General features: G+C 59.9%; 210 protein-coding genes, 11 tRNA genes and 1 riboswitch (2 of these 222 only partly in view). Of the genes, 123 read left to right on the top strand and 98 right to left on the bottom strand.

The window, feature by feature from the left end:
- Positions 1 to 1564: the 3' portion of a putative ABC transporter permease subunit YbbP gene (ybbP, locus tag Q9R34_RS01365; RefSeq protein ID WP_485892097.1), read on the top strand. It extends 854 nt beyond the left edge of the window; 1564 of the gene's 2418 nt are visible here — the last part of the coding sequence; its start codon lies off the left edge, out of view; its stop codon occupies positions 1562 to 1564.
- 44 nt (positions 1565 to 1608) lie between these two features.
- Here ybbP and purK read toward each other — a convergent pair whose 3' ends face one another.
- From purK to ppiB, 4 genes are all read right to left on the bottom strand, one after another.
- Complete coding sequence (purK, locus tag Q9R34_RS01360; protein WP_485892096.1) at positions 1609 to 2673, bottom strand: 5-(carboxyamino)imidazole ribonucleotide synthase; 1065 nt, start codon at positions 2671 to 2673, stop codon at positions 1609 to 1611.
- The gene (gene purE, locus Q9R34_RS01355) at positions 2670 to 3179 is read right to left on the bottom strand and encodes a 5-(carboxyamino)imidazole ribonucleotide mutase (protein ID WP_434123946.1); all 510 of its coding nucleotides are present in this window, start codon (positions 3177 to 3179) and stop codon (positions 2670 to 2672) included. The genes purK and purE overlap by 4 nt, the downstream gene beginning before the upstream one ends.
- A gap of 131 nt (positions 3180 to 3310) precedes the next feature.
- Positions 3311 to 4027 carry a UDP-2,3-diacylglucosamine diphosphatase gene (locus Q9R34_RS01350; protein ID WP_485892095.1) on the bottom strand — a complete coding sequence of 239 codons (717 nt, stop codon included), beginning with the start codon at positions 4025 to 4027 and terminating at the stop codon, positions 3311 to 3313.
- Complete coding sequence (gene ppiB, locus Q9R34_RS01345) at positions 4027 to 4521, bottom strand: peptidylprolyl isomerase B (protein WP_033752889.1); 495 nt, start codon at positions 4519 to 4521, stop codon at positions 4027 to 4029. The genes Q9R34_RS01350 and ppiB overlap by 1 nt, the downstream gene beginning before the upstream one ends.
- A 217-nt stretch (positions 4522 to 4738) precedes the next feature.
- Here ppiB and cysS point away from each other — a divergent pair, with 217 nt between their 5' ends.
- Positions 4739 to 6124: a cysteine--tRNA ligase gene (gene cysS / locus Q9R34_RS01340; RefSeq protein ID WP_434123944.1), complete on the top strand. Its 1386-nt coding sequence runs from the start codon at positions 4739 to 4741 to the stop codon at positions 6122 to 6124.
- Positions 6125 to 6305: 181 nt separating this feature from the next.
- On the opposite strand, the gene ybcJ is transcribed toward cysS, so the two are convergent.
- On the bottom strand, positions 6306 to 6518 hold the full coding sequence (ybcJ, locus tag Q9R34_RS01335) for a ribosome-associated protein YbcJ (RefSeq protein WP_048781499.1): 213 nt from the start codon (positions 6516 to 6518) through the stop codon (positions 6306 to 6308).
- On the bottom strand, positions 6518 to 7384 hold the full coding sequence (gene folD / locus Q9R34_RS01330; protein ID WP_048781500.1) for a bifunctional methylenetetrahydrofolate dehydrogenase/methenyltetrahydrofolate cyclohydrolase FolD: 867 nt from the start codon (positions 7382 to 7384) through the stop codon (positions 6518 to 6520). Before folD ends, ybcJ begins: the two co-directional genes overlap by 1 nt.
- Before the next feature lie 181 nt (positions 7385 to 7565).
- On the opposite strand from folD, the gene Q9R34_RS01325 reads away from it, so the two are divergent.
- Positions 7566 to 7642 (top strand) — tRNA-Arg (locus Q9R34_RS01325).
- A gap of 649 nt (positions 7643 to 8291) precedes the next feature.
- Positions 8292 to 10211, top strand: a complete 1920-nt coding sequence (locus tag Q9R34_RS01320; RefSeq protein ID WP_485892092.1) for a methyl-accepting chemotaxis protein — start codon at positions 8292 to 8294, stop codon at positions 10209 to 10211.
- A 64-nt stretch (positions 10212 to 10275) separates the two neighbouring features.
- Here Q9R34_RS01320 and Q9R34_RS01315 read toward each other — a convergent pair whose 3' ends face one another.
- Positions 10276 to 10851 (bottom strand): TetR/AcrR family transcriptional regulator, encoded by a 576-nt coding sequence (locus tag Q9R34_RS01315; protein WP_485892090.1) that lies wholly within the window; start codon positions 10849 to 10851, stop codon positions 10276 to 10278.
- Positions 10852 to 10950: 99 nt separating this feature from the next.
- Here Q9R34_RS01315 and Q9R34_RS01310 point away from each other — a divergent pair, with 99 nt between their 5' ends.
- On the top strand, positions 10951 to 11844 hold the full coding sequence (locus Q9R34_RS01310) for an ABC transporter six-transmembrane domain-containing protein (protein ID WP_485892088.1): 894 nt from the start codon (positions 10951 to 10953) through the stop codon (positions 11842 to 11844).
- 47 nt (positions 11845 to 11891) lie between these two features.
- Positions 11892 to 15008, top strand: a complete 3117-nt coding sequence (locus Q9R34_RS01305) for a multidrug efflux RND transporter permease subunit (RefSeq protein ID WP_485892086.1) — start codon at positions 11892 to 11894, stop codon at positions 15006 to 15008.
- Positions 15009 to 15086: 78 nt separating this feature from the next.
- On the opposite strand, the gene Q9R34_RS01300 is transcribed toward Q9R34_RS01305, so the two are convergent.
- From Q9R34_RS01300 to eat, 4 genes are all read right to left on the bottom strand, one after another.
- Positions 15087 to 15515 carry a GFA family protein gene (locus tag Q9R34_RS01300; RefSeq protein ID WP_485892216.1) on the bottom strand — a complete coding sequence of 143 codons (429 nt, stop codon included), beginning with the start codon at positions 15513 to 15515 and terminating at the stop codon, positions 15087 to 15089.
- Positions 15516 to 15679: 164 nt separating this feature from the next.
- A complete protein-coding gene (locus Q9R34_RS01295; protein WP_485892085.1) occupies positions 15680 to 16813 on the bottom strand; it encodes a glutathione-independent formaldehyde dehydrogenase in 1134 nt (377 codons plus the stop codon).
- A gap of 355 nt (positions 16814 to 17168) precedes the next feature.
- On the bottom strand, positions 17169 to 18509 hold the full coding sequence (locus tag Q9R34_RS01290) for an aspartate aminotransferase family protein (protein ID WP_485892083.1): 1341 nt from the start codon (positions 18507 to 18509) through the stop codon (positions 17169 to 17171).
- A 63-nt stretch (positions 18510 to 18572) separates the two neighbouring features.
- Positions 18573 to 19937 carry an ethanolamine permease gene (gene eat, locus Q9R34_RS01285; RefSeq protein WP_485892082.1) on the bottom strand — a complete coding sequence of 455 codons (1365 nt, stop codon included), beginning with the start codon at positions 19935 to 19937 and terminating at the stop codon, positions 18573 to 18575.
- Positions 19938 to 20180: 243 nt separating this feature from the next.
- Between eat and Q9R34_RS01280 the strand changes: the two genes are divergently transcribed.
- Positions 20181 to 21185, top strand: a complete 1005-nt coding sequence (locus tag Q9R34_RS01280) for a phosphotransferase enzyme family protein (protein ID WP_485892081.1) — start codon at positions 20181 to 20183, stop codon at positions 21183 to 21185.
- Positions 21186 to 21323: 138 nt separating this feature from the next.
- The gene (qhpR, locus tag Q9R34_RS01275) at positions 21324 to 22376 is read left to right on the top strand and encodes an AraC-like transcriptional regulator QhpR (RefSeq protein WP_485892080.1); all 1053 of its coding nucleotides are present in this window, start codon (positions 21324 to 21326) and stop codon (positions 22374 to 22376) included.
- 109 nt (positions 22377 to 22485) lie between these two features.
- Here qhpR and Q9R34_RS01270 read toward each other — a convergent pair whose 3' ends face one another.
- Entirely contained in the window at positions 22486 to 22722 is a 237-nt protein-coding gene (locus Q9R34_RS01270) for a DUF2171 domain-containing protein (protein WP_276740926.1), read from the bottom strand.
- Positions 22723 to 22986: 264 nt separating this feature from the next.
- On the opposite strand from Q9R34_RS01270, the gene Q9R34_RS01265 reads away from it, so the two are divergent.
- Positions 22987 to 23619: a hypothetical protein gene (locus Q9R34_RS01265; RefSeq protein ID WP_485892078.1), complete on the top strand. Its 633-nt coding sequence runs from the start codon at positions 22987 to 22989 to the stop codon at positions 23617 to 23619.
- A gap of 90 nt (positions 23620 to 23709) precedes the next feature.
- On the opposite strand, the gene Q9R34_RS01260 is transcribed toward Q9R34_RS01265, so the two are convergent.
- Together Q9R34_RS01260 and Q9R34_RS01255 are read right to left on the bottom strand one after the other, a co-directional pair.
- Entirely contained in the window at positions 23710 to 25218 is a 1509-nt protein-coding gene (locus tag Q9R34_RS01260) for a UbiD family decarboxylase (protein WP_485892077.1), read from the bottom strand.
- Between the two features lie 38 nt (positions 25219 to 25256).
- The gene (locus Q9R34_RS01255) at positions 25257 to 25823 is read right to left on the bottom strand and encodes a non-oxidative hydroxyarylic acid decarboxylases subunit B (protein WP_434123922.1); all 567 of its coding nucleotides are present in this window, start codon (positions 25821 to 25823) and stop codon (positions 25257 to 25259) included.
- A gap of 138 nt (positions 25824 to 25961) precedes the next feature.
- Between Q9R34_RS01255 and Q9R34_RS01250 the strand changes: the two genes are divergently transcribed.
- The 9 genes from Q9R34_RS01250 (at position 25962) to mdcH (ending at position 34215) form a co-directional block, all read left to right on the top strand.
- Positions 25962 to 26858: a LysR family transcriptional regulator gene (locus tag Q9R34_RS01250; protein WP_485892075.1), complete on the top strand. Its 897-nt coding sequence runs from the start codon at positions 25962 to 25964 to the stop codon at positions 26856 to 26858.
- Between the two features lie 287 nt (positions 26859 to 27145).
- Positions 27146 to 28801 (top strand): malonate decarboxylase subunit alpha, encoded by a 1656-nt coding sequence (gene mdcA / locus Q9R34_RS01245; RefSeq protein WP_434123919.1) that lies wholly within the window; start codon positions 27146 to 27148, stop codon positions 28799 to 28801.
- Positions 28801 to 29664, top strand: a complete 864-nt coding sequence (locus Q9R34_RS01240; protein ID WP_485892074.1) for a triphosphoribosyl-dephospho-CoA synthase — start codon at positions 28801 to 28803, stop codon at positions 29662 to 29664. The genes mdcA and Q9R34_RS01240 overlap by 1 nt, the downstream gene beginning before the upstream one ends.
- An 8-nt stretch (positions 29665 to 29672) precedes the next feature.
- Complete coding sequence (mdcC, locus tag Q9R34_RS01235) at positions 29673 to 29972, top strand: malonate decarboxylase acyl carrier protein (RefSeq protein ID WP_103795029.1); 300 nt, start codon at positions 29673 to 29675, stop codon at positions 29970 to 29972.
- Positions 29965 to 30798 carry a biotin-independent malonate decarboxylase subunit beta gene (locus Q9R34_RS01230; RefSeq protein WP_485892073.1) on the top strand — a complete coding sequence of 278 codons (834 nt, stop codon included), beginning with the start codon at positions 29965 to 29967 and terminating at the stop codon, positions 30796 to 30798. Before mdcC ends, Q9R34_RS01230 begins: the two co-directional genes overlap by 8 nt.
- Positions 30798 to 31598: a biotin-independent malonate decarboxylase subunit gamma gene (gene mdcE, locus Q9R34_RS01225; protein ID WP_434123916.1), complete on the top strand. Its 801-nt coding sequence runs from the start codon at positions 30798 to 30800 to the stop codon at positions 31596 to 31598. The genes Q9R34_RS01230 and mdcE overlap by 1 nt, the downstream gene beginning before the upstream one ends.
- Before the next feature lie 136 nt (positions 31599 to 31734).
- On the top strand, positions 31735 to 32694 hold the full coding sequence (locus tag Q9R34_RS01220) for an AEC family transporter (protein ID WP_485892072.1): 960 nt from the start codon (positions 31735 to 31737) through the stop codon (positions 32692 to 32694).
- A 1-nt stretch (position 32695) separates the two neighbouring features.
- The gene (locus Q9R34_RS01215; RefSeq protein WP_485892071.1) at positions 32696 to 33316 is read left to right on the top strand and encodes a malonate decarboxylase holo-ACP synthase; all 621 of its coding nucleotides are present in this window, start codon (positions 32696 to 32698) and stop codon (positions 33314 to 33316) included.
- Positions 33313 to 34215, top strand: coding sequence for a malonate decarboxylase subunit epsilon (mdcH, locus tag Q9R34_RS01210; protein ID WP_485892070.1), 903 nt, complete (start codon positions 33313 to 33315; stop codon positions 34213 to 34215). Before Q9R34_RS01215 ends, mdcH begins: the two co-directional genes overlap by 4 nt.
- On the opposite strand, the gene Q9R34_RS01205 is transcribed toward mdcH, so the two are convergent.
- The 3 genes from Q9R34_RS01205 to norR form a co-directional block, all read right to left on the bottom strand.
- Positions 34196 to 35131 carry a LysR family transcriptional regulator gene (locus Q9R34_RS01205; RefSeq protein WP_485892069.1) on the bottom strand — a complete coding sequence of 312 codons (936 nt, stop codon included), beginning with the start codon at positions 35129 to 35131 and terminating at the stop codon, positions 34196 to 34198. The genes mdcH and Q9R34_RS01205 overlap by 20 nt on opposite strands.
- A gap of 72 nt (positions 35132 to 35203) precedes the next feature.
- Positions 35204 to 35827: a pyridoxamine 5'-phosphate oxidase family protein gene (locus Q9R34_RS01200; RefSeq protein ID WP_434123911.1), complete on the bottom strand. Its 624-nt coding sequence runs from the start codon at positions 35825 to 35827 to the stop codon at positions 35204 to 35206.
- A gap of 161 nt (positions 35828 to 35988) precedes the next feature.
- Positions 35989 to 37509, bottom strand: a complete 1521-nt coding sequence (norR, locus tag Q9R34_RS01195; protein WP_485892068.1) for a nitric oxide reductase transcriptional regulator NorR — start codon at positions 37507 to 37509, stop codon at positions 35989 to 35991.
- A 335-nt stretch (positions 37510 to 37844) separates the two neighbouring features.
- Between norR and norV the strand changes: the two genes are divergently transcribed.
- The 3 genes from norV (at position 37845) to Q9R34_RS01180 (ending at position 40824) form a co-directional block, all read left to right on the top strand.
- A complete protein-coding gene (norV, locus tag Q9R34_RS01190) occupies positions 37845 to 39260 on the top strand; it encodes an anaerobic nitric oxide reductase flavorubredoxin (protein ID WP_485892067.1) in 1416 nt (471 codons plus the stop codon).
- Between the two features lie 278 nt (positions 39261 to 39538).
- Positions 39539 to 39808, top strand: a complete 270-nt coding sequence (locus Q9R34_RS01185) for a hypothetical protein (protein ID WP_485892066.1) — start codon at positions 39539 to 39541, stop codon at positions 39806 to 39808.
- 98 nt (positions 39809 to 39906) lie between these two features.
- Positions 39907 to 40824 (top strand): LysR substrate-binding domain-containing protein, encoded by a 918-nt coding sequence (locus Q9R34_RS01180; RefSeq protein WP_485892214.1) that lies wholly within the window; start codon positions 39907 to 39909, stop codon positions 40822 to 40824.
- On the opposite strand, the gene Q9R34_RS01175 is transcribed toward Q9R34_RS01180, so the two are convergent.
- Positions 40811 to 41587 carry a substrate-binding domain-containing protein gene (locus Q9R34_RS01175; protein ID WP_434123907.1) on the bottom strand — a complete coding sequence of 259 codons (777 nt, stop codon included), beginning with the start codon at positions 41585 to 41587 and terminating at the stop codon, positions 40811 to 40813. The two genes, Q9R34_RS01180 and Q9R34_RS01175, sit on opposite strands and share 14 nt — an antisense overlap.
- A gap of 10 nt (positions 41588 to 41597) precedes the next feature.
- A complete protein-coding gene (tcuC, locus tag Q9R34_RS01170; RefSeq protein WP_485892065.1) occupies positions 41598 to 42908 on the bottom strand; it encodes a tricarballylate/proton symporter TcuC in 1311 nt (436 codons plus the stop codon).
- Positions 42909 to 43328: 420 nt separating this feature from the next.
- Between tcuC and Q9R34_RS01165 the strand changes: the two genes are divergently transcribed.
- Positions 43329 to 43895 carry a UPF0149 family protein gene (locus tag Q9R34_RS01165; protein WP_485892064.1) on the top strand — a complete coding sequence of 189 codons (567 nt, stop codon included), beginning with the start codon at positions 43329 to 43331 and terminating at the stop codon, positions 43893 to 43895.
- 132 nt (positions 43896 to 44027) lie between these two features.
- On the opposite strand, the gene Q9R34_RS01160 is transcribed toward Q9R34_RS01165, so the two are convergent.
- The gene (locus Q9R34_RS01160) at positions 44028 to 45170 is read right to left on the bottom strand and encodes an AI-2E family transporter (protein WP_485892062.1); all 1143 of its coding nucleotides are present in this window, start codon (positions 45168 to 45170) and stop codon (positions 44028 to 44030) included.
- Between the two features lie 349 nt (positions 45171 to 45519).
- Here Q9R34_RS01160 and Q9R34_RS01155 point away from each other — a divergent pair, with 349 nt between their 5' ends.
- The 5 genes from Q9R34_RS01155 (at position 45520) to Q9R34_RS01135 (ending at position 51253) form a co-directional block, all read left to right on the top strand.
- Positions 45520 to 46815, top strand: a complete 1296-nt coding sequence (locus tag Q9R34_RS01155; protein ID WP_485892061.1) for an HAAAP family serine/threonine permease — start codon at positions 45520 to 45522, stop codon at positions 46813 to 46815.
- Positions 46816 to 46924: 109 nt separating this feature from the next.
- A complete protein-coding gene (locus Q9R34_RS01150; RefSeq protein WP_485892060.1) occupies positions 46925 to 48019 on the top strand; it encodes an ABC transporter substrate-binding protein in 1095 nt (364 codons plus the stop codon).
- 308 nt (positions 48020 to 48327) lie between these two features.
- Positions 48328 to 49029, top strand: a complete 702-nt coding sequence (locus Q9R34_RS01145; protein WP_434123900.1) for an EAL domain-containing protein — start codon at positions 48328 to 48330, stop codon at positions 49027 to 49029.
- 776 nt (positions 49030 to 49805) lie between these two features.
- Positions 49806 to 50264 carry an RcnB family protein gene (locus Q9R34_RS01140; RefSeq protein WP_434123898.1) on the top strand — a complete coding sequence of 153 codons (459 nt, stop codon included), beginning with the start codon at positions 49806 to 49808 and terminating at the stop codon, positions 50262 to 50264.
- 161 nt (positions 50265 to 50425) lie between these two features.
- The gene (locus Q9R34_RS01135) at positions 50426 to 51253 is read left to right on the top strand and encodes a Cof-type HAD-IIB family hydrolase (protein WP_485892059.1); all 828 of its coding nucleotides are present in this window, start codon (positions 50426 to 50428) and stop codon (positions 51251 to 51253) included.
- Between the two features lie 30 nt (positions 51254 to 51283).
- On the opposite strand, the gene Q9R34_RS01130 is transcribed toward Q9R34_RS01135, so the two are convergent.
- Positions 51284 to 52441: an iron-containing alcohol dehydrogenase gene (locus tag Q9R34_RS01130; protein ID WP_485892058.1), complete on the bottom strand. Its 1158-nt coding sequence runs from the start codon at positions 52439 to 52441 to the stop codon at positions 51284 to 51286.
- A gap of 290 nt (positions 52442 to 52731) precedes the next feature.
- Here Q9R34_RS01130 and gntT point away from each other — a divergent pair, with 290 nt between their 5' ends.
- On the top strand, positions 52732 to 54048 hold the full coding sequence (gene gntT, locus Q9R34_RS01125) for a gluconate transporter (RefSeq protein ID WP_434123895.1): 1317 nt from the start codon (positions 52732 to 52734) through the stop codon (positions 54046 to 54048).
- Positions 54049 to 54081: 33 nt separating this feature from the next.
- On the opposite strand, the gene Q9R34_RS01120 is transcribed toward gntT, so the two are convergent.
- Together Q9R34_RS01120 and Q9R34_RS01115 are read right to left on the bottom strand one after the other, a co-directional pair.
- Positions 54082 to 54300 carry a hypothetical protein gene (locus Q9R34_RS01120; RefSeq protein WP_434123894.1) on the bottom strand — a complete coding sequence of 73 codons (219 nt, stop codon included), beginning with the start codon at positions 54298 to 54300 and terminating at the stop codon, positions 54082 to 54084.
- Between the two features lie 50 nt (positions 54301 to 54350).
- Positions 54351 to 54596, bottom strand: coding sequence for a hypothetical protein (locus Q9R34_RS01115; RefSeq protein ID WP_434123893.1), 246 nt, complete (start codon positions 54594 to 54596; stop codon positions 54351 to 54353).
- Positions 54597 to 54847: 251 nt separating this feature from the next.
- Between Q9R34_RS01115 and Q9R34_RS01110 the strand changes: the two genes are divergently transcribed.
- A complete protein-coding gene (locus Q9R34_RS01110) occupies positions 54848 to 54937 on the top strand; it encodes a small membrane protein YohP (RefSeq protein WP_445260702.1) in 90 nt (29 codons plus the stop codon).
- A gap of 17 nt (positions 54938 to 54954) precedes the next feature.
- Here Q9R34_RS01110 and Q9R34_RS01105 read toward each other — a convergent pair whose 3' ends face one another.
- Complete coding sequence (locus tag Q9R34_RS01105) at positions 54955 to 55167, bottom strand: ECs_2282 family putative zinc-binding protein (RefSeq protein WP_434123891.1); 213 nt, start codon at positions 55165 to 55167, stop codon at positions 54955 to 54957.
- Between the two features lie 412 nt (positions 55168 to 55579).
- Here Q9R34_RS01105 and pagP point away from each other — a divergent pair, with 412 nt between their 5' ends.
- The 3 genes from pagP (at position 55580) to Q9R34_RS01090 (ending at position 57190) form a co-directional block, all read left to right on the top strand.
- Positions 55580 to 56149 carry a lipid IV(A) palmitoyltransferase PagP gene (gene pagP / locus Q9R34_RS01100; protein WP_485892056.1) on the top strand — a complete coding sequence of 190 codons (570 nt, stop codon included), beginning with the start codon at positions 55580 to 55582 and terminating at the stop codon, positions 56147 to 56149.
- A 151-nt stretch (positions 56150 to 56300) separates the two neighbouring features.
- The gene (gene cspE, locus Q9R34_RS01095) at positions 56301 to 56510 is read left to right on the top strand and encodes a transcription antiterminator/RNA stability regulator CspE (protein WP_033751857.1); all 210 of its coding nucleotides are present in this window, start codon (positions 56301 to 56303) and stop codon (positions 56508 to 56510) included.
- A 254-nt stretch (positions 56511 to 56764) separates the two neighbouring features.
- Complete coding sequence (locus tag Q9R34_RS01090) at positions 56765 to 57190, top strand: GNAT family N-acetyltransferase (protein ID WP_485892055.1); 426 nt, start codon at positions 56765 to 56767, stop codon at positions 57188 to 57190.
- On the opposite strand, the gene Q9R34_RS01085 is transcribed toward Q9R34_RS01090, so the two are convergent.
- On the bottom strand, positions 57174 to 58529 hold the full coding sequence (locus tag Q9R34_RS01085; RefSeq protein WP_485892054.1) for an aminotransferase class I/II-fold pyridoxal phosphate-dependent enzyme: 1356 nt from the start codon (positions 58527 to 58529) through the stop codon (positions 57174 to 57176). The genes Q9R34_RS01090 and Q9R34_RS01085 overlap by 17 nt on opposite strands.
- Positions 58530 to 58660: 131 nt before the next feature.
- Here Q9R34_RS01085 and Q9R34_RS01080 point away from each other — a divergent pair, with 131 nt between their 5' ends.
- From Q9R34_RS01080 to tatE, 6 genes are all read left to right on the top strand, one after another.
- Positions 58661 to 59629 carry a substrate-binding domain-containing protein gene (locus Q9R34_RS01080; RefSeq protein WP_434123887.1) on the top strand — a complete coding sequence of 323 codons (969 nt, stop codon included), beginning with the start codon at positions 58661 to 58663 and terminating at the stop codon, positions 59627 to 59629.
- On the top strand, positions 59629 to 60423 hold the full coding sequence (locus tag Q9R34_RS01075) for a deaminated glutathione amidase (RefSeq protein WP_096073883.1): 795 nt from the start codon (positions 59629 to 59631) through the stop codon (positions 60421 to 60423). Before Q9R34_RS01080 ends, Q9R34_RS01075 begins: the two co-directional genes overlap by 1 nt.
- Positions 60424 to 60444: 21 nt before the next feature.
- Positions 60445 to 61332: an ABC transporter substrate-binding protein gene (locus Q9R34_RS01070; protein ID WP_485892053.1), complete on the top strand. Its 888-nt coding sequence runs from the start codon at positions 60445 to 60447 to the stop codon at positions 61330 to 61332.
- On the top strand, positions 61329 to 62285 hold the full coding sequence (locus Q9R34_RS01065) for an amino acid ABC transporter permease (RefSeq protein WP_485892052.1): 957 nt from the start codon (positions 61329 to 61331) through the stop codon (positions 62283 to 62285). The genes Q9R34_RS01070 and Q9R34_RS01065 overlap by 4 nt, the downstream gene beginning before the upstream one ends.
- Positions 62282 to 63052, top strand: a complete 771-nt coding sequence (locus Q9R34_RS01060) for an amino acid ABC transporter ATP-binding protein (protein ID WP_485892051.1) — start codon at positions 62282 to 62284, stop codon at positions 63050 to 63052. The genes Q9R34_RS01065 and Q9R34_RS01060 overlap by 4 nt, the downstream gene beginning before the upstream one ends.
- A 103-nt stretch (positions 63053 to 63155) precedes the next feature.
- A complete protein-coding gene (tatE, locus tag Q9R34_RS01055) occupies positions 63156 to 63359 on the top strand; it encodes a twin-arginine translocase subunit TatE (protein ID WP_216493130.1) in 204 nt (67 codons plus the stop codon).
- A 103-nt stretch (positions 63360 to 63462) separates the two neighbouring features.
- On the opposite strand, the gene lipA is transcribed toward tatE, so the two are convergent.
- The 13 genes from lipA to leuS form a co-directional block, all read right to left on the bottom strand.
- Complete coding sequence (gene lipA / locus Q9R34_RS01050) at positions 63463 to 64428, bottom strand: lipoyl synthase (RefSeq protein ID WP_434123883.1); 966 nt, start codon at positions 64426 to 64428, stop codon at positions 63463 to 63465.
- Positions 64429 to 64597: 169 nt separating this feature from the next.
- On the bottom strand, positions 64598 to 65257 hold the full coding sequence (lipB, locus tag Q9R34_RS01045) for a lipoyl(octanoyl) transferase LipB (protein WP_485892049.1): 660 nt from the start codon (positions 65255 to 65257) through the stop codon (positions 64598 to 64600).
- Between the two features lie 81 nt (positions 65258 to 65338).
- The gene (ybeD, locus tag Q9R34_RS01040) at positions 65339 to 65602 is read right to left on the bottom strand and encodes a DUF493 family protein YbeD (protein WP_033751835.1); all 264 of its coding nucleotides are present in this window, start codon (positions 65600 to 65602) and stop codon (positions 65339 to 65341) included.
- Between the two features lie 100 nt (positions 65603 to 65702).
- Positions 65703 to 66914, bottom strand: coding sequence for a D-alanyl-D-alanine carboxypeptidase DacA (dacA, locus tag Q9R34_RS01035; protein ID WP_434123881.1), 1212 nt, complete (start codon positions 66912 to 66914; stop codon positions 65703 to 65705).
- A gap of 130 nt (positions 66915 to 67044) precedes the next feature.
- The gene (gene rlpA, locus Q9R34_RS01030) at positions 67045 to 68124 is read right to left on the bottom strand and encodes an endolytic peptidoglycan transglycosylase RlpA (RefSeq protein ID WP_485892047.1); all 1080 of its coding nucleotides are present in this window, start codon (positions 68122 to 68124) and stop codon (positions 67045 to 67047) included.
- Positions 68125 to 68134: 10 nt separating this feature from the next.
- Positions 68135 to 69247 carry a peptidoglycan glycosyltransferase MrdB gene (mrdB, locus tag Q9R34_RS01025; RefSeq protein WP_434124125.1) on the bottom strand — a complete coding sequence of 371 codons (1113 nt, stop codon included), beginning with the start codon at positions 69245 to 69247 and terminating at the stop codon, positions 68135 to 68137.
- 8 nt (positions 69248 to 69255) lie between these two features.
- A complete protein-coding gene (gene mrdA / locus Q9R34_RS01020) occupies positions 69256 to 71160 on the bottom strand; it encodes a peptidoglycan DD-transpeptidase MrdA (protein WP_434123878.1) in 1905 nt (634 codons plus the stop codon).
- Positions 71161 to 71194: 34 nt separating this feature from the next.
- Positions 71195 to 71665: a 23S rRNA (pseudouridine(1915)-N(3))-methyltransferase RlmH gene (gene rlmH, locus Q9R34_RS01015; protein WP_485892046.1), complete on the bottom strand. Its 471-nt coding sequence runs from the start codon at positions 71663 to 71665 to the stop codon at positions 71195 to 71197.
- A 3-nt stretch (positions 71666 to 71668) separates the two neighbouring features.
- Complete coding sequence (gene rsfS, locus Q9R34_RS01010) at positions 71669 to 71986, bottom strand: ribosome silencing factor (protein ID WP_434123877.1); 318 nt, start codon at positions 71984 to 71986, stop codon at positions 71669 to 71671.
- Positions 71987 to 72105: 119 nt separating this feature from the next.
- Positions 72106 to 72750: a nicotinate-nucleotide adenylyltransferase gene (nadD, locus tag Q9R34_RS01005; protein WP_485892045.1), complete on the bottom strand. Its 645-nt coding sequence runs from the start codon at positions 72748 to 72750 to the stop codon at positions 72106 to 72108.
- The gene (holA, locus tag Q9R34_RS01000; protein ID WP_485892044.1) at positions 72743 to 73774 is read right to left on the bottom strand and encodes a DNA polymerase III subunit delta; all 1032 of its coding nucleotides are present in this window, start codon (positions 73772 to 73774) and stop codon (positions 72743 to 72745) included. The genes nadD and holA overlap by 8 nt, the downstream gene beginning before the upstream one ends.
- Positions 73771 to 74364 (bottom strand): LPS assembly lipoprotein LptE, encoded by a 594-nt coding sequence (gene lptE / locus Q9R34_RS00995; protein ID WP_485892043.1) that lies wholly within the window; start codon positions 74362 to 74364, stop codon positions 73771 to 73773. Before lptE ends, holA begins: the two co-directional genes overlap by 4 nt.
- 14 nt (positions 74365 to 74378) lie before the next feature.
- Positions 74379 to 76961, bottom strand: coding sequence for a leucine--tRNA ligase (gene leuS / locus Q9R34_RS00990; RefSeq protein WP_434123873.1), 2583 nt, complete (start codon positions 76959 to 76961; stop codon positions 74379 to 74381).
- A 224-nt stretch (positions 76962 to 77185) separates the two neighbouring features.
- On the opposite strand from leuS, the gene Q9R34_RS00985 reads away from it, so the two are divergent.
- Positions 77186 to 77674 (top strand): zinc ribbon-containing protein, encoded by a 489-nt coding sequence (locus tag Q9R34_RS00985; RefSeq protein ID WP_485892041.1) that lies wholly within the window; start codon positions 77186 to 77188, stop codon positions 77672 to 77674.
- A gap of 240 nt (positions 77675 to 77914) precedes the next feature.
- On the opposite strand, the gene Q9R34_RS00980 is transcribed toward Q9R34_RS00985, so the two are convergent.
- From Q9R34_RS00980 to miaB, 9 genes are all read right to left on the bottom strand, one after another.
- Positions 77915 to 78640 carry an amino acid ABC transporter ATP-binding protein gene (locus Q9R34_RS00980; RefSeq protein ID WP_434123869.1) on the bottom strand — a complete coding sequence of 242 codons (726 nt, stop codon included), beginning with the start codon at positions 78638 to 78640 and terminating at the stop codon, positions 77915 to 77917.
- Positions 78641 to 79318: a glutamate/aspartate ABC transporter permease GltK gene (gene gltK, locus Q9R34_RS00975; RefSeq protein WP_434123868.1), complete on the bottom strand. Its 678-nt coding sequence runs from the start codon at positions 79316 to 79318 to the stop codon at positions 78641 to 78643.
- Complete coding sequence (locus tag Q9R34_RS00970; protein WP_033788922.1) at positions 79318 to 80058, bottom strand: amino acid ABC transporter permease; 741 nt, start codon at positions 80056 to 80058, stop codon at positions 79318 to 79320. The genes gltK and Q9R34_RS00970 overlap by 1 nt, the downstream gene beginning before the upstream one ends.
- Positions 80059 to 80213: 155 nt before the next feature.
- A complete protein-coding gene (locus tag Q9R34_RS00965) occupies positions 80214 to 81113 on the bottom strand; it encodes a glutamate/aspartate ABC transporter substrate-binding protein (protein ID WP_434123867.1) in 900 nt (299 codons plus the stop codon).
- 418 nt (positions 81114 to 81531) lie between these two features.
- A complete protein-coding gene (gene lnt, locus Q9R34_RS00960; protein ID WP_434123866.1) occupies positions 81532 to 83055 on the bottom strand; it encodes an apolipoprotein N-acyltransferase in 1524 nt (507 codons plus the stop codon).
- A 4-nt stretch (positions 83056 to 83059) separates the two neighbouring features.
- Positions 83060 to 83941 carry a CNNM family magnesium/cobalt transport protein CorC gene (gene corC / locus Q9R34_RS00955; protein ID WP_434123865.1) on the bottom strand — a complete coding sequence of 294 codons (882 nt, stop codon included), beginning with the start codon at positions 83939 to 83941 and terminating at the stop codon, positions 83060 to 83062.
- A gap of 81 nt (positions 83942 to 84022) precedes the next feature.
- The gene (gene ybeY / locus Q9R34_RS00950; RefSeq protein ID WP_434123863.1) at positions 84023 to 84496 is read right to left on the bottom strand and encodes an rRNA maturation RNase YbeY; all 474 of its coding nucleotides are present in this window, start codon (positions 84494 to 84496) and stop codon (positions 84023 to 84025) included.
- Positions 84493 to 85554, bottom strand: coding sequence for a PhoH family protein (locus Q9R34_RS00945; RefSeq protein ID WP_485892040.1), 1062 nt, complete (start codon positions 85552 to 85554; stop codon positions 84493 to 84495). The genes ybeY and Q9R34_RS00945 overlap by 4 nt, the downstream gene beginning before the upstream one ends.
- Before the next feature lie 204 nt (positions 85555 to 85758).
- Positions 85759 to 87195: a tRNA (N6-isopentenyl adenosine(37)-C2)-methylthiotransferase MiaB gene (gene miaB / locus Q9R34_RS00940; RefSeq protein ID WP_485892039.1), complete on the bottom strand. Its 1437-nt coding sequence runs from the start codon at positions 87193 to 87195 to the stop codon at positions 85759 to 85761.
- A gap of 213 nt (positions 87196 to 87408) precedes the next feature.
- On the opposite strand from miaB, the gene ubiF reads away from it, so the two are divergent.
- Positions 87409 to 88581: a 3-demethoxyubiquinol 3-hydroxylase gene (ubiF, locus tag Q9R34_RS00935; protein ID WP_485892038.1), complete on the top strand. Its 1173-nt coding sequence runs from the start codon at positions 87409 to 87411 to the stop codon at positions 88579 to 88581.
- A 286-nt stretch (positions 88582 to 88867) separates the two neighbouring features.
- Here ubiF and Q9R34_RS00930 read toward each other — a convergent pair.
- The 8 genes from Q9R34_RS00930 to asnB all read right to left on the bottom strand — a co-directional run bounded on the left by Q9R34_RS00930 (position 88868) and on the right by asnB (position 91412).
- Positions 88868 to 88942: transfer RNA gene (locus Q9R34_RS00930), tRNA-Gln, on the bottom strand.
- A 26-nt stretch (positions 88943 to 88968) separates the two neighbouring features.
- Positions 88969 to 89043, bottom strand: a tRNA-Gln gene (locus tag Q9R34_RS00925).
- A 6-nt stretch (positions 89044 to 89049) separates the two neighbouring features.
- A tRNA-Met gene (locus Q9R34_RS00920) sits at positions 89050 to 89126 on the bottom strand.
- Positions 89127 to 89152: 26 nt separating this feature from the next.
- A tRNA-Gln gene (locus Q9R34_RS00915) sits at positions 89153 to 89227 on the bottom strand.
- A gap of 34 nt (positions 89228 to 89261) precedes the next feature.
- A tRNA-Gln gene (locus Q9R34_RS00910) sits at positions 89262 to 89336 on the bottom strand.
- Between the two features lie 21 nt (positions 89337 to 89357).
- Positions 89358 to 89442: transfer RNA gene (locus tag Q9R34_RS00905), tRNA-Leu, on the bottom strand.
- A gap of 8 nt (positions 89443 to 89450) precedes the next feature.
- Positions 89451 to 89527 (bottom strand) — tRNA-Met (locus Q9R34_RS00900).
- A gap of 217 nt (positions 89528 to 89744) precedes the next feature.
- A complete protein-coding gene (gene asnB / locus Q9R34_RS00895) occupies positions 89745 to 91412 on the bottom strand; it encodes an asparagine synthase B (RefSeq protein ID WP_485892037.1) in 1668 nt (555 codons plus the stop codon).
- Between the two features lie 68 nt (positions 91413 to 91480).
- Here asnB and Q9R34_RS00890 point away from each other — a divergent pair, with 68 nt between their 5' ends.
- Complete coding sequence (locus Q9R34_RS00890) at positions 91481 to 91708, top strand: hypothetical protein (RefSeq protein ID WP_485892036.1); 228 nt, start codon at positions 91481 to 91483, stop codon at positions 91706 to 91708.
- Here the strand turns inward: Q9R34_RS00890 and Q9R34_RS00885 are convergent.
- The 4 genes from Q9R34_RS00885 to nagB are packed head-to-tail and all read right to left on the bottom strand — an operon-like array spanning position 91705 to position 95712.
- A complete protein-coding gene (locus Q9R34_RS00885) occupies positions 91705 to 92457 on the bottom strand; it encodes an HAD-IIA family hydrolase (protein ID WP_033751787.1) in 753 nt (250 codons plus the stop codon). The genes Q9R34_RS00890 and Q9R34_RS00885 overlap by 4 nt on opposite strands.
- 20 nt (positions 92458 to 92477) lie before the next feature.
- Positions 92478 to 93698, bottom strand: coding sequence for a DNA-binding transcriptional regulator NagC (nagC, locus tag Q9R34_RS00880; protein ID WP_485892035.1), 1221 nt, complete (start codon positions 93696 to 93698; stop codon positions 92478 to 92480).
- Between the two features lie 7 nt (positions 93699 to 93705).
- Complete coding sequence (gene nagA, locus Q9R34_RS00875; RefSeq protein WP_485892034.1) at positions 93706 to 94854, bottom strand: N-acetylglucosamine-6-phosphate deacetylase; 1149 nt, start codon at positions 94852 to 94854, stop codon at positions 93706 to 93708.
- 57 nt (positions 94855 to 94911) lie between these two features.
- Positions 94912 to 95712 (bottom strand): glucosamine-6-phosphate deaminase, encoded by an 801-nt coding sequence (nagB, locus tag Q9R34_RS00870; protein WP_434123856.1) that lies wholly within the window; start codon positions 95710 to 95712, stop codon positions 94912 to 94914.
- 332 nt (positions 95713 to 96044) lie between these two features.
- On the opposite strand from nagB, the gene nagE reads away from it, so the two are divergent.
- The 3 genes from nagE (at position 96045) to Q9R34_RS00855 (ending at position 100539) form a co-directional block, all read left to right on the top strand.
- Entirely contained in the window at positions 96045 to 98075 is a 2031-nt protein-coding gene (gene nagE, locus Q9R34_RS00865) for an N-acetylglucosamine-specific PTS transporter subunit IIBC (RefSeq protein WP_485892033.1), read from the top strand.
- A 163-nt stretch (positions 98076 to 98238) separates the two neighbouring features.
- Positions 98239 to 99906: a glutamine--tRNA ligase gene (gene glnS / locus Q9R34_RS00860; protein WP_434123853.1), complete on the top strand. Its 1668-nt coding sequence runs from the start codon at positions 98239 to 98241 to the stop codon at positions 99904 to 99906.
- A 237-nt stretch (positions 99907 to 100143) separates the two neighbouring features.
- Complete coding sequence (locus Q9R34_RS00855; protein ID WP_485892032.1) at positions 100144 to 100539, top strand: hypothetical protein; 396 nt, start codon at positions 100144 to 100146, stop codon at positions 100537 to 100539.
- A gap of 60 nt (positions 100540 to 100599) precedes the next feature.
- On the opposite strand, the gene fur is transcribed toward Q9R34_RS00855, so the two are convergent.
- The 4 genes from fur to ybfF all read right to left on the bottom strand — a co-directional run bounded on the left by fur (position 100600) and on the right by ybfF (position 103258).
- Complete coding sequence (gene fur, locus Q9R34_RS00850; protein WP_033751764.1) at positions 100600 to 101043, bottom strand: ferric iron uptake transcriptional regulator; 444 nt, start codon at positions 101041 to 101043, stop codon at positions 100600 to 100602.
- Between the two features lie 354 nt (positions 101044 to 101397).
- Positions 101398 to 101928 carry a flavodoxin FldA gene (fldA, locus tag Q9R34_RS00845; protein ID WP_434123851.1) on the bottom strand — a complete coding sequence of 177 codons (531 nt, stop codon included), beginning with the start codon at positions 101926 to 101928 and terminating at the stop codon, positions 101398 to 101400.
- A gap of 134 nt (positions 101929 to 102062) precedes the next feature.
- Complete coding sequence (ybfE, locus tag Q9R34_RS00840; protein ID WP_033751760.1) at positions 102063 to 102338, bottom strand: LexA regulated protein; 276 nt, start codon at positions 102336 to 102338, stop codon at positions 102063 to 102065.
- 155 nt (positions 102339 to 102493) lie between these two features.
- Positions 102494 to 103258 (bottom strand): esterase, encoded by a 765-nt coding sequence (gene ybfF, locus Q9R34_RS00835; protein ID WP_434123850.1) that lies wholly within the window; start codon positions 103256 to 103258, stop codon positions 102494 to 102496.
- A gap of 250 nt (positions 103259 to 103508) precedes the next feature.
- Between ybfF and seqA the strand changes: the two genes are divergently transcribed.
- Positions 103509 to 104060 carry a replication initiation negative regulator SeqA gene (gene seqA / locus Q9R34_RS00830; protein ID WP_485892031.1) on the top strand — a complete coding sequence of 184 codons (552 nt, stop codon included), beginning with the start codon at positions 103509 to 103511 and terminating at the stop codon, positions 104058 to 104060.
- 25 nt (positions 104061 to 104085) lie between these two features.
- Complete coding sequence (gene pgm, locus Q9R34_RS00825; RefSeq protein WP_434123849.1) at positions 104086 to 105726, top strand: phosphoglucomutase (alpha-D-glucose-1,6-bisphosphate-dependent); 1641 nt, start codon at positions 104086 to 104088, stop codon at positions 105724 to 105726.
- Between the two features lie 282 nt (positions 105727 to 106008).
- On the opposite strand, the gene kdpE is transcribed toward pgm, so the two are convergent.
- On the bottom strand, positions 106009 to 106683 hold the full coding sequence (gene kdpE / locus Q9R34_RS00820; RefSeq protein WP_434123848.1) for a two-component system response regulator KdpE: 675 nt from the start codon (positions 106681 to 106683) through the stop codon (positions 106009 to 106011).
- 234 nt (positions 106684 to 106917) lie between these two features.
- Between kdpE and Q9R34_RS00815 the strand changes: the two genes are divergently transcribed.
- From Q9R34_RS00815 to nei, 11 genes are all read left to right on the top strand, one after another.
- Positions 106918 to 107118 (top strand): YbfA family protein, encoded by a 201-nt coding sequence (locus tag Q9R34_RS00815; protein ID WP_485892030.1) that lies wholly within the window; start codon positions 106918 to 106920, stop codon positions 107116 to 107118.
- Between the two features lie 160 nt (positions 107119 to 107278).
- Positions 107279 to 108235, top strand: a complete 957-nt coding sequence (locus Q9R34_RS00810; RefSeq protein WP_485892029.1) for a YbgA family protein — start codon at positions 107279 to 107281, stop codon at positions 108233 to 108235.
- Between the two features lies 1 nt (position 108236).
- The gene (phrB, locus tag Q9R34_RS00805; protein ID WP_485892028.1) at positions 108237 to 109664 is read left to right on the top strand and encodes a deoxyribodipyrimidine photo-lyase; all 1428 of its coding nucleotides are present in this window, start codon (positions 108237 to 108239) and stop codon (positions 109662 to 109664) included.
- 17 nt (positions 109665 to 109681) lie between these two features.
- Positions 109682 to 110425, top strand: coding sequence for a type 2 GTP cyclohydrolase I (locus Q9R34_RS00800; RefSeq protein ID WP_485892027.1), 744 nt, complete (start codon positions 109682 to 109684; stop codon positions 110423 to 110425).
- 135 nt (positions 110426 to 110560) lie between these two features.
- Positions 110561 to 111217, top strand: coding sequence for a 5-oxoprolinase subunit PxpB (gene pxpB / locus Q9R34_RS00795; RefSeq protein WP_485892026.1), 657 nt, complete (start codon positions 110561 to 110563; stop codon positions 111215 to 111217).
- Positions 111211 to 112143: a 5-oxoprolinase subunit PxpC gene (gene pxpC, locus Q9R34_RS00790; protein WP_434123841.1), complete on the top strand. Its 933-nt coding sequence runs from the start codon at positions 111211 to 111213 to the stop codon at positions 112141 to 112143. Before pxpB ends, pxpC begins: the two co-directional genes overlap by 7 nt.
- A complete protein-coding gene (gene pxpA, locus Q9R34_RS00785) occupies positions 112133 to 112870 on the top strand; it encodes a 5-oxoprolinase subunit PxpA (RefSeq protein WP_485892025.1) in 738 nt (245 codons plus the stop codon). The genes pxpC and pxpA overlap by 11 nt, the downstream gene beginning before the upstream one ends.
- Before the next feature lie 55 nt (positions 112871 to 112925).
- On the top strand, positions 112926 to 113654 hold the full coding sequence (locus Q9R34_RS00780) for a DUF969 domain-containing protein (protein ID WP_286872429.1): 729 nt from the start codon (positions 112926 to 112928) through the stop codon (positions 113652 to 113654).
- Positions 113654 to 114670, top strand: a complete 1017-nt coding sequence (locus tag Q9R34_RS00775; RefSeq protein ID WP_485892024.1) for a DUF979 domain-containing protein — start codon at positions 113654 to 113656, stop codon at positions 114668 to 114670. Before Q9R34_RS00780 ends, Q9R34_RS00775 begins: the two co-directional genes overlap by 1 nt.
- Positions 114671 to 114677: 7 nt before the next feature.
- On the top strand, positions 114678 to 115325 hold the full coding sequence (gene pcp / locus Q9R34_RS00770) for a pyroglutamyl-peptidase I (RefSeq protein WP_485892023.1): 648 nt from the start codon (positions 114678 to 114680) through the stop codon (positions 115323 to 115325).
- Positions 115326 to 115335: 10 nt separating this feature from the next.
- Complete coding sequence (gene nei, locus Q9R34_RS00765) at positions 115336 to 116124, top strand: endonuclease VIII (RefSeq protein WP_485892022.1); 789 nt, start codon at positions 115336 to 115338, stop codon at positions 116122 to 116124.
- 290 nt (positions 116125 to 116414) lie between these two features.
- On the opposite strand, the gene Q9R34_RS00760 is transcribed toward nei, so the two are convergent.
- Positions 116415 to 117698 carry a citrate synthase gene (locus tag Q9R34_RS00760; RefSeq protein WP_434123834.1) on the bottom strand — a complete coding sequence of 428 codons (1284 nt, stop codon included), beginning with the start codon at positions 117696 to 117698 and terminating at the stop codon, positions 116415 to 116417.
- A gap of 633 nt (positions 117699 to 118331) precedes the next feature.
- Here Q9R34_RS00760 and sdhC point away from each other — a divergent pair.
- From sdhC to Q9R34_RS00650, 22 genes are all read left to right on the top strand, one after another.
- The gene (sdhC, locus tag Q9R34_RS00755) at positions 118332 to 118721 is read left to right on the top strand and encodes a succinate dehydrogenase cytochrome b556 subunit (RefSeq protein WP_033751718.1); all 390 of its coding nucleotides are present in this window, start codon (positions 118332 to 118334) and stop codon (positions 118719 to 118721) included.
- A complete protein-coding gene (gene sdhD, locus Q9R34_RS00750) occupies positions 118715 to 119062 on the top strand; it encodes a succinate dehydrogenase membrane anchor subunit (protein WP_434123833.1) in 348 nt (115 codons plus the stop codon). The genes sdhC and sdhD overlap by 7 nt, the downstream gene beginning before the upstream one ends.
- Positions 119063 to 120829 carry a succinate dehydrogenase flavoprotein subunit gene (gene sdhA / locus Q9R34_RS00745; protein ID WP_434123832.1) on the top strand — a complete coding sequence of 589 codons (1767 nt, stop codon included), beginning with the start codon at positions 119063 to 119065 and terminating at the stop codon, positions 120827 to 120829. It abuts the gene before it with no gap.
- A gap of 14 nt (positions 120830 to 120843) precedes the next feature.
- On the top strand, positions 120844 to 121560 hold the full coding sequence (locus Q9R34_RS00740) for a succinate dehydrogenase iron-sulfur subunit (RefSeq protein ID WP_033788969.1): 717 nt from the start codon (positions 120844 to 120846) through the stop codon (positions 121558 to 121560).
- A 203-nt stretch (positions 121561 to 121763) separates the two neighbouring features.
- Entirely contained in the window at positions 121764 to 124571 is a 2808-nt protein-coding gene (gene sucA, locus Q9R34_RS00735) for a 2-oxoglutarate dehydrogenase E1 component (protein ID WP_485892021.1), read from the top strand.
- 16 nt (positions 124572 to 124587) lie between these two features.
- Entirely contained in the window at positions 124588 to 125808 is a 1221-nt protein-coding gene (gene odhB / locus Q9R34_RS00730; RefSeq protein ID WP_434123830.1) for a 2-oxoglutarate dehydrogenase complex dihydrolipoyllysine-residue succinyltransferase, read from the top strand.
- A 73-nt stretch (positions 125809 to 125881) separates the two neighbouring features.
- Positions 125882 to 127048: an ADP-forming succinate--CoA ligase subunit beta gene (sucC, locus tag Q9R34_RS00725; protein ID WP_033788974.1), complete on the top strand. Its 1167-nt coding sequence runs from the start codon at positions 125882 to 125884 to the stop codon at positions 127046 to 127048.
- The gene (sucD, locus tag Q9R34_RS00720; RefSeq protein ID WP_485892020.1) at positions 127048 to 127923 is read left to right on the top strand and encodes a succinate--CoA ligase subunit alpha; all 876 of its coding nucleotides are present in this window, start codon (positions 127048 to 127050) and stop codon (positions 127921 to 127923) included. Before sucC ends, sucD begins: the two co-directional genes overlap by 1 nt.
- 618 nt (positions 127924 to 128541) lie before the next feature.
- Positions 128542 to 130113, top strand: coding sequence for a cytochrome ubiquinol oxidase subunit I (gene cydA, locus Q9R34_RS00715; protein ID WP_485892019.1), 1572 nt, complete (start codon positions 128542 to 128544; stop codon positions 130111 to 130113).
- An 11-nt stretch (positions 130114 to 130124) separates the two neighbouring features.
- Positions 130125 to 131264: a cytochrome d ubiquinol oxidase subunit II gene (gene cydB, locus Q9R34_RS00710; protein ID WP_485892018.1), complete on the top strand. Its 1140-nt coding sequence runs from the start codon at positions 130125 to 130127 to the stop codon at positions 131262 to 131264.
- Between the two features lie 15 nt (positions 131265 to 131279).
- Complete coding sequence (gene cydX / locus Q9R34_RS00705; RefSeq protein ID WP_434123826.1) at positions 131280 to 131393, top strand: cytochrome bd-I oxidase subunit CydX; 114 nt, start codon at positions 131280 to 131282, stop codon at positions 131391 to 131393.
- Positions 131393 to 131686 carry a cyd operon protein YbgE gene (ybgE, locus tag Q9R34_RS00700; RefSeq protein WP_485892017.1) on the top strand — a complete coding sequence of 98 codons (294 nt, stop codon included), beginning with the start codon at positions 131393 to 131395 and terminating at the stop codon, positions 131684 to 131686. The genes cydX and ybgE overlap by 1 nt, the downstream gene beginning before the upstream one ends.
- A gap of 177 nt (positions 131687 to 131863) precedes the next feature.
- Positions 131864 to 132268, top strand: coding sequence for a tol-pal system-associated acyl-CoA thioesterase (ybgC, locus tag Q9R34_RS00695; RefSeq protein ID WP_434123824.1), 405 nt, complete (start codon positions 131864 to 131866; stop codon positions 132266 to 132268).
- The gene (tolQ, locus tag Q9R34_RS00690) at positions 132265 to 132951 is read left to right on the top strand and encodes a Tol-Pal system protein TolQ (RefSeq protein WP_033751685.1); all 687 of its coding nucleotides are present in this window, start codon (positions 132265 to 132267) and stop codon (positions 132949 to 132951) included. Before ybgC ends, tolQ begins: the two co-directional genes overlap by 4 nt.
- Positions 132952 to 132964: 13 nt before the next feature.
- Positions 132965 to 133393, top strand: coding sequence for a colicin uptake protein TolR (gene tolR / locus Q9R34_RS00685; RefSeq protein WP_033751683.1), 429 nt, complete (start codon positions 132965 to 132967; stop codon positions 133391 to 133393).
- Between the two features lie 27 nt (positions 133394 to 133420).
- On the top strand, positions 133421 to 134743 hold the full coding sequence (gene tolA / locus Q9R34_RS00680; protein WP_485892016.1) for a cell envelope integrity protein TolA: 1323 nt from the start codon (positions 133421 to 133423) through the stop codon (positions 134741 to 134743).
- 115 nt (positions 134744 to 134858) lie between these two features.
- Positions 134859 to 136154 carry a Tol-Pal system beta propeller repeat protein TolB gene (tolB, locus tag Q9R34_RS00675; protein ID WP_033751678.1) on the top strand — a complete coding sequence of 432 codons (1296 nt, stop codon included), beginning with the start codon at positions 134859 to 134861 and terminating at the stop codon, positions 136152 to 136154.
- 63 nt (positions 136155 to 136217) lie between these two features.
- Positions 136218 to 136742, top strand: coding sequence for a peptidoglycan-associated lipoprotein Pal (pal, locus tag Q9R34_RS00670; protein WP_312111482.1), 525 nt, complete (start codon positions 136218 to 136220; stop codon positions 136740 to 136742).
- A gap of 9 nt (positions 136743 to 136751) precedes the next feature.
- The gene (cpoB, locus tag Q9R34_RS00665; protein ID WP_485892015.1) at positions 136752 to 137555 is read left to right on the top strand and encodes a cell division protein CpoB; all 804 of its coding nucleotides are present in this window, start codon (positions 136752 to 136754) and stop codon (positions 137553 to 137555) included.
- Positions 137556 to 137721: 166 nt separating this feature from the next.
- Positions 137722 to 137797: transfer RNA gene (locus tag Q9R34_RS00660), tRNA-Lys, on the top strand.
- A gap of 68 nt (positions 137798 to 137865) precedes the next feature.
- Positions 137866 to 137941, top strand: a tRNA-Lys gene (locus Q9R34_RS00655).
- 43 nt (positions 137942 to 137984) lie between these two features.
- A tRNA-Lys gene (locus Q9R34_RS00650) sits at positions 137985 to 138060 on the top strand.
- Positions 138061 to 138307: 247 nt separating this feature from the next.
- Here Q9R34_RS00650 and Q9R34_RS00645 read toward each other — a convergent pair.
- The gene (locus Q9R34_RS00645; protein ID WP_485892014.1) at positions 138308 to 139771 is read right to left on the bottom strand and encodes an AlkA N-terminal domain-containing protein; all 1464 of its coding nucleotides are present in this window, start codon (positions 139769 to 139771) and stop codon (positions 138308 to 138310) included.
- Between the two features lie 157 nt (positions 139772 to 139928).
- Here Q9R34_RS00645 and Q9R34_RS00640 point away from each other — a divergent pair, with 157 nt between their 5' ends.
- The 3 genes from Q9R34_RS00640 to pnuC all read left to right on the top strand — a co-directional run bounded on the left by Q9R34_RS00640 (position 139929) and on the right by pnuC (position 142381).
- On the top strand, positions 139929 to 140459 hold the full coding sequence (locus tag Q9R34_RS00640) for a methylated-DNA--[protein]-cysteine S-methyltransferase (RefSeq protein ID WP_434126770.1): 531 nt from the start codon (positions 139929 to 139931) through the stop codon (positions 140457 to 140459).
- Positions 140460 to 140586: 127 nt separating this feature from the next.
- Complete coding sequence (nadA, locus tag Q9R34_RS00635) at positions 140587 to 141648, top strand: quinolinate synthase NadA (protein ID WP_485892213.1); 1062 nt, start codon at positions 140587 to 140589, stop codon at positions 141646 to 141648.
- Positions 141649 to 141658: 10 nt separating this feature from the next.
- On the top strand, positions 141659 to 142381 hold the full coding sequence (gene pnuC / locus Q9R34_RS00630; protein WP_434126768.1) for a nicotinamide riboside transporter PnuC: 723 nt from the start codon (positions 141659 to 141661) through the stop codon (positions 142379 to 142381).
- On the opposite strand, the gene zitB is transcribed toward pnuC, so the two are convergent.
- The 4 genes from zitB to Q9R34_RS00610 form a co-directional block, all read right to left on the bottom strand.
- A complete protein-coding gene (zitB, locus tag Q9R34_RS00625) occupies positions 142375 to 143334 on the bottom strand; it encodes a CDF family zinc transporter ZitB (protein ID WP_485892013.1) in 960 nt (319 codons plus the stop codon). The two genes, pnuC and zitB, sit on opposite strands and share 7 nt — an antisense overlap.
- A complete protein-coding gene (locus Q9R34_RS00620; RefSeq protein ID WP_485892012.1) occupies positions 143324 to 146386 on the bottom strand; it encodes an ATP-binding protein in 3063 nt (1020 codons plus the stop codon). The genes zitB and Q9R34_RS00620 overlap by 11 nt, the downstream gene beginning before the upstream one ends.
- Positions 146368 to 146949, bottom strand: a complete 582-nt coding sequence (locus Q9R34_RS00615; protein ID WP_485892011.1) for a response regulator — start codon at positions 146947 to 146949, stop codon at positions 146368 to 146370. Before Q9R34_RS00615 ends, Q9R34_RS00620 begins: the two co-directional genes overlap by 19 nt.
- An 88-nt stretch (positions 146950 to 147037) precedes the next feature.
- Entirely contained in the window at positions 147038 to 147394 is a 357-nt protein-coding gene (locus Q9R34_RS00610; protein ID WP_434126761.1) for a protein YbgS, read from the bottom strand.
- Positions 147395 to 147682: 288 nt separating this feature from the next.
- Between Q9R34_RS00610 and aroG the strand changes: the two genes are divergently transcribed.
- Positions 147683 to 148735, top strand: coding sequence for a 3-deoxy-7-phosphoheptulonate synthase AroG (aroG, locus tag Q9R34_RS00605; protein ID WP_485892010.1), 1053 nt, complete (start codon positions 147683 to 147685; stop codon positions 148733 to 148735).
- Between the two features lie 306 nt (positions 148736 to 149041).
- On the opposite strand, the gene gpmA is transcribed toward aroG, so the two are convergent.
- The 6 genes from gpmA to modE form a co-directional block, all read right to left on the bottom strand.
- Positions 149042 to 149794, bottom strand: a complete 753-nt coding sequence (gene gpmA, locus Q9R34_RS00600) for a 2,3-diphosphoglycerate-dependent phosphoglycerate mutase (RefSeq protein ID WP_033751646.1) — start codon at positions 149792 to 149794, stop codon at positions 149042 to 149044.
- 160 nt (positions 149795 to 149954) lie between these two features.
- Positions 149955 to 150989 (bottom strand): galactose-1-epimerase, encoded by a 1035-nt coding sequence (gene galM / locus Q9R34_RS00595; RefSeq protein ID WP_485892009.1) that lies wholly within the window; start codon positions 150987 to 150989, stop codon positions 149955 to 149957.
- A complete protein-coding gene (galK, locus tag Q9R34_RS00590) occupies positions 150983 to 152128 on the bottom strand; it encodes a galactokinase (RefSeq protein WP_485892008.1) in 1146 nt (381 codons plus the stop codon). The genes galM and galK overlap by 7 nt, the downstream gene beginning before the upstream one ends.
- On the bottom strand, positions 152122 to 153171 hold the full coding sequence (galT, locus tag Q9R34_RS00585; RefSeq protein ID WP_485892007.1) for a galactose-1-phosphate uridylyltransferase: 1050 nt from the start codon (positions 153169 to 153171) through the stop codon (positions 152122 to 152124). Before galT ends, galK begins: the two co-directional genes overlap by 7 nt.
- A 233-nt stretch (positions 153172 to 153404) precedes the next feature.
- Positions 153405 to 154877, bottom strand: a complete 1473-nt coding sequence (modF, locus tag Q9R34_RS00580; protein WP_485892006.1) for a molybdate ABC transporter ATP-binding protein ModF — start codon at positions 154875 to 154877, stop codon at positions 153405 to 153407.
- Between the two features lie 76 nt (positions 154878 to 154953).
- Positions 154954 to 155736 carry a molybdenum-dependent transcriptional regulator gene (modE, locus tag Q9R34_RS00575; protein ID WP_485892005.1) on the bottom strand — a complete coding sequence of 261 codons (783 nt, stop codon included), beginning with the start codon at positions 155734 to 155736 and terminating at the stop codon, positions 154954 to 154956.
- Between the two features lie 134 nt (positions 155737 to 155870).
- Between modE and Q9R34_RS00570 the strand changes: the two genes are divergently transcribed.
- The 4 genes from Q9R34_RS00570 to modC all read left to right on the top strand — a co-directional run bounded on the left by Q9R34_RS00570 (position 155871) and on the right by modC (position 158677).
- Positions 155871 to 156023 (top strand): AcrZ family multidrug efflux pump-associated protein, encoded by a 153-nt coding sequence (locus Q9R34_RS00570; protein ID WP_033751635.1) that lies wholly within the window; start codon positions 155871 to 155873, stop codon positions 156021 to 156023.
- A gap of 136 nt (positions 156024 to 156159) precedes the next feature.
- Positions 156160 to 156933 (top strand): molybdate ABC transporter substrate-binding protein, encoded by a 774-nt coding sequence (gene modA / locus Q9R34_RS00565; protein ID WP_485892004.1) that lies wholly within the window; start codon positions 156160 to 156162, stop codon positions 156931 to 156933.
- Positions 156930 to 157619, top strand: a complete 690-nt coding sequence (gene modB / locus Q9R34_RS00560; RefSeq protein ID WP_434126747.1) for a molybdate ABC transporter permease subunit — start codon at positions 156930 to 156932, stop codon at positions 157617 to 157619. Before modA ends, modB begins: the two co-directional genes overlap by 4 nt.
- On the top strand, positions 157619 to 158677 hold the full coding sequence (gene modC, locus Q9R34_RS00555) for a molybdenum ABC transporter ATP-binding protein ModC (RefSeq protein WP_434126745.1): 1059 nt from the start codon (positions 157619 to 157621) through the stop codon (positions 158675 to 158677). Before modB ends, modC begins: the two co-directional genes overlap by 1 nt.
- On the opposite strand, the gene Q9R34_RS00550 is transcribed toward modC, so the two are convergent.
- On the bottom strand, positions 158678 to 159496 hold the full coding sequence (locus Q9R34_RS00550) for a pyridoxal phosphatase (RefSeq protein ID WP_485892003.1): 819 nt from the start codon (positions 159494 to 159496) through the stop codon (positions 158678 to 158680).
- 156 nt (positions 159497 to 159652) lie between these two features.
- Here Q9R34_RS00550 and pgl point away from each other — a divergent pair, with 156 nt between their 5' ends.
- Together pgl and Q9R34_RS00540 are read left to right on the top strand one after the other, a co-directional pair.
- Complete coding sequence (gene pgl, locus Q9R34_RS00545) at positions 159653 to 160651, top strand: 6-phosphogluconolactonase (protein ID WP_485892002.1); 999 nt, start codon at positions 159653 to 159655, stop codon at positions 160649 to 160651.
- A gap of 132 nt (positions 160652 to 160783) precedes the next feature.
- A complete protein-coding gene (locus Q9R34_RS00540; protein ID WP_485892001.1) occupies positions 160784 to 161740 on the top strand; it encodes an Rpn family recombination-promoting nuclease/putative transposase in 957 nt (318 codons plus the stop codon).
- Positions 161741 to 161787: 47 nt separating this feature from the next.
- Here the strand turns inward: Q9R34_RS00540 and Q9R34_RS00535 are convergent, their stop codons facing one another.
- Both Q9R34_RS00535 and bioA read right to left on the bottom strand, forming a co-directional pair.
- Entirely contained in the window at positions 161788 to 162264 is a 477-nt protein-coding gene (locus Q9R34_RS00535; RefSeq protein WP_033751616.1) for a kinase inhibitor, read from the bottom strand.
- Between the two features lie 86 nt (positions 162265 to 162350).
- Entirely contained in the window at positions 162351 to 163643 is a 1293-nt protein-coding gene (gene bioA / locus Q9R34_RS00530) for an adenosylmethionine--8-amino-7-oxononanoate transaminase (protein ID WP_434126739.1), read from the bottom strand.
- Between the two features lie 86 nt (positions 163644 to 163729).
- Here bioA and bioB point away from each other — a divergent pair, with 86 nt between their 5' ends.
- Genes bioB through bioD form a run of 4 tightly spaced genes read left to right on the top strand, consistent with a single transcriptional unit; the run spans position 163730 to position 167304 of the window.
- Positions 163730 to 164761: a biotin synthase BioB gene (gene bioB, locus Q9R34_RS00525; RefSeq protein ID WP_434126737.1), complete on the top strand. Its 1032-nt coding sequence runs from the start codon at positions 163730 to 163732 to the stop codon at positions 164759 to 164761.
- Positions 164761 to 165900 carry an 8-amino-7-oxononanoate synthase gene (locus Q9R34_RS00520; RefSeq protein WP_485892000.1) on the top strand — a complete coding sequence of 380 codons (1140 nt, stop codon included), beginning with the start codon at positions 164761 to 164763 and terminating at the stop codon, positions 165898 to 165900. The genes bioB and Q9R34_RS00520 overlap by 1 nt, the downstream gene beginning before the upstream one ends.
- Complete coding sequence (gene bioC / locus Q9R34_RS00515) at positions 165884 to 166639, top strand: malonyl-ACP O-methyltransferase BioC (RefSeq protein WP_485891999.1); 756 nt, start codon at positions 165884 to 165886, stop codon at positions 166637 to 166639. Before Q9R34_RS00520 ends, bioC begins: the two co-directional genes overlap by 17 nt.
- Positions 166636 to 167304 (top strand): dethiobiotin synthase, encoded by a 669-nt coding sequence (gene bioD, locus Q9R34_RS00510; protein WP_434126733.1) that lies wholly within the window; start codon positions 166636 to 166638, stop codon positions 167302 to 167304. Before bioC ends, bioD begins: the two co-directional genes overlap by 4 nt.
- A gap of 3 nt (positions 167305 to 167307) precedes the next feature.
- On the opposite strand, the gene Q9R34_RS00505 is transcribed toward bioD, so the two are convergent.
- On the bottom strand, positions 167308 to 168030 hold the full coding sequence (locus Q9R34_RS00505; RefSeq protein WP_434126731.1) for an ABC transporter ATP-binding protein: 723 nt from the start codon (positions 168028 to 168030) through the stop codon (positions 167308 to 167310).
- 888 nt (positions 168031 to 168918) lie between these two features.
- Between Q9R34_RS00505 and uvrB the strand changes: the two genes are divergently transcribed.
- Positions 168919 to 170940 (top strand): excinuclease ABC subunit UvrB, encoded by a 2022-nt coding sequence (uvrB, locus tag Q9R34_RS00500; protein WP_434126729.1) that lies wholly within the window; start codon positions 168919 to 168921, stop codon positions 170938 to 170940.
- Between the two features lie 4 nt (positions 170941 to 170944).
- On the opposite strand, the gene Q9R34_RS00495 is transcribed toward uvrB, so the two are convergent.
- Positions 170945 to 171850: a gluconeogenesis factor YvcK family protein gene (locus tag Q9R34_RS00495; protein WP_434126727.1), complete on the bottom strand. Its 906-nt coding sequence runs from the start codon at positions 171848 to 171850 to the stop codon at positions 170945 to 170947.
- Positions 171851 to 172029: 179 nt separating this feature from the next.
- Positions 172030 to 172164, top strand: a riboswitch (molybdenum cofactor riboswitch).
- Here Q9R34_RS00495 and moaA point away from each other — a divergent pair.
- The 5 genes from moaA (at position 172154) to moaE (ending at position 174850) form a co-directional block, all read left to right on the top strand.
- Positions 172154 to 173140, top strand: a complete 987-nt coding sequence (moaA, locus tag Q9R34_RS00490) for a GTP 3',8-cyclase MoaA (RefSeq protein WP_434126725.1) — start codon at positions 172154 to 172156, stop codon at positions 173138 to 173140. It overlaps the preceding riboswitch by 11 nt.
- A 16-nt stretch (positions 173141 to 173156) precedes the next feature.
- Positions 173157 to 173672 (top strand): molybdenum cofactor biosynthesis protein B, encoded by a 516-nt coding sequence (moaB, locus tag Q9R34_RS00485; RefSeq protein ID WP_434126724.1) that lies wholly within the window; start codon positions 173157 to 173159, stop codon positions 173670 to 173672.
- A 3-nt stretch (positions 173673 to 173675) separates the two neighbouring features.
- Positions 173676 to 174158 carry a cyclic pyranopterin monophosphate synthase MoaC gene (gene moaC, locus Q9R34_RS00480; RefSeq protein WP_103794911.1) on the top strand — a complete coding sequence of 161 codons (483 nt, stop codon included), beginning with the start codon at positions 173676 to 173678 and terminating at the stop codon, positions 174156 to 174158.
- Positions 174151 to 174396 carry a molybdopterin synthase sulfur carrier subunit gene (gene moaD, locus Q9R34_RS00475; RefSeq protein WP_485891998.1) on the top strand — a complete coding sequence of 82 codons (246 nt, stop codon included), beginning with the start codon at positions 174151 to 174153 and terminating at the stop codon, positions 174394 to 174396. The genes moaC and moaD overlap by 8 nt, the downstream gene beginning before the upstream one ends.
- Before the next feature lies 1 nt (position 174397).
- Entirely contained in the window at positions 174398 to 174850 is a 453-nt protein-coding gene (gene moaE, locus Q9R34_RS00470) for a molybdopterin synthase catalytic subunit MoaE (protein ID WP_485891997.1), read from the top strand.
- On the opposite strand, the gene Q9R34_RS00465 is transcribed toward moaE, so the two are convergent.
- Positions 174847 to 175632 carry an OBAP family protein gene (locus Q9R34_RS00465; protein WP_485891996.1) on the bottom strand — a complete coding sequence of 262 codons (786 nt, stop codon included), beginning with the start codon at positions 175630 to 175632 and terminating at the stop codon, positions 174847 to 174849. The genes moaE and Q9R34_RS00465 overlap by 4 nt on opposite strands.
- 150 nt (positions 175633 to 175782) lie before the next feature.
- On the opposite strand from Q9R34_RS00465, the gene Q9R34_RS00460 reads away from it, so the two are divergent.
- Both Q9R34_RS00460 and Q9R34_RS00455 read left to right on the top strand, forming a co-directional pair.
- On the top strand, positions 175783 to 176877 hold the full coding sequence (locus tag Q9R34_RS00460; RefSeq protein ID WP_485891995.1) for a DUF1615 domain-containing protein: 1095 nt from the start codon (positions 175783 to 175785) through the stop codon (positions 176875 to 176877).
- Between the two features lie 92 nt (positions 176878 to 176969).
- A complete protein-coding gene (locus tag Q9R34_RS00455) occupies positions 176970 to 177677 on the top strand; it encodes a Bax inhibitor-1/YccA family protein (RefSeq protein WP_485891994.1) in 708 nt (235 codons plus the stop codon).
- A 43-nt stretch (positions 177678 to 177720) separates the two neighbouring features.
- Here Q9R34_RS00455 and Q9R34_RS00450 read toward each other — a convergent pair whose 3' ends face one another.
- The 3 genes from Q9R34_RS00450 to Q9R34_RS00440 are packed head-to-tail and all read right to left on the bottom strand — an operon-like array spanning position 177721 to position 180691.
- Positions 177721 to 178689, bottom strand: a complete 969-nt coding sequence (locus tag Q9R34_RS00450) for a lysylphosphatidylglycerol synthase domain-containing protein (RefSeq protein WP_434126711.1) — start codon at positions 178687 to 178689, stop codon at positions 177721 to 177723.
- Positions 178689 to 179933 carry a cardiolipin synthase ClsB gene (gene clsB / locus Q9R34_RS00445; RefSeq protein WP_485891993.1) on the bottom strand — a complete coding sequence of 415 codons (1245 nt, stop codon included), beginning with the start codon at positions 179931 to 179933 and terminating at the stop codon, positions 178689 to 178691. Before clsB ends, Q9R34_RS00450 begins: the two co-directional genes overlap by 1 nt.
- Complete coding sequence (locus Q9R34_RS00440) at positions 179930 to 180691, bottom strand: endonuclease/exonuclease/phosphatase family protein (protein WP_434126708.1); 762 nt, start codon at positions 180689 to 180691, stop codon at positions 179930 to 179932. Before Q9R34_RS00440 ends, clsB begins: the two co-directional genes overlap by 4 nt.
- 179 nt (positions 180692 to 180870) lie before the next feature.
- On the opposite strand from Q9R34_RS00440, the gene Q9R34_RS00435 reads away from it, so the two are divergent.
- From Q9R34_RS00435 to Q9R34_RS00420, 4 genes are all read left to right on the top strand, one after another.
- Positions 180871 to 181263, top strand: coding sequence for a YbhQ family protein (locus Q9R34_RS00435; protein ID WP_033751562.1), 393 nt, complete (start codon positions 180871 to 180873; stop codon positions 181261 to 181263).
- A gap of 206 nt (positions 181264 to 181469) precedes the next feature.
- A complete protein-coding gene (gene rhlE / locus Q9R34_RS00430) occupies positions 181470 to 182819 on the top strand; it encodes an ATP-dependent RNA helicase RhlE (RefSeq protein WP_485891992.1) in 1350 nt (449 codons plus the stop codon).
- Positions 182820 to 182823: 4 nt separating this feature from the next.
- Positions 182824 to 183774, top strand: coding sequence for a tRNA dihydrouridine(16) synthase DusC (gene dusC / locus Q9R34_RS00425; RefSeq protein ID WP_485891991.1), 951 nt, complete (start codon positions 182824 to 182826; stop codon positions 183772 to 183774).
- A gap of 72 nt (positions 183775 to 183846) precedes the next feature.
- Positions 183847 to 185034 carry an MFS transporter gene (locus Q9R34_RS00420; protein WP_434126700.1) on the top strand — a complete coding sequence of 396 codons (1188 nt, stop codon included), beginning with the start codon at positions 183847 to 183849 and terminating at the stop codon, positions 185032 to 185034.
- Positions 185035 to 185051: 17 nt separating this feature from the next.
- Here Q9R34_RS00420 and Q9R34_RS00415 read toward each other — a convergent pair whose 3' ends face one another.
- Complete coding sequence (locus tag Q9R34_RS00415; RefSeq protein ID WP_485891990.1) at positions 185052 to 186656, bottom strand: inorganic phosphate transporter; 1605 nt, start codon at positions 186654 to 186656, stop codon at positions 185052 to 185054.
- 165 nt (positions 186657 to 186821) lie between these two features.
- Between Q9R34_RS00415 and Q9R34_RS00410 the strand changes: the two genes are divergently transcribed.
- Complete coding sequence (locus tag Q9R34_RS00410) at positions 186822 to 187847, top strand: transporter (protein WP_485891989.1); 1026 nt, start codon at positions 186822 to 186824, stop codon at positions 187845 to 187847.
- 17 nt (positions 187848 to 187864) lie between these two features.
- Here Q9R34_RS00410 and Q9R34_RS00405 read toward each other — a convergent pair whose 3' ends face one another.
- From Q9R34_RS00405 to Q9R34_RS00390, 4 genes are all read right to left on the bottom strand, one after another.
- Entirely contained in the window at positions 187865 to 188674 is an 810-nt protein-coding gene (locus Q9R34_RS00405) for a Brp/Blh family beta-carotene 15,15'-dioxygenase (RefSeq protein ID WP_485891988.1), read from the bottom strand.
- Complete coding sequence (locus Q9R34_RS00400; protein ID WP_434126696.1) at positions 188674 to 189384, bottom strand: bacteriorhodopsin; 711 nt, start codon at positions 189382 to 189384, stop codon at positions 188674 to 188676. The genes Q9R34_RS00405 and Q9R34_RS00400 overlap by 1 nt, the downstream gene beginning before the upstream one ends.
- A gap of 655 nt (positions 189385 to 190039) precedes the next feature.
- On the bottom strand, positions 190040 to 191170 hold the full coding sequence (locus tag Q9R34_RS00395; protein WP_485891987.1) for a L,D-transpeptidase family protein: 1131 nt from the start codon (positions 191168 to 191170) through the stop codon (positions 190040 to 190042).
- Between the two features lie 185 nt (positions 191171 to 191355).
- Entirely contained in the window at positions 191356 to 193170 is a 1815-nt protein-coding gene (locus Q9R34_RS00390; protein ID WP_485891986.1) for a glycoside hydrolase family 15 protein, read from the bottom strand.
- A 118-nt stretch (positions 193171 to 193288) separates the two neighbouring features.
- On the opposite strand from Q9R34_RS00390, the gene Q9R34_RS00385 reads away from it, so the two are divergent.
- Positions 193289 to 194071: an SDR family oxidoreductase gene (locus Q9R34_RS00385; protein ID WP_434126689.1), complete on the top strand. Its 783-nt coding sequence runs from the start codon at positions 193289 to 193291 to the stop codon at positions 194069 to 194071.
- On the opposite strand, the gene Q9R34_RS00380 is transcribed toward Q9R34_RS00385, so the two are convergent.
- Positions 194068 to 194643, bottom strand: a complete 576-nt coding sequence (locus Q9R34_RS00380; RefSeq protein WP_434126687.1) for a DedA family protein — start codon at positions 194641 to 194643, stop codon at positions 194068 to 194070. The genes Q9R34_RS00385 and Q9R34_RS00380 overlap by 4 nt on opposite strands.
- A gap of 209 nt (positions 194644 to 194852) precedes the next feature.
- Here Q9R34_RS00380 and Q9R34_RS00375 point away from each other — a divergent pair, with 209 nt between their 5' ends.
- The 3 genes from Q9R34_RS00375 to Q9R34_RS00365 all read left to right on the top strand — a co-directional run bounded on the left by Q9R34_RS00375 (position 194853) and on the right by Q9R34_RS00365 (position 199190).
- Complete coding sequence (locus Q9R34_RS00375) at positions 194853 to 195440, top strand: Yip1 family protein (protein ID WP_434126685.1); 588 nt, start codon at positions 194853 to 194855, stop codon at positions 195438 to 195440.
- A 222-nt stretch (positions 195441 to 195662) separates the two neighbouring features.
- On the top strand, positions 195663 to 196610 hold the full coding sequence (pbpG, locus tag Q9R34_RS00370) for a D-alanyl-D-alanine endopeptidase (RefSeq protein ID WP_485891985.1): 948 nt from the start codon (positions 195663 to 195665) through the stop codon (positions 196608 to 196610).
- A 141-nt stretch (positions 196611 to 196751) separates the two neighbouring features.
- Positions 196752 to 199190 (top strand): DUF3772 domain-containing protein, encoded by a 2439-nt coding sequence (locus Q9R34_RS00365; protein ID WP_434126681.1) that lies wholly within the window; start codon positions 196752 to 196754, stop codon positions 199188 to 199190.
- A 48-nt stretch (positions 199191 to 199238) separates the two neighbouring features.
- On the opposite strand, the gene Q9R34_RS00360 is transcribed toward Q9R34_RS00365, so the two are convergent.
- The 3 genes from Q9R34_RS00360 to dld all read right to left on the bottom strand — a co-directional run bounded on the left by Q9R34_RS00360 (position 199239) and on the right by dld (position 205339).
- A complete protein-coding gene (locus Q9R34_RS00360; RefSeq protein ID WP_485891984.1) occupies positions 199239 to 201893 on the bottom strand; it encodes a beta-N-acetylhexosaminidase in 2655 nt (884 codons plus the stop codon).
- Between the two features lie 33 nt (positions 201894 to 201926).
- Entirely contained in the window at positions 201927 to 203297 is a 1371-nt protein-coding gene (chiP, locus tag Q9R34_RS00355; RefSeq protein WP_485892212.1) for a chitoporin ChiP, read from the bottom strand.
- Between the two features lie 329 nt (positions 203298 to 203626).
- The gene (gene dld / locus Q9R34_RS00350; protein WP_485891983.1) at positions 203627 to 205339 is read right to left on the bottom strand and encodes a D-lactate dehydrogenase; all 1713 of its coding nucleotides are present in this window, start codon (positions 205337 to 205339) and stop codon (positions 203627 to 203629) included.
- 157 nt (positions 205340 to 205496) lie between these two features.
- Here dld and bglX point away from each other — a divergent pair, with 157 nt between their 5' ends.
- Both bglX and Q9R34_RS00340 read left to right on the top strand, forming a co-directional pair.
- Positions 205497 to 207794 carry a beta-glucosidase BglX gene (gene bglX, locus Q9R34_RS00345; protein WP_485891982.1) on the top strand — a complete coding sequence of 766 codons (2298 nt, stop codon included), beginning with the start codon at positions 205497 to 205499 and terminating at the stop codon, positions 207792 to 207794.
- A 68-nt stretch (positions 207795 to 207862) separates the two neighbouring features.
- Positions 207863 to 208735 carry an oxygenase MpaB family protein gene (locus Q9R34_RS00340; RefSeq protein ID WP_434126674.1) on the top strand — a complete coding sequence of 291 codons (873 nt, stop codon included), beginning with the start codon at positions 207863 to 207865 and terminating at the stop codon, positions 208733 to 208735.
- 84 nt (positions 208736 to 208819) lie between these two features.
- On the opposite strand, the gene Q9R34_RS00335 is transcribed toward Q9R34_RS00340, so the two are convergent.
- On the bottom strand, positions 208820 to 209113 hold the full coding sequence (locus tag Q9R34_RS00335) for a hypothetical protein (RefSeq protein WP_434126672.1): 294 nt from the start codon (positions 209111 to 209113) through the stop codon (positions 208820 to 208822).
- Between the two features lie 262 nt (positions 209114 to 209375).
- Here Q9R34_RS00335 and Q9R34_RS00330 point away from each other — a divergent pair, with 262 nt between their 5' ends.
- The 3 genes from Q9R34_RS00330 to idi all read left to right on the top strand — a co-directional run bounded on the left by Q9R34_RS00330 (position 209376) and on the right by idi (position 213197).
- Complete coding sequence (locus tag Q9R34_RS00330) at positions 209376 to 210485, top strand: suppressor of fused domain protein (protein ID WP_434126669.1); 1110 nt, start codon at positions 209376 to 209378, stop codon at positions 210483 to 210485.
- A gap of 164 nt (positions 210486 to 210649) precedes the next feature.
- Complete coding sequence (locus Q9R34_RS00325; protein WP_434126667.1) at positions 210650 to 212545, top strand: methyl-accepting chemotaxis protein; 1896 nt, start codon at positions 210650 to 210652, stop codon at positions 212543 to 212545.
- A 118-nt stretch (positions 212546 to 212663) separates the two neighbouring features.
- Positions 212664 to 213197: an isopentenyl-diphosphate Delta-isomerase gene (gene idi, locus Q9R34_RS00320; protein ID WP_434126665.1), complete on the top strand. Its 534-nt coding sequence runs from the start codon at positions 212664 to 212666 to the stop codon at positions 213195 to 213197.
- 179 nt (positions 213198 to 213376) lie between these two features.
- Here idi and Q9R34_RS00315 read toward each other — a convergent pair whose 3' ends face one another.
- Entirely contained in the window at positions 213377 to 214852 is a 1476-nt protein-coding gene (locus Q9R34_RS00315) for an MFS transporter (protein ID WP_485891981.1), read from the bottom strand.
- 208 nt (positions 214853 to 215060) lie between these two features.
- On the opposite strand from Q9R34_RS00315, the gene osmF reads away from it, so the two are divergent.
- From osmF to Q9R34_RS00295, 4 genes are read left to right on the top strand one after another with little or no spacing between them, the layout of a single operon-like run.
- Positions 215061 to 215975, top strand: coding sequence for a glycine betaine ABC transporter substrate-binding protein OsmF (osmF, locus tag Q9R34_RS00310; protein ID WP_434126661.1), 915 nt, complete (start codon positions 215061 to 215063; stop codon positions 215973 to 215975).
- 3 nt (positions 215976 to 215978) lie between these two features.
- Positions 215979 to 217160: an ABC transporter permease gene (locus Q9R34_RS00305; protein ID WP_485891980.1), complete on the top strand. Its 1182-nt coding sequence runs from the start codon at positions 215979 to 215981 to the stop codon at positions 217158 to 217160.
- Positions 217147 to 218082, top strand: a complete 936-nt coding sequence (locus Q9R34_RS00300; protein ID WP_434126657.1) for an ABC transporter ATP-binding protein — start codon at positions 217147 to 217149, stop codon at positions 218080 to 218082. Before Q9R34_RS00305 ends, Q9R34_RS00300 begins: the two co-directional genes overlap by 14 nt.
- The gene (locus Q9R34_RS00295; protein ID WP_485891979.1) at positions 218082 to 218813 is read left to right on the top strand and encodes an ABC transporter permease; all 732 of its coding nucleotides are present in this window, start codon (positions 218082 to 218084) and stop codon (positions 218811 to 218813) included. The genes Q9R34_RS00300 and Q9R34_RS00295 overlap by 1 nt, the downstream gene beginning before the upstream one ends.
- A gap of 165 nt (positions 218814 to 218978) precedes the next feature.
- Here the strand turns inward: Q9R34_RS00295 and Q9R34_RS00290 are convergent, their stop codons facing one another.
- Entirely contained in the window at positions 218979 to 219719 is a 741-nt protein-coding gene (locus tag Q9R34_RS00290) for a MerR family transcriptional regulator (RefSeq protein WP_434126655.1), read from the bottom strand.
- Between the two features lie 152 nt (positions 219720 to 219871).
- Between Q9R34_RS00290 and Q9R34_RS00285 the strand changes: the two genes are divergently transcribed.
- On the top strand, positions 219872 to 220435 hold the full coding sequence (locus tag Q9R34_RS00285; protein ID WP_434126774.1) for a helix-turn-helix domain-containing protein: 564 nt from the start codon (positions 219872 to 219874) through the stop codon (positions 220433 to 220435).
- On the top strand, positions 220432 to 220965 hold the full coding sequence (locus Q9R34_RS00280) for a GNAT family N-acetyltransferase (protein WP_434126654.1): 534 nt from the start codon (positions 220432 to 220434) through the stop codon (positions 220963 to 220965). Before Q9R34_RS00285 ends, Q9R34_RS00280 begins: the two co-directional genes overlap by 4 nt.
- Here Q9R34_RS00280 and Q9R34_RS00275 read toward each other — a convergent pair.
- Positions 220950 to 222209 (bottom strand): histidine-type phosphatase, encoded by a 1260-nt coding sequence (locus Q9R34_RS00275; protein WP_485891978.1) that lies wholly within the window; start codon positions 222207 to 222209, stop codon positions 220950 to 220952. The genes Q9R34_RS00280 and Q9R34_RS00275 overlap by 16 nt on opposite strands.
- Positions 222210 to 222395: 186 nt before the next feature.
- Here Q9R34_RS00275 and dinG point away from each other — a divergent pair, with 186 nt between their 5' ends.
- Both dinG and ybiB read left to right on the top strand, forming a co-directional pair.
- Positions 222396 to 224573: an ATP-dependent DNA helicase DinG gene (dinG, locus tag Q9R34_RS00270; protein ID WP_434126651.1), complete on the top strand. Its 2178-nt coding sequence runs from the start codon at positions 222396 to 222398 to the stop codon at positions 224571 to 224573.
- Positions 224574 to 224627: 54 nt separating this feature from the next.
- Positions 224628 to 225542, top strand: the 5' portion of a protein-coding gene (ybiB, locus tag Q9R34_RS00265; protein WP_485891977.1) for a DNA-binding protein YbiB. 54 nt of this gene lie beyond the right edge of the window; 915 of the gene's 969 nt are visible here — the first part of the coding sequence; its start codon is at positions 224628 to 224630; its stop codon lies beyond the right edge, outside the window.

Raw genomic sequence — 225542 nt, 5'->3', positions numbered from 1 at the left:
GGCGCTGCGTCGGCTGATCGTCGGCCAGTGGCTGGCGGTACTGCTGCTGGCGGCGCTGTGCGGCGGGGCGCTCGGGCTGGGCGTCGAAGCGCTGCTGATGCAGATGCTGAAACCGGTGCTGCCCGCGACCCTGCCGCCCGCCAGCGGCTGGCCGTGGCTCTGGGCGATCGGCTCGCTGTTCGTCATCTCGCTGCTGGTGGGGCTGCGCCCCTACCGACTGCTGCTGGCGACCCAGCCGCTGCGCGTGCTGCGTCGCGACGCCGTGGCCGATATCTGGCCGCTGAAGCGCTATATCCCGGCGATGGGCGGGGTGGTGATTGCGCTGCTGGCGCTGCTGGTGGGCGGCAGCAAGATGCTGTGGGCGCTGCTGGCAGGCGTGGCGGCGCTGGCGGGCCTGCTGGCGCTGCTGGGCTGGGGCACGCTGCTGCTGCTGCGGCGACTGGTGGTGCGCAGCCTGGCGCTGCGGCTGGCGATCAACCGTCTGCTGCGCCAGCCGGGCATGACGCTGAGCCAGCTGGCGGCGTTTTCGCTCTCTTTTATGCTGCTGGCGCTGCTGCTGGTGATGCGCGGCGATCTGCTGGATCGCTGGCAGCAGCAGCTCCCGCCAGATAGCCCAAACTATTTCCTGCTCAATATCACCCAGGATCAGGTGCCGCAGGTGCGCGCTTTTCTCGCCTCGCATCAGGTGAAGCCGGAAACTTTCTACCCCGTGGCGCGGGCGCGTCTGACCGATCTGAACGGCAAAGAGGCCGATCCGAAGCGGGATAACGCCCTGAACCGCGAGCTGAACCTGACGTGGACGGGCGAGCGGCCCGATCACAATCCGCTGACGGCGGGCAGCTGGCCGCCGCAGCCGGGCGAAGTGTCGATGGAGGCGGAGCTTGCCGGCCGTCTGGGGGTGAAGCTGGGCGATACGCTGACCTTTACCGGCGATACCCAGACCTTTAGCGCAAAAATTAGCAGCCTGCGCAAGGTGGACTGGGAGAGCCTGCGGCCTAACTTCTTTTTTATCTTTTCGCCGGGCGCGCTGGATGCGCAGCCGCAAACCTGGCTGACCAGCTTCAGGCTGAATAACGATCCGGCGCTGCTGGCGCAGCTGAACCGCGCCTTTCCGACGCTGAGCCTGCTCGATATCGGCAGCATTATGCGGCAGATCGGCCTGGTGCTGACGCAGGTGAGTCAGGCGCTGGAGATTATGGTGGTGCTGGTGACCTTCTGCGGCGTGCTGCTGCTGCTGGCGCAGATTCAGGTCGGGATGCATCAGCGGCGTCAGGAGCTGGTGGTCTGCCGCACGCTGGGCGCCAGCAAGCGATTGCTGCGTGGAACGCTGTGGTGCGAGTTCGCGCTGCTCGGCGTGGTCTCCGGCGTGGCGGCGGCGCTGGGGGCGGAAGCGGCGCTCTGGGCGCTGCAGCGCAAAATCTTCGACTTCCCATGGCAGCCCGACTGGACGCTGTGGCTGGCGCTGCCGCTGGGCGGCGCGCTGCTGCTCTCGCTGTGCGGCGGCTGGCTGGGGGCGCGGCTGCTGCGCGGCAAGGCGCTGTTCCGGCGCGCGGAGTCAGCATAAAAAAGCGGGCCTGGGGCCCGCTTGTCGGCTTTAGCGCTGGCTAATCAGAACTTCGCTGCGGCCCAGGCGATGCCGCTGGCGTACTCCGGCGGCAGCATCGGCACCAGCGCTGCCAGCGCCGCGGTCAGCCGCGCGCTGTCGCTGTCGGTCAGGTTGAGATGCCCGACCTTGCGCCCTGGGCGCACCTCTTTGTCATACCAGTGCAGATGTACCAGCGGCTGCTGCAGCCAGTCGCTGTTCAGCGCGGTGCCGATCAGATTGACCATCACCGACGGCGCGAACACCACCGGCTGCGGCAGCGGCAGGCCCAGCACGGCGCGCAGATGCAGTTCGAACTGGCTGACAGAGGCGCCGTTCTGCGTCCAGTGCCCGCTGTTGTGCACGCGCGGCGCCAGTTCGTTAATCAGCAGCCCCTCCGGCGTCACGAAGCACTCCATCGCCATCACGCCGACGTAGTTCAGCTCCTGCATAATGGCGCCGAGCATCGTTTCCGCCTGCGCCTGCTGCGCGGCGTCCGCCTGTGGGAAGGCGACGCTGGTGCGCAAAATGCCCTCCTGATGCAGGTTGTGGGTCAGCGGGTAGAATACGGTGCGGCCATCCTGTCCGCGCGCGCCCACCAGCGACACCTCGCCGGAAAAATTGATGCCCTGTTCGACGATGCATTCGCCGTAGCACTCGTCCGGCAGCGCGTTGGTTTCATCCACATGCAGCCGCCACTGGCCGCGGCCGTCATAGCCGCCGGTGCGGCGCTTGACGATCGCCAGCTCGCCCAGCGAGGCGAACACCTGCGGCCATTCGCTTTTGTCGGCCAGCAGCTGCCAGGGCGCAGTGGCGAGATGCAGCCGATCGAGCAGCTGCTTCTGCGTCAGGCGATCTGCCAGAAGCGGAAAAATATCGCGGTTCACAAAGGCGGGATGCACCGCCAGCTCGCGCGTCAGCGCGGTTTCCGGCCAGCGCTCGATTTCGGCGGTGATCACGCTCTGCGCAATCGGCAGCGCGTCCGGTTCGGCATCGAGGCCGACCGGGTAGACGGCGATGCCCAGCGGCTCGCCCGCCTGGCGCAGCATACGGCCCAGCTGGCCGTTGCCCAGTACGCAAACCGGCTTCATGCGTCCTCCCGCGGATCCGGATTGCTCAGCACCTCGTCGGTCTGCGCCTGGCGCCAGTCGCCAAGGCGCGCGGCCAGCGCCGCGTCGTGGATCGCCAGAATTTGTGCCGCCAGCAGGGCGGCGTTGGCCGCGCCCGCTTTGCCGATCGCCAGGGTGCCGACCGGAATGCCGCGCGGCATCTGCACGATAGAGTAGAGGCTGTCGACGCCGCTCAGCGCCGCGCTCTGCACCGGCACGCCCAGCACCGGCACCAGGGTTTTCGCCGCCAGCATGCCCGGCAGATGCGCCGCGCCGCCCGCGCCCGCAATAATCACCTGATAGCCGCTGTCGGCGGCGGTTTCGGCGAAACTGAACAGCTTGTCCGGCGTGCGGTGCGCGGAGACCACTTCAACGTGGAAGGGCACATCCAGGCTGGTGAGGATTTCCGCAGCGAACTGCATAGTGGACCAGTCACTTCTGGAGCCCATTACAATAGCAATGCGGGCCGGGGCGGCGTTGGATGACATGCGGTCAACTCCTGTGAATAAACAAACGAACCTGGCCGGTCGGTCAGGTAAAGAAGGGCACAGAGAATAGCATGAGAAGGGCGCAAGGAAAACGGTTGCGTCGCTGCTTTACCGGCACGTTGAGCGCCGTTTTACCAGTCGAATTCGACAAGGCTGATGCCGCTGGCATCCAGCTGGATCATCGAGCCGCGTTCATGCCATGCGCCTAACACGGCGCGCTCGGCAGACTCTCCCTGCAAGCTGAAGCGGTGGATCGCGGGACGATGGGTGTGGCCGTGGATCATCAGGCGCGTCTGCTGGCGCACCATCGCCGCCTCCACCGCGTTGGCGTTGACGTCCATAATGGCGAGCGACTTATGCTGGTTCGCCTGTTTGCTGCCGTCGCGCATGCGGGCGGCGATGCGCTGGCGAATAAACAGCGGCAGGGCAAGAAAAAGGCGTTGCAGCCAGCGCTGATGCACTTTGGCGCGAAAACGCTGATAGCCCGCGTCGTCGGTGCAGAGCGTATCGCCGTGCAGGATCAGCACGCGATGGCCGTAGCAGGTCAGCACCTGCTCTTCCGGCAGCAGCGTCATGTCGCTGGCGCGGGCGTAGGCCTGGCCGAGCAGGAAATCGCGGTTGCCGTGAATAAAGTAGACGGGTACCGGCAGCGCGCGCAGCGCGTCGGCGACCTGCTGGTGCAGCGGGTTGGGATCGTCATCGCCGATCCAGGCTTCAAACAGATCGCCCAGGATATAGAGCGCGTCGCAGCGCGGCGCTTCACGCGCCAGAAAACGCAGAAAACCGGCGGTGATCGCCGGTTCTTCCTGACACAGATGCAAATCTGCAATAAACAGGGTGCGCGACATTACTCGCTGACGGTCACTTTCTGGATGACGACGTCATCTTTCGGTACGTCCTGGTGCATGCCGCTGCGGCCGGTCGAAACCGCTTTGATTTTGTCGACCACGTCCATGCCTTCCACCACTTCTGCGAACACGCAATAACCCCAGCCCTGCAGGCTCTCGTCACGGAAGTTCAGGAAGTCGTTGTCGGCGACGTTGATAAAGAACTGCGCGGTAGCGGAGTGCGGAGCGGAGGTGCGCGCCATCGCCAGGGTGCCGCGGGTGTTTTTCAGGCCGTTGTTCGCTTCGTTGCGAATTTCAGCTTTGGTCTCTTTCTGCTTCATGCCCGGCTCAAAACCGCCGCCCTGGATCATGAAGCCGTTGATAACACGGTGGAAAATGGTGTTGTCGTAAAAACCTTCACGGCAGTATTCGAGGAAGTTTTGCACGGTAGCGGGGGCTTTATCGTCGAAGGTTTTAATTACGATGTCGCCGTGGTTGGTCTGGAAAGTAACCATCATTCTCGTCCTGTAAAGATTGTCGTCAGCGGTCTGGCCGCCGCAAAGCGCGCTGGCCATTTTTGTCGACGCCTCTTATATCATAAATTCCAATGACGCGTCAGCACGCCCGGGGCGCTCTCAGCACGCTGCCGTCGCGCAAGCGCGAAAAATACGGCACAATAACTGAATAACCTGATAAAAGTGTTTACCGCACTCGTCTAAACGGAACTGTTCAATGCTAAAGATTTATAACACCCTGAGTCGACAGAAAGAGGAATTCAAACCTATCCATGCTGGCGAAATCGGCATGTACGTGTGCGGTATCACGGTGTACGACCTCTGTCATATCGGCCATGGGCGCACCTTCGTGGCGTTCGACGTGGTGGCTCGCTACCTGCGCTACAGCGGCTATCGTCTGAACTACGTGCGCAACATTACCGATATCGACGATAAGATCATTCGCCGCGCCAATGAAAACGGCGAAAGCATTGAAACCCTCACCAACCGCATGATTGGCGAGATGCACAAGGATTTCGCCGCGCTCGGCATTCTGCCGCCGGATCAGGAGCCGCGCGCCACGCGCCACATCGCCGAGATTATTGAGCTGGTGGAGCGTCTGATTGAACGAGGCCATGCCTATGTCGCCGACAACGGCGACGTGATGTTCGACGTGCCGAGCGATGCCGATTACGGCGCGCTGTCGCGTCAGGACCTGGAGCAACTGCAGGCGGGCGCACGCGTGGAAGTGGCCGACGTGAAGCGCAACCCGATGGATTTCGTCCTGTGGAAAATGTCGAAAGCGGATGAGCCCGCCTGGCCTTCGCCGTGGGGCAACGGTCGTCCCGGCTGGCATATCGAGTGCTCGGCGATGAACTGCAAGCAGCTCGGCGCGCACTTCGACATTCACGGCGGCGGCTCGGATCTGATGTTCCCCCACCATGAAAATGAGATCGCCCAGTCGACCTGCGCCCATGACGGTCCCTACGTTAACTACTGGATGCACTCCGGCATGGTGATGGTGGATCGCGAGAAGATGTCGAAATCGCTCGGCAACTTTTTCACCGTGCGCGACGTGCTGCAGCACTACGACGCCGAAACGGTGCGCTACTTTCTGATGTCGGGCCATTACCGCAGCCAGCTTAACTACGGCGAAGAGAACCTCAACCAGGCGCGCGCGGCGCTGGAGCGCCTCTATACCGCGCTGCGCCACACCGATCGCAACGCCGCGCCGGCGGGCGGCGAAGCGTTTGACGCGCGCTTCCGCGCGGCGATGGACGACGACTTCAACACGCCGGAAGCCTACTCGGTGCTGTTCGATATGGCGCGCGAAGTCAATCGTCTGAAAGGGGAAAACAACGACGCGGCCAGTGCGCTGGCGGCGAAGCTGCGCGAGATCGCCAACGTGCTGGGTATTCTGCAACAGGATCCCGAACTGTTTCTGCAGAGCGGCGCGCAGGCCAATGCCGACGACGTCGCCGAGATCGAGCACTGGGTGCAGGCCCGCGCCGACGCGCGCAGAGAGAAAAACTGGGCGCAGGCCGATATCGCGCGCGACAAGCTGAACGAGCTGGGCGTGATTGTGGAGGATGGGCCGCAGGGTTCGACCTGGCGTCGTAAGTAATACCGGAAAGGGCGCTCAGGCGCCCTTTTTTATGCTTTAGCGGATAGCCTGTGCCTGCGGCAGGAACGGCTTTTGCGGCAGCGCGAGGTTCAGAAAGTAACAGGGCGAGAGGCGTATTGCAGAGGAGTAGGGCGAGGCAGGACGCCTGGCCTTTATGCCAGACGTCCGTCTGTCGCCGCCGTCAGGCGGTAACGGTGATGCGCTGCCCGGCGAACGCGACGGTCTGCCCGGCCACGATTTTGCAGCGTTTGCGGGTTTCCACCGCGCCGTCAACGGTCACTTCGCCGTCGGCGATAACGATTTTGGCCTGCGCGCCGCTCTCTACCCAGCCTTCCAGCTTCAGCAGGTCGCACAGATCGACGTGTGGGTGTTTACCCAGGCTAAAAGTCGCCATTATGCCTCCTCTTTATCGTGATAAGTTTCGCACGCGTGCAGCGTGTTTTCGATCAGCGTGGCGACGGTCATTGGCCCTACGCCGCCCGGCACCGGCGTGATGTATGAGGCGCGCGCCGAGGCCGCGTCGAAATCGACGTCGCCGACCACTTTGCCGCTCTCCAGCCGGTTGATGCCGACATCGATCACCACCGCGCCCGGCTTAATCCAGTCGCCCGGAATAAAACCTGGTTTACCAACGGCGACTACCAGCAGATCGGCATGCTCGACGTGGTGACGCAAATCTTTGGTGAAGCGGTGGGTGACGGTGGTGGTGCAGCCCGCCAGCAGCAGCTCCATGCTCATCGGACGGCCCACGATATTGGAAGCGCCGACCACTACGGCGTTCAGGCCGTAGGTGTCGATATTGTAGCGCTCCAGCAGCGTCACAATGCCGCGCGGCGTGCAGGGACGCAGCGTCGGCGCGCGCTGGCAGAGACGGCCAACGTTGTAGGGATGAAAGCCGTCGACGTCTTTATCGGGGGTAATGCGTTCCAGCACTTTGACGTTGTCGATGCCGGCCGGCAGCGGCAGCTGCACCAGAATGCCGTCAATCTCCCGATCGTCATTGAGATCGTCAATCAGCTGCAGCAGATCGGCTTCGCTGGTGGTCGCCGGCAGATCGTAAGAGCGCGACACAAAGCCGACCTCTTCGCAGGCGCGGCGTTTGCTGCCGACATAGATTTGCGAAGCGGGGTTTTCGCCCACCAGCACGACTGCAAGACCCGGCGCGCGTTTACCGGCCGCCAGGCGCTGCTTTACTTTTTCCGCAACCTCAAGGCGCACCTGCTGCGCAATCGTTTTACCGTCAATAATTTTTGCTGCCATCAGAGAGGAAATCCACTGTGTTGTGTTGAATCGGGGAAAGGCGCCTATTCTGTCAGAAGCGCGACGCGCTGTCAGGTTCTGAATCGCCGCCGGTTGTCTGATTCTTCGACATATGCATTGCGGCAGCGGCCAAAACCGTTGACTCGTTGAGGTCTCGCCGTATAATCCTCGCCATCCCCGTGCGCCCTTAGCTCAGCTGGATAGAGCACCGGCCTTCTAAGCCGTAGGTCACAGGTTCGAATCCTGTAGGGCGTGCCATTTTCTCTTCCTTTACCTCTGCGTGAATTCTTCAAAACCGATAAAAAATAAACCGGCGTCTGATGCGGTTTGTCGATTTCCTGTCCGGCCATGGCGACGCGTCGCTGGTAAGTGTGCGGTACTATCCGGGATCATTTCCTGCCGGATAGCCGTATTTAGAAGGTCTGTAATAGCAGCAAAAAAATGCCCCCGTGTTGAGGGGGCAAAGTGTTTTTTTTATTTTTAGAAGATTTCCCTGGTGAGGCTATTAACATTATCGTCATGCCTGTTGTTTACTTTAGAGCCAGGTTTTTTTCTTTTCAATAATGTGGCAAAGGGTTTTTTGATCCATATTTTTTCGCAATTAAATAGTTGTTGTTTCATCTGAAAAGGAAAACCAGGTTTCTAATCCTAAAATTTTTATTCAGATAAAATCAAAGAGAGTGGGGCACGCTATTTCCCTTTTAACGTTTATTATTGCGCAGTTAATGGTTAGATACCTTAATGTTCTTCCGCTTATTTTCAATGAAGAAATTTGATCCTGGTCAATTTTAATTGAGGCAGGTGAGATTTATCCCGAAGTTAATATAAATTTTATGGCGACTTTTCCGATAAAGCAGATATCCAGCAGGGCTTTTTGCCACTGAAAACTGCCAAAGGGGCTTTATCGATGAAAGTTATGAACATTTTTACAGGCCTGAAGATAGGTGGCAAATTAACGCTGGGTTTCGCGTTAGTTATCTTTGCCTCTGTCATCATTGCGCTGCTTGCGTTCCGCTGTTTTTTTAGCATTCAGGAAAACTCAGCTAAACGTGACATTATCGTTAATATGGCCAATACGCTCAGTGACGCCAGGCTCAATCGGACGCTGTTTCAATATACCAGGGATAAAAAATATTTTGAGCTTAACGGGGCGGCGATGAATAAGCTCACCGTATTGAAGGATGATCTGGAAGAGCACGTATGGTCTGCCGAAGGCGAGGCAAAAGTCGTTCAGCTCGAGCAAAATTTGAAACAGTATCAGGATAAACGAGCGCGCTTTCTTGCCGCGACAAACAACACCGACAGCGCGTTAGCGGAACTCGCCGCGATGGCCTTTCCTTCATTCGCTGAGAAGCTCAGTTCGCGTGCCTCTTTTGTCCCTTCTGAAACGGCGGCAGCGATTTTTTCACTGAAATCGAAAATTGATTCTCTTTCTTTGACATTGCGGGATTATCTGGCAAAGCCAGATGAAGCCTTGTTGAATACCCTCATCGGGCAACTCAATGAGAGTCAGCCGCTGATGGCAGCGGCTGGGACCTCTGATGATGCTTTGCTCAACGGGATATTAACGGCCATGCAGCAGAAAAGCGCAGCTATGCCCGCTCGGTTGCAGAACTATCTACAGCAGGTACATACAGAAAAAGGGGCTTCAGACGAGATGACCGGAGCCGCCGTGTCGCTGAATAAAGCGATGACAGCGTTAGCGCTTTATCAGTCAGAAATGGCAGGCAAGTATATTCAGACGGCGCTCTGGCAGATTGCTTTTACCACCATCGCCTGTATTGTGCTTAGCCTTCTGGTTGCATGGCAGATGACCCGCAGCATTACCCGTCCCCTTAAAGAAACGCTCTCTTCCGCGCAGCGTATTGCGGAGGGCGATTTGACCTCGGAAATCACCAGCACGCGCGCTGATGAGCTGGGGCAGCTCATGACAGCGGTTAACGCCATGAACCTGAGCCTGCGCACAATCATTTCACGCGTTCGTGACGGCGTAAACGGCGTGGCGCGTGCATCCTCCGAAATTGCCGCAGGCAATATCGATTTGTCATCGCGAACAGAGCAGCAATCCGCAGCCGTCGTTGAAACCGCAGCCAGTATGGAAGAGCTGACTTCGACGGTCAAACAGAACGCCGAAAACGCGCACCACGCCAGCCGCCTGGCCACTGAGGCTTCGCATAATGCCGGTCGTGGCGGGGAGATCATCAGGGATGTTATTACCACGATGGGCGGCATCAGCCAGAGCTCAGGAAAAATCGGCGAGATCATTTCGGTGATAAACGGCATCGCCTTTCAGACCAATATTCTGGCGCTGAATGCGGCTGTTGAAGCGGCGCGGGCGGGTGAGCAGGGGCGTGGATTTGCCGTCGTTGCCGGCGAGGTAAGAAATCTGGCACAGCGGAGTTCGCTGGCTGCAAAAGAGATTGAAACGTTAATCCGGGAATCGCTGGATCGGGTCAACGGCGGGACGGAGCTGGTCAATCGCGCCGGAGATACGATGCAGGATATCGTCCAGTCCGTTTCGCAGGTCAGGGATATCATGGGCGAAATTGCCGCAGCGTCGGATGAGCAGAATCGTGGAATTACCCAGATCGCTCAGGCGATGACGGAAATGGATACCACTACACAGCAGAACGCGGCGCTGGTGGAGGAGTCTTCTGCTGCGGCCAGCAGTCTTGAAGAACAGGCGCTTGGGCTGGAAAGAACCGTCTCCATCTTCCGGCTGCCGTCGTCCCTACCGGCAGTGCATCAGAGCGTGCCGGATAACCGAGCCACTCCTAAGATGCCGGTATCCGCTACGTCTGCTGATAAAGAGTGGGTAACCTTTTGATTGATTAGCGCCCCTCGTGAGGAGGGGCGCTGAACGGCAGCAGTGCCCAGCGAATGCCCGTTATCTACTCAGCAACGCTTAAAAGCTGTTTAACCAAATAGCGCAAATCCTCTTTCGCCTGCTGAAAGCCTTCTGCTGTCGGACTGACGCTCAGAATATCGGCATAGCCATTCACCGCGCCGCCTATCATACGGGCGGTGCGCGCTACATCGACCTGCCGGTAAAGCCCCTGGCCCACGCCCGTCTCGATGAGCCTTTCTAAAAGGCTAAACCATCTGTTCATGTTGTTCATGGCCAAATCAGCATAGGCCGGATCGTGCTGGGCCTGCGTCCAGACCGAATTGTACAGCAGCCAGTCCGCATCCTGGGTTGCAGGCAAACTGGTAATAAAAACATCAAGCGCGACATCAGGCGCGAAACCGGCAATAGCCTCTTTAAAAGCATCAAGATCGGCCTGCATGAAACGCTCAACCGCCTCCAGCCTGAGCGATCGCCAGTCGCGGAAATAGTGATAGATATGGCTACGTGAGATACCGACATGCTCGGTAAGCTCCCGGGTCGTCACCTTATCGATGCCTTTATCGATAAAAAGCGCTATCGCGCCGTCGAGGATTTTAGTCCGAAGGTTTTCTACTGGCATAGGTTCGTTATTTCCCTGCATTGACTTTGAGCAAGCGCTCAAATAGACTCGCTTCAGTTTTGAGCAGCCGCTCAAGTACATCATAATCAGAAGTTAAACATGCAAATATTTAAAACGCCAGCGCCGCCTGCGCCTGCTCGCAGCGCCCTCCAGACCCTGAAAAAGTTAGGGCGTCGGCATCGTAAAAAGCTACTGCTGACATTTTTGCTGGTGGTTGCCGAGAACGTAATGTATCTGCTCTATCCGCTACTGGCGGGATTTGCCATCAACGCCATGCTTTCAGGGCGGGCACTGCACGCAATGCTTTACGCGGGCATGGTCTTTGTCATGTGGGCGATTGGCGCGGCGCGCCGCAGCGTAGATACCCGCACGTTTGCCCGTATTTACGCCGAGCTGGCGGTGCCGGTGATCCTGACGCAGCGCAGCGAAAATCAGGGCGCATCGACCATTGTCGCTCGCGTGACGCTGTCGCGCGAATTCGTCGATTTTTTCGAGAAGCATCTGCCAGTGCTAATCACCTCCGCCGCGTCGATTACGGGAGCCGCTGCGATGCTGCTGGCTATAGAGTTCTGGACCGGCATCGCCTGCATTGCCATCCTGGTTTTCTTTGCCGGCTTTCTGCCCGGCTTCACGCGTAAAAACGAAGCGCTGTTTGTACGTCTCAATAACCGACTGGAAAAAGAGGTGGGCTTTGTCAGCACCGCCAGAGCGCCTGCGTTGACGAGGCATTACGGCGTGCTGGCCGGTTTGCGTATCCGACTCTCCGATCGTGAAGCCATGGGATATCTGGCCATTGGATGCGTGACCGCGCTGCTGTTTGCCATGACCATTCTCTGCATGACGCTAAACGGCGTTCACGATTCTGGTCACATCTATTCGGTGATGACCTATATGTGGATGTTCGCCATGAGTCTGGATGACGCTCCGCAGCTGCTGGAGAAGTACTCCCAGCTCAAAGATATCGGCCGCCGCGTCAACACCGGGCAACTCTGAGCGTAACGCAACAGTGACCTCCTCCTGCTTAACCACCGGATACTTCGATGCCGCAATTTTTTATTGAAAGGCCTGTTTTTGCCTGGGTGATCGCCCTGTTTATCGTCCTGGCAGGCGTCATTGCCATACCGCAGCTGCCGGTGGCGCAGTATCCGTCGGTGGCGCCGCCGGGGGTCAGCATAACGGTGACCTATCCGGGCGCCACGCCAGAAACCATGAATGAGTCGGTCATCTCGCTGATCGAAAGAGAGATCTCCAGCGTCGACGACATACTCTACTTCGAATCTTCAAGCGATACCTCAGGCACGGCCAGCATCACGGTGACCTTTAAACCCGGCACGGACATCAAGCTCGCTCAGGTTGATGTGCAGAACAAAATCAAGGTGGTGGAACCCCGTCTGCCGCAAACCGTCCGCCAGAACGGGCTAAACGTGGAGGCGGCCAACGCTGGCTTTCTGATGATCGTCGGGCTGCGTTCGCCCACGGGGCAGTTCAGTGAGCAGGACCTGAGCGACTATTTTGCGCGTAACCTTTCTGAGGAGCTGCGGCGCGTGCCGGGCGTCGGCAAAGTTCAGCTGTTCGGCGCGGAGAAAGCGATGCGCATATGGCTGGATCCAATCAAACTGTTCAACTACAAGCTGTCGGTCAGCGACGTTACTACCGCCCTGAGCCAGCAGAACGCGCAGGTCTCGCCCGGCAGAATCGGCGATGAACCGGCCCAGCCCGGACAATCCGTTACTTACCCGCTTACGGTGCGCGGACAGCTCAGTTCGGTGGAGGATTTCCGCAACATTACGCTTAAGGCGCTGAGCAACGGCTCGCGCGTTCGGCTGGCTGACGTGGCGCGCGTGGAGCAGGGGCTGCAAAGCTATGCGTTCGCTATTCGCGAAAATGGACACGCCGCCACGGCCGCAGCGATTCAGCTGATGCCCGGCGCCAATGCCGTCAGCACCGCAGAAGGCGTGCGTTCACGACTGAATGAACTCTCAACGGTGCTGCCGCAGGGCATGGCGTTCTCGGTGCCGTTTGATACCGCGCCCTTTGTGAAGCTCTCGATTGAAAAAGTGATACACACCTTTATTGAAGCCATGGTGCTGGTTTTCCTGGTGATGCTGCTGTTTCTGCAAAACCTGCGCTACACCTTAATTCCGGCAATTGTCGCGCCGGTGGCGCTGCTCGGCACCTTTACCGTGATGCTGGCGAGCGGATTTTCCACTAATGTGCTGACCATGTTCGGCATGGTGCTGGCCATCGGCATCATCGTGGACGATGCGATTGTGGTGGTAGAGAGCGTTGAACGCCTGATGGCGGAAAAAGGCCTGTCGCCGAAAGAGGCGACGCGTGAGGCGATGCGCGAGATCACGCCGGCGATTATCGGCATTACGCTGGTGCTGACCGCCGTGTTTATCCCGATGGGATTCGCGACCGGCTCGGTCGGTGTTATCTATCGCCAGTTCACCCTCTCGATGGCCGTTTCTATTCTCTTCTCGGCTTTCCTTGCGCTGACCATGACTCCCGCGCTGTGCGCGTCGCTGCTGAAGCCGATTGCGCAGCACGGCGAGGAGAAGAGGGGCTTTGCAGGCTGGTTTAACCGCCGCTTCCATGCCCTGACTGTCCGCTATGATCGAGGATTGCACGCCACGCTGCGCCGCTGCGGCCGCCTCATGCTGATTTACGCGGCGCTGTGCGCGGTAATTTTTGTTGCCTGGTCGGCGCTGCCTTCATCTTTTATCCCCGATGAGGATCAGGGCTACTTTATGACGTCAATCCAGCTGCCGTCAGACGCCACGCAGGAAAGAACCCGCTATGTGGTCGATCGGCTTGAAAAAGCGATTATGGAAAGGCCCGGCATTGCCAGCAATATCTCTGTTTTCGGCTTTGGTTTTTCCGGCTCCGGCCCGAACACCGCGATGGCCTTTACCACGCTGAAGGAGTGGGGCGAACGCCAGGGCGCAACCGCGGATGGCGAAGCGGAATTTGTTCAGACCACAATGAGCAACGACGCCGCCGCCACGGTTATGAGCCTGATGCCGCCCGCCATCTCCGATATGGGAACCTCATCAGGTTTTACTCTTTACCTTGAGGATCGCGCCGGGCGCGGCTACGCCGCCCTGCTGGAGTCGGCTACGGCGCTGACGGAAAAGGCCAACCAGAGTGGCGTGATGAAAGATGTCTACATCGAGGGGTTGCCCGAGGGCGTCAGCGCTGCACTCGAGGTGGACAGGGAGAAAGCGCAGGCAATGGGCGTCAGCTTTGACGACATTAATCAGGTGCTGTCAGCCGCCATCGGCTCAAATTACGTGAATGATTACGTAAATAATGGGCGGGTGCAGCAGGTCATTGTGCAGGCGGATTCCGCCTACCGCATGCAGCTGGCGGATCTGCTGAAGCTTTACGTCAGGAATGCGTCGGGCGAGATGGTGCCGCTGTCGGTTTTTGTCACGGCAAACTGGTCGCAGTCGCCGCAGCAGCTCAATCGTTATCAGGGCTACCCCGCCATTAAAATTGCCGGCAGCCCCGGCGACGGTTACGCCAGCGGCGCGGCGATGGCTGAGATGGATAAGCTCGCGGCCTCATTGCCGACAGGCTATTTCGTTGAGTGGACCGGTGCCTCGCTGCAGGAGCGCAGCACCGCGGCGCAGATGCCGTTGTTGATAGCCTTATCCGTGCTGGTTGTCTTTCTGGTGCTTGCCGCGCTCTATGAGAGCTGGTCCGTGCCGCTTTCAGTCATACTGGTCGTTCCACTGGGTATGGCGGGCGCGCTGCTGGCGGTGTTTATCGCAGGGATGTCGAACGACGTTTTTTTCAAAGTCGGCATGATTACGCTTATCGGACTTTCAGCCAAAAACGCCATCCTCATTGTCGAATTTGCGCGGCAGCTTTATGCGCAGGGGAAACCGTTAGCTGAGGCCGCCAGAGAGGCCGCGCGATTACGCCTGCGACCCATTATCATGACGTCGCTGGCTTTTACCCTTGGCGTAGTGCCGCTGATGCTGGCGAGCGGGGCCAGTAAAAGCACCCAGAATGCGATTGGCACAGGCGTTTTTGGCGGCATGATCAGCGGCACGCTGCTGGCCATCTTCTTCGTACCGGCGTTCTTTGTCATTGTTACTTCTGGGGTGCAAAGGCTGAGTGGCGCGCTAAAAAGAGTTAATAAAGCCTGATCGATCGGCTCAGGGCAGTTATGGCTGCCCTGGGGTTACTCTTTTCTGAAACATCTGCTTGATTGCCGTCGCCAGTCTTCAGGAAGTGAGTTTCAGACACGTTAAAAGTGACGCCAGCGAGTCGACAGGTCCGGCATGGCATTGAGATGAGCGCGTCTTATCCCAGGGCATGGCATCATCAGTACAGAAGTCTCCTGCGCATTGCATTTCAAGCCGCTCATCCAGTAAGCCAACGGGGATCCAGACATAAGGCTCGCCGCGCAAGGGGTTAGGCACCGTCGAACCGCACAGTCTGCAAAAATCTGTCCGGTAGCCAGTCGGTTTTGACCATGAAACAATGCCATTTTCGCCGTTAATCCATCTGAATCCGGCGCTTTTCACCAGCGTGGCAAGATTGTAGCCGACGCCACTCTGCTTTCTGCAAAGCGAGCAATGGCAACGATAAAACAGGGCAGGCTTTTCAGCCAGTTTAAATACGACTGCTCCACACAAACACGATCCGTTCATTTCAAACCATCCTGGCACAGCCATGTGTACTGCAACCGACAATAGCGGCTGCAGCAGTATTGCATCGGTCATTGCCTGACAGAGGAAGAGTAGCCCGATGACAGGATACGCAAGGGTATCCTGTCGACATCCACATTTCAGATGTTTTTACTGGCCAGGGTCAGTTAAGGCTTAAGGATAACCTTTGTCCATCCTTCGTCGCGATCGTCAAAGTGTTTATATCCCACAGGCGCCTCTTCGAGCGAAAGGCGATGTGAGATGATGTCGCCCGGGCTGGCTTTCCCCTGATGGATCAGACGGGCCAGCTGACGGTTATAGGCTTTCACGTTTGCCTGTCCGGTACGTATTGCCTGTCCTTTGAACCAAAAGCTGCCGAAATCAAACGGCATTTTACCTTGTCTGGCGAGGTCGGACGCCGCGCCCGGATCCTGAGGAATGAAGACGCCAACCACCCCAATTCCTCCGGTGGCTTTGGTTGACGCCACCAGGCTGTTCATGGTGACCGAATTATCTTCATGGCCATGTTTGTTACAGCACTGATAGCCCACGCACTCACAGCCGCAATCGGTGCCGCGGCCATCCGTCAGGTCGAGAATTTTTTGCACAGCTTCATCGCCGACCGCATTGATGGCTGTCGCCCCCAGCTTCTCTGCCAGGGCTAAACGGTCCTGGTGTGTATCCACCACAAACACCTGTGAAGCCCCTTTGATAATGGCTGAGTGGGCCGCCATCAAACCTACCGGCCCCGCGCCGTAAATAGCAACGCTTTCACCCGGCTTTAATCCGGCGAGCTCAGTTGCATGCCAGCCGGTCGGGAAGATGTCAGAGAGCATCACATAATCATCTTCTTTTTCCACTGCATCAGGCGGGAGCACGAGGCAGTTAAAGTCCGCGAAGGGGACCCGAAGCAGCTCCGCCTGACCGCCTTCCCATGGGCCCATTTCCGCAAACCCATAGGCTGCGCCTGCGGTGCCAGGATTGGCGGTGAGGCAAAAGCCTGTCAGACCTTTTTCACAATTCTCGCAAAAACCGCATCCGATGTTGAACGGCAGGCAGACATAGTCCCCGACCTTAATACGCTCAACGCCAGAGCCAATTTCAACCACCTCACCCAGATTTTCGTGCCCTAAAATACGGCCCTGCTCAAAGCTGGTCCGGCCCTCATACATATGCAGGTCAGAGCCACAGATATTGGTGGTGGTAATGCGGACAAGGACATCGGTGGGGCGGACAATTTTCGCATCCGGTACCTCTTTTACTTTGACATCGTAGGGACCGTTGTAAATTACTGCTTTCATGCGCTTCTCCTGATGGCGACCGGGAAGGAACGGCTGCCCGGCCGAGTGAGTGTCAACTAAGCTTAGCTGTCATGAGGCATAACGCGATCGTCAGCGCGGCGATCGAGATAGTTCTTATCTGCATGAACATGACGCAGGGCACGCCGCTCCTCCCGGCGGCAAAAGCGATGCCAGACAGGGCAATGCAGGCGCAGAATGCGGCTCCGGCCTCTGCAGAAGGCATGGATGTGCACGCTATGGAGGCGATAGTCATGGCCGAAACAGGAGGAAATGCCTGCCCACGGCTATCCGGGTCTGCTTTATTAACCAGTAAGTCCGCTATGTGCGCATAGCGGACGGCAAAATGGGGACAAGTTCACCCCTGTAGCTTCCTCAGACAGCGATCCATCGCACTCACCACCCAGTCGATATCGTGCATCTGGAAACAGAGCGGCGGACGGATTTTCAGCACGTTGCCGTAGGGCCCGGCGACGGAGGTCAGCACAAACTCTTCGCGTAGCGCCTCCACCAGGTCGAGCGCCAGCCGTTTATCCGGCTGCTTACTCTCCCTGTCCTTCACCAGTTCAAACCCGATAAACAGCCCCGCGCCACGCACGTCGCCGATGCAAGGGTAAGCGGCCTGCAGGGATTGCAGCGCCGCCAGCAGCGCGGCGCCGGTTTTCAGGCTGTGCGCCTGAAGCGCTTCCTGCTCAATCACATCCATCACCGCATGGGCCGCCGCCATGGAAACCGGATTGCCGCCAAAGGTATTAAAGTAAGGCAGCGCATCGCTAAACGCTGCCATCACCGGCGCTTTCGCCATCAGGCCGGACACCGGAATGCCGTTCCCCATGGGTTTACCGGTGGTGACCACATCGGGCACCACGCCGTGTCGGGCAAAGCCCCAAAAGGCCTCGCCAGTGCGGGCAAAACCTGGCTGCACTTCGTCGGCGATAAAGATACCGCCGTTCTGATGCACGACATCAATCGCCTGTTGTAAAAAGCCCGGCTGGCCAGGCAATACGCCGTCTGACGAGAAGATCGAATCGGCCAGAAAACCGGCAAACCTGATGCCGTGCGCGGCCATATCGTCGATCTGCCGCTGAATTGCCTGCGCGAACCATGCGCCCTGGTCGGCTGTCTGGATGCGATAAAAGTCGGGCGGCGCCACCAGCCGGGTATGCGGTGAAAGCGGCTGGCCGCTGCCCAGCGCGGGCGAGACGCCGGAGGTGAGCGCGCTGGTGCCGTGATAGGCTTCTCTGGAGACGATGATCCCGGTGCCGCCGCTCCAGCACTGGGCAATGCGGATAGCCAGATCGTTCGCTTCGGAGCCGGTACACATATACATAGCCCGATCGATTTCCGCGGGCAGGGTGGCCAGAATGCGATCGCTGTACGCCAGGATCGATTCGTGCAGGTAACGGGTATGCGTATTCAGCTGCATCATCTGTTGATGCACCGCCTCCACCACCGCGGGATGACAGTGACCTATGCTGGCCACGTTGTTGTACATATCCAGATACTGATTGCCCGCCTTATCCCACAGATACTGGCCCTGTCCGCGCACCAGATGCACCGGGTTGCGGTAAAAAAGCCGGTATGACTCGCCCAGCACCCGGCTGCGCTTATCGGTCAGCTGTCGAATGTCTGGCGTCAGCCTGTCCGCATGTTCAGCGCGAAAGCTGTTGGTATCCATTATGGTTGAACGTACCGTCATCGTGACTCCTTGGTCTTTGTACTGCCCTACCGCAGGCTATGCGCAGCAGGGCTTAAACAGGCGTTAGTCGGTTTCTGCGGCAACCGAGGTCTGCGCGATGGCGCCGCGGCGGGAGTGGGTGGTCAGGAAATAGAGATAGCCCGCGACCATAAAGCCCACAAACAGTGCGCCGATCTGCGGGTTAAACCACAGCATCGCGATCAGGCAGATCGCCGAGCCACACAGGGCAATACCCGGGATCACCGGGTAACCCGGCGCGCGGTAGCTGCGCGCCAGGGTCGGATCGGTGCGGCGCAGTTTAAACAGGCTCAGCATGCTCATGATGTACATAACGATGGCGCCAAACACCGACATGGTTATCATCGCGGCGGTCAGACTCATTCCCTGAAAGCTGATGCCGTCAGAGAAAATCGCCAGGATGCCGACCGCACCGCCCGCCAGAATCGCGCGGTGCGGCGTGTTGAAGCGCGACAGCTTCGCCAGCGACGGCGGCAGGTAGCCCTCCCGCGCCAGCGCAAAGAACTGGCGAGAGTAGCCCATGATAATGCCGTGAAAACTGGCGATCAGACCGAACAGCCCAATCCATACCAGCATGTGCATCCAGCGCGAATCGTTACCGACCAGCATTTTCATCGCCTGCGGCAGCGGATCGTTGATGCCGGAAAGCGTGCGCCAGTCGCCCGCACCGCCCGCAAACACCATGACGCCCACCGCCAGCACCACCAGCGTTAAAATGCCGCTGATATAGGCGCGGGGAATGGTGCGACGCGGATCTTTTGCCTCTTCGGCCGCCATCGCGACGCCTTCAATGGCCAGGAAAAACCAGATGGCAAAAGGAATCGCGGCAAATATGCCGGACACCGAGGCCAGCGAGAACGTCTCTTCTCCCGCCCAGCCGTGCGCCACAAAGTTCGTCAGGCTGAAGCCCGGCGCCACCACGCCCATAAACACCAGCAGCTCAATCACCGCCAGCAGCGTGACCAGCAGCTCAAAGGTTGCCGCAATGCTGACGCCGATGATGTTGAGGCCCATAAAGATCAGGTAGGCGCAGACCGCGATAAGTTTGGGGTTCACTGCCGGAAACTGCACATTGAGGTAAGCGCCTATCGCCATGGCGATGGCCGGAGGCGCGAAGACAAACTCGATTAGGGTGGCAATGCCCGCAATTAACCCACCGGTATCGCCGAAGGCGCGACGGCTGTAAGCGAACGGCCCGCCTGCCTGCGGAATGGCGGTCGTCAGTTCGGTAAAGCTGAAGATAAAGCAGGTGTACATGGCGGCGACAAACAGCGTCGTGACCAGAAAGCCCAGGGTACCCGCGGCGCCCCAGCCATAGCTCCAGCCAAAATACTCGCCCGATATCACCAGTCCCACGGCGATACCCCAGAGTTGCAGGGTGCCTAGGGTGGGTTTCAGTTTCTCTTTCATCACGGCGTTCCCCGTCTGCGTAAAGTGAAAAGCGATGCCTCAAAAGCTGACGGGTAGATGATGGACACAGCCCCAACAGAAAAACTTGACCGCAGAAAACAGAAACGCGTCGGCTGGGGTCAAGTCGCCCCGGCTCAGGCCGTCGTGACTCTGCCAAAGTCAATTTTTGCCTGCTCTCCTGTCAAGCGTGCAGGGAAGGTTCAGCGCCATGCTGAAGCCACACGCAGAGAGAGGGAGCCAGACATGAGCATCAAGCAATATGACACCTTGAGTAACGACGCCATTCTTCAGCTTGCCCATCAGGCATTGCAGGCCTATCCCGGCTGTCTGCACGCTGAGGTCAGACTGCTGTGCCGTTCCGAGAACGCGACCCTGGCTGTCAATACGCCGCAGGGCCGCTATGCGTTGCGTATTCATCGGGGCGACTACCACGCCAGGCAGGATATCGAAAGCGAGCTTCACTGGCTGGACGCCCTCCAGGCCGCAGAGATCTGTGTGCCGGTTGCCCTCAGAGATGGGCAGGGCAGCCGCATTCAGACGCTTCCCCTGTCTGACGGCGGCGAACGTTATGCCGTGCTGTTTCACTGGATAGAGGGCGATATGCTCACCGATGCGGTCGAGCCGGCGGCATTTCGCCAGCTAGGCCGCATCACCGCGCAGCTGCACCACCACAGCCGGCGCTGGCAAAAGCCGCAGGGCTTTCGCCGCATCGTCTGGGATCATCACACCATGGTTTCCCCGGCTGGCCACTGGGGCGACTGGCGGGATGTCGCTGGCCTGGCGCGCTCGCAGCACGCGGTCGTTGAAGAGACGCTGGCTCACGTGGGCCGCGAGATGGCGGCATTTGGCCAGTCGCCCGATCGCTATGGCCTGATCCACGCCGACCTGCGGCTGACGAATCTGCTGGTTCACAAAGGGGAAACGCGGGTCATCGATTTTGACGACTGCGGGATGGGCTGGTACCTGCACGATCTTGCCGCGGCCATCAGCTTTGTCGAGCACCATCCCAGCGCCCCGCAGTGGGTGGAGAACTGGTTAAACGGCTATGAGCAGGTGGCGCACGTCAGCGATGAGGAGCTGGCAATGATCCCCTCGCTGCTGATTCAACGCCGCATTCAGCTGACGGCCTGGGTGGCCTCCCATAGCGAAACGGAGATGGCGCGCAGCCTGGGCAGCGGCTGGGCCGACGACACGGTGCGCCTGTGCCATCGCTACCTCGAAGGCGCTCGTTTGCCGATTGGCGTTTAGCGCACTCTGACGGTGCCAGAATGGATAATTGCAGTGCAATCTGTTTTGCGGCGGCGCTAAGTCGCTGTTATCACGCGCCCGAGGGCTGGTATGTTTTTTGCAGAAACAACAGATGTTCAGTTTCAGGCGGAAAGCATTATGAGCAGCATATTGCCAGAGGTGGCACTTACAGCCTTGTCCAGCGCAGGAAGCCAGCACCGTGGCGTCCTGTCGGCTGCCGCGACAGGCCTGGGTGATTTCATTAACGCCCAGGGCGGCGATGTGGATCACATTTTTGGCATCAGCGGCATCGATCCTGATACGCTTGCCTGCCCGACGCTGAGTCTGGATCTGGTGAATTACTGCCGGGTGCTGGAGGAAGCCGCCAGCCAGGCGGGCGTAGATAACTTCGGTTTGCAGTATGGCCATCAGTTCCGCCCGCAGGCTTTGGGACTGATCGGCTATATCGGCCTGTGCTCGGCGACGCTGGAGCAGGCGCTGCGCAACGTGGTGAATGCGTTTCCCTGGCATCAGCACAATACCTGTATCCGTCTGACGGAGCATGGCGATTACTGGCAGCTCGATTATCAGGTGCGTCACGGCGCGATTCTGCTGCGCCGGCAGGATGCGGAGTTAACGTTGGGCATGTTTCTTAACCTGATTCGCCACGCGGCAGGACGGCACTGGGCGCCGCGGAAAGTCCACTTCGAGCATCCGCGCCCCGAACACTGGCATGAACACTGTAAAGTCTTCGATGCGCCGGTCTATTTCGATCAGCCCTTTAACTCCATGCTGGTGGCTAAAACGGATCTGAGCCGCAAAATGCCGGATCACGATCCCATGCTGCTGCTGGTAATGCAGGATGCGATCCGTCGGCTCAGCCCGCCAGCGGTCAATCAGGGCACCGTTAATCAAACCCGCACCGACATCCACCTCCAGTTACTGAGCGGCGAACCTTCGCTGGAAACGATCGCTGAGAAACAGGGGCTGTCCGCCTGGTCGCTCCAGCGACGGCTGCGCGAGGAGCAGACCTCTTTTTCCGCCCTGGTGGACAGCGTGCGTAAGGAGATGGCGACCCACTATCTGAAGCAACACCATCTGCCGGTGTCAGAAATGGCGCTGTTGCTGGGCTATTCCGAAGTCAGCGCCTTCTCCCGCGCGTTCCGGCGCTGGTTTGGCTGCAGCCCGCGCGACTGTCGGAAAGCGCAATAAGAGGTTTTGCTCGTTAGAGGGGGGAATAATGCCGCTGGCGAAAAGGCGCAATATGCGCGGAGAGCGACATCAAGAAACCCTGGCCGCGACCTGCGCCGCGGCCCGGAACTCAGGCAGACTGCCACTCGCTTTCCACGTCGGCTTTCGATTTGGACAGAATAACTTTGTTATCGTCCACTTCTTTTACCCAGCTAAAAGGAATGATGTGGTGTTTGCCGCCCGCTTCAGGATCGCTTTTAGCCAGCTTGATTTTGTCTTCGCCTTCGAAATGGTCAACGATGCCAACGTGTTCACCGTTAACGTCTACAACCTGAGCGTGATCTAAAATTTCTGATTTGCTTACCATAATGCCTCCATCCTGGTGAGTAGGTTGAAACACATCGTCCGATGCGCTTCAGGACTCATTAAGCCTGGTCGCTACCTGTCGGTTCGGTCAAGTCGGTAACAAAATGAAATATTTTCTATGGGCGTGACGACAGAGAAATCCTCTGCCTTGTACCGCAATAAACCGTTATTTCCGCTGGCCCTGACGGGCGCTAAAAAAGAAAAGCTGAGATCTCGTCTACACTTTTGTCTGTTCCTAAATCCCTCCGGCACCAGAGGAGAGCCCGTGAAAAAATCTATAGCAGACGATGAGATGCCCATCATTATTCCCGACACAAGCTTCAACCAGGTGCTGAGCCCCGAAACCACCAACAGAATAAATACCCAGGATTTTCTTTCGCGCAGCTGCGCGGATTTTGCCCTGCCGGGCTATACGCTGCCGTTTGGCTACCGTCTGGTAAGCTGTCCAGATGAAAAGCAGTACCGCATGGTGACCTGCGAAGCTGAGCCGGAAACGGTTTATGCGGTCAGGCTGGAGGAGACGCAGGATTTTACCTCACCGGAGCGCGCCTGCATTCAGGTCATGGTATGGCGCACCCGGCAACCCGAGCATGAACATGCGGTACACGGCATCGCCCGCCGCTTTTTCCGCTATTTCCTGCAAACCTACTCGGTCATCGTTACCGACAGCGCCCAGACCAATGCCGCTCGCGTCATGTGGGAAGGAATGATCGCCTGGGCGCTGCGCGATCCGGGACACTACGTCTATATCTACAATGCAGCCTGGCAGGAGAGAAAGCTGGCGCGCGTGCGCGGATGGGATGAATTTTGCGCGCACTGGGCCGTTTTTTGCTGGGGCGCAGAGCCGCAGAGCCACCTCAACCGGCGCGTGGTGATTAGCACGGTACCGCTCGATTGAGCGCCGTTGCCGGCGCGCACAGGGCGCTTTCCGGCAGGGCAGAGCGGGAGGGTGTCGCTGGCCCGCTGGCGCAGCGACAATGTCTGACCGTTATTTTGCACTCTCCATGAAACCCGGCACAAAGCGGTTGACGTCAACCTCCATAAACTGCGAACGCTGGAAGCTGGACTTAAGGTCATAGGGCACCGTGCAGTCGTAAATCGTTTTGCAGGTGATACCGTGCGCCCGGATAGAGGGGCTGAACGCAGGATCCTGCGACGGATCGAGCGGATGGCAGCGCACGCCGGGAATAAACACCGTATCCACGTCGGCCTGATAGCGCGTCGTCATTGCCCAGATCACATCGTTCAAATCGAAGATATCGACATCGTCATCCACCAGAAAAACATGTTTAAGCTCTGAAAAGGCGGAGAAGGCGAGTAGCGCCGCCTGACGCTGGCGTCCTTCATCCTGCGGCCCGCGCTTGTTGATCTGCAGCACCGCCATATATTTGCCGGTGCCCGGCGACGGGCAGTGGACATTTTTCACCAGTCCCGGCAGCGCGCGCTCCACCATATCAAGAATGCTTGCCTCGGTCGGAATGCCGGCGAGACTGGTGTGCTCGTCACTTGGCCCGATGCAGGTCTGCAGAATAGGGTGCTTGCGGTGCGTGACCGCTTTCACTTTGATAACCGGCACGGCCGCCTGCGCTTCGCCGGTGTAGCCCGGGAACTCCGGCATCGCTTTGCCGGTGTGGGTGTGCTGATCTTCCTGAACGCGATAGTTGGGGATCAGCTCGCCTTCGATGACAATCTCCGCGTTGGCGATGGCGCGCGCCTTGACCGCGACCCCTTCAACCAGCTCTACCGCGCGTCCGCGCAGCCCGCCAGCGATCGCCAGCTCGTCAAAGCCCAGCGGCGTCGTTGGCGGCTCGAAGCAGGCGCCGATTTCGATGGCCGGATCCACGCCGATGCTGATGGTAATCGGCAGGGCGTTGCCAGCCTGTTCCGCTTTGATGCGGAACTGATCGAGATGACGGCCCGGCACGAAATAGATTGAGATCTCATCTTTGCCCTGCACGCAGAGGCGGTGAATAGTTACATCATTCTCTCCCGTTTCCGGGTCGGCGGCGTAGCACATGCCGAGCGTGAAGTAAGGGCCTGCGTCTTCAGGCGTATTGGTCGGCGCTGGCAGCAGCGTACGGATATCGAATCCTTCGTCGGACGCCAGATGCACCACCTCCTGACAGACCGCCCGCTCGTTGGGGATCACCACCGGCGCGATGGCGCGATGCACCGATTCGCGCAGCAGGTTAGCCAGATTCTCTTTCGGCACCCCCAGCAGTCGCGCCACCCGCTGACGCGAAGCGAGCAGGCCGATCAGCACGCGAAAATCCTCATAGCCTTTCACGTTGTTGAAGACCATCGCCGGCCCGGTGCGCGTCGGGCGCATCACCGTGCCGCCTGCGCCGACATAGCGGTAAACCCCCGACAGCTCGGCGGCCGGATCCACCGGCTCGCTGGTCTCAATATATTCGCCGTCATACTGTTTCAGTATGTCGATGGCGGCACGTAGATCGACGCTTTTTTCCTCTGCGGGGCGCTGTGTAATATCTGTCATCTTTTTCTCCTGAAGCAAAGTAAGAGTTAGCCGGGCGCTTAGCGGGCCAGGCCCTGCCAGCGGGTCGATTGCGCGCTCTCCAGCCCAAACTGATCGAGCACGCGACCGGCGATATGGTTTTCAACATCCGCGATGGTCTCAGGGTGGTTATACCAGGCAGGAACAGGGGGAATGATGCTGACGCCCATGCGCGAAAGGGCGAGCATATTTTCCAGATGGATGGTGTTCAGCGGCGTTTCCCGCGCGACCAGCACCAGTTTGCGCTGCTCTTTCAGCACCACATCTGCCGCGCGGCCAATCAACCCTTCAGCATAACCACTGCGAATGCCCGCCAGCGTTTTCATGCTGCAGGGAATGATGATCATCCCGTCAGTGACAAAGGATCCAGAGGAGATAGTCGCGGCCTGATCGCCGGCGCTGTGGTAAACGTCCGCCAGCGCTTTAAGATCCTTTAGCGGCAAACCTGTCTCGTGCTCAAGGGTGGTTTTACCCCAGCGGGAGACGATCAGATGCGTCTCTACATGCGGCATCGCCGCCAGCTTGCGCAGCAGGGTCACCGCGAGCGGCGCGCCCGTTGCGCCGGTCATGCCGACAATAATTCTCATGCAGCCTCCTGAGTCAGGTGGAAAGGTACCGAGCCCGAACGGGCCGGATAGCGGTATGGGAGGAAGATAACGCTGAGACTGATAAGGGTCTAATTGGTATTATGCTTTTATTAATAAGTAACCTTTATCAGGTGAGTCATGGAATACCCTAAGCTGCGCTCCTTCATTACCCTGGCGCGCACCCTGCATTTTGCCCGCGCGGCGGCGGAGGTCGGCCTGACGCAACCTGCGCTGAGCCAGCATATTCAGTCGCTGGAGCAGAGCTGGGGCGTCAGGCTGTTCGAGCGTAACAAACGTCAGGTCAGCCTGACGGTCGAAGGGCAACTGCTGCTTGAGGAGGCGGAGCGCACGGTGCAGAGGATCGACAACCTGCGCGCAACCGTCAAAGAGGTCGCCGCCGGCAGCCGGGGGTTGTTGCGGCTCGGCTATGTCGGCACGGCGGTGCTGGAGCCGCTGCTGGTCAGGGCGCTGCGAAGTTTCAGAAGCCAGTTCCCGGCGATCCGCCTTGAGCCGATGGAATATAACGTCAATCAGCAGATCGGCCTGCTGCAGAGCGGCGAGCTGGATGCAGGCATTCTGCGCGGGCCGCTGCCCGATTTTCGCTTTCTCGCCTGCCGGGAAATCCATCAGACGGCGCTCTGCGCGGTGATACCCGACGACCATCATCGTACCGGAGATAAGCCGGTCAGCCTGCGCGATCTGGCGGGCGAAACCCTGATCGTTCAGCAGGATCCCGACGGCGTCGGGCTGGGCGGCGCCGTGCTGCGTATGTATACGGAAGCGGGCCTGGTGCCAGCGAAAATAGTGCGGGCGCGGGACGTTAATACCGCCATTAACCTGACGGCGATGGGGGTGGGAATAACCTGTATTCCCGCTTCGCAGCGTCATTTTCTGCGCCAGGATGTGATGGCGTTAGATATTATCGACACCGCCGTGACCACCTCTTTGTATCTTTGCTGGAAAGAGGGCACGCGCAGTCAGGACGTGCTGCGGTTTATTAAAAATACGCAGTCGCTATTTAGCGCCCGCCAGTGATGAAAATAACGCTGCCCGCTCCCTGTTCCAGCCAGTTTTTTATCTTACTAAAAAGAAAGAATTTTCATCGGTAAATTATTTCAAAAATAATAATATTTCGTGATGGCCTTTTTCTTATTGGGGTGAGGTCTACACTTTTCCTTCATGCTTCGTTTATTCCCAGCTCACCCTGAATCATTACTCTAAAGCTAAGGATCTTATCCTGGGCTTAATTGAATCACCTATGCAGAACGCGCAGACTTCGCTGGCATGAACGATAAAATGATTATCTCAATCAGGAGGTTATAATGCACACTGGCCAAGCGCCGGTACGGGAATGGAATACGCGCCGCAGCGAAAAAGCGCGTCGTCTGGCATCCTTTCCCGTAGACGGTAAAGTCATCCCGACTGAAAGAGCGGTAGACGCGCTGGAGAAGTTAATTGCCCCTGGCGACCGCGTTGTCCTTGAGGGAAATAACCAGAAGCAGGCCGATTTTTTATCGCGTACGCTGGCTGAAGTGGATCCGGCAAAAGTCCATGACCTGCATATGATTATGCCCAGCGTAGGCCGTAGTGAACATCTCGATATTTTTGAAAAGGGCATCGCCCGCAAACTCGATTTTTCATTTTCCGGCCCGCAGAGTTTACGTATTTCCCAGCTTCTGCAGGATGGCCAGCTGGAAATTGGCGCCATCCACACCTACATCGAACTCTATTCCCGACTCTACGTCGATCTCAGCCCGAACGTGGCGCTGATTGCCGGTTATAAAGCTGACCGCAAAGGCAATCTCTACACCGGCCCCAGCACCGAAGATACGCCAGCGCTGGTAGAAGCCGCCGCGTTCCGCGACGGCATCGTTATCGCCCAGGTCAACGAGCTGGTGGATGATGAAAGCGACCTGCCGCGCGTCGATATTCCCGCCTCCTGGATTGATTACATCGTCGTCGCCGACAAACCTTTTTTCATTGAACCGCTGTTCACGCGCGATCCTCGTCTGATCAAGCAGGAGCATATCCTGATGGCGATGATGGCGATCAAGGGCATCTACGCCGAACACCAGGTGCAGTCGCTCAACCACGGCATCGGCTTCAACACCGCCGCCATCGAACTGCTGCTGCCGACCTACGGCGAGCAGCTCGGGCTGAAAGGCAAAATCTGTAAGCACTGGACGCTGAACCCGCATCCGACGCTGATTCCGGCGATTGAGAGCGGCTGGGTAGAGAGCGTGCACTGTTTCGGCGGCGAGCTGGGAATGGAAGAGTATATCCGCGCCCGTCCAGACATTTTCTTCACCGGCAGCGACGGCTCGATGCGCTCTAACCGCGCCTTCTGCCAGCTGGCTGGTCAGTACGCGGTTGATATGTTTATCGGCGCGACACTGCAGGTCGACGGGCTGGCGAACTCCTCTACCGTGACGCGCGGTCGCCTGTCCGGCTTCGGCGGCGCGCCAAACATGGGCCACGATCCCCACGGTCGCCGCCATGCGACGCCCGCCTGGCTCAATATGATGACCGAGCCCGACCCGATGCAGCGCGGTAAAAAGCTGGTGGTGCAGATGGTGGAAACCTTCCAGGCGGGCGCGAAGCCGACCTTCGTCGAGCAGCTCGACGCCGTGGAAGTGGCGAAATCGTCCGGTATGCCGCTGGCGCCGGTGATGATTTACGGCGATGACGTGACCCACGTGCTGACCGAAGAGGGCATCGCCTATCTCTATCGCGCCGACAGCCTTGAGGAGCGCCGCGCCATGGTGGCCGCTGTCGCGGGCATCACCGATATCGGTCTGGGCGTCGACGCCGCGCGCGTGGCCGCGCTGCGTAAAAGCGGCAAGGTTGTCTATCCGGAAGATATGGGCATTCGCCGCTCAGACGCCACGCGCTCTCTGCTCGCCGCAGGCAGCGTCGCGGATCTGGTCGAATGGTCAGGCGGCCTCTACAACCCGCCGGCAAAATTCCGGAGCTGGTAATGAAACGCCTGTCACAGACGCAAGCCGAGATGCAGGTGAGTCAGCTGGCGGCCATCGCGCGCGACTGCCTGATCGATGAGGCGCGCCTCAGTCCGAAGCCGGGTCTGGTGGACAGCCGCGGCAGCGGGGCGCATCAGGATCTGACGCTGGCGCTGATGGAGCGCTCGGCCTGCAGCCTGCAGCCGACTTTTCTGCAGCTGGCGTGTCAGTGCTGGCAGCGTCCGGCCGACGTCGCCCTGCGGGAAGCGGTCGGCCGTCTCGGGCGGGAAGGGGAGCGGCAGATGATGGCGGCCACCGGCGGCGTCAACACCCATCGGGGCGCTATTTGGGCGCTGGGCCTGCTGGTCAGCGCCGCGGCGATGAACGGCGGCTGCGCCGACGCGGAGCGGCTTGCTCGTAGTGCGGCGTCGCTGGCCAGCCTGCCCGATCGCGCCGCGCCGAAGCTGTTCAGCAAAGGGCTGAAGGCGACGCATCGCTATCGCGTGCCTGGCGCGCGGGAAGAGGCGCAGCAGGCCTTTCCGCACGTTGTCAGGCTGGCGCTGCCGCAGCTGCTGCGCAGCCGCGCGGCGGGCGCGAGTGAAGGCGAAGCGCGGCTTGACGCCCTGATGGCGATCATGACCTCCCTCAGCGACACCTGCGTGCTCTCGCGCGCCGGTCTCGAGGGCCTGCAGACCATGCAGGCGGGCGCCCGCGCGGTGCTGCTGGCTGGCGGCTGCATGACGCCGCAGGGCCAGCGCGCGCTGGCGCAGCTGGATGCCGATATGCTGGCCCTGAACGCCTCGCCGGGCGGCGCCGCCGATCTGCTGGCCGCCACGCTGTTTATTGACAGGGTAGCCGTTACTGCCCATCACGCTTTTCTTTAGAGGACGTTATGGAACACATCACACTATCTTTCCCTGCTAACCGCACCTTCAGCGGCAGAGCCCTTGCAGGGGTCGTTGGCTCCGGTGATATGGAAGTGCTGTTCACCGCAGCCGAAGGGCAAACGCTGAGTATTGATATCACCACCTCTCTCGACAACAGCGACGCCCGCTGGAAGGCGCTGTTTGATCGTCTCAGCCTGATCAACGGCCTGCCTGCCGGGCAGCTGGTGATCCACGATTTCGGCGCGACGCCGGGCGTTGCGCGTATCCGTATCGAACAGGTTTTTGAAGAGGTGAGCCATGCGTAACGATCCGAGTTTTATCGAGCTGCGCGCCCGCGAGCGCGCCCATGCGCTGCTGGACGAGGGCAGCTATCGCGAACTGCTCGATCCCTTTGAGGGCATTATGTCGCCCTGGCTGGCGCCGCAGGGCGTCGTGCCGCAGTCCGATGACGGCATGGTGGTCGCGCGCGGCACCATCAACGGCCAGTCCGCGGTGGTCATCGCCATCGAGGGAACCTTCCAGGGTGGCAGCATGGGCGAAGTCTCCGGCGCGAAAATGGCGGCGGCGTTAGAGCTGGCGGCGGAAGACAACCGCAACGGTATTCCGACCCAGGCGGTGCTCTGCCTGGAAACCGGCGGCGTGCGGCTACAGGAGGCGAATCTGGGACTGGCGGCGATTGCCGATATCCACGCCGCCATCGTCGATCTGCGCCGCTATACGCCGGTGATCGGCATTATTGCCGGCACCGTCGGCTGCTTCGGCGGCATGTCGATCGTCGCCGCGCTCTGCAGCTATCTGATCGTCACGCGCGAGGCGCGGCTGGGGCTTAACGGCCCGCAGGTTATCGAGCAGGAAGCGGGCATCGAAGAGTATGACTCGCGCGACCGCCCCTTTATCTGGAGCATGACCGGCGGCGAAATTCGCTACGCGAGCGGGCTGGCCGACGCGCTGGTCGACGACGGCATCAGCGCCGTGAAAACCGCGATGAATACCTTTATTGAAAAAGGGGTGCCGGCGCAGCACCGCAGCGACAACTATGCCGACTTCCTGCCGCGCCTGACGAATTTTGATACGCGTCAGCAGGCGGACACGGCGCAGATTAAACAGCTTTTTGCCCGGGAGGATAAATAATGACCCAGACTATCAGTCGCGGTGCGACCTGGCTGGAAAAACTGGCACCCAATGCGCAGCGCCTGAGCGGCCTGTGCGACTCGGTTCAGGTGGCTGACGGCGAACTCAACGGCGAGCGCGTACGTCTGATCGCCGTCGTGCCCGATGCAAACAACCACTACCCGCGCGCCGCGCGCGGCGAAGTCGGGCTGCTGGAGGGCTGGACGCTGGCGAAGGTGGTTCACGAAACCATCGACGCAGATAAAAACAGCGAGGTGAAGCGCCCGATTATCGCGGTCATCGACGTGCCGAGCCAGGCCTACGGCCGACGCGAAGAGGCATTCGGCATCCATCAGGCGCTTGCCGGCGCCGCTGGCGCCTATGCCAACGCGCGTCTGGCGGGACATCCGGTGATTGGCCTGATCGTCGGCAAGGCGATGTCGGGCGCGTTTCTGGCGCACGGCTATCAGGCAAACCGTCTGATCGCCATCAACGATCAGGGCGTGCTGGTGCATGCGATGGGCAAAGCGTCCGCCGCGCGCATTACGCTGCGCACGGTCGAGGCGCTGGAAAAACTGGCGGCGACCATTCCGCCGATGGCCTATGACGTCAGCAACTTCGCTACCCTTGGTCTGCTGGCCGATCTGCTCACCATCAGCAACCCGGACGCGCCTTCCGACGCCGATCTGGCACAGGTTGAAATCGCGCTGCAGAAGGCGATCGCCGACGCCCGCCAGGATCCATCGCTGAAAACCCGGCTCGGCGCGGAAAACCGCCGCAGCTCCTCCCTGGTGCGCGAGCGTATGCGCGCCGCCTGGTAAAAACAGAAACAGATAAAAACAGACCTGCCGGAACCGGCCTGTTCGGGACGCACCGCCGCGCCCCGGAGTGAGGGCCGCTTTTAGAAATTATAAACATCGCGTGACTGGAATCTTATTTCTTAACTACAGGTGATTTATGATTTACATCATTGTTCATGCCCTTGCGCCAATCTTTGTGATTATGCTGCTGGGTTTCTGGGCCGGTAAAGCCGGTATGGTCGACAATAAAAACGTCTCGCTGCTGAATATTTTTGTTATGGACTTTGCGCTGCCCGCCGCGCTGTTTAGCGCCACGGTGCAAACCGCCTGGCCTGGCATCGTGGCGCAGTGGCCGCTGATTGTGGTGCTCACCGGCGCCATGTGGATAACCTATGCGGCTAGCTATTTCCTCGCCACCAAAATATTTAAAAAATCCCCGCAGGATGCGGCGGTGCTGACGCTTACCGTGGCGCTGCCGAACTACGCCGCGCTGGGTCTGCCGATCCTTGGCAGCGTACTGGGGGAAAACGCCACGACATCGCTCTCCGTGGCGGTGTCGATCGCCTGCGGCTCGGTGCTGCTGACGCCGCTCTGCCTGCTGATTCTGGAGCGCGAAAAAGCGCGCGCCGCGGGTGAAGATCACGGCTCCACCTTCGCGATGCTGCCGGTGCTGATGTGGCGTTCGGTGAAAAAACCGATCGTGCTTGGCCCGCTGGTCGGGGTGATACTGTCGGCTATCGGCATTAAAATGCCGGATCTGGTGCTGGCGGCGATTAAACCGCTCGGCCTGGCGGCGACGGCGGCGGCGCTGTTCCTGACCGGGGTCATCCTCTCTGCCCGTAAGCTGAAACCCAACGCCGTGGTCGGCGTCGGCACCGTCGCGAAGCTGCTGATCCAGCCCTTTATCGCCTGGGGCATCGTCGCCGCGCTCGGCCTGAGCGGCCCGGTGGCGATTACCGCGATTCTGATGATTGCGCTCTCCGCCGGTTTCTTCGGCGTGGTGTTCGGCAACCGCTTCGGCGTGCAGTCGCCCGATGCGGAAGCGGTGCTGCTGCTTAGCTCGGTGCTCTGTATTCTGTCGCTGCCGCTGTTTATTACGCTGACTTCAGGAATTTGATATGACGACGATCCCGCGCCCTCACGACCTGCTCTGGCTTCGCGCCGACAGCGCGCTGCTGTCGGTGAAAGAGGCGTGGGTCAGCCAGCACTGGCACCTCGGCTTGCCAGTGGTGGTAAGGCGCGACGTCGCGACGGCGGATCGCATCCCGGTCGGCGTGCGCGGCGCGCGACGGGAGCAGCGCGCCGCAGCGTGGGTGCAGGCGGCGGATATCCTGCGCGTCGCTACGCCGGAAATGCTCGCCGATCGCGCCTGCCTGCTGGCGTCGCCTTTTGTCGCTTACCGCCCGATCCAGGCGGCGCTTGCGCTCAGCGAGCAGCGCTGGCCCTGGCGCTGGGGCGTTACCGGCAGCGTCGGCTATGCGCTGGCAACGGCTATTTCGGTGCTGCATAAAGGCAGCGATCTCGATTTAACCATCCGCGCGCCGCAGCCGCTGGCGCGCGACCTTTTACAGCAGTGGCAGGCGCAGACGGAGAGTTTGCCCTGCCGCGTCGACACCCAGGTTGAAACGCCGTCAGGCGCGTTCGCGCTCAGCGAGTGGCTGCGCGACGGGCGCGCGCTGGTGAAGACCGCCGCTGGCCCGGTGCTGACCGCCTCGCCCTGGAGCAGGGAGACTTTATGAAAATCCTCTTTACCTTTCCTGGCCAGGGCACGCAGCGTCCCGGCATGCTGCGCAATCTGCCAGACGGAGAGGCGCTGCTGAGCAGCGTGCGCGCCGTGCTGGGCGATGAGACCGACGCGCTCGACACGCCGGAGGCGCTGCGCCACACGCGCGCCGTGCAGCTCTCTCTGCTGATTGCTGGCGTTGCCTGGGCGCGCGAGCTGATCAGAAACGGCGTGAAGCCGGACATCGTCAGCGGCTTATCTATCGGCGCCTTTCCTGCCGCCGTGGTGGCGGGCGCGCTCGATTTAGGCGACGCGCTGCGGCTGGTCGCGCTGCGCGGCGATCTGATGGAGAGCGCTTATCCCCACGGCTACGGCCTGACTGCTATCGTCGGGCTGACGCTCAGCCAGCTGGAAAAGCTGATGGCGGGCAGCAATACTTATATCGCCAATATCAACGCGGACACCCAGACGGTGATCGCCGGACGCGACGAGGATATGGCGGCGGTGGCGCAAAAAGCGCTCGACGCGGGGGCCAGCAAGGCGACGCGGCTGGCGGTCAGCGTGCCGTCCCACTGCGCGCTGCTGGATAAGCCTGCGGCGGAGCTTGCCAGCGCTTTCGCCTCGGTCTCGCTGTCGCGGCCCTCATGCGCTTATCTGAGCGGCTCGACCGGCCGCGTGATTTGGGAGCCCGCCAAAATCGCCGACGATCTGGCCTTTAATATGGCGCGCACCGTACAGTGGAGCGACGCGGTGATCGCGGCCAATCAGCGCGACGCCCGGCTGGCGATTGAGATGCCGCCGGGTAATGTGCTGACCGGGCTGACCCACCAGGCGGGCTGGCAGGGAGAGGCGATCTGCATGGAGCGTAACAGCGTCGAGGTCGCGCGCCACCTGGCTAAACGGCTGAGTCAGTAAGGCTGCGCGCGTACATGCGGCCTTCCGCAGCGAGCGCCAGCAGATCCTGATCGCGCTCGCGACGGTGTGAGTAGACGATAGAAACCCGCTGGCGCATCTGGTAAGGCTCTGCCAGCCTGACCAGCTGCACGCTGTTTTCATAAACCTTTTTCATGCGGCCAGGGATCAGCGAGAAGCCCATCCCCGCCTGCACCAGACTGACCAGCGAAAAGATGTCGTTGACTTTGGTAACGATGCGCGGCTCGAATCCGGCCACCTGAAACGCCTCCTGAAAGCCGGCATAGGTGGCGAAGCCCTCCGCCAGCGAGACAAAATCGCGATCGGCGTAGTCGCGCAGATCGGCGTCGCGCGAGGTATCGAGCTTTTCGCCCGCTGGGGCGGCGAGAAAAATATGGTCGTGAAACAGCGGGATCACATCAAAATTGGGGTTGTTGAGTTCGCCGCTGTCGGTGGCGATCACAATCGCGTCGAGCGCATCGTCCTCAAGCATATTGAGCAGCATCTGGTTGGAGCCCATGGTCAGATCGAGCTCAAGCGCGGGGCGTCGCAGCTTCATGCCCATAATCAGGCGGGGAATGGTCTCCAGGGTGAGCGAGTAGAGCGTGCCGAGCCTTAACCGACCGCAGCCTACGCCTGCCACCTGCCTTGCCTCTTCGATGCCTTTGCTCATCAGCGCGGTAACGTCCTGGCAATACTCCAGCAGCGTCCAGGCGGCGGGCAGCGGCACCAGATTGCGCCCTTTATGGATAAACAGCGGGCAGTTGATCCCCTCTTCCAGCGTGTGCAGCGCGCGGTGCACGCTGACGCTGCTCAGATCGAGCGCCTCCGCCGTGCGCGCGATATTGCCTTTGGTCATAAACATCATAAAAACGCTGAGCTTGCGGAAGGTAATCTCCTGATTAATGTCGTTATTCATGCTTTTTCCTTGGCGGATCTCCTTAAGCGGGCGTAAAGAGTAATCCTGGCGCGCCCTGTGCTGCAGCCAGGCTCAGTAAAGGGTGTTCTTTAAGCGCTCCGGCAGCGCCTGGTCATAGGCCTCGCCGTCTATTTCCGCCTGCGAAAGCTGATGCAGGATCGCTCCCGGACTGGGCAGCCTGTCACGCGCGATCTGCGCGGCGGGATCCCAGAGCTTTGAGCGGATAATCGCCCGGCTGCACTGAAAAAAGAGGCTCTCCACCCTGATGCGCAGCACCGTTTTCGGCGGCTGGTTGTTGACGGCGAAGCGGGTAAGGAGATCGGGATCGCTGCAGATTTCTGCGGTGCCGTTCACCCGCAGCGTTTCGCCGATGCCGGGGATGAGAAAAAGCAGCGCCACGCGGTTATCGTGCAGAATATTGCGCAGGCTATCGATACGGTTATTGCCGCGTCGGTCAGGCAGCAAAAGCGTCTTCGCATCTTCAATAACGACAAAGCCAGCCGGATCGCCGCGCGGCGAGACGTCCAGCCCGCCCGGCCCTGAGGTTGCCAGCGCCACAAAGGGGGCCGCCTCGATAAAAGGGCGATAGGCGGAATGGATATAGTCGATCTCCTTGGTCAGCGAGGGTCTGGCGACCGCGCCGTAGATCTGTTCCAGCTCCGCTTCGCTGGTAATGCCTCTCTTTTCATCTGTCATTACGTCACCGCCTCAGTATGCAGGAATGCGCCTTACTCTTTTATACAGCAGGAGAGTGGGCAACGCACCGGCCGTCGGGCTACGCCAGCAGCAGCCAGGGGGCTCGATGTGGCCCGCACGCTGCCGTAAGCGGCGCTGTTGCCAGAGGCTGCCGCGCCGGTTTATTTCAGGCCGAGCTTGCGGGCCAGGCGGTGCAGGTTGCCGGGATCGATCGCCAGCTGTCGCGCGGTTTTGGCCCAGACTTTGCCGCAGCTTTCGTAAACATAGCTTATGTAGTCATATTGAAACTGCCGCGTCGCCTCCGCCAGACTGCTCATCGGCTGCGAGGTCAGCGGCGCAGTCGGCGCGGCGTCCGCCGGGGTTTCGCCTTTAAGGCTGAAGTGCTGCGGCAGCAACACGATTTCGCCGCTGCGTGACTCCGCCTGCGCAATAATCACTGCGCGGTAGATGGCATGCTCTAGCTCGCGCACGTTCCCCGGCCAGCTTGCCGTTTCAAGCCGGGCGCGGGCGGCCGGGCTAAGGGCAAGCGTGCTCAGGCCGAACTTTATTCGGCACTTTTCACAGAAATAGCCGGCCAGCAGCACGATATCGTCGCGACGCGCCTGCAGCGACGGCACGAACAGCGGGAAGACGCTGAGCCGGTGATACAGATCCGCGCGGAATGTCCCCTCCGTGACCGCTTTGCGCATATCCCTGTTGGTTGCCGCGATAATGCGTACATCCACAGTCAGGGCGCTATCTTCGCCCACGCGCTGCAGATCGCCGTACTGCAGCACGCGTAGCAGTTTGGCCTGCAGCGAGAGCGGCAGTTCGCCAATCTCATCCAGAAACAGCGTGCCCTTATCTGCCAGCTCGAACTTGCCTGGCCTGTCGTGAATCGCACCGGTAAATGCGCCTTTGACGTGGCCGAACAGCTCGCTTTCCGCCACGGTTTCCGGCAGCGCGGCGCAGTTGAGGTAGATCAGAGGCTGGGTGGCGCGATGGGAGAGGCGATGCACCGCCTGGGCGACCAGCTCCTTGCCGGTGCCGGTCTCGCCCATAATCAGGACGCTCAGGTCAGAAGGGGCGACCGCGGCGATCTCTTTTTTCAGAAGGGTGAGCGGGGCAGACTCGCCGACGATCGGCATCTCCTCGCGCGCTTCCGGGCGTCTGTGCGGCGGGATAAACGAAAAGGCGGGCTGCTCGAGCTGCTCCACCAGCAGGGCGTTGTTCAGCGCGCCAGCGGTCAGGCTGGCCAGCACGCGCAGCTCCTCGTCGCTGTAATTATCGAACTGCCGCGCGTTCATACCGTCCAGGGTAAGGGCGCCGATCAGCGTCTGGCCCGCAAACAGCGGCATGCCGACGCAGGCGTGCACATGCAGTTCGCCCTGTTCAGGGATCAAGCCGTCGTAGGGATCGGGCAGATCGTTATCTGCGGGAAAGCGCACCACGTCGCCCGCGCGCGCGATCGCCTCCAGCCGCGGATGCGCATCAAGAGTGAAGCGGCGGCCCATCAAGTCAGGCGCCAGCCCGGCGGTAGCCAGCGGTCTGAACTGCTGGTTTTCATAGCGTAGCAGGGCGGTTGCATCGCAGTTCAACGCCTGGTGGATGCCTTGCACCATCTGCATAAAACGGTCGCGCTCGCCCACGCCGTTCTGAATAGTCACGGCCAGCGCCGCCAGGGTATCGACAGAAAGAGCCATAGGATGACCTGTACAGGGAGTGTCCTGAGAACAACAAGAAGGCTTGTTATAAATACCATGCTGCTGTGCACTTTTGATCTGAATCAACAGCTTAAGCTTTACGCACGCGGTGCAGGTTGCTGGATGCGAAGCAATGTTACGTCGGTAGTCCGCTTCGGCGGGCTTTGTGTCTCTGCCACATTGTGTTTAAAACAAGGGTATGTGAATAAGACACGCTTATCTAATGTCTTTTAAACAATGCATCCAGGTAATAAATATATACATCAATACGTTAAAAGCTGGCACGCCAGATGCACAAGAGCAAGGAAATCCACCTTAAGCTAACTGGGCATCTGATGAATATTCACGTAAAAAACACTATTTTTTGGGTTGGTAAACGGGACTGGGAAGTTGAGCATTTTCACGGCAAAGAGTACAAGATGCAGCGCGGCACCAGCTACAACAGCTACCTGATCCGCGAAGAAAAGAGTGTATTAATCGACACCGTGGATTTCAGGTTTCGCAGCGATTTCGTCAAAAATCTCAGCGAAGAGATCGATCTGCAACAGATCGACGCCATCGTAATCAACCATGCGGAGGACGATCACGCCGGCGCCCTGGGGGAGTTGATGGCGCTGATCCCCGGCACGCCGATCTACTGCACCGCCAACGGCGTGGAGTCGATTAACGGTCACCACCACCATCCCGAGTGGAACTTCAGGGTGGTGAAAACCGGCGACTCGCTCGACATCGGCAACGGCAAAAAGCTGATCTTTGTGGAAACGCCGATGCTGCACTGGCCGGACAGCATGATGACCTATATGACGGAAGAGGGGGTGCTGTTCAGCAACGACGCCTTCGGCCAGCACTACTGCGATGAGCACCTGTTCAACGATGAGGTTGACCAGCAGGAGCTGTTTGACCAGTGCCTGCGCTACTTCTCCAATATCCTGACTCCCTTTGCGCGTCTGGTAACGGCGAAGATCGCTGAGATCCTCAGCTTCAATCTGCCGCTCAGCATGATCGCCACCTCTCACGGCGTGGTGTGGCGCGACAACCCGGCGCAGATTGTTGAGCGCTACCAGAAGTGGGCCGCCGATTACCAGGAAGATCGCATCACGATCTTTTATGACGCCATGTCGAATAATACCCGCATGATGGCGGACGCCATCGCCCAGGGCATTCGCGAAACCGATCCGCGCGTCGCGGTGAAGGTCTACAACGTCTCGACCCACGACAAAAACGAGATCATCACCTCCTGCTTCCGCTCCAAAGGCATTCTGGTTGGCTCCTCCACCATGAACAACGTGATGATGCCGAAGGTGGCGGGCATGCTGGAAGAGATTGCGGGGCTGAAGTTCCGCAATAAACGCGCCTCCGCGTTCGGCTCTTATGGCTGGACGGGCGGCGCCGTCGACCGCGTGGCGACCCGTCTGCAGGATGCCGGTTTCGATATGAGCATCGCCCTGAAAATCAAATGGCGTCCCGACCTCTCTGCGCTGGAAGCGTGTCGCGAACATGGCCGCAGCCTCGCGCGCGCCTGGGCGCTCTCGCCGATCCCCACGGCCGCGCCTGCCGTCGACAGCGCCGCCGTAGCGATCGCTGCCGGTCGCAAAATGATGTGTACCCTGTGTCAGTGGGTTTACGACCCGGCAGAGGGCGAACCCGGTCAGTCAGTCGCGCCCGGCACGCCGTGGGAGGCGGTGCCGGACGGTTTCTTATGCCCCGGCTGCGCGCTGGGCAAATCCGTGTTCGCTCCTTATGAGGGCTAAACCTGTGGCGGCCGATATCCTCGCTATCAGACCCGGCTTCAGACCGGCCTCGTCGCCAAAGGCTATGACCAGAACGGCCTCTTCAGGGCGTTTGTCGCCAGTGAAGATCGCCTGAAAATGGCGTTCAGCCTGCTGAAGGAAATCAAAGGGCGGACGCCGCTTAGCCGTTGAAGGAGCGCGCCACGCGCTGTTACCGGCTGCCGACAAGGCAGCCATTGCCGCCAGGCCAGCAGATAACCGGCCTGCAACGCGGCCTCTATTCGCTTAATGGGCTTTATATGAACATGACAGAAACCTCAACGACAGTGACCCTGCATAACCCTTCATCCTGCACCTGCGGCAGAATCATCTGGCTAAGCCAGCACTGCGATCGCTTCGCGCTGCATCTCGGCCGCAGCGAGTGCGAGGCGCGCATCGAGGCCGCGCTCGGACCTGCCTGCAGCAGCGTCCAGTTTCAGCCGGAAAACCTTAAAGAGGTGGTGGCCGACGTTTTCTGGCGGATGTGGAACGCCTGGGAGCCTGCTGAGGGAATGAAAGTGACGGGGTAGAACCGGCGCTGTAGCAAAGATGCCCGCAACGGCGGCGCATCCCTGTAGAATAGGGCGCTTACCGCCGTCAACCTGGAACCCACTGCGATATGAAGCCGATGACGTTAAACGTCGACCTTAACGATCTCTACGCTTTTCAGGCTCTGGTGACATTCAGAAGCTTTAAAGCCGCCGCGGAGGCGATTCATCTTTCTCAACCGGCGCTGAGCCGACGCATCGATAAGCTGGAGACGTCGCTTGGCGTCAGGCTGTTCGAAAGAACCACGCGGCGCGTTAGCCTGACTATGGCGGGCCGCAGTTTCGCGCCGCGCGCGCAGCAGATCCTGAAGGATTTAGAGTGCGCCATCGCCGACGTCGGGGATGTCAATCCGCACCGAACGGGCCTGGTGACCGTCGCCTGCGTGCCGTCGGCCGCCTACTATTTTATGCCTAAAGTCATCGCGCAGTTTCAGCTTCACTACCCGCGCGTACGTATTAAGCTGATCGATTCCAGCGCTGGCGACGTCTACGACGCGGTGATCGCCGGGCAGGCTGATTTCGGCCTGAGCTTTACCGGCGCGCCGCAGCCGGATGTCAGATTCCTGCCGCTGGTGGATGAGGCCTACGTCGCCGTCTGCCCACGCGACCATCCGCTCGCCGGCCGCAAGAGTCTGGGCTGGCGGGAGTTTTATAGCTGGCCCTATGTCTGGCTGGATAAAACCTCGGGCAACCGCAACCTGCTCGATCAGGCGCTGACGGGCATCGTGCCGGAAAAACCGAGCGTCTGCGAAACGCGTCACGTTACGACGCTGCTGGGCATGGTGGAGGCCGGACTGGGGATCGCCGCGGTGCCGGGGATGGCGATGCCGAAAGCGGGCCACCCGTTTTTAGCCACCATTCCTTTGCATGAGCCGACGGTGCGCCGCACGGTCGGCATCGTGAAGCGCACCGGTCAAGAGCTGCCGCATCTTGCCGGTGAGCTGGAGGCGATGATTATTGCGATAAACGCGTCTGAGGAGCAGGCTAACGTCCGCTAACGGAATCGAGACCGGTTGCCTGAATTTGCTGCTGCACCCCGGGAGAGGAGAGGTACGCCAGCAGAGCCTTCGCCTCTTCCGGCTGGGCTGAATGGCTGGAGACCGCGCCGGCGAAGCGGGTGACATACTGCATATCCTCCGGTAGCTTGCCGATGAAGGTCACCCCGGCCACCGGCAGCAGTTCGCTGACCTGCTGGAAGCCGATCTCGTAGCGGCCGCTGGCGACGCTTTGCGCCACAGGCGTTTTCTCAACCATCTTCGCCTTAGGTTTTAGCTGATCAGCGATGCCCAGTTTGTTGAACAGCGTCGTCTCGACATATTTTCCGCTGGCGCTGTCTGAATAGGCGACCGAGTGCGCCTTCAGCAAGGTCGCTCTGAGCGCCGTCGCCGTCGTGATATCGGGCACGGCGCTGCCTTGTTTCACTACCGCGCCAATTTTTGAGTCGGCGAGCTCGGTGCGCGTGCCGGGCAGCAGGCGTCCCTCTTTATCGAGCTTATCCAGCGCATAGCCGACCATAATAATAACGTCCGCTTTTTCGCCCGCGGCTAACCGGTTGGGGATCGCCTCCGGCGACTGCCCCATCGACGGCCCAGGCACCGTCTTGATGGTATAGCCTTTTTCAGCGGCGAAGGCGGGGCTGAGCTTTTCCCAGGCGGCCTTGAAGCCGCCGGAAATCATTACCGTGATCTCTTTTGCCGACGCCTCCCAGCTCACGAGGCAGAGGGGCGCGAGAAGCAGCAGGCGGGGTAACCATGATTTCATCTGTTTTTCCTTAACCGAACGTTTTTTTAGCAGCGTGATGATGGACCGTTTCTTGTTTATAGAGGAACAGGGTTGCCAGCAGCGCGCACGCGGCGGCGAAGCTCATCCATAGGCCTGGCGCGGCTTTGTCGCCGGTCACTTCAATCAGCGCGGTGGAGATGGCGGGCGTAAAACCGCCGAACAGCGCGGTGGCGAGACTATAGGCCAGCGAGAAGCCCGCGACCCGGACCGAGGCCGGCATGATCTCCGTTAACGCCGGGATCATGGCGCCGTTATAGAGCCCGTAAATAAACGAGAGCCACAGCAGCACGCCCAGCATCGAATAGAAGCTCGGATCGGCCGCCAGATATTTAAGGGCAGGGTAGGCGGTGGCGATGGCGATCAGCGCCATGGCGATCAGCACCGGCTTACGCCCGTAGCGATCCGAGATCGCCCCGCCAATCGGCAGCCAGATGAAGTTTGATACCGCCACCAGCAGGGTCACCAGCAGGCTGTCCGATGCGCTGAGCATCAACACTTTTTTGCCGAAGGTGGGCGCATAAACGGTGATCAGATAGAAGGCGGTGGTGGTCATCGCCACCATCAGCATGCCCGCCATCACGGTTTTCCAGTTGCCGAGGAGCGTGCTAAAGACCTGGCGCATTTCAGGATGCTGACGGCGCGCGCTGAATTCCGCCGTCTCCTCCAGATTGCGACGCAGAAAGAAGATAAACGGCACGATCAGGCAGCCGAACAGAAAAGGAATGCGCCATCCCCAGTCGCGAATCGCGCTCTCCTCCATCAGGGCATTGAGGGCGAACCCCATCGCCGCCGCCACCATAATCGCGACCTGCTGGCTGCCGGATTGCCAGCTGGTATAGAAGCCTTTTTTGCCCGGGGTGGCGATTTCAGAGAGATAAACCGAGACGCCGCCCAGCTCTGCCCCGGCGGAAAAGCCCTGCAGCAGCCGTCCCGTCAGCACAATCAGCGGCGCCCAGTAGCCGATCGCCGCATAGGAAGGAATCAACACGATCAGGAAGGTGCCCGTCGCCATAATCGAGAGCGTGACGATAAGCCCCTTGCGTCTGCCCACTTTATCGATCCAGGCGCCCAGCACCACCGCGCCGATGGGACGCATCAGGAAGCCAGCGCCGAAGACGGCGAAGGTCATCATCAGCGAGGCGAATTCGCTGCTCGCCGGAAAGAAGGTGTGGGCGATATAGGTGGCGTAAAAGCCGAACAGGAAAAAGTCGAACTGCTCGAGAAAGTTTCCCGAGGTGACGCGCAAGATTGCGCCTGCCCGGGCGCGAACCGTGTTGATTGATGCAGAGGATGTTTCCATTAAATGCTCCAGCGTTTACGTAATGTTAATGATTCATTACTTTGTTGTGGCTCAAGACTGGAACAGGAAGGCGGCGTTAATAAGTGCATTTTGCGTATCGATTAATGCGTACGGCGCATTAATTTAGGGCGCGCTGAAGACGACCTCCGGCAGCGACTGGCGATAGCGCGCATAAGCCGCCGCTCGCCGTCTCTGACCGCTCTTTTTTGCCTTATCAATTTCGTGACCAGCTTCATATCGGCGCGGTTCGACATTCCCTTGCCGCCGGTCTCTCTGGTTGGCTTCGTGCCTGCTCTCAGGCACACTACCCGCAGCGAAACAGATTTCCTGCTGAGAGGCAGTTCTCTCACCCGACTTTCCACCGGGCTGCCTGCCAGCGCGCGCCGCCCACACCTTCGACACCCCTCAAGAGGAATTACCATGGCTACAGGCCCACTGAACGCAGACGAAATCGAGTGGATGGAAGATGTGTTGATGGAGCACGACAGCGAAGATGGCTTGATTGATATCAGCGAGCTGGACGGTCTTTTCACCGCGGCGCTCTCCAGCCCGTCGCCGCTGGCGCTCGATGCGATGAAGCCGGTTATCTGGGGCGAAAGCGCGCCTGACTGGGACGATCCTGCCGATGAGCAGCGCTTCAATACCCTGGCGGCGCGGATGATGAATGATATTGCCGAGCGCCTCAGCCTCTACCCGGAGCAGTTTGAGCCGCTGTTCGGCTACCGTGAAATGGACGGCCGTGAACTGCTGGTGGTGGAAGAGTGGTGTTTTGGCTATATGACCGGCGTGGCGCTGGCGGAGTGGCCAGCGCTGCCTGCCGAGCTGCAGCCGTCGCTGCAGGCGATTGCGCTGCATGGCGACATCAATGAGGTCGAGAAACTCGACGGTATGGATGAGATCGCGTATCTGCAGAGCACCGACGCTATTCAGCCAGCGGCGCTGCGGCTCTATAACCACTGGCGTGGCAAAACCGACGCCGTTCACTAAGCGCCAGCGCCGCCTGAGTGCGTCCCACCCAGACGGCTGCTGAAGCCTGTAAAAGGGGGCGCTGGCCCGGCAACGGCTGCGCCTCAGGGATGCGGTGCCTTTTTGCTCAGGCCGCGCCGGCAGGGATGCCGTTTACACGCCACTCCCCGCGTCACCCCCGAGAGCGGCCTCGTCCGACAGCTTTTTCCCCTCCTCAATAAACTCTTCGTCAATCTCTTCGACGTTATCGCGGTTATCCTTGCCCGACAGCAGGTTCCAGCAGGCGATAAACAGCGCGGCGATTAGCGGACCAATCACAAAGCCGTTAATGCCGTAAATCTCCATGCCGCCTAAGGTGGCGATCAGGATCAGGTAATCAGGCATTTTAGTATCTTTGCCCACCAGCAGCGGACGCAAAATATTGTCCACCAGTCCGACGACCACCACAAAGAAACCGACCAGGAACAGCCCCTTCCACAGCGCGCCGGTTGCGAAGAAGAATATCGCCGCAGGCACCCAGATAATCGCTGAGCCCACGGCGGGGATCAGCGACAGGAACGCCATCAGCGCGCCCCACAGCAGGCTGCCATCGATATCTACAAACCAGAACGCCAGCCCGCCCAGAATCCCCTGCACGATGCCGACCACGACCGTGCCTTTGACCGTGGCGCGCGAAACGGCGGCGAACTTCATAAACAGGTGATGCTTCACGTAGGTTGAGAGCGGCAGCGCCTCCAGAATCAGATGCACCAGATAGGAGCCGTCCTTCAGCAGGAAGAAGAGCAGATAGAGCATCACGCCGAAGCCGACGGTAAAGGTGAAGGTGCCTTTGCCGATCAGGAACACGCTGCCCGCCATATACTGGCCGCCTTTCAGCGCGAAGGACGACAGCTTCTGCTGGATCTGCGCCGCGTTATTCATCTGATGCTCAGAGAGAAAATTACGCAGCCAGTCGGGCAGGTGATGCAGCAGATCGGCGAATACCGTCGGAAACTGCGCCGAGTTGCTCTGCAGCTTGAGATAGACGGCGTTGACCTCCACCACCAGCGAAGAGGCGATAATCGCCAGCGGCGTAAAGACGATCAGACAGATAATCAGCAGCGTCACCAGCGACGCCAGGCCGTTGCGATCGCCCATCTTATGCCGCAGCCAGATCTTTAGCGGGGCGAAGATCACCGCCAGAATGGCGGCCCAGAGAATCGGGGAAAAGTAGGGCGCCAGTACATCAAAAAACGCAGCGGTCACTATCGCCAGAATGACGATAAAGAAACCGATATTGAGTCCTTTAACACGCATGCATAAACCTCAGGGTTAAGTGTTGCGGGTGAACTATAGAACGCCTGGCGCGCTTTGTAATGCCAATCTGTGGTTTCGTTTAAAAATTTAAATCGGGCGCGGCGACGCGGCCGCATCGCCGCGTTAACGGATAATCAGCCTGGCCATGCACGATTAGCGCATCGTGGTTGAAGCGGGTCGTCAAGGTGTGTAAGAATCCTGCGCAATCGTTTACTCCCGCCGTGGAGAGAGATTTTTTGCGCGCATCGTCGTGCCGCCGCAAAGCGGCAAAGCAGGGCGAGGCGGCAATGTAGCCGTCGATGTCCACTCACCGTCGACGGCGTTAACGTCATGAAGACAGGACAGGCAGATGAAAACCACGCAAACCGGCGCGCTGACCGCAGCCGCAGAGGCGCCCGCTGAACGCGGCTGGCGCAAAACCGACACCACCTGGATGCTGGGGCTCTACGGCACCGCAATCGGCGCAGGGGTACTCTTTTTGCCGATCAACGCGGGCGTCGGCGGGCTGCTGCCGCTGATCATTATGGCGATCCTCGCCTTTCCTCTGACTTTTTACGCCCACCGCGCGCTGACCCGCTTTGTGCTCTCCGGCAAACACGCGGGAGAAGATATTACCGACGTGGTGGAGGAGCACTTTGGCACCGGCGCGGGCAAAATCATTACGCTGCTCTACTTCTTCGCCATCTTCCCCATTCTGCTGATGTACAGCGTGGCGATCACCAATACGGTAGAGAGCTTTATCGAACATCAGTTAGGGCTGGTGTCGCCGCCGCGCGTGCTGCTGTCGCTGATCCTGATTATCGGCCTGATGACGGTGGTGCGCTTCGGCGAGCAGATGATCGTCAAAGCGATGAGCATTCTGGTTTTCCCCTTTGTCGCGGTGCTGATGCTGCTGGCGGTTTATCTTATCCCGCACTGGCACGGCGCAGCGCTGCAGACCCTGTCGCTGCACCACAGCGGCGGCGGCAAAAACATCGCGATGACGCTGTGGCTGGCGATCCCGGTGATGGTCTTCTCTTTTAACCATTCGCCGATCATCTCTTCGTTTGCCGTGGCGAAGCGCGCGGAGTATGGCGAAGACGCGGAGCGCAAATGCTCGCGTATTCTCGCCTGTTCCCATCTGCTGATGGTGGCGACGGTGATGTTTTTCGTGTTTAGCTGCGTGCTCAGCCTGTCGCCGCAGGATCTCGCCGCGGCAAAGGCGCAAAATATTTCGATTCTCTCCTATCTCGCTAATCACTTTAACGTCCCGGTGATCGCCTGGCTCGGCCCGCTGATCGCCATCGTCGCCATTACCAAATCTTTTCTCGGCCACTATCTCGGCGCGCGCGAAGGCTTTAACGGTCTGGTCAATAAAATGCTGCACAGCCGTGGCAAAAGCCTGGCGCCTGCGAAGCTGAACCGGGTAACGGCGCTGTTTATGCTGCTCAGCACCTGGCTGGTGGCGAGCTGGAACCCGAGCATTCTCAACATGATCGAAACCCTCGGCGGGCCGGTGATCGCGATAATCCTGTTCCTGATGCCGATGTATGCCATCCGCCACGTCCCCGCGATGCGCAAATACAGCGGGCATCTCAGCAATCTGTTCGTGGTGCTGGTTGGGCTGGTGGCGATCTCCGCCATCTTCTACTCGCTGCTCAGCTAACGAGAAAGCGCCCGCTACCCGCGGGCCGTTTTAGCGGCGGTATAGCTTTCCCGTCCCGCGCCATGCTAACTTTGTTGAGAATAGTTATTAGTTACTGAGGTAGTGAACGATGAAAAAGGGACTTCTGCTGGCTGGGCTGCTGACGTCGGCGGCGTGCGGCGCCACCACATACCCGCTGCAGATCACCGATCTCGACGGCAACGCCATTCGGCTCGACCATGAGCCGCAGCATGTGATCCTGCAGGATGGCCGCGACGTGCTGGCGCTGGCGCTGCTCGACCGCGACAATCCTTTCAGGCGCGTGGTGGCCTGGAATAACCTGCCGAAAAAGCAGGATACCCAGACCTGGGATCTGCTGAAGCAGCGCTGGCCGCAGGCGAGCAGCATTGTTGATATGGGTTTCAACGATCAGGGGCAGGTTAATCTCGAAAGCGTGCTGGCGCAGAAGCCGGACCTGATGATCGCCCAGCTGCGCGCGAAATCGGCGCTGCAGCAGTCAGGCGTGCTGAATACGCTAAAAGGGCTCAACATTCCGGTGCTGTTTATCGACTATGAGCTGCACCCGAAAGAGAACACTGCGCGCAGCGTGACGCTGCTCGGTAAGGTGCTTAACCGGGAGAAAGAGGCGGCCGACTATACCGCCTTTTATCAGCAGCGTTTACAGCAGCTCGACGCGGCTATCGCAACAGTGCCGCAGAAGCCGACGGTGTTTATCGAGCCGATCGCTGGCAACAGCGACAACTGCTGTTTCACCCACGGCCATAACGGCTGGGGCGGACTGGTAGAGGCGGTAGGCGGTAAGAATATCGGCTCCGCGCTGCTGCCGGGCAACGCTGGCTTCGTTTCACTGGAAAAGATTATCGCCATGAAGCCGGACGTTTATATTATGAGCGGCTCAAAGCGTCCTAATTCTGGCGTACTGCCGTTTGGCTATAACACGACGCCGCAGGAGGTTTCCGCCACCTTTAGCGGCCTGCTGAACCGCACCGGCCTGAAGCAGATCGCCCCGGTCAAGAATGGCCGTGTTTATGGGGTTTATCACCACTTCTATAATCATCCTTACAACATCATCGGCATGGAGATTCTGGCGAAAGATCTCTATCCGCAGACGTTTGCAAAGCTCGATCCCACGGCCGACTTCCACTATATCGTGACCCACTTTACCCACCTGCCGGACGCGCCGATCACCTTAAGCGCGCCCTGAACCGCCCACCGCGCGTTGACAAAACGCGCGGTTAATTTACCTTCCTGCCGCGCGAACTTTCGCTACGCTTAAACATACCGCCGTTTACTTTTGTTTCCGCTATTTTCATGCACCTTTTGTGCCGCCAGTTGAAAAAGATTGCCAAAATCAAAAAACGTGGTGAAATGCGCGCGTTTATTTCGCGCGGACGCAATAAACCGTGCAGCAGGGAGTGCAAAACAGACGATCAATAAGGTAGCGTCGCCGTCAGGTTAGCCAGCGGGCTTTCTGCACAGAACGCTGCCGTTCAGGCTCTGCCCGAGGTATTTATGAATTCACACTCCCTGGCCTCTACGCTGAGTAAAAAATTTATTCTTGAGCCGGTTATGTCGCAGTGCGGCCGCTTTGTCGGGTTTGAACTGCTGACGCGCTATACCTCCCTGGCGGGGAAATCGCGCAATCCCTTTATGGTGATTGAAAATATGCCGCGCAGCGAAAAGCGCGATCTGCTCTATGAGCAGCTGAGCGATTTGTCGCCGGTCGTGGCGCTGCTTGAGGCGCGCAACCTGTTCGTCAGTATCAATGTAGACCGCGACATGGTGACCATGCTGGAGGAGGATGTGCGGCTGGGCTGGCTGCTCAGCACCGCCAGCGTCGTACGGTTAGAGGTTTCTGAAGCGATCGACTTTCATCAGGATCGCGAGGCGCGCGACACGCTGCATCGACTAAAGGCGCGCGGCATTCGTTTCTTTCTCGACGATCTCGGTACCGGCTTCGCCAATCTGGCAGCACTTTATACCGGCCTGTTTGAGGCGGTAAAAATCGACAAGCGCTTTTTCTGGGAGCAGAAGGATAAATCGATCTTTTCGGTATTGATGGCCAATATTCAGCGTTATTGTCCGCAGATCATCGTAGAGGGCGTCGAGAATAAAGAGGATCTTGCGACGCTGGAAGATATTCCGCTTTACGGTCTGCAGGGACACTATTTTAGCGCGCTGGAGATAGAGGATTTACCACAGCTTTTCGGTTGACGCTTTTTATTGCGCGCGCTATCGCTTTCGTTAAAAAGCGCGCAATGAATGAGCCTGGCTAAGCAGGGCGGGTAAAACGTAAATAAAACGAAAATAAGGTTGTTTTTACGTTCGCGCTGGACTTCGTTACGCGCCGTGTTGACGCGGTAGCCGGGCAAACCGCCAGGCCGCGTGCAAAAAATTCCACAGGGCAATATTTAGCAGACAAATTAATAGGGCAAATAATTAATTCCGCTCTCTGGTCAGACCCCATACCTGTTTTGCCTGATTAAAATGTTGCGAGGGGATATTTAATGGCGCTTCTGATTCACGCCGAAATATAAGCGGGTGCGATGAGGCATATATCAGGAAATATCCTAATCAGGAGTGTTAGCGCTGCCAAAATAATAGCGACAGTGTTAATCTCTTTGCTCAACACTAGTGATGTGGTGTTGTCTCCTCTAGTTTTTTCCTTGATTTGGCAAGGATTAGCCGGTTTTCGGTATTCAGGAATTTCGATTCCCCCGGTCGATTTCGGTCGGGTTTTCATTTCTGCCTGAGTCTCTTTTCCTCACTCTTCGACCGCTATTTTACGCGTTACGCCTCCATTCTGTTCATCACGCCGCCCGCCGCTCCCGCGCTCTCCATAATTTCTGCCGAGTGTTAAGGAAGCGCTAAACGGCGTAATGTTCTGTAAGTTGCAGATTTTTAAGAGTTTTGGAGATGAAAGCGCCATGCAGATCGCCGATAGTAGCGCTCAACGGCGCGACATTCGCTGTTGCCACTGGAGGTTTACGATGAAAAAAACAACGTTACGCGTTATCGCGACTTTTATTGCATGCAGCTCACTGATTTCTACCGTTTCCTGGGCTGATGGTCCAGGCGACCATCATGGCCAGCCCTGGCAGCATGACGGCGATCGTCGCGATGGCGACCGCCACGACGATCGCGGCCGTGGTCCGCAGGGGCATGGCCCGGATCGCGACCGTTTTGCCGGCAACCCGCATGGCGACCGACAGGACTATCGCGACCGCGATCGCGATCATTTCGCCTGGAACGGACACGATTTTCGCCGCGGCCACCCAATGCCGCACGAATATCGCGGCCCGCACTATCGGGTAGACGACTGGCGCGCACGCCGCCTGCCGGAGCCGCCGCGCGGCGAGTACTGGTCCTATATCGACGGCAACTATGTGCTGATTGCCGCCGCGACCGGCATTATCACCTCGCTGATCCTCGGCAACGCCTTTAACTAAGCCTGCCATTCGGGCGGCCCCGGGCCGCCCGTTCTCCCTGGTTCCCGCCTCGCTCTTCTAAAAACCGGCTGCCTGCGCCCACGCCTGTTCCTCTTTTTTTCACGCTCCCCAGGCTATGCTTTGCTTCCACACTGTTCCCTTTCGCCGGATAAGGAGTCGAGATGACAGCGGTAAAAATGGTGGCGGTCGATATGGACGGCACCTTTCTTGATAACCAGAAGCAGTACGATCGCCCGCGCTTTATGCGCTGCTATGAAGAGATGAAAGCGCGCGGCATTAAGTTTGTCGTCGCCAGCGGCAATCAGTACTACCAGCTGAAATCTTTCTTTCCCGCTATCGCCAGCGAGATCGCCTTTGTGGCGGAAAACGGCGCCTGGATCCTGGATGGCGAAGAAGAGCTGTTCTGTGGCGCATTTTCTCGCCCGGACGTGCACGCGGTGCTGGATACGCTGCAAAACGGCAACTATCCCGGACTGCGTTATATCCTGTGCGGGCGCGAAAGCGCCTACTACTTCAGTGGCGTGGTGGAAGAGCAGTGGCTGGCGAAAATGCGCCACTACTGCCATCGGCTGAAAGCGATCGACTCGCTGGAAGAGACCGGCGACGATCGGCTGTTCAAGTTCGCGCTTAACCTCTCCGACGACTATGTGGAGCCGCTGATGGCGGATATTCAGCGGCTGCACGCGGGCGCGGCGGCGGCGACCTCAAGCGGTCACGGCTCGGTGGATCTTATCGTGCCGGGCCACCACAAGGCCAACGGCCTGAATATTCTGGCGCAGCGCTGGGGCATCGATCATCAGCAGGTGCTGGCGTTTGGCGACGGCGGCAACGATCTGGAGATGCTCAGGCAGTCCGGATTCAGCTTCGCCATGGCCAACGCGCCGCAGCGGGTGAAAGAGGCGGCGCGCTACGCTGCGCCCGGCAATAACGAGGCGGGCGTACTGCAGGTGATTGAGACGATGCTGGCGGGCGCGCCGCCGTTCGCCTGAAGACTGCGCGGGCGGCGGCGGCGCTGCCCGTTATGCCTGCGCGGGCAGCACGCGCCACGCCTGCGTCAGCATCGCGCGCATCGCCTGCTGGCTGTAGTTCACCAGCGAATTTTTACTGTTGGCGCGCGCCAGAATCCACTCCATCTCTTCGCTGCTCAGCGTCTGTTCTGCCTGCCAGAAGGGCGCAATCGCCTGCTGCTGCAGCCAGTTTTTCAAAAAGCGCGCGGGCTGCGCCTCCGGCGTGGCGAAAAGCTGCTGCTGCAGATCCTGCATCAGCTGCTGCTGCTGCGCATCGTCGCTTTCCGCCAGCAGATCGAGAAACGGAAAGAGCAGCCGACCGCAGACTTCGCCGTGATGATAAGGCTTGATGGCGCCCAGCTCGCCAGCGATGCCGTGGATTACGCCCAGCCCGGCGCTGCTGAGGCAGACGCCGCCCAGCCAGGAGGCCATCATCATCGCTTCGCGCGCCGCGTCGCCCTGCGCATCATCGCGGTTCAGCGCGGGCCAGGCCTGAATAAACTGGCGCAGCCCGGTCAACGCCAGCTGTCGGGTGAACAGGTTCCCCTTGCTGGAGAGATAGGCCTCGAACAGATGGGTAAAGGCGTCGATGCCGCAGGTCGCCAGCACCTGATTGGGCGCACCTTTAAGCAGATCCGCATCCAGAATCGCCACCTGCGGCACAAATACCGGATGGCGCAGCGACGCCTTAACCTTGATGTCATGCTGATCGGTCACCACGGCGTTCTGCGTCGCCTCGCTGCCGGTGCCAGCCGTGGTCGGCACCGCGATCAGCGGCAGCGTGACCGCCTGCACCGGCGTATCGCCGACCTTTTCCAGATAGCGCGCGGTGGGAAGCGGATGCTGCACCATGGCGCTGAACGCCTTGGCGCCGTCGAGCACGCTGCCGCCGCCAATCGCCACTACGCGATCCACGTGGCCGCGCCAGCGTGTGACCCAGGCGTCAATCTCAGCCGGTGACGCTTCATGCGCCACGATTTCATAACCAATAATGAGATCGTTTAGTTCGCTTTTCAGCCGCGCATAGATGGGGCCGTTAAGAAAAGAGCGCCCGCAGAACAGCAGCGTAGGCTGAGGATCGGCGCTCAGCAGCGGCACCAGCTTACTGATGCTGCCGCGTCCAGAGAGGGTTCGTTGATTACTGTACAGCTCGATCAGGTTCTCACTCACCGCAACATCCTTATGTCATCAGGAAAAGAGAGAGTGTAACCAAAAGCCGAACGGCGGCAGCGGCAAACTTTCTGATAACACGGCGATGAAAAGTTGATCACCTTCGCAAAACAGAAATTCAGCCCGTGCGGGGAGGTGCTTTCATCAGGATGTTACCCTTAACATGTTACTGGTAACAGGTTGTATCTGGCTGTTACGCCCTTTTTTCGATGCCGTACCCAATGTCCGTTTTGGACTCATGATAACAATATGCTGCTGGCGCTGGCCGGTCAGTAAGGTGGAGAAAACCTATGCCCTTACTTATTGTGGCGCTCGGCGTGGCGTTACTGCTGCTGCTGATGATCCGCTTCAAACTTAATGGATTTATCGCGCTCATTCTGGTGGCGCTGGTGGTCGGCATGATGCAGGGCATGCCGGTCAACAAAGTGATCCTTTCGATTAAAAACGGCGTCGGCGGCACGCTCGGCAGTCTGGCGCTGATTATGGGCTTCGGCGCCATGCTCGGCAAACTGCTGGCCGACTGCGGCGGCGCGCAGCGCATCGCCACCACGCTGATTGAGAAGTTTGGCAAGCAGCATATTCAGTGGGCGCTGGTGCTGACCGGTTTTACCGTCGGCTTCGCGCTCTTTTATGAGGTTGGCTTCGTGCTGATGCTGCCGCTGGTTTTCAGCATCGCCGCGTCGGCGCGCGTGCCGCTGCTCTACGTCGGCGTGCCGATGGCGGCTGCGCTGTCGGTGACGCACGGCTTTTTGCCGCCGCATCCCGGTCCGACGGCGATCGCGACGCTGTTTAACGCCGATATGGGCAAAACCCTGCTGTGGGGCACGCTGCTCGGCATCCCGACGGTGATCCTCGCCGGTCCGGTTTACGCCCGCTTCCTGAAAAGCATCGATAAACCGATCCCGGAAGGGCTCTATAACCCGAAAACTTTTAGCGAAGAAGAGATGCCGGGCTTTGGCGTCAGCGTCTGGACCGCGCTGGTGCCGGTGGTGCTGATGGCGCTGCGCGCGCTGGCGGAAATGGTGCTGCCGAAAGGGCATGTGCTGCTGCCCTATGCGGAGTTTTTCGGCGACCCGGTAATGGCGACGCTGATTGCGGTGCTGATCGCCATCTTTACTTTTGGCCTCAATCGCGGACGCAGCATGGATGAGGTGATGGGCACCATTACCGATTCGATTAAAATTATCGCCATGATGCTGCTGATTATCGGCGGCGGCGGGGCGTTCAAACAGGTCCTGGTAGACAGCGGCGTCGATAAATATATCGCCGCGATGATGCAGGAGAGCAACGTTTCGCCGATCTTTATGGCCTGGTCGATTGCCGCAGTGCTGCGTATTGCGCTCGGCTCCGCCACCGTGGCGGCGATTACCGCGGGCGGCATCGTCGCGCCGCTGATCGCCAGCAGCGGTGCCAGCCCGGAGCTCATGGTGATTGCGGTAGGTTCAGGCAGCGTCATCTTCTCCCACGTCAACGATCCCGGCTTCTGGCTGTTTAAGGAGTATTTCAACCTGACGATTGGCGAGACCATCCGCTCCTGGTCGGCGCTGGAAACCATTATTTCGGTGTGCGGTCTGGTGGGCTGTATGCTGCTGTCGATGGTGATTTAAGCTTCACCGCCGGGCGTCGCCCGGCAATGCGTGTTAGCTGGCCAGCGCGCGAAACGCGGCCAGCTTCTCGTCAGATATTCCCATCTGGGTCGCCGCCAGGCAAATTTGCCTCCAGCTGCTGGCGCCCAGCAGGTTTCCCTCGCGCTGCGCGCGACTCGCCTCTTCCCACTCTCCCGGCACCTGAATCGGCTCGCTGCCGCTCTGCGGCGATCGCCTCACCCAGTCGAGAAAGGCTTCTGCTTCATTCAGCATTGAGAATTCAGGAGAAGAGATGGGCCACAATGCGTGGCCCAAAGAGGCGGTTAATGCGGCTGTTCAAAGCCGGCTTTGACCATTTGCTCGCGTAGTGCGCGCGAAATTTCGCGATTACCGCCGGTCACGGGGTAGATGACATTGTTGATAACATCATCAATATAGTGCTCATTGAACTCTTGCATGCTGAGCTGCGTGCCGCCTTCATCATTGATAGCGAAAGACCCTTTAATGTGGTCGCCAGCATTTTTCGCCTTGAGGCTGTAGCGACCCATACTGGTGTTTATCATGCTCATGGTGTCTCCTTCTTGCTCATCTAACGGTGATCGTCGCAGAGGCCTGCCTTTGCCGCTAAAAGTTTAGCGGATGCAAAAGAGGGAAACGAAGCGTAAGGCGGTTAAAAAAAGAGCTGCTGCGACCGGCGTCGCAAAAATAGTTCAGGCTTATCTGGAGAGCAGGCGCGCAGGCCTGCGTGGAAAGGAGCCCAGCAAAAACGCAGTGACAGTCTATACTCTTATCTGGAAAGGTTTTTTACTGGCAAAGGAACATGGATATGAAAATAATTTTGTGGATTATCGCCATCATTTTCATTGTTGGATTACTAACGCTGACCGGCGTATTTAAGTTAATTTTCTGAATCAACGCGGGCACCGCTCAGGTGCCCTTGCTTCTGCTTTTCTTTGATGCCTGCGCAACCAGACAGCGCGCGATAGGATCGCCGAACGTGTTCGGCAGCAGATCACGTGCCGTCAGGCGCTTATTGCAGCTGGCGCAGCGTGCACCATGAAAGGCCGGATCGGCTGAAAGATTGTGGGTAAAAGTAAACTTCGCACTGCCACAGGCGGTGCAGCGAATCTTCATTACCATACTACTGCTCTCCTTGCCTCAATCGAACAGGCGACATTCTAACAAATCCCTCCAGTTTATTTATCAAAAATCCTAAACAATTAATGCGCGTTATCTTTTTGAATTTATGTTTAATTATTTGATAATTGCATGTTGTTACTGTTGCTTTGGGTGACGTTGACGCGGAGTGGCATACCAGAAGCGACCTGACAAGGCATTGAAAGGGCGCAAGCCGCCCTGTACAGGCGTCTAAAAACGTCACTTTTTTCGGTTTGGTTTCAGTTTGGTTTCAGTTTGGTTTCAGTTTGGTTTCGGTTTGGTTTCAGTCAGATATAATCGCGCCCCTGACGCAGGATTGTATTCAACCAGGACGTAAGCGATCGGACAGGAGCAAGCCGATCGATGCGCCGCCGATTTATACAGGAAAAGAGTTGTGAACCGGTTTTCTTCAGGCGCCATAGTCGGCACCTGCTCCGCGCTTATTTTTTCATCTTCCCTTCAGGCTGCGACGCTTTCGCCTGTACAGAACGGCTGGAATACCTTTACCAGCAACGTGCAGCAGACCTGGCATCAGCCGCAGAACAGCGATTTTTATCTGCCTGCCATCACCTGGCATAATCGCTGGACCTACGACGACGAGCATATCCGGCGCTACAATGAGCGCCCCTGGGGCGCGGGCGGCGGCATCTCGCGCTATGACGACAAGGGCAACTGGCACGGCCTCTACCTGATGGCCTTCAAGGACTCCTATAACAAGTGGGAGCCGTTCACCGGCTACGGCTGGGAGGCGACGTGGCATCCCATCGACGGGAGCCGTTTCCATATCGGCGCGGGCTATACCGCTGGCGTCACGGCGCGCGATAACTGGCACTATATTCCGGTGCCCGCGCTGCTGCCGCTGGCGTCGGTAGGTTATGGACCGCTGAATTTTCAGATGACCTATATTCCGGGCACTTACAATAACGGCAACGTTTACTTCGCCTGGCTGCGGTTTCAGTTTTAACTTTTCGGGGCATCGGCCAGGCGGGGGAGAAGTGAAAAAAAGGCGATATTTATCACTTTTTCATCAATTCTCACTGGACAAATGTCACGGCAATTGCTGTACTAGATGGCGACACAGTTTAGTGTCCATTTTTCATGTAAAGGTAATATAGATGTCCAAGATTAAAGGTAACGTTAAGTGGTTTAATGAATCTAAAGGATTCGGTTTCATTACTCCGGAAGATGGCAGCAAAGACGTGTTCGTACACTTCTCTGCTATCCAGAGCAACGGCTTCAAAACTCTGGCTGAAGGTCAGCGCGTAGAGTTTGAAATCACCGAAGGCGCCAAAGGCCCATCTGCTGCTAACGTTATCAGCCTGTAAGTTAACAGTCAGAATTTCAAAAACCCGCCCTATGGCGGGTTTTTTTATGCCTTAAAAAGGCGCAAAACCTGCCCTACCTGCTGACCAGCATTCGCCTCACCTGATTCGCGCACTATGCATGCCTGACGCCGCACGAACTACGGCGCCAGTCACATAAAATCCTCATAACATTATTATAACAATCCTTATTTACAGCTTTTTTGTTGCTGACGCTATATAACAGAGCGGCAGCATTATCTTCTTCAGGAGGCAGGATGAATATACGTCAGGCACAGGCGAAAGACAGCTTTGCGCTCGGTGCACTGCTGGCCGAATTAGGCTATGGCGGCACCGAGAGCTTTATCGACAAACGTCTTGCCCAGCTGCGCAGCGATCCCGACGAGATGCTGCTGGTGGCGGAGCATGGCACCCAGGTGCTGGGATTCCTGTCGATGCATTTTATTCCTCAGCTGGCGCTGGCGGGCGACTTTGCGCGCATCAGCTATTTTTGCATCGCAGAAGGGGAGCGCAGTAAGGGGGTTGGTCAGCAGCTGCTCCAGCACGCCGAAGCGATGGCGATGCAGCGCGGCTGCGACCGTATGGAAGTACACTGCCACGCCTCGCGGCTCAAAGCGAATCAGTTTTACCTGCGCGAAGGCTATGAAGAGTCGCCGCGCTACCATATCAAAGGTCTGAGCTAAGCCGCGTCTCGCGTCCGGCGGCAATCGCCAGCGCACTGGCCAGCATCTCCAGCTGCCTCTCCTGCAAACAGGCGATGCTGACGCGGATAAACTGCGTCGGCCCCAGCCGACAGCGTTCGCCGGGCAGCACGGCGATGCCGCGCGCCGCCAGAGTGATCATCGCATATTGCTCCGACGCCACCGGTATGCAGATGCTCAGGCCGTCGCGTATCGGCAGCCGCAGCCCCTGCGCCGCCAGCGCCGCCAGCATGTGCTCGCGACGCTGGCGATAGATCGCGCGCGCGTCAGCGATGGTCGCCTGCGTGGCGGCGTCCTGCAGCAGCCAGGCGACGCTATCCTGCAAAATTCGGCTGGTCCAGCTGACGCCGAAGTTACGCCACGCCTGAATGCGCCTCACCATCTCCGCCGTCGCGGAGAGCACCGCCAGCCGCAGATCGGGGCCGTACGCTTTGGAAAAGGAGCGGACGTGCAGCGTGCGGTCAGGGAAAATATTGCCGAGGCTCCAGGCGGGGATCGCGGAGAGATCGCCCAGCCCGTCATCTTCGACAATCAGCGTTGTGCTGTGCGCCAGCGTCTGCGCCAGCGCGGCCTGGCGCGCTTCGCTGACGCTGTTGCCGGTCGCGGAATGGGTACGCGGCTGGTAAATCACCATTACCGGCGACTTCTGCAGCAGCGCGGCAAGCATCTCCGGCAGCGGTCCCTCATCGTCGCAGGCTAACGGCAGGATTTCCGCACCGACGTTATCGAGCATATCCAGCAGTCGCGTGGCGGTGGGATCCTCAATCACCACGCGATCGCCCGGCGATACCAGCGTCTGCACCACCAGATTCATCGCGTCAAAGCCGCCGTCCGTCGCCAGAAAGGCTTCGGCCGCATAGGGCCAGCGCGGCTTAATAGCGGACAACAGCACCGGCGAAATGGCCTCGCGTACATAGCTGTTCAGATGCGGCGACTGCAGCGCGGCCTGTAGGGCTGGCTGCAGATCGGGCAGCAGCGCGGGATCGGGCGAGGCCATCGCCAGATCGGCGCGGATGCTGTCGCCGTAGTTGCCGATCTTTTCAAAGCGAATTGGGCGCGGCATCACGGTATTGCCCGACACCCAGACGCCGCTGCGTCCTTTACCCGCCAGCACCTTATGTTTTTTAAGCTGCCCCCAGGCCGCCGACACCGTTGCCGGACTGACCCCCAGCTTCTCCGCCAGCTCGCGTACGGCAGGCATCTGCATACCTACCGTAATCTTGCCCTCGCGGATCAGCGTGGAAGCGGCCAGCGCAATGCCTTTTACTGAGGCGTCGCTTATCTGCTCGCTCAGCCAGTCGATATCCACCGTTTGCGTCATAAGAAAATACTTTGTTCAGTAACGAATTAATGATTGTTTAGATTAGTATTCCCGAACTAGTATCAATTTCAAGCACTATTTGATGAATAAAACAGCGGTGCCGCAGGGCGCTGCCTGCTAACGGGGCAAACATGAGCAGATTAACCGTCAGACTGGCCGTGCGCGACTGGGATTACTTTACGCCGCTGGCGTTGGGCGACCTGCGGCCGGAGGGCTTTGAGCTAGTGATTGACCGCGTCGGCACGCTGGTCGATAACCTGGCAGTGAGTTCCGACTATGAGGGCGGTGAAGTCTCTTTCAGCCGCTATGCCCAGGGACGCGCGCGCGGCGAAACCGGCCTGCTCGGGCTGCCGCACTTTCTGATGCGCGGCTTTCGTCAGCGCTGCATTATCACCACCGTCGACAGCCCGCTCACGACGCCAGCGCAGCTGAAAGGCAAGCGTATCGGCGTCACCGGCTGGCAGGACTCCGGCAACACCTGGACGCGTGCCGTGCTGCGCGAGGCGGGCATAGAGATCGACGATGCTTACTGGTATGCCGGTCGCCTGACGGAGGCGCATCCTGTTGTCGATCGCCTGGCAGGCTTTGGCCGTCCAGGCCGCATCGAGGCGGCGCCGGGCGAGCGTCCGCTGCTCGATCTGCTGCGGGCAGGGGAGCTGGACGCGCTGTTTACGCCTTTTATGCCGGAAGGCTTTTTCCTGCCAGACTCCGGATTGCGTCAGCTACAGGTCGATTTCCAGCAGGCGGAGCGCGACTATTTCCGCCGCGTCGGCTATGTGCCGGGTATTCATATCCTGGCGCTCAAGCCGGCGCTGGCCGAGGCGCACCCCTGGCTGCCGCAGGCGCTCAGCGAGATTATCGATCGCTCATGGCGGCTGTGGATGCAAAAGCGGGAGAAGTACGCCGACACCACGCCCTGGCTGCTGGACGATTTGCGACGCACCGCGCAGGAATTGCCCGCCAGCTGGAATCAGAACGGGTTTGAGGTTAACAAGAAGATGATTGCCGACTTCGCCGATGAGCTTTATCTGCAGGGTTTAACGAAAACGCGCCTGACGCCGGAAGCGCTCTTCCCGGCGGCCAGCAAGGGGGACATATGATGAAAGTAGCGATGGGGCAGTTCGCGGTCAGCCGCGAGTGGCAGGAAAACGCGGCTATCTGCCTCGATCTGATGGCGCGCGCCGAAGCGGGCGGCGCCGATCTGCTGGTGCTGCCGGAAGGGGTGCTGGCGCGTGATATCGCCGATCCCGATCTGGTGCTGAAAGCGGCCCAGCCGCTGGACGGCCCGTTTCTGACGCAGCTGCTGGCAAAAAGCCGTGACAGCGCGCTGACCACCATGATGAGCATTCATGTGCCGACTGAGGGCGACAAAGCGCTGAACGTGCTGGTTGCGCTGCGCAACGGCGAAATCATCGCCGCCTATGAAAAACTGCACCTTTACGACGCCTTCGCCATGCAGGAATCACAGCGCGTTAATCCCGGTGCCGCTATCCCGCCGCTGGTTGAGGTCGCCGGCATGAAGGTGGGGTTGATGACCTGCTACGACGTGCGTTTTCCTGAGCTGGCGCGGCGTCTGGCGCTGGACGGCGCCGAGGTGCTGGTGCTGCCCGCCGCCTGGGTGAAAGGTCCGCTGAAAGAGATGCACTGGGAGCTGCTCACCACGGCGCGCGCGCTGGAAAACACCTGCTATATGGTAGCGGTGGGCGAGTGCGGACCGCGCAATATCGGCAACAGCCTGGTCGTCGATCCGTTGGGCGTCGCCATCGCCAAAGCGCCGGAGTCGACCGCGCTGGTGTTTGCAGAGCTCGATCCGCAGCGTATCGCCTATGCGCGCAGCGTGCTGCCGGTACTGGAAAATCGTCGCTTCGCCCGTCCAGAACTTAAAACAGAATAAGCACGTCTGGGAGAAATCACCGTGAAAAAGAGTGCAACCGCCATTTTGCTGGCGCTTGGCCTGAACGCCTCGCTGGCCAACGCCGCCGAGGCTATTCCAACGCAGCAGGTTGACCAGGGACTGCATGACCGCCTGCCCGACGCCATTAAGCAGGCGGGCAAGATGATCTCGGTTAACAACGGATCCTTTCCGCCCTATGAAATCGTCAACGGCCCGCACGCCATGGACGGCGCTTCCGCCGACCTCAGCAGCGCGCTGAGCCAGCTGCTGGGGGTGAAAATCGAACACGCCACGGTCAGCGGTCTTTCTGGCGTGCTCTCCGGCATTAACTCGGGGCGCTATCAGCTGGCGATCGGCCCGATTGGGGACTACCCGGATCGTCAGCAGAAAGTGGACTTTATCGACTTCGTGCAGGAGTTCGTGGTGTTCGGGGTACAAAAAGGCAATCCGCAAAAGATTAACGGGCTGGAGGATACCTGCGGCAAACGCATCGCGGTGATGGCGGCGGGATCGGCAGAGCAGGTGATCCGCAAACAGTCGGAAGCGTGCGTGGCGGCAGGTAAACCGGCCGTGGTGGTGCAATCCTTTACCGATCAGCCTTCGTCGATTCTGGCGGTACGCTCGAAGCGATCTGACGCCTTCTTCTCCTCGCAGGCGCCGCTGACATATTTTATTGAGCAGGCGAGCGGTCAGCTTGAGCTGGCGGGCAAAGGGCAGAAAAACGGCTTCGGCGATATTTTCCAGGGCACGGTGGTGCCGAAAGGATCGCCGTTAGGCCAGGTGGTGCTGGATGGCTATAAGTTGCTTTACCAAAACGGCACCTACGCCGCCATCATGAAAAAGTGGAAGCTGGACGGCAATATGATTGGCGCGCCGGGTCTCAACCTGGCGAAAGGGGCAGTAAAATGAGTTCAGACATCCACAATACACGAGCCACGGACAGGCCCGACGTGCAGCAGCGCGACGTGGCTTTCGCCCGCAGCGCGCCCGCCTGGGGACGCTGGGTCTCCTGGATTGTGGCGCTGATCCTCGGCTCCAACTTTCTCTGGCTGGTGGCGACCAATCCTAACTTCGAATGGCAGGTGGTGCTGCAGTGGTTTACCGAGGAATCGGTGCTGAAGGGGCTGGAAATCACGCTCGGCCTGACCGTCATCTCAATGATCCTCGGCACCGGGCTGGGACTGCTGCTGGCAGTGTGGCGTCTGTCGGAAAATCGGCTGCTGAGCGGCATCGCCAGCCTCTATATCTGGTTCTTTCGCGGCACGCCGCTGCTGGTGCAGCTGATATTCTGGTACAACCTGTCGACGCTGTTTCCCACGCTTTCGTTGACGCTGCCCTGGACATCCGTGACCTGGGCGAGCTGGAACACCAACGACCTGATCACGCCGCTGACGGCGGCCATCGCCGGGCTGGCGCTGAACGAGGCGGCCTATATGGCGGAGATTATCCGCGCCGGCCTGCTGTCGGTGGACAACGGCCAGGTTGAAACCACCCAGGCCTTCGGCATGAGCCGCAGCCGCGCGCTGCGACGCATCATTATTCCGCAGGCGATGCGCGCCATTATTCCGCCCAGCGGCAACCAGCTGATCAGCATGATTAAGGCGACCTCGCTGGTCAGCGTCATCGCAATGGGCGACCTGCTCTATTCGGTGCAGGCTATTTATAACCGCACCTTTGAAATTATCCCGATGCTGATGGTGGCGGTGATCTGGTATCTGCTGATTACCTCAATCCTGAACGTCGGCCAGTCGGCGATAGAGCGCTACTACGCGCGCGGCACGCGCCGTACGGTAGAAGCGGCGACATCGCGCGCATCCACGCCGCTCTCCGGCGCGCGCCTGCTGCAGAAGGAGGATTTATGAGTGCTGTCGCGCCGCTGGTCAGCGCGCGTAACGTCCATAAAAGTTACGGCCATAACCAGGTACTGAAAGGGATCGATCTCGACGTTTTTCCCGGCGAGGTGGTGGTGATACTCGGGCCGTCCGGCTCGGGCAAATCGACCTTTCTGCGCTGCATCAACCATCTGGAAGATATGAACGGCGGTTCGATCATGGTGGGAGATGAGCAGATTGGCTACGAGCTGAAAAAGGGCATTCTGCATCGTCTCTCGCCGCGTAAGATTGCCCACCAGCGGCAGAAGATCGGTATGGTGTTTCAGCAGTTCAATCTCTATCCCCACCTGACGGTGCTGCAGAACATTATCGAAGCGCCGATCGGCGTGCATAAATTTCCGCGTCACGAGGCGATCGCCTATGCGCGTTCGCTGCTGGCGACGGTAGGATTGAGCGACAAGGCGGACGCCTGGCCGCGGCATCTGTCCGGCGGTCAGCAGCAGCGTGTGGCGATTGCTCGCGCGCTGGCGATTAAGCCGACGCTGATGCTGTTCGACGAGCCGACCTCGGCGCTTGACCCAGAGCTGGTCGGCGAAGTGCTGGCCACCATGCGCACGCTGGCGGATCAGGGACTGACTATGATCGTCGTGACCCACGAAATTGGTTTCGCGCGCGAAGCGGCCGATCGGGTGGTATTTATGGATGGTGGCGTGGTGGTGGAGCAGGGGCCGCCCGAGCAGGTGATTGCGCAGCCGCAGCATCCGCGAACCCAGGCGTTTCTGAGCCGTTTTATTTAACGCTGCATCAACAATCTTACTCTGTTACAGAATCTAGTTGAGGTTGGCGGCGATCTGCGCGTAAATAGCACTGTTCATTTTCGCTTAGGTTGAAAGGTAAAGTATGGAAGGTATCAGTATTGCCAAACTGCTGATCATCGGTGCGCTCATCGTACTGCTTTTTGGCACCAACAAGTTACGTTCACTGGGTGGCGATCTGGGCTCCGCGATCAAAGGCTTTAAAAAAGCCATGAAAGATGAAGAACCCACCGCAACCAGGACAACGGCTGAAGATGTTCCGGCAGAGCGCGTCACCCATAAAGAGTGATGCATGACCGCCAGAGAATAGATGTAAATATTTATTTCTCACGGACATAAAAAAACCAGACCTTACAGCGTCTGGTTTTTTATTGCCTGCGACAGGGCGGAGCTTATTTCACTTCCAGACCTTTCGCCTGCATATCCGCATGATAGGAGGAGCGTACAAAAGGACCACATGCGGCATGGGTAAAGCCCATCGCCAGCGCTTCCTCTTTCATCTCGTCGAACTCGGCTGGGCTGACGTAGCGTTGAACCGGCAGATGGTGACGGCTCGGCTGCAGGTACTGGCCCAGCGTCAGCATGGTGACGCCGTGACGGCGCAGATCGCGCATCACTTCGATGATTTCCGCATTGGTTTCACCCAGGCCCACCATCAGACCCGATTTCGTCGGGATCGACGGGTGCGCTTCTTTAAAGCGTTCCAGCAGCTTCAGCGACCACTCGTAGTTGGCTCCCGGACGCACCTGGCGGTAGACGCGCGGCACGTTCTCAAGATTGTGGTTGAAGACGTCCGGCGGCGTGGCAGTGAGGATCTCCAGCGCGCGATCCATACGCCCACGGAAGTCAGGTACCAGGGTTTCTATTTTGATGGTCGGGCTCTTTTCGCGAATCGCGCTGATGCAGTCGGCGAAGTGCTGCGCGCCGCCGTCTCGCAGATCATCGCGGTCCACCGAGGTAATGACCACATAGCGCAGCGCCATATCGGCGATAGTCTGCGCCAGCTTCAGCGGCTCGCCAGCGTCTGGCGCGTTAGGGCGGCCGTGCGCCACGTCGCAGAAGGGGCAGCGGCGGGTGCAGATGGCGCCGAGGATCATAAAGGTCGCGGTGCCGTGGTTAAAGCATTCGGCCAGGTTAGGGCAGGAGGCCTCTTCGCACACCGAGTGCAGGCCGTTTTTGCGCATCGCCGCCTTGATGCCCTGGATTCGACTGGAATCCGCAGGCAGCTTGATTTTCATCCATTCGGGCTTGCGTAACAGCTCCTGACGTTCTGTCACCACGGTTTTCACCGGGATCAGCGCCATTTTATCTGCGTCACGATATTTGACGCCGCGTTCCATCTGAATTGGTTTACTCATAAGTCTGCAGGTTCCGGTCGGATTGCGTAGCGAGAGCTTTCGCCTTCAGGTCAGTGGTAAAGCTTTCAACTTTATTTGATAAAATTTCAAAAATTATATCAGTTCCGCCTGGCAGAAGCAGCCGTCCGGCGGCGGGAAAAGTTACAATTTTGTAAAGTCGCATGCACGGTTAAGGCAGCGGCGCGGTTTCAGCCGCCAGCCACTCAACCTGGGTAAAGCCCAGCTGGCGTGCGAAGGCGGCCACCAGCAGCGGCTGCACGTCTGCCAGGCTGACGCCGGGCTGAAAAGCGCTGAGCTGCGTCATGCGCATCCCGGCGTAGCCGCAGGGGTTGATGCGCTGAAAGGGGGTTAAATCCATCGCGACGTTAAGCGCCAGACCGTGAAAAGAGCAGCCTTTACGGATGCGCAGGCCGAGCGAGCAGATTTTCGCCTCGCCGACATAGACGCCCGGCGCGTCGGGACGCGCGCGCGCCGCGACGCCGAAGTGTGCCAGCGTGCCGATCACCGTCTCTTCCAGCGCGGTCACCAGCTGGCGCACGCCGATCTTGCGGCGCTTAACGTCAATCAGCACGTACATCACCTGCTGGCCCGGGCCGTGATAGGTGACCTGACCGCCGCGATCGCTCTGGACCACCGGAATATCGCCCGGCATCAGCAGATGTTCGGCCTTGCCGGCCTGTCCCTGGGTGAAAACGGCGTGATGCTCCACCAGCCAGACTTCGTCGCGGCTGTCGCCGTTACGGCGATCGGTGAACTGATGCATGGCATCGGAGACGGGTTGCCAGTCGCGCTGGCCGAGCTGACGAATAAGAAGCGTATCTGCTGACAAAACGGCGGTCCGGTTAAGGAGGAAAGGCTGAGTATAACGTCGGCAAAGGGCAAGACCAAGACCCTTCGCCGACGCCGGCACTTACAGCACCATGCGCACGATATCGATATTGCCCAGCTCTTCATACAGGGTTTCCACCTGTTCGATATGCGTGGCGTTGATGGTGATCGATACCGAGTGGTAGTTGCCTTTGCTGCTTGGCTTGACGTCGGGCGAGTAGTCGCCTGGCGCATGGCGTTGCACCACTTCAACCACTTGATCAACCAGCTCCGGCTGCGCCAGTCCCATCACTTTATAGGTAAAAGGGGTAGGGAATTCGAGCAGTTCATTCAGTTTGGTTTTCATATTGACTCCGGTGCATAAAAAACAGGCTCCCGCCGAAGCGGGAGCATTATCATAGCGTAGTTATGGCGACGACGTGGCGACTTTTCAACCGCCAGGCCATTTAGCCGAACCAGTGATGGAACATCAGCTTGATGTAATCGATGATGCGGCTGAAGAATCCGCCTTCCTGCACTTCGTTCAGCACCACCAGCGGGCGCTGTTCTACGGTCTTGCCGTCAAGCTGGAAGTTGATGCTGCCTACCACCTGGTTTTTCTGCAGCGGGGCGTGCAGTTCACTGTTGGTCAGCACATAGCTGGCTTTCAAATCTTTCATACGGCCGCGCGGAATGGTCAGGTAAGCGTCTTTTTCCACGCCCAGCTGTACGCGATCGCTGTTGCCGAACCAGACCGGCTCAGAGGCAAACTCTTTGCCCGCCTTCAGCGGCGCCACGGTTTCAAAGAAGCGGAAGCCCCAGGTGAGCAGCTTTTTGCTCTCGACTTCGCGTCCTTTGAAGGTGCGGCCACCCAGCACTGCCGAGATCAGACGCATCTGGCCTTCGGTAGCGGAAGAGACGATGTTGTAGCCTGCCGCTTCGGTGTGGCCGGTTTTAATGCCGTCGACATTGAGGCTGGTATCCCACAGCAGGCCATTGCGGTTGGTCTGGCGGATATTGTTAAAGGTGAACTCTTTCTCTTTATAAACCGAATACTCATCCGGCACGTCGCGAATCAGCGCCTGGCCGATCAGTGCCATATCGCGCGCCGAGCTGTACTGGCCGTCCGCGTCCAGGCCGTGCACCGTCTGGAAGTGGGTATTCTGCAGGCCCAGCGCCTTCACGTAGTTGTTCATCAGGCCGACGAAGGCATCCTGGCTGCCGGCGACGTAGTCCGCCATCGCCACGCAGGCGTCGTTGCCCGACTGCAGCACGATACCGCGCGTCAGCTGGGAAACCGGCACGCGATCGCCCGGCTTCAGGAACATCAGCGACGAGCCTTTGAACACCGGATTGCCGGTCGCCCAGGCGTCTTTGCCGACGGTCACGATATCATCCTGGTGAATCTTGCCTGCTTTGACCGCCTGACCAATTACATAGCTGGTCATCATTTTGGTCAGGCTGGCGGGATCGCGACGGGCATCGGCGTTCTTCTCGGCCAGCACTTTGCCCGAGTTGTAGTCGATCAGCACATAGGCTTCGGCATCGATATCCGGCACGCCCGGGATCATCGTTTTAAGGTTAACGTCATCAGCAAATGCTACGTGGCTGAGTGAAAAGGCGACCAGTGATCCCACTGTCAGGCGTTTCAGAAAACGAGAGGGTTTCAGCGTGTTCATGTTATGGACTACAACATCCGTGAGTTAAGGTTAAAAAAAAGTGGCTCATCATAGCAAATGCCTGTTTTACAGGCATCTGGCTTTGGCATTCTGTTGTTAGCAGAGATGTCCGGCGCGGCAAGCCGTGTGTTTAACGACGCGCGCTGGTGATAAATGAAGCCTGGCCGTTGGCGTTCAGGCGCTGCTGCAGGGCAGCGGCGTCGGCGCGGTTTTTAAAACCGCCGAGCTGAATGCGATAGACGTTGTTGCCCGCATTCTCCACCGAGCCGGGCACGCCATATTTTGCGCCGAGGCTCTGCGCCATCTGCTGCGCGCGCGCGGCGTCGTTAATAGCGCCCACCTGCACCACGAAACTGCCGGACGGCTGCGCGGTCGCGCTGCTGGCGACCGGCGCGGGTACGGCCACAGGCGCGGCGACTGGCTGTGGCGCAGGCTCGCTGCCCTCCAGCACGCCATTTGCCAGCGGCTGCGGGGCGCCGAGGAAGCCACTGCTGCTGACAGGTGCGCCCATCTCGCCGTTGCTCTGCAGGGTACGGTTATCAACGGCGCGAATATCCTGCGCCGGCACCGGCGCGGCGGCAGGTGCGCTGCTGCCGTTCATCACGCCGTTGCCGCCGAGATCGGGGCGGGCGGGCAGGGCGTAGCTCTGCTTCGCCACTACGGTGCCAATAGTGCCGGGGCCAGAGAGGGTTCCATCCGGCGCAACCTTGATGTAGTCGACGCGCACGCGGCTATTGTTAGAGATATTGAGGCGATCGCCCGCCGCACGCGACAGATCGATAATGCGTCCCGGCGTATAAGGACCGCGATCGTTGACGCGCACCACGATCTGGCGACCGTTGGCGAGGTTGGTCACGCGCACGTAGCTGGGCAGCGGCAGCGTAGGGTGCGCCGCGCTCAGCGCATCGGGATCGTAGCTTTCGCCGATAGCGGTGTGCTTGCCCTGCGCTTCCTCGCCGTACCAGCCGGCTAAACCCACTTCGCTGAAGTTAGAGGGATCCTTCACGATACGGTAAGACTTGCCGTTCGCGCTGTAATCCTGGCTGGTGCCGGGATTAACGGGCTCATATTTTGGCTCGACGCCCGGGATTTCCACCACCGGGCCACTATAGGCCGGTTGCGGCGGCGCGGTGTTTTGCGGTTCCTGAGTGGTGGTACAGGCAGTCAAAACCAGTAGTGCCAGAGCAACAGCAGGCCATTCCTTACGCATGTGCAGCCTCTTAAACGCTTTTAGATAACATTTTTCTGTGAGTATGGATCGACATAACGATGCCGAATCCCGCCATAAGGACGATAAGCGCCGAGCCGCCATAGCTGACCAGCGGCAGAGGGACGCCCACCACCGGTAAGATACCACTTACCATGCCAATATTAACGAAAACATAGACGAACAAAATCAGCATTAATCCGCCCGCCATCACGCGGCCGAAGGTGGTCTGGGCGCGCGCGGCGATTACCAGCCCACGCAGGATCAGCAGCAGGTAGAGCACCAGCAGGATCAGCACGCCCACCAGACCGAGCTCTTCCGCCAGCACGGCAAAGATAAAGTCGGTGTGACGCTCCGGCAAAAACTCCAGCTGCGACTGGGTGCCGTGCAGCCAGCCCTTGCCGCGCAATCCGCCGGAGCCAATCGCGATTTTAGACTGAATAATATGGTAGCCCGCGCCGAGCGGATCGCTTTCCGGATCGAGCAGCATCATCACGCGGTCGCGCTGGTAGTCGTGCATCAGGAAGAACCAGAGCACCGGAACAAAGGCCGCCACCAGCAGCACCGCCACACCAATCAGCTTCCAGCTCATGCCGGAAAGAAACAGCACGAACAGTCCGGAGGCGGCAATCAGGATAGAGGTGCCGAGGTCGGGCTGCGCCGCGACCAGCAGCGTCGGCATAAAGATCAGGATCAGCGCGATGCCGGTATTCTTCAAGGTCGGCGGGCAGACGTCGCGGTTGATAAAGCGCGCCACCATCAGCGGTACGGCGATTTTGGCGATTTCCGAGGGCTGGAAGCGCACCACGCCGAGGTCGAGCCAGCGCTGCGCCCCTTTACTGATATGGCCGAAAGCGTCCACCGCGATCAGCAAGATGACGCAGACGATATAGAGATAGGGCGCCCAGCCCTCATAGACGCGCGGCGGCACCTGTGCCAGCACCAGCATCATCACCAGGCCCATCGCAATCTGGCCGATTTTACGCTCCATCATGCCTGGATCCTGGCCGCTGGCGCTCCAGATTACGATGGCGCTATAGGCGAGCAGCGCCAGGATGACCAGCATAAATAGCGGGTCAATATGGATTCGCATCCAGATCGATCTTTTCTGCGGGCTGTCATTCATCGACATCGTTATTCACCTTCGTAGCCGGGCGGGGTAGGGGCTGCGTCCGGCAGAGCCGTATTGTTGTCGCCCAGCATAATGTGGTCGAGAATCTGTCTCATCACCGTGCCGACGGCCGGGCCTGCGCCGCCGTTCTCCAGAATCATGGTGACGGCGACGCGCGGTTTGTCATAGGGGGCAAACGCGGTCATCAGTTTATGGTCGCGTAGACGCTCGGCGATCTTGTGCGCGTTGTAGGTTTCGTTCTCTTTCAGGCCAAAGACCTGCGCGGTACCCGATTTGGCGGCGATCTTATAGGGCGCATCGGCGAAGCTCTTATGCGCCGTGCCGTTTGCGCGGTTCGCTACGCCGTACATGCCGTCTTTGGCGATCTCCCAGTAGCCGGAGTGAATGTCACCAATGGGTTCGCCCGGTGGCTGACGCCAGGGCACCATGGTGCGTCCCTCGCGGGTGGCGCGCAGCAGGTGCGGCACTTTGACCACGCCGTCGTTAATCAGGATCATCAGCGCCTTGTTCATCTGCAGCGGCGTGGCGGTCCAGTAACCCTGGCCGATGCCGACCGGAATGGTGTCGCCCTGATACCATGGCTTTTTAAAGCGCTTCATCTTCCAGTCGCGTGTGGGCATGTTGCCTGCGCTCTCCTGCGGCAGATCGATGCCGGTGCGGTGGCCGTAGCCGAATTTGTTCATCCACTCCGACAGGCGATCGATACCCATGTCATACGCCACCTGGTAGAAGAAGGTATCCGCCGACTCCTCCAGCGATTTGGTCACGTTAAGGCGGCCGTGGCCCCACTTTTTCCAGTCGCGGTAACGCTTTTCCGAGCCAGGCAACTGCCACCAGCCCGGATCGAACAGGCTGGTATTGCGGTTGATGACGCCAGCGCTCAGCGCGGAGACCGCCACATAGGGCTTCACCGTCGAGGCGGGCGGATAGGAAGCCTGAATGGCGCGGTTATAGAGCGGGCGGTTTTCGTCATTGAGCAGGCCGCGGTAATCTTTACTCGAAATACCGTCAACGAAAAGATTGGGATCGTAACTGGGCGTGGAGACCATCGCCAGAATTTCGCCGGTGCGCGGATCGCTGACCACCACCGCTGCGCGGCTGCCGGCCAGCAGCGTTTCGATGTATTGCTGTAGCTTGAGATCGATGGTCAGCCAGATGTCGCGCCCCGCCTGTGGCGACTGCTCGTGCAGCTGGCGGATCACGCGGCCGCGGTTATTCACCTCGACCTCTTCATAGCCGGTAATGCCGTGCAGCACATCTTCGTAGTAGCTTTCGATGCCCAGCTTGCCGATATCGTGCGTCGCGGCGTAGTTCGGCCACTTGCCCTCTTTATCGAGGCGCGCCACGTCGCGATCGTTGATTTTGGAGACGTAGCCGACGACGTGCGTCAGCGTCGGGCCGTAGGGGTAGTAGCGACGCTGATAGCCTTTCACCTCAACGCCGGGAAAACGGTACTGATTGACGGCGAAACGCGCCACCTGCACGTCGTTAAGGCCGACCTTAACGGGAATCGAGGTAAAGCGACGCGAGCGCTTGCGCTCTTTGTCGAAAGCCTCGATGTCCTCGTCGGTGATATCCAGTACCGGGCGCAGATCTTCCAGCGTCTGCCTGAGGTTGTCGACTTTTTCCGGCACCAGCTCCGCCTGATAGATGGTACGGTTAAGCGCCAGCGCGGTGCCGTTGCGGTCGTAGATAATGCCGCGGCTCGGCGCCACCGGCACCAGCTTGATGCGGTTTTCGTTAGAGCGGGTACTGTAATCTTCAAAGCGCAGGATTTGCAGGTGGTAAAGATTGACCACCAGCACACTGGAGAGCACCAGAATTCCGAAGAACGCAATTAACGCCCGACGGACAAAGAGTTTTTGCTCGGCACTGTAATCGCGAAAGGCGTTGCTTTGTAATTTCATCCGCTACTTAAAATGTCGGGGTTAGCCTTACCGGTTATTCACGATGATAAGGATGATTGGCGGTGATGCTCCAGGCGCGATAGAGGCTTTCAGCGACCAGCACGCGCACCAGCGGATGAGGCAGCGTCAACGCGGAAAGCGACCAGCTCTGCTCGGCGGCGGCTTTGCAGGCGGGCGATAACCCCTCCGGGCCGCCAATCAACAGGCTGACGTCGCGGCCGTCCTGTTTCCAGCGCTCCAGCTGCTGTGCAAGCTGGGGCGTTTCCCACGGCTGGCCGGGAATATCGAGCGTTACGATACGGTTGCCCTTGCCGGTTGCGGCCAGCATCGCCTTGCCTTCTTTTTCCAGGATACGCTTGATATCGGCGTTTTTGCCGCGTTTTCCGGCGCTCACTTCCACCAGCTCCAGCGGCATATCTTTGGGAAAACGACGCAGATACTCAGTGAAACCGGTTTGCACCCAGTCGGGCATCTTCGTGCCCACGGCCACAAGCTGCAGTTTCACGCGTCAGCTCCAGAGTTTTTCCAGCTCATAAAGCTGGCGGCTCTCTTCCTGCATGACGTGCACGATGACGTCGCCCAGATCGACCACCACCCAGTCAGCAGCAGTTTTGCCTTCCACGCCGAGTGGGATCAAACCGGCGGCGCGCGACTCCTGCACGACGTGATCGGCGATAGAGGAGACGTGGCGCGTCGAGGTGCCGGTGCAGATGATCATGCAGTCGGTGATGCTGGATTTACCCTGAACGTCGATCGCGACGATATCCTGACCTTTAAGATCATCAATCTTATCAATAACGAACTCTTGGAGTGCTTTACCTTGCAAAAGGTTCCCCTTTAATACGGATAGTAGCGGGCCGGCTGCTGGCCCCGATAAGGCAGCCAAAAAATTAAGCCGCGCAGTATAGCACGCCTTTGCCTGTGCGATATACGCCCGGCGCGCGCTTATTTGAGATAGAGGCCAGCGTGGTCGATATAATCAATAACGGCTGGCGGCAACAGCTTTTCGCACGACAGGCCAGCGTGACGGCGCTGCCGGATTTCCGTGGCAGAAATGTTCACCAGCGGGGTATCGGCCAGCCAGATAAAACCGGCGGGCTGCTGATGCAGCTGCGCGGTATTAACGGCCAGATGCTCCTCCAGCCAGCGCTGCATCTCCGGCGAGGCCATCTCGGTCGGATAGCCGGGACGTTTGCACACCAGCAGATGACAAAGCGACAGCAAATCGTGCCAGCGGTGCCAGCCCGACAGGTTGAGCAGCGAGTCCTGGCCAATGATAAATCCCAGCGGCTGCTCTGGCCCGCGTTCGGCGCGCAGCGCCTCCAGCGTCGCCACCGTCCACGACGGCGTTTCGCGCAGCAGCTCGCGGGTATCGATGTCGAACAGCGGCCGGTCCTGAATGGCGCAGCGCAGCATCTCAACGCGCTGCGCCGCGCTCGCTTCCGGCTGCGGGCGGTGCGGCGGTACGTTGTTGGGCAGCAGCAGCACGCGCGCCAGGCCGGTTTGCTGCGCCAGCGCCTCTACCGGCCGTAGATGACCAAAGTGGATGGGATCGAAGGTGCCGCCGAACAGGGCGTGAAGTTCAGACACTGGCGAAGCTCGCAGGAAAATGTCGATGACAGAGCAGCAGAGAGAGCGTCTCCAGCTGCGGCCAGATACGCTGCCCGTAATCCTGCTTCAGGGTAAGTTCAATCTGCGTCAGCAGGCGAATTGCGCGCTGCAGGCGCACGCCATCTACGCGCTGCAGCGCCTCGGTAAACAGCGCGCGGCGATTCTGCCAGATGCGCTGCTGATCCATCAATGCGCGCAGCGGCTGCTGCGCCTGATGGCGCTGCAGGTGGAGCAGCGTCATCAAATCGCGCTGCAGGGTGCGCAGCAGAATAACCGGCTCGCTCTCCTCTTTTTCCAGCTGATGCAGAATGTGCAGCGCGCGTTTGCTTTTGCCCGCCAGCAGCGCGTCCACCCAGTGAAATGGGGTAAAGTGCGCCGCATCGCTGACCGCCTCTTCCACGCGCGGCAGCGTCAGCTTGCCGTCGGGCCAGAGCAGCGACAGGCGCTCCAGCGCCTGCGCCAGCGCCAGAAGATTGCCCTCATAGCAGTAGCAGAGCAGCTGGATCGCCGCGTCGTCTACCGAGAGCTTCATGCTTTTGGCGCGCGTCGCCACCCAGCGCGGCAGCTGCGCCTGCTCCGGCGTCTGGCACGGCACCAGCACGCCATGGGCGGAGAGCGCTTTAAACCAGGCGCTGTTCTCCTGGGCTTTAGTCAGCTTCGCCAGGCGGCAAATCAGCAAAATATCGGCATGCAGCAGGCCCGCCAGCTTATTCAGCTGTTCGGCGATCGCGGCGTTGGGGCCGTTTTCCGGGAAGAGCAGCGTCATCGTCTGGCGCTGAGCGAACAGGCTGAGCGCCTGACAGCTGGCAAAGAGGCTTTCCCAGTCGGTCTGGGCATCAAGCGTAAAGCTGAGATGCTCCTCGAACCCCTGCGCGACGGCAGCGGCGCGAACCGCGTCAGCGCTCTCCTGCAGCAGCAGCGGCTCGTTTCCGGCTAACAAATAGCAAGCGCGCAGCCCCTCACGGAGCTGCGCGCCGAGTTGCTCAGGATAGATCCTGATCATTGCGTACTGGTAGCGGAAGAGGAGGAGGCTGGCGCGGGCACCGCAGGTTCGCTGGCCGACGCCGGCAGCGTCTCTTTCTGGTTCACCTGCGCGGCATGCACGGTCAGCAGCTTACGCACCAGCTGCTCTGCGGCGCGCTGACGCATCTCCTGCACGATCATATCCTGCTCGGCATCTTTCGCCAGCGCCGCGTTCGGGTTATCGAAGAACGAACGATACACCGTGGTGCTGATCGGATAGATGCCTTTGCCAGGCAGCAGAACCTGCGCCGTCACGTTCATCATCAGCGAGTATTCCGCCGTCGTACCGCTGATAAACACCGAGGCGGTGTCGCGGCCCTGCGTTTCAGCGCCCAGGCGCAGCGTCGGGATATCGGTACGATTCTGCCTGGTATCTTCAACGATAGTGACGTTGTTGATACGCAGCTGCTGGCGCACCGTGCGCGCCAGCGGGCCGTACGGATCGCCGCTGTTCAAGATCAGCGTTTTCAGCTCGCTCGGCACCTGGGTGGTGCCGCGCGGATGAAAACCACAGCCGGCGGTGATCATCACCGCCAACAGGACAAACAGCCTGATAATCAGATGTCGCACAGTTCCTCCTGAACTTAACCTACGACCAGGTTAAGCAGTTTGCCGGGTACATAAATCACTTTGCGGATGGTGACACCCTCAAGGTACTTCGCCACCAGGTGTTCCTGGGCGGCGCGAGCCTGAACCTGCTCCTGCGTCGCGTCGGCGGCCACGGTAATTTTACCACGCACTTTACCATTTACCTGCACAACCACCAGCAGCGACTCTTCCACCATCGCCGCCTCGTCCGCTACCGGCCAGTCGGCGTTGTCTACGCTGCCTTCGCCGCCCAGCTCCTGCCACAGCACATAGCTGGCGTGCGGAGTAAACGGGTAGAGCATGCGAACGACGGCCAGCAGCGCTTCCTGCATCAGCGCGCGATCCTGCTCGCTCTCCTGCGGCGCGCGCGCCAGCTTGTTCATCAGCTCCATGATCGCCGCGATGGCGGTGTTGAAGGTCTGACGACGGCCGATGTCGTCGGAAACTTTGGCGATGGTTTTGTGCAGATCGCGACGCAGCGCTTTCTGATCGTCGTTAAGGCTGCTGATATCCAGCGCGACCGTTGCGCCTTTCGCCGTATGCTCGTAGGCCAGCTTCCACACGCGCTTGAGGAAGCGGTTTGCGCCTTCGACGCCTGACTCCTGCCACTCCAGCGTCATTTCCGCTGGCGAAGCGAACATCATAAACAGGCGAACCGTATCTGCGCCGTAGCGCTCGACCATCAGCTGCGGGTCAATGCCGTTGTTTTTCGACTTCGACATTTTGCTCATGCCAGCGTAGATCACCTCGCGGCCCTGGCTGTCGGTCGCTTTCACGATGCGGCCTTTCTCATCGCGCTCGACGGTGACGTCGACCGGAGAGACCCAGTTGCGCTCGCCGTTGACGCCGAGGTAGTAGAAGGCGTCCGCCAGCACCATACCCTGACACAGCAGACGCTTCGCTGGCTCGTTTGAGGTGACCAGGCCCGCATCGCGCAGCAGCTTGTGATAGAAGCGGAAGTAGAGCAGGTGCATGATGGCGTGTTCGATTCCACCGACATACTGATCGACCGGCAGCCAGTAGTTTGCCGCAGCTGGATCCAGCATGCCTTCATCATAGTTGGTGCAGGTGTAGCGCGCGTAGTACCAGGAGGACTCCATAAAGGTATCGAAGGTGTCGGTTTCACGCAGCGCTGGCTGGCCGTTGACGGTGGTTTTCGCCCACTCCGGGTCCGCTTTTATCGGGCTGGTAATGCCGTCCATCACCACATCTTCCGGCAGGATCACCGGCAGCTGATCTTCCGGCGTCGGCATCACGGTGCCATCTTCCAGCGTCACCATCGGAATCGGCGCGCCCCAGTAGCGCTGACGGGAGACGCCCCAGTCGCGCAGACGGTAGTTGACCTTGCGCACGCCGACGCCTTTTGCGGCCAGCGCGTCGGCGATAGCGTTGAAGCCCGCTTCATGGCTCAGGCCGCTGAATTCGCCGGAGTTGAACAGGGTGCCTTTTTCCGTCATTGCGGCGGCGCTGACGTCCGGCTCGCCGCCGTCCTGGCTCAGCACCACCGGTTTAATCGGCAGATCGTATTTGGTGGCGAACTCCCAGTCGCGCTGGTCGTGCGCCGGAACCGCCATGACGGCGCCGGTGCCGTACTCCATCAGCACGAAGTTGGCGACCCAGACCGGCACTTTGTCGCCGGTCAGCGGATGGATGGCGAACAGGCCGGTCGCCATGCCTTTTTTCTCCATCGTCGCCATGTCTGCTTCAGCAACTTTGGTATTGCGGCATTCGGCGATAAAGTCAGCCAGCACCGGGTTGCCCATCGACGCCTGCACTGCCAGCGGATGGCCAGCGGCGACCGCGACGTAGGTGGCGCCAAGGAAAGTGTCCGGACGCGTGGTGTAAACGGTCACTTTCTCTTCGCTGTCGGCGACGTCAAAGGTGATCTCGACCCCTTCGGAACGGCCAATCCAGTTGCGCTGCATGGTTTTGACCTGCTCCGGCCACTCTTCCAGCGTATCGAGGTCGTTAAGCAGCTCGTCGGCATAGTCGGTGATTTTAACGAACCACTGTGGGATCTCTTTGCGCTCGACTTTGGTGTCGCAGCGCCAGCAGCAGCCGTCGATAACCTGTTCGTTAGCCAGCACCGTCTGATCGTTCGGGCACCAGTTCACCGCAGACGTTTTTTTATAAACCAGGCCTTTTTCATAGAGTTTGGTGAAGAACCACTGCTCCCAGCGATAATATTCCGGCTTGCAGGTGGCCAGCTCGCGGCTCCAGTCATAGCCGAAGCCCAGCAGTTTCAGCTGGTTCTTCATATAGTCAATGTTGTCATAGGTCCATGGCGCGGGCGCGGTGTTGTTTTTTACCGCCGCGCCTTCCGCTGGCAGGCCGAACGCGTCCCAGCCGATCGGCTGCAGCACGTTTTTGCCGAGCATACGCTGGTAACGGGCGATCACGTCGCCAATGGTGTAGTTACGCACGTGGCCCATATGTAGGCGGCCGGAAGGATAGGGCAGCATGGAGAGGCAGTAATATTTCTCTTTGCTCTCATCTTCGGTCACTTTGAACGTTTGGTTTTCGTCCCAGTGTTGCTGGACGCGGGATTCTATCTCTTCCGGGCGGTATTGCTCTTGCATGGCAGCCTGTGGTCCTTAATGAATAACGCTTAGCTTACTTTAAGATCCGCATAGCATACCCATATGGCTGCCGGTCAACAACACTTCACCGCCCTGTTACGGCGATTTCTCGCGGAAGGCCGCATCCTGCTCTCATATTGCGATTCGCTTTGCTAAACAACGCGGCAAACGGCGCAAAGCGGCTAAACTTAAAGCTGGCTTACCCGCGCAGAAAGGAGAATAAAATGAACAAAGTGGCGCACATTTACCGTGAATCCCTGGCCGCGCTGACGGAGCGACTGCGCCAGGGCGATCGGAATATCGACGCGCTGGTGACGTCGCGACGTCAGCAGCTCATGGCCAGCGACTCCGCGACGCCGGGCGAGATCGACCAGGCGCTGGCGGCGGTTCGACGCGATTTAGAGGAGTTTGCTCGCAGCTATCAGGAGATCCATCAGCCAGAGAAGGCGAATGATTCGCTGTTTATGCGCATTATACGTGAGAGCCTGTGGAAGGAGCTGGCGGATATTACCGATAAAAGCCAGCTGGAGTGGCGCGAGGTATTTCAGGATCTCCATCATCACGGCGTGTATCAGAGCGGCGAGGTGGTGGGGCTGGGCAATCTGGTGTGCGAGAAATGCCACTTCACGCGCGCGATTTATACCCCAGAGACATTAACGCGCTGCCCGGAGTGCGGGCACGATCAGTTCCAGCGCCAGCCGTTTGAGCCGTAAAAAGAGGCGGGCGGGGCGATTGGGCTAATGCGGAGGAGATAGCCCGATCGTATAGGCGCTTTGCGCCTCCCTGCTCGTGCGGCCCGTGTGGATACGCCCCTCATCCATGAGGTGCGCCCGGCACGGGCCAAGGTGTTGGGGTGTTTAAAACGCGCGGCACGCTTTGTACTTCGCGCCATCCCATCCGCTTGCCTGGCAAATGCGTCGTCGTTCAGTGGTTGATGACGTGCGTCAGGATAATCAGTGCAGAATTTTCGCCAGGAAATCTTTCGCGCGATCTGACTGCGGATTATTAAAGAAGTCGTCTTTACGCGTGTCTTCGATAATCTTGCCTTCATCCATAAAAATGACGCGGTTCGCCACTTTGCGGGCGAAGCCCATTTCGTGCGTCACCACCATCATCGTCATGCCTTCCTGCGCTAGCTCTACCATCACATCGAGCACTTCGTTGATCATTTCCGGATCGAGCGCCGAGGTCGGTTCGTCGAACAGCATGGCGATAGGATCCATGCAGAGCGCGCGCGCAATCGCCACGCGCTGCTGCTGGCCGCCCGACAGCTGGCCGGGAAACTTCTGTGCATGCGCGGTCAGCCCGACGCGATCCAGCAGCTTCAGACCTTTGTCCCGCGCGGCACTCTTGTCGCGCTTCAGCACCTTCACCTGCGCCAGCACCAGGTTATCGATGATGCTGAGATGGGGAAACAGCTCGAAGTGCTGGAACACCATGCCAACCTTGCTGCGCAGCTGCGCCAGATTGGTTTTCTTGTTGTTCACTTCGGTGCCATTCACCAGAATGGTGCCCTGCTGAATCGGCTCCAGGCCGTTAACGGTTTTGATCAGGGTCGATTTGCCCGAGCCTGACGGCCCGCATACGACCACCACTTCCCCTTTCTGGACTTCGGTCGTGCAGTCGGTCAGCACCTGAAAGTGACCATACCACTTAGAAACATTTTTCAGGTTAATCATTTAAACCGTCCTTTTTCTTTTTAGATAGCTGACCAGCATCGATGCGCTCAGGCTGATAACGAAGTAGACCAGACCGGCGAAGAGAACCATTTCCACCTGGGTGCCGTCACGCTCGCCAATCGTCGATGCGGTGCGGAAAAAGTCCGCCAGGCTCAAGACATAGACCAGCGAGGTATCCTGGAACAGCACGATGCCCTGCGTCAGCAGCAGCGGCACCATAGCGCGAAACGCCTGCGGCAGAATAATCAGCTGCATCGCCTGCCATTGCGTCATGCCCAGCGCCAGCGCGGCGTTACCCTGCCCACGTGAGATACTGATAATGCCGGCACGAATAATTTCTGAGTAATAGGCCGCTTCGAACAGCGAAAACGCGACCATGGCGGAAATCAGGCGGATATCGGTTTTGGGCGACAGCCCCAGCACCTGCTGCAGAAAGCTCGGCACCACCAGATAAAACCACAGCAGCACCATCACCAGCGGCACCGAGCGGAACAGGTTGACATAAATTTTGGCGAACCAGCTGATGGGCTTAAAGCTCGACAGCCGCATTACCGCCAGCAGCGTGCCCCAGATAATGCCGAACACCACCGCAGTCACGGTAATCTTCAGCGTAATCACCATACCGTTAAGCAGGTAGGGCAGGCTGGGAGGAATGGAACTCCAGTCAAACTCGTACATTATTTTCCTCCCAGATTACCCGGCAGGCGCACCTTGCGCTCCACCAGACTCATGATCAGCATAATCACCAGGTTTATGGCGATATAGGCCAGCGTAATCGCAGTAAAGGATTCGTAGGCGTGCGCCGAGTAGTCGAGCAGTTTGCCCGCCTGCGCCGCCATGTCCACCAGCCCAATGGTCGAGGCGATAGCGGAGTTCTTTACCAGGTTGAGCATTTCCGACGTCATCGGCGGCACAATCACACGGTAGGCGTTGGGCAGCAGCACGTAGCGATAGGTCTGCGGCAGGGTGAGGCCCATCGCCAGACCGGCGTTCTTTTGCCCACGCGGCAGCGACTGAATGGCGGCACGCACCTGCTCGCAGACGCGTGCGGCGGTAAACAGGCCGAGACAGATGACCGACGCGGTGAAAAACTGGATATTGGGGTCCAGCTCCGATTTAAACCACATGCCGAGCTTCTCGCCCACCAGCTCCGGCGCCACCAGATACCAGAAGAAGAACTGCACGATCAGCGGAATGTTGCGGAACAGCTCTACGTAGCAGGTGCCGATCGCCGAAAGCAGGCGGTTAGGCACGGTGCGCAGAATGCCGAATAAGGATCCTACAAGAAAGGCGATAATCCAGGCGCAGCAGGAGACCGCAATGGTCACCTGAAATCCGGACCACAGCCAGCCAAGGTAGGTCGTGTTGCCGAACGGGGCCTGTTCGAGAAAGATGCCCCAGTTCCAGTCGATACCCATAACGAGCTCCGGTAAAAAAGGGTAGCTAAGCTACCCTGAAGATTGATGAACGGCGTCTGTATTGCCTGCTTCAGGGGAACGACCTGAGCAGCTTGTCTGTCCGCGCCGGGTTTTCAGCAATCGAGAGGGCAGCGAGGCCGCCCTTGTTGTCGTTGTTAGTTCAGTGCTTTGTCGTTCGGCGTTTTGAACAGCGCCTGCATATCTGCCGAGAGATCGAAGTTCAGGTTCAGGTTCTTCGGCGGAATCGGCTGCTTGAACCAGGTGTCGAACCACTTCGCGGCTTCGCCCGAGGTCTGCGCTTTGGCGATGGTATCGTCCACCAGCGTTTTGAACGGGGCGTCATCTTTACGCAGCATACAGCCATAGGCCTCTTTCGACTGCGGCGTGCCGACAATCTCCCAGTTATCCGGCTTCTTCGCCTTGGCGCGTTCGCCGGCCAGCAGGGCGTCATCCATCATAAAGGCGACGGCGCGACCGGTTTCCAGCGTGCGGAACGAGTCGCCATGGTCTTTCGCGCTGATGATGCGCATATCCATTTTCTTCTCGTCGTTCAGCTTATGCAGCAGCACTTCCGAGGTGGTACCGGAGGTCACGACCACGGTTTTGCCTTTCAGATCGGCGAAATCTTTGATGTCGCCGCCTTTTTTCACCAGCAGACGCGTGCCGATAACGAAAATGGTATCGGAGAACGCCGCCTGCTTCTGGCGCTCGAGGTTATTGGTGGTCGAGCCGCACTCAAAGTCGTAGGTGCCGTTCTGCAGCAGCGGAATACGGTTCTGCGAGGTAATCGGGATCATTTTGACCTGCAGATCCGGCTTGTTCAGCTTCGCTTTAATCGCCTCGACGATGGCGTTGGAGTAAGCCTGCGAATAGCCCACGACTTTTTGCTGATTGTCGTAATAAGAAAAAGGAACAGATGACTCGCGATGCCCCACGACGATAACGCCATTATCGCTGATTTTCTTCAGGGTGCCGCTGAGGTCTTCCGCCTGAGCTGCGCCTGCTGCCGCAACGCCTGCCAGCAAAAGCGATAGTGCCACTTTGCGAATCTGCATGGTCCAACTCCTTCAAGAGATGTCGCGCAGAATATAAACTGCGCAGATGTGTGATGTTGTGTGTATTTCCTGCTGCTTTTTTTGTTATCTCATCGCGTCGGCGCGCTAAGAATATTCACTAACATAGCGGATTGTTAACGTTATGAAACGAAAAAGTTTCTTATTTTGCGAAGTGTTCCGCACCAAATTGAGGCGTATTTTTCAGGTTGCGCGCTCAGGGTGCGTCGCTCTGCCTTTAAACGGTGCAGCGCAGCTCGCGTTAACGCGTTAGTCCGCCAGGTTTACAGGAAACAGGGTTACTGGTAGCAAGCATCGTGCCAGGTCAACGGCACAGCAGAAAATCGGGGCAGAGAGCGAGAAAGCGAGTGGAATATGGGGAGAAGCGGCGAGCAGGGTGCTCACCGCCGTGTACGGCAGGTCAGGCTTTGCGGCGCCACAGCGCCAGCAGCGCGGCACCCAGCGTCAGCAGCCAGACTGGCCACAGGCCGGCATGGGCGTAAGGCGTTTCGCCGGTGGTCGGCGTCACCTTATCCAGCAGCACGCCGCGGGTGAACTGCGGCAGGATCTTCTCGACGTCGCCCTGCGCATTCACCACAGCGGTCACGCCGTTATTGGTGCCGCGCAGCAGCGGACGCCCCAGCTCCAGTGCGCGCATGCGCGCCATCTGGAAGTGCTGCCAGGGGCCGATAGAGTGGCCGAACCAGGCGTCGTTAGAGACGGTAAGCAGAAAATCGGTGTCGGGATGGAAATTGGCGCGCACCTGCTCGCCCAGCACGATCTCATAGCAGATGGCGCTGGTAAGGTGGTAGCCCGCCGCCAGCAGCTGCGGCTGCAGATAGTCGCCGCGGCTAAAAGAGGACATCGGCAGATCGAAGAAGGGCGCCAGCGGGCGCAGCAGGTTCTCCAGCGGCACGAACTCGCCGAACGGCACCAGATGGTTTTTCTGGTAGCGGTTCATGCTCTGATAGCTGTAGGGCTTCTCGCCGCCCAGCACGATCACCGAGTTGTAGTCGTGATAGCGGTTCTGCTCCAGGCGGGAATCGACGATGCCGGTAATCAGCGCGCTGCCGCGCTGGCGCAGTTCGCCGTCCAGCGCGTGCAAAAAGGGCTGCTGATTGCTTTCCAGATCGGTAATCGCTGACTCCGGCCAGATAATCAGCGGGGCCTTGCCCATTAGCGGCTGACTCAGGCCGTTGTAGGCGCGCAGCGTGTTGAGCAGCTGCTGCGGATCCCACTTCATCGACTGCGGAATATTGCCCTGAACCAGCGCCACCTCGACGCTGCGCGCCGGCTGCGGCTGGGTCCAGTGGATATAACGCAGCGGCCACGGCAGCGCCAGCAGCAGCAGCGCGGCGACCGCGCTTTTCACGCTGCGCTGGTGAAGGGCGTAAGCCAGCAGGCCTGCGACCATCATCAGAATAAAGGTCAGGGTTTCCACGCCCGCCAGCGGGGCCAGCCCTTTTAGCGGGCCGTCGATCTGGCTATAGCCGAACTGCAGCCAGGGAAAGCCGGTCAGCACCCAGCCGCGCAGAAATTCGCTAAGCTGCCACAGCGCCGGCGCGGCCAGCGCCAGGCGCCACAGCGTCGCACGCGGCCAGAGGCGGTTAAGCACGCCGGCAAAGAGCGCAGGATAGAGCGACAGCCAGGCGGCCAGCAAAACCACCAGGAAGACGTTGACCGGGCCGGGCATGCCGCCAAAAGTGGCGATACTGACGTAGACCCAGTTAATGCCGCTGCCGAACAGGCCAAATCCCCAGGCGAAACCGATAGCGGTGGCCTGGCCGCTGCGCCGATCCAGCGTCAGCAGCTGCAGGCCGCCCAGCGACAGCAGCGCGGCGGGCCAGAAATCATAGGGTGAGAAGGCAAGGGTGCCGAGGGCACCCGTTACTACCGCCAGCAACAAACGTACCCGCTGGCGCGGGTAAAGTAAGGCCAATGACATAGGGTTATTCGTCATCCAGTTGGGGTAACGGCGCGTTTTCCGGGATCTTGACGTGCACCTGGATGATGCGACGGCTGTCGGACATCGCGACTTTGAAATAGTAACCGTCGATGTCAATGCTCTCTCCCCGTCCGGGAAGATGGCCGAATCCCTGCATGACCAGTCCGCCAATGGTGTCCACTTCTTCGTCGCTGAACTGCGTGCCGAACACCTCGTTGAAATCTTCAATCGGGGTCAGGGCGCGCACCGTATAGGTCTGACGGTTCAGCTGACGGATATCGCGATCTTCCTCGTCATCATACTCATCTTCGATTTCACCGACGATCAGCTCAAGGATATCCTCGATGGTGACCAGGCCGGAGACGCCGCCGAATTCATCAATAACGATCGCCATATGATAGCGCTGAGAACGAAACTCTTTCAGCATGCGGTCGACGCGCTTGCTTTCCGGCACCACAACCGCCGGGCGCAGCACTTTTTCCATGCTGAACGGCTCTGATTCGCTGCTCATAAACGGCAGCAGATCTTTCGCCATCAAAATGCCTTCGACATGGTCTTTGTCTTCGCTGATTACCGGGAAACGTGAATGCGCAGATTCGATAATCACATCCAGGCACTCGTCCAGCGTCTGGTTGCGCTTCAGGGTAATCATTTGCGAACGCGGGATCATGATGTCGCGCACGCGCTGCTCTGCAATATCCAGCACCCCTTCGAGCATGTCGCGGGTATCTTCGTCAATCAGCTCTTTTTGCTCGGAGTCGCGGATCAGCTCCAGTAGTTCATCACGGTTTTGCGGTTCGCCGTGAAACAGTTGGTTGATAAGCAGGGAAAAAAATCCCTTTTTACTACTGGGTGCGTCGCTGTTTTGAGAATGGTCGTCGCTCATGGCGTTTTTTTAGAGATCTCTCTGGTGAGGGTGGTTGCTGTCGGCGTCCTCGCCGACAGCGGGATAAACTGAGCCAGCGGCTCAGGCGTCTTCTTTTTCCGAAATGTACGGATCGGGATAACCAAGAGCAAGCATTATCTCCGTCTCAATCCCTTCCATCTCTTCCGCTTCGCTATCTTCGATATGGTCATAGCCGAGCAGATGCAGCGTGCCGTGCACCACCATATGGGCCCAGTGCGCTTCAACGCTTTTACCTTGCTCTTCCGCCTCTTGCTCCACTACCTGACGACAAATAATCAGGTCGCCCAGCAGCGGCAGCTCAATGCCCGGCGGCGCCTCGAAGGGAAAAGAGAGGACATTGGTCGGCTTATCTTTGCCGCGATAAGTCAGATTAAGCTCATGGCTCTCCGCCTCGTCCACCAGGCGAATGGTGACTTCGCTTTCCGGCTGAAATGGGGTAACCGCCGCCTCCAGCCAGCGCTGGAAAGCGGCCTCGTCAGGCAGGCCGCCAGTCTGTTCGCAGGCCAGCTGCAGATCAAGAATCACCTGGCTCATTTACTCTCCTGCGCCTCGATCTGTGCCGCCAGCGCGTCGCGTTTGCGCTCTTCCGCCAGCTTGTCGCGACGTTTCTGATCCGCCTCTTCCCAGGCTTCATAGGCGGTGACGATTCGAGCCACAACCGGGTGACGCACCACGTCTTCGCTATGGAAGAAGTTGAAGCTCAGCTCCTCGACATCGGAGAGCACTTCAATGGCGTGGCGCAGGCCCGACTTAGTGCTGCGCGGCAGGTCGATCTGCGTGACGTCGCCGGTGATCACCGCTTTGGAGTTGAAGCCGATGCGCGTCAGGAACATCTTCATCTGTTCGATGGTGGTGTTCTGGCTCTCATCAAGAATAATGAAGGCGTCGTTCAGCGTGCGGCCGCGCATATAGGCCAGCGGCGCGACCTCAATCACGTTGCGCTCCATGAGCTTTTCAACGCGCTCGAAGCCGAGCATCTCGAACAGGGCATCATAGAGCGGACGCAGGTAGGGATCGACCTTCTGGCTCAGGTCGCCTGGCAGGAAGCCGAGCTTTTCGCCCGCTTCCACCGCCGGACGCGTCAGCAGAATACGGCGAATCTCCTGGCGCTCCAGCGCATCCACCGCCGCCGCAACCGCAAGGTAGGTTTTACCCGTACCGGCCGGGCCGATGCCGAAGGTGATGTCGTGATCGAGAATATTGGCGATGTACTGCGCCTGATTCGGCGTGCGCGGCTTGATCACGCCGCGTTTGGTCTGGATATGCACCGCTTTGCCGAACTCCGGCACGCTGTCGGCGGTCTGCTCCAGCACGCGGCTCTCTTTAATCGCCAGATGGATCTGCTCTGGATCGATATCCGGGATGACGCCGCGCACCGGCGCGGTATCGACGTAAAGGGTACGCAAAATATCTTCAGCGGCGTTGACGCAGAGCGCGCGGCCAACCAGCTTAAAGCTGTTGTCGCGACGGTTGATTTCAATGCCCAGACGACGCTCAAGCTGTTTGACGTTGTCGTCGAACGGACCGCACAGGCTCATCAGTCGGCGGTTATCTGCCGGTTCAAGGGCGATTTCACGAGTTTCGATATTCAAACGAATCCTTTGGGTCACTCAGGGCCAGTTAGAATGTGTGCTGATGCCGGGTTAATTAACGACGGCATTTTGAGAAATTATTTATGGCATGTCGCCGGGGCGCAAGCGTAACTAATGATATTTGGGCAGCGCGTCCAGAAACCAAGGGCGTGCAGAAGAAAAGAGCGGCGACGCAGCAGGCGCCGCCGCGGAGTGAAGCGCGTATCAAGGCTGGAAGGTACCGACGCCGATCTCGTTCTCTTTGCGCGTGCGCGCGATAACCGATGCCGGGCTTTCGACGATGCGCAGGCCCATCTCATCTTCGGTGCGCACCACTTTGCCGCGCAGCGAGTTGGTGTAGACGTCGACGATCTCCACATCGACGAACTTGCCGATCATCTCCGGCGAACCTTCGAAGTTCACCACGCGGTTGGTTTCGGTACGGCCAGACAGCTCCATGACGTTTTTACGCGAGGTGCCTTCCACCAGAATGCGCTGCACCGTGCCGAGCATACGGCGGCTCCAGGCCATCGCCTGCTGGTTGATGCGATCCTGCAGGATATAGAGGCGCTGCTTTTTCTCCTCTTCCGTGACGTCGTCCGGCAGATCCGCCGCCGGCGTACCGGGACGCGCGGAGTAGATGAAGCTGAAGCTCATGTCGAAGTTGACGTCGGCGATCAGCTTCATGGTCTGTTCGAAGTCCTGCTGGGTCTCCCCAGGGAAGCCGATGATAAAGTCAGAGCTGATCTGGATATCCGGGCGCGCGGCGCGCAGCTTGCGGATAATCGCTTTGTACTCCAGCGCGGTATGGGCGCGCTTCATCAGCGTCAGAATGCGGTCCGCGCCGCTCTGCACCGGCAGGTGCAGGAAGCTCACCAGCTCAGGCGTGTTGCGGTAGACCTCGATAATGTCGTCGGTGAATTCGATTGGGTGGCTGGTGGTGAAGCGGATGCGGTCGATGCCGTCAATGGCGGCCACCAGGCGCAGCAGTTCGGCAAAGGTGCAGATTTCGCCGTCGAAAGTCGCGCCGCGATAGGCGTTGACGTTCTGGCCGAGCAGGTTCACTTCTCGCACGCCCTGCGCTGCCAGCTGCGCGATCTCCAGCAGGATATCGTCGCAGGGACGGCTGACCTCTTCGCCGCGCGTATAGGGCACAACGCAGAAGGTGCAGTATTTGTTACAGCCTTCCATGATGGAGACGAAGGCGGTGGGGCCTTCCGCGCGCGGTTCCGGCAGGCGGTCGAATTTTTCGATTTCCGGGAAGCTGATATCCACGACCGGGCTTTTGCTGCCGCGCACGCTGTTGATCATTTCCGGCAGGCGATGCAGGGTTTGCGGGCCGAATACGATATCCACATAGCTGGCGCGCTGGCGAATATGATCCCCTTCCTGCGACGCCACGCAGCCGCCGACACCGATAATCAAATCAGGGTTGCGCTCTTTAAAGCTTTTCCAGCGTCCCAGCTGGTGGAAAACTTTTTCCTGCGCCTTTTCGCGAATTGAGCAGGTGTTGAGCAGCAGAATGTCCGCCTCTTCAGCTTCCTCGGTCAGCGTGTAGCCGTGGGTGCTGTTTAGCAGGTCAGCCATCTTGGATGAATCATACTCATTCATCTGACAGCCCCAGGTTTTGATATGCAGTTTTTTCATTGTCGAACTAGCCATTGATTCAGTGCAGTGAGGTGCAGGGCGCGTATTGTAATGCTTTGACGCTGTTGTGACCAGCGCAGAGCCGCCATACTTCGCATATCTGCGGCACAAGCGGCGATCCCTCTCTTGCCAGGCAGGCGATTTCTGCCGCCCGGGCGTTTTTCCGGTACACTTTGCGCCAGTTATCCCGCTTTTTGCCGCGGGTAAAGATTCAGAAGGAGATGAGCAATGCAGGATAACCGCTTTGATGTGGTGGTGGTGGGCGGCGGCATGGTCGGCGCCGCGCTGGCGTGCGGTCTGGCGCTTCAGCAATTTCGCGTCGCGGTGGTGGAGCGCGCCGAGCCTGCGCCTTTTGAGGCCGACAGCGATCCCGACGTGCGTATCTCCGCCATCGGCAGCGCCTCGGTGGGTCTGCTGAAGCAGATCGATGTCTGGCCACGCGTGCAGGCGATGCGCTGCGCGCCCTATCGCAAGCTGGAGACCTGGGAGTGGCAGACGGCGCACGTGAGTTTCGACGCTGCGTCGCTCGGCCTGCCGGAGCTGGGGTTTATGGTCGAGAATAGCGTGCTGCAGCGCGCGCTGTGGGAAAGGATGGCGCAGCTCGGTATTACGCTGCGCTGTCCCGCGACGCTCGCAGGTTTACAGCAGGAGAACGGCGGCTGGCGGCTCGATCTCAGCGATGGCGAAGCACTGCATGCCCGGCTGGTAGTCGGCGCCGACGGCGCCAACTCACAGGTACGGCAGATGGCGGGCATCGGCATCGACGGCTGGAGCTATGCGCAATCCTGTTTGCTGATTAGCGTGACCTGCGAGCACCCGGCGGGCGACGCGACCTGGCAGCAGTTTACGCCGCAGGGGCCGCGCGCTTTTTTGCCGCTGTATGATAATCGCGCTTCGCTGGTGTGGTATGACGCGCCAGCGCGCATTCGCCAGCTGCAGGCGATGCCGCTGCCGCAGCTGGAAAAAGAGATCGCCGCGACCTTTCCTGCGCGGCTGGGGCGTTTTAAAGCGCATGCGGCGGGCGGTTTTCCGCTGGTGCGCCGTCATGCGCAGCGCTATGTGCTGCCGGGCCTGGCGTTGATCGGCGATGCGGCGCATACCATTAATCCGCTGGCGGGGCAGGGCGTTAATCTGGGCTATCGCGACGTCGACGCGCTGGTTGAGGTGCTGGTGGAGGCGCGCGCCAACGCGCAGGAGTGGGCGTCTGAGAATGTGCTGCGTCGTTATCAGTCGCAGCGACGTCGCGATAATCTGCTGATGCAGGGCGGGATGGATCTGTTCTATTTTGCCTTCAGCAATCGGCTGCCGCCGCTGAAGTTTGCCCGTAACCTGGGGCTGATGGCCGCTGAGCGTTCGGGCGCGCTGAAGCGTAAGGTGTTGCGCTACGCGCTGGGTTTGTAGACGCGGCTGCGTCTTTCGGGCCGAAGAGCGGGCGTGGCTATAATATGGGGGCCTGAGAACAGGTGTGGCTGCGGTATCCGTGCGCGGCCACAGAGGGGGCTTCCCGATCGCAAAGTCGCTGTTCGTCATCCATGACCGCTCGGCCCGCGCAGTCCCTTGCGCGGGACGCTTTGCTCTTCGGGAAGCGCCTCTGTGACCGGACTTAACAGCAGTGTTGCTGTTTTAAAGCAAAAGTGACCAGACGACAAAAACAACAAAGCCCGCAAAAGCGGGCCTGTTGTCAATTTGGCTGGGGTGCAGGGATTCGAACCCCGGAATGCCGGAATCAGAATCCGGTGCCTTACCGCTTGGCGACACCCCAATAGTGTCTTTTCAAATTGTCTTATATGGCTGGGGTACGAGGATTCGAACCTCGGAATGCCGGAATCAGAATCCGGTGCCTTACCGCTTGGCGATACCCCAATAATTTGGTGGCTACGACGGGATTTGAACCTGTGACCCCATCATTATGAGTGATGTGCTCTAACCAGCTGAGCTACGTAGCCAAATGTACTGCTTACTGCACCCGATGTGGCTGGGATACCTGGATTCGAACCAGGGAATGCCGGTATCAAAAACCGGTGCCTTACCGCTTGGCGATATCCCATTCGTCGACTCGTATCCACGAGAGCGTATCGGATTGGCTGGGGTACCTGGATTCGAACCAGGGAATGCCGGTATCAAAAACCGGTGCCTTACCGCTTGGCGATACCCCATCCGGCTGCCGAAGACTGAAATGGTGCGGGAGGCGAGACTTGAACTCGCACACCTTGCGGCGCCAGAACCTAAATCTGGTGCGTCTACCAATTTCGCCACTCCCGCAAAAAAGATGGTGGCTACGACGGGATTTGAACCTGTGACCCCATCATTATGAGTGATGTGCTCTAACCAGCTGAGCTACGTAGCCATCTTTTTTTCGCGTTACCTTCATCGGCGTTGCGGGGCGCATTATGCGTATTGAGCTCTGGAGCGTCAACACATTTTTTGCCGATTTTCGCCTTCGCACGCCTGTTTGTCTGGCTTGTAACCAGGGTGGCGAATTATTCGGCAAGTTTTGATCGTAACCACATCAAAGCTAAAAAAAAGGGGCCCCGCAAGGCCCATTTTGCTATGGCTTAGTTTACTTATTTATAAGCAGACTGATGCACGCCCACCGCGCGACCTGAAGGATCGTCCATCGACTTGAACGCTTCGTCCCACTCAATCGCTTTGGCGGAGGAGCAGGCCACCGACGGGCCGCCCGGCACGCATTCAGCCGCGCTCGGCAGCGGGAACAGCTCTTCAAAAATTTCGCGATAGAGGTAGCCCTCTTTCGACGCCGGCGTGTTGTAAGGGAAGCGGAAGTGCGCGGTTGCCAGCTGCTGATCGCTGACCTGCTGCGCCGCAACCTCTTTCAGGGTATCGATCCAGCTGTAGCCGACGCCGTCAGAGAACTGCTCTTTCTGACGCCAGGCGACGCTTTCCGGCAGATAGGAGGAGAAACATTCGCGCAGGATGTGTTTTTCCATCTTGCCGTTGCTGCCGCACATTTTATCCTGCGGGTTAATACGCATCGCCACGTCGAGGAATTTCTTGTCGAGGAAAGGCACGCGCGCTTCCACGCCCCAGGCGGACATCGCTTTGTTGGCGCGGGCGCAGTCGTACATATGCAGCGCCATCAGCTTGCGCACGTTCTCTTCATGAAACTCTTTGGCGTTCGGCGCTTTATGGAAGTAAAGATAGCCGCCAAACACTTCGTCCGCACCCTCGCCGGAGAGCACCATCTTGATGCCCATCGCCTTAATTTTACGCGACATCAGGTACATTGGCGTCGAGGCGCGAATGGTGGTGACGTCATAGGTTTCAATGTGATAAATCACATCGCGAATCGCGTCCAGCCCTTCCTGCACGGTAAAGTGAATCTCGTGATGCACCGTGCCCAGATGTTCAGCCACCGCTTTCGCCGCTTTCAGATCCGGCGAGCCCTCCAGGCCGACCGCGAAAGAGTGCAACTGCGGCCACCAGGCGTCGCTCTTGTCCTGATCTTCGACGCGTTTCGCGGCGAAGCGTTTGGTTACCGCCGAGATGATAGAGGAGTCCAGACCGCCGGAGAGCAGCACGCCATACGGCACGTCCGACATCAGGTGGCTTTTCACCGACTCTTCCAGCGCATGCTTGAGGCCCGCCGCATCGGTAACGTTATGTTCTACCGCGGCGTACTCCATCCAGTCGCGCTGCCAGTAGCGACGAATTTCGCCGTCGGTGCTGGAGAGGTAGCTTCCCGGCGGGAACTCCTTAATTGAGCGGCACACCGGCACCAGCGCTTTCATTTCTGACGCGACAAACAGGTTGCCGTGTTCGTCGTTGCCCATATAGAGCGGGATGATGCCGATATGGTCACGGCCGATCAGGTATTGCTGCTTTTCGCTGTCCCACAGAATAAAGGCGAACATGCCTTCCAGCTCGTCGAGGAAGTCGACGCCTTTTTCCTGATAGAGCGCCAGAATAACTTCGCAGTCGGAGCCGGTCTGGAACTGGTAGCGATCGCTCAGCTCGGCGCGCAGCGCCTGATGGTTGTAAATCTCGCCGTTGACTGCCAGAACATGGGTGTGATCGGCGTTATAGAGCGGCTGAGCGCCGTTGTTGACGTCGACAATAGAGAGGCGTTCATGCGCGAGAATCGCTTTATCGTCGGCATACACGCCAGACCAGTCCGGTCCGCGGTGACGCATCAGGCGAGAACTCTCCAGCGCTTTTTTACGCAGATCAATCGGATCGCTTTTCAGATCCAGCACACCAAAAATAGAACACATATTCTGACTCCTGAGCTCGCCTGTCGGCGATGTTATCGTTGCCTTGTCCGGCAGCCAGCGGCTGCGTGATGTATAAGAAAATGCGCTATTTCATGCAGTCAATGCAAGCATATTTGCCTTTTACTGATAAAAAGATTGTTTGCTGGGCTTTTTATTTGAATATTATTCAATTTGATGCGCATTTCATTAACGGATCGGCAATGAATGGCCAGGCTTGGCTAAAAAAGAGACAGGTCAGAGACGGTTTCAGAGAGAAGCGGCCGCCTGGCGTCAGGCGGCGCGGCAAGAAGAATTAAAAGAGATCGATATCCGCGACAGAAGGGTAGATCCAGTCGGGGCGGAAAGGCATGGCGTCGATATCACTCAGCGTCGAAACGCCAGAGAGCACCAGAATAGTTTCCAGTCCCGCCTGAAAGCCGGCCAGAATGTCGGTGCGCAGGTTGTCGCCGACGATCACCGTCTCTTCAGAGTGAGCCTGCATTTTATTCAGCGCGGCGCGCATGATGTAAGGGCTCGGTTTGCCGACGTAAAACGGGCGCCGGCCGGAGATCTTTTCAATGCCGGCGCAGAGGGCGCCGCAGGCGGGCACAAAGCCGCGCGCGTGGGTATCGGGGTTGGTGGCAATAAAGCGCGCGCCGCTGGCGACGAAAAAGGCAGCCTTATGCATCATCTCCCAGTTGAAGGAGCGCGTCTCACCGACGATGACGAAATCGGGATTGACGTCGGTAATGGTAAAGCCCGCTTTATAGAGTTCATGGATCAGCGCACCTTCGCCAATTACGTAGGCTTTCTTCCCTTCCTGGCGACGCAGAAAATCGGCGGTCGCCATCGCAGAGGTGTAAAACACCGAGTCGGGCACCTCGACGCCAGCGTTGGCGAAGCGGTTTGCCAGATCCTGCGCAGTCTGTGAAGGATAGTTGGTCAGCACCACCAGCGGCATCTCTTTTTGCAGGATGCGCTGCAGAAACTCCTGCGCGCCTGGCACGGCGGTGTTGTCGTGCATCAACACGCCGTCAATATCGCAAATTACGCTTTTTATCGTCATAGGTTCAGTCCGGGTCGCGTTTACTCTTCCAGTAAATGTTGTAGCAGAATGCCGTTGAGCATAGCGCGTTTTGCCAGCGCAAAGGCGCCTATCGCCGATCGATGATCGAGCTCGGAACGCACGACTGGCAGATTTTTGCGGAAGGCGTTGAGCGCTTGCGTGTTGATACAGCCTTCAATGGCCGGCAGCAGCACTTTCTCGGCGTCGGTGATTTCGCCCGCCAGCACCACTTTCTGCGGGTTGAACAGGTTAATCGCAATGGCGATCGCTTTGCCCAGGTAGCGTCCGACATATTCAATGACTTCACAGGCCAGCGCGTCGCCCTGGTTGGCGGCTTTGCAAATCTGCGCCATCTGGCAGGCGTCCTGCGTTAGCACGCTGGGGTAGCCCTGGCTGAGCAGATGGCGCACGCGGTTTTCAATCGCGCCGTTGGCGGCAATGGTTTCCAGACAGCCGAAATTGCCGCAATGGCAGCGTTCGCCGAGCGGATCGACCTGGATATGGCCGATTTCGCCTACGTTGCCGTTGCTGCCGAGGAAAATATGGCCGTTGGCGATGATGCCGGCGCCGGTGCCGCGATGGAGCCGCACCAGAATCGAGTCGGCGCAGTCGCGGCTTGCACCAAAGTAGTGCTCTGCCAGCGCCAGGCTGCGGATATCATGGCCGACGAAGCTGGTAACGTTAAAACGATTTTGCAGTCCGGCCACCAGCGGCCAGTGGCTGACGGCGATATGGGGCATGTAGCGGATGACGCCATTTATCGGATCGACCAGGCCGGGCAGGATCACCGAGATGGCGATGAGCTCGCGAATTTTACGCTGGTGGGTCGCGATAAAGCTGTCGATAGCAGCGAACAGCGCATGCTCCAGCGTCTCCTGCGTGCGCTCCGGCAGGGCATAATCCTCCTGCGCCAGCGATTTGCCGCTGAGATCGAACAGCGTCAGGGTGGCGTCATGGCGGCCGAGCCGCACGCCGATAGCGTGGAACTGGCGCGTTTCGGTGACGATAGAGATGGCGCGGCGACCGCCGGTGGAGGCCTGTTGATCCACCTCTTTAATCAGCCCGCGTTCAATGAGCTGACGGGTAATTTTGGTGACGCTGGCAGGCGCAAGCTGGCTCAGTTCGGCAATCTGGATGCGCGAAATAGGGCCCTGCTGATCGATTAGCCGGTAAACGGCCGCGCTATTGAGTTGCTTAACAAGATCGACATTTCCTATTTGTGCCTGGCCGCCAGTGGTCATTCAGTGCTTACTCGCTCAGGACGTCGTCTCCATTGACAAACGTCTTAATGATTTTGAAATCACGCGTAAAAACAGTGAGGTTGGCGACTTTTCCCGCTTCGACCGTGCCCAGCTGTTTGTCCACGCCCATTGCCTGCGCGGGGTAGAGCGTTGCCATACGCAGCGCTTCATCCAGCGCGATGCCGACCTGTTCGACGGCGTTGCGCACCGATTCAATCATGGTAATCGCAGAGCCGCTCAGCGTGCCGTTCTCGTCCACGCACAGGCCATCGCGATAGTATATTGTTTTGCCAGCGAAAATGAATTTATCAATTTCAGCGCCTGCAGGGGCGGTAGCGTCGGTGACCAGCACCAGCTTATTGCCTTTGATGCGTTTCGCGTTGCGTACGTTAGCGTAATGGACGTGCAACCCATCTGCAATAATGCCGCAATAAACATCCGGCGCATCAAACAGCGCGCCAATCAGGCCCGGCTCGCGTCCGGCGAAAGCGGGCATGGCGTTATAGAGATGAGTGGCGAAGGTCACGCCCGCGCGGAAACCCGCTTTGGCTTCGTCATAGGTGGCGTTGGAGTGGCCGGCAGAGACGATGATGCCCGCCTGCGTCAACTGGCGGATCACCGCGTCGCCAGCGTTTTCCGGTGCCAGCGTCACCTTGGTGATGACGTCGGCGTTATCGCACAGATAGCGCACCAGCGCCGGATCGGGCAGGCGGATGAGGTCAGGATTATGGGTCCCTTTTTTGGCTTTATTCAGCCAGGGGCCTTCCAGATGCAGGCCGAGCGCCTGGTGTTGATGCTTGCTTTTATAGGCGCGCATGGTGTCGATGGCGCGCTTCATCAGTGCGTCGCTGCTGGTGATCAGCGTGGGCAGAAAGCTGGTGCAGCCTGACTTCTCATTGGCGCGCTGCATGATTTCCAGCGTCTCGACGCTCAGGGCGTCGATGTCGTCGTTGAACTGCACGCCGCCGCAGCCGTTCAGCTGTAAATCGATAAAGCCGGGAGCGATCAGCGCGCCGGAAACGTCGCGCAGCGCGATATCGGCAGGTAGCGCGTCGCGCGGACAGACGCGTTCGATCAGCCCATCGGTGATAACCACCGCGTGATTATCCAGAATTTCATGGCCGGTATAAATCCGGCCGTTAACTAATGCGTACATCGTGGTTCTCCCGGCTGAGCCCGCCAGAGCCTCGCGGCGGGCATTTACAACATTTTCCTACACGCCTTTCATATTTTCCGCTTCCATTTCGCGGAAATATTTTACGGTTTTCACTTTCAGTTCCATGGTGGCGGGTTCGTCGCATACCACCACTGATTTCGCATGCAGCTGCAGGCAGCTGATGGTCCACATATGGTTGACGTTGCCTTCTACGGCGGCCTGCAGCGCCTGCGCTTTGACATGGCCTGTCACCAGAATCATCACCTCTTCCGCATCCAGCAGCGTGCCGACGCCGACCGTCAGCGCATATTTCGGCACCTGATCCACATCGCCGTTGAAGAAGCGTGAATTCGCCACGCGGGTATCGTGCGTCAGCGTTTTGATGCGGGTGCGCGAGGCAAGGGAAGAGGCCGGTTCGTTAAAGGCGATGTGGCCATCGTTGCCGACGCCGCCCATAAACAGATGGATTTTGCCCAGGGCGCGAATCTTCTCTTCATACTGGCGACATTCTGCGTCAATATCTGACGCATTGCCATTCAGAAGATTGATGTTTTCTGGTTGAATATCAACGTGATCGAAAAAGTTGCGGTACATGAAGCTGTGATAGCTTTCCGGGTGCTCTTTCGGCAGGCCGACATATTCGTCCATATTGAACGTCACCACATGCTTAAAGCTGACCTGGCCCGCTTTGTGCATCTCGATAAGATGCTTGTACGCTTCCAGCGGCGTGCCGCCTGTCGGCAGGCCCAGCACGAAGGGGCGATCCGCGGTAGGGTTAAAAGCATTGATGCGGTTGACGATATGACGGGCTGCCCATTTACCGACCTGCGTAGGGGTAGCCAAAGGAATCAGTCGCATGTTTCACCTCATTCTGAGAAAAGAAAAGGGGGTGACGCATTCATCGTAGCGGTCATTATCACGTTAACGCCGTGAAACGATTTCAGCCTGCGATCGCTGCGTCTTAATATTTTTCATCATAAAATAAGTTAGGGTTGTTCGCCAGATGCCTCGGCAGTTAATGGTGCTTTTTGGTGATAATTATCACAGAAGAGATGCGTATAATTTGCGAGGCGAATTAATTTGTCATTACACTGCGCAACGTGAAGTGTAGTGTCAATCAACCCCTGCGGCTGACAATAAAAAACAAGCGGCGCAGGGCGACAAGCCAGTCTCATAGGGGGAAAGGACAAATGTTAGGTTACTTACAGAAGGTTGGCCGCGCGCTGATGGTGCCGGTAGCAACCCTGCCGGCAGCGGCGATATTAATGGGGGTCGGCTACTGGCTCGATCCGGACGCCTGGGGCGCAGGCAACGCCTTTGCTGCGCTGCTGATAAAATCGGGCGCGGCGATTATTGAGCATATGTCCGTCTTGTTTGCTATCGGCGTGGCTTATGGGCTGTCAAAAGATAAGGATGGCGCAGCGGCGCTGACCGGCTTTGTCGGTTTTCTGGTGGTGACGACGCTCTGCTCGCCAGCTGCCGTATCGATGATCCAGAAAATACCCCTTGATCAGGTGCCCGCCGCCTTTGGCAAAATTGAAAACCAGTTTGTCGGCATTATGGTGGGCATTATCTCCGCGGAGGTCTATAACCGCTTTAGCCATGTCGAGCTGCCGAAGGCGCTCGCTTTCTTCAGCGGACGACGCCTGGTGCCTATTCTCGTCTCCTTCCTGATGATCGCAGTGGCATTCATTCTGATGTATATCTGGCCGCTGATCTTTAACGGACTGGTAAGCTTTGGCGAACATATCCAGAAGCTGGGATCGGTCGGTGCAGGCGTCTACGCCTTCTTTAACCGCTTGCTGATCCCGGTTGGCCTGCATCACGCCCTTAACTCGGTATTCTGGTTCGACGTGGCGGGCATCAACGATATTCCTAAATTCCTTGGCGGCGCGCAGTCAATCGCTAACGGCACCGGCATTGTCGGCATCACGGGACGCTATCAGGCGGGCTTCTTCCCAATCATGATGTTCGGCCTGCCTGGCGCAGCGCTGGCGATCTATCACTGCGCGCGTCCGGAAAACCGCGTTAAAGTCGGCAGTATTATGCTGGCCGCAGCCTTTGCGGCCTTCTTCACCGGCATTACCGAGCCGCTGGAGTTCTCCTTTATGTTTGTCGCGCCGGTACTTTACGTTATCCACGCGGTGCTGACCGGCATTTCGGTATTTATCGCCGCCAGCATGCACTGGATCGCCGGCTTCGGCTTTAGCGCCGGTTTGGTGGATATGGTGCTGTCGAGCCGTAACCCACTGGCGACACACTGGTGGATGCTGATCCCGCAGGGCATCGTCTTCTTTGCGCTCTACTATGTGGTATTTCGCTTCACCATCACGAAATTCAACCTGATGACGCCGGGCCGCGAGCTGGCGGTGGCGGGCGATGAAACAGACGGCTACGACGTTAACGTCGACACAACCGACAACGGCGAGAGCGCGACCGAATCGCTGGCGCGTCGCTATATCGGCGCCATCGGCGGCTCCGACAACCTGACCGGTATCGACGCCTGTATCACGCGTCTGCGTCTCAACGTAAAAGACTCGGCGCAGGTCAATGAGTCCGTCGCCAAACATCTGGGCGCGTCCGGGGTTATCCGCCTGAATAAACAGAGCGTGCAGGTGATTGTCGGCACCCAGGCAGAAAGCATCGCCACCGCAATGAAAAAAGTGCTGACGAAAGGGCCGGTCGCCTCGGCGGGCGGCGCGTCAGCAGCCCCCGCCGCGCCAGCGGTAAAGCCGCAGGCAGTGATGAACCGCGAAACCAAAGCCATTGTGACGCTGATGGCACCGGTGAGCGGCGAAGTGGTCGCCCTGGACGCAGTGCCTGATGAAGCCTTCGCCAGCAAGGCGGTCGGCGAAGGGCTGGCGATCAAGCCGACCGGTAAAACCGTAGTGGCGCCGGTTGCCGGTACCGTGGTGAAAATTTTCGATACCAACCATGCTTTCTGCCTGGAAACCGGCAGCGGCGTCGAAATTGTGGTGCATATGGGCCTCGACACCGTGGCGCTGGGCGGCAAAGGCTTTACCCGGCTGGTAGAAGAGGGCGCGACGGTCGCGGCGGGTCAGCCGGTGCTGGAGATGGATCTCGACTTCCTCTACGCCAACGCGCGTTCGATGATCAGTCCGGTTGTGATCAGCAACAGCGAAGATTTCGCCGGGCTGACGCTGCTGGCGACCGGGAAAGTGGTGGCTGGGGAAACCCCGCTCTACGAGGTAAAAGGCTAAGCCTCTAATCGCATTGCCGTAAAAAAAAGCAGGCAGGAAGCGATTCCTGCCTGTTTTCGTTTTATCGCCTTAACAAACCGGTTGTTTCCCTTCGGCGCTTTGTGGATCATACTCCGTTACTTCGTGGTACAAACCACCCGCTATACGTATTGAGGATTGAGAGATGAGTGAGGCTGAAGCCCGCCCAACTAACTTTATTCGTCAGATCATCGACGAAGATTTGGCGAGCGGCAAGCACAGTAGCGTGCATACCCGTTTTCCGCCTGAGCCCAATGGCTACCTGCATATTGGCCATGCTAAATCGATCTGCCTGAACTTCGGCATTGCTCAGGACTATCAGGGGCAGTGCAACCTGCGTTTCGACGATACCAACCCGGTTAAAGAGGATATGGAGTTCGTCGAGTCCATCAAGCGCGACGTGCAGTGGCTGGGCTTTGAGTGGAGTGGTGACGTTCGTTATTCCTCAGATTACTTCGATCAGCTTTATCACTACGCGGTTGAACTGATCACCAAAGGTCTGGCCTATGTCGATGAGCTGACGCCGGAAGAGATCCGCGAATATCGCGGCACCCTGACCGCGCCGGGCAAAAACAGCCCCTGGCGCGATCGCAGCGTCGAAGAGAACCTGGCGCTGTTCGAAAAAATGCGCAACGGCGAATTTGCCGAGGGTAAGGCCTGCCTGCGCGCCAAAATCGACATGGCGTCCAGCTTTATCGTGATGCGCGATCCGGTGCTCTACCGCATTAAGTTTGCCGAGCATCACCAGACCGGCAAAAAGTGGTGCATCTATCCGATGTACGACTTTACCCACTGCATCTCCGATGCGCTGGAAAATATCACCCATTCGCTCTGTACGCTGGAGTTCCAGGATAACCGTCGCCTCTATGACTGGGTGCTGGATAATATCTCCATACCGGTGCATCCGCGCCAGTATGAGTTCTCGCGTCTCAACCTCGAATATGCGGTGATGTCGAAGCGCAAGCTGACACAGCTGGTCAACGAAAACGTGGTGGAAGGCTGGGACGATCCGCGCATGCTGACCGTTTCGGGCCTGCGCCGTCGCGGCTATACCGCCGCCTCGATCCGCGAGTTCTGCCGCCGTATTGGCGTCACTAAACAGGATAACGTGGTTGAGATGGCGTCGCTGGAATCCTGCATTCGCGACGATCTGAACGAAAACGCGCCGCGCGCCATGGCGGTGCTCGATCCGCTGAAAGTGGTGATTGAGAACCTGCCGGCTGGTCATAATGAAATCATCACCATGCCGAATCATCCGAACAGGCCGGAGATGGGCACGCGCGACGTGCCGTTTGGCCGTGAGGTCTGGATCGATCGCGCTGACTTCCGCGAAGAAGCCAATAAGCAGTACAAACGTCTGGTGCTGGGCAAAGAGGTGCGTCTGCGCAACGCCTACGTGATCCGTGCCGAGCGCGTGGCAAAAGATGAAGAGGGGAATATCACCTGCATCTACTGCACCTGCGACGTCGATACCCTGAGCAAAGATCCGGCTGACGGCCGCAAGGTAAAAGGCGTGATCCACTGGGTCTCCGCCGACCATGCGCTGCCGGCGGAATTCCGCCTTTACGATCGCCTGTTCAGCGTGCCGAACCCTGGTGCGGAAGAGGATTTCCTGACCACCATCAATCCGAACTCGCTGGAGATTCGTCAGGGGTTTGTCGAGCCAGGCTTACAGAACGCCAGCCCGGAAGCGCCTTATCAGTTTGAGCGTGAAGGCTACTTCTGTGCCGACAGCCGATATTCGCGTCCGAACCAGCTGGTGTTTAACCGCACCGTGGGCCTGCGCGACACCTGGGCGAAAATCGGCGAGTAATTTTTTCGCATTCGGCTTGATATGCATTTACGACAGGGCGAGCAATCGCCCTTTTTTATATCTGCAATTAGCGGCAAGACCATTTTTTGTTATGTAACAATCCATTATCTCTTGTCAGACCAGACTGGGAGTTGTCTGAGTTAACGAAAATTAATCAATTTCCAGATGTGAATTTCATTTTTTCAGGTAGGCTATTCGCTCTTTGAAGAGGCTATGCGGGCATAAAAAGGAAAAATGATGACAGCTCTTGGTCAGGAAGCAAAACACAGCGTGGTAGTTTTACATCAGTTAATCGAACGTATATTCAATCAGCCTTCAGGCGAAGACGATACCTTCGATCTGCTGCTCTCGCACTTCCATCCCGATTTCCGCATGGTCACACCCCAGGGGCGACTGCTCGATTTGAATCAAACTGAAGAGTTGTTTCGGCAGCTGCAGGGGCGTCGCGAAGGCATGCGCATCGCCACCAGCGAACACGCGGTGATCTCTCAGAGCAAAGATGAGATCACTATTCAGTATTGCGAGCTGCAGATGATGAACGGCAGCGATCAGGCGCGCATTTCGCTGGCGATCCTCGACTGCACTACCTCAATCCCCCGCTGGCGCTACCTGCACGAAACGCTGGTCGCCTGACGGCCATAAAAAAAGCCGGTACATAGACCGGCTTATAGCATTACTGCATAGCACACATTTTTACTGATCGTGGAGCGTTTCGTCTTCGCGGCAATCGCCCAGCGAGCAGTGTCCATAGAGATAAAGGCTATGGTTCGTCAGCTTGATGCCGTGACGGGTAGCAATATCTCGCTGGCGTGATTCGATTGATTCATCGCTGAATTCGATGACTTTGCCGCAGTCGAGGCAGATCAGGTGATCGTGATGATGCTGCTGGGTCAGTTCGAAAACCGATTTTCCACCTTCGAAGTTATGACGCGTAACGATGCCCGCATCGTCAAACTGATTTAGTACGCGATAAACGGTAGCCAGACCAATCTCTTCGCCCATATCAATCAGGCGTTTATACAGATCTTCCGCGCTGACGTGATGGCACTGAGGTTCCTGAAGCACTTCCAGAATTTTCAGTCTGGGCAGCGTGACTTTCAGGCCAGCCTTCTTTAATGCGGTATTGTTGTCAGTCATGCGGATATTGTCCTGTTACTTTGCTGGTTACTTGAGGCGCCTTGCCTTGAATGTCGTTCGGTGTCTATTCTCATTTGCGTCTCATTATAGAGGCGAAGTTTTGAAATGAAAACCGAGGGAAACGCCTGAAATCAACACGGGCTGTAAGAAGAAGCGTAACGGCGCCGGGCGGAGAAATGCAGGAGGTTCGTTATCATCTCGCTAACTTCCTGACCTCGCGGAAGAAATAAGCAGATAACCGATGTGGGTATTGTACAGAATCAGAGATAAAAGTTAAAAATCTGTAGCTATTATTTCTATAGGAAAAACCATTAACTCAATGTGAGCCAGCGCCCACATTGAGTATGTGGCTAATCAGGCGTCGATGATGGCCTGCAGCTGCAGCTCATCGTGAATCTGCTTAACCCAGGCTTCGACGCGCTGGTTGGTTAGTTCCGGCTGACGATCTTCGTCAATCGCCAGGCCAAGGAAGTGTTTGTCATCCGCCAGACCTTTAGAGGCTTCGAAGTGGTAGCCTTCGGTCGGCCAGTGGCCGACGATCACCGCGCCGTTCGGCTCGATGATGTCGCGAATCGTGCCCATCGCGTCGCAGAAATACTCTGCATAGTCTTCCTGATCGCCACAGCCGAACAGTGCGACCAGCTTGCCGTTGAAATCGATCTCCTCCAGCGTCGGGAAGAAGTCGTCCCAGTCGCACTGCGCTTCGCCGTAGTACCAGGTTGGAATGCCCAACAGCAGGATATCGAACGCCTCGAGATCTTCTTTCGTGCTCTTGGCAATGTCATGCACTTCCGCAACCTCTTTGCCCAGCTGTTTCTGGATCATTTTTGCAATGTTTTCGGTGTTGCCGGTATCGCTGCCAAAGAAGATGCCTACGATTGCCATGGAGTAAATAACCTCTTAAATCCTGATGATGAGTGCATGCGCAGAGCGCACAATTAAGCGAATGATAGCAGAGCGGGCAAAAGGGCGGAACTCGAAAAGCCGCTCCATTTGCTTCTGCGTGCGCTTTACGCTATTCAGCCCAGTTTGAGTTGCGCCAGCAGCATTTGTTCAATCAGTTCGCTGCGGCTGATGTTGCGCTGCTCAGCCAGGGTGTTTAACGCATCCACGGCTTCGCTGGTCATTTTGAGTTCGACACGACGCAGCCCGCGCACCTTGTCACGTTTCAGTTGATTGCGCTTATTGATGCGCAGCTGTTCATCACGCGAGAGCGGACTGGTTTTCGGTCGACCGGGCCGACGCTCGTTTGCAAACAGATCCAGCGTAGTGCGGTCAGTGTGTTCTTTTGCCATGGGTTAGTAAAACTAGCGGCGCGAGCAGGCGCGTTTATAACGAAATGGGCCATTACCGCGGCAAAAAAATAGGCAGCGGCAAAATTTAGCGCGCCATCATACTCCAGCCGAAGTGATGACGCCAATGGTAAACCGCGAACGGCAAGCTTTTGCTTTTAAAGCGCAAAAAAGCGGCGGACGCTGCGCAATACGGCATCAGGTTTCTCGGCGTGCACCCAGTGGCCGGCGCCGCTGATGACGTGCGCATGTGCCGCAGGAAACTGACGCAGCAGCGCATCGCGATGCTGGTTGTCGAGATAGGGCGAGTCGCCGCCGCGTATAAAGAGCGCGGGATGCGGCCAGGGCGGCACCGCTTCCCAGCCAGATATTGTAGCGTAATTTTCCCATAGCGCCGGAACGTTGAAGCGCCACTCGCCATCCTGAAACGATTTGAGAATAAACTGGATGACGCCTTCTTCTTTTATATGGGCGCGCATCACCTGCGCGGCCTCGCTGCGCTGGCGCACCCCTGCGGCGCTAACGGCGCGGATGGCGGCGAAAATCTCGTCGTGGCGTCGCGTCTGATAATCCACCGGCGCGATGTCGATCATCACCAGCCTCTCCAGGCGCTGCGGCGCCAGCGCGCTCATCGCCATGGCGATTTTTCCGCCCATTGAGTGGCCAATAACGGCGGCACGATCGATCTGATGCGCATCCAGGGTGTCGAGCATATCCTGCGCCATGGCGCGATAGCTCATCTCGTCGGCACGCGGCGACAGGCCATGGTTGCGCACGTCCACCTGTAGCAGCGGGCCCGCGTCTTTCAGGCCGCGCGCCAGCACGCCGAGGTTATCCAGACTGCCGAACAAGCCGTGAATTAACAGGATGGGTAAGGAATCAGCGATTGATTGGTCAGTTTGCAGACGAGCATTTAAAATCATGGCAAAGTTCTTAAGATGGGGACCTTGGGTTAGGTTATCATGCTTTCACCTTTCCAGGCGCGAGGATGCGGCAGGCTTTAGGGCATATTCCGACTTTTGCCGTATGCGCGTGCGAAGGCTATCAGCCCGCCTGGATTTAACTTTATAATCCTTATGTTAGAACCCGCCCGCTCCGCGAACAACCGAGTGTTGCAACGGCGTTTTTCAGGCTGGCGTGGTTCTGTCACGAGTCGAAACCGTACGGAAAAAGATGAAAACGATCGAAGTTGACGAAGACCTCTACCGCTATATCGCCAGCCACACGCAACATATCGGCGAAAGCGCCTCTGACATTTTACGGCGGATGCTAAAATTTAATGCCGGTCAAAGTGCGCCTGCGGCAGCGGCGCCGTTAGCCGCTGGCGATGCGGCGCAGAAAACGATCCAGCCTGTGCGCGCGGAAAACCGCCCGCAGGATCGCGTGCGCGCCGTGCGTGAGCTGCTGCTGTCCGACGAATATGCCGAACAGAAGAAAGCGGTCAATCGCTTTATGATGGTTCTCTCAACGCTCTATCGTCTTGATCCTTCGGCGTTTGCTGAAGCCACTGCATCGCTGCAGGGCCGTACTCGCGTCTATTTTGCGGGCGACGAGCAAACGCTGTTGCAAAATGGCACCCATACTAAGCCGAAGCATGTCCCCGGCACGCCGTACTGGGTGATCACCAATACCAATACCGGCCGTAAATGCAGCATGGTGGAACACATCATGATCTCAATGCAGTTCCCGCAGGAGCTGGCAGAGAAAGTTTGCGGCACCATTTAAACTGAAGCGTCAGGGAGAAGCGCCAATGGCCAGTCACCCCCGTGCCGGGCAACCCGCCCAGCAGAGCGATTTGATTAACGTTGCACAGTTAACATCACAGTATTATGTCCTGCAGCCCGACGTGGCGAATCCGGACCATGCGGTGAAATTCGGCACCTCCGGGCATCGCGGCAGCGCAGGACGCCAGAGCTTTAACGAGCAGCATATCCTGGCGATCGCACAGGCTATCGCGGAAGAGCGCAAGAAAAACGGCATTACCGGACCCTGCTATGTCGGTAAAGATACGCATGCGCTCTCTGAGCCAGCGATTTTGTCGGTGCTGGAAGTGCTGGCCGCCAACGGCGTAGACGTCATCGTGCAGCAGGACAACGGCTACACGCCGACGCCGGCTATCTCCAACGCTATCCTTGAGCATAACAAGCAGGGCGGCGCGCAGGCGGACGGTATCGTGATTACACCGTCGCACAACCCGCCGGAAGATGGCGGCATCAAGTACAACCCGCCGAACGGCGGCCCGGCCGACACCAACGTCACCAAAGTGGTCGAAGACCGCGCCAACCAGCTGATCAAAGCGGGCCTGCAAGAGGTCAAACGTCTGCCGCTGGATCAGGCATGGGCCAGCGGTCGCATCGTCGAAAAAGATCTGATCCAGCCTTACGTAGAAGGGCTGGCGCAGGTGATCGACTTTGCCGCTATCCAGAAAGCGGGCCTGAAGCTGGGCGTCGATCCGCTGGGCGGCTCTGGTATGGAATACTGGAAGCGCATCGCCGAGCACTATCAGCTCGATCTGACCATCGTCAACGACGCCATCGACCAGACTTTCCGCTTTATGCATCTGGATAAAGACGGTGTGGTGCGCATGGACTGCTCCTCCGAATGCGCCATGGCGGGCCTGCTGGCCTATAAAGACAAGTTCGATCTGGCGTTCGGCAATGACCCGGACTATGACCGTCACGGCATCGTTACGCCAGCGGGCCTGATGAACCCGAACCACTACCTGGCTGTGGCAATCAACTACCTGTTCCAGCATCGTCCGCAGTGGGGCAAAGAGGTCGCCGTCGGCAAAACGCTGGTTTCCAGCGCGATGATTGACCGCGTGGTTAACGATATCGGCCGCAAGCTGGTGGAAGTGCCGGTGGGCTTTAAGTGGTTTGTTGACGGCCTGTTTGACGGCAGCTTCGGCTTCGGCGGCGAAGAGAGCGCGGGCGCCTCTTTCCTGCGTTTCGACGGCTCCGCCTGGTCGACCGACAAAGACGGCATTATTCTCTGCCTGCTGGCGGCGGAAATCACTGCAGTCACCGGCAAGAACCCGCAGCAGCACTATGACGAGCTGGCTGCACGCTTCGGCGCGCCGAGCTACAATCGTCTGCAGGCGCCTGCGACCTCTGCACAGAAAGCGGCGCTGTCGAAGCTGTCGCCGGAGATGGTCAGCGCCGACACCCTGGCGGGCGATCCCATCACTGCGCGCCTGACGGCGGCGCCGGGCAACGGCGCCTCTATCGGCGGTCTGAAAGTGATGACGGAAAACGGCTGGTTCGCTGCGCGTCCGTCAGGCACCGAAGACGCCTACAAGATCTACTGCGAAAGCTTCCTAGGCGCGGAGCATCGTGCGCAGATCGAGAAAGAAGCGGTAGAGATCGTCAGCGAAGTGCTGAAAAACGCCTGATGATATTGAGCTGGCTGGTAAACCAGAGGGTTTTTCAGGCGGCTCAATAGTCAAAACGCGGATGGTATGGACCGAAGAGCAAAGCGTCCCACTACAGGGACAAAAACGCCGGGAGCGTTTTTGAACAACGCAGTGCGTTAGCCCGTTTACGGGCGCACCTCAGGGATGAGGTGCGTAATCACGCGGGCCGAACGAGCATGGATGCCATGGACTTTGCGAGCGGTCCACGCCATCCGCGTCTGCACAGTGACACAAGCATCAAGCGCCCTCCGGGCGCTTTTTTTATGGCATAAAGCGGTAGCCGATGCCGGTTTCGGTCAGCAGATGTTTCGGCTGCGCCGGATCCGCCTCCAGCTTCTGGCGCAAATGCGCCATATAGATGCGCAGATAGTGGCTGTGCTCCACCGCGTTCGGCCCCCACACCTGGCTCAACAGCTGGCGCTGCGTCAGTACCTTCCCGATATTGCTCAGCAGCACGCCCAGCAGGCGGAACTCAATCGGCGTCAGATGCACCTCGCTATCGGCGCGCACCACACGGCGCGCGGCGAGATCGACGCAAACATCGGCGAAACGGATTACCGGCTCCGGCTGCTGGCCGGGATGACGGCGCAGCGCCACGCGCACGCGCGCCAGCAGCTCGCCGATGCCGAAAGGCTTGGTCAGATAGTCGTCTGCGCCGACGTCGAGCGCGTCGATCTTATCCTGCTCATCTACGCGCGCCGACAACACAATCACCGGCACGGCGCTCCACTGGCGCAGCTCGCGGATAAAGTCGCGTCCGTCGCCGTCCGGCAGGCCCAAATCGAGGATCACCAGGTCAGGCTTGCGCGTCGCTGCCTCAATTAGCCCGCGCTGTAGCGTGTCGGCATCGAACACCTTCAGCGTCTCGCCTTCCAGCGCAAGGCGCACAAAGCGCCGGATCTCTTTTTCATCTTCAACGATTAATACGGTGGCCACGCAGCGGTGCTCCATGCCTGAAAACCTGGCGCTACTGTAGCAGCAAAATATCCGGCTGCGAATTGATCACATGGCGATCAAGCCTTTAACCATTATGTAACTTACTTTCACTATTATCTGAAGAGGTGTCTTAAACGCAGAAAAATAGTGGTCGGATGAGTAGTAAAATTACACAGGGAAGCGTAATATCTGAACAAGATCACATTTTAATCACAGCTTTAAAGGAGGCCAGCGATGTATCCAACCTATCCCATGTATAAAATCCTGTTGCGCCGCGCGTGGGTTATCCTGCTTGGCGTCGTGGCGCTGCCGGTGATGCTGTTTCGCCAGGACAGGGCGCGTTTCTACAGCTATCTCCATCGCATGTGGTGCAAAACCAGCACCAAGCCAGTCTGGCTGGCGCAGAGCGAAGCCGCAGGCGGCGTCTTCTGGTAATCCTGCTGCATCACAGAACAGAGCCCGATTTCCCCATCGGGCTTTGTTGTTTCTGAATCCCCGTCACAGAGTAAAGCCTCTCCAGCCCTGACTTGAGCTGTTATTCACTCAATTTTCAGCTACACTTAAACCTCTACAAGATTTCGGAGGTTGTACAACTATGAGCGTAAAAATTCCGCTGGGTATCAGTGCCTGCCTGCTGGGAGAGCAAGTCCGCTTCGACGGCGGTCATAAACGTCTGGCATTTGCCGTCAACGAGCTTGCGCCCTTTGTATGCTTTGAACCGATCTGCCCCGAAATGGCGATAGGCCTGCCGACGCCGCGTCCGGCGCTGCGGCTGGTAAAGCAGGACGATGAAGAGATCCATCTCTGCTTCAGCAAAGAGGGTGGTGAAGAGTTGACCCAGCAGATGAACGACTGGTCAGCGCAACGGGTTAAGTCACTGCATCACCTGTGCGGCTACATCCTGTGCGCCAAATCGCCCAGCTGCGGTATGGAGCGCGTGCGCGTCTATGAACCCGATACCAACAACAACCGTAAAGCGGGCATGGGACTGTTCGCCGAAAAGCTTAAGGCGGAGCTGCCCTGGCTGCCAATCGAAGAGGACGGTCGGCTGCACGATCCGGCGCTGCGTGAAAACTTCGTTGGACGCATCTGCGCGCTGCACGAATTTAACCAGATGTGGCAGCGCGGGCTGACGCGCGCGCAGCTTATTGCCTTTCACAGTCGCTACAAGCTGCTGATGCTGGCGCATTCGCAGGAGAAGTATCGCGAGCTCGGCCCGTTTGTCGCCTCGATGAGCCAGTGGGATTCGCTGGACGCTTTCGCCTTTGAATACCGCAATCGCATGATGGAGCTGCTGTCGCATCCCGCGTCGCGTCGCAACCACACCAACGTGCTGATGCATGCGCAGGGCTATTTCCGCCGTCAGCTAAGCTCCCCGCAGCGTCAGGAGCTGGCGGAGCTGATCGACCGCTACCGCTGCGGCGTGCAGCCGCTGCTGGCGCCGATTACCATGCTTAAGCACTATATGTCGCAGTATCCGCATCCCTGGCTGACGCAACAGCGCTACTTCGATCCTTACCCGGAGGCGCTGCGACTGCGCTACGGTCAGTAAGATGCGCACCCATTTAGTCTGGCTGCGTAACGACTTACGCGTGAACGACAATCTGGCGCTGAGCGCCGCCTGCCGCGATGGCGACGCAAAGGTGATCGCGCTGTTTATTGCTACGCCGCAGCAGTGGCATCAGCACGATATGGCGCCGAAACAGGCGGCTTTTATCTATGACAGCCTGCTCGAACTGCAGCAGGCGCTGGCCGATCGCGGCATTGCGCTGTTTACCCAGGCGTGCGACGACTTCGCCGCATCGCTGGATCTGCTGAGCACTTTCTGCAAGAAGCATCACGTTGATGCGCTGTTTTACAACTACCAGTATGAACTCAACGAGCGCAGGCGCGACGCCGAGGCGGAAAAGCGTCTCGATAAAGCGGGTGTGGTCTGCCAGGGCTTTGACGACAGCCTGCTGCTGCCGCCAGGCAGCGTTCAGACTGGCGACGGCAAGATGTACAAAGTCTACACCCCCTTTAGCAAAGCCTTTGTGCGGCGGCTGCAGCAGGCGTTGCCGGAGTGCGTCGCCGCGCCGAAACCGCGCGGCAACGGTGCGATCAAGGCGGGGGCCGCGCCGGCGCGCTTCGACTATCCCATGGAAGAGTACGACCGCGAACGCTTCCCGCCGGGCGAGCGCGCGGCGCTGGCGCGGCTGCGCCATTTCGCCAGCCAGCCGATTGTTGACTACAGCACGGCGCGCGATACGCCCGCGGTAGACGGCACCAGTCGGCTCTCGGTCTATCTCACCACCGGCGTACTGTCGCCACGCCAGTGCCTGCACCGCGTGCTGAAAGAACATCCACACGCGCTGGAGGAGAGTCAGCTCTTCACCTGGGTCAACGAGTTAATCTGGCGCGAGTTTTATCGTCATCTGATGGTGGCCTTTCCCGCCCTTTGCCGTCATCAGCCTTTTGTCGAATGGACACGCCACGTTGACTGGCAGCGCAACGAGGCCCACTTCACCGCGTGGAAAGCGGGCAAAACCGGCTATCCTATTGTGTATGCGGCAATGCGACAGATGAACGCGCTGGGCTGGATGCATAACCGCCTGCGCATGATCAGCGCCAGTTTTCTGGTGAAGGATCTGCTGATTGACTGGCACGAAGGAGAGCGCTACTTCATGCAAAAGCTGATCGACGGCGATCTGGCGGCCAATAACGGTGGCTGGCAGTGGGCGGCGTCGACCGGCACCGATCCGGTGCCGTACTTTCGCATCTTTAACCCGACCACCCAGGGTGAGCGCTTCGACCGCGACGGCGCCTTTATTCGTCAATGGCTGCCAGAATTGAAAGAGGTGCCGGACAGCGATATCCATCAGCCCCAGCGCTGGGCGGAGAAAAACCACAAGAAACTCGATTATCCGGCGCCAATCGTGGAACATAAGCAGGCCCGTAAAAAGACATTAGACGCCTTTGTGCGCGCGAAAAACGCAGCCTGAGGCGGCATGGAGCCGTTATGAATCACTATGAACTGGAAAAGATCGTCAATCAGCAGCTCAACAGCAGCGCCTTCAGCGACTACGCGCCGAACGGTCTGCAGGTTGAGGGACGACCCGAGGTGAAAACCCTGATCACCGGCGTGACCGCCTGCCAGGCGCTGGTGGATGAAGCCGTGGCGCGCAACGCCGATGCGATTCTGGTGCATCACGGCTATTTCTGGAAAAGCGAGCCGGCGGTTATCAAAGGCATGAAGCGCAACCGCCTGCGTGTGCTGCTGGCGAATGATATTAATCTCTACGGCTGGCATCTGCCGCTGGACGCCCATGCGACGCTGGGCAATAACGCCCAGCTGGCGAAGCTGCTCGATATCGAGGTGAAAGGCGAGGTGCAACCGCTGGTCTTCTGGGGCGAGCTGGCTACCCCGCTGAGCGGCGAGGCGCTTGCGCAGCGCATTGAAGAAAAACTCGGTCGCACGCCGCTGCACTGCGGCGACAACGCGCCAGCAGAGATCCGTCGCGTTGCCTGGTGCAGCGGCGGCGGCCAGGGGTTTATCGACAGCGCGGCCGCCTTCGGCGTCGATGCCTATATCACCGGCGAAGTCTCCGAGCAGACGATTCACAGCGCCCGCGAGCAGGGACTTCACTTCTTCGCCGCTGGTCATCACGCTACCGAACGCGGCGGCATCAAAGCGCTGGGCGAGTGGCTGGCCAGCGAGCATGGTCTGGATGTCACCTTTATCGATATTCCCAATCCCGCCTGATTTTCTCCTCCACTGCGCCCGCTTTCGGGCGCAAATCTGTTGACACCGTTCTGACACTTTCGCATAACTATTCGCTTTCTTCTGATAATGGTCAGCCGCCACGCGCGTCGCGCGGCGGAAAAGTGGAGGTGGGATTTGCAACGAGCGCGATGTTATCTGCTTGGCGAACAGGCGGTGGTGCTGGAGCTTGAACCACCGGTATCGCTGCAAAGCCAGCAGCGCATTTGGGGATTCACGCAGCGCCTGCAACAGTATGAGCAGGTGGCGGAAGTGATTCCCGGCATGAACAATATCACGCTGCTGCTGCGCGACCCGCAGCAGAACGCGCTGGATGCCATCGAACATCTGCAGCGCTGGTGGGAAGAGAGCGAAGAGCTGGAGATCGCGTCCCGTCTGGTCGAGATCCCGGTTGTTTACGGCAAGGCTGCCGGACCGGATCTTCAGGTGGTGGCCGATCACGCGGCAATGACGCCGAAACAGGTGGTCGAGCTGCACAGCAGCACTGACTACATGGTCTATTTTATCGGCTTCCAGCCGGGATTCCCCTACCTTGGAGGCCTGGACAGCCGACTGCATACGCCACGCCGCGCGGAGCCGCGCGTCAGCGTGCCTGCCGGTTCCGTCGGCATCGGTGGTAGCCAGACCGGCGTCTATCCGCTTGCCAGTCCTGGCGGCTGGCAGCTGCTCGGGCAGACGCCCGTCGCGCTGTTTAATCCGCGTCAGCAGCCGCCGACGCTACTGCGTCCCGGCGACAGCGTGCGCTTTGTGCCGCAAAAGGAGGGCATATGTTGAGGATCCTGCGCGCCGGACTGGCGACCACGCTTCAGGACAGCGGCCGCACCGGCTGGCGACAGTCCGGCATCAGCGTCGGTGGGGTACTCGATCTGCCCGCCATGCGCACCGCTAATTTACTGGTCGGCAACGATCCAGACAGCGCGGTGCTGGAAATCGTACTGGGCCAGTTCAAGGCTGAGTTTATGCGCGACGGCTGGTTCGCCCTGACCGGCGCCGCCTGCAATGCCGAGCTGGATGATAAACCGGTCTGGACCGGCTGGCGTCTGCCGGTGAAAAAAGGGCAGGTGCTGACGCTCTCTATGCCGCTGCACGGCATGCGCAGCTATCTGGCAATTCACGGCGGCTATGAGGTCGAACCGATACTCGGCTCTCTCAGCACCGATCTGAAAGCGGGCTTTGGCGGCTGGGAAGGACGCAAGCTGGAAGATGGTGACCGTTTGCCGCTCGGCAGGCCGACGCTGCACTTTACGCGCAAAGCGGGCGTCCGCCAGCTGCTGTGGGGCAACCGCATCCGCGCGCTGCCGGGGCCGGAATATCACGAGTTCAGCCGCGAGGCGCAGCAGGCCTTCTGGCGCACGCCCTGGATGCTGAGTCCGCAGAGCAACCGCATGGGCTACCGTTTGCAGGGACCCGAGCTAGAGCGCGAAACCGCGCGCGAGCTGCTGTCGCACGGGCTGGTGCCTGGCGTGGTGCAGGTGCCGCCGAACGGGCAGCCGATCGTGCTGATGGCTGACGCGCAAACCACCGGCGGCTATCCGCGCATCGCCTGCGTGATCGACGCCGATCTCTATCAGCTGGCGCAGATCCGTCTGGGCGAGCCGATTCACTTTCTCCAGTGTTCGCTGCCGGTCGCAATGCAGGCCCGCATGCATCAGCGGCGCGCGCTGGAACATATGGCATGGGGGCTTGCTAATGAAAATTGATTTGAACGCCGATCTCGGCGAAGGCGGCGACAGCGATTGCGCGCTGCTGCAGCTGGTGAGCTCGGCCAATATCGCCTGCGGCTTCCACGCTGGCGACGCGCAGACCATGCTGCAGTCGGTACGCTGGGCGAAAGCATTCGGCGTGGCGATCGGCGCGCATCCCAGCTTCCCGGATCGCGAGAACTTTGGCCGCACCGCCATGCAGCTGCCGCCGGAAACGGTCTACGCGCAGATGATCTATCAGATCGGCGCGCTGAAAAGCCTGGCGGAGAGCGAAGGCGAGCGGCTGGCGCACGTGAAGCCGCACGGCATGCTCTATAACCAGGCCGCCGTCGACGCGACGCTGGCGGACGCCATCGCGCGCGCGGTCAAGGCGATCGACGCGGATCTGATCCTGGTCGGGCTGGCGGGCAGTGAATCAATACGCGCCGCCGCGCGCCACGGGCTGCGCACGCGCGAAGAGGTCTTTGCCGATCGCGGCTATCTCAGCAGCGGCGCGCTGGTGCCGCGCAGTCAGCCGGGCGCGATGATTGAAGAAGAGGCGCGTGCTATCCAGCAGACGCTGACCATGGTCAAAGAGGGAAGGGTAGAGAGCGTCAGCGGCGAATGGGTCGCGGTGAACGCGCAGACCGTTTGCCTGCACGGCGACGGCGCGCACGCGCTGCTGTTTGCAGAGCGCCTGCGCGATCTCTTCGCCGCCGAGCAGATCGCCGTCACCAGCGCCTGAATTTTCATTTTTTTGCCCGGCCTCGCAGCCGGGCTTTTTCAACATAAGGGTAAACATGGATAACGTGATAAACCTCTGGCCGCTTCTGGGCATTGCGGCAATCGTCGTCGGCTTTTTGCTGCGCTTCAACCCGGTGCTGGTGGTGATTGTCGCCGGCTTCGTCACCGGCTTTGCCGCGCTGATGCCGCTGGGCGATATTCTGGAAAAACTGGGCGCGGGCTTTCTCAATACGCGCAACCTGCCGCTGATCCTGCTGCTGCCGCTGGCAGTTATCGGCCTGCTGGAGCGGCACGGCCTGAAAGAGCGTGCGCAGGCCTGGATCGCGCAGATCAAAACCGCCACCGCCGGACGCCTGCTGATCGTCTATCTCTTCGTGCGTGAGGTGACGGCGGCGCTCGGCCTGACCAGCCTCGGCGGTCATCCGCAGATGGTGCGTCCGCTGCTGGCCCCGATGGCGGAAGGCGCGACCGAAAACCGCTATGGCGAGGTGTCGCCGGAGGTGCGGCATCGACTGCGTGCCATGTCGGCGGCGACGGATAACGTCGGGCTCTTCTTCGGCGAAGATATTTTTGTCGCCTTCGGCGCCATTATCTTTATGCACAACTTTATGCTGGAGTCGGCCAATATTCAGACCGAGCCGCTGCATATCGCCGTCTGGGGCATCCCCACCGCCGTGGCGGCCTTTCTTATCCACTCGGCGCGCCTGGTGCGGCTCGATCGTCGGCTGGCGCGCGAGCTGCAGGCGCTGAACGGCGATGCGTTGAAAGCGAAAGGAGGCCGCTAATGTTTCAGCAACAGTATCTGATGTGGCTGGCCGGCCTGATTCTGCTGGTCGTCGCCGTGCTCTCCTGGCGCGACAGCCATAACCCGCGCCGCTTCACCACCGGCCTGTTCTGGGCGCTCTACGGCCTGATTTTTCTGGTCGGCGACTGGACCACGCAGCTGATGAGCGCGCTATTCGGCACCACGGAGCTGGGCACGCGCTATCTGCACATCGGCGTCGGCGTGCTGGTGGTGGCGATGGCGCTGATCGCCGGGTGTGGCGGCGTGCGCCTCGGACGCTACCATCAGCGCAGCGACGAGGAGAAGCAGGTCAGCGCTCGCCGCCTCGGCAACCGGCTTTTCCTGCCCGCGCTGGCGATTCCGGTGGTGACGGTCATTGGCGTGCTCGCCTTTAACCATATTCCCGGCCTGCAGGAAGCGGTATTCGGCGCGGGCAACCACGCGACGCTGGTGACGCTCTTCTCCATGATGATCGGCTGTCTGCTTGGCTGGCTGATTGCGCTGAAAATGACGCACGAGAAGCCAGTGCAGTCGATGCAGGAGACGCGTCGACTGCTGGATGCCATCGGCTGGGCCTTTATCCTGCCGCAAATTCTCGCTACCCTGGGCCTGCTGTTCACCAGCGGCGGCGTTGGCAGCGCCATTTCCCATCTCACTGAGAACTATCTGGCGGTCGATAACCGCTTTGTCGCCGTCACGGTCTACGCCGTCGGCATGGCGCTGCTGACCATGGTGATGGGCAACGCCTTCGCCGCGTTCCCGATTATTACCGCTGGCGTCGGCATTCCGATTCTGGTGCTGCAGCATCATGGCGATCCCGCCGTGATGGCGGCGATCGGCATGTTCTCAGGCTACTGCGGCACGCTGATGACGCCGATGGCGGCCAACTTCAATATCGTGCCCGCCGCGCTGCTGGAGCTGCCGGATCGCAACGCGGTGATCAAGGCTCAGGTGCCGACCGGTGTGCTACTGTTAATCGTTAACGTGTTTCTGCTCTATTTCCTGATGTTCCGGTGAGGTCAGTATGAAAACGGTATTAGTAACGGCGTTCGAGCCTTTTGGCGGTGAAACGATCAACCCCTCATGGGAGGCGGTGCGCGCGCTCGAAGGCAAGACAATCGGCGGCGCGCGCATCGTGGCGCGTCAGCTGCCGGTGGTCTTTAGCGACGTGCTTGGCGTGCTCTATGCCGCCATGGATGAAGTCGAGCCTGATTTGATTCTCTCGGTCGGCCAGGCGGGCGGGCGCAGCGATATCACCATTGAGCGCATCGGCATTAACGTCGACGACGCGCGTATTGCCGATAACGCGGGGCAGCAGCCAGTGGACGAGCCGATTGTGGCGGACGGTCCGGCGGGCTATTTCTCCACGCTGCCGATTAAGGCGATTGTCGCCGCGGTGCGCGCGGCCGGGATCCCCGCGTCGGTATCGCAAACCGCTGGCACCTTTACCTGCAATCGCGTGATGTACGGTCTGCTGCACCGGCTCCATAGCCAGGGCAACCGCGTGCGCGGCGGCTTTGTGCATATTCCCTATCTGCCGGAGCAGGCGGCACAGCACCCTGGCGCGCCGAGCATGGCGCGCGATCACGTGATGCAGGCGCTGGAAATCGCCGTTCGCGTTTCGCTGGAGACGGAAACGGACCTGAAAGTCGGCGGCGGCGCCACGCACTAAGAGGACGATTATGCCAGAAGGACCGGAGATCCGCCGCGTGGCGGATCAGCTTGAAGAAGCGATAGTCGGCAAGCCGTTGACGGACGTCTGGTTTGCCTTTCCCGAGCTTAAAACCTGCGAGCCCGCGCTGCTGGGCGAGCAGGTCAACGCCATCGAGACGCGCGGCAAAGCGCTGCTGACGCACTTCTCCAACGGCCTGACGCTCTACAGCCATAATCAGCTGTACGGCGTCTGGCGCGTCGTGGAGAGCGGCACGGTGCCGGAAACCAAACGTCAGCTGCGCGTGCGGCTGGCGGTCGCCGATCGCGCCATTTTGCTTTACAGCGCTTCCGATATCGAACTGCTGAACGCCGACTCGCTGGCGGCGCATCCGTTTTTAAATCGCGTGGGTCCCGACGTGCTCGACGCGCAGCTTGACGTGGCGACGGTGCGCGAGCGGCTGCTGTCGCCGCGTTTTCGCCGTCGTCAGTTCAGCGGGCTGCTGCTCAATCAGGCGTTTCTGGCCGGGCTGGGCAACTATCTGCGCGTGGAGATCCTCTGGCAGGCGGGCCTGCTGGCGCAGCATCGCGCGCAGGATTTAACGGATGAGCAGCTTGACCTGCTCAGCGAGGCGCTGCTGGCGATACCGCGTCACTCCTACCGGATGCGCGGCACGATGAAGAAGTACCATCACGGCGCGGCGTTTCGCTTTGAGGTGTTTCATCGGCAGGGCAAGAAGTGCCGCCGCTGCGGCGAGATTATTCAGAAGGGGACGCTGTCGTCGCGGCCGTTTTACTGGTGTCCGGGCTGCCAGCACTAAAAGGGCACGGTCTATTGCTACCCGCGACCGGCATCTGTCTTTCAGACGATGGGTTTCAGCATCTAAAAAAGCGGAGATTTCTCTCCGCTCATAGTCTGATATATCGAGCCGACGCGGGTAACATAGCCCGATCGCAAAGTCGCTTTACGCATCCCTGCTCGCTCGGCGCGCGCCATCCCTGGCGCGCGACGCTTTGCTCTTCGGGCCATGTTACCCGCTCTTCAGGCTTCTGTGCGGCCTGAAACCGGCGCTGTAGGCTAACGTGCGGTCTGAAGCAGAGTCCGCTGCGGTTATTTTTTCAGCGCAGAGGTAAACTCACGCTCGGTATAGCCGGTATAGAGCTGACGCGGACGCGCAATTTTCATGCCTTCGTCATGCATCTCTTTCCAGTGGGCGATCCAGCCGACGGTACGCGCCATGGCGAAGATTACGGTAAACATCGAAGACGGAATACCCATCGCTTTCAGAATAATGCCGGAGTAGAAATCGACGTTCGGGTAGAGTTTACGCTCGATAAAGTAGGGGTCGTTCAGCGCAATATGCTCCAGCTCCATCGCCACTTCCAGCAGGTCATCCTTCATGCCCAGCTCGTTCAGCACTTCGTGACAGGTCTCGCGCATCACGGTGGCGCGCGGGTCGTAGTTTTTGTACACGCGGTGACCAAAGCCCATCAGGCGGAAAGAGTCATTTTTATCTTTCGCGCGGCGCACAAATTCAGGAATATGCTCAACGGTGCTGATCTCTTCCAGCATACGCAGAGTGGCTTCGTTTGCGCCACCGTGCGCCGGTCCCCACAGCGAGGCGATGCCCGCAGCGATACAGGCGAAGGGGTTAGCGCCGGACGAGCCTGCGGTGCGCACGGTAGAGGTAGAGGCGTTCTGCTCATGGTCGGCGTGCAGGATCAGAATACGGTCCATCGCGCGTTCCAGCACCGGGTTCACCTTGTACTCTTCGCAAGGGGTGGCGAACATCATGTGCAGGAAGTTGCCAGCGTAGGAGAGATCGTTGCGCGGATAAACAAAAGGCTGACCAATAGAATATTTGTAACACATCGCCGCCATGGTCGGCATCTTCGACAGCAGACGGAACGCGGCGATTTCACGGTGACGCTCGTTATTCACATCCAGCGAATCGTGGTAGAAAGCGGCCAGCGCGCCGGTCACGCCGCACATCACCGCCATGGGGTGGGAGTCGCGACGGAAGCCGTGGAACAGACGGGTAATCTGCTCATGGATCATGGTATGACGGGTCACGGTCTCGCGGAACGCTTCAAACTGCTTCTGCGTGGGCGCTTCGCCGTACAGCAGGATATAGCACACTTCCAGATAGTTAGAGTGGGTCGCCAACTGATCGATAGGGAAGCCGCGATGCAGCAGAATGCCTTCATCGCCGTCGATAAAGGTGATTTTGGATTCGCAGGACGCTGTAGAGGTGAAACCCGGGTCAAAGGTGAACAGGCCGCTGGAGCCCAGGGCGCGGACATCAACCACATCCTGCCCAAGTGTGCCTTGCAGCACGTCCAGCTCAAGAGCCGTGTCATCTTGTAGGGTTAGCGTCACTTTTTTATCTGTCATTTTCGTCTCCATAGCGCCTTATGTAAGTATGGATCTTAGACACCTGAAAAGCGGTCATGTTGCGGTCGCCATTAACTTCACAATAACACTCTGCGGTAACAACGCGGGTGCAGGGTACAGAGTGAGAGGCGTTTCCCGGCAGGGAACGTGGCAGTCATGAAATTCTGCATATCGCGGTTGTTAAAGATCCGGTCTGGGCATAACTTTCTGGTAATCAACAACCTGTTGTTTTAGGGTGCTCATAACCAGAATGTTACATAACTTGTGCTTAGGGGAAAGTGTATCCCCATAACTTTTGTGCATCACTGGGGTTTGATGCCCTAGTTTGTAACTGAATTGTTGAACTTTTGTCAAATCAGATAATTAAATTTGTATTAAATGTGAAATTCGTGAGTCGGATCACTGTTTCACGCAAATGTACCCAAAGAGATTGTAGGGTAATTGTAATAAGAATGTGATCGTCCTATACTGCCGCCAGGTCTCCGGAACCCCCCTGACACCAGGAGCCACCCAGCGTTTCTACCGCGTCAATTAACACTGGATGTTGCTGATTTGGTGACGGTTAAAGTCTGAACACACCTGTGATTCGACTCCGCCTCAGGGACCGGAGGAAGCAAAATAAAAAAGAGCTGTGTGGGCAAAACCGTGAAAAAACAAAGACCTGTCAACTTGGATCTCTCGACGATCCGGTTTCCCGTTACTGCAATATCGTCCATTCTCCACCGCGTTTCCGGCGTCATCACCTTTGTGGCTCTCGGTATCCTGCTCTGGTTGCTGGGCACTTCTCTCTCTTCCCCGGAAGGTTTCCAGCACGCTGCCGCCATTATGGATAGCTTCTTCGTGAAGTTTATTCTCTGGGGCATCCTGACCGCGCTGGCATTCCACACGGTGGGCGGGATTCGTCATATGTTGATGGACTTTGGTTACCTCGCTGAGACGCTGGCTATCGGCCGCCAATCCGCCTGGGTCACCTTCGGCATTACTGTCGTGCTTTCAATCCTGGCAGGAGTTCTCGTATGGTAAACAATGCATCCGCGTTGGGCCGTAGCGGCATTCAGGACTGGCTGCTGCTGCGCGCTTCGGCAATCCTCATTACGCTCTATATCCTCTACATCGTGGGCTTTATCGCCCTGACCGACACGCTGACCTATGATGTCTGGCGCGGCTTCTTCGCCTCGTCGTTCACCAAAGTGTTCACCCTGCTGACGCTGTTCTCCATTCTAATTCACGGCTGGATTGGCATGTGGCAGGTGCTGACCGACTACATAAAAGGTCTGGCGCTTCGTCTGATCCTGCAGCTGGTGATTGTGGTCGCGCTGTTGTCGTATGCAATTTATGGAACTGTTGTGGTGTGGGGTGTGTAAATGAATTTGCCAGTCAGAGAATTTGATGCCGTGGTGATCGGCGCAGGCGGCGCAGGAATGCGCGCCGCACTGCAAATCTCCCAGTCGGGCCAGAGCTGCGCCTTGCTATCGAAAGTCTTCCCGACCCGTTCCCACACTGTGTCTGCGCAGGGCGGCATTACCGTCGCGCTCGGCAACACCCACGAAGATAACTGGGAATGGCATATGTACGACACCGTCAAAGGTTCCGACTACATCGGCGACCAGGACGCGATCGAATATATGTGTAAAACCGGCCCGGAAGCGATTCTGGAGCTGGAACATATGGGTCTGCCGTTCTCCCGTCTGGAGGATGGCCGCGTATATCAGCGTCCGTTCGGCGGCCAGTCGAAAAATTTCGGCGGCGAGCAGGCGGCACGCACCGCGGCGGCGGCGGACCGTACCGGTCACGCGCTGCTGCATACGCTCTATCAGCAGAACCTGAAAAATAAAACCACCATCTTCTCCGAATGGTACGCGCTCGACCTGGTGAAAAATCAGGACGGCGCCATCGTCGGCTGTACGGCGATCTGCATCGAAACCGGCGAAACCGTCTACTTCAAGGCCAAAGCGACCATTCTGGCGACCGGCGGTGCTGGCCGTATCTATCAGTCGACCACCAACGCCCACATCAATACCGGCGACGGCGTCGGCATGGCGCTGCGCGCAGGCGTGCCGGTGCAGGATATGGAAATGTGGCAGTTCCACCCAACCGGCATTGCCGGCGCAGGCGTGCTGGTGACCGAAGGCTGCCGCGGTGAAGGCGGCTATCTGCTGAACAAACACGGCGAGCGCTTCATGGAGCGCTACGCGCCAAACGCGAAAGATCTGGCGGGCCGCGACGTGGTGGCGCGCTCCATGATGATCGAAATCCGCGAAGGCCGCGGCTGCGACGGCCCGTGGGGCCCGCACATCAAGCTGAAGCTCGATCACCTGGGCGCCGAGGTGCTGGAGTCGCGTCTGCCGGGCATTCTCGAGCTGTCGCGCACCTTCGCGCACGCCGATCCGATCAAAGAGCCGATCCCAGTGATCCCGACCTGCCACTATATGATGGGCGGCATTCCGACCAAAGTGACCGGTCAGGCGCTGCGCGTCAACGCGCAGGGCGAAGATGAAGTGATTCCCGGCCTGTTCGCCGTCGGCGAAATCGCCTGCGTTTCGGTGCACGGCGCCAACCGTCTCGGCGGCAACTCGCTGCTGGACCTGGTGGTATTCGGCCGCGCGGCCGGCGTGCATCTGATGGAGTGCATCGAACAGCAGGGCCCGCTGCGCGACGCCACGCTGGATGAAATCGACGCCGCCATGGCGCGCTTCAACCGCTGGGAAAACAACACGACCGGCGAAGATCCGGTAGAAATCCGCAAAGCGCTGCAGCGCTGCATGCAGAACAACTTCTCAGTATTCCGCGAAGGCGATGCGATGAAGCAGGGCCTGGAAGAGCTGAAGCAGATTCGCGAGCGTCTGAAATCAGCCCGTCTGGATGACCGTTCACCGGACTTCAATACCCAGCGTATTGAGTGCCTGGAGCTGGATAACCTGATGGAAACGGCTTACGCCACGGCGGTTGCGGCGAACTTCCGCACCGAAAGCCGCGGCGCGCACAGTCGATTCGACTTCCCGGATCGCGATGATGAAAACTGGTTGTGCCACAGTCTCTACGTCCCCGAAACCGAGAGCATGACGCGCCGCGAGGTGAACATGCAGCCGAAACTGCGCGCGGCCTTCCCGCCGAAAGTGCGTACCTACTAATAGCGGAGACGATCATGAAACTTGAGTTTTCAATTTATCGCTACAATCCTGAAGTCGACGCCGCGCCGCGCATGCAGGATTACACGCTGGAATCGGAAGATGGCCGCGACATGATGCTGCTGGACGCGCTCATCCGGCTGAAAGAGAAAGATCCGACGCTGGCGTTTCGTCGCTCCTGCCGTGAAGGCGTGTGCGGCTCCGACGGCCTCAATATGAACGGCAAAAACGGCCTGGCGTGCATCACGCCGGTGTCGGCGCTGGGCAACGGCACGAAGAAGATCGTTATTCGTCCGCTGCCGGGCCTGCCGGTGGTTCGCGACCTGGTCGTGGATATGGGGCAATTCTACGCGCAGTATGAGAAGATTAAGCCTTACCTGTTGAATAACGGGGAGAATCCGCCAGCACGTGAACATCTGCAGTCGCCTGCCGAGCGTGAGCATCTGGATGGGTTGTATGAGTGCATTCTCTGCGCCTGCTGCTCAACCTCCTGTCCGTCGTTCTGGTGGAATCCCGACAAATTTGTCGGTCCTGCGGGCCTGCTGGCCGCGTATCGCTTCCTGATCGACAGCCGCGACACCGAAACGGAAGCGCGTCTGGACAATCTGAACGACGCTTTCAGCGTTTTCCGCTGTCACAGCATCATGAACTGTGTGAGCGTCTGTCCGAAAGGACTGAACCCGACGCGCGCCATCGGCCATATCAAGTCGATGCTGCTGCAGCGGGGCGCATAAAACAGTATCCGTCCGGGAACCTCAGGTTCCCGGCGTTTTACGGAAGCCTTGCTAAGCGCGGCGACGCCACGCTTAGCAAGGTTCCCTTACGGGCAGGGCGCGTGTGAGCGCACAGGCTCGTATCGCTGAACTCACTACGGCAAACCGCGAAAGCGGCAACAAATGAAACCTCAAAAAAGCATAGTAATGCTTAAGGGATCACAATGCAGAACAGCGCGATGAAGCCCTGGCTGGACTCCTCCTGGCTGGCCGGCGCGAACCAGTCTTACATAGAGCAACTCTATGAGGATTTCCTGACCGATCCGGACTCTGTCGATGCAGTGTGGCGCACGATGTTCCAACAGCTGCCGGGCACCGGCGTGAAGCCTGAACAGTTTCACTCCACCACGCGCGAATACTTTCGTCGCCTGGCGAAAGATGCATCTCGTTACACCTCCACCGTCTCCGACCCGGCCGCTAACTCAAAACAGGTTAAAGTCCTGCAGCTGATTAACGCCTTCCGTTTTCGCGGCCATCAGCATGCAAATCTCGACCCGCTTGGCCTGTGGAAGCAGGATCGCGTCGCGGACCTCGATCCCGCCTTTCACGATCTGACCGACGCCGATTTTCAGGAAAGCTTTAACGTCGGCTCTTTCGCCATCGGCAAAGAGACCATGAAGCTGGCCGACCTCTTCGATGCGCTGCAGCAGACCTATTGCGGCTCTATCGGCGCAGAGTACATGCACATCAACAACACCGAAGAGAAGCGCTGGATCCAGCAGCGTCTGGAATCGGCGGCGGGTCGTGCAGCCTTCACCAGCGAAGAGAAAAAAGGTTTCCTGAAAGAGCTGACTGCGGCAGAAGGGCTGGAAAAATACCTGGGCGCGAAATTCCCGGGCGCGAAACGCTTCTCGCTGGAGGGCGGCGACGCGCTGATCCCGATGCTGCGCGAAATGATCCGTCACGCGGGCAAGAGCGGCACGCGCGAAGTGGTGCTGGGTATGGCGCACCGCGGTCGCCTTAACGTGCTGATCAACGTGCTGGGCAAAAAGCCGCAGGATCTCTTCGACGAATTCTCCGGCAAGCATAAAGATCACCTCGGCACTGGCGACGTGAAATACCATATGGGCTTCTCGTCTGACATCGAGACTGAAGGCGGCCTGGTGCACCTGGCGCTGGCGTTCAACCCGTCCCATCTGGAAATCGTCAGCCCGGTCGTCATGGGCTCGGTGCGCGCGCGTCTCGATCGTCTCGATTCGCCGGGCAGCAACCAGGTGCTGCCGATCACTATTCACGGCGACGCTGCGGTGATTGGCCAGGGCGTGGTGCAGGAAACCCTGAACATGTCTCAGGCGCGCGGCTACGAAGTCGGCGGCACCGTCCGTATCGTGATCAACAACCAGGTAGGCTTTACCACCTCTAACCCGCGCGACGCCCGTTCAACGCCGTACTGTACCGATATCGGTAAAATGGTGCTGGCGCCAATCTTCCACGTCAACGCGGACGACCCGGAAGCGGTGGCCTTTGTCACGCGTCTGGCGCTCGACTATCGCAACACCTTCAAGCGCGACGTCTTTATCGACCTGGTTTGCTACCGTCGTCACGGCCATAACGAAGCCGACGAGCCGAGCGCGACCCAGCCGCTGATGTATCAAAAGATCAAAAAGCACCCGACGCCGCGTAAGCTCTATGCCGATCGCCTGGCAGCGGAAGGCTCTGCCAGCACGGAAGATGCGACCGAGATGGTCAATCTCTATCGCGACGCGCTGGACGCGGGCGAATGCGTGGTCGCCGAATGGCGCCCGATGAGCCTGCACTCCTTTACCTGGTCGCCTTACCTCAACCATGAGTGGGATGAGAGCTACCCGGCCACCGTCGAACCGAAACGTCTGCAGGAGCTGGCGCGCCGCATCAGCCAAATCCCTGACGCCGTTGAGGTGCAGGCGCGCGTGGCGAAAATCTACAACGACCGTAAAGAGATGGCCGAAGGCAACAAGCCCTTCGACTGGGGCGGCGCCGAGAATCTGGCCTACGCCACGCTGGTGGATGAGGGTATTCCGGTGCGTCTCTCCGGTGAAGACTCCGGCCGCGGCACCTTCTTCCACCGCCATGCGGTGATCCACAACCAGGCTAACGGCTCGACCTACACGCCGCTGCACCATATCCATAATGGACAGGGTCAGTTTAAGGTGTGGGACTCCGTGCTGTCGGAAGAGGCGGTGCTGGCATTCGAATATGGCTACGCCACTGCAGAGCCGCGTACCCTGACCATCTGGGAAGCGCAGTTTGGCGACTTCGCCAACGGCGCACAGGTGGTGATCGACCAGTTCATCAGCTCCGGTGAGCAGAAGTGGGGACGCATGTGCGGCCTGGTGATGCTGCTGCCGCACGGCTATGAAGGCCAGGGCCCGGAACACTCCTCCGCGCGTCTGGAGCGTTATCTGCAGCTCTGCGCTGAGCAGAACATGCAGGTGTGCGTGCCCTCCACGCCGGCGCAGGTTTACCACATGCTGCGTCGTCAGGCGCTGCGCGGTATGCGCCGTCCGCTGGTGGTTATGTCGCCGAAGTCGCTGCTGCGTCATCCGCTGGCGATCTCGTCGCTGGACGAGCTGGCCAACGGCAGCTTTCAGCCCGCTATCGGTGAAATCGACGCGCTCGATCCGCAGCAGGTGAAACGCGTGGTGCTCTGCTCCGGCAAGGTCTACTACGATCTGCTTGAGCAGCGCCGCAAAAACGAGCAGACCGATGTCGCCATCGTGCGCATTGAGCAGCTCTATCCGTTCCCGCATAAAGCGGTGCAGGAAGCGTTGAAAGATTATGCCCATGTGCAGGATTTTGTCTGGTGTCAGGAAGAGCCGCTGAATCAGGGCGCATGGTATTGTAGCCAGCATCACTTCCGCGAAGTGGTTCCGTTTGGCGCGTCGCTGCGCTATGCGGGCCGTCCGGCCTCCGCTTCGCCGGCCGTGGGCTATATGTCCGTACATCAACAACAGCAGCAAGACCTGGTTAATGACGCGCTGAACCTTGGTTAATTTAAAAGGAAAGATAATGAGTAGCGTAGATATTCTCGTTCCCGACCTGCCTGAATCCGTTGCCGATGCCACCGTGGCAACCTGGCACAAAAAACCAGGCGATGCGGTAAGCCGCGACGAAGTGCTGGTAGAGATCGAAACAGACAAAGTGGTACTGGAAGTGCCGGCCCAGGCTGACGGCGTGCTGGAAGCCGTGCTGGAAGAGGAGGGCGCGACCGTCACGTCGCGTCAGATTCTGGGGCGCCTGAAAGAGGGCAACAGCGCTGGCAAAGAGACCAGCGCCAAAGCCGAAGCCAACGAGTCCACGCCAGCGCAGCGCCAGACCGCGTCGCTGGAAGAAGAGAGCAACGATACGCTGAGCCCGGCCATCCGTCGCCTGATCGCCGAACACGATCTCGACGCGACGCAGATTAAAGGCAGCGGCGTCGGCGGTCGTATTACGCGTGAAGATGTGGAAAAGCATCTGGCGAACAAACCTGCCGCGGCGAAAGCTGCGCCAGCCGCCGCTGAAGCTGCGCCGCAGCCAGCCGTCGCCAACCGCAGCGAAAAACGCGTGCCGATGACCCGTCTGCGCAAGCGCGTGGCCGAGCGTCTGCTGGAGGCGAAGAACAGCACCGCCATGCTGACCACCTTCAACGAAGTGAACATGAAGCCGATCATGGATCTGCGTAAGCAGTACGGCGACGCCTTCGAGAAGCGTCACGGCGTGCGTCTGGGCTTTATGTCCTTCTACCTCAAGGCTGTGGTGGAAGCGCTGAAGCGTTTCCCGGAAGTGAACGCCTCAATCGACGGCGAAGATGTGGTGTATCACAACTACTTCGACGTCAGCATCGCCGTCTCCACGCCGCGCGGCCTGGTGACCCCGGTGCTGAAAGACGTCGACGCGCTGAGCATGGCGGACATCGAGAAGAAAATCAAAGAGCTGGCGGTGAAAGGCCGTGACGGCAAGCTGACGGTCGACGAGCTGACCGGCGGTAACTTCACCATCACTAACGGCGGCGTTTTTGGCTCGCTGATGTCGACGCCGATCATCAACCCGCCCCAGAGTGCCATCCTGGGCATGCACGCCATCAAAGATCGTCCAATGGCGGTCAATGGTCAGGTCGTGGTGCTGCCGATGATGTACCTGGCGCTCTCCTACGATCACCGCTTGATCGATGGCCGTGAATCGGTCAGCTATCTGGTGGCGATAAAAGAGCTGCTGGAAGATCCGGCACGTCTGCTGCTGGACGTCTGATTTTTGCCGGGCGCGCCGACCAAACGCGCGCCCAACCTTATTACTCTTTTCAGACCTGAATGGATAGAACATCATGAACTTACACGAATACCAGGCGAAACAGCTGTTTGCACGGTATGGTATGCCGGCACCCACCGGCTACGCCTGCACTACGCCACGTGAAGCGGAAGAAGCGGCCTCTAAAATTGGTTCTGGCCCGTGGGTAGTGAAATGTCAGGTTCATGCCGGCGGACGCGGTAAAGCTGGCGGCGTGAAAGTGGTTAACAGCAAAGAAGAGATTCGCGCTTTCGCTGAGCACTGGCTGGGCAAACGCCTGGTGACTTATCAAACTGACGCCGACGGCCAGCCGGTTAACCAGATCCTGGTTGAAGCGGCGACCGATATCGATCAGGAGCTCTATCTGGGCGCGGTAGTTGACCGTGCGACCCGTCGCGTGGTCTTTATGGCCTCGACAGAAGGCGGCGTGGAGATTGAGAAAGTGGCGGAAGAGACCCCGCACCTGATCCACAAAATGGCGCTCGATCCGCTGACGGGTCCGCAGCCTTATCAGGGCCGCGAGCTGGCGTTTAAACTCGGCCTGACCGGCAAGCAGGTCAGCCAGTTCACAAAAATCTTTATGGGCCTGGCGACGCTGTTCCTCGAGCGCGACCTGGCGCTGGTTGAGATCAACCCGCTGGTGATCACTAAGCAGGGCGATCTGGTCTGCCTCGACGGCAAGCTGGGCGTGGACGGCAACGCGCTGTTCCGCCAGCCGGAGCTGCGCGAAATGCGCGATCCGAGCCAGGAAGATCCGCGCGAAGCGCACGCCACGCAGTGGGAACTGAACTACGTGGCGCTGGAAGGCAATATCGGCTGTATGGTCAACGGCGCAGGTCTGGCGATGGGCACCATGGACATCGTTAAGCACCACGGCGGCCAGCCGGCTAACTTCCTGGACGTGGGCGGCGGCGCGACCAAAGAGCGCGTGACCGAAGCCTTTAAAATCATCCTTTCCGACGACGCGGTCAAAGCGGTATTCGTTAACATCTTCGGCGGCATCGTGCGCTGCGACCTGATTGCCGACGGCATCATCGGCGCGGTGGCGGAAGTCGGCGTCAACGTGCCGGTTGTGGTGCGTCTGGAAGGAAACAACGCTGAGCTGGGCGCACAGAAACTGGCGGACAGCGGACTGAATATCATTGCAGCAACCAGCCTGACAGACGCGGCACAGCGCGTTGTTGCGGCTGCGGAGGGGAAATAATGTCTATTCTGATCGACAAAAACACTAAAGTGATTTGCCAGGGTTTTACTGGCGGTCAGGGTACGTTCCACTCTGAGCAGGCGCTGGCTTACGGCACGCAGCTGGTTGGCGGCGTGACGCCGGGCAAAGGCGGCACCACCCATCTCGGTCTGCCGGTGTTCAACACCGTGCGCGAAGCGGTAGAAGCCACCGGCGCGACGGCGACCGTGATTTACGTTCCGGCACCGTTCTGTAAAGACGGTATCCTGGAAGCGATCGAAGCGGGCATCAAGCTGATCATCACCATCACCGAAGGCATCCCGACGCTGGATATGCTGACGATTAAGGTGAAGCTGGACGAAGCGGGCGTGCGCATGATCGGGCCAAATTGCCCGGGCGTTATCACCCCAGGCGAATGCAAAATCGGCATCATGCCGGGCCACATTCACCAGCCGGGCCGCGTCGGCATCGTATCGCGCTCTGGTACCCTGACCTATGAAGCGGTGAAGCAGACCACGGACATCGGCTACGGCCAGTCGACCTGCGTCGGCATCGGCGGCGACCCGATCCCGGGCTCTAACTTCATCGACATCCTGAAAATGTTCCAGGATGACCCGCAGACAGAAGCGATCGTCATGATCGGTGAGATCGGCGGCAGCGCGGAAGAAGAGGCGGCGGCGTTCATTAAAGAGCACGTCACCAAACCGGTTGTTGGCTATATCGCGGGCGTGACCGCGCCGAAAGGCAAGCGTATGGGCCATGCGGGCGCCATCATCGCTGGCGGCAAAGGCACGGCGGACGAGAAGTTCGCGGCGCTGGAAGCGGCCAGTGTGAAAACCGTGCGCAGCCTTGCGGACATCGGCGACGCGGTAAAAGCGGTGCTGCCGGCTAACTAAGCGCGCACGCATCAGCTATCAGGCCACCCTTCGGGGTGGCTTTTTTTTGCCTGTAGGAGAGAGTAGGGCGCTGAAAAGGCGAAATCAGGCACCGGCAGCGAGACGCGTAACGGGCGAGAAGCAGTAGATGCTTTTTACGACGGAAAGTTAAAAATTAAAATCAAAGGTAATGCTTTTCTAAATTACGCTATTTCTCAGTGACAACTAATTAACAATCTTCCCAAGGCTACATATCTGGAAATTAAAAGCGTTAATCCAGATCAATAATCCTCGATATTTAACAAACTTTACCGCTGTCAAAGCGTAAGCCAACCGGTTTTAATTGCGCTGCATCAATTCAGTCGTTTCCAATAACATCCAGGAGATTGCGCCAGGCCGCGCTATATCAACGCCGACGGTTTTTCTCTCTCGCCTGCCTGAAATCAACTGAATGGTGCTTTTCGGGGAAGTTTCACCACTGTTACTCGCTCACGTCGGGCCGCGGAGGCATCTGATCCGTCGGTAACAAAAAGCTGGAATTAATAATCGGTCGTTCCTGAATCTTATTCTCTGCGTTAATACCCGTTGTTCGCCGTTGTTATTCGCAGAGTAAGGTCATGCGAGGAGCAAGGAGTCATTATGCTAGATATCGTCGAGCTGTCGCGTTTACAGTTTGCCTTAACGGCGATGTACCATTTCCTGTTCGTCCCGCTTACGCTCGGTATGGCGTTTTTGCTGGCGATCATGGAAACGGTTTACGTCCTGAGCGGTAAACAGATCTATAAAGATATGACCAAATTCTGGGGCAAGTTATTCGGCATTAACTTTGCGCTGGGCGTGGCCACCGGTCTGACCATGGAGTTTCAGTTCGGCACCAACTGGTCTTATTACTCTCACTACGTCGGCGACATCTTCGGTGCGCCGCTCGCCATCGAAGGGCTGATGGCGTTCTTCCTGGAATCCACCTTCGTCGGGCTCTTTTTCTTCGGGTGGGATCGCCTGAGCAAAACGCAGCATCTGGCGGTCACCTGGCTGGTGGCGCTGGGTTCTAACCTGTCGGCGCTCTGGATCCTGGTGGCGAACGGCTGGATGCAGAATCCTATCGCCTCCGCGTTCAACTACGAAACCATGCGAATGGAGATGCTGAGCTTCTCCGAACTGGTGCTCAATCCGGTGGCGCAGGTGAAATTCGTGCATACCGTCGCGGCGGGCTACACCACCGGCGCCATGTTTATTCTCGGCATCAGCGCCTGGTATCTGCTTAAGGGACGCGACGTCGCCTTTGCGAAACGTTCGTTCGCCATCGCCGCCAGCTTCGGCATGGCAGCGGTGCTGTCGGTTATCGTGCTGGGCGACGAATCGGGCTACGAAATGGGCGACGTGCAGAAAACCAAGCTCGCCGCTATTGAAGCCGAATGGGATACCCAGCCCGCGCCGGCGGCCTTCACGCTGTTCGGCCTGCCGGATCAGGAGAAGCAGGAAAACGCCGCGGCGGTGCAGATCCCTGGCCTGCTTGGCCTGATTGCCACGCGATCTGTCGATACGCCGGTCACCGGCCTTAAAGATCTGATGGCGCAGCACGAGGTGCGCATCCGCAACGGCATGAAAGCCTACGCGCTGCTGAATCAGCTACGCAGCGGCAGCGAAGATCCTGCGGTGCGCGAAGCCTTCGACCAGAGCAAACAGGATCTGGGCTACGGCCTGCTGCTGAAACGCTATACCCCGAACGTGGCGGATGCCACTGAGGCGCAAATCAGGCAGGCGGTGAAAGACTCTATTCCGCGCGTGGCGCCGCTCTATTTCGCCTTCCGCATTATGGTGCTGGCGGGCGTGCTGCTGCTGGGCATTATCACCTTCTCGTTCTGGAGCGTGATCCGCAACCGCGTCGGCAAGCATCGCTGGCTGCTGAAGGCGGCGCTCTACGGCATACCGCTGCCGTGGATTGCAGTCGAGGCGGGCTGGTTCGTCGCCGAATATGGCCGTCAGCCGTGGGCGATCGGCGAAGTGCTGCCGACCTCGGTGGCCAACTCGTCTCTTACCGTAGGCGATCTGCTCTTTTCCATGCTGCTGATCTGCGGTCTTTATACGCTGTTCCTCGTGGCGGAGATGTATCTGATGTTTAAATTCGCGCGCCTCGGGCCGAGCAGCCTGAAAACCGGACGCTATCACCATGAGCAGGTCGTAGCGGCGGCTGAGCCGGTACGCGGTTAAGGAGAGCAACCATGTTTGATTATGAAGTTTTGCGCTTTGTCTGGTGGCTGCTGATCGGCATTCTGCTGGTGGGCTTCGCCGTAGCGGACGGCTTTGATATGGGCGTCGGCATGCTGACGCGGCTGATGGGCCGCAACGACACCGAACGCCGCATTATGATCAACAGCATCGCGCCGCACTGGGACGGCAACCAGGTCTGGCTGATCACCGCGGGCGGGGCGCTGTTCGCCGCCTGGCCGATGGTGTATGCCGCCGCCTTCTCCGGCTTCTATGTGGCGATGATTCTGGTGCTGGCGTCGCTCTTTTTTCGTCCGGTGGGTTTCGATTATCGTTCTAAAATTGAAGATATGCGCTGGCGGGGCATGTGGGACTGGGGCGTCTTTATCGGCAGCTTCGTGCCGCCGCTGGTGATTGGCGTCGCGTTCGGCAATCTGCTGCAGGGCGTGCCGTTCCGCGCGGATGAATTTTTGCGCCTCGACTACACCGGTAACTTCTTCCAGCTGCTCAATCCGTTCGGGCTGCTGGCGGGCGTGATCAGCGTCGCGATGATCCTGACGCAGGGCGCGACCTATCTGCAGATGCGCACCGCAGGCGAGCTGCATCTGCGTTCGCGCGCGGTGGCGCAGGTGGCGGCGCTGGTGATGATGGTCTGCTTCGTACTGGCGGGCGTCTGGGTGAAATATGGCCTCGACGGCTACGTTATTACCAGCGCCATCGATCACCACGCCGCGTCGAACCCGCTGGGTAAAACCGTGGTGCGCGAGGCGGGCGCCTGGCTGGCGAACTTTAACCATATGCCGGCGCTGTGGCTCTTTCCGCTGCTCGGCGTGGTGCTGCCGCTGCTGACGGTGCTGTGCTCGCGCTGCGAGAAGGGCGGCTGGGCGTTCGTCAGCTCATCGCTGACGCTGGCGTGCGTCATTATGACCGCCGGTATCGCGCTGTTTCCCTTTATCATGCCGTCGAGCATCGAACCCGGCATGAGCCTGACGATGTGGGATGCCACCTCGAGCCAGCGCACGCTGACGGTGATGACCTTCGCCGCCATTATTTTCGTTCCGATTATCCTGCTCTACACCAGCTGGTGCTACTACAAGATGTTCGGGCGGATTACGAAAGAACATATTGAGCGCAATACGCACTCTCTCTACTGATTAAGGAGACGACGCATGTGGTATTTTGCCTGGATTCTCGGCACCCTGCTGGCCTGCGCTTTCGGCATCATCACCGCGCTGGCGCTTGAGCACGTTGAAGATAGCGCCGCAAACGACGAGCGCGCCTGATGCGCAAACTGATTCGGACGTCATACCGTCTGATGAACAAAGGGCCTTTACGGGCCCTTTCGCTCATCCTGGCGCTGGTTGTCGCGGGCTGTTTGTTCTGGGATCCCTCGCGCTACGCCGCGCACACCAGCACGCTCTCAGTCTGGCAGGGGATTCTGGTTATCTGGGCGGTCTGCGCTGGCGTTATCCATGGCGTAGGCTTTCATCCACGCCAGACGCGCTGGCAGGCGCTCTTCTCGCCGCTGCTGGCCCTGATCGTTCTGCTGTTCGCGCTCTACTGGTTCTGGCGCTGACGCGCTATGCCCGCCGCTGGTGGTGAGGTATTGTCAGCGGCAGGTCAAGAAATCTACTGAAAATCCTTCTGATTGTTACCTTCCGATAATTATTTTCTCCTGGCTCTGGCATCCCATTCCCAACCCCAAATCTCTTGCGTATAGTAGCAACGTTTAAAAACGAGACCGGGATGTAGAGTGAGTACAACGCTGTTTCGCTGGCCGGTTCGGGTCTATTACGAAGACACCGATGCTGGTGGCGTGGTTTACCATGCCAGCTATATCGCTTTTTATGAACGAGCACGTACCGAAATGCTGCGTCAGCGCCATTTCAATCAGCAAACGCTGCTGGAACAGCAGGTTTCTTTTGTGGTGCGGCGCATGACGGTGGAGTATGTTGCGGCGGCGCGTCTTGACGACCTTCTGGAGATCCAGAGCGAAGTCACCGCCATGACGCGAGCAACCATGACATTTTCCCAGCGTATCGTGAATGCAGAAGGCAGAGTCCTGAATGAAGCAGAAGTCCTGATTGCCTGCATTAACCCACATCTTATGAAGCCGATTGCGCTTCCCAAGTCTATTGTCGCGGAGTTCAAGCAGTGACTGACATGAACGTTCTTGATTTGTTCCTGAAGGCAAGCCTTCTGGTCAAACTTATCATGTTGATTTTGATCGGCTTTTCTATTGCCTCATGGGCCATCATTATTCAGCGCACCCGAATTTTGAACGCGGCGGGACGCGAGGCGGAAGCCTTTGAAGATAAATTCTGGTCCGGCATTGAGCTGTCGCGTCTCTATCAGGAGAGCCAGGGACGCCGTGAAGAGCTGAGCGGTTCAGAGCAGATCTTCTACGCGGGCTTCAAAGAGTTTGCCCGTCTGCACCGTGCCAACAGTCACGCGCCCGAAGCGGTAGTGGAAGGCGCCAGCCGCGCAATGCGTATCTCGATGAACCGCGAGCTGGAAACGCTGGAAAACCACATTCCTTTCCTCGGCACCGTCGGCTCAATCAGCCCCTACATCGGCCTGTTCGGCACCGTATGGGGCATTATGCACGCCTTTATCGCGCTGGGCGCGGTCAAGCAGGCGACGCTGCAGATGGTGGCGCCGGGTATCGCTGAAGCGCTGATCGCCACCGCGATCGGCCTGTTCGCCGCGATTCCGGCGGTCATGGCCTATAACCGACTGAACCAGCGCGTCAACAAGCTGGAGCAGGGCTACGACAACTTTATGGAAGAGTTCACGGCCATCCTGCACCGTCAGGCCTTCTCCAGCGACAGCGCGAAGTAAGCGGAGGTAATCCATGGCCAGAGTACGTGGTCGCGGCCGCCGCGACCTGAAATCGGAAATTAATATCGTTCCGCTGCTCGACGTCCTGCTGGTGCTGCTGCTGATCTTTATGGCGACAGCGCCGATTATTACCCAGAGCGTAGAAGTGGACCTGCCGGACGCCACCGATTCGAAAACGGTCTCCAGCGACGATAATCCGCCGGTGATCGTTGAGGTCTCAGGCGTGGGTCAGTACAGCCTGGTGGTGGATCACGATCGTATGGAGCAGCTGCCGCCGGAACAGGTGGTGAGCGAGGCGCAGCGTCGCATCGAGGCTAATCCGAAAACCGTCTTTTTGATTGGCGGCGCAAAGGATGTGCCCTATGACGAAATTATTAAAGCGCTCAACCTGCTGCATCAGGCAGGCGTTAAATCTGTCGGTTTGATGACGCAGCCGATTTAAAGTCGAACCGTTTTTTGGGAACCGAGTGTGTCGAAGGCAACCGAGCAAAACGAGAAGTTAAAGCGCGCGATAATTATATCGGTGGCTCTGCACGTGGTACTGATCGCTCTGCTGATCTGGAGCTCCTTCAACGAGAATATTGAGGCGAGCGGCGGCGGTGGCGGCAGCGATATCGACGCGGTGATGGTCGATCCTGGCGCCGTGGTCGAACAGTACAATCGTCAGCAGAACCAGAAAAGCGACAGCCAGCGCGCCGAGCAGCAGCGTGAGAAGCAGGCGCAGCAGCAGGCTGAAGAGCTGCAGCAGAAGCAGGCCGCGGAACAGCAGCGTCTGAAGGCGCTGGAAAAAGAGCGTCTGCACGCGCAGGAAGCGGCAAAAGCACAGGCTGAACAGCAGAAACAGGCGGAAGCGGCGGCTAAAGCGGCGCAGGAGCAGCAAAAAGCGGCCGAGGCGGCTGCGGCGCAGGCGAAAGCCGATGCGAAAGCGCAGGCGCAGGCTAAAGCGGCTGCCGAGGCGGCGCAGAAGGCGGAAGAACAGGCGAAACAGGCCGCTGCCGAGGCGAAGAAAAAAGCGGAAGAGCAGGCGAAAGCCGCCGCCGCGTCCGCCGCCAAAGAGAAAGCGGTAGCTGACGCGAAAGCGGCAGCCGATGCGAAGGCGAAAGCGGCAGCGGAGGCGAAAGCCAAAGCAGCGCAGGAGGCAAAAGCCAAAGCGGCCGAAGAAGCGAAAGAGAAAGCGGAAGCGGCTAAAGAGAAGGCGGCGCAGGAAGCGAAAGAGAAAGCCGAAGCGGCCAAAGAAAAAGCCGCTCAGGAAGCCAAAGAAAAAGCGGAAGCCGCGAAAGAGAAAGCGGCGGCCGAGGCGAAAGCGAAAGCCGATGCGGCCGCCAAAGCCAAAGCGGACGCCGCGGCGAAAGCCAAGGCCGCTGCCGACGCGAAGAAAAAAGCGGCGGCGGAAGCGGCGAAAAACAGCAGCGACGTCGACGATCTGCTTGGCGGCCTGACCTCTGGTAAGAATGCACCGAAAAGTGGCGCGGCCGGCGGCGGCGCGGCAGGGCAGGGCAACCAGAAAAAAGCGGGCGCATCGGGCGCAGAGATCAACTCTTATCTGGGGCAGGTTGTGGGCGCGATTCAGAGCCGCTTCTACGATGCTGATACTTATAAGGGGAAAGAGTGTAACCTGCGTATCAAGCTGGCGCCGGATGGTTTGCTGATTGACGTCAAATCTGAAGGCGGCGACCCGGCGTTATGCCAGGCGGCGATCGCTGCCGCGAAGCAGGCTCATATTCCTAAGCCGCCCTCGCAAGCAGTGTATGAAGTGTTTAAAAACGCGCCGATGCGTTTCAAACCGGAATAATGCAGTAACCCACGGCAGGTTGGACTAAGGTTAGCTTGCCGTATTAGATGAATACTCGTGTTTTTCAGGAACTGTGCGAATTATCGTGAACCCAGGTTCAGGTAAGGGAGAAAAGATGAAGCAGGCACTTCGTGTAACCTTAGGTTTTTTTGTTCTGCTGTGGGCGGCAATGCTCCACGCAGAAGTACGCATTGAAATTACGCAGGGCGTAAACACCGCGCGTCCAATCGGTGTGGTGCCCTTTAAATGGGCTGGCTCAGGCGCCGCGCCTGAAGATGTCGGCGGCATCGTCTCTGCTGACTTACGCAACAGCGGTAAATTCAATCCCATCGATCGTTCACGTCTGCCGCAGCAGCCGACCAGCGCGCAGGAAGTACAGCCTGCCGCCTGGAGCGCACTGGGTATCGATGCGGTAGTCGTCGGTCAGGTCACCTCTAATCCAGATGGCAGCTATCAGGTTGCATACCAGCTGGTGGACACCGGCGGTGCACCGGGCACCGTTCTGGCGCAGAACTCATACAAGGTCACTAAACAGTGGCTGCGCTATGCTGCGCACACCGCCAGTGACGAGGTGTTCGAGAAGCTGACGGGCGTTAAAGGCGCGTTCCGCACTCGTATCGCCTACGTGGTGCAGACTAACGGCGGCCAGTTCCCGTATGAACTGCGCGTGTCAGACTACGACGGCTTTAACCAGTTTGTCGTGCATCGCTCGCCGCAGCCGCTGATGTCTCCGGCCTGGTCGCCAGACGGCAGCAAAGTGGCCTATGTGACCTTTGAAAGCGGTAAATCGGCGCTGGTGGTACAGACGCTGTCAAACGGTGCGATTCGTCAGGTTGCCTCTTTCCCGCGCCACAACGGCGCGCCGGCCTTCTCGCCAGACGGGACGAAACTCGCTTTCGCCCTGTCTAAAACGGGCAGCCTGAACCTCTATGTGATGGATCTGGCTTCCGGCCAGACGCGTCAAATCACCGATGGTCGCTACAACAGCACTGAACCGAGCTGGTTCCCGGACAGCCAGACGCTGGCTTACACCTCGGATCAGGCTGGCGCGCCGCAGATTTATAAAATTGGTATCAACGGCGGTGCGCCTCAGCGCATTACCTGGGAAGGTTCACAAAACCAGGACGCGGACGTCTCTGCCGATGGTAAAACCATGGTGATGATTAGCAGCGCCGGTGGCGCCCAGCACGTCGCCAAACAGGATCTGGTAACGGGAGCCGTTCAAACGTTAACGAGCACGTTCCTGGATGAATCGCCAAGTCTGGCGCCAAACGGCACGATGGTAATCTATAGCTCTACTCAGGGGATGGGTTCCGTGTTGCAGTTGGTATCAACAGATGGGCGTTTCAAAGCGCGTCTTCCGGCAACCGATGGACAGGTCAAGTCACCTGCCTGGTCGCCGTATCTGTAATGCATCGGTCCCCTGCGCAGCAGGGGGTTAAATGTATGATAAACAATATAACAGGATAACAAAATGCAACTGAACAAAGTGCTGAAAGGGTTGATGCTGGCTCTGCCGGTTCTGGCTGTAGCCGCTTGTAGCTCACACAAAAACAACAACAACGACCAGACTGGCATGGGTGCTGACGGCGCTTACGGCAACGGTGCTGGCATGAACGGCAGCGGCAACATGTCTTCTGACGAGCAGGCGCGTCTGCAGATGCAGCAGCTGCAGCAGAACAACATCGTCTACTTCGGTCTGGACAAATATGACGTGCAGTCTGACTACGCTCAGATGCTGGACCAGCACGCAGCCTTCCTGCGCAGCAACCCGTCATACAAAGTGACCATCGAAGGTCACGCGGATGAGCGCGGCACGCCGGAATACAACATCGCACTGGGCGAGCGTCGTGCTAACGCCGTTAAGATGTACCTGCAGGGTAAAGGCGTGTCGGCTGACCAGATGTCTATCGTTTCTTACGGTAAAGAGAAACCGGCTGTTCTGGGTCATGACGAAGCGGCTTACTCTAAAAACCGTCGTGCCGTTCTGGTCTACTAAGAGAATCACATGATTAGTAACTTCAGACTTCACCTGTTGGGTCTGTCGTTACTGGTTGGCGTAGCGGCCCCCTGGGCCGCTAATGCCCAGGCATCAATCAGTAACGTCGGCTCTGGCTCGGTCGAAGACCGCGTCACCACTCTTGAACGCATTTCTAACGCCCAGGCTCAGCTTCTGCAGCAACTGCAGCAGCAGATGAGCGACAACCAAAGCGATATCGATTCGCTGCGCGGGCAAATCCAGCAAAACAGCTACCAGCTTAATCAGGTCATCGAGCGGCAGAAGCAGCTCTATCAGCAGATCGACAGCCTGAGCAGCAGCGGCGCGAACAGTGCGGCACAAAGCGGCGCTGATGCGCCGGCGGCGAACGCTGATACGGGCGCAGCGGCCAGCGCTGACGGCGCGGCGGCAGCCTCGTCAGGCGCGCCGGTGCAGAGCGGCGACGCCAACAGCGACTATAACGCCGCAGTGGCGCTGATTCTGGAAAAAAAACAGTACGATCAGGCGATCGCTGCGCTGCAGGCGTGGGTCAAGCGCTATCCTGACTCAACCTACCAGCCGAACGCCAATTACTGGCTGGGACAGTTGAATTACAACAAGGGTAAAAAAGATGACGCGGCGTACTACTACGCCACCGTGGTTAAAAATTACCCGAAGTCGCCAAAGGCTTCTGAAGCGTTGCTAAAGGTTGGCGTTATCATGCAGGAGAAAAAGGACACGGCGAAAGCCAAAGCCGTTTTCCAGCAGGTGATAAAACTTTACCCCAATACCGATTCGGCGAAGCAGGCGCAAAAACGTCTCGACGGGCTGTAATTTGTGCAGCCAGCACCGGATTTTGCCTGATTTCTGGTCTGGCAGCATGAAAGGTAAGCAGTTGACGCCGAGGGCGGAAAATAAGGGTTGCGCTACCTCGGTAAATCAGTAATATATGCCGCCGTTGCCGGGACAGATTGCAAATGTGTCTGGCAAGCCTGAAGATGGGTCGTTAGCTCAGTTGGTAGAGCAGTTGACTTTTAATCAATTGGTCGCAGGTTCGAATCCTGCACGACCCACCATCTTCTCAGCGAACAGGTTTTCTTCTCTGTTGCTGCGAAACTTCAGCATCGCTTCACAACCTAAAGATGGGTCGTTAGCTCAGTTGGTAGAGCAGTTGACTTTTAATCAATTGGTCGCAGGTTCGAATCCTGCACGACCCACCATCTTTAACGCAGGCTTCAGGTTTGCGGATTGTAAGCCCCGAGCGGGTCGTTAGCTCAGTTGGTAGAGCAGTTGACTTTTAATCAATTGGTCGCAGGTTCGAATCCTGCACGACCCACCAATTCAGAAAGAAGCGCCCAATGGGCGCTTTTTTCGTTTTTACGCTGTGTCGTTCTTAAAGCCATTCCTTAGTCATACTGGTACGGGGCTAACGGGTCTGAAGAGCAAAGCGTCCGAGCCAGGATGGCGAGGCCGACCTACAGGGATGTAGGTCTTCTTTGCGATCGGACCCGTTAGCCCTGCGCCACGCACGCTCTCTAAAGCAACTCCGCCAAAACCCTCAACCAAAACTTTAACGCGTTTCGCATCTATTTCACTTTCGCAGGCGCCAGATTCTCCCAGATATGCATCACCGCGTAGCTGCGCCACGGACGCCACTGCTGCGAACGCGCCTCCGCCTCGGCGGGCTTCAGGCCGCCCAGATTATTACGAATGGCGATATCTTCCTTGGGGAAGGCGTCCGGCCAGCGCAGGGCGCGCATCGCAATATAGTGTGCCGTCCAGGGGCCAATGCCCGGCAGCGCCACCAGCTGCTTCATCACCGTCTCCGGCGACTGCGTGGCGTTAAAGCGCAGCGAACCTGCGGCGCACGCCTGCGCAAAGGCGATAATGGCACGCGAGCGCGCGCTCACGATGCCGAGCGGCGCCACGTCGTCCACCGTCAGGCTGGCGACGCGATCCGGCAGCGCGGCGTAGCGCGTCAGATCGGCAAAAGGAGTCACGCAGGGCTCGCCAAAGGCGGCGGCAAAACGGCTGCTCACGGTGGTTGCGGCCTTCACCGTCACCTGCTGCCCGATAATGGCGCGCACGCCAAGCTCAAAGGCATCAAATGCGCCTGGCACGCGCAATCCCGGATTGCGCGCCAGGCTCGGCGCCAGTAGCGCATCCTGCGCCAGCCGGGCGGCGATAAGCTGCGGCTGCGCGTTAAGATCGAAAAGATCGCGCAGGCGGCGCAGCAGCAGCGGCAGCACCGGCGTCAGCGAGATGGAAAAGGTCAGCTGCAGCGCGCACTTCTGCGGCAGATGTGACACGCTAATCCAGCCGCGACAGCGGCCCAGCGCTACGGTGCGCCGGTAGGCACCATCCTGCACCGCCTCGACCTCTTTCATCAGATGGGTCTGTAAAAAGGCCAGCATCGCCTCCCAGTCGTAGGGCGGACGATAGACCATCAGCAGAGAGGTGCTGTCGCCCGGCTGCGCGCGCGTCGAGGCGCTAACGCCCTTGCGCAGCGCGCTCGGCGTCATACGGTAGCGCGCCTGAAACACATCGTTAAAGCGGCGCAGGCTGCTAAAACCGCTGGCATAGGCCACATCGGTCACCGGCAGCTGCGTCTCCGTCAGCAGCTGCTTCGCCAGCAGCATGCGCCGCGTCTGCTTCAGCTCCAGCGGCGACACCCCCAGCTCCTGCTGCACGATGCGACGCAGCTGGCGCAGGCTAACGCCAAACTCAGCGGCAATCGCCTCCAGTCCTTCGTTTTCCTCCAGCATGCCCTCCTCAATGCGCTGAATCAGCCTGTCCGCCACGCGGTGAGGCTGATCGACCGGCGCGTTGCCCGGCGCCAGCTCGGGGCGACAGCGCAAGCAGGGGCGGAAATGGGCCTTCTCCGCCGCTTCGGCGCTGGCGAAAAACAGACAGTTCTTCTGCTGCGGCGCTTTCACCGGGCAGACAGGGCGACAGTAAATGCCGGTCGAGGTAACGCCGACGAAAAACACCCCGTCAAAACGGGTATCGCGCGAGGTGAGCGCCTGATAAGCAATCTCAGGATCGAACATAGTGACTCCTGCAAATAAACAGAGCCTATACCCGCTTTCTGATGCAGACTCGCTGTTTTCGGACAGCAAAGCAGTTTAGTCTGATGGCCGAAAACGGCCAGCGCGCCGTGGCCAAAATGCGACAATAACGGATGTCTCAAACAGGGAGAACAACATCATGTATCACTACAAACTTGTCTCCACGCCGGTGGGCGAGCTGAAACTGGTGGCGAGCGATCGCGGACTCGCAGGCATACTCTGGAAAAACGATGACCCGCACGGCGCGCGCTTTCTGCCGCAGACGCACGACGAATCGCATCCGCTTCTGCTCGAGGCGGAACGCCAGCTGCGGGAGTACTTTGCCGGCGAGCGCCGCTGCTTTACGCTGCCGCTCGATTTCGTCGGCACCGAATTTCAGAAAAAAGTGTGGAACGCGCTGATGACGATCCCCTTCGGCGAAACGCGCAGCTACAGCGAAATCGCCCGTCAGATCGGCCATCCGCAGGCGGTGCGCGCGGTCGGCGCGGCGAACGGCAGAAATCCAGTCTCTATCGTCGCGCCTTGCCATCGCGTCATCGGCGCCAATGGCAAGCTGACCGGTTTTGCTGGTGGTCTGGAGGTCAAAGCCTTCCTGCTGGATCTGGAGATGCCGCAAAAGGCGGTCGTGCTGCCGCTATTCGCCGAGGAGCCTTCACCGCCGCACGCCTAAAAAAGAGCACGACACCGCCGCGCGTTTCCGCTATCGTGTTTAGCATATAAAACACGATGGCGGAGTGAACGTCCTTTTTCGCCGTCTTAAGCGATTTTCGTTCATTTGATAAAACGAGAGCGGTGTGATGAGTGCTTTATTCGATACAGACAGCGTGGCCTGGCCCTTTCCCGCAAAACCTGCGCGTCTCAGCGACGATGAAAAAGAATGTTACCTGAGTAAAATCAAAAGGCTGCTTAAAGAGCGCGACGCGGTTATCGTGGCGCATTACTACACCGACCCGGAAATCCAGGCGCTGGCGGAAGCGACCGGCGGCTGCGTGGCGGACTCGCTGGAAATGGCACGCTTCGGCAGCGCGCATCCGGCGTCGACGCTGCTGGTGGCGGGCGTGCGTTTTATGGGCGAAACCGCCAAAATCCTCAGCCCGGAGAAAACCGTGCTGATGCCAACGCTGCAGGCGGAGTGCTCGCTCGACCTCGGCTGCCCCATCGACGAATTCAACGCCTTCTGCGACGCCCATCCCGACCGTACCGTGGTGGTCTACGCCAACACCTCGGCGGCGGTCAAAGCGCGCGCCGACTGGGTGGTCACCTCCAGCATCGCGGTAGAGCTGATCGACCATCTCGACAGCCTGGGCGAAAAAATCATCTGGGCGCCGGATCGCCATCTTGGCCGCTATGTCACGCAGAAAACCGGTGCAGACGTGCTCTGCTGGCAGGGCGCCTGCATCGTCCATGACGAATTCAAAACCCAGGCGCTGCTGCGCATGAAAGCGCTCTATCCCGACGCGGCGGTGCTGGTGCATCCCGAATCGCCGCAGGCGGTGGTCGATCTTGCCGACGCGGTCGGCTCCACCAGCCAGCTGATCCAGGCGGCGCAGCAGCTGCCGCATCCGCAGATGATCGTGGCGACCGATCGCGGCATCTTTTACAAAATGCAGCAGGCGGTGCCGGGAAAAACGCTGCTGGAAGCGCCGACCGCAGGCGAAGGGGCGACCTGCCGCAGCTGCGCGCACTGCCCGTGGATGGCGATGAACGGCCTGAAAGCTATCGCCGAGGGTCTGGAGCAGGGCGGCGCACAGCATGAAATAGAGGTTGATGCCGCGCTGCGCGAGGCGGCATTATTGCCGCTCAACCGCATGCTCGCTTTCGCTGCGGATCTCAAACTGAAGGTAAAAGGGAACGCCTGAGGAACCAATGATGGATTTTTTCAGCACAAGCAATATCCTGGTCCATATCCCGCTCGGCGCAGGCGGCTACGATCTCTCCTGGATTGAGGCCATCGGCACGCTGGCGGGTCTGCTCTGCATCTGGCTCGCCAGCCTGGAGAAAGTGATTAACTATCCGTTCGGCCTGATTAACGTCACGCTGTTCGCCGCCATCTTCTTCCAGATCCAGCTCTACGCCAGCCTGCTGCTGCAGATCTTCTTTTTCGTCGCCAACGTCTATGGCTGGTACGCCTGGAGCCGGCAGACCGACGATCGCCAGGCGGCGCTGAAAATCCGCTGGCTGCCGCTGCCGAAGGCGCTGGGATGGGGCGCGGTCTGCGTCGTCGCCGTTGCGCTAATGACACGCTATATCGACCCGGTCTTCGCCTTCCTGACGCAGACCGCCGTGTCGCTGATGAACGCGCTCGGCCTGCAGGTGGCGATGCCGACGCTGCAGCCCGACGCCTTCCCGTTCTGGGACGCCAGCATGATGGTGCTCTCCATTGTGGCGATGATCCTGATGACGCGTAAATATGTCGAGAACTGGCTGCTGTGGGTGGTTATTGACGTGATCAGCGTGATGATCTTCGCGCGCCAGGGCGTCTACGCCATGGCGCTGGAATATCTGATTCTGACGCTGATCGCACTCAACGGCTCGCGCCTGTGGATCGCCAGCGCACGGCAGCACGGCTCGCGCGCGCTGGCGCGTCAGTGATGGTGCGCCTCTTCACCGTGATGATGATGGTGATACGCCGTCGCTGAGCCGCCGTCGACGCCCAGCTCGCAGTCGGGCGTGGCGCACGGCTGATACTCCATCTGCACTGTGGCGTGCCCAACTTGATACTTCTGGTGCAGATAGCTGTGGATGCGCTGCAGCAGCGCATCGTGGTCGTATGGCGGGATCACATGCACATGCAGCGTCACCACCGGCTTTTCGCCGACCTGCCAGACGTGCACGTGGTGGACGTTGCGCACCTCTGGGATATTCAGCGTCAGGTCGCGCCCCAGCTTCTGCACATCGATCACCTCCGGCGCGCCCTCCAGCAGTTCGTGCAGGCTCTCGCGCAGCAGTGACCAGGCGCTGCGCAGCACCAGCAGCGACACCAGCAGCGACAGAATCGGGTCGATGGGCGTCCAGCCGGTATAGAGGATAATCAGCGCGGCGACAATCGCGCCCACCGAACCCAGCAGATCGCCCATCACGTGCAGCGCGGCGGCGCGCACGTTGAGGTTTTTCTCTTCGCTGCCGTGGTGCAGCAGCCAGAACGACAGCATATTGGCCAGCAGGCCCGCAACCGCGATGCCGAGCATCAGGCCGCCGGTCACCGGCTGCGGCTGGTAAAAGCGACGCAGCGCCTCCCAGACGATGAGCGCGGTAATCACCAGCAGGGCGATGGCGTTGACGAAGGCCGCCAGCGTGGTAAGGCGCAGCAGCCCGAAGGTATGACGGGCGTTGGGCTTGCGCTGGGCGAACTGCACCGCCAGCAGCGCCATCAGCAGCGCGGCAGCGTCGGTAAGCATGTGCCCGGCATCGGCCAGCAGTGCCAGCGAGCCGGAAATCCAGCCGCCGACCGCCTCCGCCAGCATAAAGATTGCCGTCACGGCGAATGCGGCCGCGAGGCGTTTGCGATTGCCCGCCGGCGCGCTGTGAGCGTGGTTATGAGCCATAAGAGTCCAGTTTTATCAGTAACCTGTTGGTGAGTAATAGTAGCAAATCCCATTCATCCGGCGCGTCCTGCTGCGCGTTGGCCCGATCCGCCAGCCGCTGGCTGAGTTCGGCGCCTTGCTCCAGGCCGATAAGCAGCCAGCTTCCCTTCATGCGGTGCGCCGCTTCCGCCAGCTGCGGCCAGTCGCGCGCCGCGCGCGCCGCCGTGATGCGCGACACGTCGTTGTTCAGCGTGTCGCGCAGGGTATGGCTGAGCCGCGTCAGAAACTTCTCGCTGCTCTGCGCCAGCTGGCGCAGGTTGCTATCCAGCGCCGCCAGCGGATCCCGATCGAAATGCGCCAGCAGCGCGGCGAGATCGCCTAGCTGCACCGGCTTAATCAGCACGCGCTCGTTCGCCTGCAGCGGCAGGCTGAGCAGCTGCGCGTCGGCGGAGCAGAGCACCCGCAGCGCCGCTCGCTGACGCTGACGATCGCGGCGACGCAGCAGCCGTAGCAGCAGCTGGCCATCCGGACGCGGCATCATCTGATCGATAAACAGCAGATCGTAGGGGTGTTCAGCATCTGCGCGCAGCAGGGCGCGCCCGTCGGCAAAGCACTCCGCCTCGACGGCGAAGCGCGCCAGCTGCTGCTGCAGCACCATCAGATTGGCCGGATGATCGTCGACGATGGCGCAGCGCAGCGCGGCGTAGCGGGGCAGCACGGCGCTCTCCTGCGGCGCAGCCTCGCAGCGCTCCAGCGGCAGCGTTACCGTGACTTCGGTGCCGTGGCCGGGCTGTGAGCGCAGCGCGATATCGCCACCCATGCGCTGCACAATCTCCCGGCAGATAAACAGCCCCAGGCCGCTGCCCTGCACCGACACCTTTTTGCCCGACGGCGCCTGATACCAGGGATCGAACAGCTTTGGCTGCTCTTCCGGCGGAATGCCGCTGCCGCTGTCGCGCAGGGTGAAAATCAGCTGCTCATCGACGGCGAGCGTCAGGCGTATTTCGCCCTGGACGGTAAATTTTAGCGCGTTGGTCATCAGGTTATTGATCACCTGCTGTAGCCGATCCGCGTCGATCATCACGCGATCGGGCAGCGGCGTCAGCGCCTCGACGATCAGCGTCGGGCCGCCGGTGCGCATCAGCGGATGGTAAAAGCGCTGCTGCTGCGCCAGCCACGGCTCCAGCGCCAGCGGACGCGGTGCGAGGGTAAAGCTGTTGCTCTCGATGCGCGCATGATCCTGCAGATCGTTGAGCAGCGTCAGCAGCGAGCGGGCGCTGCTGTAGACCAGCGACAGGTTGGCGGAGCGCGCTTTTTCCAGCTCCAGCAGCCCGAGGATCGCCTGCATCGGCGTGCGCAGCTCATGGCTGACGGTGGCGAGAAACTGGCTTTTCATCGCGTTGGCGCGCTCGGCCTGCTGACGCTGAAGGCGTTCGCGCCGCTGCTGCCAGTAGCGGCGCGCCAGCAGCAGCAGCAGTACAACGATGGCGGCGCCCGCCGCAGCCAGCACCAGCTGAGGCAGGGCGCGCATCGTCATCGCATTGCCCGGCTGCGGCGGCGTCAGCCAGCCGTCGCGCATCTGCCGCTGCGTATCGATGGGTATCTGCTGCAGCGCACGGTTGATGAGCGGCCGCAGCAGCGGCTGGTCGGCGGCGACGCCCAGCGCCACCGGCCAGGCGATATCGCTGGCGGCGAAGGCGAGACGCAGCCGATCGCCGTAGCGCGCGGCGATGCGCCAGCGCGCCGACAGCACGTTATCCGCCAGCGCGTCGATCTGCCCGTTCGCCAGCGCGTCGTACAGGCTGGCGCGATCGGCAAACACCTGCGGCGTCACCTCGGGCGGCAGCAGCCGCGTCGCGACGTCGTCGCGCAGTATGCCGACCCGCTTGTCCGCCAGATCGTGCCAGCGGCTGAAGCTGGCGTCGCGGCGGCTGTAGATGCCCCACAGGGCGCGCCAGACCGGCAGCGTGGCGTTTTGCGCCGCGTCGCCGCTGAGCGGCTGCGTCAGCCGCAGCATCACCTGACGCTGCGCCAGCAGTTCGTCCGCCTGCTGTGGGCCAGCGACCCAGCGCGGCGCGAAGCGCACGCCGCTGCTCTGCGCAATAGCGTTAAGCAGATCGACGCTGTAGCCGCGAGCCGCGCCGTTGCCGTCACGGTAGCTCCAGGGAGCGTTATCGCTCTCTGCGGCGTAGTCGATCACCGGATGGGCGCTCAGCCAGGCGCGCTCCGCCGCGCTCAGCATCAGGGTTTGCGTATCCTGATAGCGCGGCAGCGGGGCGCCCCAGCGCGACTGCAGGCTGGTCGCCAGTTCGGCGGGCAGCTGGCGCAGGCTCTGGTTGAGCCAGTCAATCAGCGCGGCGTCGCGGGCGAAGGCGCGCAGCGTCAGCTGGCCGACATCCAGCTGCGAGGCGATCTGGTAAATCTCGCCCTGCTGCAGCTGGCTAAGCAGAAAGCTGGCGCTGATCTCATCCGCCACCACGTAGTCGTTTTGCTGATTAAGCAGCGTCGAAATCGCCTGCAGATCGTTGCTGTAGGTGCGCCAGCGGTGCTTCTGCGCCACCGTCGCCGGCAGCTGCGCCAGCGTGACCTGGCTGATGGCAAGCTGTGCATTCTCACTGTTGAACATCACGGCGCGCGCGTTGCGCTGGCTGCGATAGATGCGCAGCGGACTGCTGAACCAGCTTTCGCTGTGCAGCACACCCGCCGGTAGCGGGTTCGGCAGCGCGCCCAGCGCAAAATCGATCTGGCCGCTCTGTAGCGCCGCCATTAGCTGCGCGCGATCGGCGAACAGCCTGAGCGCGAAGCGGGCGCCGGTGAGCTGATGCAGTGCGGCCAGCGCGTCGGCGTCAAGGCCATAGAGCTCGTCACCGACGCGCATCGTCCAAGGCGCATTGCTCTCCTCCAGCAGGCCGACGCGCAGCGTCTTGCCCTGCATCGCGTCGGCGCCGCTGACCGGCATCATCATCGGCAGATCCAGGCTGCTGACGGGCCGCAGTTCGGCCCAGGTCAGGGGGGGCGTCAGAAAGAGCAACAGCAGCAGCAGCAGGAAGCGCCTCACTGCTGCGCTTTCCACAGGTCAGCCAGCTCCACCACCGAGCGCGCGCCGGTTTTTTCCAGAATGTTCTTTTTATGGGTGCTGACGGTTTTATTGCTGATATGCAGCTGCTCAGCAATCTGCAGATTTGAGAGGCCCGTAGCCAGCAGCGCCAGCACCTGCTGCTCTTTGCTGGTGAGCGGCAGAGCGGAGACGGTCACTTCAGGCGGGAAGGCGAGCTGACCGCCCAGCACCGCGAGGATCGCGCTCAGCAGCTGCTCCATACGCTGGCTTTTAACCACGTAGCCCGCCGCGCCCAGCGCCTGCGCGCTGCGCACATAGTGGCTGCTCTGCTGTGCCGAATAGATCAGCACGGGGATCTGTGGAAAGTGGATTTTAAGGCGGCGCAGGATTTCCAGCCCGTCGCCGTCCGGCAGGCCGATGTCCAGCACGATAATGTCGGTGGGCTGCGTCAGCAGCTGGCGCGCCTGCTGTTCGCTGGCGGCGGAACGTAAAAGGATGGAGAAGGGGGCGCGATCGAGCGCCGCTTCCAGCGCCACTTCGACCAGTGGATGATCGTCTATTAACAACAGCGAGGCCATGAACGTTTCCTGACAGAATTCATTGCCCCAGCATAGCGGAAGTTAACCCAGAGAAAAATAATGGAGAGCCGAAGCTCTCCAGAGGATATTACTGCGAGGTGCCGTCAGTTTTGCGGTCGACGGTGCCGCCGCCCTCTTTGGTTTGCACCTTGCTGTTAATATCGGGGCATTTGCCGTCTTTGCACTGGCTATTCTGGTCCATCTCATTGGCGGACATATTGCTGCCGCTGGTGCTGCCGCCGTTGGCCGCAGGATTGGTGTTGGTGCCGGTATTATTGATATTGCTGTTGTCGACGTTATTCGGCGGCAGATTCTGTTTTGCGCCGCCCGCTGCTGCGCCTGCTTCAGCCGCCTGGTTAGCCGTGCCGTTATTGTCAGCCATTGCCGCGCCGCTGCCTAAAGTCATTGCTGCCGTCAGAAAGATAAGTGCAAACTTATTCATCATTATGCTCCTGTAATCAATGATAGCTGCTGTTTTGAACCCAATGGTGCAGTTTGACGTAAAGCGATTCCGGCGAAATTTAATTTCACCCAAAGGTCTTCCGGAAGAGATAAATAATGTAAGCGAAGCGTTCCTCAGTGCTTACATATAAAAGCCTAGCTGAGAACCCTATAAATGCAAATCTCATGCAAGCCTTTAAGAGGCGTCCTGAATTTACACTCCGGGCGCAACCGGATAAATTGGTTGGGTTGTGCCCGACGCGCGTTGGGCCAGGAATAAATGGAATGATTTATGAATTACCAGAATGATGATTTACGTATTCGGGATATTAAAGAGCTGCTGCCTCCCGTTGCGCTGCTGGAAAAGTTCCCCGCAACCGATAATGCCGCGCGCACCGTTGCTCGCGCGCGCGAAGCTATCCATCAGATTTTGCAGTGCGAGGACGATCGTCTGCTAGTGGTGATCGGCCCCTGTTCAATTCACGATCCGCAGGCGGCGAAGGAATACGCTTCGCGCCTGCTGGCGCTGCGCGACGAGCTGAAAGACGAGCTGGAAGTGGTGATGCGCGTCTATTTTGAAAAGCCGCGCACCACCGTCGGCTGGAAAGGGCTGATCAACGATCCCTATATGGACGGCAGCTTCCAGCTGAATGACGGCCTGCGCCTGGCGCGCCAGCTACTGCTGGAGATCAACGACAGCGGCCTGCCGGCGGCGGGCGAGTTTCTCGATATGATCACGCCGCAGTATGTGGCGGACCTGATGAGCTGGGGCGCTATCGGCGCGCGCACCACCGAGTCGCAGGTGCATCGCGAGCTGGCGTCAGGGCTCTCCTGTCCGGTCGGCTTTAAGAACGGCACCGACGGCACCATCAAGGTGGCGATCGACGCCATCAACGCTGCCGGTTCGCCGCACTGTTTCCTGTCGGTGACCAAGTATGGTCATTCGGCGATTGTCGAAACCAGCGGCAACGCGGACTGCCATATTATTCTGCGCGGCGGCAAAGAGCCGAACTACAGCGCGCAGCACGTTAGCGCGGTGAAAAGCGGGCTGGAGAAGGCGGGTCTGCCGCCGCAGGTGATGATCGACTTCAGCCACGCCAACAGCAGCAAGCAGTATCAGAAGCAGCTGGACGTCGCGGATGACGTGTCGGCGCAGATTTCCGGCGGCGAGCGCGGCGTGATTGGCGTGATGATCGAGAGCCACCTGGTCGAGGGCAACCAGAGCCTGGAGAGCGGCGAGCCGCTGGTCTATGGCAAGAGCATCACCGACGCCTGCATCGGCTGGGCTGACACCGACAAGGTGCTGCGCCAGCTGGCTGCTGCGGTGAAACAGCGCCGCGGCTGATTAAAAGCGAAGGACAGCAAGGTGCTGACGTGGCAAGCATGGACCGATCGCAAAGTCCATTGCATCCATGCTCGCTCGGCCCGCGCGGATACGCACCTCATCCCTGAGGTGCGCCCGTAAACGGGCCAATGCGCTGCGTTGTTCAAAAACGCTCCTGGCGTTTTTGTCCATGGCGCGGGACGCTTTGCTCTTTGGTCCATGCTTGCCGCGTTTTGAATGCCGTGCGTCTTTATAGTGTTCAACATTCAATTCGCAGCCATAAAAAAGGCCAGACAGTGTCTGGCCTTTTTACCTTTCAGCTTGCGCTTACTTTGCTTTACCCTGGTTCGCGACGGCGGCGGCTTTCGCTGCAATCTCGTCGGCATCGCCCAGATAGTAGTGTTTGATTGGTTTGAAATTCTCGTCGAACTCATACACCAGCGGTACGCCGGTCGGGATGTTCAGCTCAAGGATCTCATCTTCGCTCATGTTGTCGAGGTATTTCACCAGCGCGCGCAGGGAGTTGCCGTGCGCCGCGATGATCACTTTCTCACCGCTCTTGATGCGCGGCAGAATGCTCTCGTTCCAGTAAGGGATAACGCGATCGATGGTCAGCGCCAGGCTCTCGGTGGTCGGCAGCTGCTCAGCGCTCAGCTTCGCATAGCGCGGGTCGTGGCCCGGGAAACGCTCGTCGTTGCGATCCAGCTCCGGCGGCGTCACCGCGAAGCCGCGACGCCACTGTTTCACCTGATCGTCGCCATATTTGGCCGCGGTTTCCGCTTTATCGAGCCCCTGCAGCGCACCGTAGTGACGCTCGTTCAGACGCCAGGACTTCTCTACCGGCAGCCAGGCCTGATCCAGCTCATCAAGAACATTCCACAGAGTGTGAATGGCGCGTTTCAGTACGGAGGTGTAAGCGAAATCAAAGACGAAACCTTCTTTTTTCAGCAGCTGACCGGCTGCTTTGGCTTCGGTGCGACCTTTATCAGAAAGATCCACGTCATACCATCCGGTGAAGCGGTTTTCCTGGTTCCACTGACTTTCGCCGTGGCGGACCAGAACCAGCTTAGTTACGGCCATAGTTAACTCCTTAACTCTTTGATGTTTCTACGATAATGGAAACCTTGCTGCAACCAACCCGACGCGCGCGCCCGGCGGCACATGGATAGCGCCATACCATAGCGGAAAACGGCGCAGGGTGTAAGCCTGTCGGCGACGCACTGCGCGTTTTTCAGGCGGCTCAGCGCGGCGTAAAGCGGTAGCGCGTCACTGACTCCCAGCGCTCGCCCGGCTGCAGCCAGCATGAGGGCTGGGGCCACTCAGGATGATTCGGCGAATCGGGTAAAAATTCGCTCTCCAGCGCAATGCCCTGGAAAGCAGTATAGCTTTCCTGTTCCCGCGCGCGCGTTCCCGCCAGATAGTTGCCGGTATAGAACTGCAGCGCGGGCGCGGCGGTGGTCACGGTCAGCTGCAGTTCGCCGTCGGCAGACCAGAGGTGCGCGGCGGGCTGGCTGGCGTCACCGGCGCTGTCGAGCAGAAAGGCGTGATCGTAACCCTTCACGGCCTGCTGGTCGGCGTCGGCGAGAAAATCCTGCGCTACAATTTTGCCCGCGCGAAAATCGAAGCTGGTGCCCGCCACCGCTTTCAGCGGCGCGCTGGGAATGCCCTCGCTGTCGACAGGCAGATAATGTTCGGCCAGCAGTTGTAAGCGATGCTGGCGCGCGTCGCCATGATGCGCATCAAGATTAAAGTAGGCGTGGTTGGTGAGATTGACCGGACAGGGCCGATCGACCTCTGCCTGATAGCTGATCGACAGGCAGTTGTCGTCGTCCAGCTCATAGCGCACCTGCGCCAGCAGGTTGCCGGGATAGCCCTGGTCGCCATCCGGCGAGTCCAGGCGGTAAACCACGCTGCTCTCGCTCTGGCTGACGATCTGCCAGCGGCGCTTGTCAAAGCCCTGCGGGCCGCCGTGCAACTGGTGCTTGCCCTGATTCGTCGCGAGCTGAATCGCCTGCTGCGTCAGCGTCGCCTGGCTGATGCGGTTGGCGTAGCGTCCGATGGTGGCGCCGAGATAGGCGTCCTGGTGCAGATAGTCAGACGGCGTGGCGCAGCCGAGCAGGGTTTCGCGCACGCTGCCGTCGCGCATCGGCACCCGCGCCGACAGCCAGGTGGCGCCCCAGTCCATAAAGGTCGCGACCATGCCGCTGGCGTTGCGCAGCACGGTAATGCGCCAGGGCTGACCGTCTGGCGCATGTGAATTCACGTCGCTTAGCATTGGCCCGCTCCTTCTGAGGCGGTGCAAACATAAAAGGTCTCTTTGATGCCGGTTTTCGCTTCGTACTGTTCCGCCACCGCGGCTTTCACGCGATCCACCAGATCGAACGGCATCAGCGCCACCACGCAGCCGCCGAAGCCACCGCCGGTCATGCGCACGCCGCCGCAATCGCCGATCTCCGCCTTGACGATCTCGACCAGCGCGTCGATCGGCGGCACGGTGATTTCGAAGTCGTCGCGCATTGAGGCGTGCGATTCCGCCATCAGCTCGCCCATGCGTTTCAGGTCGCCTTTGCTCAGCGCGTCGGCCGCCTCCAGCGTGCGGGCGTTCTCCGTCAACACGTGACGCACGCGTTTCGCGACCTGCGGATCCAGCTCATGCTCCACCGCTTTGAACTGAGCGATATCCACGTCGCGCAGCGCTGGCTGAGCGAAGAAGCGCGCGCCGGTTTCGCACTGCTCGCGGCGCGTGTTGTATTCGCTGCCGACCAGATTACGGCGGAAGTTGGAGTTGATAATCACCACCGCGACCTCCTTCGGCATTGAAACCGGACGGGTGCCGAGGGTGCGGCAGTCGAGCAGCATGGCGTGATCTTTCTTGCCCAGCGCGGAGATCAGCTGATCCATGATGCCGCAGTTGCAGCCCACGAACTGGTTCTCCGCCTCCTGACCGTTGACGGCGATGGCCGCGCCGTCGAGCTTCAGGTGATAGAGCTGCTGAAACACGGTGCCGACCGCCACTTCCAGCGATGCCGACGAACTGAGGCCCGCGCCCTGCGGCACGTCGCCGGCGATGACCATATCAACCCCGCCGAAGCTGGCGTCGCGCTGCTGCAGGTGTTTCACCACGCCACGCACGTAGTTTGCCCACATTGGCTCTTTCACGCTGAGGATCGGCGCGTCGAGCGAGAAGCTGTCCTGTTGATTATCGTAATCCACCGCCACAACGCGCACCTGACGATCGTCGCGCTTCGCGCAGGCGATAACGGTCTGGTAGTCGATGGCGCACGGCAGCACGAAGCCATCGTTGTAGTCAGTGTGTTCCCCAATCAGGTTCACGCGGCCCGGCGCCTGAATGGTGTGGGTTGGCGCATAGCCGAAGGTCTCGTTGAAAATCTGCTGCGTGGTGGTTTTTAACATTGTTGTGCCTCGCGGAAATGAATATCGCTAACGGCACGCAGACGCTCTGCCGCCTGTTCCGCCGTTAGATCGCGTTGGGTTTCAGCCAGCATTTCGTAGCCGACCATAAATTTGCGAACCGTAGCCGAGCGCAGCAGCGGCGGGTAGAAGTGCGCGTGCAGCTGCCAGTGGTCGTTTTCTTCGCCGTTGAACGGCGCGCCGTGCCAGCCCATGGAGTAGGGGAAAGAGCACTGGAACAGGTTGTCGTAGCGGCTGGTCAGCTGCTTAAGCGCCTTCGCCAGATCTGCGCTCTGTTCTGGCGAAAGATCGTTGAGGCGCTTGATATGGGCTTTCGGCAGCAGCAGCGTTTCGAACGGCCAGGCCGCCCACCAGGGCACCACTGCGAGCCAGTGCTCGGTCTCGACCACGGTGCGGCTGCCGTCGCTCAGTTCGCGCGCGGCGTAATCCACCAGCATCGGCGAGCGGTGCGCGGCATAGTAGGCGCGCTGATGCTCATCTTCGCGCTGCGCCTCGTTAGGCAGGAAACTGTTGGCCCATACCTGGCCGTGAGGATGGGGATTGGAGCAGCCCATCGCCGCGCCCTTGTTTTCAAAAACCTGCACCCAGGGATAGTGCTGGCCGAGCTCGGCGGTCTGCGCCTGCCAGGTTTTTACCACCTCTTCCAGCGCGGGCAGCGACATTTCCGGCAGCGTTTTGCTGTGATCGGGCGAGAAGCAGATCACCCGGCTGGTGCCGCGCGCGCTTTCGCAGCGCATCAACACGTCGCGGCTCTCCGGCGCTTCTGGCGTATCGGTCATCAGCGCGGCGAAATCGTTAGTGAAAACGTAAGTGCCTTTATAATCGGGGTTTTTGTCGCCGGTGACGCGCGTGTTGCCCGCGCAGAGAAAGCAGTCGGGATCGTGCGCTGGCAGCGTCTCTTGCGAAGGAGTTTCCTGCGCGCCCTGCCAGGGACGTTTGGCACGGTGGGGCGAAACGAGGATCCACTGATCGATCAACGGATTGTAACGGCGATGCGGATGATCGACCGGGTTAAATTTTTCCATGTTGAGTCCTGGTTAACGTCAAAAAGCCAGAAAGGCAGGGTTAAAAAGTAGCACATCAGCGCGCGATAAAGCGTGATCAAGTCTGGATAAATGGAATCGTTTACACAAGCTGAAAATTCTTATTCAAAGCCTTTTTCTTGAGAAGAAGAGGGTGAAAAGGGCAGAGCAATGGTAGCGGTTACATCCTCGGGCTAACGAGGGAAAGCGGACGCCGCCTGGCGGCGTCGCGAATGTTAATCCAGACGCGCCTGCTGACAGGCGTAGCCCTCGGCGGCAGGCACAAAGCTGAGTCGATGGGTGATGCAGCGCGGCGCGTCTTCCGCGTGGTGCGAAACGAACAGCAGCTGGGTGCGCCCTTCGCCGATCAGAATATCGACGAAGCGGCGCACCAGCTGGCGATTGATGGGATCCAGCCCCTGCAGCGGTTCGTCAAGGATCAGCAGCGCCGGATGCTTCACCAGCGCGCGGGCGATCAGCACCAGCCGCTGCTGGCCCCAGGAGAGGCTATGGAAGGGCGCGTCGGCCAGCGCGTTATCCATACCGAGCAGCGCCAGCCACTGCCGCGCCAGCGCCTTCTGCCGCTCCGACGCCGCCTGATAGAGGCCGATGGAGTCGAAGAAGCCGGAGAGGATCACGGTGCGCACGTTGACGCTGACGCGATACTCCAGATGCAGGCTGCTGCTGACGTAGCCGATGTGCTGTTTGATATCCCAGATGGTTTCACCGCTGCCGCGTTTGATGCCGAACAGCCAGAGATCGTTGCTGTAGCCCTGAGGATGATCGCCGGTCACCAGGCTCAGCAGCGTCGATTTTCCGGCGCCGTTCGGCCCGACAATCTGCCAGTGTTCGCCCGCATTGACCTGCCAGTTCAGCCCGTTGATTATCGCCTTTTCGTTGTAACAGACCATGCCGTTGCGCAGGATGACGCGCGGCGTATCCTGCGCCAGCGTCGGCAGATGGTCGGGCGTATCCGCTTCCGGCAGGGCCATGCCCTCCAGCCGTTCGCTGTGCGCCAGCTGCGCCACCAGCGCTTCCGCCAGGATCGCCTCGCGCGCGCCAACGTGGGTCAGGGTGCACTCCGCCAGCACGCCGACCTGCTGAATAAAATCGGGGATGTCGTCAAAGCGGTTAAGCACCAGCACCAGCGCGACGTCGGGCTGCTGCAGGTTCGCCAGCGTCTCCGTCAGGCTGGCGTGCGAGGCGACGTCGAGGCCGTCGAAAGGCTCGTCGAGGATCAGCAGGTCGGGCTGTTTCATCAGCGCCTGGCAGAGCAGCACCTTGCGCGTCTCGCCGGTTGAAAGGTATTTAAAGCGCCGATCGAGCAGGTAGCCGATGGCGAAGCGCTCCGCCAGCGCCAGCGCGCGCGCCGCGTCCTGGACATCATCCTGGATAATCTCCAGCGCGGTGCGGCCGGTATCGGTTTCGCCTTCGCTCAGCAGATCGGTGTTGTTGCGTTCCCATTCGTCGGCGACCAGCTTTTGCAACTGTTCCAGCGACAGGCGCGTCGGGCGCGCGAACCGGCTGGAGAATTCCCCTTTTTCCGGCGCCAGCTCGCCCGCCAGCGCGCGCGCCAGCGACGATTTGCCGCTGCCGTTGGCACCGACGAAGGCCCAGCTCTGGCCGCCCGTCAGTCGCAGATCGTTCAGGTTGAGTAATCGGGTGTCGCTAAGACGAAACGTGCCTTGCGAAATTTGCAATAATGCCATGATGTGTTCCACTTTACGCACTGTAATACCGGGTTGTACCCAGTGCCGTCAGGGAAGTCAAATCATGGCGCGCAGGTCAGAGCAGCGTAGCGATAATCGCGTGTTCGGCATTAAAACTTGCCGTGACGGCGTCGCCCGGCTGCAGATTCTGCTGCTGCACCTGCTGGTTAGAGAGCGTGGCGCAGAGCGATTCGCCGCTCGGCAGCGTCATCAGCACTTCGCTCATCTGCTCGCCGGGTTCAATCTGGCTCACCTGCGCGCGCAGCTGGTTATCCGCCTGTGACGCCTCCCGGCTCACCTGAATCCATGGCGCTTTGATCAGCACCAGCACCTCTTTGCCCGCCTCAAGCTGCAGGCGCGCCACGCTGCGCTCGGTCAGCGCCACGCTAAGCTGGGTGCCGCCATCGGCGAGCCGCACCTGGAGATGCTGCACCACGTGCTGCTGGTCATGGGCCACTACGGTGCCGAACAGCTGGTTGCGCGCGCTGGTCTGCAGGGAGAAGCGCGCGATAGTCGCCAGCAGACTGTCGAGCGGCACGGCGTCGTTTTGCAGCGCGTCGAACGCCTTTTGCTGAATCTGCTCCAGCAGCTGAAACAGCTGGATAAGCCGCTCGCCGTAGCGCGTCAGCTGTGCGCCGCCGCCGCCTTTGCCACCGGTCACGCGCTCGACCAGCGTGTCGTCAGCCAGCTGGTTCATCTCATTGATCGCGTCCCAGGCGCTTTTGTAGCTGATGCCCGCCAGCTTCGCGCCCTGGCTGATGGAGCCGGTTTCGCGGATGCGTTTCAGTAGCGCGATACGGCGCGGATCGGCGAACAGCTTCTGCTGCAGCCGGATGGAGAGGGAAAGTTCAGCCTGCATGGTGGCGTCTCCAGAACGTGTGAATGCCACGATCATAGCGGGGAGCAACGTAAAAAGTAAAAGCACGAAAAGGGCAGTGCGTTTTTTTCCTCAGACGTTACAATCACTTTTTTGCTTTGCTGAGTGAGACTTCCATGCTGGAACTGTTAAAAAGCCTTGCTGTAGCGGTGATTATGGTGCCGGTGGTGATGGCGATTATGCTGGGCCTGATTTATGGCCTGGGCGAGGTGTTCAACGTCATCTCGAAATTTGGCCGCCGCGAGCACGCTTCACGCTCCACCCGCTGATTTTACGACGCCCGCTCAAGCGGGCGTTTTTATTTGCTTTCGCTCAACCTTCCTCTCTTTCTGCCGATAATTTTATCACGCTCCCCCAGGTGGGCGTTGTATCATCGACTATACAACGCAAAACAGGAGAACACCCATGTCATTACCATCAATCCGCTGGGGCATCGCCGCCGCGCTGAGCATCACGCTGGCCGGTCAGGCCGCCGCCGCTGAGAAAGTCACCGTCTTCGCCGCCGCGTCGTTGACCAACGCGCTGCAGGAGATTGCGACGCAGTATAAAAAGAAAACCGACGTCGAGGTGGTGTCGTCGTTTGCCTCCTCCTCTACGCTGGCGCGTCAGATTGAGCAGGGCGCGCCCGCCGATCTTTTTATCTCAGCGGACCAGCAATGGATGGATGACGCCGTCGCCAAAAAGAGCATGGAGGACGCCACGCGCGTGACCCTGCTCGGCAATGAACTGGTGCTGGTGGCGCCGCGCGGCGACAGCGCGAAGCCCGTTACGCTGAATCAGCAGACCAACTGGAAAAGCCTGTTGAAAGGCGAGCGTCTGGCGGTCGGCGATCCCGATCATGTGCCTGCGGGCATTTACGCGCAGGAAGCGCTGCAAACGCTGGGCGCCTGGGAGCAGGTTTCGCCCTCGCTGGCGCGCGCCAATAACGTACGCGCCGCGCTGGCGCTGGTCGAGCGCAATGAGACGCCCTACGGTATCGTCTACGGATCGGACGCAGTAGCCAGCAGCAAAGTGCAGGTTGTCGGCACTTTCCCGGCTGCCAGCCACAAGCCGGTGGAATATCCGATGGCGATCGTCAAGGCGCATAACAACGCTGCGGTGAAGGCGTTTTATGACTACCTGAAAGGGCCGGAAGCGGCCGCGGTGTTCAAACATTACGGATTCTCTCCAAAAGCATGATACTCAGCGATCCCGAATGGCAGGCAGTGATGCTTAGCCTGAAAGTCTCCAGCATCGCGGTGCTGTTCAGCCTGCCGTTTGGCATCCTTATGGCCTGGATCCTGGTGCGCTGCCAGTTTCCAGGCAAATCGCTGCTCGACAGCCTTATTCATCTGCCGCTGGTGTTGCCGCCGGTGGTGGTGGGCTATCTGCTGCTGATCGGCCTGGGTCGACGCGGCATAATTGGCCAGTATCTCTACGACTGGTTCGGCTTTAGCTTCGCCTTTAGCTGGCGCGGCGCGGCGCTCGCCTCCGCTGCCATCGCCTTTCCGCTGATGGTGCGCGCCATCCGGCTGGCGCTGGAGGCGGTGGATATGCGGCTGGAGCAGGCGGCGCGCACGCTCGGCGCCGGGCGCTGGCGCGTCTTTTTCACCATCACGCTGCCGCTGACGCTGCCCGGCATTATTGTCGGCACCGTGCTGGCCTTCGCCCGCTCGCTGGGCGAGTTCGGCGCTACCATTACTTTCGTTTCCAATATTCCGCAGGAGACGCGCACGCTGCCGCTGGCGATGTTCACCCTGATTGAAACGCCAGGCGCAGAGGGCGCGGCGGCGCGGCTCTGCGCTATCGCCATTGCGCTGGCGCTGCTGTCGCTGCTCCTCTCCGAATGGCTGGCGCGCTGGGGCCGTAAAAGGATGGGCGCCTGATGCTGACGCTGAACTTTTCGCAGCGGCTGGGTGAGCACCAGCTCGATATCGACGCGCAGATCCCAGCGAAGGGGATTACTGCGGTATTCGGCGTCTCCGGCGCCGGCAAGACATCGCTGATCAACGCCATCAGCGGGCTGACGCAGCCGCAGCGCGGCACGATTGCGCTTAACGGGCGTGTGCTGCTCGACGTGGAGAAGAGGGTGATGTTGCCGCCGGAAAAACGCCGCGTCGGCTATGTGTTTCAGGATGCGCGGCTGTTTCCGCACTATCGCGTGCGCGGCAATCTGCACTACGGCATGTCGCCCGCGATGAAAGGGCAGTTCGACGCGCTGGTAGCGCTGCTGGGGCTGGAAAAGCTGCTGGATCGTTTTCCGCTGTCGCTCTCCGGCGGTGAAAAGCAGCGCGTCGCCATTGGCCGCGCGCTGCTGAGCGCGCCCGATATTCTGCTGATGGACGAGCCGCTCGCCTCGCTCGATCTGCCGCGCAAGCGCGAGCTGATGCCCTATCTGCAGAAGCTGGCGAAGCAGGTCGAAATCCCGGTGCTCTACGTCACCCACAGCCTTGATGAAATTTTGCAGCTGGCGGAAAACGTGCTGGTGCTCGATCGCGGCGGCGTCAAAGCGTTCGGCCCGCTGGAAAAAGTCTGGAGCAGCAGCGCGATGCGCCCCTGGCTGCCGGTAAGCGAGCTGACCAGCGTGCTGCGCGTGCAGGTGCTGGAGCATCATCCCGACTATCCCATGAGCGCGCTGTCGCTCGGCGACCAGCATATCTGGGTGAGCCGGGTTAACTATCCGGTGAAAACCCCGCTGCGCATCCGTATTGCCTCGGCGGACGTCTCGCTGGCGCTGCAGCCGCCGCAGCACAGCTCGATACGCAATATCCTGCCAGCGCAGGTGGTGGAGCTGCTGGAGGTGGGCGATCAGGTCGAGGTGCGTCTGCGCATCGGCGTCAGCGAACTCTGGGCGCGCATTTCGCCCTGGGCGCGGGATGAGCTGGGCATTCGGCCCGATCAGTGGCTCTATGCCCAGATTAAAAGCGTATCGGTTGCCGCCTGATTAAAGCAGCTGCTGCGCAATCACCTCGGCGATGCCCGGCTCAAGGTTGGTGCCGATCACCCGTTTCGCGTGCGCCTTGATCGCCTCGTCCGCATTGCCCATCGCCACGCCCAGCCCGACGGCCTCCAGCATGCTCAGATCGTTATAGTTGTCGCCGAAGGCGATGACTTCCTGCATGGAGAAGCCGAGCGAGGCGACCCACTCCGCCAGCCGCTTGCCTTTGCTGTTGCCGCGCTGCGCGATATCCACCTGATCGTGCCACGACCATTCGCACGCCAGCCCCAGCTCCGCTTCCACACGCGTCGCAAACTGCTGCAGTTCGGCCCTGTTTTCATGGGAAAGCGCGAACTTCCAGATCGCCTGCGCGTCGCGCGCCGCCTGCGCCAGGTCTGGCACCTGAACAAACAGCGGACGCTGATGCGGCGGCAGCGATTCCGCCCATTTCAGGGTGCGTATTACATGGCCGGTCGGCGTCTGATAGAGCATCGCATCGTCGACGTAGAGCAGGCCGTGAATCTGCTGCTCATCCAGCATCTCAATCACGCGCAGCGCCTGGTCTTTATCCAGCGGGTCGGCAGCCAGCATCTTTTTCGCCTGATAATCATACAAATAGGTGCCGTTGCAGCAGATTGCGGGTGTATCGAGTTCCAGCGCCTGATAAAAAGGGTGGATGGCGCAGTGGTGACGGCCGGTGACGATAGCCACCTTGACGCCCGCCTGACGGGCACGCTTCAGCGCCTCGATGGACTGGGGCAGGATGGTTTTCGCGGGCGTCAGCAGTGTGCCGTCAAGGTCGAGGGCGATTACGCGATAGCTCATGACTTATTCCGTGTGAAAGCATTGAGGCACCGAGTCTACACCCGGGCGCGGGCCTGAGACAAAAAGCAGGGCACAAATGATTCCGGCGCACCGTGGCAAAACAGGCTACAGTGAGCCACAGACAAAAAACTGACAGGCTGCGAACAAGGAGAATGCATGAAACAAGTCGTTTATACCGCCAGTCCCGAGAGCCAGCAGATCCACGCGTGGCGGTTAGATGAAGAGGGCGCACTTTCGCTGTTGCAGGTGACGGACGTCTCCGGCCAGGTTCAGCCAATGGTGGTCAGCCCGAAGAAAGATTTTCTCTACGTCGGCGTGCGCCCGAACTTTCGCGTGCTGGCATTCCGCATTGCCGCCGACGGCACCCTGAGCGAAGCGGGCGATGCGCCGCTGCCGGGCAGTCCGACCCATATTTCCACCGATCGCGCTGGCAACTTTCTGTTTTGCGGCTCCTATAACGACGCCTGCGTCAGCGTCAGCCCGATTGGCGATGACGGACTGCCGCAGGCGCCGTCTCAGGTGATCCGCGAGCTGGAGGGCTGTCACTCCGCCAATATCGACAACGCCAACCAGACGCTGTTCGTTCCGGCCCTGAAGCAGGATCGCATCTGCCTTTATTCCCTGAGCGCCGACGGCACCCTGGCGCCGCGCGAGCAGGCGCAGGTCAACACGGTAGAGGGCGCGGGCCCGCGTCATATGGCGTTTCATCCCAACGGCAGCTACGCCTACTGCGTCAACGAACTCGACAGCACCGTCGACGTCTGGGCGCTGAGCAATGCGCGCGGCGAAGTTGAGCGCGTGCAGTCGCTGGACATGATGCCGCCGGGCTTTAACGAAACGCGCTGGGCGGCGGATATTCACCTGACCCCTAACGGCCGCTTCCTTTACGCCTGCGATCGCACCAGCAGCACCATTACGGTGTTCAGCGTCAGCGAAGATGGTGGCTTGCTCTCTATCGAGGGCTATCAGCCGACGGAAACCCAGCCGCGCGGCTTCAATATCGATCACAGCGGTCGTTATCTGGTGGCGGCAGGTCAGAAATCGCACCATATCGAAGTGTACCGTATCAGCGAGCCGCAAGGATTGCTGACTCCGCTGGCGCGCTATGCGGTGGGCCAGGGACCGATGTGGGTAGTGATCCACCCGCTCGATTAGGAATAGTGCGCAGGCGCAGCGGGGGCGCGGCCCCGCTGCTTTAGCGAAAAAGCAGGATACTGCTCTGAGATCAATATCGAGCTTTTCTGGCTGTGACAGGATGGGCGGATCTTTTTTTCGGAGTCAGGAACGATGAAGAAGAAAAACCGCACGTCTACCCCGCACGATGCTACGTTCCGGCAGTTTCTTACTCAGCCGGAAATCGCCCGCGATTTTATGTTGATCCACCTTCCGCCTGAACTGCGCGACGTCTGCGATCTCAACACGCTAAAGCTGGAGTCCGGCTCTTTTGTCGAGGATGACCTGCGTCAGTATTTTAGCGATGTGCTCTACAGCCTGAAAACTCTCGCGGGCGATGACAGCTATGTTCATGTTCTGATTGAGCATCAGTCTACGCCGGATAAACATATGGCATTCAGGCTGCTGCGTTATGCGGTGGCTGCTATGCAGCGCCATCTGGATGCTGGCCATAAAAAATTGCCGCTGGTGATACCGGTGCTGTTTTACGTGGGCAAGCGCAGCCCCTATCCCTGGTCAACCTGCTGGCTGGATGAGTTTAGCGATCCGGCACTGGCGGCAAGGCTCTACGGCACCGCTTTTCCACTGGTGGACGTCACCGTCATTCCTGACGAAGAGATTGCCGGTCATCGCACCATGGCTGCGCTGACGCTGCTGCAAAAGCACATTCATCAGCGCGATTTGGGCGAGATGCTGGACAAGCTGGCGTCTATCCTGCTGGCCGGTTATCTCTCTTCATCGCAGTTAATATCGCTGGTACACTATATTCTTCAGGCTGGCGAAGCCTCGGACGGCAAAGCTTTTGTTCGCGAACTGGCACAGCGGATGCCGCAACAGGGGGACGAATTGATGACCATTGCAGAACAGCTTAAACAGGAAGGTCTTAAAAAAGGGCTTGAACAAGGTCTTGAACAAGGTCTTGAAAAAGGTATGCAGCTTGGCCGTCAGGAAGGCCGTAACCAGGGTAAACTGGAAGTCGCTCGACGCCTGCTGGAGATGGGCATGCCCAGCGAGTCGATACAGGAAGCGACCGGCCTGAGCGAGGCGGAGCTGGCGCAAATCTGCCATTAATCGCTGGCGTAGCGGCGTCGCCTTTCGCGCGCCGCCTTCAGGCTCCGTTACGAATAGTTTACCGTAATGCTGGCGCTCGCCAGCGCATGAAAATGCACGTTAAAGCCGACCATCGCGCCGCTCGCCTCGGCGTCCACCTCGATTGTCTCAACATCCAGCGCATGCACGGTAAAAATATAGCGATGGCTTTCGCCCTGCGGCGGTGCCGCGCCGCCGTAGCCGGCTTTGCCAAAATCGGTGCGCGTCTGCAGCGCCCCTGGCGGCAGCATCGCCAGGCCGGAACCGGCGCCTTGCTCCAGCAGCTGGGTGCTGGCGGGAATATTCACCACCACCCAGTGCCACCAGCCGGAACCGGTCGGCGCATCGGGATCGTAACAGGTCACGACGAAGCTTTTGGTGCCTTCCGGCGCATCGTCCCACGCCAGATGCGGGGAGATATTGTCGCCCTGATAGCCCATGCCGTTAAACACCTGGCGCTCCGGCATCTTGTCGCCGTCGTTAAAATCATTGCTGTAAACGCGCATCTTCTCTCCTCGGTTGTGATAAACCTTCAGTATCAACGTCTTCCATCTTAGCGAAAAAAGACGACGGTTCCAGCCGTTAGCGACAATCAGGCGCTAAAGTGCGCCTCCCGCGTCAGCGCTTCCGCAATCGCCTCGGTCAGCTGGCGCAGCGCCTGCGGCGTGATGATATAGGGCGGCATCAGGTAGATCAGACGGCCAAACGGACGGATCCAGACGCCGCGCTCGACAAAAAAACGCTGCAGCGCGGCCATATTGACCGGACGGTGCGTCTCAATCACGCCGATTGCGCCCAGCACGCGCACATCCGCTACCTGCGGCGCGGCGCGCAGCGGCATCAGCTCTTCGCGCAGCTGCCGTTCGATGCGCGCCACCTGCTGCGGCCAGTGGCCTTCGTTAAGCAGAGAGAGGCTCTCTGCGGCCACGGCGCACGCCAGCGGATTGCCCATAAAGGTCGGCCCGTGCATAAAACAGCCCGCCGGGCTGTCGCTGATGCCGTCGGCGACGCGGCGCGTAGCGAGGGTCGCCGCCAGCGTCATCATACCGCCGGTCAGCGCCTTGCCGACGCAGAGAATATCGGGCGTCACTGCTGCATGCTCGCAGGCGAAAAGCTTGCCGCTACGGCCGAAGCCGGTGGCGATCTCATCGGCAATCAGCAGCAGATCATAGCGATCGCAGCACTCGCGCACCCGCTGCAGATAGCGCGGATGATAGAAGCGCATGCCGCCCGCGCCCTGTACGATCGGCTCGAGTATCACCGCCGCAAGCCTGGCGTGATGCAGTTCGATCAGGCGGACAAAGTCATCCGCATCGCGCTCGTCCCAGTCATCATTAAAGCCGCACTGCGGCGCCGCGGCAAAGTGGTGCTCCGGCAAGTAGCCGCGCCACAGGCTGTGCATCGAATTATCGGGATCGCAGACCGACATCGCCGCAAAGGTGTCGCCGTGATAGCCCCGCGCCAGCGTCAGAAACTGCTGGCGCGTTTCGCCGCGTCCGAGCCAGTACTGCATCGCCATCTTCATCGCCACTTCCACCGCGACCGAGCCGGAATCGGCGAGGAACACGCACTCCAGCGCGGCGGGCGTCATCGCCACCAGCTGGCGGCAGAGCGCGACTGCGGCAGGATGCGTAATGCCGCCGAACATCACATGCGACATCTGCGCCATCTGATCCTGCATTGCCTTATTGAGACGCGGATGGTTGTAGCCGTGAATTGCCGCCCACCAGGAGGACATGCCGTCCACCAGCTCGCGGCCATCCGCCAGCTGCAGCTGCGTGCCCTGCGCCGCGACGATTGGGTAGCAGGGCAGCGGATCGCGCATTGAGGTATAGGGATGCCAGATGTGCTGGCGGTCGAATTCAGCGTCCTGAGAGGTAAACATGGTAGTTGTAAACCAAAATAAAAAGATTTAGTTTACAAGTATAACCACGTTAACTGTCGGGATGACACCCTTTTTTGGAGTAGGCAATGGCACAACACTGGACGCTGGCGCAGGCGCAGGCGCTGTTTGATAAACCTTTTCTTGAGCTGATGTTTGAGGCGCAGCAGGTTCACCGCCAGCATTTCGACCCCCGGCAGGTGCAGGTCAGCACGCTGCTGTCGATCAAAACCGGTGCCTGCCCGGAGGACTGCAAATACTGCCCGCAAAGCGCCCGCTATAAAACCGGCCTGGCGTCCGAACGGCTGATGGAGGTGCAGGAGGTGCTGGCGTCGGCGCGCAAAGCGAAAGCGGCGGGATCGAGCCGCTTCTGCATGGGGGCGGCGTGGAAGAACCCCAACGACCGCGATATGCCTTACCTGGAGCAGATGGTGCAGGGCGTGAAGGCGCTGGGAATGGAGACCTGCATGACGCTCGGCACGCTAAGCGAGCAACAGGCGCAGCGCCTGGCGGGTGCCGGGCTCGATTTTTACAACCATAACCTCGACACCTCGCCGGAATTTTACGGCAGCATCATCACCACGCGATCCTATCAGGAGCGGCTGGATACGCTCGGCAAAGTGCGCGATGCCGGTATCAAAGTCTGCTCGGGCGGCATCGTCGGGCTGGGCGAAACCGTCAGCGATCGCGCCGGGCTGCTGGTGCAGCTGGCGAACCTGCCGACGCCGCCGGAGAGCGTGCCGATCAATATGCTAGTCAAGGTCAAAGGCACGCCGCTGGCAGATAACGACGACGTCGAGCCGTTTGACTTTATTCGCACCATCGCCGTGGCGCGCATCATGATGCCGACCTCGCACGTGCGCCTTTCGGCGGGCCGTGAACAGATGAGTGAGCAGACCCAGGCGATGTGCTTTATGGCAGGCGCCAACTCGATTTTCTACGGCTGCAAACTGCTCACCACGCCGAACCCGGAAGAGGACAAAGACCTGCTGCTGTTCCGCAAGCTGGGCCTCAATCCTGAACATACCCACACCACGCACGGCGATAACGAACAGCAGCAGCAGCTAAGCGAGCAGCTGTTCCACGCCGACACCGAACAGTTCTACAACGCGGCGCTGTAATGAGCTTCTCCACGCGTATGGCGCAGGCGCTGGAGGCGCGCCGCGTCGCTGACGGCTGGCGGCAGCGGCGGCGGGTCGCGCGCAACGATACCCGCACGCTGCAGGTCGCGGGCAAAACCTACCGCCACTTCTCCAGCAACGACTATCTCGGCCTGAGCCAGCATCCGGCGGTGCTCGCCGGCTGGCATCAGGGCGCGCCGGGCGCCGGCGCGTCGGGACACGTCACAGGCTACAGCAGCCGCCACGCCGAGCTGGAGGCGCAGCTCGCCGACTGGCTCGGCTACGCGCGCGCGCTGCTGTTTATCTCCGGCTTCGCCGCTAATCAGGCGATCGTGCATCTGCTGGCGCAGAAGCAGGATCGCATTATCGCCGATAAGCTGGCGCACGCGTCGCTGCTCGATGCGGCGGGCCATACGCCCGCCGCGCTGCGCCGCTTTCACCATAACGATGTTGAGAGCCTGACGCAGCGGCTGGCGTCGCCGTGCAGTGGCGAAACCCTGGTGATCACCGAAGGGATCTTCAGCATGGACGGCGACAGCGCGCCGCTGGAGGCGATCGCTGCCGCCACGCGTGGCGCAGACGGCTGGCTGCTGGTGGATGACGCCCACGGCATCGGCGTGGTGGGCGAGCAGGGGCGCGGCAGCTGCTGGCGGCAGGGCGTGAAGCCGGAGCTGCTGGTAGTGACCTTTGGCAAAGCCTTTGGCGTCAGCGGCGCGGCGCTGCTGTGCGACGACGCGACCGCTGACTATTTCCTGCAGTTCTCGCGCCACCTCATCTACTCGACGGCAATGCCGCCCGCCCAGGCGAGCGCGCTGCTGGCGGCGCTGCATGAGATTCAGGGCGGGGACGCGCTGCGTCAGCGGCTCAGCGACAATATTCAGCGCTTTCGCCGCGGCGCGGCGGGCTTGCCCTGGTCGCTGATGCCGTCGGAAAGCGCAATCCAGCCGCTGATCGTCGGCGAAAATGGTGCCGCGCTGGCGCTGGCGCAGCGGCTGGCGCAGGCGGGCTGCTGGGTCAGCGCCATCCGGCCGCCGACGGTGCCGCCCGGCACCGCGCGGCTGCGCATTACCCTGACCGCCGCCCACCAGGCGGATGATATCGACGTACTGCTGGAGGCGCTGCATGACGCTGCGGGTTAACAAAGCGGCGGTGGCGCGCGCCTTCGGCCGCGCGGCGGGCCACTACGAACAGCACGCCGAGCTGCAGCGCCGCTGCGGCGATGCGCTGCTGGCGCTGGCGCCGCCGCTGGCCGCTGGCGACCTGCTCGATGCGGGCTGCGGCACCGGCTGGTATAGCCGTCTCTGGCAGCAGCGCGGGCAGCGCGTCGTGGCGCTCGATCTCTCGCCGCAGATGCTGCGGCAGGCGCGCAGCCTTGATGCGGCGAGCGGCTATCTGGCGGGCGACATCGACGCCTTACCGCTGGCGAGCAGGAGCGTTGACTGCGTCTGGAGCAATCTGGCGGTGCAGTGGAGCAGCGACTTGCGCACCGCGCTGCAACAGTTCGCCCGCGTGCTGCGCCCCGACGGCGTTATGCTCTTCTCGACGCTGCTGGCCGACTCGCTGCAGGAGGTGCACGACGCCTGGCGGCCACTCAGCTTCGGGGAGCATGCTAATCGCTTTCTGACCGAGGCGCAGGTGCGCGCGGCGGGCGCCGGGCTCAACCTGCGCTTTATCCGTCAGACGCAGGTGATGCATTTTCCCAACGCCCTGAGCGCAATGCGATCGCTAAAGGGCATCGGCGCCACGCATCTGCACCAGGGCCGGGAGGGCGCGCCGCTGACGCGGCAGCGGCTGGCCCAGCTTGAGGCGCTGTGGCCGCGCGATGCGCAGGGCTGTCGCCTGACCTATCAACTGCTTTTTGGAGTGACGCAACGATGAAATGGTTTATTACCGGCACCGACACCGAGGTGGGCAAAACGGTCGCCAGCGGCGCGCTGCTGCAGGCGGCGGGCGCGGCGGGCTATCGCACTGCCGGCTATAAGCCGGTCGCCTCCGGCTGCGACGTCACGCCGGAAGGCGTGCGCAACGGCGACGCGCTGGCGCTGCAGCGCTACAGCAGCCTGACGCTGCGCTATGAACAGGTTAATCCGCTTGCGTTTATCGAGCCGACCGCGCCACATATTGTCAGCGCAGAAGAGGGCAGGCCCATCGCGTTTGAAAAGCTTTCACAGGGGCTGCGCGCGCTGGAGGCGCAGGCGGATTGGGTGCTGGTAGAGGGCGCAGGCGGCTGGTACACGCCGCTGTCGGAGACGCAGACCTATGCCGACTGGGTGGCGGAGGAGCAGCTTCCGGTGATCCTGGTGGTCGGAGTCAAGCTGGGCTGCATCAACCACGCCATGCTGACCGCCGATGCGGTGCTGGCGCGAAAGCTGCGGCTGGCAGGCTGGATCGCCAACGACATCGAGCCGCCGGGCAAGCGACATCACGCCTATATGGCGACCCTGAAACAGCGCATTCCCGCGCCGTTTCTCGGCGAAATTCCCTGGCTGCCCGATTCGGCGGCGCAGGCGGACTGCGGCCGCTTTATCACGCTGCCGCGCTAGCGTTCAGCTCACCGTCAGCCACTTATTGACGGTGAGATCGTCCAGCTGCGCTACGCGCCCCTGCGCGACGTTGCGGCCGCGATGCAGCAGCAAAAAGTAGTCGGCGACGCGGCGGATCAGGGAGACGCGCTGCTCCAGCAGCAGCACGGTCAGGCCGTAATCGAGATTCAGGCGGCGAATCAGGTTGCCCATCTCCTCTTCCAGCCACGGCGACATGCCGTCGGTCGGCTCGTCGAGGATCAGCAATCTGGGCCGCAGCACCAGCGCGCGCGCCAGCGCCAGCTGCTGCTGCTGATCTATGGGCAGCTCGCCGCTGCGCTGCTGCCGCAGCGAGTAGAGCGCCGGAAAGAGATCGAACACCATCTCAGGGATGACGTGCGGTTTGTCGCTCTGACCGCTGCCCGCCAGCAGGGCGATCAGCAGGTTATCCTCTACGCTCATCTGCGAGAAGATATGGCGCCCCTGCGGCACATAGCCGATCCCCATGCGCGCACGCTGTTCGGCCGGCTGCAGCAGCAGATCGCGCGGCGGAGCGCCATCTTCCTGCCAGGTCATCGATCCACTGTTAATCGGCAGGCGTCCCATTATGCAGTTCACCAGTGTGGTCTTGCCCATGCCCGGGCGGCCCAGCACGCCAGTGCAGGTGCCGGGCGGCAGGTCGAGATCCACATCCCACAGGATATGGTTCTGCCCGTAAAACTGATTCACCGAACGTAAACTCAGCATCTGACTCTCCTCTTACAGATCTTGCCTGAATGCTTCCGCTCTTTGACGTCTGGCAAACAAGTCTCATCGGTGGCGGTTGCGCGCATGTCGCCATGCCTGACTTTCCCCAACCCTCTCGCTGAACGCTGCAATTACCGGGCCAGAATGACTTTTCCGGCCAGGAAGCGTTGTCAGAGTGCCGTTGGCCCGAAAAAGATGAAAAATGCTTAACAATTGCATCGGGTAATCAGAGCGCTGCACTTTCACGGTGCTGATGGCTTAACGTTTCTGGTGCAACGGGGCTGCGGCATGGCAGCTTGTTGAATTTAGCTGGTCTTAAACACGGTCGCGGCTGGGCGAAAATTCAGCGGCGGGCTGAAAAAGCATAGTTAACCGCCACGTTTGCGACAGGAATTTAAGCGGAAAAATTTTTTTTTCACGCGGGCGGCTTAAGAACAAAAAATTATGCACAGCCGATGGCGAAAGGGCTGCCTTTAGTTATCCACCATTCCTGTGGATAACCTTGTGTATTAGACAGTGAAAACAGAGCGCAAGCGAGGAAACACGCGGCCTGGTTACATAATGCTGAGAAACTGGGCTTTTGCCTTATAGTTTTACAAATCAGATAGTTAATAAAAAACAAGCCTGCGAATTTTCTGCGCCGTAACAGAGCTGAAATTTAATGACGGTCTCTTGACAAATGTTATAAATCCGCTTCGGCTGGGGATAACCTTGCGCAACAGCGAAAATGTTGTGGGGTTGTTACAGCCAGCGCGAAACCACGCCGCGTCAGCCTCTCACTGTGCCGCGTTACTGTTGATTTATCCAGTATTATTTTCTGGCAAAATCGCCAATGCAGAGTAAAATGACTCGGCTAGCCGCCGCATTCTTCAGCAGGAACCGCATCTCATGAGTAAAGTCTTTAAACTAAATTCCGCTTTTCAGCCTTCCGGCGACCAGCCAGAGGCGATTCGTCGCCTCAAAGAGGGGCTGGAGGATGGCCTTGCCCATCAGACGCTGCTTGGCGTAACCGGCTCCGGCAAGACCTTTACCGTTGCCAACGTGATTGCCGATCTTAACCGGCCTGCGATGGTGCTGGCACCGAACAAAACCCTGGCGGCGCAGCTCTACGGCGAGATGAAGGAGTTTTTTCCCGACAACGCGGTGGAGTTCTTTGTCTCCTATTACGACTACTATCAGCCAGAAGCCTATGTGCCGAGCTCCGACACCTTTATCGAAAAAGACGCCTCGGTAAACGAACATATCGAGCAGATGCGACTTTCGGCCACCAAGGCGCTGCTGGAGCGTCGCGACGTAATCGTGGTGGCGTCGGTTTCCGCTATTTACGGCCTGGGCGATCCCGATCTCTATCTGAAAATGATGCTGCACCTGACGCGCGGCATGCTGATCGACCAGCGCAGCATTCTGCGCCGTCTGGCGGAGCTGCAGTATACGCGCAACGACCAGGCGTTTCAGCGCGGCACCTTCCGCGTGCGCGGCGAAGTGATCGATATTTTCCCGGCGGAGTCGGAAGATACCGCGCTGCGCGTTGAGCTGTTTGATGAAGAGGTCGAGCGGCTGTCGCTGTTCGATCCGCTCACCGGGCAAATCTTGTCTACCGTGCCGCGCTTTACTATCTATCCCAAAACGCACTACGTGACGCCGCGCGAACGTATTCTGCAGGCGATGGAAGATATCAAAGTGGAGCTGGCGGATCGCCGCCGGGTGCTGCTGGAGAACAATAAGCTGCTGGAAGAGCAGCGCCTGACGCAGCGCACCCAGTTCGATCTGGAGATGATGAACGAGCTGGGCTACTGTTCGGGCATCGAAAACTACTCGCGCTACCTCTCCGGGCGCGGGCCGGGCCAGCCGCCGCCGACGCTGTTTGACTACCTGCCCGCCGACGGTCTGCTGATCGTCGATGAATCGCACGTCACCATTCCGCAAATCGGTGGGATGTATAAGGGCGACCGCGCGCGTAAGGAGACGCTGGTGGAGTACGGTTTCCGCCTGCCTTCCGCGCTCGATAACCGTCCGATGAAGTTCGAAGAGTTTGAGGCGCTGGCGCCGCAGACCATTTACGTTTCGGCCACGCCGGGCAACTACGAGCTGGAAAAATCGGGCGGCGAGGTGATCGATCAGGTGGTGCGTCCGACTGGCCTGCTCGATCCGCTGCTGGAGGTGCGTCCGGTGGCGACGCAGGTGGACGATCTGCTGTCGGAGATCCGCAAACGCGTCACCCTCAACGAGCGCGTGCTGGTGACGACGCTGACCAAGCGTATGGCGGAAGATCTCACCGAGTATCTGGAAGAGCATGGCGAGAAGGTGCGCTACCTGCACTCCGATATCGATACCGTCGAGCGTATGGAGATCATCCGCGATCTGCGTCTTGGCGAGTTTGACGTGCTGGTGGGGATCAACCTGCTGCGCGAAGGCCTGGATATGCCGGAAGTGTCGCTGGTGGCGATCCTCGATGCGGATAAAGAGGGCTTCCTGCGTTCAGAACGCTCGCTGATCCAGACCATCGGGCGCGCGGCGCGTAACGTTAACGGCAAAGCGATCCTCTACGCCGACAAGATCACCAACTCCATGGCGCGCGCCATTGAAGAGACTGAACGCCGTCGCGAGAAGCAGCAGAAGTACAACGAGGAAAAAGGCATTGTGCCGCAGGGGCTCAACAAGAAGATCACCGATATTCTTGAGTTGGGCCAGAACGTCATCAAGACGCGCGGCAAGGCCAAAGCCAGCAGCCGCGGTGCCGCCGAGGCGGATGCCAGCTATCTGGCGCTGACGCCGCAGGCGTTGCAGAAGAAGATCCACGAGCTGGAGTCGCAGATGCAGCAGCACGCGCAGAACCTGGAGTTCGAAGAGGCGGCAAACGTGCGCGACAAGCTGCATCAGCTGCGCGAACTTTTTATCGCCGCCTCGTAGCGGCTTAGCTGAACCGCTGAATGGCGTGTTCCAGCGCCAGGCGCAGCAGCTGGCGGTCGTGACGATAGGGAATATCGGCGGCCTCCAGCGGCTCGCGTACAATCAGGCGGTTCTCCACGCCGGCGGTGTCGGCGGCGGGGCTGACCACCACCGCGTCAATCACCCGCTTGCCGATATATTTCTCCATCATTGCCAGCTTATCCGCCACCGTCAGGCTGGCGGCGGCGGGACTCAGCTCGCGTCCCAGATTGCCGATAAACACCATGGTGGCGGGCGTACGGCGCAGCGCGCGCGCCATCTCCTCCATCAGCAGGCTCGGCATCAGGCTGGTGTAAAAGCTGCCGGGGCCGATCAGAATCAGGTCCGCTTCGGCAATCGCTTCCAGCGCCTCGCGGGTCGGCGCCACGTTCGGGTGCAGCATCAGCTCTTGCGGCGGCTGGGTCATGGCGTCGATATCGGTTTCGCCGTAAACCATATTGCCTTCGCTGTCTAAGGCCACCAGATCGACCGGCTGCTCCGACATCGGGATCAGGAAGGCGTCGACCTTGAGCAGGTTGCGAATGATATTGATCGCCTCCAGCGGCCGGACGCTGAGGTGATCCAGCGCTTTGAGCATCAGGTTGCCCAGGTTGTGGCCGGCGAGCTCGCCGTTGCCAGCAAAGCGATACTCAAACATCGCCGACGCGACGCTTGGCTCAGTAATCAGCTGGTTGATGCAGTTGCGCATATCGCCCCAGGCGATGCCGCCTTCGGAACGGCGTATGCGTCCGGTAGAGCCGCCGTTATCGGTGGTAGTGACAATGCCGGTCAGGCGCGAGCCGAGCGGCGACAGGGCGGACATTACGCGCCCCAGCCCGTGTCCGCCGCCCAGCGCCACCACGCGATCGAGGTCTGCCAAAGTTCGGTTCATATTTCCTCTTTATACCCGCTGCCGTCTTGCCGTACCGGCGTTCTTTTCTGCGGGTGATGTTAACCTTAATGCCGCGAAAATGCGGCGAAAAAACGTTATATATCAATATATATAGCGAAATTAGTGGATGGCAGAGCGGCAAAATTCGCGCTACCATTTGCCAACCATGTCGTCCATGTGGGCGACATACACTCAAAGCCTGAACGCCTAAGTCAAACGATAGGGGGTTCAGGCCGCAGCCGACGCGCTGCCAGGGTGCAGAAAGAAATGCCTGCATCTCCCGTATTTGGAAAAGGTGTTCTGGTGTCACAATTTACTGATGCATTTGCACGTCGGTTTTATTACCTGCGTCTCTCGGTGACGGATGTCTGTAACTTCCGCTGCACCTACTGCCTGCCCGATGGCTACAAGCCGCAGGGCGTGAGCAACAAAAGCTTTCTCTCGCTCGATGAAATTCGACGCGTCACGCGCGCCTTCGCCGCGGCCGGCACTGAAAAAGTGCGCCTGACCGGCGGCGAGCCGTCGCTGCGTCGCGATTTTACCGACATTATCGCCGCCGTGCGGGAAAATCGCGCCATTCGGCAGATCGCTGTCACCACCAACGGCTATCGGCTGGCGCGCGACGTCGGCGCGTGGCGCGCTGCCGGGCTCACCGCGCTGAACGTCAGCGTAGACAGTCTCGACGCGCGCCAGTTCCACGCCATCACCGGACAGGACAAGTTCCATCAGGTAATGGCGGGCATCGATGCCGCCTTCGACGCGGGCTTCCAGCAGGTCAAAGTCAACAGCGTGCTGATGCGCGACCTCAACAGCCGCAGCCTGCAAACCTTTCTTGACTGGATCCGCACGCGCCCGATTCAGCTACGATTTATCGAGCTGATGGAGACGGGCGAGGGCGGCGCGCTGTTCCGCGACCAGCACGTTTCTGGCGCCCTGATCCGCGACCAGCTGATCGCCCAGGGCTGGCAGCGCCGCGAGCGCGGCCGCAGCGACGGCCCGGCGCAGGTCTTTTACCATCCAGACTACGTCGGCGAGATCGGCCTGATTATGCCCTATTCGCGCGATTTCTGCGCCAGCTGCAACCGTCTGCGCGTCTCGGCGCACGGCAACCTGCACCTCTGCCTGTTCGGCGACAGCGGCGTGCCGCTACGCGATCTTTTAACCTCTGACGATCAGCAGGCGGAGCTGCAGGCGCGCATCGCGCACAGCCTGGGCGCCAAGAAGCAGACGCACTTCCTGCATCAGGGCAACACCGGCATCACGCAGAACCTTTCCTTCATCGGCGGTTAATCTCAGGAGCGAGTCAATGGGCAAATCTACGGGTGAATTTATTCCGGTCAACCTGGCGGTGCTGACCGTTTCCGACCGGCGCGACGCCAGCAGCGACACCTCCGGCGACTATCTGCGCGGCGCGGCGCACGAAGCCGGGCACGTGGTGGTGGATCACGCCATCGTCGGCGAAGATCGCTATCGCATTCGCGCCATCGTGTCGCGCTGGATCGCCAGCCTGGATGTCCAGGTGGTGGTGATCAACGGCGGCACGGGGTTCAATGCGAAAAACATCACGCCCGAGGCGATTGAGCCGCTGTTCGACCGCAAAATAGAGGGCTTCGGCGAGCTGTTTCGTATGTTCTCCTGGGAGGATATCGGCGGTTCGACGCTGCAGTCGCGCGCCGTCGCCGGCATCGCCAACGGCACGCTGATCTTCGCGATGCCCGGTTCCACCAGCGCCTGCGAGAGCGCCTGGGAGCGCATTATCGCCGACCAGATCGACGCCCGGACCGGCCCCTGTAATTTCGTCTCACATTTAAAGAAGCTGTAAGCCATGCAACTGACACATATTAACGCCGCGGGCGAAGCCCATATGGTCGACGTCTCCGCCAAGGCGGAAACGGTGCGCGAGGCGCGCGCGGAAGCGCTGGTGCTGATGGCCGCCGAAACGCTGCAGATGATCGTCGACGGCAGCCACCATAAAGGCGACGTCTTCGCCACGGCGCGCATCGCCGGCATTCAGGCCGCCAAACGCACCTGGGAGCTGATTCCGCTCTGCCATCCGCTGATGCTGAGCAAGGTTGAAGTCAATCTGGTGGCTGAGCCAGAACATCAGCGCGTGCGCATCACCTCGCTCTGCCGCCTGAGCGGCAAAACCGGCGTCGAAATGGAGGCGCTGACCGCCGCATCGGTGGCGGCGCTGACCATTTACGACATGTGTAAAGCGGTGCAGAAAGATATCGTTATCGACCAGCTGCGCCTGCTGAGCAAAAGCGGCGGCAAATCCGGCGATTTTCAGGCGGTGGCCCATGATTAAGGTGCTGTTTTTCGCACAGGTGCGCGAGCTGGTGGGCACCAGCGCGCTGGAGGTGCCGGCCGACTTTCCCGACGTGGCGACGCTGCGCGACGCGCTGGCGCAAAAAGGCGATCGCTGGGCGCTGGCGCTCGACTCAGGCAAACTGCTGGCCGCCGTCAATCAGACGCTGGTGCCGATGTCCCATGCGCTGAAGGCGGGCGATGAAGTGGCCTTTTTCCCGCCGGTCACGGGAGGTTGAGATGGCAACGCAGATCCGCGTTGGCGCGGCGCCCTTCAGTATGGCCGACGAATACGCCTGGCTCTCAACCTCCGACGCCGACGGCGCAGTGGTGACCTTTACCGGCAAAGTGCGCAATCATAACCTGGGCGACAGCGTCGCCGCGCTCACCCTTGAGCACTATCCGGGGATGACGGAAAAAGCGCTGCAGGAAATCGTCGACGAGGCGCGTCACCGCTGGCCGCTCCAGCGCGTCAGCGTGATCCACCGCATCGGCGAGCTTTTTCCCGGCGATGAGATCGTATTCGTCGGCGTCACCAGCGCGCACCGCGGCAGCGCCTTCGCCGCCGCGGAATTTATCATGGACTACCTGAAAACCCGCGCCCCCTTCTGGAAGCGCGAAGCCACCGAACAGGGCGATCGCTGGGTGGACGCCCGCGACAGCGACCATCAGGCCGCGCAGCGCTGGGATTAAGGCTTACTGAGCTGCTCCGCCGGACCGAAATGGGTCTGGCCGTGAGCGTGCTCGCCGCCGCCTGAAACGCGTTTCAGCTGGATCACCTCGCCGCGCTGCCAGGCGTTAGCGCCCGGCAGCACCGGCTGGGTGACGATATCGGCGCGTGACGCCCGCAGCTTGCGGCTGTCGATATCAAAACGTTTGTCGCGATCCGCCAGCAGGCGATTGTCAAGCTGACCGTCGGCGGTAAAGCCCATCATCAGCGCCGGAATGCCAATCGGCAGAGTTTTGTCGCGATCGGTATGCCAGGTGTGCCAGGTTTTGCCGTAGGTGTTGGCGATGCGCGCCATCAGCGCGTGATCCGCCGCCTGTGGCAGACCTGGCGCAATCAGCGTGCCCGATTTCACCTCGTAGTTGTGGCTGTGCCACAGCTTTTTCTCTTCCGGCGGCAGGCTCTGATAGAGCCGCGCGCTAATGATATACTCCACCCCCATCAGCCGCGCGTCTTTGGTATTGCCGTCGTAAATCACCGCCTGCATCACGTCGTCGTTCAGCACCGTCACATAGTGGTGCGCCTCCATCTGGCCGTTCTGATCGCCACTGTAGAAGTGAAAGCCGTCGAGATAGGTATTAATCGCCTCGATGGGCGGACGCGACTGCAGCAGGTCTGCGCCTGTGGCGAGCGCTTTCATTTTTGCCGAGGTGGGCGCGCCGGGGGAGGCGACCTGCGCGGGCGTGTTATTTGCGCCGCAGCCGCTGAGCAGCAGGGCAACGGCGGCACCGAGCCAGAGTTTTTGCATAACTATTTCCTTTTACGCGAGAAAACCTCAGCCTGGCTGAGAAACGCCGATACGCAAGCGCGACGGCAGCGCGGGAATTTACGCCTCGTCTGATGGTTTGTCCGCGCTTCGGTGCTAAGGTAAGGGTTTTGTTTTCCTGCAAGGACCGCTATGTCAGTTTCCGCATCGCTCAAATCGTTCTCGCTGCTCGCCGTGCTGGTGCTGGCGGGGTGTAGCACCAAAAAAACGCCCGAGGCGCCGGTGCGTCAGCCGGACGACGTCAAGGCGCAAATTCAGCGTCTGCTGCCCGCGCACGTCAGCGACAAACCGGGCTGGGCCACCGATATCTATACCTCGTTCCGCACCCAGCAGATCGACCCCAGCGTCAGCAATCTGTGCGCCGCCATCGCCGTCGCGGATCAGGAGTCGAACTTCAGCGCCGAGGCGGCGGTGCCCGGCCTGCCGAAAATCGCCTGGGGCGAGATTGACCGCCGCGCGGCGAAGGTGCACGTGCCGGCGTTCCTGGTGCGCACCGCGCTGATGATTAAATCCTCTAACGGCGAAAGTTATGCGGCGCGGCTCGACAAAGTGCGCAGCGAAAAAGAGCTGAGCGCCATTTTCGACGATTTTATTGATATGGTGCCGATGGGGCAGACGCTGTTCGGCAACCTGAATCCGATTCATACCGGCGGTCCGATGCAGGTCAGCATCAGCTTCGCCGAGGCGCACGCCAAAGGCTATCCCTGGCCGATCGACGGCTCGATCCGCCGCGAGGTCTTTACCCGTCACGGCGGCATGTACTTCGGCATTATGCATCTGCTGGGCTATCCGGCGGACTACAGCAAGCCGATCTACCGCTTCGCCGACTTTAACGCGGGCTGGTACGCCAGCCGCAACGCGGCCTTTCAGGCGGCAGTGGCGCGCGCGACCGGCATGAAGCTGGCGCTCGACGGCGACCTGATCCTCTATGGCTCAGACAAAGCGGGCGCCACCGAGCTGGCGGTGCGCACGCTGGCGAAGCAGATCGACATGAGCGACAGCGCCATCCGGCGCGATTTAGAGAAAGGGGAGCAGGCGAGCTTCAGCGACAGCACGCTCTGGAAGCAGGTCTTCGCGCTGGCGGATAAGATGGCTGGCCGCCCGCTGCCGCGCGAGATGCTGCCGGGCATCAAGCTGGAGAGTCCGAAAATCACCCGCAATCTCACCACGGCCTGGTTCGCGCAGCGCGTTGACAGCCGCTATCAGCAATGTTTATCGCGCCGCTGAAGCGCGCATTGTGGGGCAGTTAAGCCATGCTGTGCCACAATTAGGCATATCCGTCGGCTTGCCGACGCCTTTTCACTTACATGAGGTGCATCATGGATCGATATCCACGCAATGATTCTCTGGTGCAGTCCGCGACGAGCGGGTTGCAGGCTTTTATGGCGCAGGTTTACGGCTGGATGACCTGCGGTCTGCTGCTCACCGCCTTCGTCTCCTGGTATGCGGCGGGCAACGAGCGCATCATGTTCTTTATCTTTTCTAACCGCATGACCTTCTTCGGCCTGATCATCGCCCAGCTGGCGGTGGTGTTCGTGCTCTCCGGCATGGTGCATCGTCTGAGCGGGGCGCTGGCGACCGGGCTGTTTATGCTCTATTCAGTGCTGACCGGCCTGACCATGGCCAGCATTTTTCTCGCCTACACCTACACCTCCATCGCCAGCACCTTCTTCGTGACGGCGGGGATGTTCGGCGCCATGAGCTTCTACGGCTACACCACCAAACGCGACCTGAGCCGCTTCGGCAGCCTGCTGTTTATGGCGCTGATCGGCATTTTGCTGGCGTCGCTGGTGAATTTCTGGCTGAAGAGCCCGGCACTGATGTGGGCAATTACCTATATCGGCGTGGTGGTGTTCGTGGGGCTGACCGCCTATGACACCCAACAGCTGCGTCAGATGGGGGAGCAGATTGACGTGCGCGATCGCGAGTCGCTGCGTCGCTATTCGATTATGGGGGCCCTGAAGCTCTATCTCGACTTTATCAACCTCTTCCTGCTGCTGCTGCGCATCTTCGGCAACCGTCGCTAGGAAATAAGGGGCGCCATCCCGCCAGGGATGGCGCGTCTGTTCGCTACGAACTCTTCTGCAGTTTCTGTTCATTCCTGGCGCGCAGATGCTTCGCGCGGCTCTCCAGCATCAGATAGAGCACCAGCGCCAGCAGCAGCGGCAAAATAAAGTAAAGCACGCGATAGGCGAGCAGCGCCGCAATAATGGTGCCGTGCGAGGCGTGCTGTCCGCTCAGCAGCGCCAGGAACACCGCCTCCAGCACGCCGATCCCGGCCGGAATATGAATAATCACCCCCGCAATGCTGCTGATCAGCAGTACGCCGAGCACGATGGGGTAATCGACCTGCCGCGCCAGCAGTAGCCAGATGATTGCGCCCATCACCAGCCAGTTGGCGGAGGAGACCGCAAACTGAAACAGCGCCATGCGCAGCGACGGCAGCTGCAGCGTCTGACGCCGGATGGTCCACTTGCGGCGCTTTGAAAAGGCGCAGGCCCAGAGAAAAATCGCCACCACCGCCAGCAGCACCACGCCGATAATGCGCAGCGTGGTCTCGCCGATAAACCAGCCGCCGGGGATCGGCACCATGCCCGCGCTAAAGACGATGCCCGCCAGCAGGATATAGCCGAGCCAGTTGGTGGCGATGCTGAGCGAGAAAATGCGCGTGATGGTGGCGCTGTCCAGCCCCAGCCGCGAATAGAGCCGGTAGCGCATCGCCACGCCGCCGACCCAGGTGCTGAGCGTCAGGTTGAAGGCGTAGCAGATAAAGGAGACCAGCATCACCTGCCGCTTCGCCAGCTTATGGCCGCAGTAGGCGCGGCCGATCAGGTCATAGCAGCCGTAGGTGAGGTAGCTGACGATCACCAGCGCGACCGCACTCAGCACCGCCAGCCGGTTATAGTTGACGATAACGTTGTAGACATCTTCCCAGTTCACTTTGCGGGCGTAGATCACCAGCAGCACAATTACCGCGATGAAAAAGAGCCAGGTCAGCACCTTCTTCGCCCGCTTCCATTTAAGATGTTTTTCCGCCATCAGGATTTCGCCCCTTCATTGTCTGTTTCGACACGGTCCTGCGTTTCCATTTCTGGCTGAACCGGCGGGTCAACCTGCGCAATCAGCGGCGTATGCGCGGGCAGCCAGCCGGCGATAGCCGGGAAATGGCGTAAGAAGTGAAACACCACCACGCTTTTGGTGAGCTGCCACCAGTTGCGCGGCGGCAGGCGATCTTCCTGCACGCGCTGGCAGTCCTTCGCCAGCAGCTGCTCCAGGTTATCGCGCAGCGTCTGGTTAAAGTCGCGATCGTAGATAATCAGATTGGCTTCGAGATTGAGCGACAGGCTCAGCGGATCGAGGTTGCTGGAGCCGACGGTGGACCACTGGCGATCCTGCACCGCCACCTTGCCGTGCAGCGGGCGGCGGATATATTCGTAGACCTCGACGCCGGCATCCACCAGATAATTATAGAGCAGTTCCGCGCCGACTTTGACGATCGGCATATCGGGTTCGCCCTGCACGATCAGCCTGACCCGTACGCCGCGCTGCGCCGCGCTGCGCATCTCGCGCAGCAGGCGATAGCCCGGGAAAAAGTAGGCGTTGGCGATAATCACATCCTCTTTCGCGGTGTGCAGCATATCGAGATAGTGCTTTTCGATATCGTCGCGGTGGTCATCGTTGTCGCGATAGACAAACAGCACCTGCGCGTTGCCGGGCGCGGCGTTGACCGCCGGGCGATGCGAGCGGCCGCCCCACCAGCGGCGCGTCACCGCTTCGCTGCCCATCGCCTCGCGCACGTAGCGGGTGATATCCTCGACGATGGGGCCTTTGACCTCGACGGCATAATCCTGCTTCGCCTCGGGGCCGTAGCTGGTGTTGTGCTCGGCGGAGAAGTTAATGCCGCCGACAAAAGAGATGACGTCGTCGACCACCACAATTTTCCGGTGCAGGCGGCGGAAGACGTTGGTGCGCATCCCCAGCACCAGCGGACGCGGATCGTAATAGATAAAGCGCACGCCTTCCGCCGTCAGGCTGTTGACGAATGTGTCGGAGAGGTTCGGCGAGCCGTAGCCATCCACCATCACCTCAATCTTCACGCCGCGCTGGGCGGCGGCCAGCAGCTCGCGGTGCAGCGCGTTGCCGACCTCATCCTCAAACAGGATAAAGGTTTCCAGCATCACGCTGCGCTCGGCGCGCTGGATCGCGCCGAACACGCGTGGGAAAAATTCTTCGCCGTTTTCCAGCAGACGCAGACTGTTGCCTTCTCGCCATTCAAAATTCATAGGTGGATCTCCACGGCGAGCGGGGCGTGATCCGACAGGTGCGACCAGGGCTTGCGCGGCAGCGCCCAGGGATGACTGACCGTAGCGTTGCGGACGTAAATACGATCGAGCCGCAGCAGTGGGAAGCGGGCAGGGAAGGTGCGCGCCGGGCGACCGTGTTTCATGCTGAAAACCTCTTTGAGTCCTGCGCCATGCTTCAGAATGTGATTGGCGCGCAGCTGCCAGTCGTTGAAGTCGCCCGCGACCACCAGCGGCGCGTCCTGCGGCAGCGAGGCCACCATCTCGCACATCATCTTCATCTGGGCGTGGCGGTGCGCCTCTTTCAGACCCAGATGCACGCAGATCACGTGCAGGGTGCCGTGCGGCTCTGGCAGGCTGATTTTGCAGTGCAACATGCCGCGGTTTTCACTTCCTGCAACAGAAATATCGCGATTTTCGTACTCCTGAATGGGAAACCGTGACAAAATCGCGTTCCCGTGGTGTCCCTCTGGATAAACGGCGTTGCGGCCATAGGCAAAGTCGTTCCACATGGTGTCGGCGAGAAACTCGTAGTGCGGCGTGTCTGGCCAGTTCTCGTGGTGCAGCGGGTGTACGGCATGTGTGCCCATCACCTCCTGCAAAAAGACGATATCGGCTGAGGTGGCACGCACCGCTTCGCGCAGTTCCGGCAGAATGAAGCGACGGTTAAAGGTAGTAAATCCCTTATGGGTATTGATCGTCAGGACTTTAAGGGAAAATCCTTGCTTGGTTTGTGGCATACTCTCGACGCACTCCTTTTCATCAGCAACAAAAGTAAAGTGTAGTCTTTGTCACAAACGGGTGCGGTCAAGGAGGGAAATTTAGGGCGTTATCCGAAAATTGCTTTACATTGAGGAAACCGTTACCGGCCTGTGCCGGTTGCACTTGGGCGACCTGTTGGGTCTGCCAGGAGAAAAGAATGAAATGGTCTAATCGTGTTCAAATCATCACTGGACAAACCTGCGTGCATATTGCCATGCACGCGCTGGTGATTGCCGCGCTGATCTGGGGCTGGAAGCACAAAGCTCTGATCGAAGTGTGCAGCACGCTGGTAGCCGCCTATGCCGTGGTGTTTATCGCCATGCTGGTCCTGCAGCGTAGTGTTCGTTTGCGTCGCATCGGTGATTATCTTGAAGAAGCGACTACCACCTACTATTTTGGCGCGGCGATGATGACGCTGTTTATCGTCTCGCGCTACATTCACAACGCCCTGCTGATCGGTATGCTGGGCGTGGTGATGCTGGTAGGGCCGGCGCTGGTTTCGCTGCTGGCGAAAGAGCCGGCAGGGCGCATCCAGAAGAAGCGCAGCTAAGCTTCCGGGTTCGCTATCAGGGGCTGCCGCAAGGCGGCCCTTGTTGTTTCTGCCTTTCTCGCACCCCGCGACGAAAGCTGCTACACTGCCTGCCTTACGCATCGTAGTTTGTGCCCTTTTCACACGTTAGCCCTCGGCTGGCGCCACTTTCCCCCTGAAAACTACACCGTAAATCACGGTCAGGGCGGACCGGAGTAACACACTTAATGTCTTTTGACTCTCTCGGCCTGAGCGCCGATATTTTGCGTGCGGTCGCTGAACAGGGCTACCGTGAACCTACCCCTATCCAGCGCCAGGCGATCCCGGTGGTGCTGTCCGGGCGCGATCTGCTGGCCAGCGCGCAGACCGGTACCGGCAAAACCGCCGGCTTTACGCTGCCGCTGCTGCAAAAACTCTCTACTCAGGCTGCCCCGGGCCGCGGCCGCCGTCCGGTTCGCGCCCTGATCCTGACCCCAACGCGCGAGCTCGCCGCCCAGATCGGCGAAAACGTGCGCGACTACAGCAAATACCTGTCGCTGCGTTCGCTGGTGGTGTTTGGCGGCGTCAGCATCAACCCGCAGATGATGAAACTGCGCGGCGGCGTCGATATTCTGGTCGCCACGCCGGGCCGCCTGCTCGATCTGGAACACCAGAACGCGGTCGACCTCTCGCAGATTGAAGTGCTGGTGCTGGACGAAGCGGATCGCATGCTCGACATGGGCTTTATCCACGATATCCGCCGCGTGCTGGCCAAACTGCCGGCGAAGCGTCAGAACCTGCTCTTCTCCGCAACCTTCTCCGACGACATTAAAACGCTGGCGGAAAAACTGCTGCACAACCCGGAGCAGGTCGAAGTGGCGCGCCGCAACACCGCCTCCGAGCAGGTATCGCAGCAGGTGCATTTCGTCGACAAGAAGCGCAAGCGGGAACTGCTCTCGCAGCTGATCGGCGAAGGCAACTGGCAGCAGGTGCTGGTGTTTACCCGCACCAAGCACGGCGCCAACCACCTGGCGGAACAGCTGAATAAAGATGGCATCACCGCGGCGGCGATCCACGGCAATAAAAGCCAGGGTGCCCGTACCCGCGCGCTGGCCGATTTTAAAACCGGCGCGATCCGCGTGCTGGTGGCAACCGACATCGCCGCGCGCGGCCTTGATATCGAAGAGCTGCCGCACGTGGTGAACTATGAACTGCCGAACGTGGCGGAAGATTACGTGCACCGTATCGGCCGTACCGGCCGCGCCGCCGCCACCGGCGCCGCGCTCTCCCTGGTCTGCGTGGATGAGCACAAGCTGCTGCGCGATATCGAGCGCCTGCTGAAGCGCGAGATCCCGCGTATGGCGGTGCCGGGCTACGAGCCGGATCCGAGCATCAAGGCGGAGCCGATTCAGAACGGTCGCGGTCAGCAACAGCAGCCGCGCGGCCGCGGTCGCGGCCAAGGCGGCGCGCCCTCATCTGCACGTCCGCAGGGCGACAAACGCGCGCCGCAGCCGCGCCGTCAGGGCCAGCCTGCACAGGGCGACAGGCCTGCGCGTCCGTCGCGTCGTCCGGCTGCGAAGAAAACCGGAACCGCGTAACGCCATGCGGGTGTTGCTTGCCCCGATGGAGGGCGTGCTGGATTCGCTGGTGCGCGAGCTGCTGAGCGAGGTCAACGATTACGACCTCTGCGTCACCGAGTTTTTGCGCGTGGTGGATCAGCTGCTGCCGGTAAAATCGTTTTACCGGCTCTGTCCCGAGCTGCGCAATCACAGCCGCACGCCTTCGGGTACGCGGGTGCGTTTGCAGCTGCTCGGTCAGCATCCTGAATGGCTGGCGGAGAACGCGGCGCGCGCCGCCGAGCTGGGTTCCTGGGGCGTCGATCTTAACTGCGGCTGCCCTTCGAAGCTGGTGAACGGCAGCGGCGGCGGCGCCACGCTGCTGAAAGATCCCGAGCTGATCTATCGCGGCGCGAAAGCGATGCGCGAGGCGGTGCCGTCGCATCTGCCGGTCACGGTGAAAGTGCGCCTCGGCTGGGATTCCGGCGAGCGGCGCTTTGAAATCGCCGACGCGGTGCAGCAGGCGGGCGCCAGCGAGCTGGTGGTGCACGGCCGCACCAAAGAGGATGGCTACCGCGCCGAGGCGATTAACTGGCAGGCGATCGGCGAGATCCGTCAGCGGCTGCGCATTCCGGTGGTGGCGAACGGCGAGATTTGGGACTGGCAGAGCGCGCAGGCGTGTTTGAACGCCACCGGCTGCGATGCGGTGATGATTGGCCGCGGCGCGCTTAACGTGCCGAACCTCAGCCGGGTGGTGAAGTACAACGACGCGCCGATGGCCTGGCCGGAGGTGGTGGCGCTGCTGCAGAAATATACGCGGCTGGAGAAGCAGGGCGATACCGGCCTCTATCACGTCGCGCGCATCAAGCAGTGGCTCGGCTACCTGCGCAAAGCCTATCCGCAGGCAGACGGCCTGTTCACCGACATCCGCGCGCTAAAAAATTCCTCGGCTATTGCCGAGGCGATCGACCGTCAGGCCGCAGCTCTGACCCTGTGACAAAAATTCAGGCGACCCGTTAGCAGGCTACGCGTATAGTGAAGGCCATTTTTCACAACAAGCCAGCCTGCTATGTCTGATGTCGCGGTACTGACTAACGGTCAACTCAACAAACGCATTCTCTCTGTTCTGATCTTCACCTTCTTCTGCTATCTCTCCGTGGGGCTGCCGCTGGCGGTGCTGCCGGGTTTCGTGCATAACCAGCTCGGCTTCAGCTCGTTTGTGGCGGGGCTGATTATCAGCCTGCAATATTTCGCCACGCTGCTGAGCCGTCCGCAGTCGGGCCGGCTGGCGGATCGCCTGGGGCCGAAGCGGGTGGTGATGCTCGGCACGCTGCTCTGCGGCATGAGCGGCGTAATGACCATTATCGCCGCCCTGTGCCGCGACTGGCCGCTGGTCAGCCTGCTGCTGCTGGCGGCTGGACGCCTGTTTCTCGGCGTCGGCGAAAGCTTCAGCAGCACCGGCTCCACGCTGTGGGGCATGAACATCGTCGGGCCGCTGCAGACCGCGCGCGTCATCTCCTGGAACGGCGTCGCCACTTACCTGGCGATGGCGATCGGCGCGCCGCTCGGCGTGATGCTGAACCAGGGAATGGGCATCAGCGGCTTTGCTGGCCTGGTGGCGCTGATGGGCGTTGTCGGTTATCTGCTGGCGAGCCGCAAACCGGCGGTCGAGGTGAGTCAGGGACAGCGCATTCCGTTTCATCGCGTTTTTTCGCGCGTCTGGCTGTTCGGCCTGGCGCTCGGCTTCGGCACCATCGGCTTCGGCGTTATCTCAACCTTTATTACCCTCTACTTCGCCAGCCGCGGCTGGGGCGGCGCCGCCTTCGCGCTGTCGCTGTTTAGCCTTGGCTTCGTGCTGTTCCGCCTGCTGTTCAGCCGCGCCATTACCCGCTTCGGCGGGCTGCGCGTCGCTATCGTCTCTCTGCTGCTGGAGTGCGCCGGGCTGCTAATTATCTGGCAGGCGGAGAGCAGCCTGCTGGTGGATCTCGGCGCGCTGCTGACCGGCTGCGGCTTTTCGCTGATTTTCCCGGCGCTGGGCGTAGAGGCGGTGAAGCAGGTGGAGCGGCAGGATCAGGGCTCGGCGCTCGGCGTCTACTCGGCATTTCTCGATCTGGGACTCGGCCTGACCGGCCCGGTGGCGGGGCTGCTGATTGGCTACTGGGGCATGCAGTCGGTCTACCTGGCGGCGGCGATAATGGTGCTGGGCGCCTTCGCCATTACGCTGCGCCTGATGCAGCGCGACAGCGGCGCGGCGTAACACCGCGCCGACGGCCACTAGAACTGCGAGAAGAGGGCGTAGAGTCCGGCGGCCAGCAATACGGAAACCGGCAGCGTCAGGATCCAGGCCATCGCCAGATTGCGCAGCGTGGCGAGCTGCAGGCCGGAGCGGTTGGCCGCCATGCTGCCCGCTACGCCGGACGAGAGCACATGGGTGGTGGAGACCGGCAGGCCGAAGCTGTCCGCCGCGCCGATGGTCGCCATCGCCACCAGCTCCGCGCTGGCGCCCTGGGCGTAGTTAAGGTGGGTTTTGCCGATGCGTTCGCCCACGGTCACCACGATGCGGCGCCAGCCGACCATGGTGCCGAGCCCCAGCGCAATCGCCACCACCACCTTCACCCACATCGGAATAAAGCGCGTGGCGCTGTCCAGCTCCTGCTTGATCGCCGTCAGATTGCGCTGCGTCTCTTCCGGCATCGCCACTTTATTGGTCTGGATATGCTTAATCGACTCCGAGGTCAGGTACATCTGGTTGCGGGTATTCGACACCGCCTGCGCCGGAATATTCTCCATGGAGCCGTAGCGGCGGATCTGCTCGCTGATATCGCCTAGCGTCAGCGCCAGCGCGGGCAGCACGTTGGGGTTCATCTGATTGGTGCGCACATAGTCGGTCAGCACGTCGCGCGCGACCGGCGGGCGGGCGCTGGCGGGCTGGAGCTGCAGCAGCTGGTGTTCCGTCACCTGGGCCAGCGCCGCCACGCGCGGGATCTGATCCGGCGGCAGCGAACGGTTCAGCGCATAGGCGATCGGCATGGTGCCCACCAGAATCAGCATAATCAGCCCCATGCCTTTCTGCCCGTCGTTAGAGCCGTGGGCGAAGGAGACGCCGGTGCAGGTCAGGATCAGCAGGCCGCGGATCCAGACCGGCGGCGGCTCGCTGCTTTGTGGCGCTTCATAGAGATCGCGGTTGCGAATAAACGCCTTCATCGCCAGCAGCAGCAGCGCGGCGCAGACAAACCCCACCAGCGGCGAGAGGATCAGCGAATAGCCGATCTTAATCGCTTGGTCCCAGTCCACGCCGCTCATGCCGCTGCGGCCGTGCAGCAGCGCATTGGCGACGCCCACGCCGATAATCGACCCGATCAGCGTATGGGAAGAGGAGGAGGGCAGGCCGAGATACCAGGTGCCCAGGTTCCAGATAATGGCGGAGAAGAGCAGCGCATAGATCATGGCGAAGCCGCCGCCGCTGCTGGTCTGCAAAATCAGCTCGACCGGCAGCAGCGAGATAATGCCGAACGCCACCACGCCGCTGGAGAGCAGCACGCCAAGAAAGTTGCAGAGCCCGGACCAGACCACCGCGACGCCGGGCGTTAGCGAGTGGGTGTAGATCACCGTCGCCACCGCGTTGGCGGTGTCGTGAAAGCCGTTAACGAATTCAAACCCCAGCGCGATCACCAGCGCCAGGCCCAGCAGAAAGAAAGGAACGTAGCTGGTGACCGGCGTGTCGGTCTCCTGCACGTCGCTGAATAAGTTGAACCCGGCAAAAGAGAGCCCGGCGACCAGCAGGATAAGAAACAGCGGTTTTGAAAAGCGGTTACGCTTGCCAGTCAGGTTGGGACGCCCGGCAACCGATGGGGATGACGATAAGCTGTTTTCGCTCATAAACACCTCGGTGGGTAGTGGCGGGCGCGCCCTGTCCGCACCCATTACTGGCAGGGATACGCGCTTTATATGACAGAACAATGATGTTGCCTGGTCGCTGTCATTATTCTGTCATCACTCTGCATCAGGCTGTGGATCTGGTCCGCTCTGATAGTTACGCCATCCATGGTTTCTGAGCTCTTGCTTGCGCCTGATAAACCCGATTTCGACGACGAGGTCGCCGGTTTAATCCACGGCTACCTGATGTCGCCCGACGCGCCGCCGCGCCGCCTGAACGCGCGCGAAGCGGTGCGGGCCGGAGAGCGCCCGCGCCGCGACGGCGAGTTTCTCTGGCTGCATATCAACCTCAATCACGCTCGCGCCCAGCACTGGGTTCAGAGCCATTTTCAGGTTGATGAAGATTTCTTCGAAGAGATCCATTCCGCCTCGTCGCGCACCCGGCTGGCGGAGCAGGGGGAGGCGCTGATGGCGATCCTTAACGACGTCACCTTTAGTAAAGAAGAGCCCAGCGCGCAGAACGCCACGCTCTGGATCTGGTGCCGTCGCCAGCTGCTGGTCAGCGCGCGCTATCGTCAGGTCGCGATGATCGAACGCATGCACCAGCGCCTGCAGTCGTGCGCCTTTCGCAATGCCGAGGAGATGCTGCTCAGCCTGCTGGGCGAGCAGGAGCGGCAGCTTGAGCAGGTGGTGCGGCGCACCAGCCTGGCGGTGGACGCGATTGAGGAGCGGCTGCTCAGCCCGGCGATCAAGGCGAACCGCAGCGAGCTGGGGCAGCTGCGCCGCATGCTGCTGCGCATCCAGCGCCTGCTGGCGCCAGAGCCCGCCGCGCTGTTTCGCCTGCTGAATCGTCCGCCCACCTGGCTGAACCGCGATACCCTGCGCGAGCTGCGCGCCTTTACCGAGGAGTTCAGCGTGGTGCTTAACGATCTCGCCAGCCTGATGGAGCGCATCCGGCTGCTGCAGGAGGAGATCGCCGCGCGCCTGATGGAGCAGAGCAACCGCACGCTGTTTCTGTTAACCGTGATTACCGTACTGGCGCTGCCGATCAATATTGTCGCCGGCTTCTTCGGCATGAACGTCGGTGGCATCCCGCTGGCGGGCAATCCGCACGGCTTTTTGATTCTGGTGCTGGTGGTGCTGGCGTTTACCGTTGTGGCGGGCTGGCTGGCGCTGAGAAGGCCGCGGAGGTGAGGGGCCGTACCTGAAAATTACGTCTGACGACGCGCTTCAAACCAGGGCGTAATCAGCATGTGGGGGATAGCCAGCGCGGCAAGGGCGGCGAACAGCGAGCGCATGCCTGCGCTGTCTGCAGGCTGCATTACAAAGAGCGTTGCGGTGCCCAGCACAATCGCCCCGCTCAAAACAGGCCAGACGGCACGCAGATAGCCGCCATAGCTGGTGCAGCTTAACTGCTCGCGCCGCAGCCGAGTTTGCGGCAGCGCATGCAGAATAAGAAAGCCCAGCGAAAATCCAACCAGCGGGGGAAGGACCAGCAGAGCCACCATTCCAGCCACCAGGCGTCTGTCGCGGCGAAGAACACCGGCGATCGCCAGCGCAGTGGCGCAGATTCCCCCTACGAAAGCCATGCCTGAAATGGCTGCGTCAGGTATGGATGAGCTTAGTCCCGCCTGACGCAGAATAGTGTCGTACGCGGACAGGTGAAGGGCGGCGGGCGCTGCTATCATGCTGACGCCACGGGCCAGGCGTTCCGTTATCGTGCCCTGTGGAGCATCCTCCAGTGCAAAATGGCAGGCCGAGGCCAGAAGAAATCCCGGCAGCGCCACGGCCGGATCCCAGTGCCACCAGAGCAAGCAGAGCACAATGACCAGCCCATAGCCAGCCAGAAACAGCTGCTGACGATCGCGCTTTACCACCGCCAGATCGCTGGCGCCGTGCGCCATGCCGATAATGCCTGTGGACGCTACCGCAAAAGCCAGCTGCACGAAGAGTGGGCTCAGAGAGGCCGCCAGTGCGGCTCCCCCGAGCAGCCACCTGCCGATCCGCAGCCCCTGGCTCATTAGCGCAGCGCACCCGGCTGCTTGCCGTTGCGCAACGCTTTTTCCAGGTTCGCTGCCGCATAAAAGGCGTAAAACACCTTAGCGATGATATCCAGAACTAAAAATGCCCATACAGAGGTCGGATCGGTGATGATTTTAAGGCCCTCCGGCCCGACCAGAAACACGATGGGATAGATAAACCATACCAGGGTGAGTAGCGCCACGTTTTTGTTATAGGCCGCCGCCAGCGCGTTCCCGCGTGCTGCCGCCATCGCACGCAGCGGTCCCCATAGCAGGTAGATTACACCCAGAAAAGCCGCGCAGGACCAGAGATACCAGATCCACTTCGCTGTCGCGGTCTCAGCCAGCGAGGAGATCAACCCGGTAATGATCATCATGACATCCAGCACGATAATGGCAGTAAGAAAGCCGCCCATCTCGCCCGGCTTCCCCTGCTCGTGAAAAGCCAGCATCACCAGCCCGGCAAGTAAAATCGGCGTGGTAATACTCCAGTCAGCGTAGCGCGCCAGATAGACCGTGCTGCCGTTGTCTGACAGCAGGTTGCCGAATCCAAATGCCATCGCCAGGTAGGCGGTAGCGGCAATAAAGGGCACCGCCGCGTGCATCAGGGTATGGTGACGAGCGGGAAAATTTTTGCCCCCCGTCGCGTAAATAACCAGCGACGCAATGGCCATGACTGAGAAGCCGATTAAAAATGCGGTTTGATCCATGTTAATTTCTCCTGTATTGCGACGCTGTCGTGGCGACAGCTGCGCTGCCATAGATAAAATTTGAAATCAGGTTCTATTCCGTCAGGGAATAAGGTCAAAGTATATGAAATAATAGACAGCACGCTAATTTCACCGTCTCGATTTTTTTTGAGCGATATACGATGAAACAAATTATCGGCTCGGTTAAGGGATGCGCTTGCCAGCAGGGGGTTATATTGTAAATGTCTGTTGTTTTACGTTTCGCTGTTATAACTTTACTTGTCCTTTTTATCGGCCAGGTAGAAGTTAATATGCATCTTTATCAGCAACTTATAAATAATCCCCTCTCATGATATACACAATGCATAAATAAAGAAAAGCGCGTTAATTATATTTACCGGCTAGACATTGCATTCACCTGTGCTATGAAAAGGAAAAAGAGAGGGGGTGCAATTGGCGGTAGGCATAAAATAAGAAGAAGTCACGAGTGCCAGACATAAGGCGAAAGGGCAAAGCAAGCCTAAGCGCTGTGGCGTTTAGTCATTAAGTTGTTTTATTAAGGATCCCTGGCGAAAGGCTAAATAAAACGGAATAAGCGTCAAAGAGGGAATGATATCCCGTAAGCCAATAAAAAAACCCGCTAAAAGCGGGTTTTTAACGGTGGCCGGGGATAATACTACGAAGGATTATTAACCGGAGCCGGAGCCGGAGCCGGAGCCGGAGCCGGAGCCGGAGCCGGAGCCGGAGCCGCAGGCTGCGCCTGCGATGCGGCATTCGGATCGACCATGTTCGCGCCCTGCGGCGTCACCGGCGTCATCGGCGCTTCTTTCGGCTGCGCGTTCGGCGCTTCCGGCACTTCCGTCGGCGCAGTCTGCACGCTGTCGGCAACGCCATTCACTTTAGTCGGCATACCGGTACGGCTCTGAATCGCCGCGTTGACCTGATCCTGGCTGACGCTGGCGTCGGTGATCACTTTGGTCACCGCAGAGGTCAGGGTGATCGGCACCACTTCGCGCGAGTTGAACTGCTCTTCGGTGGTCGAGAGCGGGTTGTGCACCTCTACGTAGCGCGAACCGTCCGGCTCCACCGTCGCTTTAACCGGCTGGTCGATAAACTGCACGCGCGTGCCGACCGGCACGTTCTCAAACAGCCATTTGATATCGTCGGCGCGCAGGCGCACGCAACCGTGGCTGACGCGCAGGCCGATACCGAAGTTAGCGTTGGTGCCGTGAATGGCGTACAGACGACCGATATAGAGCGCATAAAGGCCCATCGGGTTGTCCGGACCGGCCGGGAAGACTTCCGGCAGGTTCTCGCCGCGCGAGGCGTACTCCGCGTGCATCGCTTTGGTCGGCGTCCAGGTCGGGCCCGCTTTCTTGCGCTGTACCGAGGTCGTCCAGTTAATCGGCGTATCTTTGCCTAACTCGCCGATGCCGATCGGCAGCACCACAACGGTTTTGGTGCCTTTCGGATAGTAGTAAAGACGCATCTCCGCGCTGTTGATGACGATGCCTTCGCGCGGGGCGTCAGGCAGGATCAGCTGCTGCGGAATGATCATTTTTTTGCCAGCCTGCGGCAGGTAGACGTCCATGCCCGGGTTGGCTTCCAGCATATTGCTGAGGCCCATCTGGTACTGCGCTGCAAAGGCTTCCAGCGGCAGTTTGTTGTCCTGAGGGACGGTAATCTCAATATTTTGCCCAACCAGACGGCTGTTGGCGGCTGGTAAAGGGTAAACCACAGCGAAGGCGGACTGACTGAATGCAGCCAGCGCCAGAGCCATTGAAGCGAACGCGCGAATCATTTTCATATTTTACAAGTCGTTATGGCCTGTTAGCAGGCTTGTCAGTTTATCGAACCCGTACCGATCAGCGTGGCCGGCTGCACATTATATGGGCATTGTTTCGATGTTGTGAATCAGGATTTTAGCAGCCATCGCAGACTTTAGGTATCCAGCTGTGTTATCGGGCCTCCCTGCCGCGATAACAAAGCCGGTCAGGGCTGCCATAAGGTCACTTCGCCGCTCAGCTTGCGATTGAGAAAAAAAGCGGCGCTGATCAGGGCCAGATGGGTCAGCGCCTGCGGCGTATTGCCCAGCGCGCGGCCGTGACTGTCGAACTCCTCGGCGTACAGGCCCAGCGGATTGGCATAGCTCAGCAGCTTCTCAAACTCGAAGTGCGCCTCGTGGATGCGTCCGGCGCGCGCCAAGCACTCCACATACCAGAAAGAGCAGGCGCCGAAAGAGCCCTCCGAACCGGTCAGCCCGTCGGCAGGCGTCTCATCAATATTGTAGCGGCGCACCATGCCGTCGCTCACCAGCTCGCGCTTGATGGCGTCGAGCGTCGACAACCACTCGGGATCGGTCGCGCCGACAAAGCGCACCAGCGGCATCAGCAGCATCGAGGCGTCGAGATGGTCGCCGTGGCGCGTCGAGACGAAATGGCCGCGCTCGGCGTTCCAGAAGTTTTGCCAGATATCGGCGCGGATCTCGCTGCGCGCGCTGTCCCAGCGGGCGTAGGGCATCGGCAGCGATCGCTTCATGCCGAGGCGCAGCGCACGGTCCAGCGCCACCCAGCACATCAGGCGTGAGTGAAGGAAATGCTCAGGTTCGCCACGCATCTCCCAGATACCGGCGTCGGGCTGGTTCCAGCTTTCGCACACCATATCGATCATCTGCGACACGTGCTGCCAGCCGCGCTCTGAGATCGCCTCGCCATACTTGTTCGCCAGGTAGACCGCATCCATCAGCTCGCCGTAAATATCGAGCTGCGTCTGCTGCCAGGCGTCGTTGCCGATGCGTACCGGACGCGAGTCGGCGTAGCCAGAGAGGTTAAGCAGCTCGATCTCATGCAGCTCAACGCCGCTGTCGAGGCGATACATCACCTGCAGGCGCATCTCGTCGTGGTGGCTGTTCTCCACGCAGCGGCCCACCCAGCGGGTAAAGTGTTTCGCCTCGTCGACGTAGCCGAGGCGCATCAGCGCGTACATGCTGAAGGAGGCGTCGCGGATCCAGGAGGCGCGATAGTCCCAGTTGCGCTCGCCGCCCAGCTCTTCCGGCAGGCCGAAGGTGGCGGCGGCGGCAATCGAACCGTGCTGGCTGGAGGTCAGCAGCTTTAGCGCCAGCGCCGAGCGCTGCACCATCTCCTGCCAGCGTCCACTGTAGGTGCTTTTTTTGCTCCAGCGACGCCAGTAGTTGATGGTCTCTTCAAAGCAGATTTCCGTGGCGACGTCGCCGATGCGCGCGTCTTCCTGGTTGCCGAATTCAAATTCGACGTGCTCGCCCGACTGGAGTTCAAAGCGTGCCGTCGCCGCGTCCGCCTCGCAGGTCAGCGGCACGGTGGCGGCGAGCCGCAGCGTCGGCTGGTTCTCGGCATAAAAGTCGATACAGTCGCCTGCGGCCTGCGCGCGGGTTTTGGCGCGGGCGTAGTCGTGACGCGGCGCGCAGCGCATGTTAAACCAGGCGCTGCCGCGCACCATTTTGATACGGCGCACCAGGCGCGGCTGCTTTTTGGCGTCGTCGCAGATCGGCATATAGTCGGTGATCTCCGCGACCCCCTCCGCACCCAGCCAGCGCGTCTGCAGAATATTGGTATCCGGCAGATAGAGCTGCTGGCGCCGCACGTTTTCCCACTCCGGCGCCAGCGAAAAAAGCCCGGCGTCGTCACTGTCGAGCAGCGCGGCGAACACCGACGGGCTGTCGAGCGCCGGCCAGCAGAGATAGTCAATGGTGCCGTCGTTGGCGACCAGCGCGCAGGTGCGCAAATCGCCAATGATGCCGTGATCCTCGATCGGGCGTTTTATCGTACTCATCCTCATCTCCGTAGCGGGCAATCTGTTAACTATAGACAAAGCGGCAAAAGCGGCTGCGGCTGGACATAGCGGGATTGCTTCTATACTTCAGCTTACCCGATACCCTGAGGAGACACTCATGACCACACCAAAGAACAACGTCGCCGTTGTTACCGCATCTGACTCCGGCATTGGCCGCGCCAGCGCGCTGATGCTGGCGGAGCAAGGCTACGATCTTGGCATCACCTGGCGTTCCGATGAAGAGGGGGCGCAAGAGACGGCGCGCCTGGTGCGCGACAAAGGCCGCCGCGCAGAAATCATTCACCTCGACCTTGCCGATCCGCAGGAGGGGGGCCGATCGCTTTCGGCGCTCATCGACAAGCTGGGCCGCATCGACGCGCTGGTTAACAACGCAGGCGCGAACGCCAAATCGCCCTTCCTCGACACGCCGTTTGAGGAGTGGCGCAAGGTCTTCAGCGTCGATGTCGACGGTGCCTTTGTCTGCGGGCAGATTGCCGCGCGCAAAATGGTGGAGCAGGGCGACGGCGGGCGCATTATCAACATTACCTCGGTGCATGAGCATACGCCGCTGCCCGACGCTGTCGCCTACACGGCGGCGAAGCACGCTATGGGCGGCCTGACCAAATCGATGGCCATCAGCCTGATCAAACACAATATTCTGGTGAACTCGGTGGCGCCAGGCGCCATCGCCACCCCGATGAACAAGATGGGCGACGGCGACGCGCAGAAGATTAAGACGCCGGAGATCCCGATTGGACGGCCGGGCGACGTGCGTGAAATCGCCAGCCTGGTGGCCTGGCTCTGTTCAGAGTGGGCCAGCTACACCACCGGACAATCCTTTATCGTCGACGGCGGCTTTATGCTGGCCAATCCGCAGTTTTACGGCGGAAAAGATATCTAACCGGCGCGGCGGGTGTTCCAGCGACGGATCACCCAGCGCAGCGCGAAGGCGAAGAGCACCGCCGCTGCCAGCCACAGCACCGGTTTCAGGTGCTGGTCGAGCTTATGCAGCCACGGGGTGATAACGCCGCCAGCAAAGTAGCCCAGGGCGACGAAAATCGTCGCCCAGATCGCCGCGCCGATAATATTGAGCAGCAGAAACTTAAGCGGCTTCAGGTGGCTGGCGCCGATAATGATCGGGCCGATAATGCGAAAGCCGTACATAAAGCGCACGCCGATCACGAACAGGCTGGGATGGCGCTGGATGAGCCGGTTGGCTTTACGCACCTTGTCCTGATGTTTTTTCAGCTTGCGCAGAATTTTCGTGCCGTAGCGACGGCCGATCCAGTAGAGCAGCTCATCGCCGATCACGCCGCCAGCCATCGCCGCCAGCACCACGCCGACAAAGTTGAGCAACCCCTCATGCGCCGCCACGCCGCCCAGCAGCGTAAAGGTTTCCCCCTCGGCGATACAGCCAATCAGCAGCGCCAGATAGCCATATTGCGTAATTAATCCGTTGATATCGAAATGCAAAAGTAAACTCCCTGTTCAGTCAGCGATGCATACATTCTATACCGCTTCGGCCAATCCTTCAGGCAGCCGGCTCGTCTGATCACAATTTTTCGCCGGATCCCCTGGCGCTGCCTACAAAAGCAGCAATGCCGTTTATACTTCAAAGAATGCTGCCTGAGGGATCGGCGACGCGGATTCTGGGCGGCCTTTCGCATCTGCGAGGTGATGATATGAATCATGTCTGGGGTCTTATGGCGCATCCCGATCGGGAAATGCGCGATATCAAGCAAGAGAATGAAAGCGTTTCGCACCATTACACCCACCACGTCCTGCTGATGGCGGCGATCCCGGTGATCTGCGCTTTTATCGGCACGACGCAGCTGGGCTGGAATCTCGGGGAAGGGCAGTTTGTTCAGCTCAACCTGTTAACCGGCATTGCGCTTGGCGTGCTCTTTTACCTGGTAATACTGGGCGGCGTGGCGGTGATGGGCCGCGTTATTCACTGGATGGCGCGCGACTATCCGCAGCGGCCCAGCGTGCAGCGCTGTACGGTGTTTGCAGGCTATGTCGCCACGCCGCTGTTTCTGAGCGGCATTGTGGCGCTCTATCCGCTGGTCTGGCTCTGCGTGCTGGCGGGCGCGCTGGCGCTGGTCTATACCGGCTATCTGCTCTATATCGGCATTCCGCTGTTTCTGAATATTGACCGTGAAGAGAGCCTGCGATTTTCCGGCTCGACGCTGGCGATTGGCGTGCTGGTATTTGAAGTGCTGCTGGCGCTGACCGTGGTGCTGTGGGGCTACGGGCCGCGGCTGTTCTAACCCTCCGGCCAACCGCGCCAGCGGCGGATAACGCGCTCCGCCGCGCAAAGCGTCCTGCGACAGCCATGTCCAGGACGTTTTTTTTAACGCCCGGAAACATTCTCGCCAGGAAATTTCTTACGCTTCCGCGTATTATGCTGCTGCCAGCCTCCGCGTGGTCGGCTCTGCGGCGGGCGGCCTGTGTAAAACACGGCGTACTATCTTAATCGGTCTTTTTATAAGATGCCTGTAACCATTCGCTATTCACTGCTTACGCTGGCGCTGCTGTTCGGCGGCCAGGCGGCTATCGCGCCCGCGCAGGCGGCTACGTCACTCTCTCAGCTCGCGCCGGTCGCCGAGCCGCAAATTGCCTCCGGCAGCGCAATGATCGTCGATCTCAACACCGGCAAGGTGCTCTTCTCCAGCCACCCCAACCGCGTACGGCCTATCGCCTCCATCACCAAGCTGATGACGGTGATGGTGGCGCTGGATGCGAAGCAGCCGCTCGATGAGCGAATTTCGGTAGATATCAGCCACACGCCAGAGATGCGCGGCGTCTTTTCCCGCGTCAAGCTCAACAGCGAGATCAGCCGCCGCAATATGATGCTGCTGGCGCTGATGTCGTCGGAAAACCGCGCGGCGGCCAGCCTGGCACATCACTATCCTGGCGGCTACGACGCCTTTATCCGCGCCATGAACGCCAAAGCGCGCGCGCTGGGCATGACCCATACGCGCTACGTCGAGCCGACCGGCCTGTCGACGCAGAACGTCTCCAGCGCGGAAGACCTGGTTAAGCTGCTGCGCGCCACGCGCGACTATCCGCTGCTGGGCGAGCTGAGCACCACCAAAGAACAGACCGCGGTCTTCACCCATCCCAGCTATGCGCTGCCGTTCCGCAACACCAACCATCTGGTCTATAAAAACAACTGGCGCATCCAGCTCACCAAAACCGGCTATACCGACGAAGCGGGCCACTGCCTGGCGATGCGCACCACGATCAATAACCGGCCGGTGGCGCTGGTGGTGCTCGACGCCTTCGGCAAATATACCCACTTCGCCGACGCCAACCGTCTGCGCGACTGGCTGGAAACCGGCAAGGCTGCGCCGGTGCCGGCGGCGGCGCTCGCCTATAAAAAGCAGAAGGCGGGGCTGGTGGTGAACAACGTCCACGGCGCGGCGGTAGTGGAATAACCCTTTACCGGCGTCCGCGCGCGGACGCCGCAACCTGTTCAACGATAACGGCCAGCATTCCTATAGTTTCCCGGTGCGCCTGGCCCTAAACTACGCGCCAACGCGATGGCCGTTCGCCTGAATTTGTGCTGGAACCCCTATATGTTTACGTTACGCCTCTTTTTACCGCTGCTGATGCTGCTGACGGCGACGCTGTTCCCCGTCTGCGGTATGGCAGACGACGACGCGGCCGATGCCGCGCAGCAAGCTGACGCCGCGCCCAAAGTGAACGCGGCGGTTGAGCTGCCGAAAATGCAGAAGGTCCTCGACAAGATCAAAGGTCAGGTGTCGGGGCAGACCAACGAAAACCAGCTGACGCAGCTTAACGAACTGGCGCTGGAGCTGTCGGGCAACGCCGATACGCTCGCGCAGGCGCTGCAGCCGCAGCGTCAGCAGCTCGACGCGCAGCTGGCGGTGCTGGGCCCTGCGCCAAAAGCGGACAGCGGCGTGAAAGAGACGCCAGAAGTGACCCGCAAGCGCAGTTCGCTGGAGGCGCAAAAGAGCAAGCTGGACGATCAGATCAAGCAGGCGGAAGGGATTAAGAACAGTGCCCTGATGCTTTCGTCGCAGATCACCAACCTGCGCCGCGATCTGATGAAAACCCAGCTGGCGCTGAACTCCGGCAGTATTCTCGGTCCGCGCTTCTGGGCGCCGCTCTTTGTGAAGCAGGACCTCGACAACGAAAAGATTGACGGCTTCCTGCAGGATTTGCAGGATACCGCCGCGCTGTCGTGGGAGCCAGGCTACCGTTTCGGCACCGTCGCCTGGCTGCTGGCAGCGATACTGGTGATGACGCTTGGGCGCCGCTACAGCGAAGAGTTCCTCGCCTGGATCAGCATCCACAAGATGCCGGAAGGGCGGCTGCGCCGCAGCTTCCTTGCGGCGGCGATCGCCCTGACCACGCTGGCGGCGGTGGTGCTGACCTTTAACTTCACCGCGCTGGCGTTCGCGCGCCGCGATGAGGTCTCCGGCGACGTGCAGGATTTCGTGTTCAGCCTGGTGAAGCTCAGCGTCTTCTGCGGTCTGATCGCCGGTCTGGGGCGCGCCTTTCTCTCTACGCGTCGCCCGAGCTGGCGTCTGCCCGCCATCTCCAACCGGGTGGCGACGGCGCTGAAGCCATTCCCGCCGATTACCGCCGCGCTGGTGTTTATTTTTCAGACGGTAGAGAACTTTAACTACACCGTCGGCACCAGCCTGAACACCACCATTTTCGCCAACGGCCTGACGGCGCTGCTCATCGGCAGCACCGCGCTGGCGATCAGCATGCGCACCAACCGTGTGCGCCGCCGCATGGTGCAGGAGGGCAATGCGCCGGAAGCGCGCTCAACGCTGGTAGGGCTGATTCAGATGGCGCTGACGCTGACGGCGGTCGCCATTCTGCTGTCGCTGATTATCGGCTACGTCACCCTGGCGCGCTTCCTGAGTTACGAGGTGGTGTGGTGCGGCATTCTGTTCGGATCCTTCTACTTTCTCAGCCATCTGATCAATGACGGCTGCGAAAGCCTCTTTTCCGTCAACAGCCTGACCGGCCGACGGCTGCAAACCTCGCTCAATATCGACGAGCGCCACCTGCAGCAGGCGGCGACGCTGCTGGCCGCGCTGGGCAAAACCCTGCTGATCGGCATTGTCGCGCTGGCGCTGCTTAACGGCACCTTCGCCTCGTCGACGCCGATCGAGCTGCTGCAGAAGGCGATTGAGTTCTGGGGCGGAAAAGGGCTGGAGTCGCTGAACATCGTGCCGGCGCACATGGTCAATGCGATTATCTGTCTGGTGGTGGGCATCTACGTGCTGCGCAGCGTGCGCCGCTGGCTCGATAACGATTTCCTGCCGAAGACCACCATGGATGCCGGCATGCGCGTATCGCTGATCACGCTGTTCAGCAATATCGGCTACGTGCTGGTGATCCTGCTGACGCTGTCGATAATGGGCCTGCAGTGGAACAAGCTGGCGTGGATCGTCAGCGCGCTGTCGGTGGGTATCGGTTTCGGCCTGCAGGAGATTGTGAAGAACTTTATCTCTGGCCTGATCCTGCTGACCGAGCGGCCGGTGAAGGTGGGCGATCTGGTCACCATCAGCGGCATCGAGGGCGATATCCGCCGTATCAACGTGCGCGCCACCGAAATCCAGCTGGGCGACAAGTCGACGGTGATCGTGCCGAACTCGCAGTTTATCTCCCAGAACGTGCGCAACGCCACCATGGGCAACGCGCAGGGCGTGGTGACCATTACGCTGACTTTCCCGCTCAATATCGATCCGGTGCGGGTGCGCGAGCTGCTGCTCGAGGTCTATAACGAGAATGAACGTATTCTCGATACGCCGGAGCCGTCGGTCTCCTTTAAGGATCTGACAGCGCAGGGCATCATCCTGAGCGTGACCGGCAACGTCGCCAGCCAGCGGCAGATTTCGGGCGCGAAGAGTGACCTGCTGTTCGATATTCTGACGCGCCTGCGCAAAGAGGGCATCGTGCTGTCGACGCCGCAGACCATGATTATCGAGCGCCGCCAGCAGATGGCGCAGCAGGCGGACGAACCGCTGCCGTAATTCACACGCAAAAAAGGCTTCCAGCAGGAAGCCTTTTTTATCCTCTGTTCAGAGCGCTTCCACCCGGCTAAATCGCTTGCCGTCAGGGCTAAGGGTGCGGACCTTTACCGAACCGGCGACGGAGGGGCGCTCGTCAGGCGAGTAGCGCCGCCAGCTGGCGCCGTTATCGGTACTGTATTCGAGCGCCAGCCCTGGCAGGGCAACGTTCATTTCCAGTACGCCGTCGACGATTCTGGCGCCCGGCTGCGGCAGGTGCCAGGCGATGCCAGCGCGCTCAAGCTTCGCTAGTTCGCGCTGCCCCAGCAGGCTGGCGAAGCGCTGCCACTCTTTTCGCAAAAGATGTTGATCGACCCACTGCGTTTTGCCGCCGATAAATTCGCGGCCGGGCTGGTAATCAAGCTCCCACTCGGCGCGATGCCAGGCGCGTTCGGCCGCCGCCAGCAGCCGGGGATAGAGCATATATTCCATTTCGGCATCCGTGCGCACCGTTTCGCTCCACAGCTGAGTAGAGAGGCCGTAAGCGCCGGGCCAGGGCTTGTCGGATTTGGCGCTGAAGAACTGGCCGTCACGGTCTACGGAGGTTTCCGCATTTTGAGGCAGGTTGTCTGGCGCGAAGCTAAACACCTTCCGCTCATCGCTGTAGCGTGTACCCCAGTAGTAGCCGCGCTCAAGAGGATTCACTTCGCTGGGGAAATCGAGGTAGAGATAATCGGGGCTGGAGACTACGACATCGTAACCTTTTTGCGCCCAGTCGGCTGCGCTATCGTATCCGCCCCAGTAGAGCGTATCCCAGAAATTAACCGCAACGCGCGAGGTAGCGAAAGCCTTTGCGTCTTCTGCGTCTTTCAATCCATCCTGCCAGGCCTGCATGCCGGCAATGCCGTGCTGGCTGACCAGCTGACTTACTTTCAGCGCGAAGTGGCTCGGCAGATGTTCAAGATCTTTTACCGTGCCCGCCTTCACCAGGGCCTGACAGGCGGCAGATTTAGCCCAGGGTTTATCTTGTTTGCTCCAGTCCTGAATGCCGGTGCCGGGCTTCGGTGCTCTGCTGTCGCTGTAGCCTGCGCCAAAGCGGATATTTTTAGCCTCGTCGCCGCCAAAGTGCCAGGTTGAGAGCGGCTGACCCGCTTCGCGATGCATCGCCTGAAATTCACTGATGATCTTATCGACGAAGCGGGTGGACGATTCGAGGCAGGGATTGAGATAGCTGGTGCGATCGTACAGCTGCACGGAGGTCGTACTGGAGCTGTCTGTAGGATCCAGCAGGCGAAACTCCTGAGCGCCTGCCGTATCGCCCGCCTGCATCAAACGTCGATAGCGCGCTTCCATTGAGATTACGGCCGCCCGCGCATGGGCGGGCATATCGATCTCCGGTATGACGGTGATATGGCGGGCGCTGGCGTAGCGGACTATCTCAATGTAGTCGGCGCGGCTAAAGTAGCCGCTGCCGTTATTGTCGCTGAACGGACCGGAACCAAGCTGCGGCAGCAGGCAGCGCTGTTCGCTCAGATCGTGGCAGCGTTTGCCGCCGACCTCTGTCAGTTCTGGCAAGCCAGGAATTTCAATACGCCAGCCTTCGTCATCGCTGAGATGAAAGTGGAAGCGGTTCATTTTCCAGGCGGCCATCTCATCCAGTAAACGTAATACGGCCGCTTTACTGTGGAAGTTGCGCGCCACGTCCAGAAATGCGCCGCGGTAGGCAAAGCGCGGCGCGTCGCTGGCCGTCAGCGTGGCGATGTGCGGCGCGCCCTGCGCAGGCAGCAGCGACAGAATCGACATTGCGCCGTAGAACAGTCCGGCAGGATCAAAGGCGATAATCTGCGCGCCACGCTTTTTGATCTCCAGCTTATATGCGCCGGAGCGAGCCAGCGCGCCGCTAAACGCGTCGGCCCGAACGTCTCCCTTGATCGCATAGCCAGTCGGGTTTTCCGGGGCATTGAGCCGGGCGAAACGATGGCTGAGCGCCGTGCGGCTCTCCGCGCTAAGGCCGTTGAGCTCCAGAGCGATACCGCGGCTGAGATCGGCATCCGCCTCATGCACCTCTAATTTGAGCGGCGTGGGGGTAATCTGCCCGCGTAGCGCCGCGACGGGCAGGGCGGTGATGTCGCGGTTTTTATCAAAGCGGCTGGCAGGCTGCATCAGCACGTTCTGGTCGTCGGCGGTGCGCTTCCACTGCGCGTCAAACGGCTTGACGAATCGCGTTAGATCCTCGGTATCGGTGCTGTGGATGATTTTGGGCGCAGCATCGCCAGCGGTGACATACCAGCGCGGCATAACGTCGGTGATAAAAAGCTGCCAGTACTCATTGATAATCGGAATCGATATCGACTCGCCAGCAGCGATACCTTTAAATTTGCTGGTGGGCTCCAGCCGGGTTAAGTCGCCGACCAGATGCGTCATTTTGAACTGTTCGTTATCAACGCGCAGCGTCTGATGGACGTTGCTCATGTAGATCGCCCAGTTTTTGCTGGTTAGCGCAGGGCCGTTATTGGTCAGCGTAATGGTGGCGCGGTTGCAGGCGGCCCAGTCAGCGCCAAGCGCGGCGCAATCGACGCCGTGGCTTGCCGCCTGGTTATCCGTCACCTTATAGCTGACGCCGAATGCGCTGATTTGATCGACGATCTGCTGGTCTGGCGTACTGCCGTAGGCCGTCAGGCTAAGCAGGCTGACGGCTATCGCGCTAAGTGTTGCTGTTTTCTTCATCTTCTGTCCTTAGACGTTATGGGCCGACAGGCCTCAGAGCAGAGTAAAAGGCGCTATCACCATAAATTTCACATCATGTTCATCCTGGAAGATATTGCCGTAGCCGCCGCTGTAGCTGGGAAGGCTGGAGTGATTGTCGTAGCGGGTATAGTGAAGTTTGAACTGCGTGTCTCTGGCGCGACCTTGCTGGATGACATAGGCCAGGTCGAGATTCCAGGCCGACTCGCGCAGGCGCTGGCGTTGGTCGAAAGCAGGATTGCCTGATGGCCTGGCGTCCCAGCCCCAGGCGTAAGAGGTGCCAACTTTCCAGCCTTCAAGGCGCCAGGGCGCAAGATCCAGCATGACGCCTGCGAACAGCGCTTTTTCGCCATTGGCGTTCCAGTCAGAACGGGCATCCCACCAGATATCGAGACGTCCATTGGAGCTGGCATAGCCGGGCGTCATGCGCTGTAAAAAGAAGCCCTGATTGCCTTCCGCCTTGACCCAGGTGCCTTCCAGCCGCAGATCAACCGGCCCCAGGGTGTAGCCGAACGTCATCGCCTGCAGCCAGGCCAGTCCATCATAGACGCTGTTGACGCTGTTTGCGCCGCCGTCAGCTTTATCGCGCGCGCCGTAGAACTGATAGCTGGTGCGCAGATCGTTGCCCGCCAGCGGAAGGTGCCAGGCAAGTTTGCTGAAATATTGATCCATATAATGCGCGGCCTGACCAAATGCGCCCTCCAGCGATAGCCTGTCGTTAAAGGCATATTTGGCACCGATGGAGTGCAGATAGCTGACGCCGGTTTTAGCGTCGGCCTGACGAAAGTTATACAGGCGCGTATACCAGGGGGCTTTATATTTATCGCTCCACATATAGGAAAGAGAGAGTGCGCCAGCCTCTGCAAAATCATATTTCGCGCCCGCTTCTATGCCGCGATAGGTGCCAGGCAGAAAACTCCAGTGAGGGGCCAGCAAGGTTTGACCGGTCGGCTGAATATAACCTGCGTGCAGCCAGTAGTGGTTATATTTCCCTTTCAGCGCCGCTTTATAAATGCTGGCGCCGTTTTTATCGCCGCTCCATTTTTCATCCCAGCGCGTGCGCGCATCGCTAAAACCTATTTCATTGGGCGCCGCAGGACCGCCGTTAAACATTTCTAACGCGCCGAAAACGCCGACATCGACACCGATGATGTCGGCCGCAAAGCCCGACTGAAAATCCAGCGCGGCGTTAAGGGTCGCGTGATGAAGATTTTGTTGGTATTTGCCGTAATGCGGGCTGTCGGTTAGCAGATCTTTTCTGTCGCGCTGACGCTGCCAGTAATAAAGCGTTCCTGTAAGTGAGGAAGCTTCAATAAAGCCGGTTGCCGGAGCGGGCGAGGCTGAAACAGACGTGTTGAAGATAAGAAAGAGAAAAATAAAATGCATGACGCAGTTTTTATAAGAGGCAGCCATAATAATTCCTTCCTGGAATAAAAATAAGAAATAGCCTGCTTTAGATTCGTGTTGATAATATTTTTCGCGGCGCGAATTATCAATTAATGGGGAGGGTTGCTGTGAGCGAGGGCACAAAATAAAAAGGGTTAAAACAGGCAGCCATGTTAAATATATGTATTTTTTCGGGCTTTTTTTTCCAGTTTCACACATTGATAACGGCGGGAAGAGAACGTTAATTTATCGCACAGAATAAGTTGTCGCGTATCAGCTGACGGCATTAAATAAGCCTCTGGCATGAGGCTTATCGAGAAAAGTAATAGCTAAGGCTGCTTCACCGCCCAGCCTTTTCGCTTGCTGGTTTTGCCAATCCCCGGATTAAAGGTATTGGTGGGATCGAGCCGACGGTAGAAGTCCGCCAGCTGCGGCTTCGCGCGATAGAGATGGCCGACGTTATGCTCCGCCGGATATTCTGCGCCGCGCGCCGCTAAAAGCGCCAGCATCTGCTCCTTCAGCGCATGCGCATCCACCCCTTTTTTCACAATGTAATCCTGATGGAAAACGTGGCAAAAGAAGTGGCCATAATAGAGGCGATGGCTGAGCGACCGGGTGATGTCCGGCGGCAGGGTTTCAAACCAGTCGCGATCGTTGCGGCGCAGCGCGATATCGAGCGCCAGGATATCCTCTACCTCGTCGGCGTGCACCGCGTGATAGCGCACCGCCGCGCCCGCCGCGGCGAAACGGTGCAGAAAGGCGTGCGCGCCCTCTTTGCCTTCGCACTCGAAAAAGGCGCCGCCGCCCTCGCGAAAATAGTCTTTCAGATAGTCGCGCGCCTCCTCGACGCCCGCGCCGGACATCTTCAGCAGCAGGTGATGCGCATATTTATCACGATACTGCTTCATGCGCTTCGGCAGATGGGCCGGGAAGAGGGCGCTGACGCGCTGCAGCAGGCGATCGGTCAGGTGCGGCTTAACGAAGCTCAGCTTCGCCAGCCAGGCGTCGACGCGGCCCTTCAGGGTAAAAAACAGCGGCATCTTATCGGTGCCCAGCTTGTCAATCATCAGAAAGGTGTCTTTGCCGTAGACCTCGGCGATGTCGTAAATATCGCGATGCATATATTCGGCCGCCACCGGCAGATGGGTGAAGTGGGCGAGAATATGGCGGCGAATATCGCTCAGCACCGCTGGATCGTTGGTGCCGATATAGAACACCTGCTGCTGCGGTTCGCAGGGGAAGGTGTCCAGCCGTACCGCGAACACCGCCAGCTTGCCCGCGCAGCCGGAGGCTTCAAACAGTCGGCGCGCATCGGCGTTGAAGCGCGCTGGCGTATCGGCATCAACCTGCCGCACGCGGTCGGCATAGTCAGGGTCGGAGGCGTGACGTCCGTCGTGCTGCACATCCTCCGCTCGCCAGCGCTCATCGTCCAGCCGACCGAGAATCTCTTCCGGCGACGCGCCGAGATCGATGCCGAGATGGTTCACCAGCTTGAGCTTGCCCTGCTCGTCCACCTGGGCGAACAGCGCCATCTCGCTGTAGGCCGGGCCGCGTTTAATCAGCGAACCGCCGGAGTTATTGCAGACGCCTCCCAGCACCGAGGCGCCGATGCAGGAGGAGCCGATCACCGAATGGGGCTCGCGATTAAGCGGCTTCAGCGTTTTCTCCAGCTGGTAAAGGGTGCTGCCGGGAAAGGCGAGCACCTGTTTGCCGTCGTCGATCAGCTGCAGCTTATCGAGACGCCGCGTGCTGATAATCACCACCGGTCGATCGTAGTCGTTGCCGCTGGGCGTCGATCCCTCCGTCAGACCGGTATTGGCCGCCTGCATCAGGATAACGGCGTCGGCGCTGACCAGGGTTTGCAGCACGCGCCACAGCTCCAGCAGGGTGCCGGGAAAGACCACCGCCAGCGCCTCGCCTTCGCCGGAGCGAAAGCCTTTGCGGTAGCGCGCGGTCTGCTCCCGATCGGTAAGCAGGTGGGAGGGGCCAACGTGGCGGCGCAGATCGGAGAGTAAAGCGGAATGAGACGCTGGATGGATCATGTGCAATTCCCTTGTCATTACATGGCGCCATTACTGTAGCACGTCAGGGAAAAGCACGGCGCAGTGTGACGCTGGCGGCTACCTGCTATCCTCAACTTGTGGCACACTGCCGCCTGTTTATTCGATATTGCGCAGTTACTTAAGAGAACCCGACCTGATGAAATGGATTTACTCTGTTAGTCTCGCTGTCTCACTCGCTCTGCAACCCGCGCTGGCCGACGAGCTGACGGGACCGCATCCCATGAACGCGCAGGCGCGCGACGCTTTCGTTAATCAACTTCTGACCAAAATGACGCTGGACGAAAAAATCGGCCAGCTCAGGCTGATCAGCGTGGGGCCGGACACCCCGAAATCGGCAGTGCGCGACATGATAGAGAAAGGTCAGGTCGGCGCGATTTTCAATACCGTTACGCGTCAGGATATTCGCGCCATGCAGGATCAGGTGATGCAGCTCAACCGCCTGAAAATTCCGCTGTTTTTCGCCTATGACGTGGTGCACGGCCAGCGCACCATTTTCCCTATCCCGCTGGGGCTCGCCGCCAGCTGGAATCTCGACGCCGTCAGCGAGGTCGGGCGCGTCTCAGCCTATGAAGCCGCCGACGACGGGCTGAACATGACCTGGGCGCCGATGGTGGACGTCAGCCGCGAACCGCGCTGGGGCCGCATCTCCGAAGGGTTCGGCGAAGACACCTGGCTCTCTTCGCAGATGGGCAGCACCATGGTGAAGGCGATGCAGGGCAAAAGCCCCGCCGATCGCTATGCGGTCATGACCAGCGTCAAACACTTCGCCGCCTATGGCGGCATTGAGGGCGGCCGCGACTACAACACCGTGGACATGAGCTCGCAGCGCCTGTTCCAGGACTATCTGCCGCCCTATAAAGCTTCGCTCGACGCCGGCAGCGGCGGCGTAATGGTGGCGCTTAACTCGCTTAACGGCGTGCCCGCCACCGCCGATGGCTGGCTGCTGAAAACGGTGCTGCGCGACCAGTGGAAATTCAAAGGCATCACCATCAGCGACCACGGCGCGATCAAAGAGCTGCTCAAGCACGGCGTGGCGACCGATCCTGAAGATGCGGTGCGCGTCGCCCTGAAGTCGGGCATCGATATGAGCATGAGCGACGAATACTACAGCAAATATCTGCCGGGCCTGGTGAAGCGCGGCGCGGTGAGCATGTCGGAGATTGACGACGCGGCGCGCCACGTGCTGAACGTCAAATATGATATGGGGCTGTTCAACGATCCTTATAGCCATCTCGGCCCGAAAGAGAGCGATCCCCAGGATACCAACGCCGAAAGCCGCCTGCACCGCGCCGAAGCGCGCGACGTGGCGCGGAAAAGCATCGTTCTGCTGAAAAACCGGCTGGAGACCCTGCCGCTGAAGCGCGCTGGCACCATTGCGCTGATTGGGCCGCTGGCGGATAGCCAGCGCGATATTATGGGCAGCTGGTCGGCCGCGGGCGTGGCGAAGCAGTCGGTGAGCCTGCTGCAGGGCATGCGTAATGCCACTGCGGGTAAAGCGACGCTGCTCTACGCGAAAGGCGCCAACATCAGCGACAACAAGGGCATTCAGGACTTCCTCAACCTCTACGAGCAGGCGGTGTCGGTGGACGCGCGCTCGCCGCAGGCGCTGATCGACGAGGCGGTGGAGAAGGCGAAACAGGCGGACGTCATTGTCGCGGCGGTCGGCGAGGCGCAGGGGATGGCGCATGAGGCCTCCAGCCGTAGCGAACTCTCTATTCCAGCCAGCCAGCAGAAGCTGCTGGCGGCGCTGAAGGCCACCGGCAAACCGCTGGTAATCGTACTGATGAACGGCCGACCGCTGACGCTGGTCAATGAAGATCGCATGGCGGACGCGCTGCTGGAAACCTGGTTTAGCGGCACTGAAGGCGGCAACGCCATCGCCGACGTGCTGTTCGGCGACTACAACCCGTCCGGCAAGCTGCCGATCACCTTCCCGCGCTCGGTGGGGCAGATCCCGCTCTACTACAACCATCTGCCGACCGGCCGTCCCTATAACTTCGCTAAGCCGAACAAGTACACCTCGCACTACTATGATTCGGTAAACGGCCCGCTCTATCCGTTTGGCTATGGGCTGAGCTACACCCGCTTTAGCGTCTCGCCGGTGAAAATGTCGGCGGCCACGATGCCGCGCAACGGCACGGTCGAGGCGAGCGTAACGGTGACCAATACCGGCGATCGCGACGGTGCGACGGTGGTGCAGATGTACCTGAACGATCCGGTCGCCTCAATGAGCCGTCCGGTAAAAGAGCTGCGCGGCTTTAAGCGGATTATGCTTAAAGCGGGCGAATCGCAGACGGTCAGCTTTAAGATCGACGTGGACGCGCTGAAGTTCTGGAACCAGCAGATGCAGCAGGTGGCAGAGCCAGGCAAGTTCAACGTGATGATCGGGCTTGATTCGGTACGCACCCAGAACGCGCAGTTCGACTATCTCTGACGCTGCACGACACGCCTCTCCCGACCTGGCGGCCGGGAGAGGTGGCACACTAGGTTAACCGCAACCTTATGAACAGCATTCGCAACCGTATCCAGAACCAGATTTTCCGCGTTAACGGCCTGGCGCTCAATGAGTTTGATATTTCGCAGCCGCCCGGCGATCCCGGCCTCTTCGGCCCCGACAGCGTGATCTGGCGCGTGCACGGCGACTTTCCCGCTATGCTGTGCGGCGGCATCAGCGCCTTGCTGTTACAGATGCTGCATCCTTCCGCGCTGGCAGGCGTCTGGGATCACTCCAACTTTCGCCAGGATATGATGGGCCGCCTGCGGCGCACCAGCCAGTTCATTGCCGTAACCACCTTCGGCAATCGTCACGATGCCCGCCTGCTGATTGAGCGCATTAAAAACATTCATCTGCGCGTCAGCGGCATCGACAATTACGGCCAGCCCTACGCCGCCAGCGACCCGCATCTCCTCACCTGGGTGCACGTCGCCGAAACCAGCGCCTTTCTCGCCGCGCATCTGCGCTTTAAAAATCCGCGGCTCAGCCTGGGGGAGCAGGATCGCTACTACCAGGAAGCGGCGCTGATTGCCGAGGCGCTGGGGGCCACCGGCGTGCCGAAAAGCGTCGAGGCGGTGGGGCGTTACCTGCAGGATATGCGCGGGGAGCTGCGCTATGACGAGCGCACCGCCGAGGTGACGCGCCTGCTGCGCGCGGCGCCTGCGCCAGGCTGGCAGGCGAAGCCGGCGATGAAGGTCATGCTGAATTCGGGCATGGCGCTGCTGCCCGGCTGGGCGCAGCAGATGTCCGGCTACCGCTTCAGCCCGCTGTCGCGCGCGCTGCTCGACGCCGAGATGCGGCTGCTGGCAAAAACCCTGCGCTGGTCAATTACGCGCGGCGCATACCATCGCGCGATGCTGCGCATGGGACGCCAGCCTTAACGCTTTCTTAACCTTTTCTGCAGGCAGGCCTGTCGACGCTGCGCCGCCGCTTAACAGCGCGGCAGCGGGAAAGATAAACGAAGATTAATGATGAAATTCGTCGTGCGGCCGCGTATAGCTGCGCGGCGTGCGCCTCAGCCGCTGCTGCACGGCACGACGCTGCTGCAGGTGGTGCGCCAGCAGGCCGAGTCCGGCACCGATGGCAGCCAGCGACAGCAGGTCAGAGAGGAGATCGACCGGCAGCGCGATAAGCGCCCCCAGGCCGACCGCCATCAGCGTGGCCGCCAGCGTAGGCGAGGTATGGCGATAGAGAAGCCAGAGAAAAAGCGCGAAAACCGCCAGCTCATGCCAGGTGAAACCGGTAACGGGCTGCATCATGCATCTCCGATAAAAAAGGTCACTCGACCTTAGCACGCGGCTGCGCCTCAGAAACGCGAATAGCGTTTCACCATCCGGACCGCCCACGCTTTAGCGGCGCTGCGCTTTTCCGCGCCGCGCCGCGTGCGCCGCTTTACTTTTGCTTACCCTTGCGCGGGCGCACTGCGCCGACTTTGAGAGTTTTACCCTTGTCTCACGTGGCGGCAGTAAGGATCCTGCTCTAATCTCGGGGAAATGGATCCCTAAGCTTTGTCGAGGCGCTATGACTTACCAACCTCTGATTGCTGAGGTCCACAATCAGCAACATACACTGACGGCGATTGTCGAACAGGATGAGCGCACCGCTTATTTCTACATCTGGCCGACAGATCTGTTCCGCAGCCAGTATGCGGTGCGCGGCTGCTGGCTGCGCAACCTGTTGCCGGCGCCGGCGCAGGAAGATCGCGCGGCGATGGAGCAGGGCATTGCGCCACTGCTCAGCGCCGAGTATTGCCGCACGCTGGAAGCGGAGCCGCCGCTCGATCCGGCGGGCCTGCAGGTGCTGTGGGAGCCGAGCGATGACGGCGCGGCGCTGTGGTATTACGGCCAGCTGCTGGCGGTGATCCCCGGCTGGAGCCTCTACCAGGATAAGCAGGTCAGCTTCTCTGCTGGCTGCATCAAAAAAAACCGGCTGACCGCGCCGCTCGGCTCCGCCTCCACCAACGACTACTACGCGCGCGCGGAGCATCAGCGTCAGTTCTGGCGCGACTGGCACGACGGCAATGAGTGGGATCGGGTGCAGCAGGCGCTGCTGCAGCGCTATCAGGCGCAGTTTGGCGAGTCGATGAAGTATTACGCCATCGATCAGGGCAGCTGGCCGCCGATGGCGATCTCCCAGCACTGGCATCAGGGCGTGTGGTATTTCCTCACCCTCGGCATGAGCATTCGCCCGATGCCGCAGGTGGACTATCTGTTTGACGAACTGGCGCCGCAGTATCGCCGCGTCGAGCTGGCGATGGCGGTGGATGGCGAAGTGATGACTGAAGGCAACGCGGTGCAGATGGCGAGCGCGCTGGCGGAGTTCGCCCATCTCCCTTGGGCGCGCCTCACCTGGCTGGGCGAAGGCCATACGCTGGCGTCGGAGGTGGCGCCGGTCGGCTTTGAAAGCTTCCTGCTGGCCAACGCGCTGGCGGACGACAGCGCCCAGTTTAACCTGCCGAAGCGCGACGGCGATCGGCCTAACCTGCTGTGGGCAACGCCGATCACCGAGGCGGAGCGCCAGTTTGCGCAGGCGGATGAGCTGGGCGGTCAGCAGCTGGCGGAGCTGCTGATGGCGGCGGGCAATAACCATATCTTCCGTCCGCGCCAGCAGGTAGTGGAGAGCGAAATCTGACGGCGGCGCGCTGTTTGCCCGGCGCGCTACCTGGTCGTTAGCGACTAAATAATCACCTTTCTCAACGAGTTGTTAAATTTGTGATCTCGCGCATCTCAAGTTAGCTTTTGCCGCGCCGTTAACCCTGATCAGGCAATCGCGCCGTTTCTGCCAGGGGAAAGCAGATGCTAAAAACAACACAATCCCGCTTTACTGCGGTTCTTGTACTCTTTTTTCTCGTTTTGATGCTGATCACCGTGGTGGTGATTAAACAATTTATCGCGCCGCAGCTGACCGCTAACCAGAGCCAACTGGTGCGCTATCAGGTTGACGCGCTGGCGACCGGTATCGTGGAACAGATGAACCGCGTGCAGGCGCAGCAGCGCGCTATTACCGAAGCCGCGAGCGTTATGGAGAGTTCCGCCATCGACCAGATGCTGCCGGCGCTGGTAAACCAGTATCAGGACAGCAACGTCTTTGGCGGCGGCATCTGGCCGCTGCCTAACCGCCGCGATCCGGCGAAAGAGAAAGACAGCAGCTTCTTTGCGCGCAATGCCAGCAACCAGCTACAGGTCAACACCTACTGGAACTCTGACGCCGCCGACAAATACTGGGAGCAACCCTGGTACAAAGACGGCATGGCCGCGCCGAAAGGGCAGTGCGCCTGGGCGAAAGCCTACCAGGATGCCGCCAGTCCGCAGCCGCGCACCAACTGCGCCATGGCGATCTATCGCGACGGCACCGTCTGGGGCGTTGCCACCATCGACGTCACCCTCGGCTTTTTCAACCATCTGGCGAAAGAGATGGGCGACGCTATTCAGGGACGCGTGCTGATCGTCGAGGCCGACGGCAAAGTCGTGGGCAATGCCGCGCTGGTGGATGGTACGCCGAAGCTGGAAAACCTGACCGATCTGCAGCTGCCGATGGCGGCGCCGCTAAAAGGTCTGCTGAGCAGCGCGGGCACGCAGCCTACCGAGACGACCTTTGACGGAGAGGATGGCGAACACACGCTGTTCCTGCAGGCGATTCCGGGCAGCCCGTGGTATCTGGCCAGCGACGTGCCGACCAGCCTGCTCACCGCGCAGACGCACGACATGCTGACGCGCCTTGGCCTGGTGCAGATCCCGCTGGCAATCGTGCTGCTGCTGGTGCTGCTGGGCTTTATTCGTTCAATGATGAAGCGTCTTAACGCGCTGCACAGCAATATCGACGCGCTGGCGCAGGGCGGGGCCGATCTGACCCAGCGTTTGCCGACCAGCAACAGCCCGGAGTTCAACGCCGTGGCGCAGAGCTTCAACAACTTTATCGGCTATCTGCAGGGGCTGATGCGTCAGGTCGGCGACAGCGCGCTGGCGATCACCGCCGCATCGCGCGAGATCGCCAGCGGCAACGCCAACCTCTCGTCACGCACCGAAGATCAGGCCAGCTCAATCGTCGAAACCGCTGCCTCTATGGAGCAACTGACCGGCACGGTGCGCCAGAATGCCGATAACGCCACCCACGCCAACCAGCTGGCGGGCAATGCGTCGCAGGTGGCGGCGCGCGGTACGGAAGTGGTGCGTCAGGTGGTAAGCACCATGGGCGAGATCCATCACTCGTCACGTAAAGTGGTCGATATCATCAGCGTTATCGACAGCATCGCCTTCCAGACCAACATCCTGGCGCTCAACGCCGCGGTAGAGGCCGCGCGGGCAGGCGAGCAGGGCCGCGGCTTCGCGGTGGTCGCCTCTGAGGTGCGCAATCTGGCACAGCGTTCGGCCAACTCGGCGCGCGAAATCAAAAAGCTGATTGAGGAGTCGGTGGCCAACATCGATGCCGGCAGCCAGCTGGTGGAGCAGGCGGGTGAGACCATGGATGAACTGATGCAGGGCGTCAGCAGCGTCACCACGTTGATGAGCGAAATCATGTCCGCCAGCCGCGAGCAGAGCATGGGCATTGAGCAGGTGAACGTGGCGATCACTCAGCTCGACGGTACCACGCAGCAGAACGCCGCGCTGGTGGAGCAGGTTTCCGCCGCCGCCCAGGCGATGGAAGAGCAGAGCGTGCAGCTGGAGCAGGTGGTGCAGAGCTTCCGCCTGTAAGCGTCATCCACGGGCTCGCGCAGGCGAGCCCGTTTTTTTGCGGCAAACCGCACAAATTCACGCGGCATGAAACGGCAGGGATGTGCCAGAATAGTCAGAGTTATCTTAAGGAATCCTCATGTCTGCTATCGAAGTTATTCTCGTCGACTATCTCGATCGTCCCACCGGTAAAATGGAAAAGCTGGAAGTGCATGAGAAGGGACTGCTGCATCGCGCGGTCACGGTCTACGTATTTAATTCGTCTGGCGAACTGCTGCTGCAGCGCCGCGCCAGCGGCAAATACCACTGCGGCGGGCTGTGGAGCAACACCACCTGCGGGCACCCCTGTCCGGCGGAGCCAACGCAGCAGGCAGCGGAGCGCCGCCTGTACGAGGAGATGGGGCTGGCGCTGTCGCTGACGCCGGTCTTTGAGCTGAGCTACAATCTGCCGCTCAGCAACGGCCTGATCGAGCATGAGTATGGCCATGTCTATTTCGCCGTCAGCGATGAGCCACCGACGCCCGACCCCCAGGAAGCGGACGACTGGCGCTATCTCTCGGTGAGCGACATCCAGCGCGCGATGCTTGAGGAGCCGCAGCAGTTTACGCCCTGGTTTCTCTACACCTTTCCACGCATCCCCGCCTATTTAAATGCGTTGAGTATGCCGGCATAAAGACGCACCGTCTGTAGAACTTCTTACAGCTGGCACTTTGCCTGCAAGCGGAAGAGAGAGGCCGAAGAGCAAAGCGTCCCGCCTCAGGAAGAGGCGGGACGAGCTGGCAGGGATGCCGCTTTTGCGTCTTTGCGATCGGCCCCTCTCTTCCGCGTTAGCACTCAGCCCGACCGAGTTTTTTAACGTCCGGCAAAATCTTCCGCGTCCACATCGTAGCCCGACGGCTCCCAGCGGATCGCCAGCAGCGCCAGCAGACCGGCCAGCGGCGCCAGGAAAATCACCCAGAAAACGCCGGTGCCCAGCGCGGCGACCAGCACCGGAAACAGAAACAGCGAAACGGTTGAGCTGCCGCGCATCAGCGTCTGGTTAAAACCGACGCCGACGCCGCGCAGCGAAGTGGGGTAGCTGAGTGACGCAAAGGTCATGGTATGCGAACCGGGGCCAAAACCCTGACCAAATAAGAACAGCGCCAGCATCGCGATGGCGATGCCCGCCTCCTGACCGCCTTCGGGACGCCCAATCAGCGCCAGTCCCAGCAGCGCCACGCACTGGCAGGCGTAGCCTGCCACCGACATCTTCCACGCGCCCAGACGCGGCACCAGGCGTACCGCCAGCACACCGCCAACAAAGGCGAACAGCAAGTTGAGCGCCAGCGACACCAGAATCGTGGTCAGCATCGACTGCGCGAAAAAGCTGGTGATGATCACCGGCAGGCCAAAGGCCACCGCGTTATAGGCGAAGGAAGAGGCGACGGAGATAATGGTCGCCAGCAGCGTGCGGCGCAGGTAGACGCCGCGCAGCAGCGCGCCGTAGTTGCGCCAGCTGGCGCGGCGCGCAGGCTGGACAGGCGCCGCTGACGCCTCCTCCGCCACCTGAGCGTTGATATTCCAGCCGCTGCGCAAAATGGCGGCCGCGCCTTTCAGATCGCCCTGACTGGCCGCCCAGACCGGCGACTCGCTCATATAGCGGCTGCGGATAGCGATAATAATCAGCGCCGGCACCGCGCCGAAGCCGAGGATCAGGCGCCACAGCCAGCCGGTGTGGCTCTCCGGCAGCACCGCGTAGAGCAGCAGCACCAGCAGATAGGAGATGCTGATTGCCGCATACCAGGTAGGACACCACATCGACACGCTGGCCGCCTTGTTGCCCTTGCCGCGCAGGCGGGAAAACTCGGCGAGAAACGCCATCGCCACCGGTAGATCGATACCGACACCCAGCCCCATCACAAAGCGCGCACCGCCCAGCACATACTCATTAGGCGCAAAGGCGCAGGCGAGCGCTGCCACCACGAAAAAGAACATATCCGCCATAAAAACGCGATAGCGGCCGATCTTATCGGTGAGGTAGCCGCCGATCAGCGCGCCGACAATGGCACCAAAGGTAATCGCCGAGGCGACCATGCCGGTGCCGGTTGGGGAAAGGTTAAACTCCCGCGCCACATCCTTGATGCCGAACGCCAGCGCGCCAAGATCGTAAGCATCGAGAAACACCCCGCCCAGCGCGATCGCCACCACGATACGCGCGTTATTGCGCGCGCCGTCGCCGCTGTTGATCAGGCGCGAGACGTCAGCCGCGCTGCGGATCCACTCCGTTTCCCGTTCGGGCCGGTTCCCTGTTAACGCCACGTGGGCGGAAGATGAAGTCATGTCGGTCATAATGTTGTCTGTAATTATTGTGAGTGAATGGACAGCTTACCGTCCAGACGTCTGGACGTAAATTCTTTTCAGTTATAACCAGGCCGATAACAGTATGAAAAAGTTGAGGCGCGACACTTCACGCTTCAGGCAATGTGTTTCGCGATGCAGGACGAAACGACTATTCTCTATAAGCACCTCACAAATAACCGAATTAAAGGAACACCTCATGGCAAGGTCTGGTTTTCTGGCATTGACGGCAGCCGCGCTGCTGCTGGCAACAGGCGCGGCGCAGGCCGCCGATCCCGTGCGCGTAGGTTCGAAAATCGATACGGAAGGTTCGCTGCTGGGCAATGTCATCCTGCAGGTGCTGGAAAAGCACGGCGTGAAAACGGTGAATAAAATCCAGCTCGGCAACACCCAGGTGGTGCGCGGCGCCATTACCGCCGGTGAACTGGACATCTATCCCGAATATACCGGCAACGGCGCGTTCTTTTTTAACGACGAAAAAGACGCCGCCTGGAAAAATGCGCGTCAGGGCTATGAGAAGGTGAAAAAGCTCGACGCCGACAAAAATCAGCTGGTGTGGCTGACGCCTGCGCCAGCGAATAACACCTGGACCATCGCGGTGCGTCAGGATGTCGCCCAGCAGAACAAGCTCAGCTCGCTTGACGATCTCAGCAGCTACCTGAAAAAAGGCGGCACCTTCAAGCTGGCGGCCTCGGCGGAATTTATCGAGCGCGGCGACGCTCTGCCAGCCTTTGAAAAAGCCTATGGCTTTAAGCTAAAACAGAGCCAGCTGCTCTCGCTGGCGGGCGGCGACACGGCGGTAACCATTAAGGCGGCGGCGCAGCAAACCTCCGGCGTCAATGCGGCGATGGCCTACGGCACCGACGGCCCGGTGGCGGCGCTGGGTCTGCAAACCCTGAGCGACCCTCGAGGCGTACAGCCAATTTATGCGCCGACGCCGGTCATCCGCGCCGCGGTGCTGAAAGCCTATCCCGACATCGAAAGCTGGCTGAAGCCGGTCTTCAGCAAACTGGATGAGAAAACCCTGCAGCAGCTCAACGCGAAGATCGCGGTCGAAGGCCAGGACGCCAGCAGCGTGGCGAGCGAATGGCTGCAGCAGCAGAAGCTGCTGTAAACCATGGCGCTATCGCGGGATGCGATGCTGGCCGCGCGCCGCCAGCCGGTTGCGCTGCTGCTGCTGTTGCTGCTAAGCCTGGCGCTCTACTGGCTGCCCTTTCTCAGCTATGCGCCGAACCGGCTGGTTTCCGGCGAGCCGCTGATGCTCGGCCAGGTCAGCGACGCAGGCTGGCTGGCGCTGCCGCTGGCGGCGCTCTGGCTGCTGCTGTGGGCGCGCCCGACGCGCACGGCACTGGCGCTGATGCTGATCGCCTGCGACGCGCTGCTGACCGGCATGGTCTGGCTGAGCGGGCATGAGGCGGCGCGGCTGGCGGCGCAGGGCAGTGCGCTGGCGCGCACCAGCTTTGGCGGCGGCCTGTGGCTGGCGTGCGGCGTCACGCTGCTGCTGGGTGCGGAGCTGGCGCGCACGCTGACGCGCAATAGCCTCTGGCGCCTGCTGCTCAATCTGCAGATCTGGCTGCTGCCGCTGCTGATGCTCTTCAGCGGCGAGCTGAACACGCTGTCGCTGCTGAAAGAGTACGCCAACCGCCACGCAGTGTTTGACGCGGCGCTGGCGCGCCATCTGGCGCTGCTCAGCGGCACGCTGCTGCCTGCGCTGCTCATCGGCCTGCCGCTCGGCATCCTGCTGCACCGGCGTCCGGCGTGGCAGAGCGGCGTTTTCAGCGTGCTGAACGTTATTCAAACCGTGCCGTCGGTGGCGCTGTTCGGCCTGCTGATCGCGCCGCTGGCCGGGCTGGCGAGCGCCTTTCCCTGGCTGAAAAGCTGGGGCGTCAGCGGCATCGGCATGGCGCCGGCGCTGATCGCGCTGACGCTCTATGCGCTGCTGCCGCTGGTGCGCAGCGTGGTGGCCGGGCTGCAGCAGGTGCCGCGCGACGTGCGCGAAAGCGCGCGCGGTATGGGCATGGGCCAGCTGCAGCGCTTTTTTGCCGTCGACGTGCCGCTGGCGCTGCCGGTCTGGCTCGCCGGGCTGCGCGTGGTGGTGGTGCAGACGCTGGGCATGGCGGTGATCGCTGCGCTGATCGGCGCAGGCGGCTTCGGCGCCATTATTTTTCAGGGACTGCTCAGCAGCGCGCTCGACCTGGTGCTGCTGGGGGTGATCCCGGTGATTGCGCTGGCGGTCGTGATTGACGCGCTGTTCCGCCTGCTGATTTCCCTGCTGGAGAGAACCCATGATTCACTTTAACGGCGTCAGTAAGCACTTCGCCGGCAAAGCGGCGGTGAAGGATCTATCGCTGCAGATCGGCGAGGGCGAGTTTAGCGTGCTGCTCGGCACCTCGGGCTCCGGCAAATCGACCACGCTGAAGATGATCAACCGCCTGGTGGAGTTCGACGAGGGCGAAATCCTGTTCGCAGGCGAGTCGATCCGACGGCTTGACGCGCGCGACTTGCGTCGGCGCATGGGCTACGCCATCCAGTCTATCGGTCTGTTTCCCCACTGGACGGTGGAAAAAAATATCGCCACCGTGCCTGCGCTGCTCGGCTGGCCGAAAGCCCGCATCCGCGCGCGGGTCGAGGAGCTGCTGGCGCTGCTCAGCCTGGATACGCATCTGGCGCGGCGTCTGCCGCATCAGCTTTCCGGCGGCCAGCAGCAGCGCGTCGGCGTGGCGCGGGCGCTGGCGGCGGACCCGGAAGTGCTGCTGATGGATGAACCTTTCGGCGCGCTCGATCCGGTCACGCGCGGCGCGCTGCAGCAGGAGATGCTGCGTATTCACCGCTTGTCGGGCCGCACTATCGTGCTGGTGACGCACGACATCGACGAGGCGCTGACGCTGGCGGATAACATCGTGCTGATGGATCAGGGGGAGATTGTGCAGCAGGGCAAGCCCGCCGTGCTGCTGACGCAGCCAAAAAACGATTTTGTGCAGGACTTCTTCGGCAGAAGCGAGCTGGGCGTGCGTCTGCTCTCGCTCGGGCAGGTCGGCAATGCGGCGCGGCGCGGCGAGTGGCTGGAGGGCGAGCCGCTGGCAGCCGCGCAGTCGCTGCGCGAAGCGCTGTCGCAGTTTATCGCCCGGCGCGCCGACAAGCTGCCGGTGGTGGATGAGCGCCAGCAGCCGCTGGGCGTGCTCTACTTCAGCGATCTGCTGACCCTGCGCGAGGGGCAATAATGCGCTGGCTAAAGGATCCGCTGCTGTGGCTGGTCATCCTGTTTGTGGCGCTGCTGCTTGGTCTGCCCTACAGCGGGCCGCTTTTCGCCTGGTGGTTTCCGGAGCAGGCGCGGCCACTCTACCAGCAGGAGAGCTTTCTCCGGCTGGCGCTGGCGCATCTGTTTCTGGTGGTGACCGCCAGCGCGCTGGCGCTGCTGGTTGGCGTCGGCAGCGGAGTGCTGGTGACGCGGCGCGCAGGGCGGCGCTTTCGGCCGCTGGTCGAAACCATCGTGGCGGCCGGACAGACCGTTCCGCCGGTCGCGGTGCTGGCGATCGCCGTACCGGTGATGGGCTTCGGTGCCTGGCCTGCGGTAGTCGCGCTGCTGCTATACGGCCTGCTGCCGATTTTACAGGGCACGCTGGCCGGACTCGATAGCGTGCCCGCCAGCAGTCGGGAGATCGCCGACGGCGTCGGCATGAGCCCATGGCAGCGTTTGTGGCAGGTAGAGCTGGCGCTGGCTGCGCCGGTGATCCTGGCTGGGGTGCGCACCTCGGTTATCGTCAATATCGGCACGGCAGCCATCGCCTCAACCGTCGGCGCGGAGAGTCTCGGTTCGCCCGTCATCATCGGGCTGAGCGGCTTTAACACCGCCTATGTGATTCAGGGCGCGCTGCTGGTGGCGCTGCTGGCGATTGTCAGCGATCGCCTGTTTGAGCATCTGCAGCGCTGGCTTAGCGTGAGTGGAGAATAAGGGTATAGCCGACCAGCATCAGCCCGCCGGTGCCGCCGACGGCCATAATGAAAAACAGCGTTGCAAAGAAGATTTTTTGCCAGTTCATGCGGAAACCTGAGTAGAGCCTGAAAGGCGGGGATAATAACGCGGGCAGGGCGAGGCGAAAAGGGCCCTGCGTGCGTTTTACTGAAAGCGCGTCTCGTGGGCGCGAATAGCATATCCCTGTTCCTGCCAGTGCGTCAGCTGTTCCTGTTGGCGACGCGTAAGCTTTTTGCCGGTCCAGACAAAAATAGTTTGACCGGGAAAAAGCTCGGGGCGCGGCAGGTCGAGCGGCTCTGCCAGCACGTCAAGCCGCCATCCCTCCTGGGAGAGCCGCCAGGCTTCCAGCCAGATGCGGGTGCGATCTTCTACCGCCCAGCCAAGGATCAGCGCATCTTTGCCCGCTTTTTTACGACTGCCAGCCAGACAGAAGGCGACATAGTCAATCAGCGCGCCGTCCAGCAGGCTGCTCATGACGCGCGCCGTATTCTGATCCAGACCGAGTTTCTGCCGTACCGGCATAATGACGTGATCGATAAGCGGATCAACAGGGTTTTCACGCCCGAGCGCAGCGATCTTGGCGCGCAGCTTCGACGGTTTGACGTGGCGCAGCACGCTCATCAGCTCTTCCTGGAGGTTAACCCAGCCGTCATGCACGTTCACGCTCTCGCCTTCAAGCAGCGCTTTGACTTTGCCTACCGGCACGCCGCTTTCGATCCAGCGTTTAATTTCTTCGATGCGCTGCACATCCTCGTCATCAAACTGACGATGTCCACCCTCCGATCGCTGCGGCTTTAATAAGCCATAACGTCGTTGCCACGCACGCAGCGTGACCGGGTTTATTCCACAGCGTTCGGCAACGTCACCGATACTGTAAAAGGCCATAACTTCCCCAAACTTCCTGACTGCGATCTAATAACCTTAACCAACCCGATCAACTTGTACAAATGTTTTTTAAGTGTACAAGTTGACGCAGGCGCAAGTTTCACGCTATATCTCATTTACGAGATTAAAATCCCATATATGAGAAACGCATGATGCTGATGGAAAGGACTGAACAACGCCTTGCGGCTCGCCTGGCAGAGCTCCGCGTTCAGAACGGCTGGTCGCTGGATGAACTCGCCACGGCGACCGGCATCAGCCGGGCGTCATTGTCGCGTATTGAGCGCGGCGAAACCAGCCCGACGGCTGCCTTATTGAATCGCCTGTGCGTCGCTTATGGTCTTACCATGTCGCGGCTGTTAAGTGAAGTGGAAGAGGCGGTCAATCTGCTGCTGACGCCGGAGCAGCAGCCGGTCTGGCGCGACGACGCCAGCGGCTTCGTGCGGCGCAACGTCTCGCCGCCGGCGGCCCACTTTCGCGCAGAGCTGGTGGAGGGACAACTGCGGCCGGGTGCGCGCATCGATTACGATGCGCCGCCTGTTCAGGGGCTGGAGCAGCATATCTGGCTGCAGCAGGGCGGCCTGACTATCACCATGGACGAGCAGCGCTGGACCTTACAGAACGGCGACTGCCTGCGTTTTCATCTGACCGGTCGCTCGGCGTTCGAGGCGCATCTCACCGACGGCGCGCGCTATGTGCTGGTGGTGTGCAAACCATGACGACTTATGAATGGATTGACGCCGAGCAGGCGCGCAGCGATCGGCACTCTCTCTGCGAGCTGCTGCAGGCGTGCGTGGCGGACGGGGCCAGCATCGGCTTTACCGATCCGCATGACCATGCGGCGATGGAGGATTTCTGGCAGCAGCGCGTAGCCAGCCTCGCCACCGGCGAGAACGAACTTATCGTTGCGCGCCAGCATGAGCGGGTGATCGGCACGCTAACCCTGAGCGCCGCCGTGATGCCCAACGGCCGCCATCGCGCGGAGATAAACAAGCTGCTGGTGCATCCCGCCGCTCGCCGTCAGGGCATTGGGCGCCAGCTGATGCAGCTGGCCGAGCGGCGCGCGCAGGTGCTGGGCAAAACGCTGCTGGTGCTGGACACCCGCAGCGGCGACGTCGCCACGCAGCTCTATCTTTCGCTTGGCTGGCAGATCGCCGGCTCGATTCCGGGCTACGCCGAATCGATCGCGGGCGAGCTGGAGGCGACGACGGTGATGTTTAAGCCGCTGCCGGCTCACGGCAGCGCATAGCTGACCGGCGTCACCGCTCGCCGGTCAATCTGCCTGCCTAGCGCGCGAACGGCGCTCTTCAGCGGGCAGAGGGTGCCCACCGGCGTCACGCGGCATCCCGCCTGCCGCCACTCCGCGCGCAGCAGCGGATGCGCGGCGTCGATCGGCTGCAGACGACGCAGGTCATCCAGGCTTTGCGCCTGAAAATAGAGGCGCAGAAAGCGCTCACCGCTGGCGTTGTCGCGCCAGCGCTCCAGCACAAGACTGCCGCCGGGCGGGATATTGCCGCGTGCGTAGCCGGGCAGCGTCCAGCTAAAGCCCATCAGGGTGCGAACCATCGCGATATTGGTGTCATGCGCCACCAGCAGCAGCCAGCGCGCATTTGGCGCGGCGTCGCGGCCCTCAGCGGCCTCCAGCAGGGCGTTGAGCAGAATCGAGCCGCGCCTTTGCGCGCTGTAGAGCACATCGTTGCTGAGGTCGTAGTTCGCCGTCAGCAGCGGCAGAATGGCGCTGATCTGCGCCGAGCGGGTGATATGGCCCCAGGCGATCTGGCTGAACGGCAGGTTCTCGCTCCAGGCGAGGCGCAGCGTCTCCGCCATGCTCGCCATCACGCTCAGGCCGGCGATATAGCTATGACCGCCTTTGCTCTGGCGGATCTGCCACGGCCGATCGAACAGCGCGCAGTGGGCGTCGGAGAGGCATACCGCCTGCTTCAGCGCCTGAATGGCGGGCTGTAGCGCCCGCTGGCGCGCGGCCAGGTCGCCCGCCTTCGCCTCGACCGCCGCCCGCTGCTGTGCGGGCTCGGTCGCCGTCGCGGCGAAGGCGTCGGTCTGGAACAGCGGATCGGCATCGCCCGCCACGTGATGCACCGGCACGCCGCAGCCGGGAAAGGCGCCGTCGACCAGCGCTTCGGCGGTGGCGCGGGTGCGCTGTTTTGGGCTGGCGCGCACGTAAATATCCTGCGGCTGCGGGCAACCGGCCGTCAGCAGGCCGAGCTGGCGATAATGTTCGCCCTCCCAGCGCCCTTTATTGACTACCGCCGCGTAGCCGTGGCCGGTCAGCTCGCCGTCGCGCGTGCTCCATACTGTCCAGGGGCGCTGCGTGGCGGCCTCGATCTCTTTGCGGTTGCCGGGCGTAGGCGGACGCACGCCGTGGCGGCTCAGCTCAACCACCTGCTCCAGCTGATACGTCGACTGCGCGGCAGCCTGCGCCGTCCAGAGCAGCAGGGCACAGAGCGCGGCAAAGGCGCGGCGGGATAAAAACATCTCTTCTTCCTTATGATGAGAACAGCGATGATGCGACACCATAGCGCTGAAGCCCCGCCGCTGGCTACGGCAGGATTTTTCCGTGACGCCATTCTTCGAGACGGCACGAAAAAATGCGGCCCAAAGCTGACGCTGGCGGATTACTGTGTAAAAATACAGGCCATTTTCACCCGGTGGTAGACGACTATGGCCCTGACAGCAGCAATAAAAAGCCAGATAGCGCAGTGGTATAAGGCGCTACAGCAGCAGGTGCCGGACTTTATTCCCCGCGCGCCGCAGCGCCAGATGATCGCCGACGTGGCGAAGTGCCTGGCGGGCGATGACGCGCGTCATCTGGCCATTGAAGCGCCGACCGGCGTTGGCAAAACCCTCTCTTACCTGATCCCCGGCATCGCGGCGAGCCGCGCCGAAGAGAAAACCCTGGTTGTCAGCACCGCCAACGTGGCGCTCCAGGATCAGATTTTTAGCAAAGATCTGCCGCTGCTGAAAAAGATCATTCCCGATCTTACCTTTACCGCCGCCTTCGGGCGTGGGCGCTACGTCTGTCCGCGCAATCTGGCAGCGCTGGCCGCCAGCGACGACCAGCAGGGCGATCTGCTGCTCTATCTCGACGACGAGGCGGTAAGCAGCACGCAGGAGGAGCAGACGCAGTGCGGCCGCCTGGAGAAGTCGCTCAGCAGCTACGCCTGGGACGGACTGCGCGATCACAGCGAAGAGAATATCAGCGACAGCCTGTGGCAGCGTCTCTCAACCGACAAGGCGAGCTGCCTCGGCGCGCACTGCCGCTGGTATCGCGAATGCCCCTTCTTTGTCGCCCGTCGCGAAATTGAGCAGGTGGATGTGGTGGTGGCTAACCATGCGCTGGTGATGGCGGCGATGGAGAACGAGTCGGTTCTGCCGCCGCCGAAGCACCTGATGCTGGTGCTGGATGAAGGCCACCATCTGCCGGAGGTGGCGCGCGACGCGCTGGAGATGAGTGCCGACATTACGCCCGGCTGGAGCAGCCTGCAGCTCGATCTCTTCGTGCGGCTGGTAGAGGGCATTATGACGCAGATGCGCCCGAAATCGCCGCCGCCGCTCAGCAATCCGGAGCGCCTCAGGGCGCACTGCGAGGAGCTGCGCGAGCTGCTGACGACGCTGAGCCAGGCGCTCAATCCGCTGCTGCCCGCCGACAACCAGCCGGGGGAGTTTCGCTTTGTGCTCGGCGAACTGCCTGAAGAGCTGCTGGCGCTCTGCGCGCGCCTGTTTAAGCTGAGCGACGCGCTGCGCGGCCTGGCGGAAGGATTGATCAACGCCCTCAGCGAACAGACCGGCAGCGTCGACCTGATGCGTCTGCACCGCAATCTGCTGCAGCTTAACCGGCAGTTCGGCTGGTTCGAATCGGTCAGCAAGCTGTGGCGGCTGGCGGCGATGCCGAAAGCTTCGGGCGCGCCGGTGTCGAAGTGGATCACACGCGAGCTGCGCGAGGGCCAGGCGCATCTGCTGTTTCACTGCGCCGGCATTCGCGTCAGCGATCAGCTGGAGAAGCTGCTGTGGCGCAAAATCCCTCATGTGGTGGTGACGTCCGCTACGCTGCGCTCGCTTAACAGCTTCAGCCGCCTGCAGGAGATGTCGGGCCTGAGCGAGAAAGCCGGCGACCGATTTGTGGCGCTCGACTCGCCCTTTAATCATGTCGAGCAGGGCAAGCTGGTGATCCCGCAGATGCGCTATGAGCCGCTGCTGGCTAACGAAGCGGAGCATATCGCCGAAATGGCGGCCTTTTTCCGCCAGCAGATGAAAGAGGAGAAGCACAAGGGGGTGCTGGTGCTGTTCGCCAGCGGCCGCGCAATGCAGCAATTTGTCGCCCAGTTGCCCGAGCTACGGCTGACCATGCTGGTGCAGGGCGATCAGCCGCGCTCGCGCCTGGTGGAGCTGCACCGTAAACGGGTGGCGAAGGGCGAGACCAGTATTCTGGTGGGCCTGCAGTCGTTCGCGGAAGGGCTGGATTTGAAAGGCGAGCTGCTGAGCCAGGTGCATATTCACAAAATCGCTTTTCCGCCGGTGGACAGTCCGGTAATTTTGACTGAAGGCGAATGGCTCAAGAGCCTGAACCGCTATCCGTTTGAGGTGCAGAGTTTGCCGAGCGCCTCCTTTACGCTGATTCAGCAGGTCGGCCGCCTGATCCGTAGCCATCAGTGCTACGGGGAGATTGTCATATATGACCGTCGGCTGCTGAGCAAAACCTACGGCAGCCGCCTGCTGGCCGCGCTGCCGGTCTTTCCGATCGAGCAGCCTGAGGCGCCCGCCGCGCTGAAGGTGAAACGTGCGCCGGCGCTGGCGGGTAATAAACGGCGCCCCACCCGACGGCCAGCGGCAAAGCGTTAACCCCTGACTCATTTTTGGCCGCCGCCTGGCGCGGCCCCTGACCGGAAGCAAAGAATGGAACTGAACAAAGTGATTAAAGAGATCGGACGCGGCAAAAATCACGCGCGCCATCTCGACCTCGCCACTGCGCAGGCGCTTTATACGGCGATGCTGGCGGAGGAAGTGCCGGAGCTGGAGCTGGGCGGTATTCTCATCGCGCTGCGCATCAAGGGCGAAGGGGAAGAGGAGATGCGCGGTTTCTATCAGGCGATGCAGGCGCGCATGATGTCGCTGCAGGCGCCCGCGCAGCGTCCACAGCCGATGGTTATCCCCAGCTACAACGGCGCGCGGCGTCAGGGTAACCTGACGCCGCTGCTGGCGCTGTTGCTCAATCGGCTGGGCTTTCCGGTACTGGTGCACGGCGTCAGCGACGATCCGACGCGCGTCACCAGCGAGGCGGTATTCGCCGCGCTCGGCATTGCGGCAGTGACCACGCAGCAGCAGGCGCAGGCGACGCTGGACCAGGGCGGCCTCGCCTTTATCACCATCGATCATCTCTGTCCGCCGATGGCGAAGCAGCTTTCGCTGCGCTGGCGGATGGGGGTGCGCAGCAGCGCCCATACGCTGGTGAAGCTGGCGACGCCGTTCGGCGAACGCGACGCGCTGCGTCTCTCCAGCGTATCGCATCCGGAATATGTGCCGCGCGTGGCGAAATTCTTTAGCGATATCGACGCCCCCGCCATTCTGCTCAACGGCACGGAAGGCGAAGTCTACGCCAGTCCGCTGCGCTGTCCGGCGATCAGCTTTATTCCCGGTGCAGGAGGCGGAGCGGAAGTGTGGGTTGAGCGCCAGCCGGAAGCGGCGCCGGAGCTGCCAGCGGATAAATCGGCCGAAGCGACCGCGCGCTGGACGGAAAGAGTGCTGAAGGGGGAGCTTCCGGTACCGCAGGCGCTGCGTCTGCAACTCGCCTGCTGCCTGCGCGCCAGCGGA

Source organism: Enterobacter sp. BRE11, assembly GCF_031844285.1.
In the GTDB taxonomy this organism is placed as follows: Bacteria; Pseudomonadota; Gammaproteobacteria; order Enterobacterales; family Enterobacteriaceae; genus Pantoea.
The sequence above is the reverse complement of the archived record's forward strand: the minus strand, read 5'-3'. Positions and strand labels throughout refer to the sequence as shown.

Excerpts from the sequence above, each read along its gene's own strand:
- purK (WP_485892096.1), bottom strand. The coding sequence starts at position 2,673 with ATGAAGCCGGTTTGCGTACTGGGCAACGGCCAGCTGGGCCGTATGCTG.
- purE (WP_434123946.1), bottom strand. The coding sequence starts at position 3,179 with ATGTCATCCAACGCCGCCCCGGCCCGCATTGCTATTGTAATGGGCTCC.
- Q9R34_RS01350 (WP_485892095.1), bottom strand. The coding sequence starts at position 4,027 with ATGTCGCGCACCCTGTTTATTGCAGATTTGCATCTGTGTCAGGAAGAA.
- ppiB (WP_033752889.1), bottom strand. The coding sequence starts at position 4,521 with ATGGTTACTTTCCAGACCAACCACGGCGACATCGTAATTAAAACCTTC.
- cysS (WP_434123944.1), top strand. The coding sequence starts at position 4,739 with ATGCTAAAGATTTATAACACCCTGAGTCGACAGAAAGAGGAATTCAAA.
- ybcJ (WP_048781499.1), bottom strand. The coding sequence starts at position 6,518 with ATGGCGACTTTTAGCCTGGGTAAACACCCACACGTCGATCTGTGCGAC.
- folD (WP_048781500.1), bottom strand. The coding sequence starts at position 7,384 with ATGGCAGCAAAAATTATTGACGGTAAAACGATTGCGCAGCAGGTGCGC.
- Q9R34_RS01320 (WP_485892092.1), top strand. The coding sequence starts at position 8,292 with ATGAAAGTTATGAACATTTTTACAGGCCTGAAGATAGGTGGCAAATTA.
- Q9R34_RS01315 (WP_485892090.1), bottom strand. The coding sequence starts at position 10,851 with ATGCCAGTAGAAAACCTTCGGACTAAAATCCTCGACGGCGCGATAGCG.
- Q9R34_RS01310 (WP_485892088.1), top strand. The coding sequence starts at position 10,951 with ATGCAAATATTTAAAACGCCAGCGCCGCCTGCGCCTGCTCGCAGCGCC.
- Q9R34_RS01305 (WP_485892086.1), top strand. The coding sequence starts at position 11,892 with ATGCCGCAATTTTTTATTGAAAGGCCTGTTTTTGCCTGGGTGATCGCC.
- Q9R34_RS01300 (WP_485892216.1), bottom strand. The coding sequence starts at position 15,515 with ATGAACGGATCGTGTTTGTGTGGAGCAGTCGTATTTAAACTGGCTGAA.
- Q9R34_RS01295 (WP_485892085.1), bottom strand. The coding sequence starts at position 16,813 with ATGAAAGCAGTAATTTACAACGGTCCCTACGATGTCAAAGTAAAAGAG.
- Q9R34_RS01290 (WP_485892083.1), bottom strand. The coding sequence starts at position 18,509 with ATGACGGTACGTTCAACCATAATGGATACCAACAGCTTTCGCGCTGAA.
- eat (WP_485892082.1), bottom strand. The coding sequence starts at position 19,937 with ATGAAAGAGAAACTGAAACCCACCCTAGGCACCCTGCAACTCTGGGGT.
- Q9R34_RS01280 (WP_485892081.1), top strand. The coding sequence starts at position 20,181 with ATGAGCATCAAGCAATATGACACCTTGAGTAACGACGCCATTCTTCAG.
- qhpR (WP_485892080.1), top strand. The coding sequence starts at position 21,324 with ATGAGCAGCATATTGCCAGAGGTGGCACTTACAGCCTTGTCCAGCGCA.
- Q9R34_RS01270 (WP_276740926.1), bottom strand. The coding sequence starts at position 22,722 with ATGGTAAGCAAATCAGAAATTTTAGATCACGCTCAGGTTGTAGACGTT.
- Q9R34_RS01260 (WP_485892077.1), bottom strand. The coding sequence starts at position 25,218 with ATGACAGATATTACACAGCGCCCCGCAGAGGAAAAAAGCGTCGATCTA.
- Q9R34_RS01255 (WP_434123922.1), bottom strand. The coding sequence starts at position 25,823 with ATGAGAATTATTGTCGGCATGACCGGCGCAACGGGCGCGCCGCTCGCG.
- Q9R34_RS01250 (WP_485892075.1), top strand. The coding sequence starts at position 25,962 with ATGGAATACCCTAAGCTGCGCTCCTTCATTACCCTGGCGCGCACCCTG.
- mdcA (WP_434123919.1), top strand. The coding sequence starts at position 27,146 with ATGCACACTGGCCAAGCGCCGGTACGGGAATGGAATACGCGCCGCAGC.
- Q9R34_RS01240 (WP_485892074.1), top strand. The coding sequence starts at position 28,801 with ATGAAACGCCTGTCACAGACGCAAGCCGAGATGCAGGTGAGTCAGCTG.
- mdcC (WP_103795029.1), top strand. The coding sequence starts at position 29,673 with ATGGAACACATCACACTATCTTTCCCTGCTAACCGCACCTTCAGCGGC.
- Q9R34_RS01230 (WP_485892073.1), top strand. The coding sequence starts at position 29,965 with ATGCGTAACGATCCGAGTTTTATCGAGCTGCGCGCCCGCGAGCGCGCC.
- mdcE (WP_434123916.1), top strand. The coding sequence starts at position 30,798 with ATGACCCAGACTATCAGTCGCGGTGCGACCTGGCTGGAAAAACTGGCA.
- Q9R34_RS01220 (WP_485892072.1), top strand. The coding sequence starts at position 31,735 with ATGATTTACATCATTGTTCATGCCCTTGCGCCAATCTTTGTGATTATG.
- Q9R34_RS01215 (WP_485892071.1), top strand. The coding sequence starts at position 32,696 with ATGACGACGATCCCGCGCCCTCACGACCTGCTCTGGCTTCGCGCCGAC.
- mdcH (WP_485892070.1), top strand. The coding sequence starts at position 33,313 with ATGAAAATCCTCTTTACCTTTCCTGGCCAGGGCACGCAGCGTCCCGGC.
- Q9R34_RS01205 (WP_485892069.1), bottom strand. The coding sequence starts at position 35,131 with ATGAATAACGACATTAATCAGGAGATTACCTTCCGCAAGCTCAGCGTT.
- Q9R34_RS01200 (WP_434123911.1), bottom strand. The coding sequence starts at position 35,827 with ATGACAGATGAAAAGAGAGGCATTACCAGCGAAGCGGAGCTGGAACAG.
- norR (WP_485892068.1), bottom strand. The coding sequence starts at position 37,509 with ATGGCTCTTTCTGTCGATACCCTGGCGGCGCTGGCCGTGACTATTCAG.
- norV (WP_485892067.1), top strand. The coding sequence starts at position 37,845 with ATGAATATTCACGTAAAAAACACTATTTTTTGGGTTGGTAAACGGGAC.
- Q9R34_RS01185 (WP_485892066.1), top strand. The coding sequence starts at position 39,539 with ATGAACATGACAGAAACCTCAACGACAGTGACCCTGCATAACCCTTCA.
- Q9R34_RS01180 (WP_485892214.1), top strand. The coding sequence starts at position 39,907 with ATGACGTTAAACGTCGACCTTAACGATCTCTACGCTTTTCAGGCTCTG.
- Q9R34_RS01175 (WP_434123907.1), bottom strand. The coding sequence starts at position 41,587 with ATGAAATCATGGTTACCCCGCCTGCTGCTTCTCGCGCCCCTCTGCCTC.
- tcuC (WP_485892065.1), bottom strand. The coding sequence starts at position 42,908 with ATGGAAACATCCTCTGCATCAATCAACACGGTTCGCGCCCGGGCAGGC.
- Q9R34_RS01165 (WP_485892064.1), top strand. The coding sequence starts at position 43,329 with ATGGCTACAGGCCCACTGAACGCAGACGAAATCGAGTGGATGGAAGAT.
- Q9R34_RS01160 (WP_485892062.1), bottom strand. The coding sequence starts at position 45,170 with ATGCGTGTTAAAGGACTCAATATCGGTTTCTTTATCGTCATTCTGGCG.
- Q9R34_RS01155 (WP_485892061.1), top strand. The coding sequence starts at position 45,520 with ATGAAAACCACGCAAACCGGCGCGCTGACCGCAGCCGCAGAGGCGCCC.
- Q9R34_RS01150 (WP_485892060.1), top strand. The coding sequence starts at position 46,925 with ATGAAAAAGGGACTTCTGCTGGCTGGGCTGCTGACGTCGGCGGCGTGC.
- Q9R34_RS01145 (WP_434123900.1), top strand. The coding sequence starts at position 48,328 with ATGAATTCACACTCCCTGGCCTCTACGCTGAGTAAAAAATTTATTCTT.
- Q9R34_RS01140 (WP_434123898.1), top strand. The coding sequence starts at position 49,806 with ATGAAAAAAACAACGTTACGCGTTATCGCGACTTTTATTGCATGCAGC.
- Q9R34_RS01135 (WP_485892059.1), top strand. The coding sequence starts at position 50,426 with ATGACAGCGGTAAAAATGGTGGCGGTCGATATGGACGGCACCTTTCTT.
- gntT (WP_434123895.1), top strand. The coding sequence starts at position 52,732 with ATGCCCTTACTTATTGTGGCGCTCGGCGTGGCGTTACTGCTGCTGCTG.
- Q9R34_RS01120 (WP_434123894.1), bottom strand. The coding sequence starts at position 54,300 with ATGCTGAATGAAGCAGAAGCCTTTCTCGACTGGGTGAGGCGATCGCCG.
- Q9R34_RS01115 (WP_434123893.1), bottom strand. The coding sequence starts at position 54,596 with ATGAGCATGATAAACACCAGTATGGGTCGCTACAGCCTCAAGGCGAAA.
- Q9R34_RS01110 (WP_445260702.1), top strand. The coding sequence starts at position 54,848 with ATGGATATGAAAATAATTTTGTGGATTATCGCCATCATTTTCATTGTT.
- Q9R34_RS01105 (WP_434123891.1), bottom strand. The coding sequence starts at position 55,167 with ATGGTAATGAAGATTCGCTGCACCGCCTGTGGCAGTGCGAAGTTTACT.
- cspE (WP_033751857.1), top strand. The coding sequence starts at position 56,301 with ATGTCCAAGATTAAAGGTAACGTTAAGTGGTTTAATGAATCTAAAGGA.
- Q9R34_RS01090 (WP_485892055.1), top strand. The coding sequence starts at position 56,765 with ATGAATATACGTCAGGCACAGGCGAAAGACAGCTTTGCGCTCGGTGCA.
- Q9R34_RS01085 (WP_485892054.1), bottom strand. The coding sequence starts at position 58,529 with ATGACGCAAACGGTGGATATCGACTGGCTGAGCGAGCAGATAAGCGAC.
- Q9R34_RS01080 (WP_434123887.1), top strand. The coding sequence starts at position 58,661 with ATGAGCAGATTAACCGTCAGACTGGCCGTGCGCGACTGGGATTACTTT.
- Q9R34_RS01075 (WP_096073883.1), top strand. The coding sequence starts at position 59,629 with ATGAAAGTAGCGATGGGGCAGTTCGCGGTCAGCCGCGAGTGGCAGGAA.
- Q9R34_RS01065 (WP_485892052.1), top strand. The coding sequence starts at position 61,329 with ATGAGTTCAGACATCCACAATACACGAGCCACGGACAGGCCCGACGTG.
- Q9R34_RS01060 (WP_485892051.1), top strand. The coding sequence starts at position 62,282 with ATGAGTGCTGTCGCGCCGCTGGTCAGCGCGCGTAACGTCCATAAAAGT.
- tatE (WP_216493130.1), top strand. The coding sequence starts at position 63,156 with ATGGAAGGTATCAGTATTGCCAAACTGCTGATCATCGGTGCGCTCATC.
- lipA (WP_434123883.1), bottom strand. The coding sequence starts at position 64,428 with ATGAGTAAACCAATTCAGATGGAACGCGGCGTCAAATATCGTGACGCA.
- ybeD (WP_033751835.1), bottom strand. The coding sequence starts at position 65,602 with ATGAAAACCAAACTGAATGAACTGCTCGAATTCCCTACCCCTTTTACC.
- dacA (WP_434123881.1), bottom strand. The coding sequence starts at position 66,914 with ATGAACACGCTGAAACCCTCTCGTTTTCTGAAACGCCTGACAGTGGGA.
- rlpA (WP_485892047.1), bottom strand. The coding sequence starts at position 68,124 with ATGCGTAAGGAATGGCCTGCTGTTGCTCTGGCACTACTGGTTTTGACT.
- mrdB (WP_434124125.1), bottom strand. The coding sequence starts at position 69,247 with ATGAATGACAGCCCGCAGAAAAGATCGATCTGGATGCGAATCCATATT.
- mrdA (WP_434123878.1), bottom strand. The coding sequence starts at position 71,160 with ATGAAATTACAAAGCAACGCCTTTCGCGATTACAGTGCCGAGCAAAAA.
- holA (WP_485892044.1), bottom strand. The coding sequence starts at position 73,774 with ATGATCAGGATCTATCCTGAGCAACTCGGCGCGCAGCTCCGTGAGGGG.
- leuS (WP_434123873.1), bottom strand. The coding sequence starts at position 76,961 with ATGCAAGAGCAATACCGCCCGGAAGAGATAGAATCCCGCGTCCAGCAA.
- Q9R34_RS00985 (WP_485892041.1), top strand. The coding sequence starts at position 77,186 with ATGAACAAAGTGGCGCACATTTACCGTGAATCCCTGGCCGCGCTGACG.
- Q9R34_RS00980 (WP_434123869.1), bottom strand. The coding sequence starts at position 78,640 with ATGATTAACCTGAAAAATGTTTCTAAGTGGTATGGTCACTTTCAGGTG.
- gltK (WP_434123868.1), bottom strand. The coding sequence starts at position 79,318 with ATGTACGAGTTTGACTGGAGTTCCATTCCTCCCAGCCTGCCCTACCTG.
- Q9R34_RS00970 (WP_033788922.1), bottom strand. The coding sequence starts at position 80,058 with ATGGGTATCGACTGGAACTGGGGCATCTTTCTCGAACAGGCCCCGTTC.
- Q9R34_RS00965 (WP_434123867.1), bottom strand. The coding sequence starts at position 81,113 with ATGCAGATTCGCAAAGTGGCACTATCGCTTTTGCTGGCAGGCGTTGCG.
- lnt (WP_434123866.1), bottom strand. The coding sequence starts at position 83,055 with ATGTCATTGGCCTTACTTTACCCGCGCCAGCGGGTACGTTTGTTGCTG.
- corC (WP_434123865.1), bottom strand. The coding sequence starts at position 83,941 with ATGAGCGACGACCATTCTCAAAACAGCGACGCACCCAGTAGTAAAAAG.
- ybeY (WP_434123863.1), bottom strand. The coding sequence starts at position 84,496 with ATGAGCCAGGTGATTCTTGATCTGCAGCTGGCCTGCGAACAGACTGGC.
- miaB (WP_485892039.1), bottom strand. The coding sequence starts at position 87,195 with ATGGCTAGTTCGACAATGAAAAAACTGCATATCAAAACCTGGGGCTGT.
- ubiF (WP_485892038.1), top strand. The coding sequence starts at position 87,409 with ATGCAGGATAACCGCTTTGATGTGGTGGTGGTGGGCGGCGGCATGGTC.
- asnB (WP_485892037.1), bottom strand. The coding sequence starts at position 91,412 with ATGTGTTCTATTTTTGGTGTGCTGGATCTGAAAAGCGATCCGATTGAT.
- Q9R34_RS00890 (WP_485892036.1), top strand. The coding sequence starts at position 91,481 with ATGTATAAGAAAATGCGCTATTTCATGCAGTCAATGCAAGCATATTTG.
- Q9R34_RS00885 (WP_033751787.1), bottom strand. The coding sequence starts at position 92,457 with ATGACGATAAAAAGCGTAATTTGCGATATTGACGGCGTGTTGATGCAC.
- nagC (WP_485892035.1), bottom strand. The coding sequence starts at position 93,698 with ATGACCACTGGCGGCCAGGCACAAATAGGAAATGTCGATCTTGTTAAG.
- nagA (WP_485892034.1), bottom strand. The coding sequence starts at position 94,854 with ATGTACGCATTAGTTAACGGCCGGATTTATACCGGCCATGAAATTCTG.
- nagB (WP_434123856.1), bottom strand. The coding sequence starts at position 95,712 with ATGCGACTGATTCCTTTGGCTACCCCTACGCAGGTCGGTAAATGGGCA.
- nagE (WP_485892033.1), top strand. The coding sequence starts at position 96,045 with ATGTTAGGTTACTTACAGAAGGTTGGCCGCGCGCTGATGGTGCCGGTA.
- glnS (WP_434123853.1), top strand. The coding sequence starts at position 98,239 with ATGAGTGAGGCTGAAGCCCGCCCAACTAACTTTATTCGTCAGATCATC.
- Q9R34_RS00855 (WP_485892032.1), top strand. The coding sequence starts at position 100,144 with ATGACAGCTCTTGGTCAGGAAGCAAAACACAGCGTGGTAGTTTTACAT.
- fur (WP_033751764.1), bottom strand. The coding sequence starts at position 101,043 with ATGACTGACAACAATACCGCATTAAAGAAGGCTGGCCTGAAAGTCACG.
- fldA (WP_434123851.1), bottom strand. The coding sequence starts at position 101,928 with ATGGCAATCGTAGGCATCTTCTTTGGCAGCGATACCGGCAACACCGAA.
- ybfE (WP_033751760.1), bottom strand. The coding sequence starts at position 102,338 with ATGGCAAAAGAACACACTGACCGCACTACGCTGGATCTGTTTGCAAAC.
- ybfF (WP_434123850.1), bottom strand. The coding sequence starts at position 103,258 with ATGATTTTAAATGCTCGTCTGCAAACTGACCAATCAATCGCTGATTCC.
- seqA (WP_485892031.1), top strand. The coding sequence starts at position 103,509 with ATGAAAACGATCGAAGTTGACGAAGACCTCTACCGCTATATCGCCAGC.
- pgm (WP_434123849.1), top strand. The coding sequence starts at position 104,086 with ATGGCCAGTCACCCCCGTGCCGGGCAACCCGCCCAGCAGAGCGATTTG.
- Q9R34_RS00815 (WP_485892030.1), top strand. The coding sequence starts at position 106,918 with ATGTATCCAACCTATCCCATGTATAAAATCCTGTTGCGCCGCGCGTGG.
- Q9R34_RS00810 (WP_485892029.1), top strand. The coding sequence starts at position 107,279 with ATGAGCGTAAAAATTCCGCTGGGTATCAGTGCCTGCCTGCTGGGAGAG.
- phrB (WP_485892028.1), top strand. The coding sequence starts at position 108,237 with ATGCGCACCCATTTAGTCTGGCTGCGTAACGACTTACGCGTGAACGAC.
- Q9R34_RS00800 (WP_485892027.1), top strand. The coding sequence starts at position 109,682 with ATGAATCACTATGAACTGGAAAAGATCGTCAATCAGCAGCTCAACAGC.
- pxpC (WP_434123841.1), top strand. The coding sequence starts at position 111,211 with ATGTTGAGGATCCTGCGCGCCGGACTGGCGACCACGCTTCAGGACAGC.
- pxpA (WP_485892025.1), top strand. The coding sequence starts at position 112,133 with ATGAAAATTGATTTGAACGCCGATCTCGGCGAAGGCGGCGACAGCGAT.
- Q9R34_RS00780 (WP_286872429.1), top strand. The coding sequence starts at position 112,926 with ATGGATAACGTGATAAACCTCTGGCCGCTTCTGGGCATTGCGGCAATC.
- Q9R34_RS00775 (WP_485892024.1), top strand. The coding sequence starts at position 113,654 with ATGTTTCAGCAACAGTATCTGATGTGGCTGGCCGGCCTGATTCTGCTG.
- pcp (WP_485892023.1), top strand. The coding sequence starts at position 114,678 with ATGAAAACGGTATTAGTAACGGCGTTCGAGCCTTTTGGCGGTGAAACG.
- nei (WP_485892022.1), top strand. The coding sequence starts at position 115,336 with ATGCCAGAAGGACCGGAGATCCGCCGCGTGGCGGATCAGCTTGAAGAA.
- Q9R34_RS00760 (WP_434123834.1), bottom strand. The coding sequence starts at position 117,698 with ATGACAGATAAAAAAGTGACGCTAACCCTACAAGATGACACGGCTCTT.
- sdhD (WP_434123833.1), top strand. The coding sequence starts at position 118,715 with ATGGTAAACAATGCATCCGCGTTGGGCCGTAGCGGCATTCAGGACTGG.
- sdhA (WP_434123832.1), top strand. The coding sequence starts at position 119,063 with ATGAATTTGCCAGTCAGAGAATTTGATGCCGTGGTGATCGGCGCAGGC.
- Q9R34_RS00740 (WP_033788969.1), top strand. The coding sequence starts at position 120,844 with ATGAAACTTGAGTTTTCAATTTATCGCTACAATCCTGAAGTCGACGCC.
- sucA (WP_485892021.1), top strand. The coding sequence starts at position 121,764 with ATGCAGAACAGCGCGATGAAGCCCTGGCTGGACTCCTCCTGGCTGGCC.
- odhB (WP_434123830.1), top strand. The coding sequence starts at position 124,588 with ATGAGTAGCGTAGATATTCTCGTTCCCGACCTGCCTGAATCCGTTGCC.
- sucC (WP_033788974.1), top strand. The coding sequence starts at position 125,882 with ATGAACTTACACGAATACCAGGCGAAACAGCTGTTTGCACGGTATGGT.
- sucD (WP_485892020.1), top strand. The coding sequence starts at position 127,048 with ATGTCTATTCTGATCGACAAAAACACTAAAGTGATTTGCCAGGGTTTT.
- cydA (WP_485892019.1), top strand. The coding sequence starts at position 128,542 with ATGCTAGATATCGTCGAGCTGTCGCGTTTACAGTTTGCCTTAACGGCG.
- cydB (WP_485892018.1), top strand. The coding sequence starts at position 130,125 with ATGTTTGATTATGAAGTTTTGCGCTTTGTCTGGTGGCTGCTGATCGGC.
- cydX (WP_434123826.1), top strand. The coding sequence starts at position 131,280 with ATGTGGTATTTTGCCTGGATTCTCGGCACCCTGCTGGCCTGCGCTTTC.
- ybgE (WP_485892017.1), top strand. The coding sequence starts at position 131,393 with ATGCGCAAACTGATTCGGACGTCATACCGTCTGATGAACAAAGGGCCT.
- tolR (WP_033751683.1), top strand. The coding sequence starts at position 132,965 with ATGGCCAGAGTACGTGGTCGCGGCCGCCGCGACCTGAAATCGGAAATT.
- tolB (WP_033751678.1), top strand. The coding sequence starts at position 134,859 with ATGAAGCAGGCACTTCGTGTAACCTTAGGTTTTTTTGTTCTGCTGTGG.
- pal (WP_312111482.1), top strand. The coding sequence starts at position 136,218 with ATGCAACTGAACAAAGTGCTGAAAGGGTTGATGCTGGCTCTGCCGGTT.
- cpoB (WP_485892015.1), top strand. The coding sequence starts at position 136,752 with ATGATTAGTAACTTCAGACTTCACCTGTTGGGTCTGTCGTTACTGGTT.
- Q9R34_RS00645 (WP_485892014.1), bottom strand. The coding sequence starts at position 139,771 with ATGTTCGATCCTGAGATTGCTTATCAGGCGCTCACCTCGCGCGATACC.
- Q9R34_RS00640 (WP_434126770.1), top strand. The coding sequence starts at position 139,929 with ATGTATCACTACAAACTTGTCTCCACGCCGGTGGGCGAGCTGAAACTG.
- nadA (WP_485892213.1), top strand. The coding sequence starts at position 140,587 with ATGAGTGCTTTATTCGATACAGACAGCGTGGCCTGGCCCTTTCCCGCA.
- pnuC (WP_434126768.1), top strand. The coding sequence starts at position 141,659 with ATGGATTTTTTCAGCACAAGCAATATCCTGGTCCATATCCCGCTCGGC.
- zitB (WP_485892013.1), bottom strand. The coding sequence starts at position 143,334 with ATGGCTCATAACCACGCTCACAGCGCGCCGGCGGGCAATCGCAAACGC.
- Q9R34_RS00615 (WP_485892011.1), bottom strand. The coding sequence starts at position 146,949 with ATGGCCTCGCTGTTGTTAATAGACGATCATCCACTGGTCGAAGTGGCG.
- Q9R34_RS00610 (WP_434126761.1), bottom strand. The coding sequence starts at position 147,394 with ATGATGAATAAGTTTGCACTTATCTTTCTGACGGCAGCAATGACTTTA.
- aroG (WP_485892010.1), top strand. The coding sequence starts at position 147,683 with ATGAATTACCAGAATGATGATTTACGTATTCGGGATATTAAAGAGCTG.
- gpmA (WP_033751646.1), bottom strand. The coding sequence starts at position 149,794 with ATGGCCGTAACTAAGCTGGTTCTGGTCCGCCACGGCGAAAGTCAGTGG.
- galM (WP_485892009.1), bottom strand. The coding sequence starts at position 150,989 with ATGCTAAGCGACGTGAATTCACATGCGCCAGACGGTCAGCCCTGGCGC.
- galK (WP_485892008.1), bottom strand. The coding sequence starts at position 152,128 with ATGTTAAAAACCACCACGCAGCAGATTTTCAACGAGACCTTCGGCTAT.
- galT (WP_485892007.1), bottom strand. The coding sequence starts at position 153,171 with ATGGAAAAATTTAACCCGGTCGATCATCCGCATCGCCGTTACAATCCG.
- modF (WP_485892006.1), bottom strand. The coding sequence starts at position 154,877 with ATGGCATTATTGCAAATTTCGCAAGGCACGTTTCGTCTTAGCGACACC.
- modE (WP_485892005.1), bottom strand. The coding sequence starts at position 155,736 with ATGCAGGCTGAACTTTCCCTCTCCATCCGGCTGCAGCAGAAGCTGTTC.
- Q9R34_RS00570 (WP_033751635.1), top strand. The coding sequence starts at position 155,871 with ATGCTGGAACTGTTAAAAAGCCTTGCTGTAGCGGTGATTATGGTGCCG.
- modA (WP_485892004.1), top strand. The coding sequence starts at position 156,160 with ATGTCATTACCATCAATCCGCTGGGGCATCGCCGCCGCGCTGAGCATC.
- modB (WP_434126747.1), top strand. The coding sequence starts at position 156,930 with ATGATACTCAGCGATCCCGAATGGCAGGCAGTGATGCTTAGCCTGAAA.
- modC (WP_434126745.1), top strand. The coding sequence starts at position 157,619 with ATGCTGACGCTGAACTTTTCGCAGCGGCTGGGTGAGCACCAGCTCGAT.
- Q9R34_RS00550 (WP_485892003.1), bottom strand. The coding sequence starts at position 159,496 with ATGAGCTATCGCGTAATCGCCCTCGACCTTGACGGCACACTGCTGACG.
- pgl (WP_485892002.1), top strand. The coding sequence starts at position 159,653 with ATGAAACAAGTCGTTTATACCGCCAGTCCCGAGAGCCAGCAGATCCAC.
- Q9R34_RS00540 (WP_485892001.1), top strand. The coding sequence starts at position 160,784 with ATGAAGAAGAAAAACCGCACGTCTACCCCGCACGATGCTACGTTCCGG.
- Q9R34_RS00535 (WP_033751616.1), bottom strand. The coding sequence starts at position 162,264 with ATGCGCGTTTACAGCAATGATTTTAACGACGGCGACAAGATGCCGGAG.
- bioA (WP_434126739.1), bottom strand. The coding sequence starts at position 163,643 with ATGTTTACCTCTCAGGACGCTGAATTCGACCGCCAGCACATCTGGCAT.
- bioB (WP_434126737.1), top strand. The coding sequence starts at position 163,730 with ATGGCACAACACTGGACGCTGGCGCAGGCGCAGGCGCTGTTTGATAAA.
- Q9R34_RS00520 (WP_485892000.1), top strand. The coding sequence starts at position 164,761 with ATGAGCTTCTCCACGCGTATGGCGCAGGCGCTGGAGGCGCGCCGCGTC.
- bioC (WP_485891999.1), top strand. The coding sequence starts at position 165,884 with ATGACGCTGCGGGTTAACAAAGCGGCGGTGGCGCGCGCCTTCGGCCGC.
- bioD (WP_434126733.1), top strand. The coding sequence starts at position 166,636 with ATGAAATGGTTTATTACCGGCACCGACACCGAGGTGGGCAAAACGGTC.
- Q9R34_RS00505 (WP_434126731.1), bottom strand. The coding sequence starts at position 168,030 with ATGCTGAGTTTACGTTCGGTGAATCAGTTTTACGGGCAGAACCATATC.
- uvrB (WP_434126729.1), top strand. The coding sequence starts at position 168,919 with ATGAGTAAAGTCTTTAAACTAAATTCCGCTTTTCAGCCTTCCGGCGAC.
- Q9R34_RS00495 (WP_434126727.1), bottom strand. The coding sequence starts at position 171,850 with ATGAACCGAACTTTGGCAGACCTCGATCGCGTGGTGGCGCTGGGCGGC.
- moaB (WP_434126724.1), top strand. The coding sequence starts at position 173,157 with ATGGGCAAATCTACGGGTGAATTTATTCCGGTCAACCTGGCGGTGCTG.
- moaC (WP_103794911.1), top strand. The coding sequence starts at position 173,676 with ATGCAACTGACACATATTAACGCCGCGGGCGAAGCCCATATGGTCGAC.
- moaD (WP_485891998.1), top strand. The coding sequence starts at position 174,151 with ATGATTAAGGTGCTGTTTTTCGCACAGGTGCGCGAGCTGGTGGGCACC.
- moaE (WP_485891997.1), top strand. The coding sequence starts at position 174,398 with ATGGCAACGCAGATCCGCGTTGGCGCGGCGCCCTTCAGTATGGCCGAC.
- Q9R34_RS00465 (WP_485891996.1), bottom strand. The coding sequence starts at position 175,632 with ATGCAAAAACTCTGGCTCGGTGCCGCCGTTGCCCTGCTGCTCAGCGGC.
- Q9R34_RS00460 (WP_485891995.1), top strand. The coding sequence starts at position 175,783 with ATGTCAGTTTCCGCATCGCTCAAATCGTTCTCGCTGCTCGCCGTGCTG.
- Q9R34_RS00455 (WP_485891994.1), top strand. The coding sequence starts at position 176,970 with ATGGATCGATATCCACGCAATGATTCTCTGGTGCAGTCCGCGACGAGC.
- Q9R34_RS00450 (WP_434126711.1), bottom strand. The coding sequence starts at position 178,689 with ATGGCGGAAAAACATCTTAAATGGAAGCGGGCGAAGAAGGTGCTGACC.
- clsB (WP_485891993.1), bottom strand. The coding sequence starts at position 179,933 with ATGAATTTTGAATGGCGAGAAGGCAACAGTCTGCGTCTGCTGGAAAAC.
- Q9R34_RS00440 (WP_434126708.1), bottom strand. The coding sequence starts at position 180,691 with ATGCCACAAACCAAGCAAGGATTTTCCCTTAAAGTCCTGACGATCAAT.
- Q9R34_RS00435 (WP_033751562.1), top strand. The coding sequence starts at position 180,871 with ATGAAATGGTCTAATCGTGTTCAAATCATCACTGGACAAACCTGCGTG.
- rhlE (WP_485891992.1), top strand. The coding sequence starts at position 181,470 with ATGTCTTTTGACTCTCTCGGCCTGAGCGCCGATATTTTGCGTGCGGTC.
- dusC (WP_485891991.1), top strand. The coding sequence starts at position 182,824 with ATGCGGGTGTTGCTTGCCCCGATGGAGGGCGTGCTGGATTCGCTGGTG.
- Q9R34_RS00420 (WP_434126700.1), top strand. The coding sequence starts at position 183,847 with ATGTCTGATGTCGCGGTACTGACTAACGGTCAACTCAACAAACGCATT.
- Q9R34_RS00415 (WP_485891990.1), bottom strand. The coding sequence starts at position 186,656 with ATGAGCGAAAACAGCTTATCGTCATCCCCATCGGTTGCCGGGCGTCCC.
- Q9R34_RS00410 (WP_485891989.1), top strand. The coding sequence starts at position 186,822 with ATGGTTTCTGAGCTCTTGCTTGCGCCTGATAAACCCGATTTCGACGAC.
- Q9R34_RS00405 (WP_485891988.1), bottom strand. The coding sequence starts at position 188,674 with ATGAGCCAGGGGCTGCGGATCGGCAGGTGGCTGCTCGGGGGAGCCGCA.
- Q9R34_RS00400 (WP_434126696.1), bottom strand. The coding sequence starts at position 189,384 with ATGGATCAAACCGCATTTTTAATCGGCTTCTCAGTCATGGCCATTGCG.
- Q9R34_RS00395 (WP_485891987.1), bottom strand. The coding sequence starts at position 191,170 with ATGAAAATGATTCGCGCGTTCGCTTCAATGGCTCTGGCGCTGGCTGCA.
- Q9R34_RS00390 (WP_485891986.1), bottom strand. The coding sequence starts at position 193,170 with ATGAGTACGATAAAACGCCCGATCGAGGATCACGGCATCATTGGCGAT.
- Q9R34_RS00385 (WP_434126689.1), top strand. The coding sequence starts at position 193,289 with ATGACCACACCAAAGAACAACGTCGCCGTTGTTACCGCATCTGACTCC.
- Q9R34_RS00375 (WP_434126685.1), top strand. The coding sequence starts at position 194,853 with ATGAATCATGTCTGGGGTCTTATGGCGCATCCCGATCGGGAAATGCGC.
- pbpG (WP_485891985.1), top strand. The coding sequence starts at position 195,663 with ATGCCTGTAACCATTCGCTATTCACTGCTTACGCTGGCGCTGCTGTTC.
- Q9R34_RS00365 (WP_434126681.1), top strand. The coding sequence starts at position 196,752 with ATGTTTACGTTACGCCTCTTTTTACCGCTGCTGATGCTGCTGACGGCG.
- Q9R34_RS00360 (WP_485891984.1), bottom strand. The coding sequence starts at position 201,893 with ATGAAGAAAACAGCAACACTTAGCGCGATAGCCGTCAGCCTGCTTAGC.
- chiP (WP_485892212.1), bottom strand. The coding sequence starts at position 203,297 with ATGCATTTTATTTTTCTCTTTCTTATCTTCAACACGTCTGTTTCAGCC.
- dld (WP_485891983.1), bottom strand. The coding sequence starts at position 205,339 with ATGATCCATCCAGCGTCTCATTCCGCTTTACTCTCCGATCTGCGCCGC.
- bglX (WP_485891982.1), top strand. The coding sequence starts at position 205,497 with ATGAAATGGATTTACTCTGTTAGTCTCGCTGTCTCACTCGCTCTGCAA.
- Q9R34_RS00340 (WP_434126674.1), top strand. The coding sequence starts at position 207,863 with ATGAACAGCATTCGCAACCGTATCCAGAACCAGATTTTCCGCGTTAAC.
- Q9R34_RS00335 (WP_434126672.1), bottom strand. The coding sequence starts at position 209,113 with ATGATGCAGCCCGTTACCGGTTTCACCTGGCATGAGCTGGCGGTTTTC.
- Q9R34_RS00330 (WP_434126669.1), top strand. The coding sequence starts at position 209,376 with ATGACTTACCAACCTCTGATTGCTGAGGTCCACAATCAGCAACATACA.
- Q9R34_RS00325 (WP_434126667.1), top strand. The coding sequence starts at position 210,650 with ATGCTAAAAACAACACAATCCCGCTTTACTGCGGTTCTTGTACTCTTT.
- idi (WP_434126665.1), top strand. The coding sequence starts at position 212,664 with ATGTCTGCTATCGAAGTTATTCTCGTCGACTATCTCGATCGTCCCACC.
- Q9R34_RS00315 (WP_485891981.1), bottom strand. The coding sequence starts at position 214,852 with ATGACCGACATGACTTCATCTTCCGCCCACGTGGCGTTAACAGGGAAC.
- osmF (WP_434126661.1), top strand. The coding sequence starts at position 215,061 with ATGGCAAGGTCTGGTTTTCTGGCATTGACGGCAGCCGCGCTGCTGCTG.
- Q9R34_RS00305 (WP_485891980.1), top strand. The coding sequence starts at position 215,979 with ATGGCGCTATCGCGGGATGCGATGCTGGCCGCGCGCCGCCAGCCGGTT.
- Q9R34_RS00300 (WP_434126657.1), top strand. The coding sequence starts at position 217,147 with ATGATTCACTTTAACGGCGTCAGTAAGCACTTCGCCGGCAAAGCGGCG.
- Q9R34_RS00295 (WP_485891979.1), top strand. The coding sequence starts at position 218,082 with ATGCGCTGGCTAAAGGATCCGCTGCTGTGGCTGGTCATCCTGTTTGTG.
- Q9R34_RS00290 (WP_434126655.1), bottom strand. The coding sequence starts at position 219,719 with ATGGCCTTTTACAGTATCGGTGACGTTGCCGAACGCTGTGGAATAAAC.
- Q9R34_RS00285 (WP_434126774.1), top strand. The coding sequence starts at position 219,872 with ATGCTGATGGAAAGGACTGAACAACGCCTTGCGGCTCGCCTGGCAGAG.
- Q9R34_RS00280 (WP_434126654.1), top strand. The coding sequence starts at position 220,432 with ATGACGACTTATGAATGGATTGACGCCGAGCAGGCGCGCAGCGATCGG.
- Q9R34_RS00275 (WP_485891978.1), bottom strand. The coding sequence starts at position 222,209 with ATGTTTTTATCCCGCCGCGCCTTTGCCGCGCTCTGTGCCCTGCTGCTC.
- dinG (WP_434126651.1), top strand. The coding sequence starts at position 222,396 with ATGGCCCTGACAGCAGCAATAAAAAGCCAGATAGCGCAGTGGTATAAG.